A 163,440-nucleotide genomic window follows, 5' to 3' on the forward strand; every position below is an offset into this window, starting at 1 on the left:
CAGCTTGATGTAACCTTCGATCTTCTTGGCCATGAGGCCACTCCTTTCACACTGTCGCGCCCGCCCAAGCGAACGCTCATGTTTAGCGGTTCAGCGGACGCGACAAGCGCCCTCCCGCCGGGAATCGCATCGGGCAAGCCCGGCCGCGAAGAGCGCGCCCCTAAACGAGTTCGGGTGAAAAGGAAAGAGGTGGCCGATCATGCGCGGCAAAGATCTTCAAAGCCGGACCGGGAATCGCTGCCCCTGAGCGCCAATCGTCCGCGCGAAACGCTAACCGCGCCCCGGCAGCCCGCCGATCAGCCCGACGTCGCGCACGTCCAGCCCGCGCGAGCGGACCAGACGCCGCGTGGGCACTTCGGCAAGCCGGTAGACCACCTCCGACAGCAGCAGCACGGCGAGACCGTAGCCCAGCGTCGCCGCCAGGATGAATGGCGCGCCGCCTTCCAGCTTCCCGGTGATCCTGACGATCAGGTCGAGCAGCGGCAGATGCAGCAGGAAGATCACATAGCTGCGGTCTCCAAGCCATATCAGCGGCCGGCTTTCCAGCAGCGGAACGCGCAGCGCCAGCAGCACGAGCGACGGCCAGACGAGCAGGCAGAGCGCCGGTATGGGGCTCCATTGGCCCATGGCGAGCGCGAGCCCGAGCGCCGCGATTGCAACGAGAGCGCCGGCGGGAACCCTCCGCAGCTCGACGCGCCTGCCCCAGAGGGCCTGACCGATGAAGAAGCCGAGAAGTCCGCGCACCACGAGATCCTGGTTCCAGGGACCGCCCGGCAGCCCACGCCAGAACAGGAATGCCGTGCTGACCAGGATGGCCGCCAAGGTCACCATGGCGAGACTGCGGCGGCCGGCGTGGAGCGCGATCGCGAAGAACGCGCAGCAGATCGCCTCCGCCGAGAGCAACCAGGCCGACGCGTTGAAGGCCTGCACCGCAGGCTGCACGACCGCCTGCAGCATGAACAGGTGCGCGATGAATGCCGGCACGCTGGTTTGCGCCGCGTTCCAGTAGAGCCCGGTGCAGAGGATCAGAAGCAGCAAATGCAACGGATAGAGGCGCGCAATGCGCCCGACGGTGAAGGACGCCAGATCGTCACGGCTACCAAGCCCCCGTCCGCCGACATAGACGTGCGCGAAGACGAAGCCCGATATGACGAAGAACAGATCGGCGAAGATCCAGCCCCAGGCATGGAACCACTCCACCACCGATCCGGCACCGTCGAACGAGCCGGCGGCGAAAAGCCCCTGAGCCTGATAGCCGAGCACGATGACCAGAGCCGCGATACCGCGAAGACCGTCGAGCGGCCCCAGTCGTACAATGCCTGCTCCAAACGCAACCTGCGTTTGCCGCATGATCGTTTCCCCCGATTGGTTCTCGAAGGGATACGAACAAATTGGTTAAGGTCAGGCTAAGGTACCGCGCAAAGGCCCGCAAAGCGGATTCCGCGGAGCCGCGGTCGGGTGGGGTCTCCCCTGAAGGGCGACCAGTTCAGCCGGTCAGCCGTTCAGGGAAACGCGCGATTACTTGCTGAGTTCGACGTGCTCGAAATCGAGTTCGACCGGTGTGGCGCGACCGAAGATCGAGACCGAGACCTTGACCCGGCTCTTGTCGAAATCGAGTTCCTCGACGATGCCGTTGAAGCTGGCGAAGGGACCGTCCAGCACCTTGACCGAATCGCCGATCTCGTAATCGATGTTGATCTGCTTGCGCGGTTCGGCGGCGGCGGCTTCGGCGGCGCCGAAGTAGCGGGCGGCCTCGTTCTCGCTTATCGCCTGCGGCTTGCCGCTGGAACCCAGGAAGCCGGTCACCTTCGGGGTGTTCTTGACGAGGTGATAGATGTCGTCATTCAGGCTCAGCTTGGCGAGCACGTAGCCGGGCATGGTCTTGCGCTCGACCTGCGTCTTCTTGCCGCGCTTCACCTCGGTGATCGTCTCGGACGGCACCTGGATGTCCTCGACAAGCTGCGAAAGGCCCATCCGCTCCGCCTCGGAGAGGATGGTTTCCTTTACCTTGTTCTCGAAGCCGGAATAGGCGTGGATGATGTACCAGCGGGCCATTGTTCTCTCTTAATCCAGTTTCCAGGCGATCACAGCAGCGACAGCAGCGAGCTGACGACCCAGCCGAACAGCGCGTCGATCCCGAGGAAGAACGTTGCCAGCAGCACCGTCATGATGCCGACGAAGATCGCCGTCGTCACCGTCTCCTGCCGCGAGGGCCAGTGGATCTTCGAAGCTTCGGCGCGCACCTGCCGGATGAATTCGCCGGGGTTGGTCTTGGCCATGTGGGTCGCTCTCGTAACTCTTGCCTGAGACAAATTCTCGTACCTTCCGCCTAGGGGACATCGCCGCCCCGGCCGGGGCCGGGAGGGGCAAATGATGTCCGCATGTCGGAAGGAGATGGGGACTTAGCTTCCGCCGACCGGATTTGCAAGGTCCGGCGGCGACGCAAGACGCGCGAGGAAGGAATTCGGCGTAGTGTAGAGAATCCGCGCGCCGTCGGGAAGCGCCACCGGCCTGGTCGTGCCGATGAACCAGAGGTATTCGGCATGGAACGCCGGCCGGAATTTTCGGAGGTCGACGCGCTGGTTCGCGGAATAGAGAATGCGCTGCGTCGGATCGGCGAAACGGTAGGCCTTCTCGCGCATCGAGAGCATGTGGACATCCGGCAGCGCGAAGTTGGAATTTTCCATCGCGCTGCGCCGGACCACGGCATAGCTGCCGAAATGCTCGAACGGGCCGAAGAACCATTGCCGGCGGGGGATGGCCACGGCGGTCGCGACCTTGGCCCCCTGCGGGATGTAGTCCAGCGCGCCCATCATATGCCGCGCCGTCTGGGCGTCCTGGTACCAGACGGTGCCGGTGATGGAGAGGCGTACGGTGAACAGAAGGCCGGCCAGCGCCAACCCCCAGCGCGGGGCCGGCCAGTTGATCGCAAGACAGGCGACCAGCAGCGCAGTCGTGCTCAGGCGATAGTCGGCATAGTCGCCGCCGAATATCTGGCGCGGCACGGCCAGCGTCAGGAACAGCAGGATAAGGGCGGCCCAGCCCAGGCGCCCGTCGATGCGCTTCGTGACCAGCGCGGCAAAGAGTACGAGCGCGACGACGCTGACGCTGGTGACGTCCAGCAGGTAGTCGTAGCTGCGCATCGCCCGGTAGAGGATGCTCCACTTGTATTCGAGCACGCCATGCCCGTAGGAGACCTTGGAATTGGCACCCATGCCGAGCAGCATCGGCACAAGCGGGAAGGTCAGCGGCCAGGGCTTGAGGAAAGGCCTCCAGTCCAGCCAGCTGCGGCGCTTGCTCCACTCGTAGCCGAACACCAGCACGCCCAGCACGCCCCAGCCCGAGACGTGACACAGCCAGACCACGAAGCCGATCGGAATGAACAGCAGCCTGCGCGTCCAGGGGCGCTCGTCGAACCGCACCCAGAGCGCGAAGGCGAAGAGCGCCAGCGCGATCGAGAGCGAGAAGTTGAGGAAACCCATCAGCAGCGACGGCGACCAGATCATCGCGAAAGCGAGAATGGCTCCCACGGCCACGCGCTTGCGCAGGGTCCAGGCGACGGAAATGATCGACAGCCCGGTCAGGAACGGGATCAGCGCGACGATGATGCGCCCGGCCCGCTCCACGCCGAACAGCGGCGCCATCGGCACCATCAGCAATTCGACGCCGAGATTGCCGGTCCAATGCCACTTGAACTCGAAGTATCTGGTAAGGAACGGGTCGCGCCCATGGTCGACCATGATCTGGTAGCCGGCCAGATGCGACGGATAGTCGGTCATCTGCGGCGCCCACGCCAGCAGCGCCGGAAGCGCGGCGAGGAACGACAGGACAATCCCCAACCAGAGCGCCTCGTCGCGCCGCGTGCCGTCGGTTACGATCGCCTCGTCCGTGTCGTATCGCGCGGTTCCGTGCATCTGCGACTGAATCTTCCCCGATACGCCACTTCGAACGCGATACCCCGACCGGCATATCGCCCCGAGTCGCAGGACGCGGTTCTCCTAAACGCCCCCGTCCGATTGGCAAGCCCGCCACGGATACAGCCGAATGCCACTCGTCGCAAATTCCCTTCGCGCGGTCCCGTGGCGAATCAGGACAGGGAACATCCGCGCTGCAGTGCCGTTTTCGACGATTTTTCAGGAAATACTGGCAGGAGTGGCAGGATTCGAACCCGCGGCCCTCGGTTTTGGAGACCGATGCTCTACCAACTGAGCTACACTCCTGCGGGCGCCGGTGCCTCTAGATGGAGCCGCGAAGGATTACAAGAGCCATACAAGATATTCGACCGGCCGGGGATTTGCTAGACTCCCCCCTCGTTCCATCAGGCAGGACACCCTGGATCAACGCAGGACCCCATGCACGCACCGCGATCCGTAAACCTGATCGAGCCCGAACTGCTCATGCTCGCCTACCGTAGCGGGATATTTCCCATGGCGGACAGCCGCGACGATCCGGAGATCTTCTGGATCGAGCCCCGCCAGCGAGCGATCCTGCCGCTCGACGGATTCCATCTCTCGCGCTCGCTTGCCCGCGCCCTGCGACGCGGACGCTTCACGATCACCTGCAACCAGGCCTTCGCGGACGTCATGGATGCCTGCGCCGCCCCGCGCGCCGTCAGGGAGGATGCCGAGGACGGAAGCTGGATCAGCCACCGCATCCAGGCGAGCTACGAAAACCTCCATTTCCTCGGCCACGCGCATTCGATCGAATGCTGGCAGGACCTCCCCGGCGGCGGCCGAAAGCTGGTCGGCGGGCTATACGGCGTCGGGTTCGACCGCGTGTTCTGCGGCGAATCGATGTTTTCGGATGAGACCGATTCGTCGAAAGTCGCGCTGGCCTGGCTGGTCGCGGCGCTGCGGCGCGGCGGCGCCACCCTGCTCGACTGCCAGTTCATGACCCCGCACCTCGCCTCGCTGGGCGCGGTGGAAATGCCGCAGACGCGCTATCTGGCGCTCTTGAAGGCGGCTCAGTCTTCCGGGGTTGCCGGAGTTTCCGGCGCGGGTTCGGAGGCAGGGGGCGGCGGCGCCGGCGTACTCTCGCTGCCCGACGCGTTCGCCGCGCTGCTGGAGGATGCGGCGGCGGCCGAGCTGGCGTCGAGTCCCGGGAAGCTCATCTCGCAAGCCTTGACCCAGACGTCGTAGACCGGGTGTTCGACGACGTTGAGTGCCGGGGAATTCTTGAACAGCCAGCCCGAAAAAACCTTGTGCCAGGCCAGCTTTTCCTTCGCGGTCCTGCGGTCCTGGACGAAGACCTGAACGAAAGCGCCTTCTTCCTGCGGCTTTTCCCAGGGCAGCGTCTTTTCGCAGGTGGCGACCCTCACGACGAGATTGCCCAGGCGGCGCGTCTCACCCGGTTTCATCGTCAGGTCCTGAGTCAGGTTGTTGCGCTTGTTGAGCACACCCAGCGTGACCACGCGCTCCTCGTTGGGCGTGCCGACGCGCTGGCCTTCCACCGCCTGTGCCGGACCGGCCTGCATATCCGCTATGGCTTCCGGGACGCTCGTCTCTTCGGCTTCGGGCGCGGGCTCACCGCTGCACCCGGCAAGCGTCAGCAGGCATACCGACACCCCGAGGGAGAAAAGTAGTGTTGAGCCGACAGGCCGCATGTCGAAAACCGCGCTCAGGCGTCGGGCGACCAGGGTTCGTAATCGCCGGTCGCGGCCGCGCGCCTGCCGCCCCGCTCCAGCGCACCTTGCGGCAGATAGGCCTGCGCGGTGCCGGTGGCGTTGGGCGTATAGTCGACTTCCCAGATGCGCGGCGGCGGCAGGTGACTTTCGGGAATGCCGTCATAGGAATGATGCAGCCAGCCGTGCCATTCGGCCGGGACGTTGCTGGCGTCGTTGGCGCCCACATAGATCACCCAGCGGCGCTCGTACCCTTCGGTCGTCTTCGCCTTTTTCGCACGGTAGTACTTGTTGCCCTGCGCGTCGGTGCCGACGTGCTCGCCGTTGAGCGAGCTCCAGAGCGAAGTGCCGATGGTCGCGCCATCCCACCAGGTGAAGATCTTGCCAAGGAGTCCCATGAGCCGCGCGTTAGCGTTCTTCTGCGGCGATGCCAAGCGCCTTGGGCTGTTTCCACTCCACCTTGTCACCCGGCCCGATACCCAGTTCGGCCGCCCTGCCGCCGTTCAGTTCGAGCACGCCGATCGCGGGGCCGGCCGCCGGCAGCGGCGTCTCGTCATAAGGAACCGCGTTGGCGGCGATATTGAGGATGCGGCGATCGGTGCCAATGAAGATGATATCGAGCGGGATCACCGTATTCTTCATCCAGAACGAAGGGCGACGCGGCGGTTCCTCGGGAAAGATCATGCCTTCGTCCGGCCCCATCTCGCTGCGGAACATCAGCCCCTTGGCCTGCTCGGCCGGCGTGCGGGCGACCTCGACGCGAAATTCGTGAGTCCTGCCCTGCGAGCGAATCGTCAACGGGACGACCGGCAGGCCCGATACCGGGTGGACCGCGGGCGCATTCGGCTTGGCGACGGCCTCCTGTCCGCCTTGCGAACAGCCGGTGGCGACGAGCAGGAATGCCGCGGCGGCTGAACTCAACGCTCTGGTCAATCGCAAGAATCTTCTCCTGAAGCCGACTCGACCCATTCCTCGACCGCGTCGGGATCGTCGGCATCGACGATCCGCCGCGCGATGTCGAGCCTGTGGCCGGCGCGCATCATCGCGGCGACCTGTTTCTCACGCATCGGCCTGTCGGGAACCTGAAGCGCAAAAGGCCCGAAACGCCGCCGCCGCGCGAGAACCAGCGCCGAGCGCCGCTCTTCCAGTTCACGGGGCCGAAAATCGTTCCGCAAGTCTTCGTCGACACCGGCCACCTTCAGCGCCTCTCCGACGCGCCGCGCACCATAGCCGCGCCGCATCAGGCTTCCCGCCTTCATTCGCGCCCACGCGGCATCGTCGACGTAGCCCAGTTCGACATAGCGGCCCACCAGCGCGTCGACCGGCGGGGAACCCTCGTCCGCCCAGCCGCGTTCCCGCAGCTTACGCACGAGATAGGCGTGCAATTTGGCTTGCGTTGTTGCAAAACGTGCAACATAGGCGAGCGCCAGTTCCTCAAGGCGGGACTGGGTCAACGGCTGGGGATTACGACGCTTGGAGGACATCTTGCCCTATTCGTGCCACACTCGGCGCGGAATGGGGAGAGCGCGCGAAACCAGGTCGTAGGAAACAGCTATGTCCAGTTCAGGTTTGAACGGCTAGAAGCTCGTAGTTTCGCGCTGAAAACGGTATAACAACAACGGGTTAAAAAGAGATGAGCGACACCCTGACGCTGGTGCCGAAAGTGGAACGGGTACTTGTTCCCACTCCGAACGAGGATTCCCTCCCCCGTCGATTTGCCGACTTCGACACCTTTTGCGACGCACTCGACTATGCCGCAAAGGGTTCTCGCGGGTTCAATTTTCACGACCCGCGCGGGACTCTGGCGCGCGTCTATCCCTTCAGCGAACTGCGCGCAGACGCCCTGGCCGTAGCCTACGAACTGGTCGCGCGCGGTGTAAAACCGGGCGACCGGATCGCCCTGATCGCGGAAACCGGGACGGATTTCGCAGCGCTGTTCTGCGGCTCGGTATATGCCGGTGCATGGCCGGTTCCGCTGCCGCTGCCGACCAGCTTTGGCGGCAAGGACAACTACATCGAACAGCTTTCGGTCCAGCTCCAGAGCTCTGACCCCACCATGCTGATCGGCCCGGACGAGATCGCGCATCTGACCAGCACGGCGGCCGAACGCCAGGGCTGCGGGCACGCCACCTGGTCCGATTTCGCCAAGCGCGATGCCGCGCCTTGCGAGCTGCGCAAGGCGCAGCCGGACGACATCTGTTATCTCCAGTACTCGAGCGGCTCGACCCGTTTCCCCCACGGCGTCGCGGTCACACACCGTTCGCTGATGTCGAACCTGGCCGCGCACAGCCACGGCATGCAGGTATGCGATACCGACCGCTGCATCTCGTGGCTGCCCTGGTACCACGACATGGGCCTCGTCGGCTGCTTCCTCTCGCTGATCGCCAACCAGGTATCGGGCGACTACCTGAGGACCGAGGACTTCGCCCGCCGGCCACTGGCATGGCTGGACCTCATCACCCGCAACGAGGGCACCTCGATCTCGTACTCGCCCACGTTCGGCTACGACATCTGCGCCCGCCGCATTTCCAGCCAGAGCCCGGTTTCGGACCGCTTCGATCTGTCGCGTTGGCGGCTGGCCGGTAACGGCGCCGACATGATCCGTCCGGACGTGATGCAGAACTTCGTCAATGCCTTCGCCGACGCCGGCTTCAAGGCATCGGCGTTCCTGCCCAGCTACGGCCTTGCCGAAGCGACACTGGCAGTCACGATCATGCCGCCGGGCGAAGGCATCCGCGTCGAACTGGTCGAGGAAGAGCGCCTTTCGGGCTCCCCGCGCGACCTCAGCCGCCCCGCCCGCTACCGCGCCATCGTCAACTGCGGCAAACCGGTGCTCGACATGGAAGTCGTGATCCGCGGCGAAAACGGCGAAGCGCTGGGCGATCACCAGATCGGCAAGGTCTGGTGCCGCGGCACCAGCGTCATGCACTCCTACTTCCGCGATCCCGAAGCGACCGAGGCCTGCCTCATCGACGGATGGCTGGACACCGGCGACATGGGCTACATGACAGAGGGCTACCTCTTCATCGTCGGCCGCGCCAAGGACATGATCATCATCAACGGCAAGAACCACTGGCCGCAGGACATCGAGTGGGCCGTGGAACAGCTTCCCGGCTTCAACCACGGCGACATCGCCGCCTTCTCGATCGAGATGGAAAATGGCGAGGAGGCCCCCGCCGTGCTCGTCCACTGCCGCGTCTCGGACCACGAAAAGCGCCTCGAACTGCGCGAGATGATCCGCGACAAGGTGCGTTCGATCACCGGCATGAACTGCGTGGTCGAGTTGATTCCGCCCAAGAGCCTGCCGCGCACCAGCTCGGGCAAGCTCAGCCGCGCCAAGGCCAAGAAGCTCTACCTTTCGGGCGAGATCGAGCCGTTCAAGCTGGCGGCATGAGCCTTCAAGGCAGGGGAGGAAGCGGGGACGCAGTCACGCCGCGACCTCCTCGCCACCCGTACGCGGGTCGACATCGCCTTTATCAGCGCGGATGAAGCTGATCTTGCCTTCCGATTCAAGGATCGCCCAGGCGACCTGATCGAGGCTGTCAATGCCGGCCAGCCGCATCTCGCTCGCCAGTTCGTCACTGTCGATGCGCTCGATGTCGAGATTGCGCTGGATCATCTCGCCGTGACGGACCAGCACCACCGGCGGACTGGAGAGAACGCCTCGCACTCCGGAAAAGCGGTGTCCGATCACGCTGAACAGCAGGCTCCAGGCTGCGAACGTGAAGATCGCCAGCGTCGCGCCGGTCAGAGAGAAATCCTGGTGCGTGACGCCCTGCTGGATGAGATCGCCCATGACGATCAGCGAAACCAGCTCGAACGGAGCCAACTGGCCCATCTCGCGCTTGCCCATCAGGCGCAGCAGTCCGTAAACCACCAGAAACATGACCGAGGCGCGCAGGACGATTTCCATCAGGGCAGCACCGTCAACGTGAGCGGCACAGTGGCCAGCGGCTCCTCGCCGTCCGCCACGACGAGTTCGCCGGTCAGCCGGCGCAGCCCTCGAGGCTGGATCTGGCCGTCCAGTTTCAGGATGAAAACCTCGCCCGCGCCAACCGGCCCGTAGTGGAAGGCATAGCGCCCGCCGATGGACTCCGCGCTCTGCGCGTCGGGAATCTGGGTGTCGATGCTCATCCCCTGCCAGAGACGGTCGGAGACAGAGATCACCAGATCGCCGACGTTTTGCTTGGGGCGCACCCTTACGACGGTCTCGAACCAGTTGCCGCTGCGCAGGATCGGCTCGTGTTGCATCGTGACGTCGGCGAGCGGGGTATCCTTGCGCAGGGTCCGTTCCCCGCCGCCGCCCAGCCAGCCGAGCAGCGCGCTGCCGAGCACGACAAGAATGAGTAACGTGGCCAACGGAGTGCGCCAGCGGGCGAAGCGGCTTGCGCGAATGTGGTGCGGCGTAATCCCGAAAGGGCGATTCAAGGCGTTGCGGCCTTCACCCCGCAGGGCACCGGGCGATCGGTCCGTCATGGCATGGCGTGAAACTCGCGCCGTGCCTTGATGTTCCCTTCAGCGCAGTTCGCCGTCGAGCCGCTCTGCCAGCCGGAGCGCCAGTGCAACCAGCGTAAACGTCGGGTTCGCCCAGCCGGCCGTCGCGAAGACGGAGCTTCCGGCGACGTGCAGGTTCGCCACCCCATGAACCTTGCAGTGCTCATCGACGACGCCGGTCTTGGGATCGTCGCTCATGCGGGTTCCGCCCATATGGTGATAGCCGGCGATCGGGTGATTGCCGACGGTCGGGTCGACCGGCCAGTCATTCCCCGCATCGCCGATCCATTCGCTCGGCGTCACCGAACCGCGCCCCATGCGGTCCAACTCCTCGCCGAATACCCGGGCGAAGACGCGGGCGGTGTGCTTGTCGAGCGGGTCCAGTCGCCAGTCGAGATCGGCCTGCCGCTCGCCCAGCGCGTTGCGCGTGCTTGAAAGGACAATGCGGCTGTCCGGGTTGGGCGCCTGTTCGCCGCGAATGATCATGTAGAGGCCGGTCATGCCGGTACTGGCCATGGCCGCCTCCACCTTCTCACGCACCGCGCGGTGGAACCAGGCGCGCAGGCCCCGGTAGATGTGGTCGAGCTTGCGACCGGTACGGTCCGGGTTCAGCGAGTGCTTGATCGTGCCATAAAGCTTGTTGCCCAGCGCCACCCCCTTTTCCGGCGGGCGCTGCAGCTTGAACGTGACGATCGAGTTCATCGCCCCCTCCGCCTCCTGCACCGCGTCCGAGAGACGCAGCACCGGCGCCAGCGGCGGGCCGGATTTCATGAAACGCTTCTGGTAGGCGGCCCAGAGATCGAAGGGCCGATTGGTCTCGACCTTGCCGATGCGGCCCGTGGGATGCTCCATGAAGAAACGGCCGAGCTGGTCGTGCGTATTGCCGATGCCGCCGGCGCAGACATCGTCGGAAGCCAGCATCAGCCGCGCATTCTCGATCGCTCCGCAGGCGAGCACGTAATGCCGCGCCTTCAGCTTGGCCGACTGGCCGTCGAGCGTCCGCACCTCGACATGCTCGATCGCGGCTCCGTTAGTGCTCGCCTGCAGGTTCACGGCATTGGCGTGGAGCAGGATCGTGAGGTTCGGCGCGTCGATCAGGTCCTTCGCCCGGCTGGCCGCAAAGCGCTCGGTCGCCTCGTCGAAGCGCCAGAGATCGGTAGCCAGCTTCCGGGGATCGAAGCCCTGGTCGGGAATGCCGCAAAGGCGGTAGGCATCGTCCCATTCGAAAGGGCCGATATCGAAAATATCCTGCGCCCGGCGGTAGTAGGGCACGACATCGCCGCGCGTGATCGGCCAGCCCGAGTGCGGCACCCAGGCCCGCTTGGCGAAGTCGATCTCGTCGAGCAGCGCGCAGCGGCCGCCCCAGATCGAGACCGTGCCGCCGAAGAAGCGCAGACGCGATTCCTCCAGGTCATAGTATTCGTGGCCGATGTTCTCGCCCTTGTAGAGCGCCTGGGTCTTCTCCTCGAAATCCGTCCCGCCGCTTTCGGCAAGGCAGACCTGATGCCCGGCGCGCGTCAGTTCGCGCGCGATCGTGACGCCCGCCGCGCCGGCGCCGATCACGCAGACGTCGAATGGCTTGTCGGCAACCGCCTCGGGGTTTTTCTGAAGATCAACGAGCATCGAACGTCTGGTCCCACCAGCAGGAGAACATGGCGATCGCGTAGAGGATGCGCCCGTGGTTGGCGAGGCCGGCGGCATGTTCGGCGAACAGTTTTTCGACCGCGTCCTGCCGCAGATAGCCGCTCTTCGAGGCACCGCTGGACGTCCATGCCTCCCGCGCGAAGCTGGCGAAGCCGCCGCTGAACCACTCAGCGAATGGAAGCTGGAAACCCAGCTTGCGCTCGTCCAGTGCGCCGGGGAACAGCCAGGGCTCCACGGCCTTCCTGAGGGCATACTTGCCGACTTTGCCGCGCAGCTTCATGTTTCGGGGCATCGTCAGCGCCCAGTCCACCAGCTTGTGACTGAGAAACGGCACGCGCGCTTCGAGCGAATGCGCCATCGAGCCGCGGTCGGTGCGGTTGAGGAGCGAGGCAGGCATGTGAACCGTCAGGTCCGCCAGCATGAACTGCGCCAGCGGATCGAGATCGCGCGCGCCGCTAAAGCCGAAGTATTCACGCTCGAGGTCGTCGAAAGGGTGATCGCTTTCCTGCCTTGCGTGAAAGCCCGGTTCGTAGAGCTCCTCCCGCACCCAGGGTGTGGAGATCTGCGTGCCCTGGAAGAAACGCTGGTAGTTGTTCTCCAGCATGGCCGACTGGCGAAAGCGTCGCGCGTTCTGGCGCAGATAGTTGAGCCGCTTGCCCCCCATGCCCGGCGCACGGTCGATGGCGGACAGGACGGGTTCCAGCATGCGCAGGAACGGCCCCGTGCGCGCGGCGGCGAGCGCGGTGCGCTGGCGCTTGTAGCCGGCGAAGATCTCGTCCGAACCTTCGCCGCAAAGCACGACCTTCACATGCTCGGCCGCCAGCTTCGAAAGGTGCCAGACCGGCACGGCGGCCGTGGCCGCGCATGGCTCGTCGTGGCTGCGCTGCACCTCCGGCAGCATGATCCCCGCGTCCTGCGGTTCCAGCGGCAGGGTAATGTGCTCGCAGCCGAGGTGCCTGGCGATGCGCACGGCGGCCTCGGTCTCGTCGATCGAGGTTCCCGGGAATCCCATGGTGAAAGCCTTGACGGGCGCCGTCGCGTGACGCGCCATGGAGGCAACGATCGCGCTGGAATCCACGCCGCCTGACAGGAAAGCGCCAACCGTCACGTCGGCGAGCATGTGGCGCTTCGTGGTTTCCGAAACCCAGTGCCGCGTCTCCTCGATCCACTCGGTTTCCGAAAGACCCTGCCGCACCTCGAATCGCGGCCGCCAGAACTGGCGGATTTCCGGGTCACCGTCGGGTCCGATGTGGAGCACATGGCCGGGCGGCAGCGTCCTCACCTCGCGCCAGATCGAACGCGGCTTCTGGACGTGACCGAACATGAAAAAGTCATGCACGCCGCGCTCATCGACCGTGAAATCGAGACCGATCCCTTCGGGACCGGACAGCGCCCTCAGCGTGCGAATTTCCGAGCCGAAGGCGATGCCGCCCTGCTGGAGCGTATAGTAGACCGGCTTGATCCCCAGCGGATCGCGCGCGAGCACCAGCCGGCGCTCCTTCGCGTCCCAGATGGCGAGGCCGTACATGCCCTCCAGCTTCGGCCAGGCCTCGTCGCCCCAGCGCACGTAAGCGGCAAGGATCGTCTCGGTATCGCCATGCGTCGCGAACTTCCAGCCCCAGGCGACCAGCTCCTCGCGCAGCTCTGGAAAGTTGTACACCTCGCCATTGAAAACGATCGCCCAGCGTCCGTCGGCCGAGAACATCGGCTGATGCCCGCCCTCCAGGTCGACAATGGAAAGCCGGCGATGGCCTAGGCCGAGGTCGCCGTCTATGTGGATGCCCCCGTCGTCAGGGCCGCGATGGACGATGGTTTCGCAGGCGCGGGCAATGGCCTCGCGCGGGACCGGCCTGCCGCCGCGCCTGTACCAGCCGGTAATGCCGCACATCTGCCCCTCGTCTTCCCGCTACGAATATTGCGGCCGCGTACAGCGCGTTGGACCTCAGGAAAAGGTCTCCGCCCCGGTTTCGTCCTGCCACCGTGGATAAAGCGGCAGCGTGACGAGCAGCAATCCTCCCTGACGCAGAACTCGAGGGCGAAAGGCGGAATTGGCAATATTGCCGTGACACCGGCGACTCGGCGATATCGCTCCGGCCCGGTTCAGATGTCCCGCTCAAGTTCGAGGTAGTCGCGGGGGATGCGCAACGCCTCTGCCGCGATTTGGGTTTCGCGCAGGAACAGCACGAGCGCGAACAGAAGCAGGACAATCGAGGCAAGGAAAGTGATCGCCGCGATCAGGTTGAGATCGGAAGCCAGCAGTCCTTCGAGGAACAGCAGCACGACGGTCGTACCGATGGAAAGGCCCGAAAGCACCATGAGACGAATGGCGCGGGTGATGATCGTGATGCGCTTGTCGATGATACGGATTTCGCGCACCACCATGTCGTGATCCGGGCCTTGGGTCTCGACATGCATCGCCTGCAGCGCCCTCGCCCGATCGACGACGCGCCCCAGCCGCGTCGAGAGAATGTTGAGAATATTGCCGATGGCCACGAGGACGAATACCGGCGTCAGCGCCAGCTGGATTGTCTGAACGATCATCGAACTGTCCGCCGCCACCGGGAATCAGGCCGCGCAGCCGCGCGCGAGCAGGCACACGCCATCCGGCGCGAAACCGATCTCTTCGATACCGTGCGCCAGCGCGCACCCGCCGGGGGCGACATCGCTTCCCGCCACGGTCACGGACCCCATGCGGGGAATAACCAGCAGGGCGCCCGGATAGCGCGCCGCGACTTCGTCCGTGGGCGCGCCCTCAATCTGGTCGAGCAGGAACAGCGGACCGTCCACGAGGACCTGCGAACCGCGCGGCGCGACCCGCTTGTGCCAGCGCATCGCATAGGGCTCTCCCTTCGCGACGGCCATGCCCTCTTCGAGGTGCAGTTCGCGCGGCCGGCCATAATCGAAGAGGCGATAGGTGATGTCGCTGTTCTGCTGCACCTCGATCAGGCTCACGCCCGCGCCGATGGCATGTACCGTGTTGGCCGGAATGTAGAAGAAGTCGCCCGGCGAAACCTCGTGCCAGACCATCAGATCCTCGATCGAGCCGTCGAGAGCGGCGGCGCGCATCTCTTCCCCGGTGAGATCTTCCCGGAAGCCGATGCCCAGTGTGGCGCCGGGCTCGGCGCCAACGATCAGCCAGCACTCCTCCTTGCCCTGGCGGCCGATGCCCTTGGCGAGCGTCTGCGCGTCCGAGGGATGGACCTGAACCGAAAGCTTCTCGCTCGTGAAGATGTACTTGACCAGCAGCTCCGGCAGTTCGGCAGGCGGTTCGAACCAGATTTCACCGATCCTTTTCCCTTCCGGAGCCAGGAAGGGCGCTGGCAGGACGTCCTTGCCCCAGGGCTTTTCGACCTGCCGGATCGGCAGCGAACCACTCATCTTATTGAACCTCATGACTTGCGCGCGATCATGGCCTCGCCGCTCCGGGTTACAACAGGCTCACGATAAAACCAACGCTGTCGCCAGCCGAATACGCCCTCGACCGGCCGTCCCGAGGCGTCCCTTGCCGGGCGAAAGCGAAAGCGCTTCGTCGCGAGGCGGCAGGTTATTTCTCCGGCGCGCGGATCGGGGCTGGGCTTGACGATGCGGCAGCCGCGAACCCGGCCATCAGTGCCGACCGTCAACGCGACGATCACTTCGGTTCCGATACGCAGGTCGCGGCTCTCGCGCGGATAGTCCCTGGCCGAATTGATGTCTCCGGCGATCTTGACCGGCGGACTTGCCCCGCCGCCGCCGTCCTGCCCCGAGCCGCTTGCGCCGGAACCCGTCCCCCGGCCCTCTCCCCCAGCTCCGCTGCCCTCCCCCTCCTCACGCGCGCCCGAGGCATCGTCCGGCCCCTTTCCGGCCACCGGCGGCGCCTGCGTCGGCCTTAGCGCGATCGCCGCTTCGGGCGCTGAGGTGTCGCGCGGCGTGGCCTTCCTTCCGGGAGGCGCGGCCGCTCCTTCTTCCTGCGGCGGCGCGGCCGCGGGCGACGGGCTCGGCGCCGGCTCGGACGGTGCCGATGTCTCCACCGATACCGTGAAGGCCTGCGTCAGGTCCCTGACGACGGAAGAGGCGAACTGCGGCGTGAAGGCCCGCACCAGCAGCGCGATCAGGACGACATGCAGGCCCGCGACAAGGGCAATGACGCCAAGGCGCGTCCGGCGCGCGGGTTTGAGGTCCGCCTTCGTCATGCTGGTTCGATGCCACGGCAAGGCGCGTTCCCGCAATGGTGCCTTTGACAACGCACGCCGGGAAGGTCATTCTCCAAATCGAATAGTGCTTCGAAATATGCGACTATCCTAGATAAAGAATGCGGGAGGCAAGATATGTCTACGCCGGCAGCCAATAAAGGCTTCGCTCCCTTGGACTGTGTCCACGGCAACGTCCGCCTGCGGGGACAGCTGCTGCGGCCCGCCGGCGAGGGAACGCGGGCCACGGTCCTTATGTTCCCCGGCGCGACCGGGCCGGGCGACAGCTTCCGCAAGGCCATGCACGAACTGGCCGACGCGGGTTACGTAGTGGCCGGCCTCGACATGTACGGAGCCGACGCGGATATCTCGACACCCGCAGCTGCGGGCAAACATTACATGGCCCTCCTCGGCAACCCCGCGACGCTGCGGGAACGGGCGGTGCATTGGCTGGACACGGTGCGCGCCCTTCCCGGCGTCGATTCACGGCGGATCGCCGCCATCGGATACTGCTTCGGCGGCAGGTGCGTGCTTGAACTCGCGCGCAGCGGCGCCGACCTGCAGGCAGTCATCAGCTACCACGGACTGCTGGCCACACATGCACCCGCCGGGCCGGGAAAGGTACGCGCAAGGATCGCCGTCTGGTCCGGCGGACAAGACCCTTACGTATCCGTGGCCGAACTCGATGCGCTGCGCAGCGAACTCGATAATGCGCGGGCCAATTATCAGATTACATTGTTCAGTGCGGCACAGCATGCATTCATGGATTCCGATCACGACGGATTGGCCGACGGCATCGCCTACGACCGGGTGGCACATCGAATTGCCTGGATGGGCACACTGGCACTTTTGGACGAAATCATCGGTGAGAAATTGTGATCCAGTGTGTAACGTAACCGGCATGATCTTCAGAAGATTCGACCTCTTGGCCTCAATTCTCAATTGCGAGCCAAATCACGTTCAGAAGCACTTGCATTTCCGCATTGGGTTCGTAGCATGTACACATCTAAAAAGAATTTGAAGATGCCGAACTGCGGCACGACAATTTAAATGGGAGGGAAATGAGGGTTGATGTACAATGCCCGACTACCGATAGTCGGCATGCATCGCTCCCTGGAATCCCGCCAAAATTGAAGAAGGCCGGCATTCGCAGCCGGTCAACGCCGGCTGAGAACCATGTTGCCGCAGGGGAGAAGAAAGATGACTGCAAGGAATGTCAGAAGCGCTCTGATGCTGGGAGCAGCCTTCACGAGTGTATCCATGGCAGGTCCAGCGCTTGCGCAGGAAACGGCATTCAATGCCGATGAAATCATTGTCACCGCCCGGCGCACCGAAGAGCGTCTGCAGGACGTTCCGATTTCGATAACCGTTTACAACCAGGAGCAGCTCCAGAAGCGCAACGTCGCGGTTGCCTCCGACCTTGCGACCTACACCCCTTCGCTATCGGTCAATACCCGCTTCGGCCCCGAGAAAGCGACTTTCGCCATTCGCGGTTTCAACCAGGACGCGGCCGCGGCGCCGACGGTCGGCGTATACTTCGCCGATGTGGTCGGCGTACGCTCGCAAGGCGGCACCGCCGGCGGCAACACGGTGGGCGCGGGCTCCTTCACCGACCTGCAGAGCGTCCAGGTCCTGAAAGGACCGCAAGGCACGCTGTTCGGCCGCAACACGACGGGCGGCGCCGTGCTGCTCGTCCCGCAGAAGCCGACCGATCTGCTCGAGGGCTACATCGAGGGCACTTACGGCAACTTCGACCAGAAACGCGTGCAGGGCGCGCTCAATGTCCCGCTGGCAGACACCTTCAAGGTGCGTGTCGCCGTCGACCGCAACAAGCGCGACGGTTACATGAAAAACCACTCGGGCGTCGGCCCCGACGCGTACAACGACGTCGACTACACCTACGGCCGCCTCAGCGTGGTCGCCGACCTGACGCCCGAGCTCGAGAACTACACGATCTTCCACTACAGCGAGTCGGACACCAACGGTTACGCCACGCGGCTTGAGGACTGCGACCGCGACCCCGCTTCGCCGTTCGTAGGTGGCAGCCTGACGCGCTACTACACCTCGCTCGCAGCGTGCGACCAGATCGACCGGCAGGCCGCGCGCGGTGACGGACCTCTCGACGTCGAAGTCAGCAATCCCGATCCGCGCATCTACATCCGCACCTGGCAGGTCATCAACACGACGACCTGGCAGATGAGCGACACCATGACGCTCAAGAACATCGTCAGCTACGGCGAATACCGCGAGCAGGCCGCGTTCCAGCTCTATAGCGACAACTTCTTCGTCCCGAACACGCCAGTCACGCAGGGATTGGCCATGGGGGGCGGCCCCCTGCCCGGTCAGCCGTTCGATTATATCCAGCTTGGAACCCAGCCAGGCTATGATGCGGCAGCGGGATCGACCACGACCGAAGAACTGCAGTTACAGGGCCGTTCCGCAGACGGGAAGTTCAACTACGTTGTCGGCGGCTACCTTGAATTCAGCCGCCCCATCGGGTGGAATCAGCAGCGCACCGGCATTTTCGGCAACTGCGTCGATCCGGGAACGCTCAACTGTACCGGCGGCTTGCCGCTCATCCCGATCGCTCCGGGGGTGACGGTGCCTGGCGTGATCATTTCCGAATCGCGCACCCGCCTGGATTTCGACAACCACGGGGTCTTCGCACAGGGAACCTACAACTTCACCGATCAATTGGCATTGACGCTGGGCGGCCGCTGGACGTTCGACAAGATTGTCGGCTACGCGGAAAGCAATCGCTGGGTTCTCGCGTCCATTCCGGGCGTTGGCACGATTCCGGTAAGCCGTGTCTGCAACGACGTGCTGAACCACCCGGACGTCGACTTGCTGGCGAACGGCGGCGATGTTTCAGCCTGCGGCACACGCATCGTCAGCAAGACGGACAAACCGACATGGCTGGCCGGCCTCGACTTCAAACCGACGCCCGACACGCTCGTTTATGCCAAATATGCGCGCGGGTATCGTCAGGGCGCCGTCAACTTCACCAACCCCGGCCTTGAAACCGTTGGCCCGGAAAAAGTCGACGCCTACGAGATCGGCGCCAAGCTGACGTTCCGCGGCGCCGTGCCCGGCTACTTCAACGTCGCCGCCTTCTACAACGACTTCTCCGATCAGCAGATTTTCGGCGCGCTGATCGCGAAGCCCGACAGCGGCCTTGCCGGCGGTGCCGCGCTGATCAACGCGGGCAAGTCGGTCATCAAGGGGATCGAGGTCGATACGGGCGTGACCGTGTTCGACATGCTTCGGCTCGGTGCGGGCTACACCTATCTCGATACCGAGCTCAAGGATCTGATCGCGCCGACGCTCAGCCCCGACAGCCCGTTCGAGGAGATCATACCGCGCGGCATGGAAGGCGGACCGCTGACATACTCGCCCAAGCACAAGCTGACACTGTCGGGCGACGTCAACGTCCCAGTGGGCGACGCCGGCACGTTCACCGCCGGCGCGGTGTTCGTCTACACGTCGTCGCAGTTCGTGGACGGGAACAACAAGATCCCCGGCTACAGCCTGCTCAGCCTCAATGCCGGTATCACCGATATCGGCGGAACAGGCTTCGATCTCACCGCTTTTGCCAACAACGTGACCAACAAGAAGTACCGCGTCACGTCCGGCGGCGGGTTCGAATCCTCGGGCATCCAGGATTTTGCCTACGGCCAGCCGCGCATGTACGGCCTGCGCCTGAAGTACAACTTCGGCCGGTAATCAAAACCCCCCGCGCCTGCCGAGTGGCGCGGGGGAACGGCCTCCGGGTCAGACTTGCAGCCACGCCCTGCCGGGCGTGGCTTTTTCTTTTCCTACGAAATGCCCAGCAATCCGAAACTATCGTGCCGCATCGCGGCCTTGCCGAGCCGGTCGACGAACTGGACGATGATCGGCGGATCGACGCGGCGGGTGATCGACCAGAGGTAGAAACCGTAGGTCACCGCCTCGCGGTACTGCGCCCAGGCCTGTTCCTCGTCCGGCATCGCCATGCCGCGTCCGCGCATCATCGCCAGGTACTCGCCAAGTAGCCGGCGTTCCTCGGCCTCGGCGGTCTCGGTCGGCAGCACGGCATTCAGGTGATAGGCGACGTCGAGCGCCCAGCCGCCGCGCTGGAGCAGCTGCCAGTCGATTACCCCGGTACCGTCGCCGGTGCGGAACAGGTTGCCGGCATGGGCGTCGCCGTGGATCATGAACTGCGGCCGGCCGGCATCGCGCTCGGCCAGCGCCTTCATCGCCGAGGAGAGGCGCGCGGCGCTGCGTATGCGCGACGAGAGATTGTCCCCGCGCGGCCCGTCGAGAAGCTCCTGAAGCATGGCCGGCGTGACATAGGTCATCTTCGCCAGCTCCGCCGCGCGGGGCCGGATCCAGTCGGCGCCTTCCAGGAACGCGCTCTTCGCGTGGAGGCGCGAGAGCTGATCGAGGCTTTGCAAGGCGTCATCCGCCCTGAAGGGGTCGAGCGCGGAACAGAAGGTGGCGCCATCGGCTATCAGGTCGCGCATGATCGTGACCGCCTGCTGCGCCTCGCGGTCAATGACCAGGGCGACCGCTTCGGGCACGCGCATGTCGACGACCGGCGCGACCTTGCCGTAAAAGTCCGCCTCCAGCACGCAAGTCGGGCCGCCACGCGCCGTCATTGCGTCGACATCGAGCAGGCCCTTGAGGCAGAAATGGCGTTTGCATGTCTCGCCTTCGAAAGCGGCGGCAAAGCGCACCTTGGTCGCGACGGTGCGGATCACTTCGACCGTTTCGACTTCGGTAACGGTCTTTCCGCCCGAAACATCGGCAAGCGCCGCGCTCAGCCAGGCCGGCTCCAATGCCTCTTCGAGAGTGGCCGGAACCCTGACCTTCGGTTGCGATGGCACGCGCCGCACCGGTGTCTGCATCGTTCTTCTCCCCTTTCGCAATGGCTGGACTTTGCCTTGACCTAATTCGCCATTTCGGTCCATCCTTCGCAATAGAGAATTTCTCCGGTCATGCGATGACAGTTGCAGGCCATCGCAAACGAACGGACGAGTGAGGCAAGGAACCACGATGGGTAGGCCGCTGGAAGGAATCAAAGTCGTCGAAGTTGCCATGTGGGCCTTCGTACCCACCTGTGGCGGCATGCTCGCGGACCTCGGCGCGGACATTATCAAAATCGAGCCGCCAACAGGCGATCCGCTGCGCGGCCTCCAGATCGGCGGCCTGAACGAGGAAAGCCGGCGCATCGACTATTCGTGGGAAAGCTATAACCGCGGCAAGCGCTCGATCACGCTCGACCTCAAGCAGGAAGCGGGCCGCGCGGTGCTGCGCAAGCTGCTGGCGGATGCGGATGTCTTCCTGACCAGCCTGCTCCCGCCCGCGCGGCGCTCGATGGGAATAGACGCGGCCACGCTGCGCAAGGCCTTCCCGAATCTGATCTATGCCAGCGGCAGCGCGTCAGGTCCCAATGGCCCGGAGAGCGAGAAAGGCGGCTATGACGCCATCACCTTCTGGGCGCGCGGCGGCATTTCGTCCTCGCTCACCGTGGAAGGCGCGCAGCATCCCGTCGGCCCGCCGGGCCCGGCCTTTGGCGATACGCTGTCCGGTGCGATGCTCGCCGGCGCGATCAGTGCCGCCATCGCGAGGCGCGCGATGACGGGCGAGGCGGGCGAAGTCGATGTTTCGCTGCTCGGCACCGCGATGTGGTCTATGCAGCGCTACATCTGCCAGGCGACGGCCGACGGCGTGCGGAAATTCCCCAAGCCGCCCGCCGACAAACCGCACAACGTGCTCGTCAGCAACTATCGCACGTCCGACGAGCGCTTCGTTGCGCTGTGCATGCTGCAGGCGGACAAGTACTGGGCGCCCTTGTGCGAAACAGCCGGACGGCCGGACCTCGCCGCCGACCCGCGCTTCGCAGACACCAGGGCCCGGCGCGAGAACATCGACGCCTGCCATGCCGAGGTAAAGGCGCTGTTCGCGTCGAAGACGCTGGCGGAGTGGAAGGACATCCTTTCCCGCCAGCAGGGTCAGTGGGACGTGGTGCAGGACGTCGGTGAAATGAAGGACGACGTGCAGGCGCAGGCCAACGGCTACATCAAGCATGTCGATTATGGTGACGGGACCGATATTCCAATGGTAGGCCTCCCGATGCTGTTCAACGGCGCGCCGCTGGATTCCACGCGTTCGCCGGAACTGGGGGCGGACAGCGACGCGGTGCTAGCCAGCCTCGGCTACAGCGAAGACGAGATCATCGACCTCAAGGTGCAGGGAGTCGTGTTCTGATGGGCGAGGCCCCCGCGCGCAAGCTCCCGGCGCTGGAGCCGGAGACGGAATTCTTCTGGACCTCCGGCGCGGACGGGCATCTGCGCATCCAGCGCTGCGGCAACTGCGGTCTGTGGCAACATCCGCCCCTCCCCCGCTGCGCCGCTTGCGGCAGCGAGCAGGTCGCGGCGCAGGCCACGTCGGGCAAGGGCCGGATCGCCAGCTACACGGTCAATCACGAACCGTGGGTGCCCGGTCTCGAAGTGCCCTTCGTCTATGCGGCGGTGGAACTCATCGAGCAGGCGCAGCTCTACGTCCTCACCAACATCCTCGCGCCTGTCGACGCTGTACGGATCGGTATGCCGGTAGAGGTCGAGTTCGAACGGCACGAGGACGTCTGGCTGCCGATGTTTCGCCCGGCGCGAGGCGCTGTATGACGCAGCTTCCCGAAAAGCTCACCTGCATCACCGGCGCGGGCCAGTCTGAAGTCGGCCGCCCCTCCCCGCGCACCGCGCTGCAACTCACGGCCGACGCATGCCTTGAGGCAATCGCCGACGCGGGCCTCACGCCGGCGGACATCGACGGCATAGCCTGCTACCCCGGCAAGTCCTCTGAAGGCGGCGGGATCGCTCCTGTCAGCCCCTCGGAAGCCGCCGCCGTGCTGGGCATCGACCCGAAGTGGATCCTCGCCTCGGCCGAGGGTTTCAGTCACATGGCACCGATCTTCAATGCCGTGACCGCCATCGCCTGCGGTCTCGCGCGGCATGTGGTGGTGTTTCGCTCGGTGGCGCAGGCGACGGCACGCATGGCCTCGCGATCCTCCACGCTGATGTCGCCCTCACGCAGCCGCGTGGAGGGCAACAATGCCTGGACAGTGCCGTTCAACGCGCTCTCGCCGATCAACACTTTCGCGCTTTATGCCCAGGCCTATTTCGACAAGTACGGCGCGAACGAGGAGCAGCTCGGCATGATCGCGGTGAACAACCGCCGCAACGCCGCGCACAATCCGAACGCGATCTACCGGAAGCCGCTGAGCCTCGAAGACTATCTGGCCAGCCGCGTGATCTCTTCGCCGCTGCGCCTGTTCGACTGCGACAGCCACATCGACGGTTCGACCGCGATCGTGATTTCACATCGCGACGCCGCGAAGGACGGCAGGAACCCGCCGCTCCACATCGAATCCATGGGCATGGCGGTCGGCGGTCTGTGGGTGGGCAAGTACGAGGGCGACTTCACCGCGATGCCCGCCGCGCACAAGGCGGGAAAAATGCTGTGGTCGCGCACCGACCTCAGGCCCGGAGACATGGACTGCGCGCAGATCTACGACGGATTCTCGATCCACGTCTGGATGTGGATGGAAGCCCTGGGCCTCGTGCCGCGCGGCGAGGCCTGCCGCTTCGTGGAAGGCGGAAACCGCATCGCGCTGGACGGCGAGCTACCGCTCAATACCGGCGGCGGCCAGCTCTCGGCCGGGCGTTTCCACGGCTATGGGCATATTCACGAGGCGACCGTGCAACTCTGGGACCGGGGCGGCGGGCGTCAGGTGAAGGACGCGCGGACCTGTGTGATTTCCAACGGCGGCTACGGCTACGGCGCGATGATCCTGCGGCGCGATTGAGACGCTGACTCGGCACCCCCTCCCTTCAGGACGAGACATACCCGCGCTTGCCCGTGAAACGGACGGCGCCGGAGTCGAGTCGCGCTCTTGACAAAATCATTCCCTATTGCGATACTTAGTTCTCTATTTCGAATTAATGGAAGTGGCCGGAAATCGGCACGAGAGGAGATGAAAGATGGGCGAGGCAGATCCCGCGATCCGGGGCGGCAGTGTCGCCGAATGGCATTACGGTCCGATCTTCGACGCGGACGCGCACATCGATCCACCGCACGACATGTGGAAGAACTACCTGCCTTCCCATCTCAAGGATCGCGCCCCCTTCATCGAGCACGCGGACGACGGCGACTACATCTGCTTTGAAGGCAACCGCCGCCCCTTCATGATGATCAACAACCAGGCCGGGCGCGAGGGTAAGAACTTCAAGATGAAGGGCCGCCTTGCCGACCAGCGCAAGGTCTGGGAGCCGGCCACGCGCCTTGCCGACATGGATACGGACGGCATGGACGCCGCGCTGCTGTTTGGCGGCGGCCCGCTCGGTTCCTTCGACAACGAACTCTACGTCGCCAGCTACGAGGCTTATCAGAACTGGGTGCTGGACTTCTGCTCGGCGGCGCCCGACCGGCTCTACCCCGTCGGCTACGTGCCGATGCGCGACATTGACGAGACCATCGAACACGTTCGCCGTCTGGCGAAGAAGGGCTTTCGCGCGATCAACCTGCCGGCCTTTCCGCAGAACAAGAATGCCTGGGAAACCAGTTCGGGCGTCAAGGCGCTCAAGGCCGGGCAAGTCTCGGCGCTGACCGGGGAGCAGAAGGGCGATCTGCAATACTTCCAGCCCGAGTTCGACAAGCTCTGGTCGGCGATCTGCGACGAAGGGCTGGTCGTCACCTTCCACCTCGGCGCGCGCGTGCCGCGCTTCGGCGAGAAGCAGTATTTCCTGCCCGACATGCCGATGTCCAAGATGGCGATGGCCGAGCCCATCGGAATCTTCATCTTCAACTGCATCTTCGATCGCTTCCCCGACCTGAAGATCGGCAGCATGGAAAGCGGCGTGGGCTGGTTCGCCTGGTTCACCGAGTACATCACGCGCACGTGGGAAAAGCAGCGTTTCTGGACCGAAAGCCAGCTGAAGAACCCGCCCAGCTACTACATGGACCGCAACGTCTTCGGCTCGTTCATCCAGGACCGCACCGGCATTCTCAACCGCGACCTGCCGGGCGGCGGAAACATCATGTGGTCATCGGACTATCCGCATTCGGAAACGACCTTCCCGAACTCACGCGCGATCATCCAGCGCGATTTCGAAGGCGTTCCCGAGGAGGACGTGAAGGCCATCATCAACGGCAATTGCCGAAAGCTGCTCGGCCTGAGCTGAACCGTACAATGCCTGAAGAGTGGGCTGCCGGCCCCCGGCCCGTGCCGGGGTGACCGGGGGGCAACGACCACTCTCTCCGAGACCCCCGGCGCCTCACTCAACCTTCAGTCGCGTCCTCATTGCCGCCTCGTCCATCATCGGCGCGCCGCGTAGATGCCCCAGGCGGATGCCGGTGCAGGTCATCTTGAACTGCGCGAAGTCCTCGTACCAGCCGAGATCGGCGGCCGACTTGCCGGTGATTTCTTCCCACAGATCAACCGTCTCGTCGCGGCTGCCCATGCCTTCCAGCGGCGCGCCATAAGTGGACTGCGGCCCGTGCATCGTGTCCGCCAGCACGCAGAACCACGCGAGGTCATGGAGCGCACCGCCGAGCGAAGGCTGTTCCCAGTCCATCACCGCGACGACATCGAAATTCTCATCGAACATCATGTTGCCGATGCGTGCATCGCCCCAGACCAGCCCCTCCGGGCGATTCTTCGGCCAGAGCGCCTTGAGGCGGGCCAGGGCCTCGTCGAGCACCGGCAGGGTCTCCGTTTCCTGCAGCCAGGCGGCGAAGCGGGTGTACTTCTCCCACTCCTGCTCAAGCCCCTGCTCCGCTCCGTCCGGGCCCTTCAGGAAGGCGCATTCGCCGAGAGGCACTTTCTGGATCGCGGCAAGCTGGCCAACGGCGTTGCGCCACAACACGCGGCGCTGCTCGGGCGCGGCATCCCTCAGCCAGCCTTCGCGCGCATAGGGCGGTACCGAAACGGGCACGCGGCCCTGTTTCTTCTCCATCACGAAGAAGGGATTGCCGAGAAGCGAGGCGTCCTCCTCGAACCACAGGGGGCGCGCCACGCGCACGTAACCGCCGTCGCTGAGCACCTTCATGATCTGGTACTGCTCGTCGAACAGGTTGTCGGGAAAGACGGTGAACGACCGGGGCTTGATCCTCAGCACACAGCCTTGGGCATGATCGCGGCCCGCTTCCCTCCAGTGCGCGTCGAACAGGATCGTTTCGTGGCTCTGCCCGGCGCCACGCGGGTAGGCGAGATTGGCGATGGCGATGTCGCTGGCCTGCGGCATGCGCGTGCCGAGCCACCCCGCCAGACGGGTTGCCAGTTCATCCAGATCCCGGGTCTCCGGCGCGACGATCACGTCTGACACGAATTCACTCTCCCGACTTCCCGAATGCCGACAATGTAATTCGGCATTTCGAATATCTTTTCGCCTATTTGATAAGACGACAAAGCGGACGGGTCAAGCGAAGCTCGCCCCTGTATGGTCCCGGCGGGAGATAAGATCAGTCGAGGTCGGCGGGGCGTCCGGAGAGGAAGCGCGAAATGCGCTCGCAAGCCTCGGCCAGGCGGCGGCCCGCCAGCATGATCTGGGGCCCGGTCAGCGCGCTATCAAAGCCGGCCATGACCAGCGAGATCGTCGCGCGGTCCCGGCTGTCATAGATCGGCGCCATAAGCGCCATGACGGGGTAGGACCTGTCATCTTCGAACCGGGTCACGGGAACGACCGGCGGATCCTCACTTGCCGCGCGGATGCCCGAGGGTTCCGCTTCGGGCGCGCTGCCGGGGCGGCGGACAAGGGGGATGAAGCCCTGCTCACGCACGAATTCCATCCCCGCCTGCATTTGCGCCACCTGATCGGCGCCGGGCACGGGGTCAGACCGGGTGATCCACGCATCGGCATCGCGCGGGGAGCGGGCGAAGAAGGAAATCGCCTGAATCCAGCGCAGCGGCATGCGCGTTCCCATGGGCACGGGATATCCGACATGGCTCATCGATGCCGCGCGCTCACGCAAATGGATCGTGTCGCCTTCCAGGAAATAGGCACCGCACACGATGTCGAACTCGTCGGCGAGGCTGCGCATCTCCGGCTGCGCCACCTGCAGCGGCGAGAAGTGCTCCGCGGCCGTGCGCCCGATCGCGGCCAGCGCCGGGCCGAGCACATAGGTCTTGTCGGTGGTGCGATAGAGATAGCCCACGTCGACCAGCCCGGTCAGCAGCGCATGACAGGTGGCGCGACTGAGCTTCAGCGCGCGCACAAGGTCGGTCAGCGCGAAAGCCTGACCGGGATGGTCGGCAATGAAATTCAGGATTGCGGCGACGCGGCGCACGCCTGGAGATGAACGCGACACATCTTATCTTTCACAATTTCGAATTTTGTCGCCTAGTTTGGAAATCACTGCCGCGTCAATAGTCAGAGCTGCTTATTTGCCGGCCACTGCTCCCTGTTTCGGCGGGGGCTTTTTTCTGTCTCATGCGTTGGAGCGGCAGGGACAGGAGACACAAAAATGAAATTTCTCGCAGCAATTCTGCCATTGGCCCTATTTGCCTTGGGTGCGTGCGAGGCAAGGTATGCGCCGACGACGGATCAGCGCGATGGGCAGCTCACGCCGTCTTCCGGCGACGCGCCAGCCGGCGAGGTGCTTTTGCCACAGGGCGAGTTTCGCGTGGCCGGGGCCGATGGTGTGGATGTAAACCTAGGGCATGCGATTACCGTCTCGATCGACGACGATACGATCGCGCTCGCATCGCAATGCGTTACGCCCCGCTGGACCTACAACTATTCGGGCGGGACACTGGCCACTCAGGCGATCCCCGATCCCATCTGCGACCGTGGGCGTTATCCGGCGGAAGAGGCGGCAATGGCCGTGTTCGATGCGCCTAAAATCATCATGCGCACACCGGAAAACGGCTGGTATATCGCTGGCGGCGGACGCAGCATCACGCTCTTCTCGCAATAGGCGAGTAGCCGCGCTAACGGCTGCGCGACCATCGCCCGTTTCGCTCCGTCCCCGCCGGTCGCCTGCATGTCGGCAATATCCGCACCGCGCTGCATAAACTGGCTGCTGGCCCGCAAGGCCGGCGGGCGATTCCTGCTGCGGATCGATGACACCCATGCGGAGCGGTCGAAAGAGGAATATGTCGAGGCGATCCGCGCGGATCCCCCTGACTGGGGTTGGCGCCCGATGGCGAGGAGCGCCAGTCCGCGCGGCTGGAAGCGGAAGGCCGTGCCTATCTCAGCTTCGCCCGAGCCGCTCGGCCATCATTTTCGCGATCTCGCGGCGCGCCACCTTGTTCGAATGCAGGAGCGGCACCTCCTCTCGCGCGAATTCGGCATAGGCGCGCGGCACCTTGTAGCTCGAGAGGCGCTTGCGCAGTTCCGCCTCGATCGCATCGAAATCGAGCCTCGCCCCTTCGCGGGGAACCACGGCCGCGACGACAAGCTGCCCGCGCTCCTTGTCCGGCAGGCCCACGACATAGGCGCTGTGCACACCCTCCAGCGACTGCAGTTCCATCTCCACCTCCGCCGGCGAGACGTTGGAACCGGCCGCCTTTATCATGTCTCCGCCGCGGCCGGCGAAATGGACGCGCCGCCCCTGCGGACGGTCCTCGACCATGCACATGTCCCCGGTGCGATAGTAGCCGTCCGGCGTGTAGTGTTCCGCCTTCTCGATCTTGTGCAGCGAAGGCGCGACCGGATAGCCGCGCACCTGCATCTCGCCAACCTGGCCGCTGGCGACCGGGCGGTTCTCCTCGTCGGCGATGCGAATCTCGTAGCCGGGCGCGAAGTGGTCCATCGGCGCGCAGACCGGATAACCCGGTGCGCGGAAATCGTCGCCCCAGGAATAGGGGCCCAGCGTCTCGCTCATGCCCAGGCCCCACCAGGGCTTAGGCCCCTGGATCAGCTTCAGGTCTTCTTCGGCGAGCACGCTGCCCATCGCAAAGCGGCTGTTGCTGAGCGTGCGCTCGGCGCAGACGGTGATCGCGCCCGATTCCCAATTGGGCAGGAGGTACATCATCATGCCGCCGACCCAGAACATGGGAAGCATCGCCGGGCAGCGCTGCCCGCGCGGCGTGCCCATCATCTCGCGCAAGGTGTGGCTGCGGAACATGACCGGGCCATGCAGGTGCTTCACCCCCTTGGGCAGCGCCATAGAGCCCGAAGTGTAGATCTCCACCATCTGGTCGGTTGGATGGACTTCGGACTCGATTGCCGCCAGCAAGTCGTCGGCGATCGCGGCGCCGGCATCGGTAAGGAACGACATCGGCCTGACCGGATGCGGCAAGCCCTCCCCGCTCGATACGATCCAGCGCAGGTAAGGCGCCGCCGAAAGATAAAGCGGCCCCTCGCCTGCCTCGGCCAGTTCGGGCAGCGCGTCCAGCACGCGCCGAGGATAATCCTTGCCCAGCAACTCGCGTTGCAGGATCAGCCCCTGGACGTCTGACTGGCGCAGCACGCGGACCAGCTCGGCTGCGCGGATCATGGTGCTGATCGGAACCGCTATGGCGCCGATCCGCGAAACCGCCGCCAGCATCAGGGCAAAGCCGGGGCCATTGCCGAAAATGAATCCCACACGCGCGCCCTTGCCGATCCCCTGCGCGATCAGCCCGCGCGCGATCTGCGACGAACGGCGATCAAGTTCGGCAAAGCTGATCGTTTCGCGCGCCTCGCCATCGTCTTCGAGAACGATCGCGGTGTCCTCGCCATAAGCCCTCGCGGCTGCCCGGATCATCTGCGGAAAGGTCTTCACCGCGCCGGGGTTTTCCGGTGCATCCGTCTCGATGCTCACTTGCTCATCCTCTCTCGCTTCTCGTGCTCGGCCGCTGGCATCATGAGTGCGATCGGGCATTTGTCCAGCCCTGCGGCTCCCTCGCCTGGGCTGTTAGCAATTCGCCATTGCAAATTCAAAGTCGATATTTCGGATAATCATCCTTATCAGCTCTCAGCGAAGGAGTAAGGCTGTGCGGCGCGGCGATGATCGTCTGAGAGAATTTCGCGCCCGATCGGCGGGACCGAACGCGCGATGCATTCGGCGCGGTGGCAAAGGCGGCAGGTGACACCTATCGGCGTCGTCGGCGCGGACGCGGGATCGGCCTCGCCGGCATAGACCAGCTTGCCCGCCTCCTCGGCGACGCAGGCAAGGGCGACGGCGCGGACGACCCGCAGCCGACCATGGCGTCCTCCCCCGGCCGTGACGGTACGTGCGATCGAGAAGAAGCGCTGGCCGTCCGGCAGTTCGAGCCATTGCGTGTGGAGCTCTCCCGGCCGGCGAAACACCTGATGGACATTCCACAGCGGGCAACCGCCACCATGCGCCGCGAATGGAAAGCCCGCGCCATCGAGCCGTTTGGACACATTGCCCGCCTCATCCACGCGTATGAAGAAGAACGGCACGCGCTCCTCTCCCGGCCGGTGGAGCGTCGTCAGGCGATGGGCGACCTGCTCGAAGCTCATCCCGAACTGACCGCCCAGCGCCTCGATGTCGTAACCGCGCGCCTGCACCGCCCGCGCGAACTTGCGATAGGGCATGAGGATCGCCGCCGCGCCATATCCCGCCAGCGCGCGGCGGATGAGCGTGGCGGCAGTCTTGCTGGCGAAATCCTGCCCCCGCACGATCTGCATGATCGCGCCGCGCAGGGCCGTATGGGCGATGTGCGTGGCGATCTGAAAGGCGCGGCTCGGGCAATCGAGCGTGTCGTCGATCAGGAGCTGCTGATTATGTCGGTCAAACCGGCGCATCGCGTCCATCAGCACGTCCGGCGGCAAAAAGCGCACGCGCACGCCCTTGCTCCCCAGCCACTTTTCCATCCCGCCGGCCTGATCGATCTCGCCCGCCAGTTCCTCGGCCTGGGCATCAAGTGCGTGGAAATAGTTGCGTGAGGCCGCGAAGAAGCGCTGCGCCTCGCGCACCGGGTCGCTGTCCTGCTCGCCGGGCTCTGCATCGCGCTGCTCGGCCAGCGCCTGCTGCTCGCGCGTATAGGCGCCGTGGAGCCGCAACAGCGCTTCGGCCACACCGGGAAAGCTCATCGCCAGGTCCGAGACTTCGAGCGAAGGCAGGTCGATGTCGTCGAACACCGGATCGCGCAGAATGTCGTTCAGCCGCTGCGCATAATTCTCACCGTCTTCGCTGGCGAGATCCGTGATCTCCATCCGGTAGGTTCGCGCAAGGCGCAGCAGCATGTCCGCGGTCACGGGCCGCTGATTGCGCTCCAGCAGCGCGACATAGCTGGGCGAAATATCGAGGTCGCCGGCCATCGCCTGCTGAGTCAGGCCGAGTTCGCGGCGCAGACGACGCAGCCTTGGGCCAAGGTACAAGGGGCGGTTTTCTGCCATATCCTCAGCATACTGTCAGGACTGCACAACTTTACAATGAAAATCTGTAAAGCTTTACAACGAGACTTCGCGAGCCGTTCCCCGCCCCCCCATTCGCGCCTAGCTGGAGAGCATCGAACGCAAGAACGAATGCTCACGGGGAACAGCGAATAATGACTTACCAGCAGAAGATCGTCGAGGCCGGCCGAACCATCGGCACCGAACCCACGTGGAACGGAATCGAGCCCGAATCGGTCGCGCGCATGCGTCTGCAGAACCGCCTTCAGACGGGCCTCGACATCGCCCGCTACACCGCGCGCATCATGCGCGAGGACATGGCCGCCTATGATGCCAATCCGGCGCAGTACACGCAATCGCTGGGCTGCTGGCACGGGTTCATCGGCCAGCAGAAGATGATCTCCATCAAGAAACACTTCGGCACGACCAAGGGCCGCTACCTCTACCTCTCGGGCTGGATGGTCGCCGCGCTGCGCAGCGAGTTCGGTCCGCTGCCCGACCAGTCGATGCACGAGAAGACTTCGGTTCCCGCGCTGGTGGAGGAGCTTTACACTTTCCTGCGCCAGGCCGACGCGCGCGAACTCGGCATGATGTTCCGCGAACTCGACAAGGCCCGCGCGGCCGGCGACGAAGTGGAAGCGCGCCGTATCGAGAACGCGATCGACAACCATGAAACGCACGTCGTGCCGATCATCGCGGACATCGACGCCGGCTTCGGCAATGCGGAGGCCACTTACCTCCTCGCCAGGAAGTTCATCGAAGCGGGCGCCTGCTGCATCCAGATCGAGAACCAGGTCTCCGACGAAAAGCAGTGCGGCCACCAGGACGGCAAGGTCACCGTTCCGCACGAGGACTTCATCGCCAAGATCCGCGCGGTTCGCTATGCCTTCATGGAACTCGGCGTCGACGAGGGCCTGATCGTCGCCCGCACCGACTCGCTGGGCGCCGGCCTGACCAAGCAGATCGCCTATACCCGCGAAGCCGGCGACATCGGCGACCAGTACAACTCCTTCCTCGATTGCGATGAGATCGACCCGACCAACCTCGGCCACGGCGATGTCCTCATCAGCCGCGACGGGAAGCTGATGAAGCCGAAGCGGCTCCCGTCGAACCTCTACCAGTTCCGCCCGGGGACCGGCGAGGACCGCTGCGTGCTCGACTGCATCCAGTCGCTCCGCAATGGCGCCGATCTTCTCTGGATCGAGACCGAGAAACCGCACATCGGCCAGATCGGCGGCATGGTCCGCCGCATCCGCGAGGCGATCCCGAACGCCAAGCTGGTCTACAACAACTCGCCCAGCTTCAACTGGACGCTCAACTTCCGCCAGCAGGTGTTCGATGCGTGGCAGGAGGCGGACAAAGACGTCTCGGCCTATGACCGCTCGAAGCTGATGAGCGTGGATTACGACGACACCGAGCTGGCGGCAGAGGCCGACGAGCGCATTCGCACCTTCCAGAAGGACGCGGCGCGCGAGGCGGGCATCTTCCACCACCTCATCACCCTGCCGACGTACCACACCGCGGCGCTTTCTACCGACAATCTCGCGAAGGAATACTTCGGCGATGCCGGCATGCTCGGCTACGTCAAGGGCGTCCAGCGGCAGGAGATCCGCCAGGGCATCGCCTGCGTCAAGCACCAGAACATGGCCGGCTCCGACATCGGCGACGACCACAAGGAATACTTTGCCGGTGAAGCGGCGCTCAAGGCCGGCGGCGAGCACAACACGATGAATCAGTTCGCCGCCTGAGGCGGGGAGCAACCGAGTTCACTGCATGAGGCAGTGAAGCAACCAGTTCGCGGGCCAATCCGCACCCACGAGCGAAAAGAAGGAGAAAAGTGATGACGACCACCACCACTTGCGAACCGGCTCGCTCGCGCGCCGTGCTGTCGAACGAGGACTTCAAGCTGCTGCAGGAAGCGGTCCTGTTCTACCTGAAGGCCCACGAGGACGATCCGATCTCCTCCAAGTATTCGAACCTCTATCACCGCCTTGGCAGCGCCGTTCGCCGCTGAAGCGCCCGAGAGTTTTCCTGGGGAGGAAAGCGTGGCCCGTCGCACCCCCGTGCGGCGGGCCATTTGGCGCCGATTGCTTCGTATCTGCGCGGAAGCGACATCGGGAATCTCGACGCATTTATCGGTGAAACGCTATGGTCTGGCCGCCAAGTCATTATGATTACAATATTAACCTTTGCGACGTAGCCATCGTCACACACAGGGTCGTGTCGTGAATGTGGGGGTTACGAAGTGCAGAGCGGCGAACCTGCCGACGAGCAGGCCATACATTCACTGGAACGCGCGCTGCGGGCGGCTTCGCAAGCCGAGCAGCGCCTTCGCGAGGCGGTCGACGCGTTGCCGGAGGGCATCGTCTTCCTTGACGAGGAAAACCGTTACATCCTGTGGAACCGCCAATACGCGGAAATCTATTCGAAATCGGCGGACCTGCTCGAACCGGGCGTGAAGCTCGAGCACACGTTGCGCATCGGCGTCGAGCGCGGCGACTATCCCGAGGCCGCAGGCCGCGAGGAGGAATGGATCGCCCACCGCCTCTCGCTCCTGCGCCAGCCCGGCGCCCGCCATGAGCAGCGCCTGTCCAACGGCCGCTGCATCATGATCGAGGAGCGCAAGACCGAAAGCGGCGGCACGATCGGCATTCGCGTCGACATCACCGAAATGAAGCAGAAGGAAGAAACCTTCCGCATGCTGTTCGAGCGCAATCCCGTGGCAACGCTGGTCTGTGACTTCGCCAATGGCCAGGTGCTGTCCGCGAACGAGACGGCCTGCGCGTTCTTCGGATACGGGGACCGCGAAATGGCCGGAATGCCCGTCGCCGCGCTCTTCCCCGACGAGTGCCGCGCGCTGGCCGAGGAAATGCTGACTTCCGAACGCGCCAGCAGCAATGACTGCTGGCGAATGCTGCGCCGCGATGGGAATTGCGTGGAGGCGGTCATCTCGACGCGTCTTTCACAGATGAAAGGCTATGCGGTGACGATCGTGTCGATCTTCGACGTTACCGAGCGCCGCCGCATCGAGCAGCGCATGGCGCACATGGCGCGTCACGACGAACTCACCGGCCTGGCCAACCGCGCCCATTGCCACGAACATCTGCGCGAGGTCCTGGACTTGGCGAAGCTGGACGACACGGTCACGATCGCCCTTGTCGACCTCGATCACTTCAAGTCCGTCAACGATACCTACGGCCATTACTTTGGCGACGTCCTCCTCACCGAAGCGGCGATCCGCATGCGCGAGCTTATCCCGCCCGGGGCGTTGCTCTGCCGCATCGGCGGAGACGAATTCGCGATCATCTTTCGCCAGTTGAGCCTCACGCAGACCGAAATCGTAGCGCGGTCGATCATCACCGCCATGTCCGAGCCCTTCCTGGTGAAGGGCAACATGATCCACATCGGCGCCACCGTGGGCTTCGCCACATCCCCGTTCGACAGCAGCGACCCGGAAACGCTGCTGCGCTACGCGGATCTTGCGCTCTATGCCGCCAAGGCCGAACGGCGCGGCAGCTGCAAGGGCTTCGAGGCGCGGCTGGACGAGGCCGTTCAGGAGAAGAACAAGCTTGAAAAGGATTTCCGCCAGGCGATCCTCGGCGGTCAACTGGAAGTCCACTACCAGCCCATAGTCAATCTCGATACGGGCGCCGTCGAATGCTACGAGGCGCTGGCCCGCTGGCGCCATCCGCAGCGCGGCTACATCGCGCCGGACATCTTCGTTCCGCTTGCCGAGGAAATGGGCCTGATCGACCAGGTCGGCCGCTTCGTCCTGCAGTCCGCCTGCCGTGAAGCAACCTCGTGGCCGGAGGAGGTAAAGCTTTCGGTCAACGTCTCGCCGCTGCAATTTCGCAACGGCAATCTGTTGAGTACCGTCATCAACGCGCTGTCCGCCACCGGCCTGCGCGCCGAGCGGCTGGAACTGGAAATCACCGAAGCCGTGCTGATGGAAAAGGGGCCGCGCCCGGCCGCGATCATCCGCAACCTGCGGGCATTCGGCATCGGCATCTCGCTGGACGATTTCGGCACCGGCTATTCGTCTCTCAGCTATCTGCTCAGCTATCCCTTCACAAAGATCAAGATCGACAAATCCTTCGTGCTCAGCCTGCAGAACGATACCAACTCGCGGGCAGTGATCCGCGCCGTGATCGGCTTGGGGCGGAGCCTGGGCCTGACTGTCGCGGCCGAGGGCATAGAACGCGAGATGGAACGCGATTACCTGCGCAGTGAGGGCTGCGCGCAGGGACAGGGCTACCTCTTCGGCCGTGCGATGCCCGCTCATCTCCTTGCAGAACCCGGCAACAGCCTCGCCGGGAAACGGCGCAGCGCCGCCTGAAACCTGTCGGCCGGTTGCGCGCTTACCCTCTCATCGTTTCCCTCGGCTTCCGCGATTTGACGGACAGCATGGAAACCGAGGCACTATTCCGGCAGTTTCCTGGCGAGAGGAGACTTCCGCAATGAAGAACATCGCCACGCTGACGATGAATCCCACGATCGATGTGTCCTACGACGTGGACAAGATGCAGCCAACGCACAAGATGCGTACCGAGAACGAATGGTACGCGCCGGGCGGCGGCGGCATCAACGTCGCGCGGGTCTTCGTCAGGCTCGGCGGACATGCCCGGTGCTATTACCTCTCCGGGGGCGCAACGGGACCGGCGCTCGACGGCCTCATCGACCGGCACCAACTGGTCCGCACGCGCATTCCGATTGCAGGTTCGACCCGCGTAGCCTCCGCCGTGCTCGAACGGGAAAGCGGCAAGGAATATCGCTTCGTTCCGCAGGGGCCGCATATCGCGGAGCGCGAATGGCGCGAATGCCTCGACCGACTGGCCGATGTCGAGTGCGAATACATGGTGCTCAGTGGTTCGTTGCCGCCGGGCGTTCCCGATGACTACTATGCCCGCATCGCCGGGCTACTGCGCCCGCGCGGAATCGAGATCGTGCTCGACAGCTCGGGCGCGGCTCTGGCGGCCGGGATCGACGCCGGCGGCCTGACCCTGATAAAGCCCAGCAGGGGCGAACTGCGGCAATATGCCGGACGCTCGCTCGATGATGTGGACGCGATCGGCAAGGCGGCCATGGAAATCGTCGAGGCCGGCAAGGCGCGCTTCGTCGCGGTGACGATGGGCCACGAGGGCGCCGTCCTCGCCCGCGAGGAAGGGCCGGCCTTTCTGCCCGCGCCCCGGATCAAGGCAGCAAGCGCGGTCGGGGCCGGAGACAGTTTCGTGGCCGGGATGGTCTTCGCGCTGGCGTCGGGCAAGGACGAACGCGAGGCGTTCCGCTTCGGCCTGGCGGCGGGTTCCGCCGCGGTCCTGCGCGCGGGCAATGCCCTTGCCTATCCGGAGGACATCGAACGGTTGTTGGCCCGGATCGAACCGCTCTGACCGCGCCTCGCGGCCGTGTCAGGCGATTATGGCGCGGCGGCAGAATTCCCAGATCACATCGGCCAGCGCCTCGCGTTCCGCGCGGTCGGCGCCCCCGCCCTCCTCCTCCTGAAGCAGCATCGTGTGCATCGTGGTCGACACGAGGTTGTAGACGAGGCGCGCCTGGGTTTGCGGATCGGCCTCGCGGAACAGGCCTTGCCGGATACCCTCACTGATATGGCCCCCCATCAGATCGAGCAGCGGCGCGAGCGCGGATTGCAGTTCCCCCGGACGCGACTGCGCCAACCGCAGGTGCTCGCGGCTCAGCGCCGCGCCGCGCCGGTAGCCGCCGTCATCGGCATAGCCAAGCTGGCCGATGACAAGCCTCGTGACGATCGTCCGCAGCGCTTCGAGCGGGCTTGAGCTTTGCGCGGTCATATCGTGGAACAGCCGCGCGGCGGAGCGCAGCGATCCGTCGAACACGGCAAGAACGAGGTCGTCCTTGCCCTGAAAGCGCTCGTAGAAGGCGCGCCTGGCCAAACCGGCCCGCGACAGAACCGCACGGATCGTCAGCCCTTCAAGACCTTGTTCGTCGAGCAACTCGTACGCTGCGTTCAGGAGCATGCGCGTGCGGTCCTGTTCGTCGTCCGAAACGTCGCTTTCAAGGAAGGGGCTGATGGGGCTACTATGCATGAATATCGCCTAAGCCCGGTTGCCGCGCCCGTCCAGTATCCGGCCGCGAATGAGCGGTCGCACGTTTCCTCGGGGCATTTCCGTTGACTTGGAGCATGCGTTCGGTATAGACCATGAGAACGCCGTTCTCAAGAGAAGGTTTGCAGGAGAGGCTCATGCCCAAGGTTACTTATGTCGACTACGCGGGCAACGCGCAGGAAGTCGATGTTCCGGTTGGTGAAAACGTCATGCACGGTGCGCTCTACCACGGCGTGGAAGGCATCGTGGGCGAATGCGGCGGCGGCCTCTCATGCGCAACGTGCCATTGCTATATCGACGATGCCTGGACCCAGAAGGTCGGCGGTCCGTCTTCCGATATCGAAGCGGAGCTGCTCGAAGCGGCCGCGGCCGAAGTGAAGCCGACAAGCCGGCTGTCATGCCAGATCGAAATGACCGACGCGCTCGACGGCCTTGTCGTCCACATGCCCGAATCCCAGTACTGATCCGACGACCGCGAACACAGGGAGAGATCCGATGCCTATCGACGCAGCAAACCCGGTTCCGCCCGCCTTTCCGCGCCACGTCGGCATGGATCAGGTCCCCGATCACGTTCCGCCGGAACTGATCCGCCAGTCCGGCCTGACCGTCGGACCGGAATTCCTCGCCGGCCCGCATGATTTCATGGCGGCGCTGCACGAGAAGCAGCCACCGATCTATTACGACGTCAGCCCCATGGGCAACATGTGGCACATGCTCAAGCACGAGGACGCGCTGTTCGGGCTGCGTCACCCCGAGATCTTCTCCAACGAAGGCGCAACGCCTTTCCCGCGCGATCCGGACGACTACTTCTATTTCATCCCGATCGAGATCGATCCGCCGCACCACCGCAAGTACCGCAACATCGTTGATCCGGTGTTCTCGCCCAAGGGCGTGCTCAAGCTGGAAGAGCAGATCCGCCGACGCTCCAATGACCTGATCGACGGGTTCATCGACAAGGGCGAGTGTGAGTTCACCGAGGAATTCGGCCGCCCGCTGCCGGTCTCGGTGTTCCTCGACATCATGGGCCTGCCGCAGGACATGCGCGACACCTTCGTCTCCTGGGCGATGCAGTTGCTCCATTCGAACGACCGGGCGATCATGGGGCAGGCGATGCAGAGCATCACCGTCTACCTCAAGGAAGCGATCGCCGAGAAGAAGGCAAATCCGGACGACGGCGTCGTCAGCCTGATCGCCCATGCCGCGCCCGACGGCGTGCCGCTGTCCGACAAGGAAATCTTCGGCTTCGTCTGCTTCCTGTTCATCGGCGGCCTCGACACCGTCTTTGCCACGCTGAACAACATCTGGCTCTACCTCGCGCAGAACCCGGACAAGGTCCAGGAAATCCACGAGCGGCCTCAGGACATCGACAAGGTGGTCGAGGAACTGCTGCGCCGCTGGTCGGTCACCTTCTCGGGCCGCGTGCTCGATCAGGACTATGAGATGCGCGGCGTGAAGATGAAAAAGGGCGACCGCGTCACTTTCATCCTGCCCGCCTGCAACTTCGACCCCGAAGTCTTCCCCAACCCGCTGGAAGTGGACTTCGACCGCCCGCGCAGGACGATCCTGGCCTTCACTGTCGGCGTGCACAGCTGCATGGGCGCGCACCTCGCACGTCTCGAAGTGAAGATCGCGCTGCAGGAATGGCTCAAGCGCATCCCCAGCTTCAAGCTCAAGCCGGGAACACATATCGAATACCGGCCCGGCGGCGTCATCGGCCCAGAGAACTTTTCGCTGGTCTGGTAATCCCGCCGCCTGCGGTTTTTCCGGCGCGGCTGGCAAATCACCACGCAGCTCATTCCAAGCTTCTCGCGAGGCTTGGAATGAGGCTGGTGCGCGTTAACGCCGCGAAATCGCACGTAAACACTTGGAGGCCGGGGCCAAACCCCGCGATGATGGGCGGACGCACCGGCCTGTAGAATGTCGACTTTGATTGCATCAAAGCCGACATTCTATCTGTTTGTTTTTACCGTGATTTCCGAGTCAGCAGGGTGGTTCCACCTGCTTCGACATCACTCTAGACGCGCACAGCGGTTACCTTCGCGGTGCCGAACATGCCCATCTTGCACTTGCCGGTAATGGTATCCGCGCCCGCCTGCAGATCGTACTTCAGCGTGACCTTCATCGGATTGTCGACCTTCACCATGAACTGCATCCGCCCGTTCTCGAAAGTGCCGCCCGAAAAGTCCTGCCGCCCATCGGGCGCTGAAAGATAGCCCGAAAGCTCGGCGCCATCGGCCTCGAAGTGGGCCAGGAAGCTCTGTCCGCCCATCGGCGCCTTGAGGGTCATGTTCCAGTCGCCGTCGATGCTTGCCTGTGGGCCCTGCGCGGAAACCTCAGACGCCAGCGGCGGCGCTTCGGCCATCTCGTCGCGCGCGCGCGCAGCCTCGTCCCGGTTTGCGCGGTCCCGGGTCCCCGAAACGTCGCGCTGCTCGATCACATCGAGGATGCGCGCCGGTGTCAGCGGCAACGTCAGTTCCTCGATCTCGCAGAAGGGACTCAGCGCATCTGCTATGGCGTTGACCAGCGTCGGGGGGCCGATAATGGCCCCGCCCTCACCCACGCCGCGCATCCCGCCAATCGTCTGGGCGGGAGTGTTGGCGTGGATGTATTCGAAATCCGGCACATCGCTGATCGCCGGCATCAGGTAGTCCTTGAACGTCGCTGCGAGGGGATTGCCGCGCGCGTCATAGGGCATCTCCTCCAGCAGGACCTGCCCGATCGCCTGGGCAAGCCCGCCCGCGATCTGCCCTTCGACCACACCGGGATTGATCACCGTCCCGCAATCCTCCGACGATATCCAGCGCAGGATCTTCACGAAGCCGGTCTCGGCATCGACCTCGACCATGCAGCAGTGCGCCGCGCTGGTCATGGTCACGGGCGGCGGCTGGTAACGGAACTGCGCCTCAAGACCCGATGCCATCCCCTCGGGAAGTCGCCCGGGCTCACCATAGGCGATTTCGGCGATCTCCTTCAGCGACCGGGACATCTCGGGCGCACCCTCCACATGGACCATGCCGCCGGAAATCGTAACGGCATCGGGACCGGCATTCGAGAGGTGCGCCGCGACGACCTTCACCTTTTCGGCGAGGAGTTGCGAGGCCCGCCAGGTCGCGCCCCCCGCGATTACGCCCTGGCGGCTGCCGGCCGCGCCGGGCCCGAAGGCACCGATGGCCGAATCCCCTTCGAACACGCTCACATCCTCGTAGAGTACGCCAAGCTGCTCGGCTATGACCTGCGCCATTGTCGTCGCCGTACCATGGCCCTGGGAATGCGTGGAAAGCATGGCGGTCACCTTGCCCGTCGGCTCGATGCGCAGTTGCGCGGTCTCACCGGTCATGGGCGCCATGGTGCCGGCGGCTCCGGTCGGCTCGATATAGGCCGCGAAACCGAGCCCGAGGTAACGGCCTTGCCGCCGGGCCTCTTTCTGTTCCTTGCGGAAGCCCGCGATATCGACGTTGGCGACGAGCTTTTCGAGGCATTCGCCCGGCGTGATGTCGTTGACTTCGACGCCTAGCGTCGACGTGTGCGGCTGATCGGAAAGATAGACGAGATTGCGCCTGCGGATTTCCACAGGACTGATGCCGAGCCTGCGCGCGGCCTTGTCTAGCAGCGTCTCGCGCAACAGCGTTTCCATCGCCCACGGCCCGCGATAGGCGCCCAGGCCCATGGTATTGGTGTACCAGCCCCTGGTTATGAACCCGTATGCGGGCAGCTTGTAGGCAGGCCACATGAACATGTGCACGGCGATGTTCGCATCCTCGCCCATCGGCCATGCACCGTTGTTGCAGGCATAATCGCACCAGCCCGCCGTCAGCCGGCCCTCCGCATCGAATCCGGCGGTCAAGGTGGCTTCCTGCTCGCGTGCGTGGCTTGAAGCGGTCAGCGCCTCGAAACGGTCCTCGATCCATTTTAACGGACGACCGAAAAGGCGGGCGGCCACCACCACCGCGACTTCCTCCCGCCAGGGAATATTCTTGAGCCCAAAGCCGCCGCCCACATCCTTGGCGATGACGCGGATCGATTCCGCCGGCAAACCCAGCGCGAGCGAGAGATAACGCGCCGCGAGATGCGGGCTCTGGCAGCCCATCCAAACCGTCATCTCGCCCGTGCCGTCGGGTGAGGCGACGCAGGCTCGGCATTCCATCGGCGACTGGGCGATGCGCTGATGGTGAACGGTCTGCGTCACCACATGCGCCGCGCCGTCAATCAGCGGCTGGATAGCATCCAGTGCGTCCTCGTCCCCCATTTCGGCGGCAACATTGTCGTCCCTTCCGGGGTGTACGAGCGGGCCGGTCCTGGCGTCGGCAATCGTGACGAGCGGCGCCTCCTCCTCGATCGTGACTTCGACGAGCGATGCCGCATCCTCGGCCTGGGCGCGGCTTTCCGCGATGACCATCGCGACCGGCTCGCCGACGCAGGCCACGCGGCCGTCGGCAAGCAGCGTCACCGGCGCTTCTATCGGGGCGAAGAAGAAGCTGAGCATCTGCACTGGCAGCGCGGCAAGATCGGCCTGCGTGTAAATCGCATGGACACCGGGCATCTCGCGCGCGGCCTCCGTGTCGATCGAGACAATCCGCCCTCGCGCGACGGCCGAGCGGACGTAAGTGACGTGCAACATCCCCGGCAGGCGCACATCATCGGTGAACTGGCCGCGCCCGACCAGCAGGCGCCCGTCTTCCTTGCGCGCCGTCCGCTGGCCTACGTAACGGGTGGCGCCGACCGACCGCTGCACGTTCATGCCGCCTCTCCCGCGCCATGCCCAGCCAACTGGCGGATCGCCCTGCGAATGCCCTGATATCCGGTGCAGCGACAGACATGCCCGGACATCGCCGCCTCCATCTCCGCCTCGCTCGCCCGGGGGTTGTCCGTGAGCACGGTCGTCAGCGTGATCGCAATGCCCGGCGTGCAAAAGCCGCACTGCAGACCGAAGTTGTCGCGCAGCGCCTGTTGCACCGGATGCAATGTGCCGTCTGCCGCGGCCAGTCCCTCAACGGTCCCGACGTCGGCGCCGTCCGCCTGCACCGCAAGCATCAGGCACGAACGCATCGCCACCCCGTCCACCGACACGGTGCAGGCCCCGCAGACGCCATGCTCGCAGGCCAAGTGCGTGCCGGTATAGCCAAGCTCTTCGCGAAGGAATTCGCCAAGGCTCATCCGTGCCTCGACGCGCGCCGAATGGGGACGGCCGTTGACCGTGAGTTCGATGCGGTGCTCACTCATGCTGTTTCCTTCGCTTCGAGCGCTTCGCGCAGGGCGCGGACGAAGATCCGCCGGCCGACCGTGCGCCGGTATTCGGCGCTGGCGCGGTGATCGCCGAACGGCGCGGTATCGGCGACGGCGAGTTCGGCGATGGCCTGAGCGTCAGCCTCGCCAGGAGCCGCACCGATGAGCGCCACTTCGGCCTGCCGTGCCTTGATCGGCGTAGGCCCCATGCCGAACCAGGCAAGGCCGGCGCGCGAAATCTTGCCGTCGGCGATCGCGAGCGCCCCCACCATTCCGACCAGTGCAAAATCTCCGGGACGCTGCGCCACTTCCCGGAAGAGCACGACATGATCCGGCGGCCAGTCCGGATAGACGATCCCGGTAACCAGTTCATCGGGTTCGAGCACCGTCATGAATGGCCCCAGATAGAATTCGTCGGCCTTGACCGAGCGGTTTCCCCGCACCGACGCAATCTCGATCGTCGCGCCCAGCGCCACGGCTGCGGCGGGCATTTCCGCCGCGGGCTCGCCCAGCGCCACCGAGCCGCCGATCGTGCCGCGATTGCGCGTCTGGTAATGCCCGACGTGGCCGAGCGCGGTGACAAGTGCCGGAAGGTGGCGACCCAGCGTCTCGTCACTCAAGGCCTCGGCCTGGCTGGTTGCGGGGCCGACGCGCGTGCCACCCTCCACCCGGCTGATTCCCTTGAGCGCGTCGATACCGTTGATGTCGACGAGGATGAAGGGCTGGCTCATGCGCAAATTGAGCAGAGGGACAAGTGTCTGCCCGCCCGCGATCACGGTCGCACCGCCGCCGGCCTCGTCCAGCAGTCGACAGGCCTCCCCGATGCTCGATGGGCGTTCATAGTCGAAAGGAGCCGGCTTCATCGCCCGCCTCCGCGCCGTCCTGCCTCGAACCCCGCCGCAACCGCCACAACCAGCAGGATCGCCACCATCAGCAGACCGAGGCCGGCCACCTCCATCCGCCCGAGCGAGAAGCCGGTAACCAGCGCCAGCACGAGAACGAGAATCCAGCCCCAGACGCCGGCCCGTCCCTGCGGCAACCCGGCCTGCGGAGCGAGCTGAGCGGAAGCAGGCGTCGCCGGAACCTCCCCGGCGACGGCCGATGCCGCTGGCGCCCTGCCTTCGACCACTTCGCCGAATCGGGAGAAGAACGTGCCTGCAAGGTTCTTCGCTGTCGCGTCGATGATCGGGCCGCCGAGCTGCGCCATGCGCCCGCCGACTTCCGCCTCGACCTCGTAGGAAACGCGCGTTTCCCGTGGACCGGCATCGCTCAGTCGGACCTTGGCTCCGCCCCTGGCACTTCCGGCGATCCCTCCGTTTCCCGAACCGGTGATGGTATAACCGTTGGGCGCATCGCAATCGGAAAGCTGGACATTCCCACGAAACCGCGCGCCGATGGGACCGATCCTGATTTCGGCAACGGCCACGAAGCGGTCATCACCCTCCTTGTCGAGACTTTGGCAACCGGGGATGCACCGGGCGAGAACCGCCGGATCGTTGAGCGCCTCCCACACTTTTTCGCGAGGGGCGGCAATCACCTGCTCGCCGGTCATCTGCATGCGTTTTCTCCCGGTCCCGAAATTCGACATTGCTTTCGTTCGGTTCGATTGAACTCCGTAACGCAGCGAGATGCAACACTTATGATAAACAGTAACTCTTATCGCCTTCGTCAAAACGTCCGCGAAGCGCGCAAGGACCCTGGCCGATGCAGCGCTGCACCGAATGTTCCGCCCACGCGATGTCGCACCCTGCCCTGTGGCTCGACGTTGGCACTGCAACTACCAAATCACATTCAAACCGCGCAAAGCGGCAAAGAGAGGACAGGCCGTGGATCGATTCGAAGGAAAGGTCATCGTCACCGGCGCCGCCGGCGGCATGGGCCGTCCGACCGCTCGGCGCTTCGCGGCACAAGGGCGTCCGCTGCTGCTGTGCGACGTCAACGCCCAGCGGATCGAGGCACTGGCGGATGAACTGCGCAGCGCCGGCGGGGAAGTCGACACCCTCGCCGGAGACATTGCGGCGCCCGAATATCCCGAAAGGCTGCTTTCCGCGCTGAACGACAGCCCGATCTTCGCGCTTGTTCATACCGCCGGCCTCTCCCCGACAATGGCGGACGCGGACCGGATTCTCGAGGTGAACTACTTTGCCACCCAAAGGCTGGTTTCCGCACTGCTGCCGCGCTTCAGCGAGGGTGGATGCGCGGTGCTGATCTCGTCGGTTTCGGCGTACATGCTCAGCGATCCGGCCGTTCTCGCCGCCACGAGAGAGCTTGTGGAGGGCAAGGGGCGCGATGCCATCGCGGCGTTCGCCACCGATCCGGGCGCGGGGTATGCCATCTCGAAGCGCGCGGTGATCGGCCTCGTGGCCCGCGAAGCGGCTGCCTTCGGCGAGCGCGGCGTGCGCATCGTCTCGATCGCGCCCGGCTTCATCGACACCGAGATGAGCCGCGCCGAGGCCGAGGTCAGCGAGCAGATGCGCGCCATGATCAAGATGACGCCGCTCGGCCGGCTCGGCGAAGGAGACGAGATCGCCTCGGTCGCGGAGTTCCTGTGCTCGCCCGCCGCCTCCTACATCACCGGGTGCGACATCAGGGTGGACGGCGGTATCGTCGGCCGGCTCGGCATGTAGGAAACGATGAGGCCGTGAAGGGCTTCCTCAAGGGCCTGTGGGGCAAGGACGATCCTTCATACGACCGCCCCTACGCGTGCAAGCCCAGGGAAGAAGGCGTGCGCTGGTAAGGCGCGCTCAGCCCCCCGTCTCCGATTCGCGCTCTACCACAGTGGCGATGCGGAACGAGGAGCGATCGAACAGGTTCTTCTCGTCCTCGATGATCTCATCGGGCATCACGCTGGAGGTCATGTAGGCGAGCGCGGCGCGAAAGACCTGCTCGTCCTCGAACCAGAGTTCGGTGATGACATCGGGCGCGTCGGTCCATTCGCCGGTTTCGGGATGGACCAGAGGCTCGACGTAGCGCCGGATATAGCGGCTGATCCCGCGCGAATATTTCTCCGCCAACGGCGCGTGACGGGTTTCGTAGTATTCACGGAACGCATCCACCGAGATGTCCGGGCGGCGCTTCATGAACAACAGAATCTTGAAGACGGTTCCGGCCATGGTTCGCTCCTCGCTCTCGCCGCCCTGCACAAAGCCGCTGGAGAGCCGGGATACCATCGCAATCCGCGCCATGCAGGCCACGGCGGCGCGCCGGGGCGATGATGCAGTTCGGGGGCGGGGTCTTCGACCCGCGCCCCCTTCTTTGCGTTTCAGTCCTGACTTGCGATCGCTTCGCCTTCGACCTCGCCGTTAGGCACGGCGGCGGGTGTGTCGGATAGATCCGCGGCGCCTTTCACCAGCGTCGCGAGCGACGCGCCATCGAGACCCAGTTCCTTCATCAGCCCGTCGATCACCGGTGCCTGCGCGCGATAGGCGAGCGCGGCGCTGACCGCGTCGTTGGCAAGGTTGCCCGACCCGCCGGCGGACGCTCCGTTCGCAACGCCGCCCTTCTGGGTGAGGCCGTCGACCTGCACGATCTTGATCGAATCGATCGCCTCCATCGGGCGCACCGATTCCCGCACCACTTCCGGCAGCACCTTGAGCAGCGCCATCTTCATCTGCAGCGAGATCTGGTCCGAGGACAGGATATTCGCCGCTTCGTTGATCGCGCGCTGGCCGGCCGCCTCGACCTCGAAGCGCACGCGTGCGGCTTCGGCGCGCAGCTTCTCGGCCTCGGCCTCGCCCTCGGCGGCAAGCCTTGCCGCTTCGGCGCGGTTGGCTGCGGCTTCCTTTTCGGCTTCGGCCTGAACCTTTACCGAAATGGCCTGCCGCTCGGCCTCCTTGGTCGCCTCGATCAGTTCGATCCGCTTGGCGCGTTCGGCAATCTCGGTTTCCCGGCTGGTCGTGACCTGCTCCTCGGCGGCGACCGCCTTGGAGCGCGCCTCGTCCGCCTCGGCCTTTGCCTGGCTTTCCTCGCGGCTCTTGTTCTGGATCGCGATCTGTTGCTCCTGGCGGGCCAGCTCGACCGCCTGCTGCTGCGCGATCCGGGCTTCCGCGACGGAACGATCCGACTCGATCTGCTGCGCATCGACCTTCTGCTTGGCGATGATCCGCGCTTCTTCCGCTTCACGGCCGCGCAAAGCCTGTTCGCGAGCGACTTCGGCGGCCTGTTCCGCCCGCCGCATCTCGACCTCGCGCTCCTGCTCCAGCTTGGCGAACTCGTTCTCGCGCTGAATCTGCAACGACTGGCGCTCGGCCTCGAGGTTCTTGCTTTCGATCTGGACACGGGTGTCCTGCTCGATGTCGTTGCGAGCCTTCTTGCGCAGCTCGATCTGCTCGGTGAGCTTGGTCAGGCCCTCCGCGTCGAAAGCGTTGTTCGCGTTGAAGTGCTCGATCGAGGTCTGGTCGAGCCCGGTCAGCGAGACCGATTCCAGCTCGAGCCCGTTCATCGCAAGGTCCGACGAGGACACCTGCTGCACCTTCTGCACAAAATCCGCCCGCTGTTCATGGAGCTGGTTCATCGACATTCCCGCCGCGACCGAACGCAGCGCATCGACGAACTTGCCCTCCACGAGGTCCTTGAGCGCCTCCGGATGCATCGTGCGCGCACCCAGCGTCTGCGCTGCCATGGCGATGGCGGGCGCGTCCGGACGAACGCGCACATAAAATTCCGCCTTCACGTCGATCCGCAGACGGTCGAGCGTGATAAGCGCATCCTGGTTCTTGCGCTCCACGGCCAGACGCACCGTGTTCATGTTCACCGGCATCGTCTCGTGGAAGATCGGCAGCACGAGAGCGCCGCCGTTCATCACCACCTTCTCCCCGCCTACGCCGGTTCGGACGAAAGCGATTTCCTTGCTCGCGCGCCGGTAGAGCCGCGCGAGCATGACCCCGAACGCCAGGAGCACGACAAGGGCGATACCGGCAATGATCGCCGGACCGACGAAGGCTTCCATTTCGTAATACTCCCCTGTTCGCCGCGCATGACGGGGCATGGTCGGCGTGTTGACTACAGCAAGAGTATCTATCGAAACGCCGATCTTCGGCATAGCAAAACCGGAACGCGCGATACCGATTTCAGAATGTTAATGGCCCGTGATCTGACCCCGGCGGCGCGGTGTCACCCGTCGAGCCGGGGCAAGTAACGGTCGCCCCGCCCGATCGCCTTGAACAGCTCTCCTTCACGCCGAACAAGCAGGATGCGGTCGCCCTGTTCGAAGCGCTGATCGGCTTCGTCCGGCTCGACCATGACGTGATGAACCTGGCCGAAACGGTCGGTCACTTTCGCCCTCGCGGGACTGCCCTGCACGGCGGTGCCGATGACGATCTCCGCCTGCCGTCCGACCAGCGCGGTCACGTCGATCGCGGTCGTTTCGTCCTGCGGGATGATCCGTCCCAGCGGGCGCGCGATCGCGCCCGTCACGGGAAGCGACGCCAGGCCGGCGACCGGACCTGCGAACCAGGCGCTCCAGGGATGCCCGGTCAGCGCGGCGAGGAACTGCTGCCCGGCAAGCCCGATCACGCCGAACACGGCCAGAAGCAGCATCAGCCACATGAGGAAGGGCAGACGTCCCAGTCCGATCAGCGAGAGCAGGCCGGCGTCCACCCCCACCTCGCCGTCCACATCCACGTCGACATCGGCTTCGCCGCCAAGCAGGTTGCCGAGGCCAATGATCTGGAGCACCGCAAGCATCAGCATGAGCGCAAGCGCGGCTGAAAACGGCAGGCTCTCCGGCGCCGTCAAAAGCTCAACCATGGTCGATGTATTTCGTTTCGAGGAAGCGGCCGCGCGTGGCCAGGGCGTCGAGGTCGTTGCGTGAGAGGTCGTGCGACATGGCCTCGATCTCGTCGGCGATCACGCAGAGGCCGTCGATGAGCTGTTCCGAGGGCGTGCTGCCGGCGTGTTCCCTGCCGCGCAGCGCCGGGGGGATGCGCGTGTAGCTGTCGACCAGGCCGGGCAGGTGCTCGGACAGCAGCTTGCGCACCTCGCGCGCGGCGGGGCCGTTCTCTTCGAGCGTGACGAGTTGCGGCGCGAGCTGTTCGAGACGGACGCCGATCATGTCGATGGCGTCGATCGCGGCATTGGGCAGCGAGCGGCGGCGGGCCTCCAGCCAGAGTTCGGTCGATCCGGCCAGTTCGGCCAGTTCGACGCTGGAAAGCTGGTCCGTTCTGGGGCGCGGCGTGGCGGGATAGATGGACAACACGATGAACACCAAGACGCCCAGCAGCATCGTGAGGAGCCAGGTCGTATCCGGCAATCCGTCCAGGAAGAGCCCCGCGCCGATCGAGACGATCACGATTCCCATCAGCGCCAGAAACGCGCGGCGCAGACGGCGAAAGCGGAAGCGCCAACGCTCCTTGCGGGCGTTGTACAGGCGGATCGCGCGCTGGCGGCGGGCCGCGCGGATGATCTCCTGCTGGACGGGGGAGCGGGGGCCGGCCATGAGCTACAATCGTCGTCCCGGACCTGATCCGGGACCGGTGGCGGTGTTTACGCACGGCCGTGCAGAGCGCCCCCGGCACAAGCTCACCTCAAGAACGCCAGCGGTCCCGGGTCGAGCCCGGGATGACGGATAGTTTCTCGAATGCCCGGTCCCCGGCATGCTCAGTCCAGCGCCTCCAGCATCGACCTGGCGGCCTTGTCGTCGCCGGCCGCCACGCCTTCGGACTGGCCCTGCGCGCGGGCGATGTAGGCTTTGGACTTGCCAATCTCGCCTTCGAGCGCGACGACCGTCTGCTTCATGTTGTCGAGCGCCTGGAGCTTGAAGGTGTCGATCGAATCCATCGTGTCGTAGATATTCTGGAACGCCCGGCTCAGCGTCTCGAGCGGGATCGTCGCGCTGGCCGCCTGCTGGTGGATCTTCGCCGTGTTGTCTTTCAGCATCTGCCCGGTGGCGTCGATGATGTTCGCTGTGGTGGTGTTGAGCGCGGTGATCTGGTCCAGCACGAGGCGCTGGTTGGTCATCGCCTGCGCCACCGTGACGGCCGTGCGCAGCGCGCCGACCGTGGTGGTCGAGGCACGGTCGACACCCTTGACCAGTTCGACGTTGTTCTTCTTGACCAGATCGAGCGCGAGATAGCCCTGCACGGTGACCGCCATCTGCGTCAGCAGGTCCTGGGTGCGCTGGCGCACATAGAACAGCGCCGTCTCGCGCACCGCCTTTGCCTTGGCCGGATCGGTGTGATCGAGATCTGCCGCCTTCTGCTCCAGCGCCTCGTCGAGCGCCTTCGACATGAAGATCATCTGCTCCAGCTTGCCCATCGCCTTCCACAGGTTCTGGCGCTCGACGTCGATCGCGGCGTTATCCATCAGCAGCTCGTCCTTGCCGCCCTGCAGACGGGTGAGGATGGCGCTGATGTGGGTCTGCGCGCTCTTGTAGCTGTCGAAGTAGTTCCTCAGCTTGCTGCCGAAGGGGATGATGCCGAAGAGCTTGCGCGGCGCGGTGAGGTCGCCCTTGGTCGAGGGGTCGAGATCCTCGACCGTGCGGCGCAGCTCGGCCAGATCGACGCCGACGCCGGTAGTCTCGTCCATCGCGCGGATCGGGCGATCGAGGAAGCGGTTGGACTGGCCCGCCGCCTCGGCGATTTCCTTGCGGCCCATGTTGGTGATCTGATCGACCCGGCGGCCGAATTCGGGCGAATTCGAATCCTGCGAGACGAGATCGTCGACGAATTCCTCCACCCGGACCTGCAGGCGCGACTTCTGCTCCTCGTTCACCGGAACGAGGCCAGCGGCCTTTTCGGGCTTTACGGCGGGCACCGGTTCGGGTGGAGTCAGTTTCAGCTCTTCCGTGGCCTGATCCGTAGCAACCGCCATCTACCGCGTTCCTTTTGTGCAAGCATTATCGGGCATGCGCGAATCTAGGTTCGGTTCACGGCCAGCACAAGGAAAACAGGCGGACAGTTGCCGCCGCCGGTCGGAACCGGTCAGCGGTTACTCGATTGCCCCTCGCCCGCGCCGATCCACAGCATCGTGTCGTCACGCGCGACAACAGCGAGATTCAGCCCCGCCGCCGCCGCGCGGCGCACGGCAAGGTCGGTCGGCGCGGAAATGGCGACAAGCAGCGGGCACCCGGCACGCACTGTCTTTTCGACCAGTTCATAGGAACAGCGCGAGGTGACGATGATGAAACCCTCGCCCGGATCGGCGCCCTCGCGCGCGAGGCCGCCTACCAGCTTGTCGAGCGCATTGTGGCGGCCGACATCCTCACGCACGGCGTGGACTGTGCCGTCGGACCGGCAGAAGGCGGCGGCATGAGTGGCAGAGGTCTTTCGGCCCAGTTCCTGCCGCGCGCGCAGGGCATCCAGCCCGCGCCTGATCGCCTCGGGCGTCGCCCGGTTCGGCCGATCGAGTCCGGGCAGCGGCCGTAGCGCGGCTTCGACGCCCTCGATCCCGCAAATCCCGCAGGAACTGTCCCCGACGCGGCGGCGCGCCCTTTCGAGGATCGGGCCGAGGCGCGCTTCGGGCAGATTGACGCGCGCGACGTATCCGGTGCCCCATTCGTCGTTCTCGACCGCGTGGACGGCCACCGGGCCGACTTCCGAGGCCTGGGCAAGACCCTCGGCCATGAGGAAGCCTGTCACGAAATCCTCGATGTCGAGCGGGGTGGCCATCATCACGGCATAAGCGATGCCGTTGGTCTCGATCGCAATTGGCGCCTCGACCGGAACGGCGAGGGAAAGCGCCTCACCGCCGGTTGAGACATAGGCATTGCGTTCGGCCCTGATCGTTACCGTACCGCGCATGCCCGCCTGTCTCCCCGGCCGTTCCATCAGGGCTGCCCGACGCAAGCCCCTGCCCCGTAATAGGACGTCACGACCGAAAGGTCATGCGCGAGTTCAGGCCTTCAGCCGCTCTGCATGCCAGGCGACATGATCGGCCATGAAGGTCGAGATGAAGTAGTAGGAGTGATCGTACCCCTCCTGCATCCGGATCGTCGCTGGTTGACCGGCCTTTTCGCAAGCCTCGGCAAGCAGGTGCGTCCTGAGCTGTTCCTCCAGGAAGCCATCGGCGGTTCCCTGATCGACCAGCAGATCGGGCAGACGCGCGCCATCCTCGATCAGGGCGCAGGCATCGTATTCACGCCAGGCCGCGCGATCGGCGCCGACATATCCGGTCAGCGCCTTGTCGCCCCAGGGGCAGTTCAGAGGAGAAACGATCGGCGAGAATGCGCTGACCGAGCGGAAACGCCGCGGATCGCGCAGGGCGATGGTGAGCGCGCCGTGCCCGCCCATCGAGTGACCGGTGATACCCTGCCGCTCCATATCGACGGGGAATTCGGTGGCGACCAGCGCCGACAGCTCCTTTTCGATGTAGGAACGCATGCGGAAGTTCGTGGCCCATGGTTCCTCGGTCGCATCGACATAGAAACCCGCGCCCTTGCCGAAGTCATAGCCTTCGTCGTCGGGCACCTCTTCGCCGCGCGGGCTGGTGTCGGGCGCGACGAAGATCACGCCGTGCTCGGCGCAGGCGGCGCGGAACTCGCCCTTTTCGGTGACGTTGGCATGCGTGCAGGTCAGCCCCGACAGATACCACAGAACTGGCAGCTTCGCGCCCGGCGCATGTTCGGGCACGAAGACGGAGAAAGTCATCTCTGTCCCCGTTTCGCTCGACTGGTGCCGGTAGACGCCCTGCGTGCCGCCGAAGGACTTGTTCCGCGATACGGTTTCCATGCCCATCGCTTCAGCCCGCGGCCATGTGCCAGAGGCAGATCTTGTTGCCGGTCGGATCGCGCAGGTACGCCCCATAGGCGCCGGGCATGATGTCGCGCGGGCCGGGTTCGCCTTCGCAGGTGCCGCCGGCGGCAAGGCCCGCCGCATGAGCGGCATCGACCACCGCCGGGCTGGCCGCGAAAAGGCCGATGGTGCCGCCATTGGCGTGCGTGGCCGGCTCACCGTTGCGCGGCGTGGTCGCCATGAACATGCCGGTTTCAGTGCGGTACAGCACTGCCGCGCCTTCGTTCATCAGCATGCCCTCGCCGTGGCCCAGCGCGCCCATCACGCCGTCGTAGAAGGCCTTGGCCGCCGGAGCATCGTTGGTGCCGACCATGATATGCGTAAACATGCGCAGTTTCCCCAATTCTCGATTCAATAGACCACCACGGAGCGGATCGATTCGCCAGCATGCATCAGATCGAACCCCTTGTTGATCTCTTCAAGGGAAAGAACGTGGGTAATCATCGGATCGATCTGGATCTTGCCGTTCATGTACCAGTCGATGATCTTCGGCACGTCGGTGCGGCCCTTGGCGCCGCCGAACGCGGTGCCCTTCCACACGCGGCCGGTGACGAGCTGGAACGGGCGCGTGGCGATTTCCTTGCCGGCTTCGGCCACACCGATGATGATCGACTCGCCCCAGCCGCGATGGCAGCATTCCAGCGCCGTACGCATGACTTCGGTGTTGCCCGTGCAGTCGAAGGTATAGTCCGCGCCGCCGTCGGTCATCTGCACGATCCTGGCGATGGTGTCCTCGCGGCTCATGCCCTTGACGTTGAGGAAGTCCGTCATGCCGAACTTGCGGCCCCATTCCTCGCGATCGGGGTTGAGGTCGACGCCGATGATCTTGTTCGCACCGGCGAGCCTCGCACCCTGGATCACATTGAGGCCGATGCCGCCGAGGCCGAAGACGACCACGTTCTCGCCCACCTGCACCTTGGCGGTATTGGTCACCGCGCCCACGCCCGTGGTCACGCCGCAGCCGACGTAGCACGACGTCTGGAATGGCGCGTCCTCGCGGATCTTGGCGACGGCGATCTCGGGCAGCACGGTGAAGTTCGAGAACGTCGAGCAGCCCATGTAGTGGAAGATCTTCTGGCCCTTGTAGCTGAAGCGGCTGGTGCCGTCCGGCATCAGCCCCTGCCCCTGCGTCGCGCGGATCGCCGTGCACAGGTTGGTCTTGCCCGAGAGGCACGACTTACACTGGCGGCATTCGGGCGTGTAGAGCGGGATCACGTGATCGTCGGGCTTCACGCTGGCGACACCCGGCCCCACCTCACGAACGATGCCGGCGCCTTCATGGCCCAGGATCGAGGGGAAGATGCCTTCCGAATCGAGGCCGTCGAGCGTGTAGGCGTCGGTGTGGCAAATACCGGTCGCCATGATCTCGACCAGAACTTCGCCTTCCTTGGGGCCTTCAAGGTCGACTTCGACGATTTCCAGCGGTTTCTTCGCTTCGAATGCGACGGCGGCGCGGGTCTTCATGGCGCAAAACTCCTCTATATCGACACGCTTTGTAAAACTCCGGCATGCTGTGATAAAGCGCCGCTCTAGAAAAGGATTATCCCTACACGGAGAAAGTGATGCTGGGGAGCTGGGACGGAATTGAGGAGTTCGCCATTATTGCCCGGCTAGGCAGCTTCACCGCCGCGGCGCAGGCCTATGGCGCTTCGGTGACGCACATGAGCCGATCGCTGGCGCGGCTCGAAAGCCGCCTGCAGGTGCAGCTCCTCCACCGCACGACGCGCACCTTGCGGCTGACCGAGACCGGGCAGATCTTCCTCGAAACCTGCAAGCGCCTGATCGAGGAGCGCGACGAGGCGATCGCCGCGGTCGCCTCGCAGGGCGAACCGCGCGGGCATCTGCGGCTGACCTGTTCCTATGCGCTGGGAGAGAAGTTCGTGGCCCCGCTGCTTCGCGAGCTCGCCCTCACCTACCCCGCCCTGACGGTGACGCTCGATCTCGACAACACGATCGTCGACCTTATCGCCGACGGCTATGACCTTGCGATCCGCACCGGTCACCTCAACGATTCCCGACTGGTGGCGACACGCGTGGCATCGAGGGGGCTCGTCACACTCGCTTCGCCGAGCTATCTCGACAAGCATGGCCGACCTTCCGACATCGGGGACCTGCGCAAGCACGAATGCCTCATCGGTTCGTCCGGCCAGTGGCATTTCCGGGATACGAAGACCTACCGCCCGCAAGGCCGCTGGCGGTGCAACAGCGGCCATGCCCTGCTCGAGGCGGCTCTGGCGGACATGGGCATCTGCCAGCTCCCCACGTTCTATCTCGGCAATCTCATCTCCGAAGGCAGGCTGGAGCCCGTCCTGGCCGATCTCAGTCCCCAGGAAGAACCCATTTGGGCGGTCTATCCGCAGCGGCGGCACCTCTCGCCCAAGGTCAGCGCGATGGTCGCCCACCTTCGCGCCAACCTTCCCGGCAGGCTCGCCTCTGCCAGCACGTGACCCTCAGTCGACGTCAAGCCGCCTCGGAGCACCGCGTCCTTCCATGAAATCGGCAAGGTTGCGGTGCAGGTTGATGACCTTCTGCTCCTGGTGCGGATTGGGCAGCGGACCGCGAAAACCGCTGGACTTCATGCCCTTCTGCACGAATTCCATGTTGGAGAAGTCCTGCGCCAGCACCGAGCCCCAGTTGTCGCCGGTAGGGTCGGCATAAACCCATTCCGTCTCGGGCTCCTCGCCTTCGGGGAAGCGCTCCAGCGCATAGCTTTCGAAGATGCACTTGTTCGGATCGTCGCCGTAGGGTCGCACGCGATAGCACAGCGCGAATGTCTCGCCGTGGAGGATGTTCTGGTTGGGGAACAGCCCCCAGGCGAGGCCCGACTCCTTCTTGATCTCGGGCGGAACTTCCGGCCAGGTCACGCCGCGCGCGGCGTCGTCGGCCTTGGCGGATTTGAGCCAGTGGGCAATGCATTCCTGCGCCGTCGCCGTCTCGGGCAGTTCGTCGACGAGCCGACTGGCAGCCTTGACCAGTGTTTCCGTGGACGCGGTGTAGTTCACCGTCTCATAGTTCTCGCGGATGAGCTCGTAAGTGGAACGGCGCGGATCATCGCCCTTGCCGGCGCGGGTGGTGCCGGAGCTCTCGCTCATCTGGAACTTTTCGTCGCGGGTATCGTAGCTGCTGACCGAGTGCAGGCCGTATTGCTTCGAAAGCGCGTAGTAGTCGCCATAAGCCAACAGCTGGGTGTGGGTGCCCGCGACATGGTAGGGCTCGAGGAAAGCCTCGATTGCGGTCTTCCAGTTGCAGTTATAGATCGCCCACTGGCGCCACTTGTAGCGCATCTTGTCGAGTTCGAAGTAGTCGAGGATCTCGCCCGCCCGGCCCATCCATTCCTTCAGCGGCACGCAATCGGGGTCCATGTTGATGTAGATGTAGCCGCCCCAGGTATCGACCTTGACCTCCGAAAGGCAGGTCATGTCCGGCGTCAGCTTGCCCCCCCAGTCCTGCGGATCGAGGATGTAGGTGTTGTTGCCGTCAAGGTCATAGGTCCAGCCGTGGAAGCCGCAGATGAAGTTCTTGCGGTTGTTCCCCCGTACATCATGCACCTTGCCTGGCAGCAAATCCGGCACCGAGACCAGCTGGCGGCCACGATGCGGGCACACGTTGTGGAAGGCCTTGAGCGAGCCGTCGTCCTTCCTGAGCACGATGACCGATTCGTCGGCGACGTTGTAGGTCATCCAGTCGCCGGGGTTCGGCAGGTCGCTTTCGCGTTCGACCATCTGCCAGACCTTCGGCCAGAGCTTCTTCTTCTCCGCCTCCAGATAGTCGCGCGAAAGGAACGCCTCGGTGGGGTACGTGGCGAGAACCTCGTCATCCATGTCCCTGGCGGTAAGGCGTTCAGACTCGAAACTCTCTGGCTTGTTCACCTGGCATCTCCGTTTTGCCGGCGGCCATCCGTCTTCGGACGGACTTCACGACCGCAGCTCCCAACTATCCAACAGGTGTGTTCATTACGGCATCGAAGCCGCGAGTTCCAGCGCAGATCGTGCAAGATCGCTAGCGGGATGGATGACTCGCCCGGACCATGCTGCTGCGTGGAAAGAAGCTTTCCGCCGGGAACGCGGCGATACACGGTACGTTATGCCTGTGGACGGAAAGGAGACGCACCATGGACAGAAAGATGGACAAGGATATGCGCACAGCGTTCTGGAGGGCCTTCCATGCCAGCCCGGTCATCATGATGCGATTGGCAAATATCCCGGGACACGCCGAGCCGATGACGGCCCAGCTTGACCAGGATGCGCATCACGCGATCTGGTTCTATACCCGGCGCAACAACCGGATCGCCTCCGGGGGCGCGGCTACTGGCGAGGTCGCCACGCTCCAGCATGAGGTCTTCGCCTCACTATCGGGGGTTCTTGTGGAGGAAACGGACGCCGCAGTGCGCGCCCAGCACTGGAGCAACGCGGTCGAAGCATGGTTCCCGGAGGGACTGGGTGACCGGGAAGTAGTCATGTTGCGCTTCGATATCGAGGATGCCGAAGTCTGGACCGCCCACCTCGGCGTCAAAGGGGCCTTCCGTCTCCTTACCGGCAAACCGATAGATCAGGAGAGCGCCGGCGAACACGCGGTCGGCTCCGTCTGATCTTATCAACGTCCGACCCTATCGACGCCGGGGCGCCTGATCGACGTCGAATGCGCGCAGCGCCCCTTTACGCGCGCGCCGACATCGGGCTCCGCGCCAACGGCTCCAGGCCTGCCGGCCGGGCCGCTTCAGGACAATCCGAAAGAGCGTAGGTCAACGCCGCCAGTATCGCGCGGCTCGAGAACGGCTTCTGGACTACACCGACGGCGGTGTCAGCCGGAATGCCGATCTGACCGGGGTTGGCGGTGACGTAGATCACACGAGAGCCGAACTTTCCCGCAAGAGCACGGGCGACAGCCGGGCCGGTCAGTCCATCACGCAGGTTGAGATCCACGAACGCGATATCGGGCGCCGTGCCCAAAGCCGAAAGCGAGGCAAAGTCCGCAACGGTTCCGAGCACGTCGTACCCACTGTCCGAAATTATGTCTTCCAGCTGCATTGCAACCAGGAATTCGTCTTCTACTATCAATACCTTGGCGCCACCTTCCGGCAACTCGGTGCAATTACGAAGCGTGTGGCCCACGGCGTGAAATCCCTTGTCAGGCGGCGAGGCTGGCAAGCTCGTCGGTATTGGCGATCTTGACCAGCTCCGCGAAAAAGGCGTCTATAGTCTCTCCGGTGCGGACGAAGTCATGTCGAGAGTCCGGCAGCTGCCCGGATTCTATGACCTGGGAAAGCATTGCGCGGGCCCGGCAGATGCGGCTCTTGACGGTGCCAAGCGCGACTCCGCAGATGCCGGCGATCTCTTCATAGGACAGGTGCCCCGCCGCGACCAGGATCAGCGCCTCACGGTACGTTTCGGGAATGGCACGCAGCGCGCGCAGCACGTCCGCCAACTCGACCGCGCGTTCCTGCGTGGCAGGGGTGCGCAGAATGCTTTCGGCGGCGAACTCGTCATATTCGCCCTGAAAGCGCGCACGGCGCATTTCGCTGTAGAAATGATTGCGAAGGATCGTGAAGATCCAAGCCTTGAAATTGGTTCCCGCCGAGTACCTGTCACGCGCCGCCCAAGCGCGCAGCATCGCCTCCTGCGCGAGATCGTCAGCGCGATCCCGGCATCCGCAAAGACCGCGGGCAAATGCGCGAAGGTGAGGAGCCACATCGGACAGGGCGCGTTTGAAATCGCGGTCGCTGAGTGTCGTGACGGGCTGGTGCTCCGGGTCGCCCCCGGCTTCGGCCGCTGCGGACATTACGATAGCCTCCCGTGGTTGCATACCGTCAATCGAACGCCGGCACGGCCCGGTTGGTTCCCAAATTTTCGCCACGGCCGCGGGAATTTGCGCTCCGGGCGAACGTGAAGACGCCAAGGGGCAACGCATCACCGCACGCGTTGCACGGCTCGTAAATGGCACGGCCGGCCTATTTGCAGCGATCCGGGAACATTTGGGACCCCGAAACTTTGAGGCCTCCGTTCATCAGGAATGAACGAAGGCCTCTGGGATCGGGTCACCACCGGTTTACGGGGGGTGGGGGGCATCCAGTGGTGACGGAGGGCAAACGCGATGACTCGCAATGGGTTCCCGAAAATCGAGCGTCGCCGAAAAAAATTTTGCGGTTGCTCTCGCCCGTCTCCGTCGTCACACCAGCAATAAGGGCTTAACGGGCCGCGGCAGGCCCCACCCATAATGCCGGGAAAGCCCAGCAAGGCCGAGGTAAAGAATGTCCGTTTCCGATCAGATCGCCCCCCACCTTCCCTATCTGCGCCGCTATGCTCGCGCGCTGACCGGATCGCAGGATTCGGGGGACACATATGTGCGGGCAACGCTGGAAGCCGCCCTTGCCGATAATGCGCTGCGCGAGGAGATCGCCCGCAGCCGCGCCGCGCTCTATGGCGCTTTCACCCGGATCTGGTCGACGGGCCACGTCGAAGGTGCCCAGCAGCCGGCACCTGACGAACGGCGCGAACAAGCCGTGCAGGCCCGTCTGGCGACGATAACGCCCGTCCACCGTCAGGCGCTGCTTCTGATGACGGTCGAGGACTTCGCGCGTGAGGATGTCGCGGACATCCTGGGAATTGACGCAGGCAACGTCGATACCCTGGTCCGGCAGGCGATCACCGAGATCGAAAGCGAAAGTTCGACCGACGTGCTCATCATCGAGGATGAACCGCTGATCTCCATGCAACTGGAAGGCGTCGTCACCGAGTTGGGCCACACCGTCGTCGGCACCGCCGCCACCCACGCGCAGGCCCTGGATATCTTCGAGCGCGCTCCGGCCGGCCTCGTGCTGGCCGACATCCAGCTCGCGGATGGCAGTTCCGGTATCGACGCGGTCGAGGACCTGCTCAAATTCGGTGATGTTCCGGTGATCTTCATCACCGCCTACCCCGAACGCCTGCTTACCGGCGAACGGCCCGAACCGACCTATCTGGTCACCAAGCCGTTCCAGGAAGCCACGGTCCGCGCCGCGATCAGCCAGGCCCTGTTCTTCAGCGCCAGCAAGCCGCTGAAGGACTGACGCCGGAACGATCGTCACGGGTGCGGTTTCCCTAGGTCAGCCTGGTGGCGACCTGCGAAGCGAAAACTCCCGCGCCTGACGCACGGGGACCCTGAGCGTGCATTCCACCCCGCCGGGATTGAACCTGAGATCCACGGCGGACTTGAGTTCGTGCGCGACGATCTTCTCGATCAGGTCGCGGCCGAAGCCGCGTTTCTCCGGCTCGCTGACGGCGGGACCGCCCTCCTCGCGCCAATGAACCTGCGCAAGGTCGGGGGAAAGAGTGCTCCATTCGATATGGATGCGGCCGCCCTGAGCGCTCAGCGCGCCGTATTTGGCCGCGTTTGTCGCCAGCTCGTGGATTGCCAGGCCCAGCGACATCGCGTCATTGGGCGCCAACTTGATCTCCGGCCCCGACATTTCAACATGACCCTCGCCGTGATCCTCGACGTAAGGTGCCAGTTCCGAGTGCACGACCTCGCCGAGCGCGGCATACTTCCAGTCGGATCGGGCAAGCAGGTCGTGCGTGGCGGACAGGGCGCGGATCCGCGCCGCGAGGCTATCGGTGAACTCGTCGATGTCACTCGAGCGGCGCCGCGTAAGCGCCGCGATAGACAGGACGTTGGCAAGCGTGTTCTTGACCCGGTGGTTGAGTTCGCGGGTCAGGGAATCACGGATCGACGCCTGGCCCTGCAACCATTCGAGCACCCGGCGGTCCTCGGCCGCGCGCTTCGTGATGAAGCGGCCGATCGCCATGAGCCCGAGCGAGGCCAGCGCGCCGAAGAACAGGACCACGCGCGAAAGCGGTGACAACAGGCCCGACCTCCTGTTGCTGACCTGGACGACCCAGGAATGGCTACCGACGTCGATCCGCCGCCGCATCGCCCGTCCGGTCGTGTTCTCGGTCCCGCGTTCCGTCAGCAGATTCTCCGGCGCGACCCGCTCGTCGTAAATCGAGACCTCGACCTGATCGTTGCGGTAGATCTCCCTCGCCGACGCCAGGAAGACGTCGGCGCGAAACGGGCTGTAGACGAATCCCTTTACCCTTCGATCGCGTCCGCTCTCGACCACCACCGGCATATAGATCAGGAAGCCCGCCGCATCGGGATCATCGCTCTTGTCCTGAATGAGATGAACCTTGCCGGACGCCACCGGCTTGCCCAGTTCCATGGCCCGCGTCATGGCCTTGCGCCGGATCTCCTCGGAAAACATGTCGTAACCGATGGCCCTGCGGTTCTTCCCGGCCCCGGGCTCGAGAAAGACGATCGGCGCCATGACGTCGCGGTCCGGTCCGGGGCGCGGAAAGACGAGGAAGTTGCTCCGCCCGCCCTCCCGGATTGCGGCTTCGAAGGACGTCAGTTGGTCGACCCCGACCAGCGGCGCCCACCCCATGCCAAGCGACCCGTAGAGCCTGCCGTTGCTCTGGAGGTCCTGTGCGAACTCCCTGAACTGCGCGATATCCACCTGATCCTGTGAGGCGAAAAGCGCCGCACCGGCGCGCAGCAGGGCCATGTTCTCGGTGACGCGCCGTTGCAGGGCGGAGGAGATCTCGGTCAGGTTCCGGTCAAGCTCGACCTGACGCGTCTGGCTATCCGCGCGCTCGATCGCCATGACCGACGCCGCGGTGGTAATGCCGGCGATGACGAAAAGCAGAAACGGCCAGCCACGCGGATACTTGTGGAACCACGCCTGCTTCTGCACCCGATCAAGCAGAGCCTGGTCAATCACCCTGCAATTCCTGCCCTCCTTGAACGCCCCTGTGCGACCCGGCGCGCTCACCCGCAACACCAACTGCCTTCTGTTTCCTTCGGGGGAACCAAGCGGGACGTCAATGGTTCCAGAGGCGAAGGTGTTGGAATGCACGAATTCGGGCGGATCCGGCTTCCGGGAGGGGGGCAGGGCGGTCCGCTGCGGCGGCCTGGACCTTGACCTTGACCCAACCCCGACCTGGCCGCATGAAGTCCACACGAAAAGGAGTTCGAGTTGAATCAGCCCAAGGGTAACGGCGATCCGGAAAAGGTGCCCGCGCCTGGACCGACAGTCGGCCGCGAAGGCGAGCCGGGCTGGGCCGGAGGGCTGAGGAAGCTTTACAACTCCGTAGTGGATGAACCGCTTCCGGACAGCTTCAAGGATCTCCTCAAGAAGCTCGACGGCAGCGACGATGCCTGAACGGATCACGTCAAGCACGCACGACGAAGCCTTCCGAGAAGAGCTGCTGGCGGTCCTGCCCCACCTCCGCGCGTTCGCACGCGGTCTATCGGGCCGCGCCGACTTTGCGGACGATCTCGTGCAGGAAGCTGCGATCAAGGCTTGGGTCGCGCGTGATCGCTATACGCCCGGCACCAATATGCGCGCCTGGACTTTCGCCATCCTGCGCAACCACTATTTGTCCGAACTTCGCCACAACAAGCGCCAGACCGATATGGACGATAACGCGGTCGAGCGCCTGCTGATCATGGACGCGGACCAAGAAGCCCCATTGCACCTGTCTGACATGGAAACCGCGCTGCAAAAGCTATCCGCAGAGCGGCGCGAGGCGGTGCTGCTGGTCGGCGCGTCGGGCTTCAGCTACGAGGAAGCCGCGGACATCGCCGGTTGCCCGATCGGCACCATGAAGAGCCGCGTTGCTCGCGCCCGCGCCGAACTCGCAGGGCTGCTGGACGACGAACCCGGCGTTACGGACGCCCGGAAGAAGCAACCTCAGTAACCGTCACCGGCGTCCGCCTCTGTCACGCGAGCCGCGAAAAAAGAAGGCCACCCCGAAAGGGTGGCCTTCTGCATTGACCAGTCCGGTCGGGGTCCCCTCAGGCCGGGTAGGTCCAGACCGTGCCGCGATCGAAATTGTCCGAAGCGAACTTCCAGTTGATAAGGTTTTCGAGCACCGCCTTCACGTAGGCGGGACGCTTGTTCATCTGATCGATGTAATAGGCGTGCTCCCAAACGTCGATCGTCAGCAGCGGATTGACGTCGGACGTGATCGCGCAGCCGGCATCGTGGGTGGAGATCACCTTCAGCTTCCCCCCATCGACGACCAGCCAGGCCCAGCCGCTCGCGAAATGGTTGACCGCCTCGTTGCTCAGCGCTTCGAGCAGCGCGTCGATCGAGCCGAAGTCATTATCTATAGCGGCGGACAGGCTTTCGCTCGGCGCGGTCTGTTCCGGCGACAGGGACTGCCAGTAGAAACCGTGGTTCCACGTCTGGGCGGCATTGTTGAACAGCGGGCCCGAAGCCGACCGCACGATGTCCTCCAGCGACTTGTCGGCGTTCTCGGTGCCCTCGATGGCGGCGTTCAGCTTGTCGACGTAGGTCTTATGGTGAGCGCCATGATGAATCTCGAGCGTCTTGCTGGAGATATGCGGTGCGAGCGCGTCCTGGGCATAGGGCAGCGGCATCAGGGCGATAGTCATGGCAAATTTCCTGTTCGGTGTTCTGACGTATTGGTGACAGCGCTCTGCCGGCAAGGATCGGGGGGACCGGAGAACACGCGCCGCTATGTCTGTTCCCCTCGCAGACATTTCAAGCACCTATTCACGGCATTTTCGGCTTTCGCGCCGCCGCGACTGCGCAAGGCGTGGCAACCGGACGCGGGGGATGAGGTCCGCGCCCGGCTCCAAGACGGTTCTGCTATGAAGCGATCGGTCCGGTCAGTACTGGTCCGCCTTGTCCTCGACCGCGTCGGCCTTGGCCTCGCCGGATTCCTCGACGGCTTCGGCCTTGTTCTCCAGCCTGTCTTCGGCTGCGCCCGTCATGGTGTCGGCCTGCTCTTCCAACCGGTCGGCCTGGGCGTCGTACGCCTCTTCGACCGTATCGGCCTTCTGCTCGAGCGCGTCCTCTCGCGGACTGTCGCAGCCCGCCAGGCCGAGAGAGACGGCAGCCAGGGCCAGTGCAGTCCAACCGGACGTCGAGCGCGGCATGATGATGGCTTTCATGGCGGAGAATTCCCTTATCGTTAGAGAAAATGCGCGTTTTTTTCCTAAGGCGCGCGCAAACCTTCTGTCCCAGCCGGGCTGGCCGGATTATCTGATCGATCCGCGGCGGAACATGTTGACGATCGCCAGCAAGACCACGGCGCCGAGGAACGAAACCAGCAGCGACAGGATATCGAAACCGCCGCTGGTGATCGGCGCGCCGCCTATCAGCGGCGTGATGACCACGCCGGCAATCAGCGAACCGACGACGCCGACCACGATGTTGAGAAAGATTCCCTGCTGCGCGTTGGTCCGCATCAGAATGCTCGCCAGCCAGCCAATGATGCCGCCGACAAGAAGAATAAGGATGAGAGTCATGGCTCTGTCTCCGGTTTGTTGGATTGACATCGATAACGGTCATCCCCCGTCATGGTTCCGCCAATGCCGCAACGGCTCGTCGCTTCGACGGAAAGGAGCCCCCCGCCGGCAGCGACAATTTAAAACAAACTCGGTGCTTAAAATGGCCACCCATGCGACGTCGCCCGGTAGAAAAGAATTCTATTGAAACGATTAGGGTGCCTAATTACACAGGTCAGGCACGGCGCGACCCCGCCACAAGGCGCGGGGCGTGCATGCTCAGGATTTGGGAGAATATGCCGCCATGCTCGACAACGCGCCTTCGGCTTGGGACATCGAGACCGATTTCATATCGATCGGTTCGGGAATAGGCGGCCTTTCGGCAGCGATCACCGCGAGCGAACTGGGGCTGGACGCACTCGTTCTCGAGCGTGCAGACCAGGTCGGCGGCGTCACCGCCTTGTCCATGGGCGAGGTCTGGGTGGCGGGGAACCACCATGCCGCCGCTCTGGAAATCGAGGACAGCACCGAGAGCGGCTTTCGCTATCTGCAACGCCTGTCGATGGGCTACGGATCGGACCTCGCGATCCTCAACAAGGTTGCGCACGCCCGCGAGGCGCTGCGGTATTTCGAGGACCGGATCGGCCTGAAGATGGAAGTGATCCGCGACTGCCCGGATTACTATTACGGACACTCCAATGACGCGGTTGCCGAAGGCCGCATGCTCGAAGTCGCACCCTTCCCCGCCGCCACGCTGGGCGATTGGCAGGAGAAAACGCGCATCTCGCCGCAAATGCCCTACGGGATGACGCACCATGACATGTTCACCGCCGGCGGCACGGCGAACATCGCCAGGTGGGACTTCGGCAAGATGGCCGAACGCCTGACCAACGACGAGCGCTGCCTCGGCCCCGGCCTTGCGGCCTATTTCGTCAAGGGCGCGCTCGACCGCGATGTCGCGTTGATGACCGGGACAAGCGCCGAGGAACTGATCGCCGACGGGGAGCGCGTGGTCGGCGTGCGCGCGGTGAAGGACGGCCGGGATATCCGCATCCGCGCGCGCAAGGGCGTGCTGGTGGCGGTCAGCAGCTATGAACGCAACCAGGACTACAACAAGACGCTCAGCCGGCAGCTCGAACTGGGATCGATGGTGTTCGCGACCGTCGACGGTGCGAACTTCCGCCTGACCGGCCCGCTCGGCGCGCGCATCGCCAGCGTGCCGGACATCACCTCTCTCGGCTTCACCATTCCCGGCATGGAAGGAGAGGACGGCCGCCCGCTGTGGAATAGCGCGCTGCCGGTAATCGGCCAGCCGCACACGATCGTCGTCAACCGTGCTGGCAAGCGCTTCGGCAACGAGGCCTTCTACCGCAGCTTCTACTACACCATCGATCACATCGACGGGGCGACGCAAACCCATCCGAACTTCCCGTGCTGGGCGGTAATCGACAGCCAGGTGCGCGAAAAGTACCCGTTCGGATCGGTCATGCCCGGCTCCGACTGGCCGGAGGGGCTGGGCGTGCAGGCCGATACGCTCCGTGACCTCGCCGCCAAGACCGGCATCGACGGCGACGCGCTGGAGGAAACCGTCGCGCGCTTCAACGCCAACGCGCAGAACGGCGTCGATCCCGATTTCGGGCGCGGCGAGCATCCCTGGAGTACGTGGATGTGCGGCGACCCCTTCCATGAGCCATGCCCCGTGCTTGGCCCGCTGATCAAGCCGCCGTTCTTCGCGGTCCGGCTCGAGCGCATGGGCGGAACGGCGATCACCTCCTCGGGCATCCTCACCGACATGCACGGCGCCGCACTCGACTGGGACGACAGGCCGATGCCCGGTCTTTACGTCGCGGGCAATTCGCAGGCGCGGATGGAAACGGGCGCGGTCATGCAATCGGGCATCTCCAATGCGCGCGGCATGACCTACGGCTGGCTTGCCGCGCGGCACGCCGCCGGCCAGCCGAGCACCCTGCTCGCGCGCGAAGTCGAGAGGCTCGGTCTTTGATCGAGACCCGCCAGCAGGTCTCGGTCATAGCTCCCATCGATACGACGTGGAGCTATGCCAGGGACGTCGAGCGCTGGGCCGAGATCATGCCGGGCTACCAGTCATGCGAGATCGTCGACGACGACAACTCGCTCTGGGTGCTCAAGGTAGGCGTCGGCGGACTGGTGCGCACGGTAAAGGTCGACGTCCATGTCGATGAATGGGCCGGTCCGGAACGGGTCGATTTCTCGTTCAGGCTGCGCGGCGATCCGGTCGAGGGTACCGGCTCATACCATGCGCTGCCCGAGGGCGACGACCGCACGCAAGTGATCCTCCACGTACGCGTCAATGGCAGCGGACCGATGGCACCAATGTGGGAGGCGATGGGCGGCCCCGTGCTGCCCAGGTTCGCAAATGGCTTCGCGGAGCAGCTCAAGGCCCGGATCGAGCTGGCGGCGGGAACCGCCGCGCCGGCATCCCCCATCCGGCTTTCGATGCTCGGCCGTGTGCTGGCATGGCTGAAAAGGCTGTTTCGCCGCTGACACGCGAAACCCGGCGCCGGACTGCCTCGTTTAACCTTTCGGATGGCAACGAAAGGCGCACCCCATGCATGCATCGCTCCGTCAGCGAATGCTGGCAGCGCTTGCCTCGCTTCTGATTGTGGCCGGCGGGGTCGTGGCGCTCGTCTCAGGCTTCGCCGTCCGCCTGCCCCTGCCCTCGATGCCCCGGACGCTGGAAACGATCATCACCACCCGCGACCTTCCCGAGGAGCCCGAACCGCCTCCCCCGCCGCCGCCGGAGGAACAGGACGCCTCCGCCGCCGAAGGCAGCCCCTCGCCGCCGAATCTCGATAACGAGGCCACGCCCGTGGTCGCCCCCCCGCCCCGCGTCCCGCCGCTGATCCAGCCGCCGCCGGTAACCGCCGCGCCGGAGCCTGAAACCGGCGCGGCGGCATCGACCGGCTCTTCGGACCGCACCGGCCCGGGCCGAGGCAGCGGCGGCAGCGGCGAAGGGCGCGGCGGCGCCGGCGACGGCAGCGGAGGGTACGGCAGCGGACAGGGGTACAGGCAGCCCCCCACCCTCCCCCGGCAGACCAGCGGCAGGCTGCGTTTCTCCGACCTGCCCCGTGACTTGCGCCGTGCCCGCGAGGGCGCGGAACTGACGCTGCGCTATCGCATCGGCATTGACGGACGGGTCAGCGGTTGCCGGATCCTGGTGTCGAGCGGCCGCACCGAACTCGACGCCCACACGTGCCGGTACATTACCGAACATTTCCGCTTTCGCCCGGCCCGCGACGAAAGTGGACGCCCCGTGGCCTACGTCATGACCGAGATCCACGGCTGGAACGCCGCGGGCAACTGATCCGGCTTCGATCCCCGCACATATGCCTATGGACAAGCGGACGGGTTCGGATGCAAGTTGTACACTTGTACAGCACAAGAATCCGGCCGACGGGCCACGGGAGAGCTTCGCCATGACCATTGCCGTCGAACCCATCAAACCGAACATCGGCGCCCTGATGCATGTTTCGGCCGACCATCTGCTCGATGACGAGACGATAGAGACCGTCCGCCGGGAACTCGAAGTGCGGGGCGTGCTGGTCTTTCCGCAGCTCCACGCCAGCGACGAACTGCAACTGGCCTTTACCGACAAGCTGGGCGAGCGCGTGAACTTCACCCGTCAGGTCCCCGGCTCCGACGCGGAAACGCCGGACGTCTACAGGATCACGCTGAACCGCAAGCTCAATACCGAACCCGATTATGTGCTCGGTACTTTCTTCTGGCACATCGATGGCATCACCATCGACCAGCCCCTGCCCAAGGCCACGGTCCTGTCCGCCCGAAAGCTCTCGGCCACCGGCGGCGCGACCGAATTCGCCAACCTCTACGCCGCGTGGGACCTGCTGCCGGAAGACGAAAAGCGCGAGTACGAAAACCTCAAGGTGATCCACTGCGTCGAGGCCGCCGTGCGGCCGGTCCACGGCCACCCCAGCGAGGAACGTCGCGCCCGCTACAAGGCCATGGCCGCGGTGATGGAACAGCCGCTGGTCTGGACGCATGAAGACGGCCGCAAGTCGCTGCTCATCGGCACGCACGCGGACGGCATCGTCGGAATGCCCGGCGCGCACGGCCGCGCTCTGCTGGCCCGCCTGCAGCAATGGGCGGCCCAGCCCGATCTCGTCTATACCCACAAGTGGACCGAGGGCGATCTTGTCATCTGGCACAACCAGGGCGTGATGCACCGCGTCGTCCCCTATACCGACGAAGGCCGCATCATGCATCGCACGACGATCGCCGGGAAGGAGAAGCCCGGCCACAAGGCCACCGAAGAGGAAATCGTGGCGCTCTACGAAGTCACCTGATGGTCTGATCCAGCGCGCATCCTGCAGCCCGTCAGGAATGACTTGGCGCGGCGTTCCGTTTGGGGCAGTCGTCCGTAGGACATCACGCGCGGTGCAGAACCGTCTGCGAAGCGGACTGTTCTTCGTTACCGCGCACATCCTGTGGCACCCGGATGGCAGGAAGGGACAGCGACCGTGAACCACCCGATCATCGACGAAACGCACGACACCGCCCGCCAGTCATGGGTCGAGGCCGCGCAGGATCACGCCGACTTTCCCATCCAGAACCTGCCGCTCGGCATATTCTCGCGAGAAGGCCAAACGCCGCGCGGCGGCATCGCCATTGGCGACATGATCCTCGATCTGCCCTCACTGACCCTGACAGGCCTGCTCAAGGGCGAAGCGCTGGACGCAGCCAGCACGGGGATGAACAAGACGCTCAACGCGCTTCTCGCGCTCGGCCCCGCCCCGCGCGGCGCCTTGCGCCGGCAGATATCCGCGCTGCTGGAAAAGAACAGCCCGCATCGGCGCGAGATCGAACCCCTGCTGGTGCCAATGGCGGATGCGCGCATGCATATGCCCGCGTTTGTGCCCGACTACACGGATTTCTACGCCGGCATCCACCATGCCACCAACATCGGCAAACTGTTCCGGCCGGACAATCCGCTCCTGCCCAACTACAAGCATGTCCCCATCGGCTATCATGGCCGCGCCTCGACAATCCGGGCGAGCGGCGCGCCCGTGACGCGCCCCAGCGGCCAGACCAGGGCGCCCGACGCGCAGGCGCCGAGCTTCGGCCCGGTCAAGCGCCTGGACTACGAGCTGGAACTGGGCGTGTGGATGGCGAGCGGCAATGCGCTTGGCCAGCCCATCCCCATCGCCGATGCGCTGGACCATGTCGCCGGTCTCACCCTGCTCAACGACTGGTCCGCGCGCGATGTGCAGGCCTGGGAATATCAGCCGCTCGGCCCCTTCCTCGCCAAGAATTTCCTCACCACGGTTTCGCCCTGGATCGTCACCATGGAAGCGCTGGCGCCCTTCCGCCGGCGGCAGCCACCGCGCGCCAAAGGGGATCCCCGGCCGCTCCCCTACCTCTGGGACGACAGCGACCAGCGCAGGGGGGCATTGGCACTCGATCTGGAAGCGTACCTGTCGAGCGTGAAGATGCGCGAGGCCGGCATGGCGCCGCTGCGGCTCAGCCATGGTCCGGCAAGCAACATGTACTGGACCATCGCCCAGATGGTGGCTCACCACGCCTCGAACGGATGCCAGCTTCAGACCGGAGACCTGCTGGGCACCGGCACGATTTCCGGGCCGGACGACGGCTCGCGGGGCAGCCTGATGGAAATCACGCGGAACGGGAAACAGCCCGTTTCCCTCCCTACCGGCGAAACACGGACGTTCCTTGAGGACGGTGACGAACTCATGCTTTCGGGCCGCTTCGTGGCCGAGGGCGCGATCCCGATCGGCTTTGGTCCCTGCATCGGCACCGTGCAACCGGCACTGACCGCCCCGGCGTCCCGATAGCCGGTCCCGCCCCGCTGCGACGCGGAACGGGACAAGAGGCGATGCCGGGGGAAGAGAGCAGGCCTCAGGCAGACCCGGCGCGCGCCGGTATCAGAATTCGGACCAGTCGCTGTTGTCGACAACCTGCGCGACGGCCGCGTTGCCGGCTGCGACTGGCGGCGCATTGCGTTGCTGCCGGGCTCGCGGCGCCTTGCGCGCGGCGGTATCGGAACTCTTGAACGAAACGACGCTGTTCTCGCCGATACGGAAGGTGCCGACGAGTTCGCCGAGGTTGTCCGCTTCGGCGGCAAGGCTGCGCGCGGCCGCCGTCGATTCCTCGACCATGGCCGCGTTCTGCTGCGTGACGACATCCATCTGGCCGATCGTCGCGTTGGTCTGAAGCAGCCGCGCCGATTGCTCCGACGAAGCACTGCTGATGCGCATGACGACGTCCGTGGCGTTGTCCACGCGCCCGATGATGGACGTGAGCGCCTCGCCCGTGCGACGGACCATGTCCACGCCCACCGAGACCTGCGACGAACTGGTTTCGATCAGGTTGCGCACATCCTTCGCCGCGTCGGCCGAGCGTTGGGCAAGCCCGCGAACCTCGTTGGCGACGACCGCGAAGCCCTTTCCGGCATCGCCCGCGCGCGCCGCCTCGACACCGGCATTGAGCGCCAGCAGGTTGGTCTGGAAGGCGATGGAATCGATGACAGCGATGATGCTGCCGATCTCTCCGGTCGATTTCTCGATCTGTTCCATGGCCCCGATGGCCTGGCTGACGACTTCACCGCCGCGCCGCGCCTCGGTGACAGCCGCGTCGACGCCGCGATGCGCCTCGGCCGCATCCTGCGCGGTTTCCTGGAGCGCAGCCGAAAGCTGGCTGACCGACGCAGCGGCCGCGCCGATCTCGCTCGCGTGATGTTCGGTGCGCTGGGCGAGGTCGTCGGACGCCTGGCTGATCTCCATCGACCCGCTGCGGATGGCGTGAGTCGAGCGCGAAACCGACTGCATGGCCTCGCGCAGGCGCGCCACGGTCCTGTTGAAATCGTCGCGCAGCTTGACATAGCTGGCACCCAGTTCGGGCAGTTCGACCATAAGGTCGCCATCCGCCATACGCCCCAGCCTGTCGCCTACGAGTTCCGTCATTTCGTGCGTTTCCGCATCGCTTCGCGCCTTGGCGGCAACAGTGTCGCGAAGACGGGCGGCGGCTCGCGCCAGTTCACCGATTTCGTCGCGGCGTTCGAGATGCGCGATGTCGCAATCGAGCTGACCGGCCTCGATCTGGGCTATGGCGTCACGCACGCCATCCAGTTCCTCGCCGATGCTGATCCGGATCGCCCGTGCGAGCAGGAACGAGACCAGACCGGCGGCCAAGGCGATGCCGACCGAGATCACCATCACCCAGAGCGCGACGCTTTCCTGCGCGGCACGAAGCTGTTCGCTGCGAATGATGACGGGGTCGCGAATCTTTTCAATGGCATCGTCAACGCCGGAACCCATGTCCGAAATCCTGTCGAGCACATCATGGCTCGGTTCGCCGGCAGCAAAGGCCTCTGTGGTGGCATCGACGTATTCCCGGGCCTTCGCGCTGACGAGATCGGCATTTGCCTTCTCGGCCGGCTCCAGATGGCTGCGCGTGTCCGCGATAGACTGTTCCAGATCCCTGGCGTTGCTCTCCCAACCCTCACGCGACTGTTCGCTCTGGATCACGGCATGGCGGTAAACGTCGCGTTCGAGGGAAGTGAAATCCTTCTCCAGCAGCGCGGCAAAGAGCGCCTGCTCCGCCGTCGCATCGTCTTTCTCCATAATGCGCAGCGTCACCATCGAACCTATCACAACGGTAACGACAAGACACAGGGCAAGCCCCGCAGCCGCGGCCGACTGAAGCGTCAGTCTGCGATTGATCGATTGACGACGTAACCAGCTTGTATTCGGTATCGACCCGACTGCCATTGTTTTTCCCTTACACCCCGCCGAAGCATGGGCACGGCTCTAGGCCCGCGCTGGTAAATGTGAGCCGCCCGCCCCCTAGGGGGAACACCGGATCGCACGGTACCGGAGTTCGCAATCCGGCCGCGAACGCCAGACCGGTTCTTACCGGGCCTTTGCCGATAAACCGATCAGCAATTCCCGCACGACTTCGCGAGTTTTCTGTTATTCTGGATCGACTCGGGGTCATATGCTAATAAACTGACTGGCAGCAGGAGATGTCGGGGCGGAGAAGAGCGATGCAGACCATAAGCGAGCTTGACCTTGGGCACCTGCCAATCGAAACCCCCGAATTCTGCACGGACCCGTCTCCATGGATTGAAAAGGCTCGCGCAAGGCATCCCTGGCTGGCGACCTGCAATCTGGGCCCGGTCTTCATCTCCTATCGCGCGATCGACGATGTCATGCGGATGGACGACAGCCTCAAGATGCCGGGCGGGGAAATCGTCGACCTGATGGGCGCGCGCGGCACAGGATGGGGGGACTTCGCCGAGGAAATGATGCTGGTGCGAAGCGGCAAGGATCATGCCCGGCTGCGTTCCAGCGTCAGCGCCGCATTCGGCCCCAACAACGTCAAGCGCATGCGCCCGGTGATAACCGGGACGATTTCCGCCCTGCTCGACGAATGGGCCCCGCGCGGCGCCTTCGACTTCGCCGTGTTCGCGGCCAATTTCCCGGTGCGGGTCATGTTCGGCCTGATCGGCGGTGACGTCACGAAGCTGCCGGGGATCATATCCTCGCTCGAAGTCCAGGGATCGAGTTTCAACATGATCGTCGAGGACATGCCGAAGATCGAGGCCGCCTATCAGGTGCTCTGGCGCTTCGTCGACGAACTGATCGCGGAGCGCGGCCCCGATGCCGGAAAGGGCGACCTGCTCGACGATCTCATCGCGGCCAGCACGCGCGGCGAGCTTACCGGCAAGGAACTGCGCCAGATGCTCGTATTCCTGTTCAGCGCGGGCTACGACACGTCGAAGAACCTGCTCACGCTGCTGATGAACTCGATGATCGAGTATCCCGCGATCTGGGAGCGCTGCGCCGAGGATCACGACTATTGCCGCAAGGTCGTGCGCGAACAGCTTCGCCTGACCAGCCCGTCCAACACCTACCGCGTGACCACGAGGGACATCGTCTATCGCGACGTGCTCATTCCCAAGGACACCATGCTGCTGTTCCCGCTGGGCATTTCCGGCCGCGATCCGGAAGTCTTCTCCGATCCACTCGGGTTCGATCCGGACCGCCCGGACCGCACCGCCCCGCTCGCCTTCGGGCGCGGCATGCACATCTGCCTCGGCCAGTTTCTCGCCCAGGCGAATGTGGAGGAAGGCACGCACCTTATCGCCCAGCGGCTCAGGCGGCCGCGCCATACCGCCCCGCCAACGTGGCGCAGCTTTGCCGGCGTGTGGGGGATAAGGAGCCTGCCGATCGCCTTCGACCCGTCGCCGTTTCGCGAGGCAGCGTGATGGCGACCAGGGTCGGCCCCACCCGCCGGATGGGATCGCGCAACTCGGCGACCGGCGCGGCCCTGCTCGACGCGACCGAGGCGGTTATGCGCGAGGAGGGCTACGGCGCCGTAACCTCGCGCCGCGTGGCCGAACGAGCGGGGATCAACCAGCAGACGGTCTACTACTACTTCGCGGCGATGGATGATCTGCTGCTGGCGGCCTATCGCCGCCGCACCGCGCAGGTGCTGGAGACGGTCAAGCGCGCGATGGCCTCGGACCGGCCACTGCACGCCCTGTGGCAGGCATTCTCCGACCCGTTCGATGCCGCGCTGACCATGGAATACCTCGCCCTTGCCAACCATAACGAGGCGATCCGGCGCGAGACGATCGCGTTCGGCGAGAAGATGCGGGCGTTGCAGGTGGAGCGGCTCGGGGACGGGATCGGCGCGGCCTTGCCCGAGGACGCGCCGGACAGTCCGCTCGGCCTGATCATGGCGCTGACCTACGTTTCGCACCTGATGGGCTTCGAGGCGACGCTGGGCCTGCGCGGCGGGCATCGCGACGTGCGGCAACTGGCGGAATGGGCGCTGCGCGGGCTGGAGCCGGCGGGGCGCGGCGCTCCACGTCCGCCGGAATAACCGTCATCCGGGATGACGTCAGGCGCTCAGAGCCACTTGTTCTCGCGATACCAGCGCGCGGTAGCCTTGAGCCCTTCGCGGGTTTCGATGCGCGGCTGCCAGAGCGCCGCCGGGATCCTGCCATCCGTGCCGACCACCCAGTCGGGATGGCTGAAGTAGGCCGCGCGGTCCGGCGTCATCTTCGCCTTGGTGCCGCGAAAAAACCGGTCGATCTTCGCGACACGCTCAAGCGCCGCCTTCGACAGGCCCAGCACTTTCGGGCGCCTGCCCATGGCCCAGCCGATCGCGCGGGCCAATTCGTAGTGGTCCCAGCCGTCCCGCTTGCCGTCGTCCGGTTCGAAAGTGCAGCCCGTCACCGCCTCGCCCCCCGGCACCAGCGTCACCAGCAGGCGCGCCAGGTCCTCGACGTGGATCATCGAGGCGCGCCCGCTTGCAGGCGTCGGGATCACGCCCCACTTCGCCGCGCGGAACAGCTCGAACATTTCCCTGTCGCGCGGGCCGTAGATCGCGGGCGGGCGCACGATGGTCCAGTCGAGCGGGCTCGCCCGCACCAGCTTCTCCGCGCGGGCCTTGGACGCGCCATAGGCGGACAGCTCCGGTTCTCGCGCGCTGAGCGAGGAAACATGGACGAAACGCGGTATACCCTTGGCGACCACAGTTTCGATCAGGTTCAGCGTACCGTTGACGTTGCCCGCCTCGAAACCCGCAAGGTCGGCGGCGTTGACGACGCCCGCGACGTGGATCGTCGCCTCGACCCCGCGCGTCAGCTCGCACAGCGACGCAGTATCGAACAGATCGCCTCCGATCCACCGCACGTGCCGGCGCGGCGCCTGAGGACGGCGGGTCAGCGCGAGCACTTCGTATCCGGCCGCAATCGCCGCGTCGAGCACGGCCTGCCCGACGAAGCCGGTGCCTCCGGTCAGGGCGAGAAGTGGACGGTCCTCGGGCACCGGATCGCTCATTTGAGGACCAACTGGTCACGGTGGACCACCGCCGAGCGCGGCGCATAGCCGAGCACTTCGGCCTGCTCGCTGGAATGAAGCCCGCGAATCGCCGCGCATTCGGCGGCGTCGTACTCCGAAAGGCCATGGGCGACGATCCTGCCGCCGGCCTCGCGGATCTCCACCGGATCGCCGCGCAGGAACTCGCCATCGACCCCGGTGATCCCCTTTGCCAGCAGGCTCGACCCGCGCGAGAGCGCCGCCGCCGCGCCGGCATCGACCGTCAGGCTGCCCTTGAGCCGCAGCCGCCCGCCCAGCCAGGCCTTGCGCGCGCCGGTCTTGCGGCGCGGCAGGAACAGCGTGCCGATGTTCTCCCCGACGATGCGCGCCACCGGCCGGTCGTGATGGCCATTGCCGATGACGAGGCAGATGCCGGCGAGTTCGGCGATCTCGGCCGCCTGCAGCTTGGAGACCATGCCGCCCGAGCCCATGCCCGAATTCGACTCCGCACTCGCCATTGCGTGAACCTCCGGCGTAACCCCTTCGACCACCGGAATCATCGTCGCGCCCGGTTGCCTGGGATCGCGGTCATAGAGGCCGTCGATGTCCGAGAGCAGCAACACCGCGCTCGCCTGTGCCGCCTGCGCGACGCGCGCCGCGAGCCGGTCGTTGTCGCCGAAGCGTATCTCGTTGGTGGCGACCGAATCGTTCTCGTTGATCACCGGCACCGCGCCGGCATCGAGTAGCCGGGTGAGCGTGGCGGTGACGTTGAGATAGCGCCGCCGGTCCTCCAGGTCTTCCAGCGTCAGCAGCATCTGCGCGGCGGTGAGGCCATGGCTGCCCAGCAGTTCCGCCCAGAGGCCGGAAAGCGCGATCTGCCCCACGGCGGCGGCGGCCTGCGCATCGGCCAGCGACCCGCGCCCGCCCCTGTCCAGCCCCAGCGTCGCCGCACCCAGGGCGATGGCGCCCGAGGACACGACGATCAACCGCTGCCCGCGCGCGCGGGCCTCCGCGATCTCCGCGACAAGCCCCGCAAGCCATTCGCGCCGCACGCCCCCATTCCCGACAAGCAGCGATGAACCGACCTTGACCACAAGGAGCGGGCACTGGGCCTGGTCGGCAAGATCGGAAAGGCGGGCGATAGGCATGGAAGCCGAGCCTTTAGGAGAATTGCCGCGCGGTGGGAAGCATTTGCGCGCCGCGATCCGTGCCGATCGTCGTGGATGAAGAACGATTGCCGGTTCGCCGGGAAACAGGATCGACACGCTGTTGTCGCGAGGTGACAGTCAGGTTTGCACAGTCCTGAAGCGAAAAACTCCCCCTCCCGGACCGGGCGCGACAAGGCGCCTCCCGAAAAGTAACTGGCGCGAATTCGGAAAGGACGGCGAAGCTGACGATGCGCAAGAGCGCGGCGAGACTAAGTCAGGCGTCGGCGATGTGGGAAACGGTTTGGGGGTGTGGCGGGTTTGTTGCCGGGTCCGGTCAGGCAGGTTTCGGACGACTGGGGCAAATAGCTGCCCTACATTCAGGTTGCCAAGTTACGGTGGCTCACGACCCACTGCGGACAATCTCCGCGTTTCGAATCCGTCGGCTGGAGCCTTTGGCCAGACTGCGGGGCGAAACGATTAGCGATGGATGATCGACACCAGGTAGCCAGGATTGGCGTCGGTCACTTCGACCGTGGCCGAGAGCTGGGCGGCAAGCGCATTCACGATCCCGGTTCCAAGGCCGGGCTTGCCACTCGGGTGGTCGCCTTGAATTCCCACCCCATCGTCGGCGACGGTCAGAATCCATCCATCGGCCATCGTGTGAAACCCGATCTTGATCGCGCCCTTCGCTTGGCCGGAATAGCCATGCTTGAGTGCGTTGATTACCAGTTCGGTGACGATCAGGCCCATGCTGACAGACCTGTCGGCAGCGGTAACGCTGTCATCCACGTCGACCGTCAGGGATAGCTGCCCGGGATCGGCAATCATCGAAGCCCCGATGCTGGCGCATAGTTCGGTGAAATAGGGACGCAGCGCAACTTCACCCGTGCCTGTGGAAGCAAGTTGGCGTTGCAGGGTGGCGATTGACATGACCCGGTGATGGGCCTCGCGAAGGTGGGCCCGCGTCTCTTCTGACTGGACGCGGCGCACGCTCTGCATGAGCACGCTCGCGATGATCTGCAGGCTGTTGGCGACACGGTGGTTCAATTCGCGAACCAGCATGTGCTTCTCCTGCACCAGCGTATCGTTGGCGCGCTGGGCCTGACGGGCCTCGGTGACGTCGGTCACGGCCACCACGAGGCGCAGAGCCTCGTCGTCATCGTGGTCAAGCACGTGGGCGTTGATGACAAGATTGCGCGTCGGGTCACCAGCGCGCTTCAGGTCCATCTCGTAGGCGTTGATTGCGGCACTTCCCGCAGCCGTCGCCGTCAGCAACGACCTCAATTGCGGGATTTCCCATTCGCCATCGCCCAGCGCGAACAGCTCCTTGCCGACCACTCTGTCGCAGTCGAGCGAAAAACTGCGGCAGAACGAACCGCTGGCGGCCTTCACTACCAGTTGCTCGTTCAGCAGGATCAGCGGGGTGCTGGACGACATGACGAGCGCCATCCCCAGGCTGCTCGATGATTCGGGTTTCAAGGGCGTAAAGAATTCCATGGCCGAAGCCTTCGGAAGTCGGAGACTCGCGGTGCGAAAGCCATACCCGACGTTCGCTCGTTCATCGATTCTGCCGGCGAACACGGAAGAAACGGTGAAACTATCACAGATCGGAGCGAAGCGCCCTACGCAAAATGTTGGGGCGGTGGCGCGGCTCGAATGTCCACGAAATGTCCGCTTTCCCCCTTCTATTTTTCGCGATCCAATCGGCCAGACCAGGGACGGCTGCCGGTCCGGTTTCGGGAGAGGCGCCGCACCTGGGCAATGACCGGAAAGTCGCGCAAACCTGCCACACGCGTTCCGACACCGCCCCTCGCCCATTACTCTGCGCGCGGTCCCGCGCCCGGCGGGGCAAGGCTTCGCTCAAATCGGGGACCAGGGCTGCTCGTCGGCCTCTTCCCGCTCGCCCTCGGGCCGCTCGGTGACGGTCGCGGCGGGGAGGTGTTCGATCACCGCGTCGAGCAGCCGGGCCATGCCCTTGCCCGTCGCGCCGGAGATGGGGAACACTTCATGCGCGCCGGCCTTGAGCAGTTCCTTCGCGTATTCTGCCGCCAGCGCATCGTCCACCAGGTCAACCTTGTTCAGCGCCACCAGCCGGGGCTTGTCGTCCAGATTGCCGCCATAGGCCCCCAGCTCCTCCTCGACCACATGCATCGCCTCGACCGGGTCGGTGCTGGAGATGTCGATCAGGTGGACCAGCACGCGGCAGCGCTCGATATGGCCCAGGAAGCGGTCGCCGATCCCCGCGCCCTCCGCCGCGCCGGCGATCAGGCCGGGAATGTCGGCCAGCACGAATTCGCGGTTCTTGTGGCTGACCACGCCCAGCTGCGGGCGCAGCGTGGTGAAGGCATAGGCGCCCACCTTGGCCTTGGTGTTGGACAGCCCGTTGATGAAGGTGGACTTGCCCGCGTTGGGCATACCGACCAGGCCGACATCGGCGAGCAGCTTCAGGCGCAGCCAGACCCACATTTCCTGCGCCGGCATGCCGGGCTGGTGCTGGCGCGGGGCGCGGTTGGTGCTGGTCTTGTAACTGGCATTGCCGCGCCCGCCCAGGCCGCCTTCGAGCAGGGACACGCGCTGGCCCGCCTCGGTCAGGTCGGCCAGAACCATCTCGCGATCCTCATCGTCGATGACCTGCGTGCCCACGGGCACCTTGATGACCAGATCCTTGCCCGCCGCGCCATTGCGGTTCTTGCCCATGCCGTGGCCGCCGCGCGGGGCCTTGAAGTGCTGGGTATAGCGGAAGTCGATCAGGGTGTTCAGGCCCGCGACCGCCTCGAAGATCACGTCGCCGCCCTTGCCGCCGTTGCCGCCGTCCGGGCCGCCGTACTCGACGTACTTCTCCCGCCGGAAGCTCACCGCCCCCGGCCCGCCCGCGCCGGAGCGGATGTAGATCTTGGCCTGGTCGAGAAAATGCATGGCGTCCTTATCCGGCGGATTGGCAAACGTGTCGAGTGCGGTGATGCTACGTCGCCGGGCCGGTGCCGCACACCGAGTGCGGCAAACGCACCCCATAAAAACGCGAACGGCCGCAGCAGTGTGCGGCCGGTCAGCGGGAACAGCACTTACTGGTGGAGCCGAGGGGGATCGAACCCCTGACCTCGTCATTGCGAACGACGCGCTCTCCCAGCTGAGCTACGGCCCCGTTCCAGTATCGACGCGAAGCGGGCCTCCCGCATCGCGAGCGGCCCCCTTAGCGAAGAGATCCCGCGCTTGAAAGAGCAAAAATGCGCGGGCCGGATTTTCGTCCCTCCCCTGCACGGGGAACCTATTGCGTTGAAGCATCCGCCCCTTGCTGCGATGATTCGACCACTTGCGGCGGCAAGATTATCGCCTGCTGCGGGAGCGTTATGGCCGGCTGGGGCGGCGCCGCCGTCGGTGCCGGAAGCGTCACGGAAGGCTGCGCGGCCTGTTGTCCGATTTCGGCCTGCTGTTCAAATGTCGGGCGCACCGTGAGAAGGCCACCGCCGTAGCGCGACTGCCACGCCGCGAGATCGGCCCTATACTGCTCGAAGGCGTCGAAGAATGCCTTGAACGGCGCCTCCATCTTGGCAAGGCCGGTGAAGGAATAGGCCTCGAACTGGCTGGGATCGACAGTCTGGAGCTCGGTGGTGAGGTCCATCGCGGCCTGGCAGAAACCGGCATCGACCGGCGGCAGCGAAAAGAAGTTGTAGACCTGGGTCTGGTAGGTCTCGCGCGCCACGATCGCCGCGCGCCCCACGTGCTGCGTGCGGAAGCTCTTGTCGATCTCCCTGTTCGCGGAATTCAACGCCTTGGCGTAGACAGTGAGGAAGCGTTTGTAGCCTTCGAGGATCGGGGCGTACTGCACCTCGATACAGTTGAGCGCCGCGACATTGTAGGCCGAGCGCAGGTTCCAGACCGCCTGCGAGGTCGATATTCCCGAATTGACCGTCTGGCGCACGCCCAGATCGTTCGCCGGTGGGATGGTCATCTCGTCCGGAGCGCCCATCGGCGGCGTCGGTTTGGGCGGAATGACCACGACCGGGGGCGGTGGTGGCGGCGGTGGCGGCGGGGTCGTGCAGCCGGAAAGAACAGCGATCGCCACGGCCAGAACCGGGCCGGCCATCCACGGCACCCGGCGCGCCAGTCCCTTCAACCTCGGGTTTTTCACCTTGTATTCTCCAACGAAAGTGCGCTGTTCCTATCTCTCCCGGCCGGCAAAGGAAATGCCCGGTGCGACGAACCGCACCGGGCATTATAGCACTTCGAAACTGGACTGTGGATTACTCGCTTCGGAAAAAACAAGCCATCCGCGATGTCCGTCCGCTCATTCCCTCTGGCCGAGGAAGCTGAGCAGGAACTGGAACATGTTGATGAAGTCCAGATAGAGGCTGAGCGCGCCGAGCACGACGGCCTTGCCCATGAACTCGGTGCCACGCAGCTCGAAATACTGGTTCTTCAGCCGCTGCGTGTCATAGGCGGTGAGACCCGCGAAGATCAGCACGCCGAGAATCGAAATCACCAACTGCAGGACGGTCGACCCCACGAAGACGTTGATGAGCATCGCCACGAGAATGCCGACGAGCCCCATGATCAGGAACGTGCCGAAGCCCGACAGATCCTTCTTGGTGGTGTAGCCGAACAGGCTGAGACCCGCGAAGGCCGCCGCGGTCGCGAAGAAGGTCGTCGCGATCGAGCTTGCGGTGAACACCAGGAAGATCGCCGAGAGCGACAGGCCCATGACCACACAGAAGCCCCAGTAGAGCATCTGCAGCGTCGAGGTCTTCATCCGGTTGGCGCCGAAGCTCATGCCGAAGACGAAGCCGAGCGGTGCCAGCATGATGACCCACTTGAGCGGTGTCGTCAGCACCTGCGCGGCCATGCCGGACGATGCGAAGAGCATCGCCACGATGCCCGACAGCAGGACGCCCGAGGCCATGTAATTGTAGATCGACAGCATGTGCCCGCGCAGGCCCACGTCGTAAGCGGCCCGGCCTGCCGTGCGTCCGTCAAGGCTCGGAGACGCACCGAAGCCCGTGCGGGGCTGGGGGTCGTTCCAATTCGCCATTTCAAACTCCCTTTGCCGGCGCGCGCACAATGCGATGGGCCGGTCAGCGCTGAATATCGGGCCAGCCCGATCAATATTCAAGAAAAACCGGACATCGGGGCTTGTATCAAAATGTAAGCGGCCGAAATCAGCCTTTCCGCGCCTCGGCCGCCATTTCCGCGTTGCGGTCGCGCGAGGCGCGCATGGCGGCCGCCACCACGCCGGCCAGCGCCGCTTCGGCATCGAGCACGTTGAGGCCCGCGCGGGTCGATCCGCCGGGGCTCGCCACCCTGTCGGCCAGTTCGCCCGGGGAGACCGGCGGCCGCGCCTCGGCCTGGGCCGCCGCGAGCTGGGCCGCGCCCTCCACCATGGCAAGGGCCAGGCGCTGCGACTGCCCCTCGTCGAGGCCCAGCCCCGCCGCGCCGGCGGCAAGCGCATCGATGAAGCGGTAGACGAACGCCGGCCCGCACCCGGCGAGCGCGGTGACCGCATCGAACAGGCTCTCGTCCGCCAGCCACTCCGGCGTGCCCAGCGGCTCCATCAGCGCCGTGACGGCGGCGCGCCCCGCTTCGTCAAGCCCGCGCGCGGCCAGCGCGATGGGCGACTTGCCGATGGCGGCGGCCAGGTTCGGCATGATCCGCACGATTCCTCCCGCCTGCGGGAAACGCCCGGCGAGGCTGTCGAACTCGACACCGGCGAGAATCGAGAAAAGCGCCGTTCCGCCCCCGACCAGCGGCGCCAGCGACGGCGCGACATCGTCCAGCCCTTGCGGCTTGACGCCCAGCATGACCGCGTCGAAGCGGCCGCCGGGCAAATCGCGAAGCAGCATCACGCCTTCGGGCACGTCACTGCGCCAGGGATCGACGACCGTGAAGCGGGATGCCGGAATGCCGCCGGCGAGCCAGCCCTGAAGCATGGCTCCCGCCATGTTGCCGCATCCGACGAGCAGGATATTCTGAAAGCGGTCCATATGTCCTCCGGTCGCGAAGCGGTCGTCGGGGTCGATTAGGACAGGTGCCCGGCGCTGCCAAGGGCCGCGTCGGGGAAACGGCTTGAGCGCGTGTCTCAGGCCTCTCCGGCCGCATCCACCATCGCGGCGGCGAGCGCTTCGGTCGGTGTCTTGTCGCCCCAAAGGATGAACTGGAACACCGGATAGAAGCGGTCGCACTCCTCGACCGCCGCCTCGACCACCATCTGCGCATGTCCGGGGCCGAGCAGCCCGTCCTCGCCCAGCATCAGCCCGTGCCGGTAGAGAACGACGCTGCCGCTGGACCAGACATCGAAATGCCCGAGCCAGAGCTGCTCGTTGATCAGCGCCAGCGCCTCGTAGACGGCGGCCCGCTTGCCGTCGCTGATACGGATGTCCGGCAGGCACACCAGTTGCAGGACGCGGTCCTCGGGCCGCCAGATCGCCTGGAACTGGTAGGTTGCCCAGCTGCCTTTCACTTCCGCCGAGATTTCATCGTCACCGGAATACTCGAAAGGCCAGTCGCGCGCCTCGAACAGGGATGCCAGCATCTCCACCGGAGCGGCTTCCTCGTCCCTCCCGATGTCGTCCTGTACCGTTCTCATATATTCTGACATTCGCCCTCCGCGTTCGAGAGCATGGATGTCTTGCACGGGTGGGGCAGCACAATCCGGGAAGCGGAAAGGCCTGCGCAAAACTACACAAGTCTGTTTACAGCGTGTGGATAAGACTAAACAAACCTTAATGCCGCCGGACCAGCAGCGCGATCACTTCGCCGGGAGCACGTCGACGACCTGCCCCGCCGGGCTGGTCCAGGGCAAGGCTCCGTCGATGCCCTCCTTGCGAAGGTCCGCGACGAAATCGTTTGCGGCCTTGCGGGTTGCAAAGGGACCGGCGAGAATCCGGTTGGTACGCCCCATCTCGCTGACGTGCGCCTCCCTGCCCTTGAACAGTTCCGGGGCCTGACGCGTATAGCGACGCCAGTCGAAGGCGATCGCATCCTTGTCGCGGCCAACGCCGATCTGCACCCAGATGCGGCTGGGATGCGCCGGAGGCGCCGGCTTCTTCGGTTCCTCGGCCGGCTTGGCCACTTCGGTCGGCTTCGGCCTGGCGGGCCGAATCCTGCTGATATCGACCGCGCCGGGAGCGGGTGCCGCCTGTGTCGCCGGTTTGCCGAGATCGGCGAATATCTCCGAGAGCGAGAGCTGCGTCGGCCCCGGCTCGGGCGGAGCTTCGCGCGCAGGCGGGGCAGCCGGCGCCGCTGTGCCGACGCGCGCGAGATCGAAGCCCGGCGCGGGGCTGGCCGGCTTTTCCTGCGCCGGCGGCGGGGCGATCCTGGCAGCAGCCGGCGCGGGATCAGCAAGCGCGACGCCCGCCCTGGCCGCCAACGGCGGCGAGGCGTTTACGGGCGGTAATTCCCCCTTGGCATCCACCGGCGGCAGTTCGACGCCATTTCGCTGGATGGCGGGCCTCGGCTCGGGCGGCGCGACCCGATCCGCTTCGGCCGAGGCGAGCGCAGCCTTGCGGCGGCTTTCGGCAGCTTCGGCCTCGCGCCGGGCCTGCTCCGCCTTTTCGTCCCTCGATTTGCCGCTGCTCCTGGAGGTCGCGGTCGCAGCCGCTTTCCCGCTGCCAAGCTGCGCCCCCCGCGGAACCAGCGCGGCGTCCGCTGATGCAATCTTCGCCGGCCTGTAAGCGGCGATGCGTGGTTCGTCCCGGCCGATTTCGGACGCACGCGGGAACTTGCCGAGATTGGCCGCGGCGGCCTGCTGCGCCTTCGTCAGGCGGGGCATGTAGCGCAAGTAGGGCGCCATGCTTTGCGCCAGCTTTTCCGGCAGGATGGTGTTCGCGAGTTCCACCGCGTCCTTGGTCTTGCCCGCGATGGCCAGCGTGAAGGCGCGCGTCCGCCAGCCCGGCTTGTCCTGCCTGCGCAGCAGCGGCATCAGCGTCACCTCGGCGGCGTCCGCATCGCCGCCGATGGCCTGGCTCACGGCAAGACGCATGCGCAACTCATCGTTGTCCTGTCCGCCCAGCGCCGCTTTGTAATAGCGCTGCGCCGCGGCATTGTCGCCGACGAGATCATAGGCAAGACCCCGATCGGCCGCGATCATTTGTGGACCCGCGCCGGCCCGTTCAGCCTCGGCAAACACCGGAATCGCGGCCACCGGATCGCCTGAGAGAACCAGCGCGCGGGCCATGCCCGCCTTGACCCGTGGATTGGTCGCGGAAACCTCTTCGGCCCGGCGATAGAAACCGATCGCCGCGTCGAAATCGCCAAGCGCGCGGGCCGCATCGCCGGCATCGATCAGGGCTTCGGTATCCCTGGGATTGCGGCCAAGGCGCGACAGCGCATCGTTGAGCGCCTTGGCGTCGTTGGTAGGCAGCGCCTGAACCACTGGCCGCGAAACCACCGGTGCGCTCTGGGCAAGGCCGGGCGACGACAGCAGGCACGCACCCGCGCCCAGTGCGCCGGCCAATGCCGCGCTGGAAAGGAATCGCGAAATTCTCTGCTCGAACCGCAAGATTCAGGACACCCCTGCCGGAACGACGACTCTCGAGGCCGCGCCCCCTAAGTGAACAATCGCCGCGCGCTATGGCGCCCTGCCGATGAACCTCATGCGAACGACCCGCCGGAGCCATGCCGCCGCGCGGCCAGCCGTATCCGGCATGCCGCGAAGGGCGGAAGGCGCAGCCGCCCTCCGCCGCATCACGTCACTGGTTGTTCTGGCGACCGAGGAAACGCGGAATGCTGATCGCGGCGTTTTCCTCGTCCTCATCCTCAGGCTGCGGGCTGGGCGCGGGTTTCGGACGCGAAAGGCTCGTCATCCGCTCGAACAGGGTGCTGCCGCCAGCCGCCGCCGGCTTGGGAGCGGCTTGCGGTGCCTGCGGCGCGCGGCGCAGCGGCGTGGGGGCCTCGGCCGAACGGCCGCCTTCGAACAGCAGTTCGTCCTGCCCCTTTACCGGCTGTTCCGGCTCAGCCTCGGCTTCCAGGCCGAGTTCGAGCGGTTCGCTTCGCGAAGCGCGAAGCCCCGACAGGCTCGCGTAGCTGCCGGAAGCGGGTTCCTTTCCCTCCGCTTCGCCGAGTTCCTCGCTCGCGCCGAGTTCCAGCGCGTCCTCGGACTCCGGCTCCGGCGCAGAAGCGACCGGCTCGGGCGCGAAATCGGGTTCGGGTTCCGGCTCGCTCAGTTCGAACGGCTGCGGCGCGGGCGGCGACGATGCCTCGATCGCGGCCGGGCGGGCGATGGCGGGACGGACCGGGCCGCGCGACATACCAAGGCTCGTCGGGCGCGATAGCTCCTCGACCTGCTCGGCGGTGTGCTCGATGCCGAAGGCGACCACCGAGACGCGGATCTTGCCCTGCAGGTCCGGATTGAACGCCGAACCCCAGATGATGTTGGCATCGGGATCGACCAGCTCGCGAATATGGTTGGCCGCTTCGTCGACTTCGAGCAGCTTCATGTCCTCGCCGCCGATGATCGAGATAATGACGCCCTTGGCGCCCTGCATCGAGACGCCATCGAGCAGCGGATTGGCGATCGCCTGTTCCGCCGCCTCGAGCGCGCGGTTCGGACCTTCGCCCTCGCCGGTGCCCATCATCGCCTTGCCCATCTCTCCCATGACCGAGCGGACGTCCGCGAAGTCGAGGTTGATGAGACCCGGCATGACCATGAGGTCGGTGATCGAGCGCACGCCCTGCTGCAGCACCTCGTCGGCCAGCGCGAAGGCTTCCTTGAAGGTCGTCTCGGCCTTGGCCACGAGAAACAGGTTCTGGTTGGGAATGACGATCAGCGTATCGACGTTCTTCTGCAGCTCGTCGATGCCGGCCTCGGCGGCGCGCATGCGGCGCGTGCCTTCGAACATGAAGGGTTTCGTGACGACGCCGACGGTCAGCACGCCCTTTTCGCGCGCGGCCTGGGCGATGATCGGCGCCGCACCCGTGCCGGTGCCGCCGCCCATGCCCGCCGCGATGAAGACCATGTGAACGCCGTCGAGCAGCCGATCGATCTCCTCGAGCGTCTCTTCGGCGGCCGCGCGGCCCACTTCGGGGCGCGAGCCGGCGCCGAGACCTTGCGTGATATCCGGGCCGAGCTGGATGCGCGTTTCCGCGATCGCGTTGTTCAGGGCCTGGGCGTCGGTATTGGCGACGACAAAATCGACGCCCTCGATCTGGGCCTCGATCATGTTGGCGATGGCGTTGCCGCCGGCCCCGCCGACACCGATGACGACAATCCGCGGACGAAGCTCATCGATCGCCGGCGGTCCGATATTAATGCTCATTACGCTCTCCTGCAGGCACGTGCGCGAAGAAATTACTTTGACCAGTCTGATTGCACGCTTCGACTCACCGAAGCAAAGCACCCTTAACCTTTGTCCACAGCCGCTTTAGTGCAATAGCGCCCGTTTCTTCGATGCCGCGATGAAGTTCTTGCGGCATATCAGAAATATTCCTTGAGCGCCCGGACGACGCGGCCGACCATGCCCAGCCCGCTGTACCGGACGGTCCGCTGATAATCCTTGCCGAACGTGCGAATGTCGACCGGATCGTCCGCGGCGTATAGCACAAGCCCCGCCAGGGTTGAAAACCCCGGTTTTACATGCGCTTCGGCAAGCCCCGCAAGCTGCGGCACACGACCGATCCGCACGGGTTTTCCAAGCGCGGCCTGGGCGAAGTCGGCAAGGCCCACAAGCTCCGCGCCGCCGCCGGTAAAGACCACCTGCTTGCCGCGCTGACCGCTGAAGTTCATGGCCTTGAGCGCCTTGTTCACCTCTTCCATCAATACGCCGAGCTGCCCGGTAATCACGCCGATCAGTTCGGCGCGCGGGATGCGGTTCTTCTCGTCGGCATGACGGGCGATGGGGCCGGTGCCTTCCTCGCCCGGGGCATTGACCGGAATCATCTCGCGATGGTCGGTGGGGCTGGCTATGGCCGAGCCGTTCACGCACTTGAGCCGTTCCGCCTGGAAGCGGCGGATGCCGAAGGCGGAGGCAATCGCGTCGGTGATATCGGCCGAGCCCATCGGTATGGATATCATGTCGGTCAGCATACCGCCCGAATAGACCGCGACATTGCTCACCTCGGCGCCGAGTTCGACCAGCGCGACCCCCAGGTCGCGCTCCTCGGGCGAAAGGCAGGCCTGCCCCGCCGCGATCGGCGAGCCGACCACCGCTTCGACTTCGAGGTGCGCGCTCTGCACCGCCTCGGTCAGATTGCGGATCGGCGCGCCATCGGCCAGCATGACGTGGATGTCGACGCCCAGACGCTCGGCATGGAGGCCCTTGGGATCGATCACACCATGCGCCCCGTCGAGCCGGTATTGCGCCGGCTGCGCATGGAGCACCATGCGCCCATCGGGCTGAATCACCTCGCGAGCGTTGACGAGAAGCTGGTCGATGTCCTCCTGCTCGATGCGGCGCCCGCCAATCTCGGCATCGAACTGGTCGATCCGGCTGGCAAGGCCGGCACCGGAACAGCCGATCCAGACTTTCTGCACCGAAGTGTCGGCCATCTTCTCGGCGCGGTCGATCGCATCGCGCACGGCATAGGTCGCCGCGGCGATGTCAGTGACATAGCCGCGCTTGATCCCCTGGCTCGCGCGATGGCCGGAGCCGAGCACGATCATCTCGCCCGTGTCGGAAATACCCGCGACGATTGCGGAAATGCGGAAGGAACCGATATTGACCGCGCCGAATACGCGGGTGATGCGCGGGCCCGCCATCAGTCTGCCTCCGCCACATTATGAGGAACGGCGCCGGCCTTGAGCGCCAGTTCCTGGCCTTCCTGATCGGGCACGCGCAGATAGATGCGATCGCTCGCGCGCATGTCGAAAGCGGTCACTTTTCCGCCGAGCAGGCGATTGGTGCCGTCCAGCCGCGCGAAAGTGACAAGCGCGCCGGCCGATTCCTTTTCGCCTTCGGGCAGGGCGAGGACCTGGCCGGTCCGGAACGTCAGGTTCCAGCGGCGGTTGCCGATCCATTCCGCCTCGCGCACGCGCGGCTTGAGCGCCGGTGCGGCTTCGAGCAGGTGCGCCAGTGTCATGACCTGCTGTCCCGCGCCGGGACCGGACACGATCAGCCGGCCCTGCGCATCCTTGCGGCTGATGGTTTCCAGTTCATGCCCGGTCTCGTCGATCAGCACGAAGCGATCCGCCTTGCGCAGCACCGCGTGCGGCTGACGCTCGACGATGTCGATCACCAGCGTGTCGGGAAGCTGACGAGAAACCCGCGCGTCCTTGACCCACGAGAGTTCGAGCAGATCGGCGCGCAGCCCCTCGAGATCGACCTGGGGCATCGCCCGGTCCCGCTCGACCAGCGCCTTCTCATAGACCTTGAGCTTGTTGATGTTCTCCGCGCCGCGCACGACGACCGTCTTGACCTCGAACCCGGCATCGGAAGCGACTTGCGCAAGCCGCTGGCTCGCCATTGAGGGCACGCCGGCCGCGCTGGCGACCACCCATGCGAGCGCCGCCGCGCCGGCAAGGATCGCGACGAGGAAAATACGGTGGAGCTGCTCTTCCGAAAAGGGCAACCAGCCCATCACGACGTCGACCGCCGATCCGGTCGAGGCCTTCGCTTGCCGCACCCTGGCTTTGGCACCCTGGCTCGCGGCGGTCTTCCGCGCGCTCTTCGGCTTGCGTCGGATCGTCTGACTCATGCGCCCCCCTTCCCCGCCTGTTCCGCATCGGCGAGCGCCTCGGCAATGATCTCCTCGACGAGGTCGGCATAGTCCATGCCGCAAGCCCTGGCCTGCTCGGGCACGAGGCTGAGCGGCGTCATGCCCGGCTGGGTATTGGTCTCCAGCAGAAACAGGCCTTCCACGCCCTGCGTGTCGTCCCAGCGGAAGTCGGAGCGGCTGGTCCCCTTGCAGCCCAGCAGCTGATGCGCGCGCAGGGCGATATCCTTACAGGCCTGCGTGATCTCGTCGGGGATCTCGGCGGGGCAGACGTGCTCGGTCATCCCGTCGGTGTACTTGGCATCGAAATCGTAGAAGCCCGATTTTGGCTTGAGTTCGGTGACGAGCAGCGCACGGCCGCCGATCACCGCCGTTGTCAGTTCGCGGCCCCGGATGAACGGCTCCGCCAGAAGGCGGTCGAATTCCTGCCACGGCCCCGTGGCGTCGGGGCTGATCGGATTTCCGTAGTTGCCGTCATGGGTGACGATGGCGACGCCGACCGAAGAACCCTCGTTGATCGGCTTGAGTACGTAAGGACGCGGCAGCGGATCGCTGGCGTAAAGTCCTTCAGACTCGACGATGCGGCCGCCCGGCATGGGAATGCCGTGGGGGACCAGAACCTGCTTGGTCAGTTCCTTGTCGATCGCGATCACCGAGGTCGCAAGGCCCGAATGGGTGTAGGTGAGGCCCATCAGGTCCATCATGCCCTGCACCGTGCCGTCCTCGCCCGGCGCGCCGTGGAGCGCGTTGAACACGACATCGGGCTTCGCCTCGGCCAGCCGCGATGCGACATCCCGGTCCATGTCGATGCGGGTGACCTTGTGCCCTTTCGATTCAAGCGCTTTAGCCACGCCCTCGCCGCTCATCAGCGAGACGGAGCGTTCGTGCGACCAGCCGCCCATCAGGACCGCGACGTGGAGTTTGGGCAACGACATCAATCAATACTCTCGCTCGACACGAACAGGGCAGGCGCAATGCTCATGGCCGCCCCACCCTCTGAATTTCCCACTCAAGCGCCACGCCCGAATTGTCCTTCACCCGCCGGCGCACTTCCTCGCCGAGCGCCTCGATCTCGGCGCTGGTGGCTTCGCCGGTGTTGATGAGGAAGTTGGTGTGCTTCTCGCTGACCTCAGCGCCGCCGATCCGCAACCCCCGGCAGCCCGCCTCGTCGACGAGTTGCCACGCCTTGCGGCCTTCCGGGTTCTTGAAAGTCGATCCGCCGGTCTTCGAACGCAGCGGCTGCGAGGCTTCGCGGCTGGCGGAGATACGGTCCATCTCGGCCTGGATGGCCTGGGGTTCGCCGGGCCGCCCCTTGAAGCGTGCGGCAACGACGATCGCGCCTTCGGGCAGTTCGGAATGACGGTAGGTATAGCGCAGGTCCGCCTTGCGCAGCGTGACCAGCTCGCCCGAGCGCAGGACCACGTCGCAATCGACGAGAATATCCTTCACCTCGCCCCCATAGGCACCGCCGTTCATGCGCACGAAACCGCCCACGGTGCCGGGGATCGAACGCAGGAACTCGACCCCGGCAATGCCGTTGTCGCGCGCGGTCGAGGATACGAGGATGCCGGAAGCGCCGCCCCCACAGTCGAGCGTGACGTCATCGACTTTCGCGACCTTTGCAAAGGGCTTGCCCAGCCGAACGACAACGCCCGGAACGCCGCCGTCGCGCACGACCATGTTTGAGCCGAGGCCCAGCGCCATGATCGGGACGGAAGGATCGAGACCGCGCAGGAAGTCCTGCAGGTCGGCCACATCCTTCGGCTCGAACAGCCACTCGGCCGCGCCGCCCGACTTGAACCAGACGAGCGGGGCCAGAGGGGCCTCAGGCGTGAGCTTGCCCCTGACTCCGTTCGTGTCGAACGAAGTCGAGACACCTGTGCCGGGCGTGTCTCGACTTCGCTCGACACGAACGGGCGGGGAAGCGGTAGAGGCGCGGTCGGCCATCACACCGTCCTCCGCGACCTGATCGCGTCAGCCAGCCCCGCCGCCCACTTGGTGATGTCGCCCGCGCCAAGGCACACGACCATGTCGCCGGGCTGAATCGTCGCCGCGAGCGCGTCGGCCAGTGCGTCAGGCCCGGAAATGACCTGTGCCGAACGATGTCCGCGCGCCTTCATGCCCTCGACCATGGCTTCGGAATCGACGCCCTCGATCGGCTGTTCGCCGGCGGCGTAAACGGGTGTGGCATAGACCATGTCCGCGTCGTTGAAGGCGCGCTCGAAGTCTTCCATGTGGTCGCGCAGGCGCGTGTAGCGGTGCGGCTGGGCGACGGCGATGACGCGACCTTTCGTCCCTTCGCGCGCGGCGGCGAGCACGGCGCGGATCTCGACCGGGTGATGGCCGTAGTCGTCGATCACCGCGACACCGTCCACCTCGCCGACCTTGGTGAAGCGGCGCTTCACGCCGCCGAAGCTGGCAAAGCCGCTCCGGATCACGTCGTCGCCGCACCCCAACTCGACCGCGACACCGATCGCCGCGAGCGCGTTCTGGACGTTGTGCCGCCCCGGCATCGGCAGTTCGATTCCCTCGATCCTGTGGAACGAGCCGTCGCGCTGGCGCAGCGCGACGTCGAAGCGGTTGCCGCCGGGGACCGGGGTGACATTCTCGCCGCGAATGTCGGCCTGGGCGGAAAAGCCGTAAGTCACGACGCGGCGGTCACGTACACGGGGAATCACCGTCTGGACTTCCGGGTGATCGATGCACAGCAGCGCCGCGCCATAGAACGGCACGTTTTCGATGAATTCGACGAAGGCTTCCTTCACCCGGTCGAAGGACCCGTAGTGGTCGAGATGCTCGGGATCAATGTTGGTGACGACCGCCAGAGTACCGTCGAGCCGCAGGAACGAGCCGTCGCTTTCGTCGGCTTCCACCACCATCCAGTCGGATGCGCCGAGGCGCGCGTTCGAGCCGTAGGAGTTGATGATGCCGCCATTGATGACGGTCGGATCAATCCCGCCGGCATCGAGCAGCGCGGCGACCATCGAGGTCGTCGTCGTCTTGCCGTGCGTGCCGGCGACGGCGACGGTATTCTTGAGCCGCATCAGTTCGGCCAGCATCTCCGCGCGGCGCACCACGGGGATGCGGTGCTCGAGCGCATAGACCACTTCGGGATTGTCGCGCTTGACCGCCGTGGAGGTCACCACCACCGCCGCCCCGGCCACGTTGCCGCCGGCCTGGCCGATCATCACCTTGATCCCGCGCTTGCGCAGTCCGTCGACGACGTAGCCCTCGGCAATGTCCGAGCCCTGCACCGAATAGCCGAGGTTGTGCATGACCTCGGCAATGCCGGACATGCCGATGCCGCCGATGCCGACGAAGTGGATCGTCCCGATCTCGGTGCCGACGCCTTTCACAGCGCGCCCTCCGTCGCGAGCGCTTCGCCGTTGCGGGCTTTTGCGCCCTGAAGGTCCATACGGATCACATCCATGATCGGATCCGCGCCGAAGCTTTCGACGAGATCGGCAAGATCGCGCGCGGCCTTCGGGTAGCCGCAGTTCCAGGCCGCGTGGGCGGCGTTGGCCAGCGTAGCGGGATGCTGCGCCATGGCGTTGATCTGCTTGGCGAGCGTCGCCCCGGTAAAGCCCTCCTGCCGGATCGCGCGCGCGCCGCCGGCGGCGACGATCTCGCGGGTGTTGGCGGCCTGGTGGTCGTCGGTGGCAATCGGAAGCGGGATCAGGATCGCGGGGCGGCCCACGGCGGTCAGCTCGGCAATGGTCGAGGCCCCGGCGCGGCCGATGAACAGGTGGGCGCCGGCAAGCCGTTCGGCCATGTCTTCGTAATAGGTCGCCAGTTCGGCGGGAATGCCGTGGCTGGCATAGCGTTCGCGCACCGCCTCGATGTCCTCCGCGCGGCACTGCTGGATCACCTGCAGGCGCGATCGCAGCGCCGGGGGCAGCATGGCGAGGCCATCCGGAACCACTTCCGACAGCACCCGCGCGCCCTGGCTGCCGCCGGTCACGAGAATGCGAAACAGGCTGTCCTCAGTGAAATCCGGGAACGGCTCGTCGCGCAAGGCCAGCACCTCGGTCCGCACCGGATTGCCCACCAGCGTCACCTTGCCTTCGAGCTTGGGATCGAGCCGGTCCACCTTCCTGCACGAGGTGGCGATGGCGTCGACTTTCCCGGCGAAGTAACGATTGACGCGGCCCAGCACCGCATTCTGCTCATGCAGCACCGTCGGGATACTTGCCGATGCGGCGGCGAGCAGCGTCGGCATCGCAGGATAGCCGCCGAAACCGACTACCGCGGAAGGCTCGAAACTCTCGAACAGGCGCAGCGCCATCTGCCGGCCTTCGAGGATGCCTCGCGCGCCCCGGACCCAGTTGAGCGGGTTCTTGCCCGCGATCCGTCCCGGCGGGAGGACATGCGTGGTCAGGCAGGAAGGCTTGCCGGGAATCGCGGCGCCCCGCTCATCCGTGATCAGCGCGACGTGATGGCCGCGCCGGTCGAGTTCGGCGGCAAGGGCGAAGGCCGGAATGAGGTGTCCGCCGGTTCCGCCCGCGGCGAGAACGTAATGGCGGCTGACCTGACTCATGAAATGTCTCCGATGGCGCGAAGCGAAAAGCGTTCGCGCTTGATGTACGGATTTCGGCGGGTGATCGCCAGCAGCAGTCCCATCGCCAGGCATACCGCCACCGTGGACGAACCACCGTAGCTGATCAGCGGCAGCGTCATCCCCTTGGACGGGAAGAGCTGCAAGTTGACGAGAATGTTGATGAATGCCTGCCCGCCGAACTGCGCGGCGAGGCCCGAAGCGGCGAGGACGGTGAAGAGATCCTCCTCGTCCACCATGCGCAGCAATACCCGGGTCAACACGGCGAGGTAGATCATGACGACGGCGACGCAGGCAAGCAGGCCGAATTCCTCGCCGATGACCGAGAAGATATAGTCGGTGTGCGCCTCTGGCAGCGCGAACTTGCGCGTGCCCATCCAGAAACCGAGTCCGGTCCAGCCCCCGTTGAGCAGCGTGCGCTCGGCAAGGTCCACCTGATCGAAGGCGGAGCCGCCGAACAGGAAGTTGTCGATGCGATTGCGCCCGTTGTCGTAGGTGAAATACATCAGGACGATGCTGGCGAGGCCGATCCCCATGAACACGCCAATGCGCTTCAGCGGAATGCCCGCCAGCAGGATCAGCACGAAGAAAGTGCCGCCGAACAGCATCGCCGATCCGAAGTCCGGCTGCGCCATCAGCAGCGCCGCCAGCAGCGCCATGAGCGCGAAGCAGATGCCCACCACCGGAATCTGCGGATCACGCGCGCGCCACGAGAGGATCCAGGCGAGCAGGATCGGAAAACCGCACTTGAGGAATTCCGAGGGCTGGAGCGAGATGCCTAACCTGATCCAGCGGCGCGCGCCGTTCACTTCCGCGCCGATGAACGGCACCAGCACGAGCAGCACCATCATGGCGGCCGCGATCAGGATGCCGATCCGGCGGGCGCTGTCCTTGCTGCGCGTCGATGCCCAGAACATCGCGCCCAGGCCGAGCAGCAGCCAGCGCATGTGGAGGTAGAAGAAGTGGAGTTCCGGCAGGCTTTCCCGCGCGGTGGAAAGGCGGCGCGCACTGGCCGGAGAGCCGGCGGCCACGGCCACCGCGCCGATCCCCAGCAGGATCAGCACGAGCGCGAGCACCGGGCGGTCGATCTCCTGCCACCAGATCGCCACTTCGCTGCGGCGGTTGCGGTTGTAGCGCGAAGCGCGTCCGCTGGTGCCGGGGGCGACCGTGGCCATCAGCCCTCGCCCTCCACGCCGTTCTCCGGATTGAGCAGAGCCTCGACGATCTGGCGAAAGGCATCGCCGCGCGCCTCGAAATCGCGGAACTGGTCGAAGCTGGCGCAAGCCGGCGAGAGCATGACGATATCGCCGGGCTTCACCGCGGCCATGGCCTCGCGGATCGCCTCGGCCATCATTTCGCTGCGGTGGACAGCGGTATGCGGCGCCAGGATTTCCGCAAAGCGCGGGCCTGCATCGCCGATGACATAAGCCGCCGCGACATGGCCGAAGTAGGGCGCGCACTCGTCGAGGTCGTCGCCCTTGGGGAGCCCGCCGACGATCCAGTGAATGCGCGGGTCCGGATCGGGCGGAAACGCGGCCAGCGCCGGCGCGGCCGAGGCCGGGTTGGTCGCCTTGCTGTCGTTGATGTAGACAACACCGTCCGCCTCCGCGACGCGTTCCATACGGTGCGGCAGCCCGCGAAAGTCGCGCATGGCCGGCTGCCATTGCTCGGGCCGAACGCCGAGCGCCTCGACGATGGCGACGGCGACGGCGGCGTTCTGCAGGTTGTGCGGCCCCTGAAGCGAGGGCCAGTCCTTCTGCATCGCAACGAGACCTGCCCCATCCGCGACGCGCACGTGCGCGAGCCCGCGACGGTCGCTTTCGACACTCGCGATGGCAGCCGTCTCGCGGTCACTGTCACCGAAGATGGCTTCGTGCTCCGGCCCCTGCATCGCGAAGAGATGTGCCTTTGACGCCGCATAGGCGGCAACGCTGCCGTAGCGGTCGAGATGGTCCGGCGTGATGTTGAGCAGAGCCGCGACTTCGCAATCGAGGCTCTGCGTCAGGTCGAGCTGATAGCTGGAAAGTTCGAGTACATAGACACCGCCGGCCGGCAGCGGGTCGGCACCCAGGATCGGAACGCCGATATTGCCGCCCACGCGCGAAGGCACCCCGGCGCTCTCGAGCAGGTGATGGACGAGCGACGTCGTCGTGGACTTGCCGTTGGTCCCGGTAATGCCGACGACGCGGTGAGGAGGGAGCCTCGGACGAGCGAGCGCGAACAGTTCGATGTCGCCGATCACCGGCACTCCGGCGCGCTCGGCGGCTTCGGCGATGGGATGGCGGTTGAGCGGAATTCCCGGCGAAACCACTATGCCGTCATAGCCAGTGATCCTGGCGGTCGCCGGATCGGCCAGTTCCACGCGGTCGCACAGGGCGTGACGCGGCTCCTCGCGGTTGTCCCACGCCATGACATGCGCCCCGCTTGCCAGCAGCGTCTCGACAGCGGTCATGCCCGAGCGCGCAAGCCCGAGAACCGCATATCGCTTGCCGGCAAAGGCGGGGGAGACGATCACACGCGCGCCCTCACCGCAGCTTCAGCGTCGAAAGGCCGATCACCGCGAGCACGATGGCGATGATCCAGAAGCGGATCACGACGGTCGATTCCTTCCAGCCCTTCTGTTCGAAGTGGTGATGGATCGGCGCCATGCGGAACACCCTGCGGCCTGTCCGCTTGAACCAGAAGACCTGGATGATGACCGAGGCCGCCTCCAGCACGAAAAGGCCGCCGACGATGGCGAGCACGATCTCGTGATGCGCGGCGACCGCGATGGCGCCTAGCGCGCCGCCGAGCGCCAGGCTGCCGGTATCGCCCATGAACACGGCCGCGGGCGGCGCGTTGAACCACAGGAAAGCCAGCCCCGCCCCCATGATCCCCGCGCAGAAGATCGCCAGTTCGCCCGCGCCGGGAACATGCGGAATGCCGAGGTAGGCGGCATAGTCGACGCGGCCGGCAAGATAGCTGATGATCGCGAACGTCCCCGCCGCGATGATCACCGGCATGGTCGCGAGACCGTCCAGCCCGTCCGTCAGGTTCACGGCATTGCCCGCGCCCACGATCACGAAAGCGGCGAAGACGTAATAGAACGGCCCCAGGGGAATAAAGACGTTCGAGAGGAACGGTATGTAGAGATTGGTGTTGAGCTGGCCCACGATGATGTAGGCCGCAACGCCCGCCACCACGAATTCCATTGCCAGGCGCACCCGGCCCGGCACACCCTTGTGGCTGCTCTTGGAGACCTTGTCGTAGTCATCCATGAAGCCGATCGCGCCGAAACCGACGGTCACGGCAACACAGGCCCAGACGAACGGGTTCGTCAGGTCCATGTAAAGCAGCATCGACACGGTCAGCGCGATGAGGATCATCAGCCCCCCCATCGTCGGCGTTCCGCGCTTGGAAAGATGCGACTGGGGGCCATCCTCGCGAATCGGCTGCCCCTTGCCCTGGCGCACGCGGAGCATGTTGATGAAGCGCGGGCCAATGATCAGGCCGACAATGAGCGCGGTCATCAGCGCGGCCCCGGAGCGGAAGGACTGGTAGCGGAAGAGGTTGGAGAGCCCCTCGTAATTCAACCATTCTGCGATGAGATACAGCATCTTGCGGGGGCAGCCCCCTATCCTTCCTGCTTGCTTAGCGCGGTCACGAGGGAAGCCAGCCCTACGGAGTTCGAGCCCTTCACCAGAATGGCGTCGTCACGTTCGAGCCCGAATGCACGCAAAGCATCAACAGCCTCCCCCACAGTGCCGCAATGCGCGAAAGGCACCGTTTTGCCAAGCGCTGCGCCCTCCGGTTTCCCCAATTCACGCTGTTTCAACGCCCCGGCGAGCGGGGCCATTTCGTCGCCCACCAGCACAACGTAATCGACCCCTGCCTCGCGGATCGGAGCGGCGAGCGCGGCATGGTAGCCGGGACCATGGCTGCCGAGTTCCTTCATCGCGCCGAGTACCGCGATCCGGCGCCGGGCCGGCGTGCGGCCAAGCTGGGCGAGCGTGGCGCGCATCGAGGCGGGGTTGGCATTGTAGCTCTCGTCGATCAGCAGGGCCTTGCCTTCCGCCACGTCGATCTCGACGCGAGCACCGCGCCCCGGCAGGCCGCCCATCTCGGCGAGCGCCACGCCCGCCGCGCCGAGATCGCCCTTGACCGCGCGCACGGCGGCCATGACCGCCAGCGAGTTCAGCACCCAGTGCTCGCCAGGCGCCGCGACCGTGTAGCACACCCGGCGGTCGCCCATGTCCGCCGTCACCAGCGAGCCGCCGCCGATGGCGCGAACGGCATCGAGCAGCCGCACGTCGGCATCGGCGGCCTTGCCGAACGATACCACATGGGCGCCGCACGAGAGCGCCGCCTTGCGCAGGCGCAGGAAATGCGGGCTGTCCGCGGGGATCACCGCCGTGCCGCCGCGCTCGATGCCCTGGAAAATCTCCGCCTTGGCATCGGCAATGGCTTCCTCCGAACCGAGCATCTCGATGTGGGCGGGCGCGATAGTGGTGATGACCGCGACGTGGGGACGCACCTGGCGGGTGAGCGCCGCGATCTCGCCCGCGTGGTTCATGCCCATCTCGAAAATGCCGAAACGCGCGCGGCCCGGCATGCGGGCAAGGCTGAGCGGCACGCCGACGTGATTGTTGTAGCTCTTCACCGAGCGGTGGGCATCGCCCCTGCTGGCGCGGTCGAGCGCGGTGAAGATCGCTTCCTTCACGCCCGTCTTGCCGACCGATCCGGTGACCCCGATGATCGGCCCGCGCGCCCGCGCGCGCGCCGCGGCGCCAAGCCTGACCAGCGCTTCGGTAGTATCGCCCACAAGCACGTGCGGGCCATCGACGGGCCGGTCGACGACGACCGCCGCCGCGCCCTTGGCAAACGCCATCTCGACAAATCGGTGGCCGTCCGTGCTCTCACCCTTGAGCGCGAAGAACAGGTCTCCGGGCTGCACGTCACGGCTGTCGATCTCGACGCCCGAGACGGTGAACTCGGCATTGGCCGTGCCCTTGACCGCGCGCGCGATCGATACCGCGTCCCACAGCGCGGACGCGTTCTCTTCCAGCGTGTCTGCGGGCCAGTCCAGGATGCGGGCAACAGCGTTCATCGTTTTCTATCTCCCCAGCGCGCCAGCCATTTCCCTGGCTACGGTCACATCGTCGAATGGCAGCACGCGCGCCTCTGCGCCGCTGCCGATGATCTGCCCCTGTTCGTGCCCCTTGCCGGCGATGAGCACGACGTCGCCCGCTTTCGCCTCGGCGAGGGCCGCGCCGATGGCCTCGCGCCGGTCGCCGATCTCACGCGCCCGGCTGTCCATTCCGGCAAGCACCATCGCGCGGATCGCTGCGGGGTCCTCCCCGCGCGAGTTGTCGTCGGTGACGATCGCGAGGTCCGCGCCCTCGCTCGCCACCTTGCCCATTTCGGGGCGCTTACCCGTGTCACGGTCTCCGCCCGCGCCGAAGACCACGATCAGCCGTCCCGCGACATGCGGACGCAACGCCGCGATGGCCGCTTCGAGCGCATCGGGCGTATGCGCGTAGTCGACATAGACCGGTGTGCCCGCCGGCGTGATCGCCGCGCGCTCGATCCGCCCGCGCACCGTCTGCAGCCGCTTGAGCGCGTCGAACGTCGCCCGCGCATCCCCGCCGGTCGCCAGCACGAGGCCCGCCGCAACCAGCGCGTTCGCGGCCTGGTAGGCGCCGATCAGGGGCAGTTCGATAGTGAAATTCTGTCCTGCGTATTCGATTTCCAGCCTCTGCCCCAGACCGCCGGGCGTGCGCGCCAGAAGCCGTATGTCCGCGCCCCTTGAACCGACGGTGAACAACCTGAGCCCGCGCCGCGAGGCATGCTCGATCGCCCTGTCGGACCAGGCATCGTCCGCCCAGACGACGGCCGTGCCCCCCTGGGCCACCACTTCGTCGAACAGGCGCATCTTTGCGGCGAAGTAGTCCTCCATCGTCGCGTGATAATCGAGGTGATCGCGGCTGAGGTTGGTGAAGGCACCGACGGCCACGCGCGGTCCCTCTATCCGGTATTGCGACAGCCCGTGACTGGAAGCCTCGTAGGCGACGTGGGTAACACCCTCGCGCGCCAGCCCGGAAAGGTTGCCGAGGAACGTGACGATATCGGGCGTGGTCAGCCCGGTGGAGACGCTCTCGTCGCTGGTGGTGACGCCCAGCGTGCCGATCGAGGCGGCGCGGATGCCCGCCATGCGCCAGATCTGGCGGGTCAGTTCGACCGTGGACGTCTTGCCATTGGTCCCGGTCACCGCCACCAGCGTCTCGGGAACGGGCGTGAAGAACTGCGCGGCAAGCCTTGCGAAAAGCCGGCGCGGTTCGGCGTCGGCGAAATGGACGGCCCCCTCAGCCTTCGCCTCGGGCGAAGCGACGACGGCCACCGCGCCCGCATTGATGGCGGCGGCGATGAAATCCTCGCCGTTGAACGTCGCGCCGCGAAAGGCGCCGAAGACGGTTCCCGGAGCCACCTTGCGATGGTCGATCGCGAAACCGGTGACGTTGGCATCCCCGTCCTTGGGGAGCGCGATGCCCGCGGCGGTACAGAGAGTGACAAGTTTCATTCGGCTGCTGCCCTCGCTTTCGCGACCTCGTTGGGGATCAGCGGTTTTAGATCGGTGATGTCGATGTCGCGAGTCTCATCGGGCATGATGCCCAGCAGCGGTCCGACGCGCGGGACGATGCGGCCCACCGCCGGCGCCGCATTCCAGGCGGCGGTGCGCTGGAACGACGTGGCCGGCGTGCCTTGCGGCTCGTCCATCATCGCGATGACGACGTAGCGCGGCTTGTCCATCGGGAAGACAGCGGCGAACGTGGAAATCAGCGAGTGCCGGCGATAGCCGCCAACGCCGGGCTTTTCCGCCGACCCGGTCTTGCCGCCGATGCGAAAGCCCGGCGCGTCGGCCTTGCGGCCGGTGCCGTACTCGACGATCATGCGCAGCAACTGGCGCATGCGTGCGCTGGTGGAAGCCTTGAACACGCGGCGGCCCGCCGGAACCTGCGAAGGATCCAGTTTCTCGAGCGTGGCGGGGCGCCAGATTCCGCCGTTCACCATCGCCGCATAGGCCGACGCAAGGTGCAGCGGCGTAACCGCGATGCCATGCCCGTAGGAAACGGTCATCGTGCGCAGGCGCGGCCATTCGCCTGTCGGCCAGATCGGAAAGCCGCGCGCCGGAAGCTCGATATAGGGCCGCTCGTTCATGCCGAGCGCCGCCATGGTATTCTTGAGCCGCGCGCCGCCAAGCTCGTCCGCGATCTGCGCGGTCACCACGTTGGACGAATGGATCAGCGTTTCCGGCACGTTGAGCGAGGAGCCCATGTCGTGGCTGTCCTTGATCGTGAACCGGCCGACGTGCAGAGGCCTGGCGGACCAGCGCTGGCCGAGATCGGTGATGACCCCCGCGTCGATGGCTGAGGCCACGGCGAGAGGCTTGAAAGTGGAACCCAGTTCATAGACCTGGTTGGTGACCCGGTTGAACCCGCTCGGCACCTCGCCCATGCGCGCCTGGGCCTCGGGCACGACCATGTCGGTGGGCTTGACGCGGTTGGGATCGAACGAGGGGAGCGAGGCGAGCGCCAGCACTTCGCCGGTATCGACGTCGAGGATCACGCCGCCTGCCCCCTTGGCGTGCGATTCCGCCATGGCGCGGCCCAGCTCGTCCTCAAGCGCGCTCTGGACGCGAAAGTCGATCGAGAGAACGGCCGGGCTGGCGCGCCCTCCCGGCGAAACCAGCTGGTCGTTGAAGGCTTCCTCCATGCCGACCTTGCCCTTGCCGTAGCTGTCGACATAGCCGAGCACATGCGCCGCCATCGACCCCTGCGGGTAATAGCGCGTCGCTTCCAGCGGAAACTCAAGCGCGGGCTCGCCCAGCGCGTGGACCTTGTTCGCGTCCTCGGGAAGGATCGACTTGCGGATATAACCGGCCTGGCCCGACGAGAGCCGCGCGATCGCTTCGCCGCGGTCGAGGTCAGGAAAGATGCGCTGCAATCCGTCGGCGACCTCCTCGGGCGTGTGGATCAGCGCAGAACCTTCGGTCATCGCGGCGGGATTGAACCAAAGCGAATAGGCCCGGAATTCCCGGGCCAGCGGCACACCGTTGCGGTCGACGATCTCGCCCCGGTCGGGCACCAGCAGATCGGAAAGATCGCCAGAGGCCGCCGACGCGCCGGTCATGCCGAGATATGCGATCCTCAGCAGCGCACAGCAGGCGACCAGCACGAAAACGCTCAGGATCCAGATCGTGCGCAGCTTGGCGACAAGCAGCGAGCGCTGGCGGACGTTAATGAGCTTGCGCCTGCCGGACGATACCGTCGTCGGGATCGCAATCGCGGTCACTGCTGGGCAGCCTCCACCAGTTCGATGCGGGCCAGGCGCTTGCCGAGATCGGCGGCATCGCGCGCAAGCTCGGTACGTTCCGGATCGCGCCCTTTCGCGGTCTTCACGGGCTGCTCGGGAACCGCCGCCGTCGCGCCCGGCAAGGGCGAGACCATGGCGAGCAGCGGGCTGCCCGAATCGTCCTGCGCCGTCCGGTCCGCATTGGCAGCATTGGCATAGCGGATCGGCTGCGGCGCGCCGGGAGCCGCTGCCTTGCCCAGCGCCGCAAGCTGGCGCTCACCCTCGATGTACTGCGCGGCAACCGGAGCCTTGTAGCCGAATTCGAGATCGTTGAGCTGCTTGAGTGCCTGCTGGTTCGAGCGCGTCTGGAACTCGGTTTCCAGGAAGTCGATGTCGCGCTGGACATAGACGATGCGCTTCTCGACGTCGTGGACGTGGCTCTTCACCGCGTTCACCCGCAGGGTCAGGGCAACCGTCACCGCGGTGCATATCAACAGCACCGAAATCCAGCCGATCGAATGAACGCGGTCGCGGGTGAGGTTCATGCGGCGCTCCTGTCGTACTCTCTGGCGGGGGCATCGGTGCGCACGGCGCTGCGCAGGGTTGCGGATCGGGAACGAGGATTGGCGTCGAGTTCGGCCTGGCCGGGACGCACCGGCTTTGCGACGCGGGTAAACGTCGGAGCCGGGCCGCTTGCAGCCAGCGGCAGGTGCCGCGAGGTCGAGCCGCCACCACCGCCCGCATCCCGCAGGAAGCGCTTGACCTTGCGGTCCTCCAGGCTGTGGAACGTGACCACCGCAAGGCGCCCGCCTGGCCGGAGCAAGGCCTCCGCGCCCGAAAGGCCGGCGCCGAGTTCGTCCAATTCTCCGTTCACGTGGATGCGGATCGCCTGGAAACTGCGCGTCGCCGGGTCCTTGGGAGCGCCGGGCCGGTGCCCCAGCGCCTTGCGCACCACACGGGCCAGTTCGCCGGTCATCGTCAGCGGACGCGCGGCGACGATGGCGCGGGCGACCCGGCGCGACTGGCGCTCCTCGCCATAGAGGTAGAGCACATCGGCGATCTCAGCCTCGTCCGCCTCGTTGACGAAGTCCGCCGCCGACATGCCTTCCCGCGACATGCGCATGTCGAGCGGGCCGTCCGAAGCGAAGGCGAAGCCGCGCTCGGCCTGATCGAGCTGCATGGAGGAGACACCGATATCCATGACGATGCCGTCGACCTTGTCGACACCGACCTCGGCCATCCCCTCGACCATTTCCGAGAAGCGGCGCGCATGCAGCACCAGCCGGGGAGGATCGCTTTCCAGTTCGGGCCACTTCCCCGGATTTCCCCGAACCGCCGCGATGGCATCGGGGTCGCGGTCGAAGGCGTGAACCGTCGCGCCCGTATCAAGGAGCCTACGCGTATAGCCGCCCGCTCCAAGGGTTGCGTCAACGATGACGTCGCCGCCCTGGGGGTTCAGGGCGGCGACGACTTCGCCAAGGAGCACCGGGACATGGGGGACGTGCTCCCTGGAGTGATCGGGCGGATGGTTGTGAGACGCGCTCATTTCTTGCGCGCCTTTGCCAGTTCCTTTTCCGCAAGGCTGCGGCAGGCGGTCTTCGCCGCCCTCCAGTCGTCTTCCATGCCGTAGAGCCGCTCGGGAGCCCAGACAGTGAAGTACCGGCCGTTGCCGCGGAAATAGAGCTGGTCGGAAATTTCGGCGAGAGCCACGAGATCGTCGGGCAGGACGAAGCGACCGCTGCCGTCGAACGGCACCTCGTAGGAGGAATAGATGTCGCTGGCGCGCTTGTCGGAATCGAATTCCTTGCCGGCCCGCAGCGCGACCTCCTGCATTTCGCGCAGTTCGTCCTCGAAATCGGCGATGCGGGAGAGGCCGAAGCCCATAAGGCAGGGCCAGCGGTCATGCGGCATCAGGCAGACCAGATCCTTGCCGCTCGATTCGCGCACGGTGCCGCGAAAGACGTTGGGCAGCACGAAACGGTTCTTGTCGCGCTGAAGCGAGAAGCCCTGTCCGTTATAGATGTATGGCTGCCCCGCCATGACGCCCAAATTCCCCAAGGGTCCGTGTCCCGGAAGCGACCGATCCCGCCCCGCCCGCGCACTCACGCGACCGGGTTCCGTGGCCCGGACGGGACACGGCGAGACTCAGCCATTCCGATTGGCTGTCTTTGTATCGTGAGTTTCCGGGCGATTAAAGGGAAATGTGGGGATGAGTGGGAATTTTCGGTGCGAAACCGCCGTTCAGCGGGTCAGATTGCCGGTTTCTCCGAACTGCAACTCGCCAGAAAATGCGATATATTATGTTTGCATTCAATGAGTTAAAATAACTCCCAGATGGTCCCGTGACGCCCCCGCCCGAACCCCGAATTTCCCGTCAGATCGGCCTCGACACCCGCCGAAGAAGCTTCTGCAGGATAGCGCGGCGCTGCTCGGCATCCTGAGGATCATGCGAATCCTCAAGGAGAGCCGCATCGGCGAGAGCGAGCACCCGGCCCGATCCGACTCGGCAGTCCGCCATGAGCGCCGCCGCTTCCAGCGAACAGCGAACCGTCTCTTTCCCGGCCTTTTGCACCGTCCGGAAGCGCCCGGCCAAATTCACCGGCACGGCCCCTTCGCGCAATTCGACCAGTCGCTCGCCGGACTGCTGCGCCTCGTCGAATTCCAGCAGGAGGCCCCAGCGGCCGAGGATGGGCGAAAGCATCGCCATGTCCTGCGGGCGCCGAGCGTCGCCAAGCGCGAAGATGCTGTGTGCCGTCAGCATCGGATCGGCGAAGAGCAGCACGCGCCCTCCCGCCCTCACCCAGTTGTCGAGAGCGACGTTTTCCTGGGGCGTCAGCGGGCGCGGCTGCGCGAGGACGAGGACGTCGCCCCGCGGCAACGGCAGCGAACCGCCGGCATCGGCCAGGCTGTCGAGCGGCTTCAGCGAACCGGATTGCAGCAGATCGCGCGCCCAGTGCCTGCCATTCTCGCTTTCCAGAAAGCCGCGAATATCGCCGCTTTCGCCCCAGAGTATCGGCAGGCTTCCGTAGAGACCGACGCCGGGCAGCGCCTCGTCCCCGTTTTTCCCCGACGCACTGCCCCCGCACCCCGCGAGCGCCAGCGTACACGCCAGAAAAGCGGCAAGCGCGAAGCGCTCAATCGGCGATGACGGAATCGTTCTGCTCGCTTTGCGTCGGAGCGGCGTCGGGCGTCGGGCCGGCCGCGGGAACCACGCCGATATCGGCGAGCGGATCGGCCGCCTGCTTCTTCGGCTTGGCATCGACGGCCACCATATCATGAACAGGCTCTTGCGCCTCGGTCGTCTGGTCCGCCCGGTCGGTGATGACGTTGGCGAGCCCGACAAGCAACAGCATCGCGCACAGGCCGAAGAGTCCGACCTGAAGGCGATGCACCGCTTGCGAACGCAGTTCGCGCGCCGAAGGTGACGGAAAGTGCCGCGGCGTGGTGATAGGTTCGATCATCGAAGGATGAATTTGCCCTGTCATCGAGAGCGAAGACTACCTCACCTTGCCAGCCATGGGAAGACCGGCAGCCCTTTCGCTTCGAGCCAGGCCTGATTGTAGAGCGTAGAGAGATAGCGAAAGCCCGTGTCCGCCAGAATCGTCGCGACGCGCGCGTCTTTTTTGCCTTGCGCCACCAGCTTCCTGCCCAGCGCGACCGCCCCGGCGACGTTGATGCCGGATGACAGGCCCAGGCACAGCCCTTCCTCCGCCAGCAGGCGCGTGACCCATTCCAGGCCTTCCTCGTCGGAAATGCGGAATTGGGTATCAATGGGGGCGCTATCGAGATTGGCGGTGATCCGCCCCTGTCCGATCCCCTCGGCGACCGAGGAGCCTTCGGCCTTCAGCTCGCCATGCGCGTAGTAGTTGTAGAGCGCAGCCCCGTGCGGATCGGTGAGCGCGATCGTCACCTTCTCGTCGAGCGCCTTGAGCCCCATTCCGGTGCCGGCGATCGTGCCGCCCGTGCCGGCCGCGCAAGTGAAGCCGTCGATCCGGCCGCCCATCTGCTCCCACAGCTCGGGGGCGGTCGATTCGATGTGCGCCTTGCGGTTGGCGATGTTGTCGAACTGGTTCGCCCAGACCGCACCTTCGGTCTCCTCGGCCAGCCGGCGCGAGGTGTGGACGAAGTGGCCGGGGTTGGAGAACGGCGCGGCGGGCACCAACACCAGTTCGGCACCGAGCGCGCGCAGCGTATCCATCTTCTCGCGCGACTGCGTCTCGGGCATGACGATGACGGTCTTGTAACCCAGCGCATTGGCGACGAGCGCCAGGCCGATCCCGGTATTGCCCGCCGTGCCCTCGACGATCGTGCCGCCGGGCTTCAGCGTTCCGCGCGCTTCGGAATCGCGCACGATCCACAGCGCGGCCCGATCCTTCACCGAGGCGCCGGGATTGGCGAACTCACACTTGCCCCAGATCTCGCAACCGGCCGCCTCGCTCGGCCCCTTGAGCAGCACGAGCGGCGTATTGCCGATGAGATCGAGCGTCGAACGCTTGCCTTGCGGTGCAGTCATGCGGGGGAATTAGGAATTCGCGGCGCAAGGCGCAAATGAATTGCGCCTTACCCTCGGCAAATCAATCTTCCTGGGCAATCGTGACCTTGCAGCCTTCAAGCGCGCCGGTAACCGGAACCTGGCAGGACAGGCGCGAGTATTCATTGCGATGATCGGAGCTGTCGAGCAGATCGTTCTCGTCCTCGCTCATGGCCGGCAGCTTGTCCATGAAGGCCGGATCGATGTGGACATGGCAGGTCGCGCATGAACAGCAGCCACCGCACAGCGCAAGGAGTTCATCGAACCCGCTGTCACGGATGACTTCCATCAAGGTACGGCCTTCGCTGGCCTCGACGCTCGATTCTTCACCCGACTGATTGACGACGATGATCTGCGGCATTCTCACGATTCCCCTTTGATACACGATGTATCGCAACACGCCTGTTTCGGCATTTGGGGTAGGCTGCTAATAGCCAAGCCGGGCATTTGCAAGGTAATCGACGCAATGGGTTTGAACGCGGACGCACTGAAGCTTGGTCTCGACACTCTGGCCCGGTGCGAGCCGGGATTTGCCCGTGCCCTGGACCTCGCCGGCTACCCGGAGCCGCGAATCCGGCCGACCGGCTATGCGACCTTGCTGCGCACCATCGTCGGCCAGCAGGTCAGCGTGGCGGCCGCGGCTTCGGTGTGGAACCGGCTCGAAGCGCTGCTCGGCGAAGGACTTCCGCCCGAAAACCTGCTTGCGGCCGATTTCGATGCCCTGCGCAGCTGCGGCCTCTCGCGTCAGAAACAGGGCTATGCCCGGTCACTGTGCGAGTTGGTCGTCGCCGGCGCGCTCGACCTTGAAGACCTGCCCGCGGATGACGAGGCGGCGATTGCCGAGCTGGTGCGAATCAAGGGCATCGGCCGCTGGTCGGCGGAAATCTACCTGCTGTTCGCGGAAGGGCGGCCCGATGTCTGGCCCGCCGGGGATCTTGCCGTGCAGGCCGGCCTGCACAAGATCCTGGCGCTCGAGGCGCGGCCAAGCGAGAAGGAAACCCGCGTCCTTGCGGAGGGTTGGCGGCCGCACCGGGGGTCCGCCGCGATCTTCACCTGGCACTGCTACAATAACGCCGCGCTCTGATGTCAGGCCGGCAGGACGCCGCCGGGCAAATTTCCGCGCGGCGGGAAGCGCGCCTCCATCCAGCGGCGCAGGCGCGGCGACTGCCGCTCGGTAAGCACCGAAATCGCCGCGCAAGCCCCTACGACGCACACGAGCAAACCGATAAAGATGAGCGGGCTTTTCGTTCCGCCCAGCCCCCACGACCGCATGAGCTGGATCAGCGGCCAGTGGAACAGGTAAAGCGTGAAGGAAAACCCCGCCAGCGCCTGGGCAATGCCGCGCAGCTGCATGACCTGCGGTTCGAACGCGGCGACCAGCGGCCGGACCGCCATGACCGCGAGCGCCATGATCAGGGCCATGGCAAGGTCGGCGATGGCCCAGACCGACCACTTGAGTTCGAAAGGCCACCATGCCTTGAGCAGCGGTATCAACACCGCCATGTCGACCTCGAAAAGCTGAACCACCAGCCACAGGCAGCCGACCAGCACCAGCGGCGCCGTTCCAAGAGGCACACGCCAGGCCAGGCCGCCGCGCGCCAGCATGACGCCGACGAGCCAGACCGGCATGAGCAGCAGGATCGACGGGCCGGCGGTGAGGCAAGCCAGCCCGGTGGCGACATAGCGCCCCCAACCGCGCAGGAAGAAGGCCAGCGCAAAGATCGCATAGTACCAGACCTCGTAGCACAGTGACCAATAGGGCGGGTTCCAGACCGGGGCCGGCATCCCCGGCCAGGCGCTGACGAAGGCCAGCGGCGGCAGGAACCGTTCCGCCACCTCGGCGGCTCCCTCGGGGCTGTTGTCGATCGGCACATGGTGAGCCCCGGCCAGCACATAGGCAGAGAGCAGGCCGAACAGCAGCGCCGGGACCGCCACCGGCAGGATGCGCGAGATTCGCGAGATCGCGAAGCGACGCAGGTCCGATCGGCCGCCCGAGACCGAGCTGGCGATGACGAGGCCGGAGAGCACGAAGAATACCGTGACGCAGTAGTGCTGCATCCGCACGCCGAACGGGAAATCGCCGCCGTAAAGTCCGAGCTGCACGGCATGGCCCAGTGCGACCAGCAGCGCGGCACCGAAGCGCGCGAAATCCAGCGCGACCGAGAGCGGCCGGTTCAGGAAGCTCCGTTCCATCAGGGCCCGGCCGAAAGTCCGCTCAGGCCGCCGGGACGAGACGGTCGATGAACGCCGCCATGTCCAGATCGCGCTGACTGAGGCCGCCGGCCTCGTGCGTCGTCAGGGCGATGGCGACCTTGTTGTAGACATTGAACCACTCGGGATGATGGTCGACCTTGTCGGCATGGAGCGCGACGCGGGCCATGAAGCCGAAGGCCTCGTTGAAGTCGGCGAACTTCAGCTCGCGCGTGATGGCCCGTCCATCTTCCCGCAGCGCCCACGCGGGCAAGGCGGAAAGCGCCTCATCCCTCTGGACATCCGAAAGTCGCACGATTGCCATCACCGTCTCCTTGGCAGTGCGCAGCCTTTCCACTATCGCCTGCCTCCATGCAAGAGGCCTTTATCGCCGTCCGGGATCTCGCGTGCCGTCGCGGCGACAGGGTGCTGTTTCGCGGCCTCTCCCTGACAATGAACGCGGGAGAGGCCCTGCGGGTTGCGGGCAGCAACGGGATCGGCAAATCGAGCCTCCTGCGCATCGTCGCCGGGCTTGCCCCGGCCTTCGACGGCAACATCGAGACGCGGGGCGCAATCGGGCTCGTCGATGAACGCCCCGCCCTCGACCCGCACCTGCCGCTGGGCAAGGCGCTGGGCTTCTGGCAGCGGATCGACGGGGCAGCGGACAACGAACTGGGGCGGCTCGGGCTTGCGGGCCTCCTCGACGTGCCGGTTCGCTACCTTTCGACCGGTCAGAAGAAGCGCGCCGCGCTTGCGCGTCTGATCGGACAGAAGGCGCGGATCTGGCTGCTCGACGAACCGCTCAACGGGCTGGACGGGCACGCGATGGAACTTACCGAGGCATTGGCCGCCGAACATTGCGGCGCGGGCGGGATCGCTCTCGTCGCCTCGCACCAGGCCTTCCAACTGCCGGGCATGGGCACGCTGGCGCTGGCGGACTACGCGGCATGACGGGGCGCTTCGGCACCCTGCTCAGGCGCGACCTGGCACGCCTGCTTGTGGGTGGGCGCGGCGGCGGCGCGGTGCTGCCGGTCCTGTTCTTCCTCTCGGTCGCCATGCTCTATCCCTTCGCGGTCGGCCCTGATGCGCAATTGCTGGCGCGGACCGGCGGCGGCGTGATCTGGGTCGCGGCGCTGCTGGCGGCGATCCTGCCGCTCGACCGGCTGGTGGAACCCGACATCGAACAGGGCATGTTCGACCAGTGGGCGCTGCGCGGCATCTCCGAGGAGATGGTCATCGCCGTGCGCATGCTCGCTCACTGGCTCAGCTTCGGGCCACCGCTGATGCTGGCGACGCTCCCGGCCTCCGCGCTGCTGGGCCTCGATGCCGAATCCTTGCGGATCGTTGAGATCGGCTTGCTGGCCGGTACCCCCGGCCTCGCCGCGCTGGGCGTCACCGTCGCCGCGCTGACCTCTGGCCTGCGCGGCGGCGCGGCGCTTTCGGGACTGCTCGTCATCCCCATGGCAGTGCCGCTGCTGATCTTCGGTGCAGGCAGCCTCTCGGTAGCGGGTGAGAGCGGCCTTGCGTTGACCGCCGCCGCGAGCCTCGTCCTTCTGGCCATCGCGCCTTTCGCCGGCGGTGCCGCCGTCCGCGCCGCGCGGGGCTGAACAGCCTTACCGCGATCATCGCCGAGGCGGTTGGCGCTCTCGCCGGGCCGCGCGCATAGTGCCGGCCTGAACCGGAAAACCGGCGAGCCAAGCGCGGGAACGGCCGGAGGGCATGGAAAGTCACAAGGAACTGATCGAACTGGCGAAGGCCGAAGCCGGTCTCGAAGACTTCGGCGAGGACAGCTTTCGCGAGGGGCTGGAGATCCTGGTCGATTCGCTCAACACCGAAGCCCGGCTCAATACGCTGGGCGAGCGCGTGCTGCGCGAAAGGATACTCCTCTACCTCACGCAGCGCCTGCAGGTCGAAGACTGGTATCGCCGGCATCCCGAGATCGACGGGGAAGTGATCCACGCCCCGCTGTTCGGCATCGGCCTGCCGCGCACCGGCTCGTCCGCGCTCTCGTTTCTGCTCGCAAGCGATCCCGGCATTCGCTACCTGCGCGTCTGGGAAAGCGCGCAGCCCTGCCCGCCGCCCTCGACAGTCGTGGGAGCGGATCCGCGCCGAGGCGCTTCGTCAGGGGGGCTCGACGACAGCCTCAAGGGGGGCAAGCGCACGCCCACCGGGATCGACGGCGCCATGGAATGCCAGGACCTGATGGCGCTCGATTTCAGGAGCCAGATCTTCCAGGCCCTTGCCCGGATCCCGCGCTATTCGGACTGGCTGCTTGAGGCGGACCACACTTCGACCTACCTCTACGAAAAGCGCGTGCTCAAGCTGCTGCAATGGGGCGAAACACCAAGGCCCTGGCGGCTCAAGGCACCGACGCACATGCTTTACCTCGATGCGCTCGACAACGCCTTTCCCGATGCCAGGTTCGTCATGACCCATCGCGACCCCACCGACGTCATGCTCTCGGTGGCGACGGTCTATGCCGACATCATCGGGAAATTCACCGACAGCCCCGACTACGCCTATATCGGCGAACTCAACGTGCGCTGCTGGTCCGAGGCCATGCGCCGCGCCATCGCCTTTCGCGAGCGGGGCAACGACCACCGCTTTTACGACATTCATTTCCGCGCCATGCAGCGCGACCCGGTCGGCGAGGTCAAGGGCCTCTATGGCTGGCTGGAACAGGACGTTTCGCCGGAGTTCGAGCAGGCGATGCAGGCGTTCTGGGAGGACAATGCGGCCAGCGAACGCATGACGAAGCCCGATCCATCGAAGTTCGGGCTCGACTACGGCGAGGTGCGGCAAGGTTTTGCGGACTATCTGCAACACATGGAACGCTGGGCTCCGTTCGACGAGACGGCCGGCTGACGGTCAAAACCCCCTTTTACCAGAAATCGAGGAATGCAAATGGGCGAAGTGATTACCGGAAAGTACGAGTTCGATGCCGCCGCGCGCGTTGCGCAGACCGTTGCCGGCGGACCGCGCTATGCCCCTCTCAAGCTGGAGGAAGTCTCACCCGAGGGACAGGAGCAGGTCGACGCGATCCGCACCGCCTTCCACATCCCGGAGGGCCGCCCCTTCCCCGACGTCAGCCTGATAACGCTGCGCCATCCTGGCATGTTCAAGGGGCAGATGGTCATGGGCATCGAACTGGCCGCCAAGGGCACGATTCCGGCGCGCGAGCGCGAGCTGGCGATTTTGCGCGTCGCGCTCCTTGCCCGCGCGCCGTTCGAATGGTGCGAGCATATCGACATCGGCAAGGCCTTCGGCGTTACCTCCGAGGAAATCGAGCGCGTGATCGAAGGTTCGAGTGCCCCGGGCTGGAGCGCACACGAGGCCGCGCTGCTGCGGGCCGTGGAGGAACTGATAGGCGATCACTGCATGTCAGACGCGACCTGGGAAACGCTGGCAAAAACCTATACGGAGCAGCAAATGCTGGAAGTGCCGATGCTGGTCGGCGCCTATCTGATGACCGCCATGCAACAGAATTCACTGAAAATTCAACCAAAGGGCGGGTTCGAGTACCGGTAACCGCGACAGATACGCGGAACAGCGCCGCAACCGCCGCCCCCGGAGGGGATTGGATCTCCGGGAGCGGCGGCGGACGCGACACTCTGTCGCGCCGGAAGAAGCCTCCCGGGACGCCGCGGGGGGTTCGGTTGTCCTGCAGGATCGCAACACGATTATGTTCTTGCGACGGTCTGCAAAACTGGCGTCATCTGCACAGTGGCATTCGGGAGGCCGCGACTGTCATTGAGAACATCGCGAATAGCCGCAGGGCGCAAGTTAAAATAATGTCGTACTTCATAAGAGCGATGCGCGCTTCTATTGATCGAGCGGACTCCGCATCGCACAAAACGCATGGCGTCGTGAGCATTCCGAAATAAAGATTCGCCTGACGCGACATTCCGGGTCACAAATTCACAACGGGATCGGGAACGCGAAGCCCGGATCGGCGGTTATCCAGGTACCGGAAACCCGACCCTGAACCTCCGCCTACGGCCCTATTCATGCAATCCAAGGCCGCCATGGAGTATATCGGGAGCTATGCCCGGCCCGGCGCGAACCCGGGCAGGCTGCCGGCGGACGAGCCGGTCAGGTGCCGCCCGGACAACGCGAATCCCCGTCCGGGCGGTGCTTTGACTGGAGATGGCCTGGGATCAGACCAGCCAGGTCGAGGGGTTGGGCATCGGCATGTGCTTCTGCGCGTTGAGCAGGCTCATCACGCTGCGCACGATCACCAGCACCGCCACGGCCGCCCAGACCAGAAGGCCGATCAGCACGATCAGCAGCAGAAAGCCGACGATCGAACCCACAAGTCCGATCCAGAAGGTGTTGATGAGATACTGGTAGTGCGAGACTTCCCAGTCCGCCTTGGGCTCGCCGCGCCAGACGAAGGCCAGTACGACGCCGATAATGGCCGTGATGCCGGTGACGAACGAGGCCAGGTAGAGCAGGCTGATGATGGTCGGGTTGTTGAACTCGAACCCGGGATTGGCAGGCGTGGGAGTGGGCTTGGGGTCGTCCATGGCTTCCCTCCATGTTTGCTGGAGGCGATGCTGCCTGCATTACTCTTCGCGTGCAAGCCGTCTATTTGGGCAATACACGGCTATCACCGCGAGGCTTCAAGCGCGGTTCTTCATGTTCTGCGCCATGCCTGCCAGCGCCTCGCGCCGGGGCAGGGCGCGCAGGCCTTCGAACATCTGCCGGTAATGCTCATTGGGCACGTAGGTAGGCCCCTCCCGCATATGATCGAGCGCGAGCCGGGCGACTTCGGCGGCAGGTTGCAGGTTGCGCAGGCCCTGCATTCCCTCGGTGGCTTCGCTCTCGGTCGCGCCCGGGCAGAGCGTGAGGACATCGATTCCGGTTCCCATGCACTCGCCCCACAGCCCTTCCCCCAGCGAGACGACGAGCGCCTTCGAGGCCGAATAGGCGGTCGAATAAGGGCAGCCTACCAGACCCTCTACCGATGCGGTGAACATGATGCCGCCCTGCCCGCGCGCCTTGAGACGCGGCAGGAAGCCGTGAGCGAGCTGCATCGGCGCGTGGCAGTTGACAATGAGCATTGCGGCCATGGCCGACGCGTCACTGGTCTCGAAGGCGCCCCTGATATTGAAGCCCGCATTGCTGACGACAAGGCCGACGTTGCACCCGTCCGTCTCGGCCAGCAGGCGCGCCGGGGCATCGGGGTCGGCCAGGTCGGCGCAGATCACGCGGGTGCGCACGCCCTGCTTGCTGAGCAGGCGCTGGGCGATGGCCTCCAGCCGATCGGTGCGCCGCGCCGTCAGCACGAGGTCCAGGCCGCGCGCGGCCAGTTCCTCCGCAATGGCAAGGCCGATGCCCGAAGAGGCGCCTGTCACCAGGGCGACCGGACCGTAGCGCTCGCGGAACTCTTCAGGCTTCATGGCGTCCTCCGGTGTGAACATCACTCAGGACGGGCCGAGAAACAAGCGGGCGAGCGCATCTTCGCCACGAATTAGCCGCCCGGTGCCGGGGCTGAGAGCGAGAATAGCCCGAAAACCCCTTCAAATCCGCGCCAAGCCGGTTAAAGCGCTTGCCATGCCGAATCCGCACGATCCCGCCCTGCTCTCCAAGGCCGAAACCCTCGTCGACGCGCTGCCCTATCTGCAGCGCTACGCCGGGCGAACTTTCGTGGTGAAGTACGGTGGGCACGCCATGGGCGATCCCGAGCTGGCGCACGACTTCGCGGAGGACGTCGTGCTGCTCAAGGCCGTGGGCATCAATCCGGTGGTGGTGCACGGCGGCGGGCCGCAGATCGGTGCCATGCTCAAGAAGATCGGGGTCGAGAGCAGCTTCATCGACGGGCTGCGCGTTACCGACAAGGCGACGGCGGAAGTGGCCGAAATGGTCCTTTCGGGCACGATCAACAAGGAGATCGTCGGCTGGATCGCGAAGGCAGGCGGCAAGGCCATGGGTATTTCCGGCAAGGACGGCGGCCTCGTCACCGCCCGCAAGGTCGAGCGCACCAGCAAGGACCCGGACAGCAATATCGAACGGGTCGTCGATCTCGGCTTCGTCGGCGAACCCGACAGCATCGATACGCGAGTGATCGAATCCATCTCGGCCGCCGGCATGATTCCGGTCATCGCCCCGATCGGCCCCGGTCCCAACGGTGAGACCTACAATATCAACGCAGACACCATGGCCGGCGCCATCGCCGCCGCAATCGGCGCGGCGCGGTTGTTTTTGCTGACCGACGTTCACGGCGTGCTCGACAAGCAGGGCGAATTGTTGACGGACCTCCGGCCCGCCGATATCACCCGCCTCCAGCAGGACGGGACGATTTCCGGCGGAATGATCCCCAAGCTGGAAACCTGCGTCCATGCCGTCGAAGCCGGATGCGAAGCCGCCGTCGTGCTTGACGGACGGGTACCGCATGCCATGTTGCTGGAAATGTTCACGCAGGAAGGTGCCGGCACGCTGATCCGTGCGGGCTAGGCATTTTTTGCGAGGGGGGACACACGATCTGAAAGGCATCCCACAGACCATGCGATTCAAAGCCGCACTTGCCGCCGTCGTTCCGGCAATCGCGCTGCTGCTTTCCGCCTGCGACCGCGAGCAGCCGGTGGCCGAGCCCTCGGCCGTGGTGAGCGGCGAGGCAACCGAAGTGGCGACCGTTGCGGAAGTTCCCTCGGCAGATGCATCGGGCACGGCGAGTTCGGCGCTCGCCGCCAACCTCGACATGGCGGCCCTGAAGGAGCGCCGCGACCCCGAGCGGCTGCTGCGTTTCTACACCAACGCGATCCGCATCGGCAACTGGAAGGATGCCGCCAGGGCCTGGAGCCTCGATGCGCAGATGACAGCCGAAAGGCTTGAGCAGGAATTCGGCGGCCATGGCGGCCCCAAGGTCTCGGTCGGCAAGGGCGATACCTCGGGCGCGGCGGGCTCTGTCTACTATGAGGCGCCGATCGTCATCGATTTCGCGGACGGAAGACCCTCGCGCCGGGGCACGATCGTCCTCCGCCGCGCGAACAACGTGCCGGGGGCCAGCGAAGAGCAGCTCAACTGGCGCATCGCACGGACATCCACGCTGCCGCAGTAAAATCTTCGTCGATGCGTGTCGGCCGGCGGTGGATAGCGCCCTTGCCCGGGCGGTCGCTGCTCGGCTATCAGCGCGGCGAGGCGCCTCCCGGGCGCCGGTCCAGACATCAAAGGGAGCGGGCGTTTGCTGTTCTTTACCCTCTACCAGATCATTGATTACCTGGTGAACATCATCGTGTTCATCGTGATCATCCAGTTCGTGCTCAGCCTGCTTATCGCCTTCAACGTGATCAACACGCACAACCAGTTCGTGGCGGCGGTCTATCAGGCGCTGAACGCCATACTCGAACCGCTGTTGCGACCGATACGGCGGTTCATGCCCAGTACCGGCGCAATCGACTTTTCGCCGATGGTGCTGATCATCGGCCTGACGGTCCTCCAGATCATCCTCGGTAACCTGGCCCGGGCCTACGCCTGATGGGCGACGCGGCGATTATCGACGGCAAGGCCTTTGCCGAAGACCTCCGTGCGCGCATCGCCGATCTGGCCGCGCGGTTCGAAGAGACGGCGGGCCGCAAGGCGGGCCTTGCGGTCGTACTCGTCGGCGAGGATCCGGCCAGCCAGGTCTATGTGCGCAACAAGGGCAGGCAGACGGTCGCCTGCGGCATGGAGAGCTTCGAACACAAGCTGCCCGCCGAAACGAGCGAGGCGGACCTGCTGGCGCTGGTCGAACGGCTCAATTCCGATCCGGCGGTCGATGGCATTCTCGTCCAGCTGCCGCTGCCTGCGCACATCAATGAGCAGAAAGTCATCGCCACGATCAACCCGGACAAGGACGTGGACGGTTTCCACGTCGTCAACGTCGGGCGTCTGGCGACGGGCCTGCCGGGATTCGTGCCCTGCACGCCGCTCGGCTGCGTGATGCTGCTCAAGGATCGCTTGGGCTCGCTTTCCGGTCTCGACGCCGTGGTCATTGGCCGCTCGAACATCGTCGGCAAGCCGATGGCGCAGCTCCTCACCGCCGAAAGCTGCACCGTCACGATCGCGCATAGCCGCACGAAGAACCTGCCCGAAGTCGTGCGCCGCGCGGACATCGTCGTAGCCGCCGTGGGCCGCCCGGAAATGGTCAAGGGCGACTGGATCAAGCCCGGCGCGACCGTGATCGACGTCGGCATCAACCGCGTTCCCTCGGCCGAGGAGGGCAAGAGCAAGCTGGTCGGCGATGTCGATTTCGCTTCCGCCAGCGAAGTGGCGGGCGCGATCACGCCGGTGCCGGGCGGCGTCGGACCGATGACCATCGCCGTGCTGCTGCGCAACACGATCGTCGCCGCGCACCGCAATGCCGGCATCGCGCTGGCAGAGGACGCGATTTGAGGCTTGCCGCGCTCGGTCTTGCGCTCATGGCGCTGGCCGGGGCTCTCACCGTCCCGGCAGAGGCCGAGCCGCGCCGCCGGCCGGGAACGGGAACCGCCAATCCCAGCGCGCTGGTCGCCGCCGAGATCGCCTTCAATCGCCTTGCGCGCGAAAAGGGGCAGTGGAGCGCGTTCCGCAAGACCATGGCCGATTCCGCGATCATGTTCGTACCCGAACCCGTGCTGGCGAAGGAGTGGCTGCGCGGACGCGACGACCCCGCCGAGCCGGTCCAGTGGGAGCCCTACGAAGTCTGGATGAGCTGCGACGGCACGCTCGGGGTCACGCAGGGCGCGTGGACGAAGGCGGGGGTGGCCGGTTATTTCACCACGATCTGGCAACGTCAGGAAAAGGGCGAATACGGCTGGATCCTCGATCAGGGCGTGGCGCTGAAAGAGCCGCTGGAAAAGCCCCTGATGCTCTCGGCCTCGGTCGCCGATTGCCCTGGCCGCGGGGCATGGCCGGGATCGCTTCCGCCGCCTGAGCGTGTCGATCGCAAGCGCAATCCGCCCAGAACCGCGGGGATGGACGGCAAGGGCTCCTCGGACGACGGCACGCTGGCCTGGGCCTATCATGTCGAGCCGGATTACGCCCGCACGCTCACTGTGTCGCTGCGCAAGGACGGCGAGATGAAGCCGGTGCTCTCACTGAAGGTCAGCGCGCAGGACGCGAAGTAGCGCGATGCTGGAGCTGTTCATGTCGGCCTTCGTGTCGCTGTTCGTGGTCATCGACCCGCCCGGCTGCGCGCCGATCTATGCCGGTCTCTCGGCCGATGCCTCGCGCCGTCAGGCGGTCGCCATGGCCGCGCGCGCCTGCGCCGTCGCGGCCATCATTCTCATTGTCTTCGCGCTCTTCGGCGAGGATCTGCTCGGCGCGCTCCATATCGAGCTCAACGCCTTTCGCATCGCCGGCGGCATCATGCTGTTCATGATCGCCATCGACATGGTCTTCGAAAAGCGCACCCGGCGCCGCGAGGAACGGGCCGAGAAGATCCGGGCGCAGCACGCCGAAACGCCGGAAGTCGAGGACGTGTCAATCTTTCCCATGGCGATGCCGATGCTCGCCGGCCCCGGCTCGATCGCGACGATCATGCTGCTCACCTCGCGCGCCCACGGCTTTGAACAGACGCTTGCGGTGCTGGCGGCGATGATCCTCGTGCTGCTGCTGAGCTTCGCCGCGCTTGCCGCCGCGGGTCCGCTCATGCGCGTGCTGGGAGACAAGGTCGAGGCCGTGATCACGCGCCTGTTGGGGGTCCTGCTGGCGGCACTGGCCGCGCAATACGTTATCGACGGGGTGAAGGCGGTGCTGCTGGTGCCGGCGATCGCCACGGGAACTATTGCAGGGTAACGCCTTCCTCGTCGCCCTCGCCGTGGCGGCCGAAGAACTGCATCAGCTGGACGAGCAGTTCGCACCGCACCGCAAGGCCCGACGCCTCGAGAAGCGCCTGCTTCGCGGCCGGATCGAACGGCGCGATCTGCGACACGCCGTTGATCAGCGAGAGATCATCGAGCCGCGAAACCTGCTCCCAGTCCACCGCATAGCCCTGCGCTTCGGCAAAGCGGCGCGCCTCGCGCTCGAAGCTGGCCCGCTCGACCGGCGAGAGCACTTCGCCGGCATCTTCCGCGATCAGCTCGGCCTCGACCTGCCGGAACGGCGTCGCCACATTGAGTTCGCGCAGGATACGAAAGCGCGACTCTCCTTCGAGGATGATGTTGAACCGCCCGTCCTCCAGCGCCTCCACATCGCCGATCCGGCCGAGACAGCCGATCGAGAAAAGCGGCGCGCCTTCTTCCGGGCGCTGCGGCTGGACCATGCCGATCAGGCGGTCCCGCGCCAGCGCATCGCTCACCATCGCCCGGTAGCGCGGCTCGAAGATGTGCAGCGGCAGTTGCAGCCCCGGATAGAGCACCGCGCCGGGCAGAGGGAAGATGGTGATGCGCGTCACACAGCGTCAGCCGAACAGGATCGTCGACAGCCTGCGCCGGATGGCCGAAACCCAAGGGTCCTCCAGTCCGACCGCCTCGAATATCTGCAGCAGCTTGGCCCGTGCCGCGCCCTCGTTCCACTCCTTGTCCGCCTGGATCATGGCGAGCAGAGTATCGGCGGCGGCATCGCGCTCGCCCGCCGCGAAGGCGGCATTGGCGAAGGCAAGCTGCGCCTCCATGTCCGCGGGATTCGCGGCGGCAGCGGCGCGCAGCGCGGCCAGCTCGCTATCGTCGGGCTTGTCCCTGGCGAGTTGCAGGGCCGCGCGGGCGCGTTCGATCTGCGCATCTCCCGCCAGCTCCTGTGGAAGACCGCCAAGCACCTGCTCGGCTTCATCGAGACGCTCCGCCGAGACGAGGCTGCGGATCATCCCGGAAAGGGCCTCGGCATTGTCGGGCGCCATCTCGGCGATCTGCATGAAGATGCTCGCGGCGCGCTCCGCATCGCCCCCGGCAAGCGCTTCCTCGCCCATCGCGAGCAGCGGCGCCAGATCCGCTTCCGGCTCGGTGCCCGCCGGCTGCACCGGCAGCTTCGCCAGAAGCTGGTCGAGCATTGTCTTGAGCTGCGATTCGGTGCGCGCGCTGGTCAGGTCGGCAACCGGTTGCCCCTGGAAGATCGCATAGACCGTGGGGATCGAGCGCACCTGGAACTGCGAGGCGATGAACTGCTCTTCGTCGACGTTGATCTTCGCGAGAATCACACCCTTTTCCGCATAGTCCGCGGCGACTTTCTCGAGCACCGGCGTAAGTGCCTTGCAGGGCCCGCACCATTCGGCCCAGAAATCGAGAATCACCAACTGCGACATCGAGGGTTCGGCAACGGTCTGGCGGAACCGGTCGACTGCCTTCTGTTCGTCGATGTTGAGACCCATGCTGGCCAAGATGCTTGCTCCCGAAAGTTGTCCGTAGCGGCATAGATCGGGATTTTTCGTGCGTTTGTGAAGGGTCTATACCGGCAAATACCGGTTTCCCGCCGGTTTGGCCGGAGCGCCCCAAAAACTTGTGATTTCCCTCTTGCAGCCCTTCCGAAGCACTGCTAGTGGCGCGCCTCCACCCCGGAGCCTGCCCGCAGACGCGACAGGCTTCGAACGCCAGAGCGGGCGTAGCTCAGGGGTAGAGCACAACCTTGCCAAGGTTGGGGTCGAGGGTTCGAATCCCTTCGCCCGCTCCAGATTTTCCTCAAAAATCAATGAGAGGTTCGCCCTTCGGGCGAGGCGGTGTTGCGCCTTCATTCTGTGTCGCCACCGTGTCGCCACGGGGATTCACCGTTCTCCCATCCCGAGACGGAGTCGCAGAACTCGGACTCGAACAGATGGTGGCTGGCCATCGCCGGAAAGCGGGCGTTGACCAGCCGGGCTTGGGGCTGGAGCGGATAGGCGCGGACGATGATGGCCTTGCCATACTACAGCTTCGTGTGCGCCGCCTTCCGATTGGTCTGCTTGCCGGCGATCATGGCCCAGCCCTCACTTTGAACTGAAACGCTTGGCCAGGCTGGAACACCCGCGGCACGAAAGTCCCGCGCCTGCCGGTCCGGGCATCGCGCTGGCGGTCGGCCTGCCAAGCCCGCACCGGGTCAGTCCTCGGCGGAAATCAACACACCGGCAGTTACTACAAGTCTCCGGGTGCGCCCGTTGAAAACATGGGTCTGATTCTGACCGTTGCTCCACCCGTAGGTAGAGCTGGTGGCCCGGTGAGTGGATCACCGCAACTGTGCACCATGAGCTCTTGGCATTTCCGCACACTTCGATTAGGCGGAGCCGCAACGGTCGGGCTAGCCCGACCGTTGCTGATCGCGCCGGTGCCCCGCAAGGGCTTAATCGGGAATGCGGTGCGGGAGCTTGCTCCCAAATCCGCGGCTGTCCCTGCAACTGTAAGCGGATAGCGCGATGTACATCGCTCCTCTTCGAAGGGGCAGCCACTGGGCCGGACGCTAAATCATGCGAGGTCTGGGAAGGCGTGCATCAAGCTGTGACCCGCGAGCCAGGAGACCTGCCGGCGTCTGGTCGCTCTTGCCTTGGTCCAGGGGATGGCCGCGGCACGGTGAACTCCGTCTGAGCGACGAACGAGCGGCTGGGGCCGCATCGGAGACGTGCGTCGGTCGCCCATGGCGTCCGGCCGCCGCGCGTGTCGCCCGTTCGCGCGGGTTTGCCCCGGCCACGTCGCAAGACGCCGGGGTACTATTCGTGATCAAGACCATCCTTACCAGCAGTGCGCTTGCCGCACTTGTTTTGCCGACTCTCGGCTATGCCGAAGATGCGTCCGAGGCAGCCGACAGGTCCGATATCCTGGTGCTCGGCACCCGCACCGATGAGGCCGAAGTGCCCACGCAAACAGGTAGCCGCCTCGGCCTCACCATTCTGGAGACGCCCGCCAGTGTCGAAACCCTTGCCGGTGACGTAATCCGTGCGCGCGGCGACCTCTCGATCGTCGATGCCGTCACACGGGCAACGGGTATCAGTTCTGTCGCCAATCCCGGCAACGGCGGCACCGGCCTTGCCGCACGAGGCTTCAGCGGACAGGGCTCCGTGATGCAGCTTTATGACGGTGTGCGCCTATATCCGGGCGCAGGCACCGTCACCTTCCCAACCGATCCCTGGACGGTGGAGCGTATCGAAGTGCTGCGCGGCCCGGCCTCGGTACTCTATGGTCAGGGTGCGATCGGCGGCGCGGTCAACGTCATTTCCAAGAAGCCGAACAGCGACCGCACCGAGTTCGAGGCGGAAGCGGGATATGGTTCGCAGAACAGCTGGCGCATCGCGGCAGGTCTGGGCGGCCCGGTGAACGAACTGATCGCCTACCGCTTGGATATCAGCCGCACACAATCGGATGGCTGGGTCGATCGCGGAAACTCGGAAGGGATGGCGATCTCAAGTTCCGTACAACTGCGCCCCACCGATACGCTGACCCTGACGTTATCAAACGATTACAGCGACCAGAAGCCGATGCGCTATTTCGGAACGCCGCTAATCGACGGCGAGCTGGACGAACGCAACAAGCGCCGGAACTACAATGTCACCGACGCGCTGATGCGCTTCAAGGACAACCGGACGACCCTCCGGGCGGAGTGGGCGCCGAGCGATTCCGTCCGTGTTCGCGGCACCGCCTACCGCCTGACCACGCATCGCAAGTGGCGCAATCTGGAGAGCTATTTCTGGAATGGCGCCACGGGGAAGATCGACCGGTTCGATTTTTTCGGAATCGATCACGATCAGACGCAGATCGGCGCGCAGACCGATGTGACACTCCGCAGCTACTGGGGCGGTGTGAAGAACGAATTGCTGGTCGGCTTCGACGTCAACGGCATCAAGTTCAGGCATTCGAACGACTTCGATTCCGATCCGCCGCCGCCCGGTTTCTCAGAGCCGGTCGATCCCTACAGCTTCGGTCCGGGCCTCTATTACAATACGTTCGGCGTGCGCCCCCAATATCGCACCCAGACCCGTCAATATTCGCTCTTTGCCGAGGATCGCCTGACGATCAGCGATCAATTGTCGGTATCCGCTGGGATCAATTTCGATCATGCCAATGTGAAGCGCTATGTCACGAGCCATGGCGCCGGCGGCTCGACGACCGAGGCGTTGCGGCTCGACAAGACCTTGCACAACGTCACCTGGCGGGTGGGAGCGGTCTACCAGCCTGCTCCGGCCATCTCGATCTATGGCCAATATGCCACCGCGGTCGATCCGCTGGGCTCCTTGATCACCTTCTCCGTCGGCCAGGCGGCATTCAAGAACACCACTGGCGATCAGGTCGAAGCAGGCGTCAAGGCCAGGTTCCTCGGCGGGCGCGGGCTGGCAACCATCGCCGCCTACCGGATCGTCAAAAAGAACCTTCTCGCGACGGTTCCCGGCAGCCTTCCGCCGAGGCAGGATCAGGTGGGCCAGCGTTCGGCGAAGGGACTGGAGGCGTCGTTGACGCTGGACCTTGCTGGCGGTTTCGGGATCGAGGCGAACGGCACGGTACTTGACGCGCGATTCGATCAGTTCCTGACCGGAGGCACGTCGTTCAATGGCAAAACGCCGCCCAAGGTGCCGGAGGCCGCCGCCAATCTGTGGCTACGTTACGACGTGACGGCGCGTTTCCAGACGCGCCTGGGCCTGCGCTATGTCGGCAAGACCTGGTCCGACAACGCCAACCAGTTCCGGGTGCCCGGCTACGCAGTGGTGGATGGCGGCATCTCGTTCGCGATGACGAAGAATGTCGCGGCCAACCTGCGGGTCTACAATCTGTTCGACAAGGCCTACGCGACCACCACCTACAATGACGAACAATGGCTGCTCGGGCGGCCACGCTCGATCGACGTTTCGGTCAGCGCGCGGTTCTGACAATGCACGGCGTCACGATTGCGATGACGATGTCACGCCCGCGCCGGCAGGGTAGCATGCTGCGCGGGCTGCTTGCGCTGCACCGGTGGATGGGCGTCATCATCGGCGTTGTGATGACGCTCTGGTGCCTCACCGGGTTCGTGATGCTTTACGTCGATTATCCCAGGATGCTGCCGGCCGAGCAGTTGCGGGGTCTGTCTCCCCTGCGTGTGCCGGTCGGCAGCAGTCTGGCGGTGATTCCTCTGAGGTCCGATGCCGCGTTGGCCTCGGCCCGGCTGGAAATGGTCGCGGGCAAACCCGTGCTGCGGGTCGTGCCTAAAAAGGGGGATGGCCGCGCGATCTCACAGATGCGCGCCTCGCCGCAGAGCTACGATCTCGAGTCTGGCGCCCCGCTGGCGCCGTTTTCCCGCGAAGGCCTCGCCAAGGTCGGCCTGGAATTCGGGCGCAACTTCGGGATTGATGGAGCTGTGGCGGCAATAACGCCGATTTCCGTCGATCAATGGACCGTCCAGGCCTTTCGCGCCAACCGGCCGCTTTACCGGGTCGATTATGACGACGCTGCGGGATCGACGGCCTATATCGCTGGGCTGACCGGCGAAGTCGTTCAGGAAACGACCCGTTTCGAGCGCTTCTGGGGTTGGCTGGGCGCCGTGCCACACTGGCTTTATCCGACCATGCTGCGCCAGAACCCCGCCGCCTGGAGCCAGGTCGTCATCTGGACGTCGCTCATCGGCTGCTTCCTGACCGTAACCGGGATCTGGATCGGCATTTGCCGATTAAGACGGAGCGCGGATGGAACGATCGGTTCGCCTTATCGCGGCCTGTGGTGGTGGCATCATATGGCAGGACTGATCTTTGGCCTGCTCACACTCACCTGGGTCGGGAGCGGCCTGTTCTCGATGAGTCCCTGGGGATTGTTCGACAGCGACGCCGGCCGCATCGAGCGTCAGCGCCTAGCGGGGCCGCTGCACTGGGCTGACGTGCAAGGCGCGCTGGCCAATATGCACCAGCTCCCCAGCGATACCGTCCGTGTGGAAAGCGCGCCGCTCGGAGGCAGAATGGCGCTTGTCGCTGTTACCGCCGATGGGGGCATGGTGCGAATGAACCGTTCGGGCAGGCCCGCGATCCTGACCAGAGCGGAAGTCGCGGCAGCATTGCACGGGGGCCCTCGCGTCGCGTCGCTTGTCCTGCTGTCCGAGGGCGACAGCTATTACTACGCACACAAAGGGCCGGTGCGATTGCCCGTGTGGCGCGCTGTGCTGGCCGATCCTCAAGTCACGCGCCTCTATATCGACGCGGTATCCGGCGCCTTGCTGCGTGCGGTGGATGGCACGGGACGCGCCGAGCGCTGGTTGTGGAATGCGCCGCACAGCTTCGATGTGCCCGGCCTGCGCCAGGGGCCTTTGCGGCACATCATCATCCTGCCCTTGCTAGCGGTTGTCACGCTGGTCTGCGCGACCGGAGCCTGGATGGGCATGCGCAAGCTTGGCCGCGACATGCGGCGTATCCGGCGGTGGATGCGTCGCCATCCTTTTTTCCTTCGCTCACGGAGTCTGTCATGATCCCATTTGCCGCATCGGCTTCCCGATCTTTGCGCCGACGGATCGGTCTCTTGTCCGCTGGATTGGTCGCTGCAAACATTGCCGTGTGGATCTGGGCGTTCAGCCTGCTTCACGACCAGCCATTGATGCTGGGCACTGCTTTGCTCGCCTGGGGTCTTGGTCTGCGTCACGCGGTCGATGCCGATCATATTGCAGCTATCGACAATGTAACCCGCAAGCTGATGCAGGATGGGAAGCGGCCCATCGCCGTGGGTTTCTGGTTCGCGGTCGGACATTCGTCGATCGTCATGGTCGCCGCGGTCGCAATCGCGCTCGCTGCAAGCGCGCTTGCGCAATTCGAATCGTTCAAACACATCGGTGGCGTTATCGCGACGACTGTCTCCGCACTGTTCCTGTTCACGATTGCGGCGATGAACCTCGTGATCCTCAGGTCCGTGTGGAAGACGTTCGCGCATGTCCGCGCGGGCGGCGACTACGTCGATGAAGATCTTGACCTGCTGCTGGGCTCGCGCGGACTGCTCTCCAGGCTGTTCAGGCCGATATTTCGTCTCGTGAACAAGAGCTGGCATATGGCCCCGCTGGGTTTCCTGTTCGGCCTCGGCTTCGACACGGCGACGGAAGTCGCCATTCTCGGTCTGTCCGCCAGCCAGGCCGCGAACGGGCTATCGATCGAAACGATCCTTGTCCTGCCGATGCTGTTTGCCGTCGGTATGGCCCTGGTCGATACGGCCGACGGGGTGGTGATGCTGGGCGCATATGAATGGGCTTTCGTGAAGCCCATCCGCAAACTCTATTACAATATCACGATCACCCTGATTTCGGCTGTCGTGGCCATCGTCATTGGCGGGATCGAAACACTCGCGCTAATCGGCGACAAGCTTGGCCTTACCGGTACGCCGTGGCGGGTCGCCGCTGAACTGGGTGAGAATTTCAACAACCTCGGCTTCGCTATCATCGGACTTTTCATATTCTGTTGGCTGGCAAGTTTTGCGATCTACCGCTGGAAGCGTTTCGATGAAATCGAGGTCTCGGTCGTTACCTGACCGGTCGCGCCTGTCAGCCAACGACAGGGCAAGGAAACGCTCGGCATCACGTCCCGCGAGCGAATACGTTGGGGCCAGGACGGCCGCTTGGCCAAATCGTGACGTGAAGAGAATCAAGCGACAACATCAATTGGCTTGTCTTCCGTTTTCGTCTAGGGCGCCCGGTGAAGGAACGGGGGAACCCGCCCTTCGATGATCGCGCCGGTGCCCCGCAAGGGGCTTAATCGGGAATGCGGTGCGGGAGCTTGCTCCCAAATCCGCGGCTGTCCCTGCAACTGTAAGCGGATAGCGCGATGCACATGCTCCTGAACGCAGGGGCAGCCACTGGACAGCGCATCGGCGCAAGTCTGGGAAGGCGTGCATCAAGCTGTGACCCGCGAGCCAGGAGACCTGCCGGCGCACCGGTCGCTCTTGCCTGATCCAGGGGATGATCACGGCACGGTAACTCTCCGTCTGAGCGACGAAGCTGTGTGGCTGGGGCTGCACGGTCGCGTGGTAACGGGTGCTTTCGGCGCGCCCGCCCGTCGTCGCGCGGCGACCGGACATGTCCGGCAAGCCCCGCTGTGTCTCGCTCCGGCGCGCGGGGGAATTGCCATGTCCGACCTGTCCAAGGTACCGGTCACGATCATTACCGGCTTTCTGGGCGCCGGGAAAACCACGCTCATCAGCCATCTGATCCGCAATGCCGACGGTCGCAGGCTGGCGGTGGTGGTCAATGAATTCGGCACGCTGGGGGTGGATGGCGACATTCTGCAATCCTGCGCCATTCCCGGTTGCCCGGCGGAAAACATGGTCGAGCTGGCCAATGGCTGCATCTGCTGCACCGTGGCGGACGATTTCATCCCCACGGTCGAGAAGCTGCTCGCACTCGACCCGCGCCCGGATCACATCCTGATCGAGACATCGGGCCTGGCGCTTCCCAAGCCGCTGCTCAAGGCGTTCGACTGGCCTGCGATCCGCAGCCGGATCACGGTGGACGGCGTCCTGGCGCTGGCCGATGCCGAGGCCGTTGCGGCAGGACGGTTCGCACCTGACGTGGCCGCGCTCGATGCGCAGCGCGCTACCGATCCGAACATCGACCATGAAACGCCGCTGTCGGAGGTGTTCGAGGATCAACTCGCCTGCGCCGATATGATTCTGCTCACCAAGGTCGATCTGGCCGGCCCCGAGGGCGTCGCCGCCGCGCGCGCCATCATCTCGGCTGAAGCGCCGCGCTCTGTGCCGGTCATCGAACTCACCGAAGGCGTGGTCGATCCGCAGATCATCCTGGGCCTTGATGCCGCTGCCGAGGACGACATCGCAGCCCGCCCATCACACCATGATGGTGATGACGATCACGAGCATGACGATTTCAACAGCACCGTCATCGAATGGGACGAGATCGCCGACCCCGCAGCCCTTGTCGCGCGGATCGAAACGCTGGCCGGCGATCACAATATTCTGCGCGTGAAAGGCTATGCCGCCGTTGCCGGCAAGCCGATGCGGCTGCTGGTGCAGGCGGTGGGTGCGCGGGTGCGCCACCAGTACGACCGCCCGTGGCGCCCTGACGAGGCGCGGCGCACCACGCTCGTCGCCATCGCCGAGCACGATCATATCGATGTCGACGCCATTCGCGCGGTGCTGCTGGGCTAGGCGCGCGCCATGCATGTCATCTTCCGCGAAACCCACGGGATGGAGGAAACGGCCGTCCCGCAGGATCTGGGGCAAGAGCCTGCGGATCTGGTGGTCCTGTCCTTTTCGGACAGCGACCTCGGGGCATTTGCGGCGGCATGGCATCAGGCCCGCGCGGCCGATGCGGCATTTCCATCCCTGAGGATCGCCAATCTGGCGGCGCTTATGCATCCGCTATCGGTTGACACTTATGTCGAGCGGACGCTGTCCGGCGCGAAGGCGATCCTGATCCGGCTCATCGGCGGTACGCCCTATTGGAGTTACGGGCTGCAACAGGTTGAGGCTCTGGCCCGATCACACGCCATCGCGCTGGCCGTGCTGCCCGGCGACGGCTGGGAGGACGCGCGGCTGGATGCGGTTTCGACCGTCCCCGTGCCTGCGTTACGAGAACTTGCGCGGCTGTGTGATGCGGGAGGCGCAGGGGCGGCGCAGGCGGCGCTTGCCGAACTGGCACGGCTGGCAGGGCTGACCGATACGCCTGCCCAAGGTTGCAAGCCGCTGCCTGCGGCGGGTGGCTGGCATCCCGACCATGGCGTGGTCGATCCCGATGCCTTCGCGCGCAATACCGGACGGCCGCTGGTCCTGATCATATTCTATCGGTCTTACCTGACCGCCCAAGATCTGGACCCATTTGCTGCCCTCCATGCCGCGTTCGACCGGCGCGGCTTTGATGCGCTGTCGATCTTCGTGCCATCGCTGAAAGCCCCGCAGATACGCGATCAGGTGGACCATTGGGTGCGCGGCCTTGGCCCTACGGCGATCGTCAATGCCACGGCCTTTTCCGCACGCGGCGAGGACGGCGATACCCCACTCGATGGCGCGGGCGTTCCGGTGTTTCAACTGGCGCTGGCTACGTCCGGCCGCGCGGCCTGGGTTGCGGCATCGCGCGGGCTTTCCCCGGCAGACCTCGCCATGCACGTGGTGCTGCCCGAAATTGACGGCCGGGTCTTTGCGGGCGTCGCCAGTTTCAAGGAAGCGGGGACGCGCGATCCCGCCCTTGAATTTGCCCGCAACGTCCATCGCGCCGATCCCGACCGAATCGAAGCGATAGCCGCGCGGGTGACTGGTTGGGCCGCGCTCGCCCAAAGACCGGTTGCCAAGCGGCGCATCGCTCTGGTCCTGTCGACTTATCCCGGCAAGGCATACCAGATGGCCCACGCCGTAGGGCTGGATACGCTCGCCTCCGTCGAGGCGATCCTGACCGACCTCGCGCAAGCAGGATATGCCACGGATGATCAGACCGATCTGACGATGCGCCTTGAGAGTGAGCATCTGCAATGGCCGCTGGTCGAGTATCGCAAGGCTTTGGAGGCATTGCCCGACGCCTTGCGCGCCGATCTTTCCGCCTCGTGGGGCGAGCCGGACGCCGACGTGACGGTCGTCGATGGCGCTTTCCGTTTTGCCGCTATCGCTGTCGGCAATACGCTGGTGGCCCTGCAGCCCGAACGTGGCGACAGGACCAGCCGCGACGGGGACTATCACGATCTCTCCCGCTGTCCGCGACATGGCTACGTCGCCTTCTACCTCTGGCTCCGCGCAAGGGGTGTGGACGCATTGGTCCATGTCGGCGCGCACGGCACCCTGGAGTGGCTGCCGGGCAAGTCGGTAGCCCTTTCCGGCGCTTGCTGGCCCGAAGCGCTGACCGGCGCGATGCCGGTGATCTATCCGTTCATCGTCAACGATCCCGGAGAGGCCGCGCAGGCCAAGCGCCGCATCGGCGCCGTCACCATCGGGCACGTTCCGCCGCCATTGGTGCAAAGCGAAGGCGGTGCGGGGTTGACCCGGATCGAGGCGCTGCTGGATGAATTCTCCAATGCCGACGGGCTGGACCCCGCCCGCCGCGACCGGTTGCAAGAGACCATTCGCGAGGAAGCGCAAACACTGGGGCTGGAGTCCGAACTGGGCCTTGACGGCGCGGCCACGCTGGTCGAGGCGATCACCCGGATCGACCGTTTTGTTTGCGATGTGAAGGCGAGCCAGTTCGGTGACGGCCTGCATGTCTTTGGCCGGGGCGATCAGGGCGCGGCAGAGCGGGCCGGATTGCTGGCGGCGCTGGACGGACGGCGTGTAGCCCCCGGACCTTCCGGTTCGCCGTTTCGCGGCCGCAGCGACGTGTTGCCGACAGGGCGCAACCTCTATGCCATAGACCCGCGAGCGGTGCCGTCGCGCGCCGCTTACGCGCAAGGGGTCACACTGGCGGAAGAACTTATCCGCCGACACCTGCAGGATCATGGCAACTATCCGCGCGGGCTTGTGGTCGATCTCTGGGGATCGGCCACCATGCGCACGGCGGGCGAGGAGTTCGCCATGGCGCTGCACCTCCTGGGCGCGAAACCGCTGTGGGACATGGCATCCGAACGGGTGACGGGCATCGAAATCCTGCCGCTTGCGCTGCTCGACCGGCCACGTATCGACGTGACTTTGCGTGTTTCCGGCCTGTTCCGCGATGCCTTCCCCACGTTGCCCATGCTGTTCGGACAGGCGGTGCGCGCGTTATGTGAACGGGACGAACCGGCCGACTGGAACCCGTTTGCGGGGCAGTCGGCCGCCCCGCGCGTCTATGGCCCGGCACCGGGCAGTTACGGCCTGGGTCTTGGCTATGCGGCTGAGGTCTATACCGATGCGGCCCGGCGCGCTGCAGGCGAGGCGTGGCTGACGGCATCGGACCATGCGTTCGACGCGGCCTCCGATGCGACGGGGGGCATTGCCGACCCGGAGGGTCTGCGCCGGCGCGTGGACGGGGCCGACGCCTTTGTCCATCTTCAGGACTTGCCCGAAACCGACCTGCTGCTCGCCGCCGACTATGCCGCGCACGAGGCGGGCTTTGCCGCTGCCAAGGCGCTCTCGGGCGGGACGGCAGCGCTCTATCACCTCGACAATCGCGACCTGGCCCGCCCGATGGCGCGTACCCTGACCGAAGAAATCGCCCGCGTCGTCCGCGCACGCGCCGCCCATCCCGGCTGGGTCGCGGGCATGATGCGCCATGGTTTTCGCGGGGGCGCGGAGCTGGCCGCGACGCTGGACCATATGGGCGCCTTTGCGCACCTTTCGGGCAGCATACCGCCGCATCTGTTCGACCTCTATCATGATGCGACGCTGGGGCGTGCCGATGTTCGCGCCTTTCTGGAGCGCGAGAATCCGGCTGCGCTGGCAGCGATGGAGGCCCGCTTCGCCGCGCTCCATGCCGCTGGGCTCTGGCAGACCCGGCGCAATTCCATCCTCGCCAGTCTGCCTATGGGTGACGGGGCATGAACGGCGCTACGGTAAGAGGGTGGTGTCCCGATGCCTGGCACCCGATGATGGCGGGCGATGGCCTGTTGGTCCGGGTCAAACCACGGCTTGGCCGCCTGACGCGCGAGCAGGTACTGGGCCTGTGCGACACAGCCATGGCGCATGGCAATGGCCTGATCGACATGACGAGCCGAGCCAATCTCCAGATTCGGGGAGTGCGTGAAAACGGCTGGCGATCGCTGCTCGACCGATTGCTGGCGCTGGATCTGCTGGATGCCAACCCCGCCATCGAAAAGCGACGCAACATTCTGGTCGCGCCGGACTGGCGGGTTGGAGATGACACCCACCGCATTGCGGGCGAGTTGCTGACCCGGCTGGGTGAGTTGCCCGATCTGCCGGGCAAGGCGGGGTTTGTCATCGATGCTGGTCAGGCTTGCGTCCTGCGCGATGAGGCGGGCGATTTTCGGGTGGAGCGGTGCGAAGATGGCGGCCTGATCTTGCGGGCCGATGGCCGCCGCGCCGGTGCTGCGATCGAGGCAGGCAAGGAAGTGGAAGCCTTGATCGCGCTCGCACACTGGTTCGCGGCTAGTGGCGGCGCGGATGCGGGGCGTATGTCCCGGCACGAGATTGACCTGCCCGATTTGTTCGAGGGCGACATTTTGCCCGCGCCGTCCGCTGCCTGCATCTCGCCGGGTCGGCATGATCTGGGCATGGCCCATGGTCTGCCGTTCGGCCGGGTAGAAGCGCGGGTACTGGTCGAGATCATCGAAACATCGTCAGCCAAGGCTGCTCGGATCACGCCCTGGCGCGTACTGTTGCTGGAAGGTGCGCCCCCCGTGAGCGCCGAGGGGTTGCTCAGCGATCCCGCCGATCCGCTGCTGCATGTCGATGCCTGCCCCGGCGCGCCGGGCTGCCCCCAAGCCTCGGTCGAAACCCGCGATCTCGCCCGGCGCCTTGCCCCGCATATCGACGGACGGCTCCATGTTTCGGGCTGCGCAAAGGGCTGTGCCCGCCTGCGCGCGGCCGATGTCACGCTGACCGGCCGGGATGGCCTGTTCGATCTTTCCCGGAACGCGCCCGCTGGTGCGCATGCCGTTTGCTCCGCGCTCAGCCCAGCCGAGCTTCTCGCCCATTTCGGAGCCGCCTGATGCCCCATGTCTATGAAACTGATGGCGCAGCCATTTATCGCCAGTCGTTCGCCACGATCCGTGCCGAAGCCGATCTGCTGCGCTTTTCGGCTAACGAGGAGCCGGTGGCGGTGCGGATGATCCATGCCGCCGGGATGGTGGAACTGGCAGAGCATATCCGCTTCTCGGCCGGTTTCGCGACGCTTGCGCGTGTGGCGCTCTCCGATGGCGCCCCGATCCTTTGCGATGCCCGAATGGTGTCGGAAGGGGTCACGCGCGCGCGCCTGTCCGCCGCAAATCCGATAATCTGCACTTTGGGCGACCCCCAGGTGCCGGACATGGCGCGGACGATAGGAAACACTCGTTCCGCCGCCGCGCTGGAACTGTGGCGGCCGCATCTGGCCGGGGCCGTGGTTGCTATCGGCAACGCGCCGACAGCGCTCTTCCATCTGCTCGATATGCTTGAGGATCCCCATTGCCCGCGCCCTGCGGTAATCATCGGCTGTCCGGTGGGCTTCGTCGGGGCGGCCGAATCCAAGGCCGCGCTGTGGGCCGCGCTGCCGGTGCCCTGCTGCATCGTCGAGGGGCGGTTGGGCGGCAGTGCGATTACGGTGGCCGCGCTCAACGCTCTGGCGAGCCGCACCGAATGACCGCGCCGGTGTCTTGCGGCACGATCCATGGCGTCGGGCTTGGCCCCGGGGCCCCCGATCTTTTGAGCGTGCGCGCCGACCGGCTGGTGCGCGGCGCCCGGCATGTCGCCTATTTCCGCAAGGCCGGGCGACCGGGACAGGCACGGCGGATTGCCGATGGCATGCTGCGTGCCGACGTGATCGAAATCCCGATGGAATATCCGGTGACGACCGAGGTCCCGGTACGCGATCCCCGTTACAACGCCCGTCTTTCAGCATTCTACGCTGAATGCACCAAACGATTGGTCGCGCTGGCGCAGGCGGGCGAGGATGTTGTCGTGCTGTGCGAGGGCGACCCGTTTTTCTACGGCTCGTTCATGCACCTCCATGCCCGGTTGTCGGGCGTCGTGCCGATCAATGTGGTCCCCGGCATTACGGGCATGGCCGGGGCGTGGAACGCGACCGGTCTTCCTATCACCTGGGGAGATGACGTGCTGACCGTGGCGATGGCCACCCTGCCTGAGGACGAACTGGCCCGGCGTATTCGCGATACCGACGCGCTGGTAGTGATGAAGATCGGGCGTAACCTGCCCAAATTGCGCCGGGCGGTGGTAGCGGCCGGGCGCGAAGATGCGGCATGGCTAGTCGAATATGCCGCCATGCCGGGCCAGCGCGTAACTCGGCTGGCCGAGGCGGAGAGCGTCACGCCCTATTTCTCCATCCTGCTGATCCACGGCCAGGGGCGCAGACCATGATCGGCGGAGAGGATGGCGGCTGGCTTACCGTCGCCGGTTTGGGACCAGGCAGCGAGGCGCTGATAACGCCCGAGGTCAACGCCGCTCTGAACGAGGCGAGCGATGTCATCGGTTATATTCCCTATGTCGCCCGTGTTGGCTCGCGCGCGGGATTAACTCTCCACCCTTCCGACAACCGGGTGGAGCTGGATCGCGCCGCACATGCGCTGGAACTGGCGGCGCAGGGACGGCGGGTGGTCGTGGTATCCTCCGGAGATCCCGGCGTTTTCGCGATGGCCGCCGCCATATTCGAGGCGCTGGAGGCTGGCCCGGCCCGCTGGCGCGATCTCGACATAAGGGTTCTGCCCGGGATCACCGCCATGCTGGCCGCCAGCGCGCGGGCCGGGGCGCCGCTGGGCCATGATTTTTGCGCGATCAACCTGTCGGACAATCTCAAACCGTGGTCCCTGATCGAAAGGCGGTTGCGACTGGCGGCGGAGGCGGACTTTGCCATGGCCTTCTACAACCCGAGGTCCAGGACGCGGTCCGAAGGTTTCGCGCGCGTGCTGGAACTACTGCGCGAGGTCTGCGGTCCGGAACGCCCGGTTCTGTTCGCCCGCGCCGTATCAACGCCGGACGAGCAATTGCGGTTCGTGCCCCTTGGTCAGGCCTGCGCAGACATGGCCGATATGCGGACCATGGTGATCGTCGGATCGAGCCTTACCCGGATCATCGAACGGGCGGCTGGCCCGATCCTCTACACGCCGCGTTCGGCACCGTGCCTGGCGTCATGACCGAGCCACGCGAGCACATCCTCCGGGTGAAAGATCTCGGCCCGATCGGGAATGGCGGGACGATCGATCATCAGGATCGACAGGCCAAGATTCCGCGCGGCGATCAGCTTGGCATCGGCACCGTTTCCGCCAGCGTTCTTGCACACCACCAGATCGATGGCGTGGATCTGCATCAGTTGGCTGTCGCCCGCGGCGGTGAATGGTCCGCGATCCACGATCAGGCTGTGATGGGGCAGGGAAGGCGGCTGTTCGGACGCATCGACGAAACGCAGCAGATAGTGGTGCTGCGGCTGGGCGGCGAAGGCTTCCACATGCATCCGTCCCAGCGCCAGCATGACCCGGCGGGCGGGCCCTGCCAGAGCGGCGACCGCGCTGTCGATATCGGCAACACGGGTCCAGCGATCCCCGGCGACCGGTTTCCAGGCCGGGCGGGTCAGCGCGATATGGGCTACGCCCGCCAGTCGCGCCGCCTCTATCGCATGGCTGCTCATCGTTGCGGCGAAGGGGTGGGTCGCGTCCACCAGATGGGTCACGCGATGGGCACGCAGATAATCCGCCAGCCCGGCAACCCCGCCGAATCCGCCGACGCGCACCGGTACCGGCTGGGGACGGGGATTTTCCGTCCGTCCGGCATAGCTGAAGGTAGTCGCGATGCTGTGCGCCGCCAGCAGGCGGGCGAGCATGCTCGCCTCGGTCGTGCCGCCCAGCAGGAGGACATGTCGCATGGCTGATACGGCTCCCCTGACATGGTTGACGATTATCGGCATCGGCGAGGACGGGCCAGAGGGCCTTTCCGCCGCGAGCCGGGCGGCGCTGGCGCGGGCCGAACTGGTCATGGGATCGGCTCGGCACCTCTCGCTGCTGCCCGCGATTAACTGCCCCGCGATCGAATGGCCAGTGCCCTTTGCCGAAGGGCTCGCCCACCTGATCGCGCATCGCGGGCGGCGCGTGGTGGTGTTGGCGTCTGGCGATCCGTTCTGGTTTGGCGCGGGGACCAGCATTACGCGCCTTCTCGATCCGGACGAATGGGTGGCCCATGCGGCGCCGTCAACCTTCACGCTGGCTGCCGCGCGGTTGGGCTGGCCGCTTCAGGATGTAGCCTGCCTCGGCCTGCATGCCGCGCCAGTGGAGCGGCTTAGGCCCCATCTTGCGCCGGGCCGGTGTGTGCTGGCACTGCTGCGTGATGGCGAGGCGGTAGCCGCGCTCGCCCAATATCTGACGCGACAGGGGTTCGGTCCCTCGGTGCTTCATGTAATGGAAGCGCTGGGCGGTCTACGCGAACGGATGCGCTGCGTGACCGCCGATGCACTGTCCTTCACCGACATTGCCCATCCGGTTGCGGTGGGGATTGATTGTGCCGGGCACGGTGCATCGTTGCCCCTGACCGTGGGCCGTCCGGACGAATGGTTCGCATCCGACGGGCAGATCACCAAGAGCCCGGTCCGCGCCATCACGCTATCGGCGCTGGCTCCACGTCCCGGCGAACTGCTGTGGGATATCGGTGCAGGGTCAGGATCGATAGGGATCGAATGGGGTCTGGCCCACTCTGCCAACCGGGCCTGCGCGATAGAGGCCGATCCGGTGCGTGCCGAGCGTGCGCGTGCCAACGCCGCCGCGCTGGGCGTTGATCGTCTGGATATCCTCATCGGGACCGCGCCGGATGACTTGCCATCGGGGCCGTTACCCGACGCTGTGTTCATCGGCGGCGGATTGTCGGACGCATTGCTGGAAACACTGTGGGCGCGTTTGCCCCGCGGAACGCGCCTGGTCGCCAACGCAGTGACACTGGAATCGGAAGCACTTCTGACCCGGTGGCACGACCAAAAGGGCGGCAGTCTTCTCCGCATCGAACTGGCCGATGCCGCGCCGCTTGGACGCCGACACGGCTGGCGCGCGCGCTATCCCGTGGTGCAATGGAGCGTGGCGCTGTGATCGTCGCGGGCTTCGGTTTCCGGTCGGGCGTCAGCCTGTCGTCGCTGCGTGAAGTGTTCGCGCTGGCGGGGCAGGGACACCCCCCGGTCACTCATCTTGCCACGGCGCAGGACAAGGTTGCGGCACTGGCCCCTCTGGCTCAAGCGCTGGGCCTGCCGCTGACGGGCGTGACGCCCGAGGCCCTGGCCGCCGTTCCGACCGCCACGCGCTCCGTTGCCAGTCTGACAGCGCGCGGCGTCGGCAGCGTCGCGGAGGCATCCGCCGTTGCCGCCGCTGGCGCGGGCGCCCGGTTGCTGACGCCGCGCCGCATCTCCTCAGATCGCATGGCGACCTGCGCCATTGCCCAAGGAGTCCCGACATGACCGTCCATTTCATCGGCGCCGGCCCCGGCGCGCCCGACCTTTTGACCCTGCGCGGGCGCGACCTGATCGCGGCCAGCCCGGTGTGCCTTTATGCCGGGTCGCTGATCCCGGTCGACGTGCTTGACCACTGCCCGCCGGGCGCCCGGATCATCAACACCGCTCCGATGGGACTGGACGAGATCATGGCCGAGATCGCTGCGGCCCATGCGGCCGGGCACGATGTGGCGCGGCTGCATTCAGGCGACCTGTCGGTCTGGTCGGCGATGGGCGAACAACTTCGCCGACTGCGGGCGATGGACATTCCCGTCACGATAACGCCCGGCGTCCCGGCCTTTGCCGCCGCCGCCGCCGCGCTGGAGGCGGAACTGACCCTTCCCGAACTGGCGCAATCGCTGGTGCTGACCCGTACGCCGGGCCGTGCCAGCACCATGCCGCCCGCCGAAAGCCTGACCAATTTTGGTGCGACGGGCGCAACGCTCGCCATTCACTTGTCGATACACAACCTGGCGCAGGTGGTGGCGGACCTGATGCCGGCCTATGGCGCGGATTGCCCCGTCGCCGTGGTGTGGAGGGCGAGCTGGCCCGACCAGCGGATCGTCCGCGCTACGCTCGAAACCATCGAGCAGGCTGTTGCCGACAGCATGGAGCGCACCGCCTTGATCCTCGTCGGGCGGGTGCTGGAGGCGCGGGATTTTGCCGAGAGCAGCCTTTACGCCCCCGGTTATGATCGCCGCTTTCGGCCGCAGGACGCCGCTTCGCGCTTTGCGGGGGCATCCGAATGAGCGCGCCCAGCTCGACCTCAGGATTGATGATCGCCGCCCCGGCGTCAGGCACAGGCAAGACCACGGTGATGCTGGGCCTGCTCCGCGCGCTCACCGAGGACGGACTGGCGGTGCAGCCGTTCAAGAGCGGACCGGACTATATCGACCCCGCCTTTCACCGCGCCGCCTGTGGCCGGGCATCGTTCAATCTCGATAGCTGGGCGATGAATGCCGGCCTGCTCGATGCCATCGCTGACGAGGCCGCGGGCGCAGACATGGTGCTCGCCGAAGGGTCGATGGGGCTGTTTGACGGCGTGGCCAGCAAGGGTGCCGTGGGCAATGGCGCCAGCGCCGACATGGCCCGCCGGATGGGTTGGCCCATCGTACTGGTGCTGGACGTGTCCGGACAGGCGCAGTCCGCCGCGGCCACCGCGCTGGGGTTCAGGAGCCTCGATCCGGACTTGCCGTTTGCCGGGGTTATACTCAACCGCGTGGCGAGCCCGCGCCATGAACGGCTGGTGCGCAAGGGGCTGGAAGCCGCGGGTATCCCGGTGCTGGGGGCATTGCCAAGGCACGGCGACCTGACCCTGCCGGAGCGCCATCTGGGGCTGGTTCAGGCGGCAGAGCATCCCGACCTCGATCGCGCGATTGCCGACTACGCCGCGTTCCTGCGCGCCTATGCCGATCTTGACGCCGTCCGCCGTGCCGCCGGTGCTAAGGGGGACGAACCGAAACTGGACGACGGGAGGCTGCCTGCTCCTCCCGCTCAGCGCATCGCCATGGCCCGCGATGCGGCCTTTTCGTTCATCTATCCGCACCTGCTCGAAGGATGGCGGCGCGCGGGTGCGGAGTTGCTCCCGTTCTCGCCACTGGCCGATGAAGCACCCGCCGGCCATGCCGATCTCGTCTGGCTGCCCGGCGGCTACCCCGAACTGCACGCCGGGACCATCGCCGCCGCCGCGACATTCCTGTCCGGCCTGCGCCGCCATGCCGAGACGCGGCCCGTCCATGGCGAATGCGGCGGCTATATGGTGCTGGGCGAGGCGTTGATCGACAAGGGCGGTGAGCGGCACAGGATGGCCGGACTGCTCGGGCTGGTCACCAGCCATGCCCAGCGCAAGATGCACCTTGGCTATCGTCATGCCGAACTGCTGGTGCCGGTATCGGGCCTTGCCGCCGGGACCAGGCTGCGTGGTCATGAATTCCACTATTCGACCATTGTCGAGCAAAACGATCCGCCGCTGGCGTACGTGACCGATGCCGATGGCGCGGCGGTTGCCGAAGCCGGATCGCATCGCGGCCATGTGACCGGCACTTATTTTCACATGATCGCGCCTGTCCGATGATCGACCTCCACCTCATCGGTATTGGCACGGGCAACCCCGATCACCTGACCGCGCAGGCCGTGGCGGCGATGAACCATGCCGACCTGATCCTGCTGCCTCGCAAGGGCAGCGCCAAGTCCGACCTCATCGATCTGCGGCGGGACATCTGCGCGCGGGTGCTGACGGGGCCGACGCGGATCGTGGAATTCGACCTGCCGGTTCGGGACGCGAGTGGGACTTATCTGGGGGCGGTCAATTCCTGGCATGATGCCATCGCTGATGCGTGGAACGCGCAGGTCACCGAGCATCTGCCTGACGGCGGCAAGCTGGCACTGCTCGTCTGGGGCGACCCTTCGCTTTACGACAGCACCCTGCGGATCGCCGGCCGGCTGAAGCGCTGGGGTATGGAAATCGCCGTCCGGGTAGTGCCGGGCATCACCAGCATTCAGGCATTGACCGCCGCCCATGCCATTCCATTGAACCCGCTGGCCGGGCCAGTCACGATCACTACCGGCCGAATGCTGCGCGAGCATGGTTGGCCCAAGGGGGCGCACACGATCGTCGTCATGCTCGACGGCGGTTGCGCTTTTGAGGTGCTGGAGCCGCAGGGCATCACCATCTGGTGGGGGGCCTATCTGGGCATGGCGCATGAAGCACTGGAACGGGGCGCGCTGGCTGACGCTGGCCCCCGGATCGCTACGCGCCGCGCCGATCTCCGCGCACGCCATGGCTGGATCATGGATGTCTATCTCATGCGAAAGGAGCAAACCGATGGAGCTTGAAAGCGAAGTACAAGTGGCAGACAGCGACGCCCGCCACGCTGAAAAGATGCGCAAGAAGCAGACTGCGCAGGCCAAGATCATGGCCAGCAAGACCCGAGAAAAAGGCCTGCTGGTCGTCCACACCGGCAAGGGCAAGGGCAAGACCAGCGCGGCGCTCGGCATGGTGATCCGCGCCATCGGCCACGGCATGAAGGTGGGCGTGGTGCAGTTCGTCAAAGGGGCGATGAAGACCGGCGAGAAGACCGTGTTCGACGCCTTTCCCGACAATGTCGAATTCAAGCCGATGGGTGATGGCTTCACATGGAACACGCAGGACCGCACGGGCGACATAGCGGCTGCACGTGCCGGCTGGGACGAGGTGAAGCGCATGATCGCCGATCCGGCCTATCACATGGTGCTGGCCGACGAACTGAACATCGTTCTGCGTTATGACTATCTGCCGCTCGACGAAGTGCTGGCGGTCCTCACCGCACGTGATGAGATGAAGCACGTCATCGTCACCGGCCGCAACGCACCCGAGGCCCTGATCGAGGCGGCCGACCTCGTCACCGAGATGACCATGGTCAAGCATCCCTTCCGCTCGGGCGTGAAGGCGCAAGCAGGGATCGAATTCTGAGTTCGGCGCCTGCCACATTCGATGACGAGTTCGCGGCGCGGTTCAACGAGCTGCTGCGCTGGCGCCGCGATGTCCGCCATTTCGACTGCCGCGCCGTGACCGAAGAGGACATGCGCGCGATGCTGGCCTCCGCCTCCTTCGCGCCTTCGGTCGGCAATGCCCAGCCTTGGCGGTTCGTGCGCCTGCGCTCGCCCGGTATCCGCGATGCGCTTGCCGCCCATGTCGAAGAGCAGAACGCGCATGCGGCCGAGCACTATGCTGGGCAGGAACGGTATGAGCACTACCAGTCGCTCAAGTTGCACGGATTGCGCGATGCACCTGAACTGATGGCGGTGTTTTGCGACGAACATCCCCAGGCCGGATATGGCCTCGGCATCGCCACCATGCCCGAAATGCTGCGCTATTCCTGCGTGCTGGCGATCCACAATCTGTGGCTGGCTGCGCGGCTGCGCGGCATTGGCCTGGGCTGGGTGTCGATCCTTGATCCATCCACCGTCAAGGCCATGCTGGACGTGCCCGTCCACTGGTCGCTGATCGCGCTGCTGTGCATCGGCTACCCGGTCGAGGAATGCGACACACCCGAACTGGAACGGTGTGGCTGGCAGCCCCGCGAGCCATGGAGCGACCGGGTGTTCGAACGATGACCTCAATCGAACGACCAGAAAACCATACCGATACCGGTAGAGGATGGTCCCGCCATCGTGGCCTGCAACACCTGTTGCCACAGCGCGGACGAGCGTGAAGAAGCTGCCGCGATAGAACGCGAGGCATGGCACAAGCGCAGATTTCGTATGCGCAAATAGCCGCCGCCGGTCATTGTCGCTATGCTGCGTGCGCCTGTATTGCCTGAGACAGACTGCAACCGGATTTTGACTGCCGGCCATGTTATTCAATTTCAACGATTTATCGCTGCCAACACTGTTTATCATCATGGCGAGCGCCGGCGCGGTTATCTGGTACGCCGGAAGCCGCCTGACGAGATTGGTCGACGCGCTAGCGGAAAGGACGGGGCTCGGTCACGCCTTCGCCGGCATGTTGCTGCTCGGCGGCATCACGTCCCTTCCCGAGGTTGCGACCGCAAGCACGGCATCCGCAGCGGGCAATCCGCTCTTGTCGATCAATGATTTGCTGGGAAGTGCGGCGATCAACCTCATTCTGCTGGCCATTGGCGACATTGTTTACGGAAGGACCGCGCTCACATCCATGGCGGCGCGGCCCGCCACTCTGATGCAAGGCGTGCTCGCCATGATCCTGCTATCCGGCGTGGCCATTGTTATCGCAACGGGTGACGTCGCCTTACCCTTCATAGGGACGGGCATCGGCGCGACAATTTTGTTGTTGGGGTGCTTGCAGGCTCTGCGGGTGGCAAGCCGCTTCGAGAAAGCCCGTAGCTGGCAAGCCGTCGATCCACCGGACACCCGTGCAGCGGAACCAAGTGGGATCGAGCGAGGCAAAAGGCAACTCATCGCACTGATTCTGCTCGCGGCATTGATTATCTTTGTTGCGGGCGCCGCGCTGGCCATGACGGGCGGTGCGATTGCCGAAAAAACCGGTCTCGGTGCGTCGATCGTCGGATTTGCACTGGTGGGGTTTTGCACATCCTTGCCGGAATTGAGTACGATCTTCGCCGCATTGAAACTGGGACGCCATGAATTGGCCATCGGCGACATTTTCGGAACCAACCTGTTCAACATCCAGATCATTTTTCTCGCCGACTTGGTTTACTCTGGCGGTCCCGTGTTGAATGAAGCAGACGGGTTTGAGATTGCAGCGGCCTCGCTTGCCGCCCTCATCACTGGCATATTCGTGGTCGGCCTTCTGGAGCGGCGGGATCGGACGATATGGCGCATGGGCACGGACAGCGCGCTTGCTCTTCTGGTATTCATCGTAGGATTCCTCGCCTTGTCGCGGTTGAGCTGAGTTTCAGGCTCTTTTCCTGTTGAGTATCTCTCATCGAAGGGGCCGGTATCGGACAATCAACGGAACCTCTGACGGGCCATGTCGTTAGTTCCGGAACATGGCCCGGTCTGTCGGAATACGGACGCGATGCCTTATGGGAGATACCCGGCCGTTCATCCTCACCGCCGAACGATGGGAACGATCAGCATGGACAACGGCAAGCCGATCGTCTTGATTACGGGAGCCGCGGGCAATATTGGCCAATCGCTCGCTGCGGTACTCGGCAAGCAATACCGAATTGTCGGACTGGACCAAACGGACGAGGGAACCGATTTTCCCCTCATCGAAGTCGATCTGACCGATGATCAATCCGTCCGTTCGGCGATGCGGGCGTTCCGCAGCCGGTTCGGGACCCACATTGCCAGCGTCATTCACCTCGCGGCCTATTTTGATTTTTCAGGCGAAGAGAAGCCGGCTTATCAGGCCGTCAATGTGGAAGGGACGCGCCGTCTCCTTCGAGAGCTCCAGAGCTTCGAGGTCGAGCAGTTCGTTTATTCCGGCACCATGCTGGTTCACCAGCCGGGGCGGCCCGGCGAACGGATCGATGAGACCCGGCCAGTCGATCCCGGCTGGGCCTATCCGCGCTCAAAAGCGAAAGCCGAAGAGATCATCCGCTCGGAACATGGCGATATTCGCTATGTGCTGCTCCATCTCGCCGGTCTTTACGACGAAAGGATCTCGGTCCCGACCTTCGCCCATCAGATCGCGCGCATCTATGAGCGCGACATCGAAAGTCATCTTTATTCGGGTTCCACCAAGGCTGGTCAGGCGATGGTCCATCGCGAAGACATGATCGACGCCTTCCGGCGGACTGTCGACCGGCGCGCGGATCTTCCCGGCGATGCCGAGATATTGATCGGCGAGCCTCACACTTTGAGATATGACGAACTCCAGGATGCGCTCGGCTGCCTCATTCACGGGGTGGCCGACTGGGCCACCATGCGCATCCCGCCAAGCGCCGCCGCCATCGGCAGTTGGATGGAAGACAAGGCCGAACCGATCATTCCAGATGCGATAGATCAGGGCGAGCGCCCGTTCGTGCGGCCGTTCATGGTGAGCATGGCCAGCGATCATTACGCGCTTGATGTTGCGCGTGCCGAACGCTGGCTCGGCTGGACGGCGAAACATCGGCTCGAAGACGAACTCCCCGCCATCGTTGCCACGCTGAAAGCCGATCCTCTCGCCTGGTATGAAATGAACAAGATCACCCCGCCAGCCTGGATGAAGGACGCGGAGGAGATCGGCCGCAATCCGGAAACTTTGCGGGAACAGCACGCCGCATTCCTGCAATCGGAGCACCGCCGCAACCGCTGGGCGCATTTCATCAATATTGCGCTCGGAGGCTGGTTGCTCACGCAACCGATCATGATCCAGGTCGAGGAACCGGCGCTTTTCTGGTCCGAGATGCTGTTGGGCGCCGCCTTGATAGGCTTCGCATCGCTCAGCCTCTCCTGGCAAATGCAATGGGCGCGATGGGTTTGTGCGGGCATCGGGGCATTGGTGATGGCGATCCCATTCCTGACCTGGACATCCAATCCGGCCGCTTTCCTGTCCGACACACTGGTGGGCGCGCTCGTTTTCGGCTTTGCGGTCGGCACTCGCCCGGAATCCGGTCCTTCGCCTGTAGCTGCAACATCGGGTCCGACAGTCCCGCCAGGCTGGGACTATAATCCATCCACCTGGATACAACGAATACCGATCATCTCGCTGGCGGTTATCGGGCTGCTCGTGTCACGCTATCTCAGCGCTTATCAGCTTGAGCAGATCGACGGCGTATGGGAGCCATTCTTCTCAGGGTCGGTTGAAGATCCGCGAAACGGAACCGAAGAGATCATTACCTCCAGTGTTTCAAAAGCCTGGCCGGTGCCCGACGCGGCCGTTGGCGGCTACACTTATGCGCTGGAGATATTGACAGGCATTGTCGGCACTCAGAAGCGATGGCGCACCATGCCCTGGCTCGTCCTCCTTTTCGGGCTGATGATCGTCCCGCTGGGTGTAGTCTCGATCTTCTTCATTATCATTCAGCCGATCGTGATCGGAACCTGGGCCACGCTGGCCCTGATCGCCGCTGCCGCCATGCTGATCCAGATTCCCTATTCCATCGATGAACTTCTCGCCACGTGCCAGTTCATCCGCCGGCGCGTGAAAGCAGGCAAAAACTGGCTGCGCGCATTTCTGTTTGGCGATACCGACGAGGGGCAGCCTGCCGCAGCCGGCGATGAATTCGATCGCAGGCCAGGCGATGTGCTGAAGGAGATGTGGACCGGCGGCGTGAGCCTGCCATGGAACCTCCTGCTTGCTGCCGCCGTTGCTCTTTCGCTCCTGTTTACGCGCCTCACTCTGGATGCTGAGGGAACGATAGCGGACCTCGACCATCTGATCGGCGCGCTGGCCCTCACCGTCATATCGATCGCCGCGGCGGAGGTGGCCCGATCCGCGCGCTTTCTCCTGATCCCGCTCGGGCTTGCATTGTGTATCACGCCCCTTTTTACCGCCTCCGACAACTTGCACATGGCAATGGTCATCGCTGCCGGAACGATGCTTGTTCTGCTCAGTTTCCGCCGCGGAACCATACGGAACCGCTACGGCAGCTGGGATCGCCTTATCGTTTGAACGCGAGCGCCGGAGCCAAAGCTGCACGAGTCTGTCCTCCCCCCCTTGCAATCGCCGCCAATCCCAGCCAAATGCGCGATCAGAATTAGACGTGCCACCAGGCCGGGCGACTCCATGAACCTAACTCACCCCTTTCGTGACGCCGACGGGGACAAGCTGCGCGAAGAGTGCGGCGTTTTCGGCGTGATCGGAGCCAAGGATGCGGCGAACGTCGCCGCCGCCGGACTCCATTCGTTGCAGCACCGCGGCCAGGAAGCCGTGGGCATCACCAGTTACGACGGCAGCGAATTCTATTCGCACCGCGGCCTCGGCCATGTGGCGCAGGTTTTCTCCCAGAAGGAACTCGACGCGCTGCCGGGGATGATGGCCTCGGGCCATGTGCGCTATTCGACTACGGGCGGCTCCGGCCTGCGTAACGTCCAGCCGCTCTTCGCCGACCTCGCCTCCGGCGGTTTCGCGATCGCGCACAACGGCAACATTTCCAATGCCATGGCGCTCAAGCGCGATCTCGTCGCCAAGGGCTCCATCTTCCAGTCGACCTCGGATACCGAGACGATAATCCACCTCGTCGCGACCAGCCGCTATCCGACCCTGCTCGACCGCTTCATCGATGCGCTGCGCATGGTCGAAGGCGCCTATTCGCTGATCTGCATGACGCCCGAGGGCATGATCGCCTGCCGCGATCCACTGGGCATACGCCCGCTGGTCATGGGCCGCCTGGGCGATGCCATCGTCTTTGCGAGCGAGACCGTCGCGCTCGACGTGATCGGCGCGGAATTCACCCGCGCGGTCGAGCCTGGCGAACTCGTCCAGGTCGACCACAAGGGCACGATCTCCAGCCATCGCCCCTTCGGCACCCCCTCGCCGCGCCCCTGTATCTTCGAGCACGTCTACTTCAGCCGCCCCGATTCGGTGATGGACGGCCGCTCGGTCTACGGCGTGCGCAAGCAGATCGGCGTCGAACTGGCGAAGGAAGCGCCCGCCCCGGCCGATCTCGTGATCCCGGTACCCGACAGCGGCGTGCCCGCCGCCATCGGCTACGCCCAGGAATCGGGCATCCCCTTCGAACTCGGCATCATCCGCTCGCACTATGTCGGCCGCACCTTCATCCAGCCGGGTGAGCAGGCCCGCCACAACGACGTGAAGCGCAAGCACAATGCCAACCGCGCGCTCGTCGAAGGAAAGAAGATCATCCTCATCGACGATTCGATCGTGCGCGGCACGACGTCGCTCAAGATCGTCGAGATGATGCGCGATGCCGGCGCTGCCGAAGTGCACATGCGCATCGCCAGCCCGCCGACCGAGCATTCCTGCTTCTACGGCGTCGACACGCCCGAGCGCTCCAAGCTGCTGGCCGCGAACATGGACATCGAGGCCATGGCGGCCTTCATCAAGGCCGACAGCCTCGCCTTCGTCTCGATCGACGGGCTCTACCGCGCGGTCGGCGAAGCCAAGCGCAACAGCAAGTGCCCGCAGTTTTGCGACGCCTGCTTCTCGGGCGACTATCCGACAAAGCTGACCGACTTCACCGAGCGACAGCCTCCGAAGCTCAACGCCGCGTGAGTGGAGTGAGTGAAGTGAGCGAAAAGCCGTTCGAGGGACAGACAGCGCTCGTCACCGGTGCCAGCCGCGGCATCGGCGCGGCAACGGCCAGGGCGCTGGCCGCTGCCGGCGCGCATGTCGTACTGACGGGCCGCGACACCCGCGCGCTGGAGGAAGTGGAGGAAGCGGTCTTCCAGGCGGGAGGATCGGCGACGATCGCCCCGGTCGACCTTGTCGAGCCCGACGGCATCGCCCGCCTCGCCACCGCGATTTCACAGCGCTGGGGCAAGCTCGACATTCTCGTCATCAATGCCGCGATCATGCCCGAACTCACTTCGGTGGCGGACATCGACCAGAAGGCGCTGAACAAGGCGCTGACAACCAATGTCCTCGCCACCCAAGCGCTGATCGCCAATTTCGATCCGCTGCTGCGCAAGAGCGGCGATGCCCGCGTGATCGGCATGACCACGACGGTCGCGCAAGAGCCCCGCGCCTTCTGGGGGGCCTATGGCGCGACCAAGGCCGCCTTCGAGGTGCTGCTCGATTGTTATGCGCAGGAGACCGGCAACGTCACGAAGATCCGCGTCGCCATCGTCAATCCGGGCGCAACCCGCACCGCGATGCGCGCCCGCGCCTATCCCGGCGAGGATCCAGCTTCGGTCAAACCGCCCGAAGCCGTCGCCGGCCGGCTGGTTGCCCTGCTTGGCGAGCGGTTCGCCACGGGGCACCGCGAAACCGTTAACCAGCCCCGGTAAGCTCATCTTAACCGCGACAAGCGACCCTTGCCGAATCGGTCGGGGTCCGCGTCCCCGTTTCCTACGAGCTGCTGGATTGCCCATCGATGGTCGGCACGGAACAGGACAAATACGAACTCGCGTCGCAGGAAGATCGCAGCGCTCTTCGGGCCAGACTCTCCATACCCGCCGGGCTTCGACCGTCGGGCGGCAAGAGCATTCAGACGGTCGTGCGCGACCTGTCGATGTCCGGCTTTTCGGCAACCGCCGTGAGCCGCATCCATAACGGCACCCGGTGCTGGCTGACGATGCCCGGCATGGAATCGCTCGCGGCGAAAGTGGTCTGGTGGGACAACGGCCTGGTCGGCTGCGCCTTCGAGAACCTGCTGAACCCGATCATCCTGGATGACATCGTCGCCCGCTGGTCGGACCCCGGCATCTACAAGGGGTAGCGCTGCTCGGCTTACCCCTGCTTCACCAGCGTCACCTGCGCGACATCGATGCCGCCGCCGCGAAAGCCGCCTTCACAGTACATCAGATAGAAACGCCAGAGGCGCACGAAGCGCTGGTCGAAGCCGGCAGGCAGTCGGCCCTCCTGCGCCGCCGCGTCGAAGTTGCTGCGCCATTCGCGCAGGGTGCGGGCATAGTCGAGACCGAAGTGCTCGCTGTCCTCCCAGGACAGCCCGCGTTCCTCGGCCAGCCTGCGGAATTCGGATTCCCTGACGAGCATGCCGCCGGGAAAGATGAAGGTCTGGATGAAGTCGGCACTGCGCGCATAGCCGTCGAAGATCTCGTCGCGCATGGCGATGTACTGGATCGCCGCCCTGCCGCCGGGTTTCAGGTTGCGCGCGATGCAGTCGAGGAAATCGGGCCAGAACTGCCGCCCCACCGCCTCGACCATCTCGACCGAAACCACGGCGTCGTACCGGCCGCCCTCTCCGCCCAGTCCCACATCGCGATAGTCCTGCTTGCGGAAATCGGCGCTGCCCCTCTCGGTGGCCCAGCGCCCGCGCGCGTAGGCGAGCTGTTCGTCGGACAGGCTGATCGCATCGACCTGCGCGCCTTTGCTGGAAGCGAGGAACGCCGCCAGCGTGCCCCAACCGCAGCCGATCTCCAGCACGTTGTCGCCCTGTGCCACGTGGAGCCTGTCGACGATGGCGCCGATCTTGTTTGACTGCGCGACGTCCAGCTCGGTGGCGAACTGGCTGAACGCGTTGGGCCTGTCGGCCGGGCGCGCGAAGATGCCACTGGAATAGACCATCGTTTCACCCAGCCACTGCTCGTAGAAGTCATTGCCGATATCGTAGTGGACATGGATGTTGCGCAGCGCGCCTGTCCGCGTGTTACGGTTGAGCCAGTGGATCAGCCGCGAGGCGAGGCGCCAGGGGCCGCGCGCCCGCGCCGTCTCCCCCAGGGCGGTGGCATTGTCCATGAACAGGGCGAAGAGCGGCACGGGATCGGGGCTGTCCCATTCGCCCATTTCCCAGGCCTGATACCAGCCGACCGATCCAGCCGTCGCCAGGCGCAGCAGGGCGCGCCAGCTCCTGATCGTGACCACCGCATCGAAGCCGCCCCTGCGCCCGCCGAGCATGCGCGTTTCGCCAGAGGGCAGCGTGGCCAGGATCGAGCCACGCTCAAGCCCCCGGTCGATGCGGTCGAGCACCTTGTCTACCCCGCCCGACCACAAGTGCGCCAGCCACCTCGGGCCGACGCCTATGGCGCGGCCTCCCTCGACAAGCTCTCCCCCTCTTCCAGACACTTGCGCGCTCATGACCCAAGATATGGAATCAATTTTCCGCCGGAGCAATCCAAGAGGAGCCGCTCGCCCTTCAGCCTTTTGCCTGTTCCCAGGCGGCAAGCGCCCGTTCGCGCGCCTGCCGGTGATCGATGATCTTCGCGAGGTAGCCCGCCGGGCGGAGCATCGGGGCGGGATCGTGGATCTCGCCTTCGGGCAGCTCCGCCAGTTCGGGGAGCCATTCGCGGATATAGGCCGAGGCATCGAACTTTTCCGACTGCGAAAGCGGAGCCATGATCCGCGCGAACATGCTGGAATCGACCCCCGATCCGGCGGTCCACTGCCAGTTGACCGCGTTGGAGGCATAGTCGGCGTCGACCAGGGTATCCCAGAACCACCGCTCGCCTTCGCGCCAGTCGATCAGCAGGTGCTTGATGAGAAAGCTCGCCGCGATCATCCGCACGCGGTTGTGCATCCAGCCGGTGTGCCAGAGCTGGCGCATGCCGGCGTCGACGATGGGATAGCCGGTCATGCCCCTTTTCCACGCGCGCAGGTCCTCCCGTGCGGGCCCGCCGGACCGCCAGGGAAAGCGATCGAACGTCTCTCGCGCCGGTCTGCCGCCGTAGTCGGGGAACTGCAGAATCACGTTCTGCGCATAGTCCCGCCAGCCCAGTTCACCCAGAAAGATGCCGACCGAACCGCCGGCCGAAGAAGCCGCATGCCAGACCTGGGCCGGCGTAACCTCTCCGAAATGCAGGTGCGGCGAAAGAAGCGAGGTACCCACCACGCCCGGAAGGTTGCGCCGGCTTTCATAGCCGGAGGCCTGTTCGGCGAAGTCGCGCAGCCGTTCCCCTGCGCCCTCCTCTCCCGGCTCCCACATCGCGCGCAGGCCGCCCGCCCAGTCTGGCGCGGTCGGCAGGAGGCGCCAGTCCTCGAGCCTGTCCGACTTCGGCCACGCCGGCGGCGCGGCGATCGTCTGCGGGGCGCATCGCGGCTCCGGCGGCGGCATGCGTTCGAGCAGCGCGCGCCAGAACGGGGTGTAGATCTTGTAGGGCGCGCCCGATCCCGTCGTCACCGTCCCCGGCGGCAAAAGGTAGTTGCCGTGATACAGGCAAAGCCGGAGCTTTCTGCCCACCGTCTTCTCGGCACCGCGCCACCAGGGCTCGTAATGGTGGAGCGCGTGGACCTCCCTCGCGCCGACCTCACGCGCCAGTTCCGGCAGAATCTCCTCGCACCTGCCCCTGCGCAGGATCAGGCGCGAGCCCTTTCCCCGCAGCGCGGCATCGAGGCTGGCGAGACTGTAGTGCAGCCACCAGCGCGAAGCGGCGCCCATCGCCCGATGCTCCGGTGTCTCGTCATCGAGAACATAGACCGGAATGACCGGCCCCTTCGCCGAGGCTGCGGCCAGCGCCGCCTGGTCCGACAGTCGCAGGTCGCGCCGTAGCCAGACGAGGATCGGCGCGGTCATTTCGGCTTCAGCTCGACGCTGAAGTTGCCGCGCGTCGGCGCCCGGAGGAAACGCTGGTCCACCAGTTGCAGCGTGTCGCCGCGCACCTGGGCGACGGGCATGCGACTCCAGAACAGGAAGGCCCGGGCCTGGGGGCTTTCGCTTACCCGCCGGGCGAGGCGGGGGTCGTCCATATTGGTGGGCGCTCCCTCCGCCTCACCGGTTCCGACGCGCGAACCGAACAGCGAGAAGGGGACCGAACCGTAACGGCCAGCCGTTCGCCACAATACCTCGCGCTGCCAGAAAGCGCCCGGTACCGGGTTGGCCACCACCACCCGAGGGTAGGGATCTTCCATCGCGATGCTTTCCGCCGCGATCCGGCTGATCCCTAGGTTGAGCGCAACGTAGGCCAGCACACCAGCAATCGCCATGTGTGCGGGCCGCGTCCAGCGGCTCGCGCCTGCCCTTTCCCGCCGTAGCGAGAGCCACAATCCCAAGCCGAGCATAGCCCAGAGCCAGGGATCGATGATGAACAGCACATCGCCGTAGAACCAGTGATGGGAAAACGGCTCGAGCAGCCGGATGCCGTAGCTGTTGAGCCAGTCGAACGCCGGATGGGTCAGCGCGCCGATATAGCACAGGGCCAGCAGCCATCCCGCGCGCACATCCGCCCGCCCCAGCGGGCGCGTGCCGCGCCGAACCTGCCACCGGTCGAAGGCGATCAGGATGCCGGCAAGCAGCGCCGGCAGAATGGCGAGCGCGACCGGTCCATGCGTGATCCCCCGCCGCATCGCGAGCGATTCGACGCCGTAGAGCACGCAAGGCGCGTCGATATCCGGCAGGTTGGCCGCGAGGATCAGCGCGGGCATGGCAAGACCGGTCCGGCGCTTGAGCCCGGCCTGGCCCAGCACCGCCCCGATCAGCGAATGGGTGAGGTTGTCCATGCCTCATGGGTGGCCAGAAAGCCGCCCGAAGGCAAGGAGTTACCCTTCCACGGTCCAGGTCTGTCCCTTGGCGAGAAGCTTGCCGAGATCGGCCGTCTTGCCCTCGATCAGCTTCGCCCGCTCGGCCACGACCTCGCTTTCGAAAGTCGGGCGCGGATCGTCGTAGAGCACGCCGAGCGCCATCGGGAACGGGCCGAAGGGCATCTCGACCAGCATGTGCGCAAGGCCCCGGTTCTTCACGTTGTGAACCGCGACCCCGGCCGCCTGCCAGTCACCATCCTCGACATCGACGACCTTGAGCGTCAGCGTGTCGTGATCGAGCGCAAGGCCCTTGGTGCCCTTGGCGAAGAGCAGCGGCTCTCCGTCGCGGCACCAGACCTGCGTATCGTCCGCGACCTTTTTCTGGGTGAAGTCGTCGAAGCGGTCCTTGTTGTAGACGATACAGTTCTGGAAGATCTCGATGAAGGCCGCGCCCTTGTGATAGTAGGCCGCCTTGAGAACTTCGGGCAGGTCCTTCGAGACGTCATAGCCGCGCGCCACGAAGCGCGCGCCCGAGCCCAGTGCGAAAGCGCAGGGCAGCGCCGGGCGGTCGACCGAGCCGACCGGCGAGGACGGCGAAGACGTGCCCACGCGGCTGGTCGGCGAGTACTGGCCCTTGGTCAGGCCGTAGATCTCGTTGTTGAACAGCATGATCTGGCAGTCGAGATTGCGGCGCAGCACATGCATCGTGTGGTTGCCGCCGATCGACAGACCGTCGCCGTCGCCCGTCACCAGCCAGATGTCGAGATCCGGGTTGGCGAGCTTGATGCCCGTCGCGAAGGCCGGCGCGCGGCCGTGGATGGTATGAAAACCATAGCTCTCGACATAGTACGGGAAACGGCTGGAGCAGCCGATGCCGGAGACGAACACGGTGTTCTTCGGGTCTGCGCCGATCATCGGCAGCGTGCGCTGCACGGCCTTGAGGATCGCATAGTCGCCGCAGCCGGGGCACCAGCGGACCTCCTGGTCCGATTCCCAGTCCTTGAGCGTGGTCTGGATGGGGGTCATGTCGTTCATGGCTCAGGCCTCCGGGCTCGGGAGCTGGGTTTCGTTGACCGGCACTTCCCCGCCTTCGTTGTCGGGAATGCCGTCGAAGAAGCTGGCAATAGCCTCCTCGATCTCGGCGATCGCGAAAGGCTGGCCGCTGGTCTTGCTCAGCGGCACGGCGTCGATCAGGAACTGGTCGCGCAGCACGGTCTTGAACTGACCCGTGTTCATCTCGGGCACGAGCACCCTGTCGAAGCCCTTCAGCAGCTCGCCCAGATTGGCAGGCAGCGGCCACACGTGGCGGACATGGATGTGCGAGACCGAAAGCCCCTTGCGGCGAGCGCGGCGCACGGCCTGATGGATGGGGCCGAACGTCGAACCCCAGCCAACCACGGCGAGCTTGCCGCTCTCTTCGCCCAGGCACACGTCCTGCGCGGGAATGGCATTCGCCACGCCATCAACCTTGGCCTTGCGAGCGTCGGTCTGGGCCTGGTGAACCTGCGGCGCGTAATCGATGTCGCCGGTGTCGATGCCCTTCTCGATGCCGCCGATGCGGTGCATCAGGCCTTCGGTGCCGGGCTTGATCCACGGGCGCACGCCGCGTTCGTCGCGCTTGAAGGGCAGCACCTTGCCATCGGGGTTGTTGGTCTCGCCCAGAAACGAGACGGGGAATGGCTCGAACGACGCGGGATCGGGCACCTTCCACGGCTCGGAAGCATTGCCGATATAGCCATCGGTCAGCAATATGACCGGGGTCATGAACTGCACCGCGATGCGGCAGGCCTCGATCGCGCATTCAAAGGCGTCGGCGGGCGACCGCGCGGCGATCACCGGCAGCGAGGCGTCGCCGTTGCGGCCATAGACCGCCTGATAGAGGTCGGACTGCTCGGTCTTGGTCGGCAGGCCGGTCGAGGGACCGCCGCGCTGCGAATTGACGATGACCAGCGGCAGCTCGGTCATGATCGCCAGGCCCATCGCCTCGCCCTTGAGCGCAATGCCCGGACCCGACGAGGAGGTGACGCCGAGCTGTCCGGCATAGGACGCGCCGATCGCCGCGCAGATCGCCGCGATCTCGTCTTCCGCCTGGAACGTGGTGACGCCGAATTCCTTGATCTTCACGAGGTTGTGAAGAATCGCCGAGGCGGGCGTGATCGGATAGCCGCCGAAGAACATCGGCAAGTCCGCCAGCTTCGCGCCGGCGACGAGGCCAAGCGAAACAGCTTCGGCACCGGTGATCGTGCGATAGAGGCCGGGTTCCGACGGGACCGGATCGACGTGCAGCTTCTTGAGCGGCCCCGCCAGTTCCGCCGTTTCGCCATAGGCATGGCCGGCATTGAGCGCGGCGATGTTGGCATCGGCCAGCACCGGGTTCTTGGCGAACTTCGCCTTGAGCCAGTCAATCAGCGGCTGACGGTCACGATCGAACATCCACAGCGCGAGGCCGAGGGTCCACATGTTCTTGCAGCGCAGCGCCTCCTTGTTGCCGAGGCCGAAAGGCTTGACCGCTTCCAGCGTCAGCGCCGAGATGTCGAAAGCCAGCACGTCCCATTTGGCGAGGCTCCCGTCTTCGATCGGATTGGTCTCGTACTTCGCCTTCTCGAGGTTGCGCTTGGAGAATTCGCCGGTGTCGACGATCACGAGACCGCCGGGCTTGAGCGCCTGGACATTGGTCTTGAGTGCCGCCGGGTTCATCGCCACCAGCACGTCGGGGGCGTCACCCGCCGTCGTGATCTCGCTCGAGCCGAAGTTGATCTGGAACGCCGAGACGCCGAACAGCGTACCCTGAGGCGCACGAATTTCCGCCGGAAAGTCGGGGAAAGTCGCAAGGTCGTTGCCTGCAAGGGCTGTCGACAGCGTGAACTGTCCGCCGGTGAGCTGCATCCCGTCCCCGGAGTCGCCGGCGAAGCGCACGACGACTGCTTCGGGCGATGCCGTCTGCACGGAAGCCGGTTTTTCCTGTTCGGCTGTGATCGATGCCATTGTTGTCCTCTTCGGCCAGACGCCGGAATTGCTGCCTATTCCGGCAAATGGGGTTTCCGGGGCCCGCGTGCAAATTAGAAAATCTCTCAGGCGGACAATCCTCTCAATTCCGCAGGAGAACCTTGAAACATACCAGGCCGTAAAATCATAAACGGCCTAGTCAAGCGCGCCGGCATGGGCCATTCTCCGGCTCATGCGTTGCGCACCGGCGATCGACATCCTCGCGCTTCGGCCCGCGCCGCTCCCATAGGCCATGGAAACTCCCTTCCCGATGAATGACTTGTCCTCTCTGCCCTATCGCCCCTGCGTGGGCGTCATGCTGGTGAATGCCGACGGGAAAGTGTTCGTCGGCAAGCGAATCGACAACAAGGAAGGCGACTGGTGGCAGATGCCGCAAGGCGGCATCGACGAGGGAGAAGACCTCAAGACGGCCGCACACCGCGAGCTCCAGGAAGAGACCGGCGTTACCGAAACACACGCGACGATCCTGGCGCAGACCCGCCACGAGCTGCTCTACGACCTGCCCGAGGAGCTGATGGGCAAACTGTGGAAAGGCCGATATCGCGGCCAGCGCCAGCACTGGTTCCTCGCCCGCTTCGAAGGCAGCGACAGCGACATCGACCTCAACGCCCACCGGCCGCCCGAGTTCCACGAATGGAAATGGGTCGAGCCCAGGCTGCTGCCCGATCTCATCGTGCCGTTCAAGAAGCGGGTCTATCGCGCCGTTCTCGAGGAGTTTCGGGAGCTGATCTGAGCGGGGGGCCGTTCCTTCCGGCCCCGCTCAGCCCGAGCTTGTCGAAAGATCAGTTCTCGCTCACCATCGGCTTGGGCGTCACCGCTTCGGCCGTGACGACGCGCTGCTGCGCCGGCCCCTTGGCGATGGCCGAAGCGACCTTCTGCGCCTCGGAGCATTCCTTGCCGCAGAGCGACTGCAGGCGCGCGAGGATGCGGTTCGCTTTCTCGGTCGCGCCCTTTTCCGCAAGCGCGACGCCTTCGCCGGCAATGGCATCGAGGTTGCGCGGATCGGTTGTCAGCGCGGTCCGGTAGTAGTGCAGTGCCTTGCCCTGCATGCCGGTCCGCCGCGTGGCGTCGGCCAGCGCGAGCAGCACCGGTACGCTGCCGGGTTCGACCACCAGTGCCGCCTCATAGGCGTCGATCGCGCCTTGCAGGTTGCCCGCCGACACTGCGGCGCGGCCTTCGCCCAGCAGCCGTTCGGCGCGGGGGTCGAGCGATTCGGTCGGCGCGGAAAGGATGGCACTGGAGGAAACGGCAACGAGCAGGGAAAGAGCAATAGCAGCAGGCGTGTAACGCATCAGCATGTCCTTGGCCGAGGGCTTCGTCCTCATCATGACGACCACGCTAACACAGGCGTGTCAATCGTGCGACGAAAAACCCGTCGGTCCCATCATGATGCGGCGAGAGGCGCAGACCGGAACCGCGTGGGGTGCCGGCGGGGAGGGCCGGGGTTTCAGCCTGCCAACCCGGATGGCGGGCAAGGAAGCTCCGCGTCTGGTCGGCGCCCTCCTCGTCGAGCAGCGAACAGGTGACGAAGACCAACCGGCCGCCCGGCCTGACGAGCCCCGCCGCAACGTCGAGCAGGCGCGCCTGAAGCTCGACATAGCGCGCCAGTTGCTTCGGCGTCAGGCGCCAGCGCGCCTCCGGATTGCGCCGCCAGGTGCCGGTGCCCGAACACGGCGCGTCGACCAGCACGGCATCGGCGGCGCCCTGCCAGCGTTCGAGCGCGAGCGCCTCCCTGCCGGGATCGAGCAGCGCGATCTCGATCCCCGTGGCCCCCGCCCTCCGCGCGCGGGGGGCCAGCCGCGAAAGCCGGGGGCGATCCGTATCGCAGGCGATCAAGGTGCCGCGATTCTCCATCGTAGCGGCGAGCGCCAGCGTCTTGCCGCCTGCCCCGGCGCAGAGGTCGATCACGGTCTCGCCCGGCTTCGCGCCGACGGCCTCGCAGGCAAGCTGCGATCCGCTGTCCTGCACTTCGATCGCGCCGTCGAGATAGGCCTGAGCCTGCTCGATGCGCGTTTCGGGCGGGTAGCGCCAGCCATGCGGCGCAACCGTACGCTCGCCGCCCTCGGGGAGCGCGAGGCGCCCGGCCCTCAGCGTGTTTACGCGCACGTCGAGCGGCGCGCGGTCGAGCAGCGATGCGGCCTCGATTTGTGAAACGCCGCTGCGCGCCAGTCGGTCGACCAGCCATGCGGGCGCGATACCCCCCTCGGCGGCGGCCTCGCCCGGCGCGACCGGATCGGGCGCGTGGCTGGAACCGTCGAACAGCGCGGCCACTTCCGGCTCCTGCGCCGCGATGCGGAGCATCGCCGCCCTGCCCGTCTCCGGCACCTCGCCGCAAGCGCGGATCGCGCGGTAGGCCAGCTCGCGCACGGCGCGGCGGTCCTTGCTGCCGGCGAAGCGGCGCGAGCGGAACCAGTCGGCGATCAGGCGATCGGCGGGAGCGCCGTTAGCACGGGCGGCCTCGATCACGAGGTCGAGTATCTCGATCGCGGCCTGTACGCGTGCCGCGGGCGTCACAGCACCAAGACCTTTCCTAAAGCCAGATTCTCAGCGCGACGGATAGTTCGGTGCTTCACGGGTGATCGTCACGTCGTGAACGTGGCTCTCACGAAGCCCGGCATTGGTGATGCGGATGAACTGCGAATTCTTGCGCAGGTCCTCGATCGTCTGCGAGCCGGTGTAGCCCATCGCCGCCTTGATGCCGCCCACGAGCTGATGAACAACGTCCTTGGCCGGCCCCTTGAAGGCGACCTGCCCTTCGATGCCCTCGGGCACGAGCTTCATCTGGTCCTTGATGTCGCCCTGGAAATAACGATCCGCCGAGCCGCGCCCCATTGCGCCGACCGAACCCATGCCGCGATAGGACTTGTAGGCGCGGCCCTGATACAGGAAAGTTTCGCCGGGCGCTTCGGCTGTGCCGGCCAGCATCGAGCCGATCATGATCGTCGAGGCCCCCGCCGCGAGAGCCTTCGCCGCATCGCCCGAGGTACGCAGGCCCCCGTCGGCGATCACCGGCACGCCCGCCTTGTCGGCCTCCTCGGCGGCCTCCATGATCGCGGTGAGCTGCGGCACGCCGACACCCGCCACGATGCGCGTGGTGCAGATCGAGCCGGGGCCGATGCCCACCTTCACGCAGTCCGCCCCCGCGCCGATCAGCGCGCGGGCGGCTTCGGCAGTGGCTATGTTGCCGGCAATGACCTGCGCCGAGTTCGAGAGCTTCTTCACCCGCTCCACGGCGATGGCGACGTCCTTGTTGTGGCCATGGGCAGTGTCGATCACCACCACGTCGCACTCCGCGGCCAGCAGCGCCTCGGTGCGCTCGAAGCCCTTGTCGCCCACCGTGGTCGCGGCGGCGACGCGCAGGCGGCCGGCGGCGTCCTTGGTCGAATGAGGGTAGGTGACGGCCTTTTCGATGTCCTTCACCGTAATCAGGCCGATGCAGTGAAAGGCATCGTCGACGACCAGCAGTTTTTCGATCCTGCGCTGGTGCAGCAGGCGGCGCGCTTCCTCCTGGCTGACGCTGGCGTTCACCGTGGCGAGATTCTCGTGCGTCATCAGCTCGCGCACCGGCTGCGCCGGGTTGTCGGCAAAGCGCACGTCGCGGTTGGTCAGAATGCCGACGAGCTTGCCCGAGCCCTCTACCACCGGAATGCCGCTGATGTTGTTCACCGTCATCAGCGCCTGCGCTTCGCCCAGAGTGGCGTCGGGCGAGATCGTGATGGGATTGACCACCATGCCGCTCTCATAGCGCTTGACGGTGCGCACGGCGGCGCACTGTTCCTCGATCGTGAGGTTGCGGTGAAGCACGCCGATGCCGCCAAGCTGCGCCATGACGATCGCCATGTCCGCTTCGGTGACGGTATCCATCGCCGAGGAAATGACCGGGATATTCAGCCCGATCTCCTTGGTGAGGTGCGTGCGGGTATCGGCCTGGGTCGGAACGATGTCGGACTTTGCCGGACGCAGCAGCACGTCGTCGAAAGTAAGTCCGATCGGGATTTCCATATTTGCTACCATGCCTTCACCGGGGAGAATCGTGGCGGCCCATGTAATCAAAGGTGCCTGCTTGGGCTAGTGCCTCATTTCGCGGGTGCCGCACGAGTGGCCTTCAGCCCGCGTCGCGCTTTGCCGGTACCTTGCGCAAATCCGCGAACCAGCGGCCGAGCGCGGTCAGCATCTTCACGTCCTGCACGGCCCCGCCCAGCTCGATCGATTGCGACAGGTCGTCACTCGGCCGGTGATAATCGCCCTCGTAGAAGGCCTGCATGCGCTCGATCTCGCCATAGGCCGTAGTCACCATGACGGTGGGAATGTCGTGCTGCAGCAAGGCCCAGCCATCCTGCCGCCTGACGAATTCGTTGGCCTCGTCGCTTTCGCGCAGCTTGAACTTCTCGGCCTTCGCGACCCTGGCGATGTCTTCATCGAGCGACGTCATGCCCCGGCCGACGATCGCAAATGACGTGCCGCCTGGCGCGATCGCGATCGAATCGATGTTGAAGGCGGCAACTATGCTGGTCAGCGGCAGCGGCGGATTTTCCGCGAAGGCCTCTGCGCCCAGCAAGCCGATTTCTTCCGCCGTGGTGGCAAGGAAATAGACATCGCGGTCAAGCTGCGGCCCGCGCGCGAGGCGGCGTGCCACTTCGGTGATCGCGGCAAGGCCGCTGGCATTGTCGATCGCGCCGTTGCAGATCGTGTCCTCTGCTGTCGGCTCGCCGCATTCGCCGAAATGATCCCAGTGCGCCACAAACAGGACGGCCCCGGCTTCCGGATGCCGGCCGGGCAGCTTGCCGATCAGGTTGTGGGTATGGATCGTGGTCTCGCGAGTGGTCGCTTCCAGCGTGGCGGTGAGATCGAGCGTGAACGGAGCGAAGTCCGGCCCGTCCGCAATCGTCTCTAGCCCGTCCAGCGAATGCGACGTTCCCTTGAGCAGCAGGGCCATGTCGTCGCGGGTGATGAAGGCCTCCAGATCACCCCCCAGCGAATCGTCGGCCAGAGCATAGCCCGAACGCTCGCGCCGGGCCGCGACTTCGCGGAGGCTGCGTTTGCCGTCGAGAACCGTAAGCACCGCCGATGCACCCTGAGCCAGCAGCTGGTTCTGCCGGTCGCTGTCGGACTGGTCGCCGTCGAGCATGACGGCGATTCGGCCGGCCAGTTCGGTGCGGGTGAAGTCCAGCCCGCGCGCCCGGCCGACGAAGAGCAGCGGCGCGTTGCGCACCAGGCTGCGCTTTCCCGAAGTCAGGACGAGGACGTTCTGCGGCGACATCACGGTCCTGAAGCCCTTGCGAAGGAACCGCGCGGTCGATCCGGCAGGTTCGCGCGCAACGAGCGTGACCGGCATGAACCATTCATTGCCCGGATCGTTGGTTCCCGATACGAGGCCGATCTCGTACCACTGGCGGCCAAGATAGCGCAGCGTCTTCGCCTCGCCCTCGGTACCGGGTTCGCGTCCGCCGAACTCGTCGCTGGCCAACACTGTGATGTGGGCGAGCAGCTGCGCGGCGATCTCCCGGTCGCCGCGCGTCGCGGCGGATACCGGGAAACTGGTGAACAGGAGGAGCCCAAGCGCCGCCGCGCCCATCGTCCTTACCGCATTTGCTGCCAGGCCCCGTATCATCAGGAGCGTTATATACTTCGGATTTTCGCCGGCGGTTGGAAAATGTGAACCATGCGCCTGCATCTGAAGATTTTTTCGCCTCGGGCACGGGAAAATGTTGCCGGAAACCCTCTGCCCCCGATGCCCGGCAGCGAGCCAGGCGGGCGGAACCGGGAACGAGGGTACCCGTCAGACGTTCAACAGGCAGACGAGCGAAAAGGAGGAATTGGGGGTGCACAGGTTCTGCCTTGCGATGGCCGCGCTCGGCGCACTGGCGCTGACGCCCGCCGAAGCGCGTCAACCCGACCGTCCGATCACCGACAATGATCCCGGCGTGATGGACGTGGCCAAGACCCCCACGACCGATCTCAACATCACCAGGGAAGAGATTCCCGCCGTGCTGATCGCGGCGGTCGAGAAACCCTATGACCTCACCGGCCTCGACAAGTGCAGGCCGCTTACGGCGGCGGTCGAGGAACTCGATGCCATCCTGGGCCCCGACTTCGACCTGCCGCAGGAAGCACGCGACCGGGTCAGCGCCGGGCGCGTCGCCAAGTGGGTGGTCAGTTCGTTCATCCCCTTTCGCGGCCTGATTCGCGAGCTTTCGGGCGCCAATGCCCAGGAACGCGCGATACAGGCCGCCATTCAGGCGGGACTTGCCCGGCGCGGCTTTCTCAAGGGCGTGGGCGCGGTACGCCGCTGCGGCTACCCGGCATCGCCGGCGACGCCGCAAGCGATCGACGCCTATCTCGTCGAGACAGGCAAACCGGGGAAGAAGGAACCGGTCGAAAAGGCAGAGGCGCGCGGCGAAGAGCCGGCGCAGGAACGAACCTCCTCCGGCGTCCCGATCGTGTCGCAACCGGTTGTGCAGCCGGTCCCCTGATTTCACGGCATCGCCCGCTGGCGGAGGCGGGAAGCTGGCGTCAGGCCGCCTCCATCTCTCTCCGGCCAACGCTGCCCCAATCGACATTGCGCGTCGCATACATGACCCCGGCGAGCGCCACGAAGAGCAGCACCGAGCCGATCATCAGCGACCATGCCTCGAGATTGAGCAGCACGAACAGCAGCGCATAGAGGCCCACCAGCAGCGCGCCGATGAACCGCGCGCGCTTCCAGCTTCCAAGCACCGCCGCGCTATAAGCGGTCAGCAGGCCGATCACCGCGCCGCTCGCGACGAGGTAGGCGGCGGTGAATCCGATCACCTCGGCAAAGGCCAGCAGCAGCACGAAGAACAGGACCAGCCCCGCGCCCGTCAGCAGGTACTCGACCGCCGCCACCCGCGCCCCGCCGACCACGTCGAACAGGAAGAAGGCAAGGAAGGTGAAGCCGATGAAGAGGAAACCGTATTTCACCGAGCGATCGACCTTGGAATAGAGATCCACCGTTTCGATCAGGCTGACGCTGACGGCACGGCTGGGTCCGCCTACCGCTTCACTGGCGGTCATCCCCGGCTCCAGCATTGTCACGCGCGACGCGTAATCGCCGGTGTCCTGCGGCGCCCCGAAATCCTCGGTGGCGACGGGCGGCTGGCCGAGCGCCAGCTTGTCGACGGTGTAGCTGGCCTTGAAGCCCTTGTCCGACACCTGCGGTTTCTCGGGCAGGAAGGCGCCCGCGAAACTCGGGCTCGGCCAGGGCGAGGAAACCTCCCACGATGTCGAACCGCCCCTCGGGACGAGGCTGATCGTGCGGCTGCCGCGCAGGCCGAAGGCATAGTCGACCTTGAGTTGACCTGTGCCGTCCCAGTTCAGGAACGCGAAAAAGCCCTGTCCGCCGGAGGCCGCCGGCCCCTTGCCGGGCTGCACCTCGAGCGGCTTACCGCCCGCCATGATCGTCCCGCCGGTAGTCAGGCCGCGCGCGTCCGAGGCGCCGATGCGCAGCTCCGCGCGGTCCCACAACAGCCGCTCGCGCGTAACACCGAAGCGCGCGAGATCGGCTGGCAGGGTGAACATGGCGCTGCCCTCGGTCCGGGCCGTGAACAGCACGGAGCGATAGATTGACTTGCGCCGCTCTTCCGGCTCGATCCGCGTCGAGACACGGTTGGTAACAGGCGAGATGTAGAGGAGCTTTTCCACCTCCACCACGCGGCTCACCTGCTTGCCGTCGACGACCTCGTTCTGCGTCTGCGTTGTGCGGAAAGGCACAACCATGACCGGGCCGGACAGGACTTGCGGTCCGCCCCATCCGGCGTTGATGGACGCCTGCGCGGTCTCCGACTGGTCCTGCCGGTCATAGACCAGCGCATAGACCAGCAGCAGCGGCACGATCAGCACAAGGCTGACGAGGCCCACGAACAGGAGCTTGATACCGGGCGAACGCTCGCGGCGCTGCGGGACCTCATCCATGCTCGACCTCTCCATTCATCGACACAAATGCACGATTTGCCGACATCGGTCTTCGTGCCTTGCTGTTTCCTGAACGAAAAACAGCACCAGGGCCAGCCTTGATGGTTCCGGGATCAGTCCACCACCTTGCGAAACACGATCTCGCGTCCAAAGCGTTCGAGCAGAAACAGCCCGTCGCTCTCGAACAGAAGCGCCTCGTGGAAGGCCTTGAAGCCCAGGTCATTGGCATGGAAAGCGAAATAGAGCACCTTGCCCGCCGGATCGGGCACCGTGACCGGCTCTCCGCGCACTTCGTACATGGGCAGGGCAAACCCGATCGAAAGGCCGGAGGTGCCCTTCGCGACCGGGATCTCGAGGCCCTGTTCGGAAAAGTCCAATTCCGACGTCGTACCGTCGCCGCGCTCGACAATGGCACTGAACAGCTGAGGCGGGAGGTTCCCCGTCCCCTCAAGCCTGAGCGTCAGGACATCGGCGGCGCCCGAACCGCGTTCTGTGCCCAGCAGTTCGAAACGCGGGGGTGTGGAAGGATCACTGTCGAGAACAACGCCGCCCTCCTGGCGAGTCCATGTCCCGGCGGAAAACTCGTCCAGCGCGCCATAGCTCAACGCATAGCGATAGCGTCCATCCTCGCCCAGTTCGAGCGTGGCCGCCATCTCCATCTGGCTGCCATCGTAGACGCCCGCGACCGAAGCTGGCTCGGCCTCCTGCGCCAACGCGGGGGCAGATGAAAGGAGGGTGAGAAGGGGGGCGGCGAACTTGAGTATTGTCCTATTCCGTTCTGAATGCATGCGCGCAGTCCTGTTTCCGTGTCCTCGTCAGTGGATGCAAGGCACCCGCCACCAACACAAGTCCGGGCAACCTCCCCTGCCCCACGCTTTGACCCGGGTACCAGAATTTGGTAATCCTTCAGGCATGGCAGCGAAGAACACCTCGATCGCGCTGGGCGACCATCTCACCGAATATGCTCGCCGCAAGGTGGCCTCCGGCAAGTTCGGCTCGATCAGCGAAGTCATCCGCGACGCCCTGCGCCGCGAGGAAGAGCGCGACTTACGGATCGAGCGCCTTCGCGAACTGGTCCGCGAAGGCGAGGAAAGTGGGCCGGCCGAGCCGTTCGACTTTGACGCTTTCATCGCCGAACAGTTCCCGAACGCATAGATCGGATGTCAAGGAGCCTTGGAATTATCCTGCGCCCAAGGGCCGCGGCGGACCTCTTGGCCATCAGCCAGTACACCAAGGCCCAGTGGGGCGAGCCACAGGCAAAGCGCTATATCGAAGACCTCCGCCGCCAGATCGAATTCGCGGCTGAGTTCCCCGGCGTCGGCAGCGAAGCGATGGGGCTGCCCCCAGAATACCGCAAGCTGCGCTCAGGCTGGCACCGCGTGATCTACCGCTGCACCGACACGGAATTGGTCGTGGTGCGCGTGATCCATGCGCGGGAGGATGTGCCGGATGAGATCGAGGATTTTTGGTGAGGAATCGTCCTTTATGCCGAGCGGCGGACTATGCCGAGTGGGAGGACGATCTTTCGGCATTCCAAAGCGTTGCAGATAATCGGCTCGGCATAGTTTCACGTCCCATCGGGCACCGAATGTGCGACGGCACTGCAACGAACACTTGCTTCGAGAGGGGCGCCGGGCAAGAATCCTCCGGTGAGAACAGACGTCGACCACTTGCCCCCGGCCCAGCAGGAAGAGCTGGCCCGGGTGACGCAAATCCTGATGGACGAATTTGCCGTCGCTATCTCCCGCGCAACGCAGCCATGGAAGAAGAACGGCAAGGTCCAGAAGATCGTCCTGTTCGGCAGCTATGCGCGCGGCGACTGGGTCGACGAGCCGGACAATGGCTACCAGTCCGATTACGACCTGCTGCTCATCGTCAGCCACGCCGATCTCACCGACATCGCCGAGTACTGGTACGTTGCCGAGGACAGGATCCTGCGCGATCCGGCGATCGGTCGCCCGGTCAACATCATCGTGCATACGCTGGCCGAAGTGAACCAGGGCCTGACGCGCGGAGAGTACTTCTGGGTCGACATCGCGCGCGACGGCATCGCCTTGTACGAGCTGCCCGGCTTCGAACTGACGACGCCCAGGCCGCTGACGTCGGCAGATGCATACGAGATGGCCGGAGTCTACTTTGCCGACTGGCTAGCAAAGATCGATAGCGCGCTCAAACTCGCGAACTTCGCAATCCAGGAGGGCGAGAGGAAAGACGCGGCCTTCCTGTTGCACCAAGCAGCTGAGCGTGCCTACACCTGCTATCTTCTCGTTCGCAGCCAGTACGTTCCCTTATGCCGAGTTCGGCATAATGGCACTTATGCCGAGCGGCGGACTATGCCGAGTGGGTTTAGGATTCCTCGGTGCGCCAATGTATTACCGGTAATTGGCTCGGCATAGTTTAGGCTTTCTCCTCAGCAC

Annotated in this window: 154 protein-coding genes, 3 tRNA genes, 2 pseudogenes and 2 riboswitches (1 of these 161 cut by a window edge); of the genes and pseudogenes, 67 read left to right on the plus strand and 92 right to left on the minus strand. The window is 65.3% G+C overall.

The window, feature by feature from the left end; all coding sequences use genetic code 11:
* From rplK to IEX32_RS03055, 6 genes are all read right to left on the minus strand, one after another.
* Nucleotides 1-33, minus strand: the 5' end (the start) of a protein-coding gene (gene rplK / locus IEX32_RS03030; RefSeq protein WP_188768299.1) for a 50S ribosomal protein L11. Its footprint begins 399 nt before the window's first position; the window shows 33 of its 432 coding nt (coding positions 1-33); the start codon lies at nucleotides 31-33; its stop codon lies off the left edge, out of view.
* Between the two features lie 237 nt (nucleotides 34-270).
* Nucleotides 271-1,350 carry an acyltransferase family protein gene (locus tag IEX32_RS03035; RefSeq protein WP_188768301.1) on the minus strand — a complete coding sequence of 360 codons (1,080 nt, stop codon included), beginning with the start codon at nucleotides 1,348-1,350 and terminating at the stop codon, nucleotides 271-273.
* 168 nt (nucleotides 1,351-1,518) lie between these two features.
* Nucleotides 1,519-2,055 carry a transcription termination/antitermination protein NusG gene (nusG, locus tag IEX32_RS03040; protein ID WP_188768307.1) on the minus strand — a complete coding sequence of 179 codons (537 nt, stop codon included), beginning with the start codon at nucleotides 2,053-2,055 and terminating at the stop codon, nucleotides 1,519-1,521.
* 29 nt (nucleotides 2,056-2,084) lie between these two features.
* On the minus strand, nucleotides 2,085-2,279 hold the full coding sequence (secE, locus tag IEX32_RS03045) for a preprotein translocase subunit SecE (RefSeq protein ID WP_188768308.1): 195 nt from the start codon (nucleotides 2,277-2,279) through the stop codon (nucleotides 2,085-2,087).
* Nucleotides 2,280-2,402: 123 nt separating this feature from the next.
* Nucleotides 2,403-3,914, minus strand: coding sequence for a Dyp-type peroxidase (locus IEX32_RS03050; RefSeq protein WP_188768309.1), 1,512 nt, complete (start codon nucleotides 3,912-3,914; stop codon nucleotides 2,403-2,405).
* A gap of 230 nt (nucleotides 3,915-4,144) precedes the next feature.
* Nucleotides 4,145-4,220: transfer RNA gene (locus IEX32_RS03055), tRNA-Trp, on the minus strand.
* A gap of 132 nt (nucleotides 4,221-4,352) precedes the next feature.
* Between IEX32_RS03055 and aat the strand changes: the two genes are divergently transcribed.
* Nucleotides 4,353-5,138, plus strand: a complete 786-nt coding sequence (gene aat / locus IEX32_RS03060) for a leucyl/phenylalanyl-tRNA--protein transferase (protein WP_188768310.1) — start codon at nucleotides 4,353-4,355, stop codon at nucleotides 5,136-5,138.
* 35 nt (nucleotides 5,139-5,173) lie between these two features.
* Here aat and IEX32_RS20985 read toward each other — a convergent pair.
* The 4 genes and pseudogenes from IEX32_RS20985 to IEX32_RS03080 all read right to left on the minus strand — a co-directional run.
* Nucleotides 5,174-5,602 (minus strand): annotated as a pseudogene (locus IEX32_RS20985) (DUF2155 domain-containing protein); the annotation flags it as partial.
* A 14-nt stretch (nucleotides 5,603-5,616) separates the two neighbouring features.
* The gene (locus tag IEX32_RS03070; RefSeq protein ID WP_188768312.1) at nucleotides 5,617-6,018 is read right to left on the minus strand and encodes an NADH:ubiquinone oxidoreductase subunit NDUFA12; all 402 of its coding nucleotides are present in this window, start codon (nucleotides 6,016-6,018) and stop codon (nucleotides 5,617-5,619) included.
* Between the two features lie 10 nt (nucleotides 6,019-6,028).
* Nucleotides 6,029-6,559 (minus strand): DUF192 domain-containing protein, encoded by a 531-nt coding sequence (locus IEX32_RS03075; RefSeq protein WP_229735843.1) that lies wholly within the window; start codon nucleotides 6,557-6,559, stop codon nucleotides 6,029-6,031.
* The gene (locus tag IEX32_RS03080; RefSeq protein WP_188768314.1) at nucleotides 6,550-7,104 is read right to left on the minus strand and encodes a regulatory protein RecX; all 555 of its coding nucleotides are present in this window, start codon (nucleotides 7,102-7,104) and stop codon (nucleotides 6,550-6,552) included. The genes IEX32_RS03075 and IEX32_RS03080 overlap by 10 nt, the downstream gene beginning before the upstream one ends.
* Nucleotides 7,105-7,253: 149 nt before the next feature.
* On the opposite strand from IEX32_RS03080, the gene IEX32_RS03085 reads away from it, so the two are divergent.
* Nucleotides 7,254-9,014, plus strand: coding sequence for a fatty acyl-AMP ligase (locus tag IEX32_RS03085; RefSeq protein WP_188768315.1), 1,761 nt, complete (start codon nucleotides 7,254-7,256; stop codon nucleotides 9,012-9,014).
* A 33-nt stretch (nucleotides 9,015-9,047) separates the two neighbouring features.
* Here IEX32_RS03085 and IEX32_RS03090 read toward each other — a convergent pair whose 3' ends face one another.
* The 7 genes from IEX32_RS03090 to IEX32_RS03120 all read right to left on the minus strand — a co-directional run bounded on the left by IEX32_RS03090 (nucleotide 9,048) and on the right by IEX32_RS03120 (nucleotide 15,930).
* On the minus strand, nucleotides 9,048-9,533 hold the full coding sequence (locus IEX32_RS03090) for a DUF421 domain-containing protein (RefSeq protein ID WP_188768316.1): 486 nt from the start codon (nucleotides 9,531-9,533) through the stop codon (nucleotides 9,048-9,050).
* A complete protein-coding gene (locus IEX32_RS03095; protein ID WP_188768317.1) occupies nucleotides 9,533-10,048 on the minus strand; it encodes a hypothetical protein in 516 nt (171 codons plus the stop codon). The genes IEX32_RS03090 and IEX32_RS03095 overlap by 1 nt, the downstream gene beginning before the upstream one ends.
* Nucleotides 10,049-10,135: 87 nt before the next feature.
* Nucleotides 10,136-11,737: an FAD-dependent oxidoreductase gene (locus IEX32_RS03100; RefSeq protein WP_188768318.1), complete on the minus strand. Its 1,602-nt coding sequence runs from the start codon at nucleotides 11,735-11,737 to the stop codon at nucleotides 10,136-10,138.
* Nucleotides 11,727-13,646: an asparagine synthase (glutamine-hydrolyzing) gene (asnB, locus tag IEX32_RS03105; protein WP_188768319.1), complete on the minus strand. Its 1,920-nt coding sequence runs from the start codon at nucleotides 13,644-13,646 to the stop codon at nucleotides 11,727-11,729. The genes IEX32_RS03100 and asnB overlap by 11 nt, the downstream gene beginning before the upstream one ends.
* Before the next feature lie 212 nt (nucleotides 13,647-13,858).
* The gene (locus IEX32_RS03110; protein ID WP_188768321.1) at nucleotides 13,859-14,299 is read right to left on the minus strand and encodes a DUF2721 domain-containing protein; all 441 of its coding nucleotides are present in this window, start codon (nucleotides 14,297-14,299) and stop codon (nucleotides 13,859-13,861) included.
* A gap of 24 nt (nucleotides 14,300-14,323) precedes the next feature.
* A complete protein-coding gene (locus IEX32_RS03115) occupies nucleotides 14,324-15,136 on the minus strand; it encodes a class I mannose-6-phosphate isomerase (protein WP_188768322.1) in 813 nt (270 codons plus the stop codon).
* A gap of 11 nt (nucleotides 15,137-15,147) precedes the next feature.
* The gene (locus IEX32_RS03120; protein WP_188768323.1) at nucleotides 15,148-15,930 is read right to left on the minus strand and encodes a TonB family protein; all 783 of its coding nucleotides are present in this window, start codon (nucleotides 15,928-15,930) and stop codon (nucleotides 15,148-15,150) included.
* A 135-nt stretch (nucleotides 15,931-16,065) separates the two neighbouring features.
* Between IEX32_RS03120 and IEX32_RS03125 the strand changes: the two genes are divergently transcribed.
* Both IEX32_RS03125 and IEX32_RS03130 read left to right on the plus strand, forming a co-directional pair.
* Nucleotides 16,066-16,806 carry a dienelactone hydrolase family protein gene (locus IEX32_RS03125; RefSeq protein WP_188768324.1) on the plus strand — a complete coding sequence of 247 codons (741 nt, stop codon included), beginning with the start codon at nucleotides 16,066-16,068 and terminating at the stop codon, nucleotides 16,804-16,806.
* 381 nt (nucleotides 16,807-17,187) lie between these two features.
* Nucleotides 17,188-19,650, plus strand: coding sequence for a TonB-dependent receptor (locus tag IEX32_RS03130; RefSeq protein ID WP_229735844.1), 2,463 nt, complete (start codon nucleotides 17,188-17,190; stop codon nucleotides 19,648-19,650).
* A gap of 92 nt (nucleotides 19,651-19,742) precedes the next feature.
* Here the strand turns inward: IEX32_RS03130 and IEX32_RS03135 are convergent, their stop codons facing one another.
* Nucleotides 19,743-20,813: an aminoglycoside phosphotransferase family protein gene (locus tag IEX32_RS03135; protein ID WP_188768326.1), complete on the minus strand. Its 1,071-nt coding sequence runs from the start codon at nucleotides 20,811-20,813 to the stop codon at nucleotides 19,743-19,745.
* Between the two features lie 148 nt (nucleotides 20,814-20,961).
* On the opposite strand from IEX32_RS03135, the gene IEX32_RS03140 reads away from it, so the two are divergent.
* The 4 genes from IEX32_RS03140 (at nucleotide 20,962) to IEX32_RS03155 (ending at nucleotide 25,148) form a co-directional block, all read left to right on the plus strand.
* Nucleotides 20,962-22,176 carry a CaiB/BaiF CoA transferase family protein gene (locus tag IEX32_RS03140; RefSeq protein WP_188768327.1) on the plus strand — a complete coding sequence of 405 codons (1,215 nt, stop codon included), beginning with the start codon at nucleotides 20,962-20,964 and terminating at the stop codon, nucleotides 22,174-22,176.
* On the plus strand, nucleotides 22,176-22,592 hold the full coding sequence (locus IEX32_RS03145) for a Zn-ribbon domain-containing OB-fold protein (protein WP_188768334.1): 417 nt from the start codon (nucleotides 22,176-22,178) through the stop codon (nucleotides 22,590-22,592). Before IEX32_RS03140 ends, IEX32_RS03145 begins: the two co-directional genes overlap by 1 nt.
* A complete protein-coding gene (locus IEX32_RS03150; protein ID WP_188768336.1) occupies nucleotides 22,589-23,773 on the plus strand; it encodes a thiolase family protein in 1,185 nt (394 codons plus the stop codon). The genes IEX32_RS03145 and IEX32_RS03150 overlap by 4 nt, the downstream gene beginning before the upstream one ends.
* 175 nt (nucleotides 23,774-23,948) lie before the next feature.
* Complete coding sequence (locus IEX32_RS03155; protein ID WP_188768338.1) at nucleotides 23,949-25,148, plus strand: amidohydrolase family protein; 1,200 nt, start codon at nucleotides 23,949-23,951, stop codon at nucleotides 25,146-25,148.
* A gap of 93 nt (nucleotides 25,149-25,241) precedes the next feature.
* Here IEX32_RS03155 and IEX32_RS03160 read toward each other — a convergent pair whose 3' ends face one another.
* Nucleotides 25,242-26,291 (minus strand): phosphotransferase family protein, encoded by a 1,050-nt coding sequence (locus tag IEX32_RS03160; RefSeq protein ID WP_188768340.1) that lies wholly within the window; start codon nucleotides 26,289-26,291, stop codon nucleotides 25,242-25,244.
* 136 nt (nucleotides 26,292-26,427) lie between these two features.
* Nucleotides 26,428-27,273 (minus strand): IclR family transcriptional regulator, encoded by an 846-nt coding sequence (locus IEX32_RS03165; protein ID WP_188768342.1) that lies wholly within the window; start codon nucleotides 27,271-27,273, stop codon nucleotides 26,428-26,430.
* A 156-nt stretch (nucleotides 27,274-27,429) separates the two neighbouring features.
* Between IEX32_RS03165 and IEX32_RS03170 the strand changes: the two genes are divergently transcribed.
* Both IEX32_RS03170 and IEX32_RS03175 read left to right on the plus strand, forming a co-directional pair.
* Complete coding sequence (locus tag IEX32_RS03170; protein WP_188768344.1) at nucleotides 27,430-27,882, plus strand: hypothetical protein; 453 nt, start codon at nucleotides 27,430-27,432, stop codon at nucleotides 27,880-27,882.
* A gap of 30 nt (nucleotides 27,883-27,912) precedes the next feature.
* Nucleotides 27,913-28,232 (plus strand): annotated as a pseudogene (locus IEX32_RS03175) (glutamate--tRNA ligase family protein); the annotation flags it as partial.
* On the opposite strand, the gene IEX32_RS03180 reads toward IEX32_RS03175, so the two are convergent.
* The gene (locus IEX32_RS03180) at nucleotides 28,159-29,772 is read right to left on the minus strand and encodes a class I adenylate-forming enzyme family protein (protein ID WP_373285409.1); all 1,614 of its coding nucleotides are present in this window, start codon (nucleotides 29,770-29,772) and stop codon (nucleotides 28,159-28,161) included. The pseudogene IEX32_RS03175 and the gene IEX32_RS03180 overlap by 74 nt on opposite strands.
* Before the next feature lie 86 nt (nucleotides 29,773-29,858).
* The gene (locus tag IEX32_RS03185; RefSeq protein ID WP_188768347.1) at nucleotides 29,859-31,256 is read right to left on the minus strand and encodes a helix-turn-helix domain-containing protein; all 1,398 of its coding nucleotides are present in this window, start codon (nucleotides 31,254-31,256) and stop codon (nucleotides 29,859-29,861) included.
* 152 nt (nucleotides 31,257-31,408) lie between these two features.
* On the opposite strand from IEX32_RS03185, the gene IEX32_RS03190 reads away from it, so the two are divergent.
* The 4 genes from IEX32_RS03190 (at nucleotide 31,409) to IEX32_RS03205 (ending at nucleotide 36,640) form a co-directional block, all read left to right on the plus strand.
* Entirely contained in the window at nucleotides 31,409-33,001 is a 1,593-nt protein-coding gene (locus IEX32_RS03190; RefSeq protein ID WP_188768349.1) for an isocitrate lyase, read from the plus strand.
* A 92-nt stretch (nucleotides 33,002-33,093) separates the two neighbouring features.
* The gene (locus tag IEX32_RS03195; RefSeq protein ID WP_188768351.1) at nucleotides 33,094-33,267 is read left to right on the plus strand and encodes a hypothetical protein; all 174 of its coding nucleotides are present in this window, start codon (nucleotides 33,094-33,096) and stop codon (nucleotides 33,265-33,267) included.
* A 231-nt stretch (nucleotides 33,268-33,498) separates the two neighbouring features.
* A complete protein-coding gene (locus tag IEX32_RS03200) occupies nucleotides 33,499-35,589 on the plus strand; it encodes a putative bifunctional diguanylate cyclase/phosphodiesterase (protein ID WP_188768353.1) in 2,091 nt (696 codons plus the stop codon).
* 121 nt (nucleotides 35,590-35,710) lie between these two features.
* On the plus strand, nucleotides 35,711-36,640 hold the full coding sequence (locus IEX32_RS03205) for a 1-phosphofructokinase family hexose kinase (protein WP_188768355.1): 930 nt from the start codon (nucleotides 35,711-35,713) through the stop codon (nucleotides 36,638-36,640).
* A gap of 18 nt (nucleotides 36,641-36,658) precedes the next feature.
* Here IEX32_RS03205 and IEX32_RS03210 read toward each other — a convergent pair whose 3' ends face one another.
* Nucleotides 36,659-37,312: a TetR/AcrR family transcriptional regulator gene (locus IEX32_RS03210; protein WP_188768357.1), complete on the minus strand. Its 654-nt coding sequence runs from the start codon at nucleotides 37,310-37,312 to the stop codon at nucleotides 36,659-36,661.
* A gap of 155 nt (nucleotides 37,313-37,467) precedes the next feature.
* Between IEX32_RS03210 and IEX32_RS03215 the strand changes: the two genes are divergently transcribed.
* On the plus strand, nucleotides 37,468-37,794 hold the full coding sequence (locus IEX32_RS03215; RefSeq protein WP_188768359.1) for a 2Fe-2S iron-sulfur cluster-binding protein: 327 nt from the start codon (nucleotides 37,468-37,470) through the stop codon (nucleotides 37,792-37,794).
* Between the two features lie 31 nt (nucleotides 37,795-37,825).
* Nucleotides 37,826-39,073, plus strand: coding sequence for a cytochrome P450 (locus tag IEX32_RS03220; protein WP_188768361.1), 1,248 nt, complete (start codon nucleotides 37,826-37,828; stop codon nucleotides 39,071-39,073).
* A gap of 271 nt (nucleotides 39,074-39,344) precedes the next feature.
* Here IEX32_RS03220 and IEX32_RS03225 read toward each other — a convergent pair whose 3' ends face one another.
* Genes IEX32_RS03225 through IEX32_RS03240 form a run of 4 tightly spaced genes read right to left on the minus strand, consistent with a single transcriptional unit; the run spans nucleotide 39,345 to nucleotide 44,111 of the window.
* Nucleotides 39,345-42,068, minus strand: coding sequence for a xanthine dehydrogenase family protein molybdopterin-binding subunit (locus tag IEX32_RS03225; protein WP_188768363.1), 2,724 nt, complete (start codon nucleotides 42,066-42,068; stop codon nucleotides 39,345-39,347).
* Nucleotides 42,065-42,550: a (2Fe-2S)-binding protein gene (locus tag IEX32_RS03230; protein WP_188768365.1), complete on the minus strand. Its 486-nt coding sequence runs from the start codon at nucleotides 42,548-42,550 to the stop codon at nucleotides 42,065-42,067. The genes IEX32_RS03225 and IEX32_RS03230 overlap by 4 nt, the downstream gene beginning before the upstream one ends.
* On the minus strand, nucleotides 42,547-43,416 hold the full coding sequence (locus tag IEX32_RS03235) for an FAD binding domain-containing protein (protein WP_188768367.1): 870 nt from the start codon (nucleotides 43,414-43,416) through the stop codon (nucleotides 42,547-42,549). Before IEX32_RS03235 ends, IEX32_RS03230 begins: the two co-directional genes overlap by 4 nt.
* Complete coding sequence (locus tag IEX32_RS03240; protein ID WP_188768368.1) at nucleotides 43,413-44,111, minus strand: SRPBCC family protein; 699 nt, start codon at nucleotides 44,109-44,111, stop codon at nucleotides 43,413-43,415. Before IEX32_RS03240 ends, IEX32_RS03235 begins: the two co-directional genes overlap by 4 nt.
* A gap of 268 nt (nucleotides 44,112-44,379) precedes the next feature.
* On the opposite strand from IEX32_RS03240, the gene IEX32_RS03245 reads away from it, so the two are divergent.
* The gene (locus IEX32_RS03245; RefSeq protein WP_188768370.1) at nucleotides 44,380-45,180 is read left to right on the plus strand and encodes an SDR family NAD(P)-dependent oxidoreductase; all 801 of its coding nucleotides are present in this window, start codon (nucleotides 44,380-44,382) and stop codon (nucleotides 45,178-45,180) included.
* Between the two features lie 117 nt (nucleotides 45,181-45,297).
* Here IEX32_RS03245 and IEX32_RS03250 read toward each other — a convergent pair whose 3' ends face one another.
* From IEX32_RS03250 to IEX32_RS03290, 9 genes are all read right to left on the minus strand, one after another.
* Nucleotides 45,298-45,666, minus strand: coding sequence for an EthD domain-containing protein (locus IEX32_RS03250; protein ID WP_188768372.1), 369 nt, complete (start codon nucleotides 45,664-45,666; stop codon nucleotides 45,298-45,300).
* 149 nt (nucleotides 45,667-45,815) lie between these two features.
* A complete protein-coding gene (locus IEX32_RS03255) occupies nucleotides 45,816-47,501 on the minus strand; it encodes a flotillin family protein (RefSeq protein WP_188768374.1) in 1,686 nt (561 codons plus the stop codon).
* Between the two features lie 164 nt (nucleotides 47,502-47,665).
* On the minus strand, nucleotides 47,666-48,301 hold the full coding sequence (locus tag IEX32_RS03260; protein WP_188768376.1) for a YqiJ family protein: 636 nt from the start codon (nucleotides 48,299-48,301) through the stop codon (nucleotides 47,666-47,668).
* Nucleotides 48,294-48,989, minus strand: a complete 696-nt coding sequence (locus tag IEX32_RS03265) for a hypothetical protein (RefSeq protein ID WP_188768378.1) — start codon at nucleotides 48,987-48,989, stop codon at nucleotides 48,294-48,296. The genes IEX32_RS03260 and IEX32_RS03265 overlap by 8 nt, the downstream gene beginning before the upstream one ends.
* Before the next feature lie 161 nt (nucleotides 48,990-49,150).
* On the minus strand, nucleotides 49,151-50,362 hold the full coding sequence (locus IEX32_RS03270; protein WP_188768381.1) for a toxic anion resistance protein: 1,212 nt from the start codon (nucleotides 50,360-50,362) through the stop codon (nucleotides 49,151-49,153).
* Between the two features lie 110 nt (nucleotides 50,363-50,472).
* On the minus strand, nucleotides 50,473-51,291 hold the full coding sequence (gene fdhD, locus IEX32_RS03275) for a formate dehydrogenase accessory sulfurtransferase FdhD (protein ID WP_188768382.1): 819 nt from the start codon (nucleotides 51,289-51,291) through the stop codon (nucleotides 50,473-50,475).
* A 93-nt stretch (nucleotides 51,292-51,384) separates the two neighbouring features.
* The gene (gene fghA, locus IEX32_RS03280) at nucleotides 51,385-52,224 is read right to left on the minus strand and encodes an S-formylglutathione hydrolase (protein ID WP_188768384.1); all 840 of its coding nucleotides are present in this window, start codon (nucleotides 52,222-52,224) and stop codon (nucleotides 51,385-51,387) included.
* Nucleotides 52,225-52,228: 4 nt separating this feature from the next.
* Complete coding sequence (locus tag IEX32_RS03285) at nucleotides 52,229-52,609, minus strand: VOC family protein (protein WP_188768386.1); 381 nt, start codon at nucleotides 52,607-52,609, stop codon at nucleotides 52,229-52,231.
* 23 nt (nucleotides 52,610-52,632) lie between these two features.
* The gene (locus IEX32_RS03290; RefSeq protein ID WP_188768387.1) at nucleotides 52,633-53,745 is read right to left on the minus strand and encodes an S-(hydroxymethyl)glutathione dehydrogenase/class III alcohol dehydrogenase; all 1,113 of its coding nucleotides are present in this window, start codon (nucleotides 53,743-53,745) and stop codon (nucleotides 52,633-52,635) included.
* 98 nt (nucleotides 53,746-53,843) lie between these two features.
* Here IEX32_RS03290 and IEX32_RS03295 point away from each other — a divergent pair, with 98 nt between their 5' ends.
* On the plus strand, nucleotides 53,844-54,728 hold the full coding sequence (locus IEX32_RS03295; RefSeq protein ID WP_188768389.1) for a LysR family transcriptional regulator: 885 nt from the start codon (nucleotides 53,844-53,846) through the stop codon (nucleotides 54,726-54,728).
* Nucleotides 54,729-54,731: 3 nt separating this feature from the next.
* Here the strand turns inward: IEX32_RS03295 and IEX32_RS03300 are convergent, their stop codons facing one another.
* Nucleotides 54,732-56,102 (minus strand): aromatic ring-hydroxylating oxygenase subunit alpha, encoded by a 1,371-nt coding sequence (locus IEX32_RS03300; protein WP_188768558.1) that lies wholly within the window; start codon nucleotides 56,100-56,102, stop codon nucleotides 54,732-54,734.
* A 290-nt stretch (nucleotides 56,103-56,392) separates the two neighbouring features.
* Between IEX32_RS03300 and IEX32_RS03305 the strand changes: the two genes are divergently transcribed.
* On the plus strand, nucleotides 56,393-56,869 hold the full coding sequence (locus IEX32_RS03305; RefSeq protein ID WP_229735850.1) for a pyridoxamine 5'-phosphate oxidase family protein: 477 nt from the start codon (nucleotides 56,393-56,395) through the stop codon (nucleotides 56,867-56,869).
* Nucleotides 56,870-56,936: 67 nt separating this feature from the next.
* On the opposite strand, the gene IEX32_RS03310 is transcribed toward IEX32_RS03305, so the two are convergent.
* Both IEX32_RS03310 and IEX32_RS03315 read right to left on the minus strand, forming a co-directional pair.
* Entirely contained in the window at nucleotides 56,937-57,362 is a 426-nt protein-coding gene (locus IEX32_RS03310; protein ID WP_268236709.1) for a response regulator, read from the minus strand.
* 46 nt (nucleotides 57,363-57,408) lie between these two features.
* Complete coding sequence (locus tag IEX32_RS03315) at nucleotides 57,409-58,059, minus strand: sigma-70 family RNA polymerase sigma factor (protein WP_188768391.1); 651 nt, start codon at nucleotides 58,057-58,059, stop codon at nucleotides 57,409-57,411.
* Between the two features lie 469 nt (nucleotides 58,060-58,528).
* On the opposite strand from IEX32_RS03315, the gene IEX32_RS03320 reads away from it, so the two are divergent.
* Nucleotides 58,529-59,326, plus strand: coding sequence for a response regulator (locus tag IEX32_RS03320; RefSeq protein ID WP_188768392.1), 798 nt, complete (start codon nucleotides 58,529-58,531; stop codon nucleotides 59,324-59,326).
* Between the two features lie 36 nt (nucleotides 59,327-59,362).
* Here IEX32_RS03320 and IEX32_RS03325 read toward each other — a convergent pair whose 3' ends face one another.
* Nucleotides 59,363-61,033, minus strand: coding sequence for a CHASE domain-containing protein (locus IEX32_RS03325; RefSeq protein WP_188768394.1), 1,671 nt, complete (start codon nucleotides 61,031-61,033; stop codon nucleotides 59,363-59,365).
* 255 nt (nucleotides 61,034-61,288) lie between these two features.
* Between IEX32_RS03325 and IEX32_RS03330 the strand changes: the two genes are divergently transcribed.
* Both IEX32_RS03330 and IEX32_RS03335 read left to right on the plus strand, forming a co-directional pair.
* Complete coding sequence (locus IEX32_RS03330) at nucleotides 61,289-61,474, plus strand: NepR family anti-sigma factor (RefSeq protein ID WP_229735852.1); 186 nt, start codon at nucleotides 61,289-61,291, stop codon at nucleotides 61,472-61,474.
* Entirely contained in the window at nucleotides 61,467-62,012 is a 546-nt protein-coding gene (locus IEX32_RS03335; protein WP_188768396.1) for a sigma-70 family RNA polymerase sigma factor, read from the plus strand. The genes IEX32_RS03330 and IEX32_RS03335 overlap by 8 nt, the downstream gene beginning before the upstream one ends.
* A gap of 97 nt (nucleotides 62,013-62,109) precedes the next feature.
* On the opposite strand, the gene IEX32_RS03340 is transcribed toward IEX32_RS03335, so the two are convergent.
* From IEX32_RS03340 to IEX32_RS03350, 3 genes are all read right to left on the minus strand, one after another.
* A complete protein-coding gene (locus tag IEX32_RS03340; protein ID WP_188768398.1) occupies nucleotides 62,110-62,712 on the minus strand; it encodes a superoxide dismutase in 603 nt (200 codons plus the stop codon).
* Between the two features lie 237 nt (nucleotides 62,713-62,949).
* Complete coding sequence (locus IEX32_RS03345) at nucleotides 62,950-63,234, minus strand: hypothetical protein (protein WP_188768399.1); 285 nt, start codon at nucleotides 63,232-63,234, stop codon at nucleotides 62,950-62,952.
* 87 nt (nucleotides 63,235-63,321) lie between these two features.
* On the minus strand, nucleotides 63,322-63,591 hold the full coding sequence (locus IEX32_RS03350; protein ID WP_188768401.1) for a GlsB/YeaQ/YmgE family stress response membrane protein: 270 nt from the start codon (nucleotides 63,589-63,591) through the stop codon (nucleotides 63,322-63,324).
* Nucleotides 63,592-63,874: 283 nt separating this feature from the next.
* On the opposite strand from IEX32_RS03350, the gene IEX32_RS03355 reads away from it, so the two are divergent.
* The 5 genes from IEX32_RS03355 to fahA all read left to right on the plus strand — a co-directional run bounded on the left by IEX32_RS03355 (nucleotide 63,875) and on the right by fahA (nucleotide 69,419).
* A complete protein-coding gene (locus IEX32_RS03355; protein WP_188768403.1) occupies nucleotides 63,875-65,572 on the plus strand; it encodes an FAD-binding protein in 1,698 nt (565 codons plus the stop codon).
* Nucleotides 65,569-66,093 carry an SRPBCC family protein gene (locus IEX32_RS03360; RefSeq protein WP_188768405.1) on the plus strand — a complete coding sequence of 175 codons (525 nt, stop codon included), beginning with the start codon at nucleotides 65,569-65,571 and terminating at the stop codon, nucleotides 66,091-66,093. The genes IEX32_RS03355 and IEX32_RS03360 overlap by 4 nt, the downstream gene beginning before the upstream one ends.
* Before the next feature lie 64 nt (nucleotides 66,094-66,157).
* Nucleotides 66,158-66,913 carry an energy transducer TonB gene (locus IEX32_RS03365; RefSeq protein WP_188768412.1) on the plus strand — a complete coding sequence of 252 codons (756 nt, stop codon included), beginning with the start codon at nucleotides 66,158-66,160 and terminating at the stop codon, nucleotides 66,911-66,913.
* 112 nt (nucleotides 66,914-67,025) lie between these two features.
* Complete coding sequence (locus IEX32_RS03370) at nucleotides 67,026-67,913, plus strand: TauD/TfdA dioxygenase family protein (RefSeq protein ID WP_188768413.1); 888 nt, start codon at nucleotides 67,026-67,028, stop codon at nucleotides 67,911-67,913.
* Between the two features lie 174 nt (nucleotides 67,914-68,087).
* Entirely contained in the window at nucleotides 68,088-69,419 is a 1,332-nt protein-coding gene (gene fahA / locus IEX32_RS03375; protein WP_188768414.1) for a fumarylacetoacetase, read from the plus strand.
* A 90-nt stretch (nucleotides 69,420-69,509) separates the two neighbouring features.
* Here fahA and IEX32_RS03380 read toward each other — a convergent pair whose 3' ends face one another.
* Nucleotides 69,510-71,354, minus strand: coding sequence for a methyl-accepting chemotaxis protein (locus IEX32_RS03380; RefSeq protein ID WP_188768415.1), 1,845 nt, complete (start codon nucleotides 71,352-71,354; stop codon nucleotides 69,510-69,512).
* A 275-nt stretch (nucleotides 71,355-71,629) separates the two neighbouring features.
* Between IEX32_RS03380 and IEX32_RS03385 the strand changes: the two genes are divergently transcribed.
* Both IEX32_RS03385 and IEX32_RS03390 read left to right on the plus strand, forming a co-directional pair.
* Entirely contained in the window at nucleotides 71,630-72,853 is a 1,224-nt protein-coding gene (locus tag IEX32_RS03385) for a cytochrome P450 (protein WP_188768417.1), read from the plus strand.
* The gene (locus IEX32_RS03390) at nucleotides 72,853-73,473 is read left to right on the plus strand and encodes a TetR/AcrR family transcriptional regulator (protein ID WP_188768418.1); all 621 of its coding nucleotides are present in this window, start codon (nucleotides 72,853-72,855) and stop codon (nucleotides 73,471-73,473) included. The genes IEX32_RS03385 and IEX32_RS03390 overlap by 1 nt, the downstream gene beginning before the upstream one ends.
* A gap of 26 nt (nucleotides 73,474-73,499) precedes the next feature.
* Here IEX32_RS03390 and IEX32_RS03395 read toward each other — a convergent pair whose 3' ends face one another.
* The 30 genes from IEX32_RS03395 to ddmB all read right to left on the minus strand — a co-directional run bounded on the left by IEX32_RS03395 (nucleotide 73,500) and on the right by ddmB (nucleotide 105,976).
* Nucleotides 73,500-74,435, minus strand: a complete 936-nt coding sequence (locus IEX32_RS03395) for an NAD-dependent epimerase/dehydratase family protein (protein WP_188768419.1) — start codon at nucleotides 74,433-74,435, stop codon at nucleotides 73,500-73,502.
* Nucleotides 74,432-75,562, minus strand: a complete 1,131-nt coding sequence (gene proB, locus IEX32_RS03400) for a glutamate 5-kinase (RefSeq protein WP_188768420.1) — start codon at nucleotides 75,560-75,562, stop codon at nucleotides 74,432-74,434. The genes IEX32_RS03395 and proB overlap by 4 nt, the downstream gene beginning before the upstream one ends.
* Before the next feature lie 477 nt (nucleotides 75,563-76,039).
* Nucleotides 76,040-77,059 carry a sensor histidine kinase gene (locus IEX32_RS03405; protein ID WP_188768426.1) on the minus strand — a complete coding sequence of 340 codons (1,020 nt, stop codon included), beginning with the start codon at nucleotides 77,057-77,059 and terminating at the stop codon, nucleotides 76,040-76,042.
* A 363-nt stretch (nucleotides 77,060-77,422) separates the two neighbouring features.
* The gene (gene obgE, locus IEX32_RS03410; protein ID WP_188768428.1) at nucleotides 77,423-78,478 is read right to left on the minus strand and encodes a GTPase ObgE; all 1,056 of its coding nucleotides are present in this window, start codon (nucleotides 78,476-78,478) and stop codon (nucleotides 77,423-77,425) included.
* Between the two features lie 150 nt (nucleotides 78,479-78,628).
* Nucleotides 78,629-78,704: transfer RNA gene (locus tag IEX32_RS03415), tRNA-Ala, on the minus strand.
* 123 nt (nucleotides 78,705-78,827) lie between these two features.
* Complete coding sequence (locus IEX32_RS03420; protein WP_229735854.1) at nucleotides 78,828-79,691, minus strand: hypothetical protein; 864 nt, start codon at nucleotides 79,689-79,691, stop codon at nucleotides 78,828-78,830.
* Nucleotides 79,692-79,847: 156 nt separating this feature from the next.
* Nucleotides 79,848-80,588, minus strand: a complete 741-nt coding sequence (locus IEX32_RS03425; RefSeq protein WP_188768429.1) for a Bax inhibitor-1/YccA family protein — start codon at nucleotides 80,586-80,588, stop codon at nucleotides 79,848-79,850.
* A gap of 127 nt (nucleotides 80,589-80,715) precedes the next feature.
* Nucleotides 80,716-81,537 carry a pyrroline-5-carboxylate reductase family protein gene (locus tag IEX32_RS03430; protein WP_188768430.1) on the minus strand — a complete coding sequence of 274 codons (822 nt, stop codon included), beginning with the start codon at nucleotides 81,535-81,537 and terminating at the stop codon, nucleotides 80,716-80,718.
* A 95-nt stretch (nucleotides 81,538-81,632) separates the two neighbouring features.
* Nucleotides 81,633-82,151, minus strand: a complete 519-nt coding sequence (locus tag IEX32_RS03435) for a type III secretion system chaperone family protein (protein WP_188768431.1) — start codon at nucleotides 82,149-82,151, stop codon at nucleotides 81,633-81,635.
* A 150-nt stretch (nucleotides 82,152-82,301) separates the two neighbouring features.
* Nucleotides 82,302-84,053 (minus strand): tetratricopeptide repeat protein, encoded by a 1,752-nt coding sequence (locus tag IEX32_RS03440; protein WP_229735860.1) that lies wholly within the window; start codon nucleotides 84,051-84,053, stop codon nucleotides 82,302-82,304.
* A 190-nt stretch (nucleotides 84,054-84,243) separates the two neighbouring features.
* Nucleotides 84,244-85,809, minus strand: a complete 1,566-nt coding sequence (gene ftsZ / locus IEX32_RS03445) for a cell division protein FtsZ (RefSeq protein ID WP_188768432.1) — start codon at nucleotides 85,807-85,809, stop codon at nucleotides 84,244-84,246.
* A gap of 158 nt (nucleotides 85,810-85,967) precedes the next feature.
* Nucleotides 85,968-87,248 carry a cell division protein FtsA gene (ftsA, locus tag IEX32_RS03450; RefSeq protein WP_188768433.1) on the minus strand — a complete coding sequence of 427 codons (1,281 nt, stop codon included), beginning with the start codon at nucleotides 87,246-87,248 and terminating at the stop codon, nucleotides 85,968-85,970.
* Nucleotides 87,248-88,183, minus strand: coding sequence for a cell division protein FtsQ/DivIB (locus tag IEX32_RS03455; protein ID WP_188768434.1), 936 nt, complete (start codon nucleotides 88,181-88,183; stop codon nucleotides 87,248-87,250). The genes ftsA and IEX32_RS03455 overlap by 1 nt, the downstream gene beginning before the upstream one ends.
* Nucleotides 88,180-89,136: a D-alanine--D-alanine ligase gene (locus IEX32_RS03460; protein WP_188768436.1), complete on the minus strand. Its 957-nt coding sequence runs from the start codon at nucleotides 89,134-89,136 to the stop codon at nucleotides 88,180-88,182. The genes IEX32_RS03455 and IEX32_RS03460 overlap by 4 nt, the downstream gene beginning before the upstream one ends.
* 43 nt (nucleotides 89,137-89,179) lie before the next feature.
* Nucleotides 89,180-90,148 carry a UDP-N-acetylmuramate dehydrogenase gene (gene murB / locus IEX32_RS03465; RefSeq protein ID WP_188768437.1) on the minus strand — a complete coding sequence of 323 codons (969 nt, stop codon included), beginning with the start codon at nucleotides 90,146-90,148 and terminating at the stop codon, nucleotides 89,180-89,182.
* A complete protein-coding gene (gene murC / locus IEX32_RS03470; protein ID WP_188768438.1) occupies nucleotides 90,148-91,557 on the minus strand; it encodes a UDP-N-acetylmuramate--L-alanine ligase in 1,410 nt (469 codons plus the stop codon). The genes murB and murC overlap by 1 nt, the downstream gene beginning before the upstream one ends.
* Nucleotides 91,554-92,738, minus strand: coding sequence for an undecaprenyldiphospho-muramoylpentapeptide beta-N-acetylglucosaminyltransferase (gene murG, locus IEX32_RS03475; protein ID WP_188768439.1), 1,185 nt, complete (start codon nucleotides 92,736-92,738; stop codon nucleotides 91,554-91,556). Before murG ends, murC begins: the two co-directional genes overlap by 4 nt.
* A complete protein-coding gene (locus IEX32_RS03480) occupies nucleotides 92,735-93,931 on the minus strand; it encodes an FtsW/RodA/SpoVE family cell cycle protein (protein WP_188768440.1) in 1,197 nt (398 codons plus the stop codon). The genes murG and IEX32_RS03480 overlap by 4 nt, the downstream gene beginning before the upstream one ends.
* The gene (murD, locus tag IEX32_RS03485; protein ID WP_188768441.1) at nucleotides 93,931-95,271 is read right to left on the minus strand and encodes a UDP-N-acetylmuramoyl-L-alanine--D-glutamate ligase; all 1,341 of its coding nucleotides are present in this window, start codon (nucleotides 95,269-95,271) and stop codon (nucleotides 93,931-93,933) included. Before murD ends, IEX32_RS03480 begins: the two co-directional genes overlap by 1 nt.
* A gap of 10 nt (nucleotides 95,272-95,281) precedes the next feature.
* Nucleotides 95,282-96,352: a phospho-N-acetylmuramoyl-pentapeptide-transferase gene (gene mraY, locus IEX32_RS03490; RefSeq protein WP_188768442.1), complete on the minus strand. Its 1,071-nt coding sequence runs from the start codon at nucleotides 96,350-96,352 to the stop codon at nucleotides 95,282-95,284.
* A 17-nt stretch (nucleotides 96,353-96,369) separates the two neighbouring features.
* A complete protein-coding gene (locus IEX32_RS03495; protein ID WP_188768443.1) occupies nucleotides 96,370-97,842 on the minus strand; it encodes a UDP-N-acetylmuramoyl-tripeptide--D-alanyl-D-alanine ligase in 1,473 nt (490 codons plus the stop codon).
* 6 nt (nucleotides 97,843-97,848) lie between these two features.
* Nucleotides 97,849-99,312, minus strand: coding sequence for a UDP-N-acetylmuramoyl-L-alanyl-D-glutamate--2,6-diaminopimelate ligase (locus tag IEX32_RS03500; protein ID WP_188768445.1), 1,464 nt, complete (start codon nucleotides 99,310-99,312; stop codon nucleotides 97,849-97,851).
* On the minus strand, nucleotides 99,309-101,084 hold the full coding sequence (locus IEX32_RS03505) for a peptidoglycan D,D-transpeptidase FtsI family protein (protein WP_188768447.1): 1,776 nt from the start codon (nucleotides 101,082-101,084) through the stop codon (nucleotides 99,309-99,311). The genes IEX32_RS03500 and IEX32_RS03505 overlap by 4 nt, the downstream gene beginning before the upstream one ends.
* Complete coding sequence (locus tag IEX32_RS03510; protein WP_188768449.1) at nucleotides 101,081-101,629, minus strand: hypothetical protein; 549 nt, start codon at nucleotides 101,627-101,629, stop codon at nucleotides 101,081-101,083. Before IEX32_RS03510 ends, IEX32_RS03505 begins: the two co-directional genes overlap by 4 nt.
* Nucleotides 101,626-102,630, minus strand: a complete 1,005-nt coding sequence (rsmH, locus tag IEX32_RS03515) for a 16S rRNA (cytosine(1402)-N(4))-methyltransferase RsmH (RefSeq protein WP_188768451.1) — start codon at nucleotides 102,628-102,630, stop codon at nucleotides 101,626-101,628. Before rsmH ends, IEX32_RS03510 begins: the two co-directional genes overlap by 4 nt.
* Nucleotides 102,627-103,124, minus strand: a complete 498-nt coding sequence (locus IEX32_RS03520; protein WP_188768453.1) for a division/cell wall cluster transcriptional repressor MraZ — start codon at nucleotides 103,122-103,124, stop codon at nucleotides 102,627-102,629. Before IEX32_RS03520 ends, rsmH begins: the two co-directional genes overlap by 4 nt.
* Before the next feature lie 334 nt (nucleotides 103,125-103,458).
* Nucleotides 103,459-104,316, minus strand: a complete 858-nt coding sequence (locus IEX32_RS03525) for a Gldg family protein (protein WP_229735889.1) — start codon at nucleotides 104,314-104,316, stop codon at nucleotides 103,459-103,461.
* A complete protein-coding gene (locus tag IEX32_RS03530; RefSeq protein ID WP_188768455.1) occupies nucleotides 104,219-104,545 on the minus strand; it encodes a hypothetical protein in 327 nt (108 codons plus the stop codon). Before IEX32_RS03530 ends, IEX32_RS03525 begins: the two co-directional genes overlap by 98 nt.
* A 41-nt stretch (nucleotides 104,546-104,586) precedes the next feature.
* Nucleotides 104,587-105,597, minus strand: a complete 1,011-nt coding sequence (locus IEX32_RS03535) for a cysteine synthase A (protein WP_188768456.1) — start codon at nucleotides 105,595-105,597, stop codon at nucleotides 104,587-104,589.
* Between the two features lie 61 nt (nucleotides 105,598-105,658).
* On the minus strand, nucleotides 105,659-105,976 hold the full coding sequence (gene ddmB / locus IEX32_RS03540; RefSeq protein WP_188768458.1) for a dicamba O-demethylase ferredoxin subunit DdmB: 318 nt from the start codon (nucleotides 105,974-105,976) through the stop codon (nucleotides 105,659-105,661).
* Between the two features lie 105 nt (nucleotides 105,977-106,081).
* On the opposite strand from ddmB, the gene IEX32_RS03545 reads away from it, so the two are divergent.
* A complete protein-coding gene (locus IEX32_RS03545; RefSeq protein WP_188768460.1) occupies nucleotides 106,082-106,699 on the plus strand; it encodes a DNA-3-methyladenine glycosylase family protein in 618 nt (205 codons plus the stop codon).
* A gap of 2 nt (nucleotides 106,700-106,701) precedes the next feature.
* Here the strand turns inward: IEX32_RS03545 and IEX32_RS03550 are convergent, their stop codons facing one another.
* Nucleotides 106,702-107,808 carry an acyltransferase family protein gene (locus IEX32_RS03550; RefSeq protein ID WP_188768462.1) on the minus strand — a complete coding sequence of 369 codons (1,107 nt, stop codon included), beginning with the start codon at nucleotides 107,806-107,808 and terminating at the stop codon, nucleotides 106,702-106,704.
* 22 nt (nucleotides 107,809-107,830) lie between these two features.
* Nucleotides 107,831-108,130, minus strand: a complete 300-nt coding sequence (locus IEX32_RS03555; protein ID WP_188768464.1) for a 4a-hydroxytetrahydrobiopterin dehydratase — start codon at nucleotides 108,128-108,130, stop codon at nucleotides 107,831-107,833.
* 47 nt (nucleotides 108,131-108,177) lie between these two features.
* Here IEX32_RS03555 and ccmA point away from each other — a divergent pair, with 47 nt between their 5' ends.
* The 4 genes from ccmA to IEX32_RS03575 all read left to right on the plus strand — a co-directional run bounded on the left by ccmA (nucleotide 108,178) and on the right by IEX32_RS03575 (nucleotide 111,333).
* Entirely contained in the window at nucleotides 108,178-108,756 is a 579-nt protein-coding gene (gene ccmA, locus IEX32_RS03560; protein ID WP_188768466.1) for a heme ABC exporter ATP-binding protein CcmA, read from the plus strand.
* On the plus strand, nucleotides 108,753-109,412 hold the full coding sequence (locus IEX32_RS03565; protein WP_188768468.1) for a heme exporter protein CcmB: 660 nt from the start codon (nucleotides 108,753-108,755) through the stop codon (nucleotides 109,410-109,412). Before ccmA ends, IEX32_RS03565 begins: the two co-directional genes overlap by 4 nt.
* 112 nt (nucleotides 109,413-109,524) lie before the next feature.
* Nucleotides 109,525-110,670, plus strand: coding sequence for a sulfotransferase family protein (locus IEX32_RS03570; RefSeq protein ID WP_188768470.1), 1,146 nt, complete (start codon nucleotides 109,525-109,527; stop codon nucleotides 110,668-110,670).
* A gap of 39 nt (nucleotides 110,671-110,709) precedes the next feature.
* Nucleotides 110,710-111,333 (plus strand): carboxymuconolactone decarboxylase family protein, encoded by a 624-nt coding sequence (locus IEX32_RS03575; protein ID WP_188768480.1) that lies wholly within the window; start codon nucleotides 110,710-110,712, stop codon nucleotides 111,331-111,333.
* A gap of 629 nt (nucleotides 111,334-111,962) precedes the next feature.
* On the opposite strand, the gene IEX32_RS03580 is transcribed toward IEX32_RS03575, so the two are convergent.
* Together IEX32_RS03580 and IEX32_RS03585 are read right to left on the minus strand one after the other, a co-directional pair.
* Nucleotides 111,963-112,331: a DUF4870 family protein gene (locus IEX32_RS03580; protein WP_188768482.1), complete on the minus strand. Its 369-nt coding sequence runs from the start codon at nucleotides 112,329-112,331 to the stop codon at nucleotides 111,963-111,965.
* A 96-nt stretch (nucleotides 112,332-112,427) separates the two neighbouring features.
* Nucleotides 112,428-113,207: an SDR family NAD(P)-dependent oxidoreductase gene (locus IEX32_RS03585; protein WP_188768486.1), complete on the minus strand. Its 780-nt coding sequence runs from the start codon at nucleotides 113,205-113,207 to the stop codon at nucleotides 112,428-112,430.
* A 154-nt stretch (nucleotides 113,208-113,361) separates the two neighbouring features.
* Between IEX32_RS03585 and argB the strand changes: the two genes are divergently transcribed.
* The 6 genes from argB (at nucleotide 113,362) to IEX32_RS03615 (ending at nucleotide 117,561) form a co-directional block, all read left to right on the plus strand.
* A complete protein-coding gene (gene argB, locus IEX32_RS03590) occupies nucleotides 113,362-114,261 on the plus strand; it encodes an acetylglutamate kinase (RefSeq protein ID WP_188768487.1) in 900 nt (299 codons plus the stop codon).
* A gap of 49 nt (nucleotides 114,262-114,310) precedes the next feature.
* Nucleotides 114,311-114,865 carry a hypothetical protein gene (locus IEX32_RS03595; RefSeq protein WP_188768488.1) on the plus strand — a complete coding sequence of 185 codons (555 nt, stop codon included), beginning with the start codon at nucleotides 114,311-114,313 and terminating at the stop codon, nucleotides 114,863-114,865.
* A gap of 123 nt (nucleotides 114,866-114,988) precedes the next feature.
* Complete coding sequence (locus IEX32_RS03600; RefSeq protein ID WP_188768490.1) at nucleotides 114,989-115,282, plus strand: YggT family protein; 294 nt, start codon at nucleotides 114,989-114,991, stop codon at nucleotides 115,280-115,282.
* Nucleotides 115,282-116,178: a bifunctional methylenetetrahydrofolate dehydrogenase/methenyltetrahydrofolate cyclohydrolase FolD gene (folD, locus tag IEX32_RS03605; protein WP_188768492.1), complete on the plus strand. Its 897-nt coding sequence runs from the start codon at nucleotides 115,282-115,284 to the stop codon at nucleotides 116,176-116,178. Before IEX32_RS03600 ends, folD begins: the two co-directional genes overlap by 1 nt.
* Entirely contained in the window at nucleotides 116,175-116,891 is a 717-nt protein-coding gene (locus IEX32_RS03610) for a hypothetical protein (protein ID WP_229735862.1), read from the plus strand. The genes folD and IEX32_RS03610 overlap by 4 nt, the downstream gene beginning before the upstream one ends.
* Nucleotides 116,892-116,895: 4 nt before the next feature.
* Complete coding sequence (locus tag IEX32_RS03615; RefSeq protein ID WP_188768494.1) at nucleotides 116,896-117,561, plus strand: MarC family protein; 666 nt, start codon at nucleotides 116,896-116,898, stop codon at nucleotides 117,559-117,561.
* Here the strand turns inward: IEX32_RS03615 and IEX32_RS03620 are convergent.
* Entirely contained in the window at nucleotides 117,548-118,159 is a 612-nt protein-coding gene (locus IEX32_RS03620; protein WP_188768498.1) for an LON peptidase substrate-binding domain-containing protein, read from the minus strand. The genes IEX32_RS03615 and IEX32_RS03620 overlap by 14 nt on opposite strands.
* Nucleotides 118,160-118,165: 6 nt before the next feature.
* Nucleotides 118,166-119,068, minus strand: a complete 903-nt coding sequence (locus tag IEX32_RS03625; protein WP_188768567.1) for a tetratricopeptide repeat protein — start codon at nucleotides 119,066-119,068, stop codon at nucleotides 118,166-118,168.
* A 224-nt stretch (nucleotides 119,069-119,292) separates the two neighbouring features.
* Between IEX32_RS03625 and IEX32_RS03630 the strand changes: the two genes are divergently transcribed.
* The 10 genes from IEX32_RS03630 (at nucleotide 119,293) to cobJ (ending at nucleotide 133,312) form a co-directional block, all read left to right on the plus strand.
* A tRNA-Gly gene (locus IEX32_RS03630) sits at nucleotides 119,293-119,367 on the plus strand.
* A gap of 608 nt (nucleotides 119,368-119,975) precedes the next feature.
* A riboswitch (cobalamin riboswitch) is annotated at nucleotides 119,976-120,207 on the plus strand.
* Between the two features lie 172 nt (nucleotides 120,208-120,379).
* Nucleotides 120,380-122,521, plus strand: coding sequence for a TonB-dependent receptor (locus IEX32_RS03635; RefSeq protein ID WP_229735864.1), 2,142 nt, complete (start codon nucleotides 120,380-120,382; stop codon nucleotides 122,519-122,521).
* The gene (locus tag IEX32_RS03640) at nucleotides 122,467-124,083 is read left to right on the plus strand and encodes a PepSY domain-containing protein (protein ID WP_308421019.1); all 1,617 of its coding nucleotides are present in this window, start codon (nucleotides 122,467-122,469) and stop codon (nucleotides 124,081-124,083) included. The genes IEX32_RS03635 and IEX32_RS03640 overlap by 55 nt, the downstream gene beginning before the upstream one ends.
* Entirely contained in the window at nucleotides 124,080-125,126 is a 1,047-nt protein-coding gene (locus tag IEX32_RS03645) for a HoxN/HupN/NixA family nickel/cobalt transporter (RefSeq protein ID WP_188768499.1), read from the plus strand. The genes IEX32_RS03640 and IEX32_RS03645 overlap by 4 nt, the downstream gene beginning before the upstream one ends.
* Before the next feature lie 185 nt (nucleotides 125,127-125,311).
* A riboswitch (cobalamin riboswitch) is annotated at nucleotides 125,312-125,538 on the plus strand.
* Between the two features lie 182 nt (nucleotides 125,539-125,720).
* Complete coding sequence (gene cobW / locus IEX32_RS03650) at nucleotides 125,721-126,758, plus strand: cobalamin biosynthesis protein CobW (protein ID WP_188768500.1); 1,038 nt, start codon at nucleotides 125,721-125,723, stop codon at nucleotides 126,756-126,758.
* A gap of 9 nt (nucleotides 126,759-126,767) precedes the next feature.
* On the plus strand, nucleotides 126,768-130,049 hold the full coding sequence (gene cobN / locus IEX32_RS03655) for a cobaltochelatase subunit CobN (RefSeq protein WP_188768501.1): 3,282 nt from the start codon (nucleotides 126,768-126,770) through the stop codon (nucleotides 130,047-130,049).
* Nucleotides 130,046-131,176 (plus strand): precorrin-3B synthase, encoded by a 1,131-nt coding sequence (gene cobG, locus IEX32_RS03660; protein WP_188768503.1) that lies wholly within the window; start codon nucleotides 130,046-130,048, stop codon nucleotides 131,174-131,176. The genes cobN and cobG overlap by 4 nt, the downstream gene beginning before the upstream one ends.
* Entirely contained in the window at nucleotides 131,176-131,805 is a 630-nt protein-coding gene (locus IEX32_RS03665; protein WP_188768504.1) for a precorrin-8X methylmutase, read from the plus strand. Before cobG ends, IEX32_RS03665 begins: the two co-directional genes overlap by 1 nt.
* Nucleotides 131,802-132,539, plus strand: coding sequence for a precorrin-2 C(20)-methyltransferase (gene cobI, locus IEX32_RS03670; protein ID WP_188768506.1), 738 nt, complete (start codon nucleotides 131,802-131,804; stop codon nucleotides 132,537-132,539). The genes IEX32_RS03665 and cobI overlap by 4 nt, the downstream gene beginning before the upstream one ends.
* Nucleotides 132,536-133,312, plus strand: coding sequence for a precorrin-3B C(17)-methyltransferase (gene cobJ / locus IEX32_RS03675; protein ID WP_188768508.1), 777 nt, complete (start codon nucleotides 132,536-132,538; stop codon nucleotides 133,310-133,312). The genes cobI and cobJ overlap by 4 nt, the downstream gene beginning before the upstream one ends.
* Here cobJ and IEX32_RS03680 read toward each other — a convergent pair.
* Nucleotides 133,276-134,037: a cobalt-precorrin-6A reductase gene (locus tag IEX32_RS03680; protein ID WP_188768509.1), complete on the minus strand. Its 762-nt coding sequence runs from the start codon at nucleotides 134,035-134,037 to the stop codon at nucleotides 133,276-133,278. The genes cobJ and IEX32_RS03680 overlap by 37 nt on opposite strands.
* Here IEX32_RS03680 and cbiE point away from each other — a divergent pair.
* The 12 genes from cbiE to IEX32_RS03740 all read left to right on the plus strand — a co-directional run bounded on the left by cbiE (nucleotide 134,036) and on the right by IEX32_RS03740 (nucleotide 146,390).
* Nucleotides 134,036-135,244 carry a precorrin-6y C5,15-methyltransferase (decarboxylating) subunit CbiE gene (gene cbiE, locus IEX32_RS03685; RefSeq protein ID WP_188768510.1) on the plus strand — a complete coding sequence of 403 codons (1,209 nt, stop codon included), beginning with the start codon at nucleotides 134,036-134,038 and terminating at the stop codon, nucleotides 135,242-135,244. The genes IEX32_RS03680 and cbiE overlap by 2 nt on opposite strands.
* Entirely contained in the window at nucleotides 135,226-135,606 is a 381-nt protein-coding gene (locus IEX32_RS03690; protein WP_229735866.1) for a cobalamin biosynthesis protein, read from the plus strand. Before cbiE ends, IEX32_RS03690 begins: the two co-directional genes overlap by 19 nt.
* Nucleotides 135,603-136,388, plus strand: coding sequence for a precorrin-4 C(11)-methyltransferase (gene cobM, locus IEX32_RS03695; RefSeq protein WP_188768511.1), 786 nt, complete (start codon nucleotides 135,603-135,605; stop codon nucleotides 136,386-136,388). Before IEX32_RS03690 ends, cobM begins: the two co-directional genes overlap by 4 nt.
* The gene (locus IEX32_RS03700; RefSeq protein WP_188768512.1) at nucleotides 136,385-137,713 is read left to right on the plus strand and encodes a cobyrinic acid a,c-diamide synthase CobB; all 1,329 of its coding nucleotides are present in this window, start codon (nucleotides 136,385-136,387) and stop codon (nucleotides 137,711-137,713) included. Before cobM ends, IEX32_RS03700 begins: the two co-directional genes overlap by 4 nt.
* The gene (cobF, locus tag IEX32_RS03705) at nucleotides 137,710-138,474 is read left to right on the plus strand and encodes a precorrin-6A synthase (deacetylating) (protein ID WP_188768513.1); all 765 of its coding nucleotides are present in this window, start codon (nucleotides 137,710-137,712) and stop codon (nucleotides 138,472-138,474) included. The genes IEX32_RS03700 and cobF overlap by 4 nt, the downstream gene beginning before the upstream one ends.
* Entirely contained in the window at nucleotides 138,464-139,090 is a 627-nt protein-coding gene (cobO, locus tag IEX32_RS03710; RefSeq protein ID WP_188768514.1) for a cob(I)yrinic acid a,c-diamide adenosyltransferase, read from the plus strand. Before cobF ends, cobO begins: the two co-directional genes overlap by 11 nt.
* Nucleotides 139,087-139,734 (plus strand): 5,6-dimethylbenzimidazole synthase, encoded by a 648-nt coding sequence (bluB, locus tag IEX32_RS03715; RefSeq protein ID WP_188768572.1) that lies wholly within the window; start codon nucleotides 139,087-139,089, stop codon nucleotides 139,732-139,734. The genes cobO and bluB overlap by 4 nt, the downstream gene beginning before the upstream one ends.
* A gap of 238 nt (nucleotides 139,735-139,972) precedes the next feature.
* The gene (locus tag IEX32_RS03720; RefSeq protein ID WP_188768515.1) at nucleotides 139,973-141,010 is read left to right on the plus strand and encodes a sodium:calcium antiporter; all 1,038 of its coding nucleotides are present in this window, start codon (nucleotides 139,973-139,975) and stop codon (nucleotides 141,008-141,010) included.
* A gap of 186 nt (nucleotides 141,011-141,196) precedes the next feature.
* Nucleotides 141,197-143,662 (plus strand): NAD-dependent epimerase/dehydratase family protein, encoded by a 2,466-nt coding sequence (locus IEX32_RS03725; protein WP_188768516.1) that lies wholly within the window; start codon nucleotides 141,197-141,199, stop codon nucleotides 143,660-143,662.
* A 114-nt stretch (nucleotides 143,663-143,776) separates the two neighbouring features.
* Complete coding sequence (gene purF / locus IEX32_RS03730) at nucleotides 143,777-145,225, plus strand: amidophosphoribosyltransferase (RefSeq protein ID WP_188768517.1); 1,449 nt, start codon at nucleotides 143,777-143,779, stop codon at nucleotides 145,223-145,225.
* A 14-nt stretch (nucleotides 145,226-145,239) separates the two neighbouring features.
* Nucleotides 145,240-145,959, plus strand: coding sequence for an SDR family NAD(P)-dependent oxidoreductase (locus tag IEX32_RS03735; protein WP_188768522.1), 720 nt, complete (start codon nucleotides 145,240-145,242; stop codon nucleotides 145,957-145,959).
* Nucleotides 145,960-146,045: 86 nt separating this feature from the next.
* Complete coding sequence (locus IEX32_RS03740) at nucleotides 146,046-146,390, plus strand: PilZ domain-containing protein (RefSeq protein WP_188768523.1); 345 nt, start codon at nucleotides 146,046-146,048, stop codon at nucleotides 146,388-146,390.
* Between the two features lie 11 nt (nucleotides 146,391-146,401).
* On the opposite strand, the gene IEX32_RS03745 is transcribed toward IEX32_RS03740, so the two are convergent.
* From IEX32_RS03745 to IEX32_RS03765, 5 genes are read right to left on the minus strand one after another with little or no spacing between them, the layout of a single operon-like run.
* Complete coding sequence (locus tag IEX32_RS03745) at nucleotides 146,402-147,709, minus strand: SAM-dependent methyltransferase (protein ID WP_188768524.1); 1,308 nt, start codon at nucleotides 147,707-147,709, stop codon at nucleotides 146,402-146,404.
* Between the two features lie 58 nt (nucleotides 147,710-147,767).
* Complete coding sequence (locus IEX32_RS03750; protein ID WP_188768526.1) at nucleotides 147,768-149,141, minus strand: cryptochrome/photolyase family protein; 1,374 nt, start codon at nucleotides 149,139-149,141, stop codon at nucleotides 147,768-147,770.
* Nucleotides 149,138-150,064, minus strand: coding sequence for a metal-dependent hydrolase (locus IEX32_RS03755; protein ID WP_188768528.1), 927 nt, complete (start codon nucleotides 150,062-150,064; stop codon nucleotides 149,138-149,140). Before IEX32_RS03755 ends, IEX32_RS03750 begins: the two co-directional genes overlap by 4 nt.
* Nucleotides 150,065-150,103: 39 nt before the next feature.
* The gene (locus tag IEX32_RS03760; RefSeq protein WP_188768530.1) at nucleotides 150,104-151,120 is read right to left on the minus strand and encodes a 2-oxoacid:ferredoxin oxidoreductase subunit beta; all 1,017 of its coding nucleotides are present in this window, start codon (nucleotides 151,118-151,120) and stop codon (nucleotides 150,104-150,106) included.
* Nucleotides 151,121-151,123: 3 nt separating this feature from the next.
* A complete protein-coding gene (locus IEX32_RS03765) occupies nucleotides 151,124-153,070 on the minus strand; it encodes a 2-oxoacid:acceptor oxidoreductase subunit alpha (protein ID WP_188768532.1) in 1,947 nt (648 codons plus the stop codon).
* Between the two features lie 271 nt (nucleotides 153,071-153,341).
* On the opposite strand from IEX32_RS03765, the gene IEX32_RS03770 reads away from it, so the two are divergent.
* Nucleotides 153,342-153,824 carry an RNA pyrophosphohydrolase gene (locus tag IEX32_RS03770; RefSeq protein ID WP_188768534.1) on the plus strand — a complete coding sequence of 161 codons (483 nt, stop codon included), beginning with the start codon at nucleotides 153,342-153,344 and terminating at the stop codon, nucleotides 153,822-153,824.
* A 49-nt stretch (nucleotides 153,825-153,873) separates the two neighbouring features.
* Here IEX32_RS03770 and IEX32_RS03775 read toward each other — a convergent pair whose 3' ends face one another.
* From IEX32_RS03775 to IEX32_RS03790, 4 genes are all read right to left on the minus strand, one after another.
* A complete protein-coding gene (locus IEX32_RS03775) occupies nucleotides 153,874-154,419 on the minus strand; it encodes a tetratricopeptide repeat protein (protein ID WP_188768536.1) in 546 nt (181 codons plus the stop codon).
* Between the two features lie 10 nt (nucleotides 154,420-154,429).
* Nucleotides 154,430-155,605: an RsmB/NOP family class I SAM-dependent RNA methyltransferase gene (locus IEX32_RS03780; RefSeq protein ID WP_188768537.1), complete on the minus strand. Its 1,176-nt coding sequence runs from the start codon at nucleotides 155,603-155,605 to the stop codon at nucleotides 154,430-154,432.
* 30 nt (nucleotides 155,606-155,635) lie between these two features.
* Nucleotides 155,636-157,093 (minus strand): IMP dehydrogenase, encoded by a 1,458-nt coding sequence (gene guaB / locus IEX32_RS03785; protein WP_188768540.1) that lies wholly within the window; start codon nucleotides 157,091-157,093, stop codon nucleotides 155,636-155,638.
* A 103-nt stretch (nucleotides 157,094-157,196) separates the two neighbouring features.
* Nucleotides 157,197-158,702 carry a M20/M25/M40 family metallo-hydrolase gene (locus IEX32_RS03790; RefSeq protein WP_188768542.1) on the minus strand — a complete coding sequence of 502 codons (1,506 nt, stop codon included), beginning with the start codon at nucleotides 158,700-158,702 and terminating at the stop codon, nucleotides 157,197-157,199.
* A gap of 211 nt (nucleotides 158,703-158,913) precedes the next feature.
* Here IEX32_RS03790 and IEX32_RS03795 point away from each other — a divergent pair, with 211 nt between their 5' ends.
* On the plus strand, nucleotides 158,914-159,564 hold the full coding sequence (locus tag IEX32_RS03795) for a hypothetical protein (RefSeq protein ID WP_229735870.1): 651 nt from the start codon (nucleotides 158,914-158,916) through the stop codon (nucleotides 159,562-159,564).
* A 40-nt stretch (nucleotides 159,565-159,604) separates the two neighbouring features.
* Here IEX32_RS03795 and creD read toward each other — a convergent pair whose 3' ends face one another.
* Both creD and IEX32_RS03805 read right to left on the minus strand, forming a co-directional pair.
* Nucleotides 159,605-161,023: a cell envelope integrity protein CreD gene (gene creD / locus IEX32_RS03800; protein ID WP_188768544.1), complete on the minus strand. Its 1,419-nt coding sequence runs from the start codon at nucleotides 161,021-161,023 to the stop codon at nucleotides 159,605-159,607.
* Nucleotides 161,024-161,136: 113 nt separating this feature from the next.
* Nucleotides 161,137-161,811 carry a hypothetical protein gene (locus IEX32_RS03805; RefSeq protein ID WP_188768546.1) on the minus strand — a complete coding sequence of 225 codons (675 nt, stop codon included), beginning with the start codon at nucleotides 161,809-161,811 and terminating at the stop codon, nucleotides 161,137-161,139.
* A gap of 124 nt (nucleotides 161,812-161,935) precedes the next feature.
* On the opposite strand from IEX32_RS03805, the gene IEX32_RS03810 reads away from it, so the two are divergent.
* The 3 genes from IEX32_RS03810 (at nucleotide 161,936) to IEX32_RS03820 (ending at nucleotide 163,419) form a co-directional block, all read left to right on the plus strand.
* Nucleotides 161,936-162,178 carry a type II toxin-antitoxin system ParD family antitoxin gene (locus IEX32_RS03810; RefSeq protein ID WP_188768548.1) on the plus strand — a complete coding sequence of 81 codons (243 nt, stop codon included), beginning with the start codon at nucleotides 161,936-161,938 and terminating at the stop codon, nucleotides 162,176-162,178.
* A gap of 5 nt (nucleotides 162,179-162,183) precedes the next feature.
* Nucleotides 162,184-162,495: a type II toxin-antitoxin system RelE/ParE family toxin gene (locus tag IEX32_RS03815; protein ID WP_268236708.1), complete on the plus strand. Its 312-nt coding sequence runs from the start codon at nucleotides 162,184-162,186 to the stop codon at nucleotides 162,493-162,495.
* Nucleotides 162,496-162,672: 177 nt separating this feature from the next.
* The gene (locus IEX32_RS03820; RefSeq protein WP_229735885.1) at nucleotides 162,673-163,419 is read left to right on the plus strand and encodes a nucleotidyltransferase domain-containing protein; all 747 of its coding nucleotides are present in this window, start codon (nucleotides 162,673-162,675) and stop codon (nucleotides 163,417-163,419) included.
* The last annotated feature ends 21 nt before the right edge of the window (nucleotides 163,420-163,440 follow it).

The sequence above is a fragment of the Novosphingobium endophyticum genome, from assembly GCF_014640675.1.
GTDB lineage: Bacteria > Pseudomonadota > Alphaproteobacteria > Sphingomonadales > Sphingomonadaceae > Novosphingobium > Novosphingobium endophyticum.

Bases quoted from the DNA above. Each gene is read 5' to 3' on its own strand.
- IEX32_RS03035 (WP_188768301.1), bottom strand. From the start codon at position 1,350: ATGCGGCAAACGCAGGTTGCGTTTGGAGCAGGCATTGTACGACTGGGG.
- nusG (WP_188768307.1), bottom strand. From the start codon at position 2,055: ATGGCCCGCTGGTACATCATCCACGCCTATTCCGGCTTCGAGAACAAG.
- secE (WP_188768308.1), bottom strand. From the start codon at position 2,279: ATGGCCAAGACCAACCCCGGCGAATTCATCCGGCAGGTGCGCGCCGAA.
- IEX32_RS03050 (WP_188768309.1), bottom strand. From the start codon at position 3,914: ATGCACGGAACCGCGCGATACGACACGGACGAGGCGATCGTAACCGAC.
- aat (WP_188768310.1), top strand. From the start codon at position 4,353: ATGCACGCACCGCGATCCGTAAACCTGATCGAGCCCGAACTGCTCATG.
- IEX32_RS03070 (WP_188768312.1), bottom strand. From the start codon at position 6,018: ATGGGACTCCTTGGCAAGATCTTCACCTGGTGGGATGGCGCGACCATC.
- IEX32_RS03080 (WP_188768314.1), bottom strand. From the start codon at position 7,104: ATGTCCTCCAAGCGTCGTAATCCCCAGCCGTTGACCCAGTCCCGCCTT.
- IEX32_RS03085 (WP_188768315.1), top strand. From the start codon at position 7,254: ATGAGCGACACCCTGACGCTGGTGCCGAAAGTGGAACGGGTACTTGTT.
- IEX32_RS03090 (WP_188768316.1), bottom strand. From the start codon at position 9,533: ATGGAAATCGTCCTGCGCGCCTCGGTCATGTTTCTGGTGGTTTACGGA.
- IEX32_RS03100 (WP_188768318.1), bottom strand. From the start codon at position 11,737: ATGCTCGTTGATCTTCAGAAAAACCCCGAGGCGGTTGCCGACAAGCCA.
- asnB (WP_188768319.1), bottom strand. From the start codon at position 13,646: ATGTGCGGCATTACCGGCTGGTACAGGCGCGGCGGCAGGCCGGTCCCG.
- IEX32_RS03110 (WP_188768321.1), bottom strand. From the start codon at position 14,299: ATGATCGTTCAGACAATCCAGCTGGCGCTGACGCCGGTATTCGTCCTC.
- IEX32_RS03115 (WP_188768322.1), bottom strand. From the start codon at position 15,136: ATGAGTGGTTCGCTGCCGATCCGGCAGGTCGAAAAGCCCTGGGGCAAG.
- IEX32_RS03120 (WP_188768323.1), bottom strand. From the start codon at position 15,930: ATGACGAAGGCGGACCTCAAACCCGCGCGCCGGACGCGCCTTGGCGTC.
- IEX32_RS03125 (WP_188768324.1), top strand. From the start codon at position 16,066: ATGTCTACGCCGGCAGCCAATAAAGGCTTCGCTCCCTTGGACTGTGTC.
- IEX32_RS03130 (WP_229735844.1), top strand. From the start codon at position 17,188: ATGGCAGGTCCAGCGCTTGCGCAGGAAACGGCATTCAATGCCGATGAA.
- IEX32_RS03135 (WP_188768326.1), bottom strand. From the start codon at position 20,813: ATGCAGACACCGGTGCGGCGCGTGCCATCGCAACCGAAGGTCAGGGTT.
- IEX32_RS03140 (WP_188768327.1), top strand. From the start codon at position 20,962: ATGGGTAGGCCGCTGGAAGGAATCAAAGTCGTCGAAGTTGCCATGTGG.
- IEX32_RS03145 (WP_188768334.1), top strand. From the start codon at position 22,176: ATGGGCGAGGCCCCCGCGCGCAAGCTCCCGGCGCTGGAGCCGGAGACG.
- IEX32_RS03150 (WP_188768336.1), top strand. From the start codon at position 22,589: ATGACGCAGCTTCCCGAAAAGCTCACCTGCATCACCGGCGCGGGCCAG.
- IEX32_RS03155 (WP_188768338.1), top strand. From the start codon at position 23,949: ATGGGCGAGGCAGATCCCGCGATCCGGGGCGGCAGTGTCGCCGAATGG.
- IEX32_RS03170 (WP_188768344.1), top strand. From the start codon at position 27,430: ATGAAATTTCTCGCAGCAATTCTGCCATTGGCCCTATTTGCCTTGGGT.
- IEX32_RS03180 (WP_373285409.1), bottom strand. From the start codon at position 29,772: ATGCCCGATCGCACTCATGATGCCAGCGGCCGAGCACGAGAAGCGAGA.
- IEX32_RS03185 (WP_188768347.1), bottom strand. From the start codon at position 31,256: ATGGCAGAAAACCGCCCCTTGTACCTTGGCCCAAGGCTGCGTCGTCTG.
- IEX32_RS03190 (WP_188768349.1), top strand. From the start codon at position 31,409: ATGACTTACCAGCAGAAGATCGTCGAGGCCGGCCGAACCATCGGCACC.
- IEX32_RS03195 (WP_188768351.1), top strand. From the start codon at position 33,094: ATGACGACCACCACCACTTGCGAACCGGCTCGCTCGCGCGCCGTGCTG.
- IEX32_RS03205 (WP_188768355.1), top strand. From the start codon at position 35,711: ATGAAGAACATCGCCACGCTGACGATGAATCCCACGATCGATGTGTCC.
- IEX32_RS03210 (WP_188768357.1), bottom strand. From the start codon at position 37,312: ATGCATAGTAGCCCCATCAGCCCCTTCCTTGAAAGCGACGTTTCGGAC.
- IEX32_RS03215 (WP_188768359.1), top strand. From the start codon at position 37,468: ATGCCCAAGGTTACTTATGTCGACTACGCGGGCAACGCGCAGGAAGTC.
- IEX32_RS03220 (WP_188768361.1), top strand. From the start codon at position 37,826: ATGCCTATCGACGCAGCAAACCCGGTTCCGCCCGCCTTTCCGCGCCAC.
- IEX32_RS03225 (WP_188768363.1), bottom strand. From the start codon at position 42,068: ATGAACGTGCAGCGGTCGGTCGGCGCCACCCGTTACGTAGGCCAGCGG.
- IEX32_RS03230 (WP_188768365.1), bottom strand. From the start codon at position 42,550: ATGAGTGAGCACCGCATCGAACTCACGGTCAACGGCCGTCCCCATTCG.
- IEX32_RS03235 (WP_188768367.1), bottom strand. From the start codon at position 43,416: ATGAAGCCGGCTCCTTTCGACTATGAACGCCCATCGAGCATCGGGGAG.
- IEX32_RS03240 (WP_188768368.1), bottom strand. From the start codon at position 44,111: ATGCAGATGACCGGCGAGCAGGTGATTGCCGCCCCTCGCGAAAAAGTG.
- IEX32_RS03250 (WP_188768372.1), bottom strand. From the start codon at position 45,666: ATGGCCGGAACCGTCTTCAAGATTCTGTTGTTCATGAAGCGCCGCCCG.
- IEX32_RS03255 (WP_188768374.1), bottom strand. From the start codon at position 47,501: ATGGAAGCCTTCGTCGGTCCGGCGATCATTGCCGGTATCGCCCTTGTC.
- IEX32_RS03260 (WP_188768376.1), bottom strand. From the start codon at position 48,301: ATGGTTGAGCTTTTGACGGCGCCGGAGAGCCTGCCGTTTTCAGCCGCG.
- IEX32_RS03265 (WP_188768378.1), bottom strand. From the start codon at position 48,989: ATGGCCGGCCCCCGCTCCCCCGTCCAGCAGGAGATCATCCGCGCGGCC.
- IEX32_RS03270 (WP_188768381.1), bottom strand. From the start codon at position 50,362: ATGGCGGTTGCTACGGATCAGGCCACGGAAGAGCTGAAACTGACTCCA.
- fdhD (WP_188768382.1), bottom strand. From the start codon at position 51,291: ATGCGCGGTACGGTAACGATCAGGGCCGAACGCAATGCCTATGTCTCA.
- fghA (WP_188768384.1), bottom strand. From the start codon at position 52,224: ATGGGCATGGAAACCGTATCGCGGAACAAGTCCTTCGGCGGCACGCAG.
- IEX32_RS03285 (WP_188768386.1), bottom strand. From the start codon at position 52,609: ATGTTTACGCATATCATGGTCGGCACCAACGATGCTCCGGCGGCCAAG.
- IEX32_RS03290 (WP_188768387.1), bottom strand. From the start codon at position 53,745: ATGAAGACCCGCGCCGCCGTCGCATTCGAAGCGAAGAAACCGCTGGAA.
- IEX32_RS03295 (WP_188768389.1), top strand. From the start codon at position 53,844: ATGCTGGGGAGCTGGGACGGAATTGAGGAGTTCGCCATTATTGCCCGG.
- IEX32_RS03300 (WP_188768558.1), bottom strand. From the start codon at position 56,102: ATGGATGACGAGGTTCTCGCCACGTACCCCACCGAGGCGTTCCTTTCG.
- IEX32_RS03305 (WP_229735850.1), top strand. From the start codon at position 56,393: ATGGACAGAAAGATGGACAAGGATATGCGCACAGCGTTCTGGAGGGCC.
- IEX32_RS03315 (WP_188768391.1), bottom strand. From the start codon at position 58,059: ATGTCCGCAGCGGCCGAAGCCGGGGGCGACCCGGAGCACCAGCCCGTC.
- IEX32_RS03320 (WP_188768392.1), top strand. From the start codon at position 58,529: ATGTCCGTTTCCGATCAGATCGCCCCCCACCTTCCCTATCTGCGCCGC.
- IEX32_RS03335 (WP_188768396.1), top strand. From the start codon at position 61,467: ATGCCTGAACGGATCACGTCAAGCACGCACGACGAAGCCTTCCGAGAA.
- IEX32_RS03340 (WP_188768398.1), bottom strand. From the start codon at position 62,712: ATGACTATCGCCCTGATGCCGCTGCCCTATGCCCAGGACGCGCTCGCA.
- IEX32_RS03345 (WP_188768399.1), bottom strand. From the start codon at position 63,234: ATGAAAGCCATCATCATGCCGCGCTCGACGTCCGGTTGGACTGCACTG.
- IEX32_RS03350 (WP_188768401.1), bottom strand. From the start codon at position 63,591: ATGACTCTCATCCTTATTCTTCTTGTCGGCGGCATCATTGGCTGGCTG.
- IEX32_RS03355 (WP_188768403.1), top strand. From the start codon at position 63,875: ATGCTCGACAACGCGCCTTCGGCTTGGGACATCGAGACCGATTTCATA.
- IEX32_RS03365 (WP_188768412.1), top strand. From the start codon at position 66,158: ATGCATGCATCGCTCCGTCAGCGAATGCTGGCAGCGCTTGCCTCGCTT.
- IEX32_RS03370 (WP_188768413.1), top strand. From the start codon at position 67,026: ATGACCATTGCCGTCGAACCCATCAAACCGAACATCGGCGCCCTGATG.
- IEX32_RS03380 (WP_188768415.1), bottom strand. From the start codon at position 71,354: ATGGCAGTCGGGTCGATACCGAATACAAGCTGGTTACGTCGTCAATCG.
- IEX32_RS03385 (WP_188768417.1), top strand. From the start codon at position 71,630: ATGCAGACCATAAGCGAGCTTGACCTTGGGCACCTGCCAATCGAAACC.
- IEX32_RS03390 (WP_188768418.1), top strand. From the start codon at position 72,853: ATGGCGACCAGGGTCGGCCCCACCCGCCGGATGGGATCGCGCAACTCG.
- IEX32_RS03395 (WP_188768419.1), bottom strand. From the start codon at position 74,435: ATGAGCGATCCGGTGCCCGAGGACCGTCCACTTCTCGCCCTGACCGGA.
- proB (WP_188768420.1), bottom strand. From the start codon at position 75,562: ATGCCTATCGCCCGCCTTTCCGATCTTGCCGACCAGGCCCAGTGCCCG.
- IEX32_RS03405 (WP_188768426.1), bottom strand. From the start codon at position 77,059: ATGGAATTCTTTACGCCCTTGAAACCCGAATCATCGAGCAGCCTGGGG.
- obgE (WP_188768428.1), bottom strand. From the start codon at position 78,478: ATGCATTTTCTCGACCAGGCCAAGATCTACATCCGCTCCGGCGCGGGC.
- IEX32_RS03425 (WP_188768429.1), bottom strand. From the start codon at position 80,588: ATGGCGAATTGGAACGACCCCCAGCCCCGCACGGGCTTCGGTGCGTCT.
- IEX32_RS03430 (WP_188768430.1), bottom strand. From the start codon at position 81,537: ATGGACCGCTTTCAGAATATCCTGCTCGTCGGATGCGGCAACATGGCG.
- IEX32_RS03435 (WP_188768431.1), bottom strand. From the start codon at position 82,151: ATGTCAGAATATATGAGAACGGTACAGGACGACATCGGGAGGGACGAG.
- ftsZ (WP_188768432.1), bottom strand. From the start codon at position 85,809: ATGAGCATTAATATCGGACCGCCGGCGATCGATGAGCTTCGTCCGCGG.
- ftsA (WP_188768433.1), bottom strand. From the start codon at position 87,248: ATGGCGGGCCCGCGCATCACCCGCGTATTCGGCGCGGTCAATATCGGT.
- IEX32_RS03455 (WP_188768434.1), bottom strand. From the start codon at position 88,183: ATGAGTCAGACGATCCGACGCAAGCCGAAGAGCGCGCGGAAGACCGCC.
- IEX32_RS03460 (WP_188768436.1), bottom strand. From the start codon at position 89,136: ATGTCGTTGCCCAAACTCCACGTCGCGGTCCTGATGGGCGGCTGGTCG.
- murB (WP_188768437.1), bottom strand. From the start codon at position 90,148: ATGGCCGACCGCGCCTCTACCGCTTCCCCGCCCGTTCGTGTCGAGCGA.
- murG (WP_188768439.1), bottom strand. From the start codon at position 92,738: ATGAGTCAGGTCAGCCGCCATTACGTTCTCGCCGCGGGCGGAACCGGC.
- IEX32_RS03480 (WP_188768440.1), bottom strand. From the start codon at position 93,931: ATGGCCACGGTCGCCCCCGGCACCAGCGGACGCGCTTCGCGCTACAAC.
- mraY (WP_188768442.1), bottom strand. From the start codon at position 96,352: ATGCTGTATCTCATCGCAGAATGGTTGAATTACGAGGGGCTCTCCAAC.
- IEX32_RS03495 (WP_188768443.1), bottom strand. From the start codon at position 97,842: ATGAACGCTGTTGCCCGCATCCTGGACTGGCCCGCAGACACGCTGGAA.
- IEX32_RS03500 (WP_188768445.1), bottom strand. From the start codon at position 99,312: ATGAAACTTGTCACTCTCTGTACCGCCGCGGGCATCGCGCTCCCCAAG.
- IEX32_RS03510 (WP_188768449.1), bottom strand. From the start codon at position 101,629: ATGAACCTCACCCGCGACCGCGTTCATTCGATCGGCTGGATTTCGGTG.
- rsmH (WP_188768451.1), bottom strand. From the start codon at position 102,630: ATGAGCGCGTCTCACAACCATCCGCCCGATCACTCCAGGGAGCACGTC.
- IEX32_RS03520 (WP_188768453.1), bottom strand. From the start codon at position 103,124: ATGGCGGGGCAGCCATACATCTATAACGGACAGGGCTTCTCGCTTCAG.
- IEX32_RS03530 (WP_188768455.1), bottom strand. From the start codon at position 104,545: ATGATCGAACCTATCACCACGCCGCGGCACTTTCCGTCACCTTCGGCG.
- IEX32_RS03535 (WP_188768456.1), bottom strand. From the start codon at position 105,597: ATGACTGCACCGCAAGGCAAGCGTTCGACGCTCGATCTCATCGGCAAT.
- ddmB (WP_188768458.1), bottom strand. From the start codon at position 105,976: ATGCCGCAGATCATCGTCGTCAATCAGTCGGGTGAAGAATCGAGCGTC.
- IEX32_RS03545 (WP_188768460.1), top strand. From the start codon at position 106,082: ATGGGTTTGAACGCGGACGCACTGAAGCTTGGTCTCGACACTCTGGCC.
- IEX32_RS03550 (WP_188768462.1), bottom strand. From the start codon at position 107,808: ATGGAACGGAGCTTCCTGAACCGGCCGCTCTCGGTCGCGCTGGATTTC.
- IEX32_RS03555 (WP_188768464.1), bottom strand. From the start codon at position 108,130: ATGGCAATCGTGCGACTTTCGGATGTCCAGAGGGATGAGGCGCTTTCC.
- ccmA (WP_188768466.1), top strand. From the start codon at position 108,178: ATGCAAGAGGCCTTTATCGCCGTCCGGGATCTCGCGTGCCGTCGCGGC.
- IEX32_RS03565 (WP_188768468.1), top strand. From the start codon at position 108,753: ATGACGGGGCGCTTCGGCACCCTGCTCAGGCGCGACCTGGCACGCCTG.
- IEX32_RS03570 (WP_188768470.1), top strand. From the start codon at position 109,525: ATGGAAAGTCACAAGGAACTGATCGAACTGGCGAAGGCCGAAGCCGGT.
- IEX32_RS03575 (WP_188768480.1), top strand. From the start codon at position 110,710: ATGGGCGAAGTGATTACCGGAAAGTACGAGTTCGATGCCGCCGCGCGC.
- IEX32_RS03580 (WP_188768482.1), bottom strand. From the start codon at position 112,331: ATGGACGACCCCAAGCCCACTCCCACGCCTGCCAATCCCGGGTTCGAG.
- IEX32_RS03585 (WP_188768486.1), bottom strand. From the start codon at position 113,207: ATGAAGCCTGAAGAGTTCCGCGAGCGCTACGGTCCGGTCGCCCTGGTG.
- argB (WP_188768487.1), top strand. From the start codon at position 113,362: ATGCCGAATCCGCACGATCCCGCCCTGCTCTCCAAGGCCGAAACCCTC.
- IEX32_RS03595 (WP_188768488.1), top strand. From the start codon at position 114,311: ATGCGATTCAAAGCCGCACTTGCCGCCGTCGTTCCGGCAATCGCGCTG.
- folD (WP_188768492.1), top strand. From the start codon at position 115,282: ATGGGCGACGCGGCGATTATCGACGGCAAGGCCTTTGCCGAAGACCTC.
- IEX32_RS03615 (WP_188768494.1), top strand. From the start codon at position 116,896: ATGCTGGAGCTGTTCATGTCGGCCTTCGTGTCGCTGTTCGTGGTCATC.
- IEX32_RS03625 (WP_188768567.1), bottom strand. From the start codon at position 119,068: ATGGGTCTCAACATCGACGAACAGAAGGCAGTCGACCGGTTCCGCCAG.
- IEX32_RS03640 (WP_308421019.1), top strand. From the start codon at position 122,467: ATGGCTGCTCGGGCGGCCACGCTCGATCGACGTTTCGGTCAGCGCGCG.
- IEX32_RS03645 (WP_188768499.1), top strand. From the start codon at position 124,080: ATGATCCCATTTGCCGCATCGGCTTCCCGATCTTTGCGCCGACGGATC.
- cobW (WP_188768500.1), top strand. From the start codon at position 125,721: ATGTCCGACCTGTCCAAGGTACCGGTCACGATCATTACCGGCTTTCTG.
- cobN (WP_188768501.1), top strand. From the start codon at position 126,768: ATGCATGTCATCTTCCGCGAAACCCACGGGATGGAGGAAACGGCCGTC.
- cobG (WP_188768503.1), top strand. From the start codon at position 130,046: ATGAACGGCGCTACGGTAAGAGGGTGGTGTCCCGATGCCTGGCACCCG.
- IEX32_RS03665 (WP_188768504.1), top strand. From the start codon at position 131,176: ATGCCCCATGTCTATGAAACTGATGGCGCAGCCATTTATCGCCAGTCG.
- cobI (WP_188768506.1), top strand. From the start codon at position 131,802: ATGACCGCGCCGGTGTCTTGCGGCACGATCCATGGCGTCGGGCTTGGC.
- cobJ (WP_188768508.1), top strand. From the start codon at position 132,536: ATGATCGGCGGAGAGGATGGCGGCTGGCTTACCGTCGCCGGTTTGGGA.
- cbiE (WP_188768510.1), top strand. From the start codon at position 134,036: ATGGCTGATACGGCTCCCCTGACATGGTTGACGATTATCGGCATCGGC.
- IEX32_RS03680 (WP_188768509.1), bottom strand. From the start codon at position 134,037: ATGCGACATGTCCTCCTGCTGGGCGGCACGACCGAGGCGAGCATGCTC.
- IEX32_RS03690 (WP_229735866.1), top strand. From the start codon at position 135,226: ATGGAGCGTGGCGCTGTGATCGTCGCGGGCTTCGGTTTCCGGTCGGGC.
- cobM (WP_188768511.1), top strand. From the start codon at position 135,603: ATGACCGTCCATTTCATCGGCGCCGGCCCCGGCGCGCCCGACCTTTTG.
- IEX32_RS03700 (WP_188768512.1), top strand. From the start codon at position 136,385: ATGAGCGCGCCCAGCTCGACCTCAGGATTGATGATCGCCGCCCCGGCG.
- cobF (WP_188768513.1), top strand. From the start codon at position 137,710: ATGATCGACCTCCACCTCATCGGTATTGGCACGGGCAACCCCGATCAC.
- cobO (WP_188768514.1), top strand. From the start codon at position 138,464: ATGGAGCTTGAAAGCGAAGTACAAGTGGCAGACAGCGACGCCCGCCAC.
- IEX32_RS03720 (WP_188768515.1), top strand. From the start codon at position 139,973: ATGTTATTCAATTTCAACGATTTATCGCTGCCAACACTGTTTATCATC.
- IEX32_RS03725 (WP_188768516.1), top strand. From the start codon at position 141,197: ATGGACAACGGCAAGCCGATCGTCTTGATTACGGGAGCCGCGGGCAAT.
- purF (WP_188768517.1), top strand. From the start codon at position 143,777: ATGAACCTAACTCACCCCTTTCGTGACGCCGACGGGGACAAGCTGCGC.
- IEX32_RS03740 (WP_188768523.1), top strand. From the start codon at position 146,046: ATGGTCGGCACGGAACAGGACAAATACGAACTCGCGTCGCAGGAAGAT.
- IEX32_RS03745 (WP_188768524.1), bottom strand. From the start codon at position 147,709: ATGAGCGCGCAAGTGTCTGGAAGAGGGGGAGAGCTTGTCGAGGGAGGC.
- IEX32_RS03750 (WP_188768526.1), bottom strand. From the start codon at position 149,141: ATGACCGCGCCGATCCTCGTCTGGCTACGGCGCGACCTGCGACTGTCG.
- IEX32_RS03755 (WP_188768528.1), bottom strand. From the start codon at position 150,064: ATGGACAACCTCACCCATTCGCTGATCGGGGCGGTGCTGGGCCAGGCC.
- IEX32_RS03760 (WP_188768530.1), bottom strand. From the start codon at position 151,120: ATGAACGACATGACCCCCATCCAGACCACGCTCAAGGACTGGGAATCG.
- IEX32_RS03765 (WP_188768532.1), bottom strand. From the start codon at position 153,070: ATGGCATCGATCACAGCCGAACAGGAAAAACCGGCTTCCGTGCAGACG.
- IEX32_RS03770 (WP_188768534.1), top strand. From the start codon at position 153,342: ATGAATGACTTGTCCTCTCTGCCCTATCGCCCCTGCGTGGGCGTCATG.
- IEX32_RS03775 (WP_188768536.1), bottom strand. From the start codon at position 154,419: ATGATGAGGACGAAGCCCTCGGCCAAGGACATGCTGATGCGTTACACG.
- guaB (WP_188768540.1), bottom strand. From the start codon at position 157,093: ATGGAAATCCCGATCGGACTTACTTTCGACGACGTGCTGCTGCGTCCG.
- IEX32_RS03790 (WP_188768542.1), bottom strand. From the start codon at position 158,702: ATGATACGGGGCCTGGCAGCAAATGCGGTAAGGACGATGGGCGCGGCG.
- creD (WP_188768544.1), bottom strand. From the start codon at position 161,023: ATGGATGAGGTCCCGCAGCGCCGCGAGCGTTCGCCCGGTATCAAGCTC.
- IEX32_RS03805 (WP_188768546.1), bottom strand. From the start codon at position 161,811: ATGCATTCAGAACGGAATAGGACAATACTCAAGTTCGCCGCCCCCCTT.
- IEX32_RS03810 (WP_188768548.1), top strand. From the start codon at position 161,936: ATGGCAGCGAAGAACACCTCGATCGCGCTGGGCGACCATCTCACCGAA.
- IEX32_RS03815 (WP_268236708.1), top strand. From the start codon at position 162,184: ATGTCAAGGAGCCTTGGAATTATCCTGCGCCCAAGGGCCGCGGCGGAC.